We start from the raw sequence: 230,686 nt of genomic DNA, 5'->3' as shown, positions 1-230,686 counted from the left end.
CCTGGCCCGGCGCAGCCCGCGCACCAGGGCGCCGGGGTCGCCGTCGGCCAGCCGGCCGACCTGCTCGACCCGGCCGACCACGCCGAGCGCCGGGTAGCTTCCGTCCAGCCGGGGCACCAGCAGCACCCGCGGCTTCTCCCCGCGGGGCGCGGCGGACTGGGCCGCCTCCACGGCGGCCCGGACCTCCGCGTCGGAGAGCTCCAGCGGCACCACCATGCCGGGCAGCACGGCCTCGCTCTCCAACGGCAGCACGGGCAGGGTGAGTACGTCGAACGACGCTTCCATGACGCCTCCCTTGGCAGGCAAATTGAGCTATGCCGACTCAATGCTGGAGCGGGGGCGAGATGTTCCCGGGGGCCGGCCCGTGTTCGCTGTGGGCGATCAACGGGTGGCCCGCCGCCGGCCGGGCCACGGGATAGAGGACGCCGTGCCGCCCACCGCTATTCCGGCGAAGCCGGGGTAGCGGTGAGCGGCCTGCCGGGGGCCCCGGCAGGGCCCTTTGCCACCGGGGCTGCCGGGCAGGCGACTGACCAGCACCTCGACGGGCTACCAACCGGCGCTTCCCCGCGGACGGTCGCCGGGCGCGTCTCGGCCGGGACCGCCCGGCAGGTGACGGACCGGCGCTTCCCCACCAGCGGTTGGCGAACGCCTCACAGCCGGGACCCTCCGGCTGACGCGCCCCCGACCGGCGGCAGACCGGCGCCTCCAGGCGGACGGTTGGCGGGTACGTTCGGCAGCGGCTCCGGCGGACGACGGGCCGGGTTCCCTGCGGAGCTTCCTCACCGACAACCGACCGCGCCCTCCGGTCGGCGGTAGCCAACCGTGTCCCCACAGGGGGTTCCCCGACCGGCGGTTGGCGGGGGCGGTCCGGGAGGGACGTTGCGGCACGCGGAATCGCGGCAGCCTCCCGACCAGCGGTTGGCGAACGTCTCACGGCTCACCGGCACATCCCCGGCGGGCCGCCCGCCGGCAGGGCGAGGCGCCCGGCCCGGGCGGGTCGGACGGGGGCGAACCCGGGGTCAGAGCTCGCGGAGCGCGGCGAGCAGGAAGTCCTCGGTGGCGTCCGGCGGCATCGCCTCGACGGCCAGCCGGTTCATCACGTGCCGGTACTGCTCGACATCACCCGGTTTGTCCGGGTAAGCGCCGCCGGTGAGCTGCTCCAGGTAGACCACGTCCGGCAGGTCACCGCCCGGCGGGCGGAGCACCGTGACCGGGCCGGCGATGGCCGAGTGGGCGCCGGCCGCGAACGGCACCACCTGGACGGTGACGTGCGGCAGCCGGGACACCTCCAGCAGGTAGGCCAACTGCCGGCGCATCAGCCCCCGGCCGCCCATCGACCGCCGCAGCGCCGTCTCGTCGATGACCGTCCACAGGTAGGGCGGCCGGTCCCGGCGCAGCACGTGCTGGCGGGCCATCCGCAGCCGCACCCGGCGTTCCAGCCGCTCCTCCTCGTCCGGGACCAGGGAGATCACCGCGCGCGCGTACTCCTCGGTCTGGAGCAGCCCGGGCACGAACTGGAGTTCGTAGCCACGGATCACCGTCGCCGTCTGCTCAAGACCCAGGTAGACATGGAGCCAGCTGGGCACCACGTCGTGGAAGAACTGCCACCAGCCCTGGCTGTTGGACTCGCGGGCCAGCGCCAGCAGGGTGCCGCGCTCCCCCTCGTCGTAGACCCCGTAGAAGGCGAGCAGGTCGATGACGTCCCGGACCTTGAAGCCGGTCTTGCCCATCTCCAGGCGACTGATCTTGGAGTGCGAGCCACGGATGCAACGGCCGGCGTCGGCGCCGGTGATGCCCTGGGACTCCCGCAGCGCGCGGAGCCGGTTCCCCAGGATCATCCGGGGCACGGTTGGCCCCGTCTGCCGGAAGTCCAACGCCATCGACGCCGCGTCCAGCTCGCCGAGGACGCCATCGGTATCCAGCCCCAACGCCATCTGTCGCTCCCTGCCGTCGCCGCCGAACGCCCCACTGTACTAGGGCAGTCGGGGAGCGGTAGCCCCTGATGTGCGGGTCGTGGGGGTGCCGCCGCGCTGGTCCGGCGCCTACCGTGGAGTCATGACGCCCAGCACCCACGCGGTCACCAACCAGGTCCCGCCGCTCGTCGGCCACGACGTGTTCGCCCAGGACGCGGCGCTCACCGAGGGCTTCGCCCGCCAGGTGGCGCCCGAGGTGGCCGACGAGGCCACCGCCGAGCTGTCGGCGCTGGGCCGGTCGGCCGGCTCGGCCGAGGCCGCCGAGTGGGGCCGGCTGGCCAACGAGAACCCGCCTGCGCTGCGGGTTTTCGACGCCGTCGGGCACCGGATCGACGAGGTGGAGTTCCACCCGGCCTGGCACCAGCTGCTGGACCGGGCGGTGGGGGCCGGCCTGACCGACGCCTGGTCGCGGCCTTCCGGCCAGTTGCGTAGGACGGCCGGATTCTTTGTCTGGTCCCAGGTGGAGGCGGGGCATGGCTGCCCCATCTCGATGACGCACGCGGCCGTGCCCGCGCTGCGCGCCACGCCCGCGCTCGCCGCCGTCTGGGAGCCGCTGCTCACCTCGCGGGTCTACCAGCCGGGCCTCGGGGTGCCGGCGACCGGGAAGGCCGGCGCGCTGGCCGGGATGGGGATGACGGAGAAGCAGGGCGGCTCCGACGTGCGGGCCAACACCACCCGGGCCGAGCCGGCCGGCGAGCCCGGCCTCTACCGGCTGACCGGCCACAAGTGGTTCTGTTCCGCGCCGATGTCGGACGCCTTCCTGGTGCTGGCCCAGGCGCCCGGCGGGCTGAGCTGCTTCCTGCTGCCCCGGGTGCTGCCGGACGGCAGCCGCAACTCCTTCCGGCTGCAGCGCCTCAAGGACAAGCTGGGCAACCGTTCCAACGCCTCGTCCGAGGTCGAGTTCGACGGGGACACCCTGGCCTGGCTGGTCGGCGAGGAGGGGCGGGGGGTGCGCACCATCATCGAGATGGTGGCGGCCACCCGGATCGACTGCGTGACCGGCTCGGCCGCGCTCATGCGGCAGGCGGTGACCCGGGCGATCCACCACGCGGCGCACCGGGAGGCCTTCGGCGGCCCGCTGATCGACAAGCCGCTGATGACCAACGTGCTGGCCGACCTGGCCGTGGAGTCCGAGGCGGCCACCGCGCTGGCGCTGCGGCTGGCGGCGGCGGCCGACGCCGCGGCGGCCGGTAGTCCGCACGACCGCCACCTGCTGCGGCTGGCGGTGCCGGCCGCCAAGTACTGGGTGACCAAGCGCTGCACGCCGGTGGTGGCCGAGGCGTTGGAGTGCCTGGGCGGCAACGGCTACGTGGAGGAGTCCGGGCTGCCGCGGCTGCTGCGCGAGTCGCCGCTCAACTCGCTCTGGGAGGGCTCGGGCAACGTGCAGGCGCTGGACGTGCTGCGCGCGCTCCAGCGCGAGCCGGGCGCGCTCAACGCCTTCCTCACCGAGGTGGGCCAGGCCACGGGCGTGGACCACCGGCTGGACGCGGCGCTCAAGGGGCTGCTGACCGAACTCTCCGATCTGGAGGGAGTGGAGGGTCGGGCGCGCCGGGTGGTGGAGCGGCTGGCGCTGGTGCTCCAGGGCGCGCTGCTGGTGCGCTTCGCGCCGCCGGAGGTGGCGGACGCGTTCTGCGCCTCCCGGCTGGGCGGCGACGGCGGCGGCAGCTTCGGCACCCTGCCGGGCGGCGCCGGGTTGGCCGCCGTGGTGCGCCGGGCGCGGGCGGTGCCGGCCGGGTAGCAGCCGACCGGGGGTCGAGGGGGCCGGGAGGCGCGCCCGTCCGGCCCGCTGGTCAGCCCTCGGTCGTCGACCGCTCGACGGAGCGTGATATCTCCACTCAAAGCGTTCGCATAGCGGGACACTCATGTCCATATGCTGGATAGTGGTGGACTGGCGGGGGACCGCGTGCAACGCTGCCGTCATGTCGCGAGCGGGAATTGCCCTGGTGAGTCGCCGCCATGTTGATCTCGGTCGAATGTCCAGCGCCATCTGTTCCGGGTGACCTGAGAGCACCACCGCACCCGGGGTCCGCTCCGTTCGCCGTCCGCCCCCGCCCCTTCCGGGCTGTCGGAAACCCCTGTTGACCATCGACTCTGTCCTGCCCGCCGCGACGTTGCGGCGGTCTCCAGGTCAGAGTCTCCCTGCTGCCCGCAGAAAGCCGTGATGATGCCGGACTCCGTCAAGAAGCCCGCCGGTACGCCCCGACGCAAGCCCGGGCGGCACCGTGGCGAGGGGCAGTGGGCCTCGGGCCACTTCACCCCGCTCAACGGGAACGAGCAGACCAAGAAGGACGATGACGGTCTCAATGTGCGGACACGCATCGAGACGGTCTACGCCCAGCGGGGCTTCGACTCGATCGACGGCGCCGACCTGCGCGGCCGGATGCGCTGGTGGGGTCTCTACACCCAGCGCCGGCCCGGCATCGACGGCGGCAAGACCGCGATCCTGGAGCCCGAGGAGCTGGACGACGAGTACTTCATGCTCCGGGTCCGGATCGACGGCGGGCTGCTCACCACCGAGCAGCTGCGGGTGATCGGCGGGATATCCGAGGAGTTCGCCCGGGGCACCGCCGACATCACCGACCGGCAGAACATCCAGTACCACTGGATCCGGATCGAGGACATGCCGGAGATCTGGCGGCGCCTCGAGGGCGTCGGCCTCTCCACCACCGAGGCGTGCGGCGACACCCCGCGCGTGGTGGTCGGCTCCCCGGTCGCCGGCATCGCGGCGGACGAGATCATCGACGGCACCCCGGCCATCGAGGCCATCCAGCGCCGGGTGGTCGGCAATCCCGCCTACTCCAACCTGCCGCGCAAGTTCAAGTCGGCGGTCTCCGGCTCCCCGCTGCTGGACGTGGCGCACGAGATCAACGACATCTCGTTCGTCGGCGTGGTGCACCCCGAGCACGGCCCCGGCTTCGACGTGTGGGTCGGCGGCGGGCTCTCCACCAACCCCAGGCTGGGCGAACGCCTCGGCGCCTGGGTGCCGCTGGACGAGGTCGCCGACGTGCACGAGGGCGTGGTCGGCCTGTTCCGCGACTACGGCTACCGGCGGCTGCGGACCCGTGCCCGGATCAAGTTCCTGCTCGCCGACTGGGGCGTCGCGAAGTTCCGCCAGGTGCTGGAGGACGAGTACCTGCGGCGTCCGCTGCTCGACGGCCCGGCGCCCGCGCAGCCGCCCGGCGAGTGGCGCGACCACGTGGGCGTCCACCGGCAGCGGGACGGCCGCCGCTACCTCGGCTTCGCGCCCCGGGTCGGCCGGGTGGACGGCGCCACGCTGACCAAGATCGCCGACCTCGCCGAGGCCTACGGCTCGCACCGGGTGCGCACCACGGTCCAGCAGAAGATGCTGATCCTGGACGTGGCCGAGGAGCAGGTCGAGCAGCTCGCCGACGAGCTGGAGGCGCTGGGCCTGACCACCCGGCCGTCGTCCTTCCGGCGCGGCACCATGGCCTGCACCGGGATCGAGTTCTGCAAGCTGGCCATCGTCGAGACCAAGGGCCGCGGCTCCTGGCTGATCGACGAACTGGAGCGCCGCCTCCCGGAGTTCTCCGAGCCGATCACCATCAACATCAACGGCTGCCCCAACTCCTGCGCCCGTATCCAGGTCGCGGACATCGGTCTCAAGGGGCAGCTGGTCACCGACGCCGACGGCCAGCAGGTCGAGGGTTTCCAGGTGCACCTGGGCGGTTCGCTCGGCCTGGACCCGGGGTTCGGCCGCAAGGTGCGCGGGCTGAAGGTCACCGCCGCCGGGCTGGCCGACTACGTCGAGCGGGTGCTGCGGGCCTTCGAGGCGCAGCGCGAGCCGGGCGAGCGGTTCGCCCAGTGGGTGACCCGCGCGGACGAGGGGGCCCTCAAGTGAGCGAACGCGCCGCCCCGTTCTACTGCCCCTACTGCGCCGAGGAGGACCTGCGCCCCAGTGAGGCCGGGCCCGGCGCCTGGGAATGCGCGGCCTGCAACCGGGCGTTCCGGCTGTCGTTCCTGGGCCTGTTGGCCAGCGGTATCGTCCGCCCCTCCGCCGAGTCCGGCGGGGCGGACGCCAGCTGAAGGAGATGACGATGGAGACCACCTCCCCCCAGAGCACCGCCCCCGCGGCGGCCGGCCCCGACGCCGAGGAGGCGCGGGCGCTGGCCGAGCGCGCCGGGCGCGCGTTGGAGGACGCCGACGCGCTGGAGATCCTGCGCTGGGCGGCCGACACCTTCGGCGACCGGTTCTGCGTCACCTCCTCGATGGAGGACGCCGTGGTGGCCCATCTGGCCTCCCGGGTCAGGCCCGGGGTCGACGTGGTCTTCCTGGACACCGGCTACCACTTCCCGGAGACCATCGGCACCCGGGACGCGGTCGCCGTGGCGCTGGACGTCAACGTGCTGACCCTGACGCCCCGGCAGACCGTCGCCGAGCAGGACGCCGAGTTCGGCCCCCGGCTGCACGACCGGGACCCGGACCGCTGCTGCGCGCTGCGCAAGGTCGAGGTGCTGGAGCGCGGGCTCGCCGACTACACGGCCTGGGCCACCGGCCTGCGCCGGGACGAGTCGCCGACCCGCGCCAACACGCCGGTGGTCAGCTGGGACGCCCGGCGCGGCAAGGTCAAGGTGGCGCCCATCGCCCGCTGGACCCAGCGGGACGTCGAGGAGTACGTCGCCGAGCACGGCGTCCTGACCAACCCGCTGCTCCAGGACGGCTACGCCTCGATCGGCTGCGCGCCCTGCACCCGGCGGGTCGCCGAGGGCGAGGACGCCAGGTCGGGCCGCTGGGCCGGGCTGGGCAAGACCGAGTGCGGGCTGCACGGCTGATGACCACGGCGGAAGAGCGGGACACGAGGAGTGCGGGGATGAGTGAGACCAACCGGGGCGCCACCGTGTGGCTCACCGGGCTGCCCAGCGCCGGCAAGACGACGATCGCCCGGGCGCTGGCCGACCGGCTGGTCGAGGCGGGCCGGCGGGTCGAGGTGCTGGACGGCGACGAGATCCGCGAGTTCCTGTCGGCCGGGCTGGGCTTCTCCCGGGAGGACCGGCACACCAACGTGCGGCGGATCGGCTTCGTCGCCGAGCTGCTCGCCTCGCACGGGGTGACCGTGCTGGTGCCGGTGATCGCGCCCTACGCGGACAGCCGGGAGGCGGTCCGCAAGCACCACGACGCGGCCGGCACCCGCTACCTGGAGGTGCATGTGGCGACGCCGGTCGAGGTCTGCTCGGAGCGGGACGTCAAGGGCCTGTACGCCAAGCAGGCCAGCGGCGAACTGACCGGCCTGACCGGCGTGGACGACCCCTACGAGGCGCCCGAGGCGCCCGAGCTGCGGATCGAGACGCACCGGCAGAGCGTCACCGAGTCCGCCGCGGCGCTGCACGCGCTGCTGGCCGAGCGGGGTCTGGCGTGAGCCGGCCCGGCGGGGCGCCACGGACCGGCGCGGGCGGCGGCAGGGTCGACGGCACGCCGGTCGGCGGCGGCACGGTCGGCGGCAGCACGGTCGGCGGCGAACGAGAGGAATTCCCCATGACGGCGGCGCTTCAGGTCACCGAAGGGATCGGCGGGCCCTACGCCCTGAGCCATCTCGACGTGCTGGAGTCCGAGGCGGTGCACATCTTCCGCGAGGTGGCGGGCGAGTTCGAGCGCCCGGTGATCCTCTTCTCGGGCGGCAAGGACTCCATCGTCATGCTGCACCTGGCGCTCAAGGCGTTCGCGCCGGCGCCGCCGCCGTTCTCCCTGCTGCACGTGGACACCGGGCACAACTTCCCCGAGGTCATCGAGTACCGCGACCGGGTGGTGGCCCGGCACGGGCTGCGGCTGACCGTGGCGCTGGTGCAGGACTTCATCGACAGCGGCGAGCTGCGTGAGCGCCCCGACGGCACCCGCAACCCGCTCCAGACGGTGCCGCTGCTGCGCGCCATCGAGAGCAACCGCTTCGACGCCGTCTTCGGCGGCGGCCGGCGGGACGAGGAGAAGGCCAGGGCGAAGGAGCGGGTCTTCTCGCTGCGCGACGAGTTCGGCGGCTGGGACCCGCGCCGGCAGCGCCCCGAGCTGTGGCAGCTGTACAACGGCCGGCACGCGCCGGGCGAGCACGTCCGGGTCTTCCCGCTCTCCAACTGGACCGAGCTGGACGTGTGGCAGTACATCGCCCGGGAGAAGATCGAGATCCCGGCGATCTACCACGCCCACCGGCGGGAGGTGTTCCAGCGGGACGGCATGTGGCTGGCCCCCGGCGACTGGGGCGGGCCGCGCGAGCACGAGACGGTCGAGGTCCGGCAGGTCCGCTACCGCACCGTGGGCGACATGTCCTGCACCGGCGCCGTGGAGTCGGACGCCGAGACCATCGAGCAGATCATCACCGAGATCGCCGCCTCCCGCCTGACCGAACGGGGCGCCACCCGGGCCGACGACAAGCTGTCCGAGGCCGCCATGGAAGACCGCAAGCGCGAGGGGTACTTCTGATGACCGCCGCCGAGACCGCCGACGCCGCGGCCATATCCGCCACCTCGCTGCTGCGGTTCGCCACCGCCGGCTCCGTCGACGACGGCAAGTCCACGCTGGTGGGCCGGCTGTTGCACGACTCCAAGTCGGTGCTCAGCGACCAGCTGGCCGCCGTCGAGCTGGCCTCCCGCAACCGCGGGCAGGAGACGCCGGACCTGGCGCTGCTCACCGACGGGCTGCGCGCCGAGCGCGAGCAGGGCATCACCATCGACGTGGCCTACCGCTACTTCGCCACCGCCCGCCGCCGGTTCATCCTCGCCGACACCCCCGGCCACGTGCAGTACACCCGGAACATGGTGACCGGCGCCTCCACCGCCGAGCTGGCCATCATCCTGGTGGACGCGCGCAACGGGGTGGTCGAGCAGACCCGCCGGCACGCGGCGGTCGCCGCGCTGCTGCGGGTGCCTCAGGTGGTGCTGGCGGTCAACAAGATGGACCTGGTGGACTACGCCGAGCCGGTCTTCGCTGAGATCGCCGCCGAGTTCACCCGGTACGCCGGCACCCTCGGCATCCCCGAGGTGACCGCCATCCCGATCTCGGCGCTGGCCGGCGACAACGTGGTCTCCCCGTCGGCGACCATGGACTGGTACGGCGGGCCCACCGTGCTGGAGCACCTGGAGACGGTGCCGGTGGCCCACGACCCGTCGGTCGAGCCGACCCGCTTCCCCGTCCAGTACGTGATCCGGCCGCAGTCGGCCGAGCACCCCGACTACCGCGGCTACGCGGGCCAGTTGGCGTCCGGGGTGCTGCGGGTCGGCGACCGGGTCACGGTGGCGCCCTCGGGGCGGACCAGCGTGGTGGAGCGGATCGACCTGCTGGGCCAGTCCGTCGACCTGGCCTGGGCGCCGCAGTCGGTGACCGTGACCCTCACCGACGACCTGGACATCTCCCGCGGCGACCTGATCGCGCCGACCGCCTCCGCGGCACCGGGCAGCCAGGACCTGACGGCGACCGTCTGCCACCTGCACGACCGGCCGTTGACGCCGGGGGCCCGGGTGCTGCTGAAGCACACCACCCGGACGGTCAAGGCGATCGTCAAGGAGATACCGTCCCGGCTCACCCTGGACGACCTGTCCCAGCATCCGGACCCGGGCCAGCTGGCGGCCAACGACATCGGCCGGGTGGTGGTCCGCACCGCCGAACCGCTGGCCCTGGACGACTACGCGGTCTCCCGCACCACCGGCTCGTTCCTGCTGATCGATCCGGCCGACGGCGCCACGCTGACCGCCGGGATGGCGGGCGAGGCGTTCACCGACGCCGCCGGCGCGGACCTGCCGGCCGGCGCCGACTCCTCGGACGGTTGGGACTTCTGACCATGCCGAGGGACTTCTTCTCGACCTTCGCCAAGGAGGGCGGACGGGTGGGCAGTGGCGCGCTGGGCAGCGGCCACGGCGGCATCGCGCGATGTGCGGGCTGAGTTGACGCGGCGCGGCACCCCCGCGCCACCGGCGTCGTCCCAGTCCCCCCGCCCACCCACCACGCCCCCCGCACGCGCGCCGCCGACGGCGCGCGCCCGCCGAGAGGAACCCGAGCCATGACCGCCTTCCGTCGTCCCGTCTCCGGCAGAACCCGCCGCCCGCTCGCCGGCCTGGCGCTGCTGCCGCTGCTGCTCGCCCCCGTCGCCGCCTGCGGCTACGGCTCGGACGCCGAGGACGAGGAGCCGTCGTCGAACACCACGAGCGACGGGCCCACCCTCTCCGCCGACGAGGTGACCATCGGCTACTTCGCCAACATCACCCACGCCACCGGGGTGATCGGCCTGGAGAACGACGGCGCCATCCGGGAGGAGCTGGGCGGCACCGAGATCAGCACCCAGGTCTTCAACGCCGGCCCCTCCGCGATCGAGGCGCTCAACGCCGGCGACCTCGACCTCACCTTCATCGGCCCCAACCCGGCGATCAACGGTTTCGCCGGCTCGGGCGGGCAGAGCCTGCGGGTGGTCGCCGGCGCGGCCTCCGGCGGCGCCTCGCTGGTCGTCAACCCGGACACCGTGAGCAGCCTGGACGACCTGGCGGGCAAGCGGATCGCGACCCCGCAGCTGGGCAACACCCAGGACGTGGCGCTGCTCAGCTACCTCAACGACCAGGGCTTCGAGGTGGACCCGCAGAGCGGCCGGGGCGACGTGTCGGTGCTGCGGATCGCCAACTCGGAGATCCCCGCGGCCTTCGACGGCGGCGACATCGACGGCGCCTGGGTGCCGGAGCCGACCGCCGCCAACCTGCTCAGCCGGGGCGCCGAGACGCTGCTCGACGAGGGCGAGCTGTGGGACGACGGCCAGTACGTGGTGACCCACCTGATCGCCTCCCAGTCCTTCCTGGAGGAGCACCCCGACGTGGTGGAGGCCGTGGTGCGGGGCGTGGTGCGCACCAACGCGTGGATCAACGAGAACGAGGACGAGGCCAAGACCGTCTTCAACACGGCGCTGGGCCGGCTGCCCGGCGGCAACGAGCTGCCCGCCGAGGTGCTCGACCCGGCCTTCGCCAACGTCGAGTTCGTCAACGACCCGCTGGCCGAGACGCTGCTGACCGGCGCGGAGAACGCCACCGAGGTCGGCCTGCTGGACGAGACCGACCTCACCGGGATCTACGACCTGTCCATCCTCAACCGGGTGCTGGCCGAACAGGACCAGCCGGAGGTCGGGGACGCCGGCCTGGGCGTCGGCTGAACCGCCGCACACCATCCGGGTTTCCGCTCACGTTCACCCCAGGAGGTGACTACCGATGGCTACCGCCGTTGACGGCACGGTCAGTGACGACGCCACGGCCGAGGCCGGGTACGCCGTGCGGTTCGACCACGTGTCGAAGTCCTTCGGCCGGCCGGGCAAGCAGCAGCTGGTGCTCGACGACATCAGTCTCCATGTCGCCCCGGGTGAGTTCGTCACCCTGATCGGCGCCTCGGGCTGTGGCAAGTCCACCCTGCTCAACCTGACCGCCGGCCTGGACGACGCCTCGGTCGGGGACATCTCCGTCCCCGGCGGGCGGCCGGCGCTGATGTTCCAGGAGCACGCGCTCTTCCCGTGGCTGACCGCCGGCCGCAACATCGAGCTGGCGCTGCGGCTGCGCGGCGTGGCCAAGGCGGAGCGCCGGGTGGAGGCCGAGCGGCTGCTGGCGCTGGTCCGGCTGCAGGGCTCCTACGACAAGCGGGTGCACGAGCTGTCCGGCGGGATGCGGCAGCGCGTCGCGCTGGCCAGGGCGCTCGCCCAGGACAGCCAACTGCTGCTGATGGACGAACCGTTCGCCGCGCTGGACGCCATCACCCGGGACGTGCTGCACGAGGAGCTGACCCGGATCTGGTCGGAGACCGGGGTCTCGGTGCTGTTCGTCACCCACAACGTGCGGGAGGCGGTCCGGCTGGCCCAGCGGGTCATCCTGCTCTCCTCCCGCCCCGGCCGGGTGGTCACCGAGTGGCGGGTGGACATCGACCACCCGCGCCGGATCGAGGACACCGAGGTCTCCGCGCTCTCCGTGGAGATCACCGAACGACTCCGGGAGGAGATCCGCCGCCATGGCCAGCAGTGACACCGCCACCCCGGCCAGCGGGAGCGACCTGGCGGGCCTGGAGGCCGGCCTGGACGCGCTGGAGAGCCCGGGCGGCTCGGAACGGACGCCCGTCGGGCGCGTGCTGCTCACCAAGGTGCTGCCGCCGATCGTGGCGATCGGGCTGGTCCTGGCGGTCTGGCAGATCACCTTCTGGGCCGACGTGCAGCCGGACTACCTGCTGCCCAGCCCCGGCGACGTGGGCGCCGTCTTCGCCGACATGTGGCGCGCCGGCACGCTCCTGGAGTACATCTGGACGAGCGTCTCGCGCGGCATCCTGGGCTTCCTGATCGCCATCGCGGTGGGCACCCCGCTGGGGCTGCTGGTCGCCCGGGTCAAGCTGGTGCGGGCGGCGATCGGCCCGGTGCTCACCGGGCTCCAGTCGCTGCCGTCCATCGCCTGGGTGCCGGCGGCGATCATCTGGTTCGGACTGACCAACGGCACCATCTACGCGGTGGTGCTCCTCGGCGCGGTGCCGTCGATCGCCAACGGCATCGTGGCCGGCGTGGACCAGATCCCGCCGCTCTACCTGCGGGCCGGCCGCACCCTGGGCGCCACCGGGCTGAGCAGCGTGCGGTTCGTGCTGCTGCCGGCGGCGCTGCCCGGCTACCTGGCGGGGCTCAAGCAGGGCTGGGCGTTCTCCTGGCGCTCCCTGATGGCGGCCGAGCTGATCGTGCACTCCCCCGACCTGGGCACCGGTCTCGGCCAGCTGATGGAGAACTACCGGACCATGCAGAACATGTCGGGCGTGCTGGCCACCATCATCCTGATCCTGGTGGTGGGTGTCGCGATCGACCTGCTGTTCTTCTCTCCCCTGGAGCGCCGGGTGCTGCGCTCCCGCGGGCTGCTGACCCGGGTGTCATGACCGGGCGGGGACCGGCGTTGCTGCTGCTCGCCCACGGCAGCAGGGACCCGCGCCACGCCGCCACGGTGCGGGCGCTCACGGCCCGGGTGCGCGCCGCCGCGCCCGGGCTGCCGGTCTCCTTCGGCTTCCTGGACCTGGCGCTGCCCCGGGCGGAGCGGGTGCTCGCCGAGCTGTCGGCGGCCGGGCACCGCGAGGTGGTGGCGGTGCCGCTGCTGCTCAACCGCGCCTTCCACGCCACCACCGACATCCCGGCGCTGCTGGCACGCCAGCGGGACCGGCTGCCGGGGCTGACCGTGTGGCAGTCCGAGGTGCTGGGGCCGCACCCGCTGCTGACCAGGACCCTGGAGCGCCGGCTGGCCGAGGCCAACGGCGGTCCGCTGACCGACCGTTCGGCGACCGGGGTGGTGCTGGCCTCGGCCGGCACCAGCGCCCCGGCGGGCCGGGCCGCGCTGGAGCGGCTGGCCGACGGGTGGCGGGCGGCGGGCGGCTGGGGCGCGGTGGTCTCCGCCTACGCCTCGGCGAGCGCGCCGGACCCGGCGTTTGCCGTGCGGGCGTTGCGGGCGGACGGGCTGCGCCGGGTCGTGGTGGCGCCCTACGTGATCGCGCCGGGGCGGCTGCCGGACCGGATCGAGGCGGGCGCCCGGGAGGCGGGGGCCGACCTGTTGGCCCCGGTGCTGGGCGCCGCGCCCGAACTGGCCCGGCTGGTGCTGCGCCGCTACCGGGCGACGGTCGGGGCCAGGCCGCGCGCTGTGCCGCTGGCCGGCTGAGACCACTGGGCCGCTGGGCCGGCTGAGGCCCGCGTTCTCGGCCCGGGTCGGCGGGTGGGCAGCGCCCCGGACCGCGGGTGACGGCACGCCGCCGGCCGGCGGCACGTACTTGTAACCCACCCGGCGGACCGTGACGATCCGCTCCCGGTAGGTCGGGCCGAGCTTCCGGCGCAGCCGGGCCACGTGCACGTCCACCGTGCGCTGGTCGCCGACCGGGCCGTAGCCCCAGATGGTCGCCACCAGCGACTCCCTGGTGTAGACCCGGTGTGGGTGCCGCACCAGGTGCGCGAGCAGCTCGAACTCCAGGTAGGTCAGGCGCAGCGGGACGCCGTCCACGGCGGCGGTGCGTTCCTCCGTGTCCACCACGATGCCGCGGGCGACCCGGGTGGGTGACTCGGGGGTGACGGCCGCCGGGCGGGCCGGCGGGGGCGCGGCCCCCTGCGCGGCGAGCAGCTCGCCGAGCTGGGCCGGCTGGGTGCCGGCCGGGGCCAGCACCAGATAGCCGACCAACGGCACGGAGCCGTCCGCCGTCTGGTTCTCCGGCGCCAGGGTCACCGTCACATCGGAGAGTTCGGACAGGTCAGGGAGCGCGGTAAGGTGCCGCATCGTCGGCTCCTTCCTTGGTGTTTCGAGGGTCAGGCCGCCGAGGCGGGGGTGTGGTGCTCCGCGCGGTCGCCTTCGACGACGCGGCTGCGCTCTCCGTCCGTACCGACGGGAACATCCCCGGCGACGGTCACCCGGTGCAGCAGGCGCGGCAGGGTGCCGTGGTCGTCGGGGGCGTAGTGCTGGGTGCTGCGGTTGTCGAAGATCGCCAGGTCGCCGGGGGCCCAGCGCCACCGGACGACGTTCTCCGGGCGGGTCACCCGGCCCTGGAGGACACGCAGCAGGTCCGTTGAGTCGTCGGCGTCGAAACCGACCAGGCGTTGGGCGAACGCGCCGATGAACAGGGCGCGTTCACCGCTCTCGGGGTGCACCCGGACCACCGGGTGCGCGACGGTGCGGGCCGGCGGCCGCCCGGCGCCGGGGCGGTGGTCGGCGGGCCGGCCGGGCCCCGGCCGGTGTTCGGGTCCAGGCGGGTGGCCGAGGGCCAACTCGGGGCGCTCGGCGTGCACCGCCCAGAGTCGGTCGGCCAGAGCGCGCAGCGGCGCGGGCGACTCCTGGTAGGCGGTGGCGGTGTTGGCGATCAGGGTGTCGCCGCCGTAGGGCGGGACCACCAGGCTGCGCAGGGTGGTCACCCGGGGCGGGGCGGGCAGGTGGCTGGCCTCGGTGTACCAGTGGTTGACGGGGCCGCCGTCCCCGTGGGCGGGTGGCTGGTCGGCGGCCGGCGAACCGGCCCCGGCGGTGGCCGGGGCCACCGGCCGGTTGGCGGTCAACTTGGCGGTCAACTCGCCGAAGAGCGAGGCGAACCGGTACTGGGCGACGTCGTCGAGCCGCTGTCCGCGGAAGAAGAGCGCCTTGTGCTCGATCAGCGCCGCGTTGATCTCGGCGACCACGCCGGGATCGAGGGGGCGGGCGATGTCGACGCCGAGGATCTCGGCGCCGATCCGGCCGCCGATCCGGCGAATGTCGAAGTCGTGTTCGGTCATGTGTGGCTGGTGCCTTCCCGGGCGGGTATGCCGTTGCGGTGGAGGAGCGGCACGGAGGCCGGCCCCACAGCGCGGCCGGCACCTCCCCCGCTCACCGGGCACCGGCGGGGTCACGGGGTCGCCCGCCGACCACCGCACCGGCCGGGCCGTCGGCGCGGATGCCGAACAGCTCGGGCGGTGACCGTCCGGTGCGCGACCAAACGGTGGTGCGGGGGTGCAGAGGCGGGAGGGACCACCGGGAACAAGACCGGGATCAGTGAGCGGATGTCCACCGGAACGCACGCGGGGAGGCGGAGCGCACGGCGGTCACACAGGGGGAAGCGCGTCGGCGAGGCGCTGTCTCAGCGTCCGACGGCACAGATCGCGCTGGCTTGCCGTCGAAGATCGACGTGCAACCGCGCTACGAGAAAGGCAGCCTGGCTCACAATAGGTGAGAATGCCAGCGCTCTCCGGGTGCCGTCAAGATTGTGGTGTTCCGTCTCACATCACGGGACAGCCACCGCCCGCTCCCTGATATGACGCGGAAGTCCCGGTGTCGGGGCCGGAGTTGACGAACGCCTCGCGGTCGGCCGGGCCGCTTGACCGGGGCGGGGCCCGCGCGGTAGATCTGTCGCCATGCCGACCAGCAAGCGCCTCTTCTCGCGAAGCCATGTGGACCTCGTCCGCGTGGCCAGCGCGCTGTGTCGTCGCGGCCGTCTCTGAGCTTCGGCTGACCGGGGCCCCGCCGGGGCCCGTCCGAAACGCCTGAGCCACGGCCGCGCCCGGTGGTTCGCCGTCGGGTGTGGTCCGCCCCGCCACCGCCGGCGGGGCTCGCCCGCCCCACCGCCACCGCTCCGTGAGGATCACCATGCCCAGCCCCGCCCTGACCCTGCCCGCCACCGTCGAGGACCCGCGCACGCCACAGGAGTTGGCCGCCACGGTGCGCGCCTTCGCGGCGCGCCGCGAGCTGTGGGAGCCGCTGGCGCGGTTCACCACGCCGGAGCGCTGGTACCACCGGCTGGCCGCCGGCACCGACCACGAGGTCTGGCTGCTGACCTGGCTCCCGGGGCAGGGCACCGAGATCCACGACCACGGCGGGGCCTCGGGCGCCTTCGGCGTGGTGCGCGGCGCGCTCACCGAGCGCTCCTTCGCCCTCCCGGGGGCGGGTGGGCGCCCGCCCCGGACCCGCGCGCTGCCGCTCGCCGCGGTGCGCTCCTTCGGCCCGCGACACGTGCACGAGGTCACCAACACCGGCGCCGAGCCGGCGGTCAGCATCCACGCCTACGCGCCCGCGCTGGCCACCATGTCCTACTACACCGAGACCGACGACGGCCGGCTGCGGCTGGACCGCACCGACGCCGTGGAGGACTGACCCGGCCGGGGCCCGCGACCGGACCGGATCCGGTGCCGGAGCGGGCTCCCGGGCCCGCCCACGAGCGGGCTCGGGCCGGCCGGGGTCCGGGCGGGAAGCGCGGCAACCGAGGAACACCCACGACGGAGGGGCGAGGATGAGCGCGGCGCGTTCGACGATCGAGGACCATCTGGCGGCGGCGCGGGCGACCCTGGACCGGGTCACCGCCGAGGCGGCGTACCACGAGGCGCGGGCGGGGGCGGTGCTGGTGGACACCCGCGTCCACGAACAGCGGGCCAGGGACGGTCTCGTGCCGGGCGCCCTGGTCATCGAGCGCAACCACCTGGAGTGGCGCTGCGATCCGGCGAGCGGCGCCTCGGTACCGGAGGCGGTGGACACCGAGGTGCGGTGGATCGTGCTCTGCGACGAGGGGTACGCCTCCTCGCTGGCCGCCGCCTCGCTGCGGACCCTCGGCCTGGCCCGCGCCACCGACGTGATCGGCGGCTTCCAGAGCTGGCGCGCGGCCGGCCTGCCGGTGATACCGCCCGCGGACCGCCCCTGACCGCCCGCCGGGCAGGCGCCCGCCCCGGCTCGGCCCAGGCCCGGCCCCCCGCCACCGGCCCGCGCCCCGGCCGAGCCACGCCCGGTCAACCCGCCAGGGCCCGGGCCTCCTTCTCCTCGGGGAGGCCGATCGGAGACCGGAGACCACCCAGCCGGGTCCCCGGCGGCAACTCGCCGAGCCACCGCCAGGTGTCGCGGACCGTCTCGGCCACCGGCCGCACGGTCAGCCCGGCGGCCAGCGCCCGGCTGACATCGGACCCGTGCAGCCCGGCGTGCAGCGGGCCCGGCGGCAGCCAGCAGGGCAACTCCGTCCACGGCTCGATGCCGGCCGCCAGCACCGCCTCCGGCGTCAGCCAACGGAACGTCGCGGCCGAGCCGGTCACCGCGGCGCAGGCCGTCAACAGCTCGCCCATGGTGCTGGCGCCCGGCGGACTCACCAGGTCGTAGGGGCCGGTCAGCCCGCGCGCCGCGGCGTCCAGGGTCCACCGCGCCAGGTCCCTGATGTCCAGGTACTGGAGGGGCAGTTCGGCCGGACCGGGGGCCAACACCTCGCCGCCCCTGGCGATCCGGCGCAGCCACCAGGGCAGCCGGCCCACGTTCTCGTAGGGCCCGAGCAGCAGCCCGCAGCGCACCAACAGGGCCCGGTCGACGCCGAACTCCCGCTGCGCCGCCAGCTCCCCACCCCGCTTGTCGGCCGCGTACTCCGTCCGCTCCGCGTCCGGGGCACCGGCCACCACCGGGCTGTCCTCGTTCGCACCGGCCGGCGGGGGGAAGGCGTAGACCGAGCGGCTGGAGAGGTAGCTGTAGTGCCCGGCCCGGCCGGCCAGCAGTCGCGCGGTCGCCTGGACGGCCACCGGCGCCTCGCTCCAGGTGTCCACCACCAGGTCCCAGGTGCCGTCCGCCAGCGCGGCCAGCCCGCCGGGCGCCAGCCGGTCGCCGCGCAGGGCCGTCACCCCCGGCGGGGCCGGGGAGCGGCCCCGGTTGAAGACCGTGACCCGCCAGCCACGCGCCAACGCCTCGTGTACCAGGGGCGGTCCGGCGAACTCCGTCCCGCCCAGCAGCAGTAGCCTCATGCCCGCCAGCCTGCCCGGGCCACCAGCGCCGGCCAAGGCGCTTCGCCTCCTGGCTGATCTGCCCAGGGCAGAGCCGCCCGCGCCCGCATCCGGCCAGCCCGGATACCGCCCGCGGCCCGCCGGTAGGATCGGCCGGATGAGCGAGGAAACGTCCCTCTGGCAGTTCCCGGCCGGCCCCGGGCTCCTCATGCGCCCCTGGCGGGAGAGCGACGTGCCGGCCGTCCGGGACGCGTTCAACGAGCCGGGCATGTACCTGCAGTTCGGCAGCGTCCTCGAAGAGGGCACGGTGGACGACGCGGCCGCCGCGCGCTGGATAGCCCGCTACGAGGAGCGCAAGCAGGAGGGCACGGCCTACTCCTGGGCGGTCACCGACGGGCCCGGCCCGTCGGCCACGCTGCTCGGCCAGGTGGCCGTCACCAACGTCAACAACGTGCACAACTGGGGCTGGGTCTCCTACTGGACCGTCGGGGCGGCCCGCCGGCGCGGCGTCGCCAGCGCGGCCGTCCGCCGGCTGAGCACCTGGTGCTACGCCGAGCTCGGCACCCACCGGCTGGAGCTGGGGCACCGAACGGACAACGAGGCGTCCTGCCGGGTGGCGCTGGCCGCCGGCTACCGGGTGGAGGGCCTGCAGCGGGACAAGCTGCGCTACGGCGGCGTCCGCTACGACGTCGAGACGCACGCCCGGCTCGTCACCGACTGACCGACTCCCCGGCGCCGCCGGGCGCCTCGGCCACCAGGGCCAGCAGCCGCTCCACGGTGCGCCAGTTCCGTCCGGTCGCCACCAGGCCCGGCGCCGGGGCGGCGAGCCGCTGGCCCAGCCGGCCACGCCCCATCCCGCCCGGGAAGTGGGCGAAGACCTCCCGCTCGCCGAGCCGGAACTCGTCCGGCGCGAAGGACGCCGGATCGAGCGCGGCCACCGGATGGTCGGTCGCCGGGCCGTCCAGGAAGACCACCAGGAGCCTGGCCGGGTCCAGCTCGGCGACCGGGAAGGGACAACGGGCCACGCCCCGGCGCAGCTCCTCGCCCGAGCGCACCACGCACTCCACCGGGAAGCCGAAGCGCTCGCCGAGCGCCCCCGAAAGCTCCGCCGCCAGCCCGGCGGGGCCGCGCGGCGGGGCGGTGAACACCGCGTTCCCGCTCTGGAGATGGGTACGGACCGCACCGAACCCCCGTGCCGCCAGCAGCTCCCGGAGCGCGGCCATCGGCACCTTCCGCCGGCCACCGACATTGATCCCACGAAGCAGCGCCACATACGGCACCACCACCTCTCGCTCACTCATGGTGACGAGAGTAGGGCCCGGCACTGACAATCCGTGATGGCGCCGCGTCGGCCCAGCTCAGGACACGGGCCGGGAGTGCCCCCAGGCCCACTCGAACTCCTCGTGATACGTCTCGAAGAGGCTCAGCTCGTCGCCCGGCGGCGCGTCCCCGCCCAGTATCTCCCGCCCGGCGCGCCGCAGCACCAGCGCCGGCGTCTCCACCCCCCGGCTGCGCCGCAGGTAGGACTGGATCACCGCCACGCCGTCGGCGCCGTCCCCGTCCACGAAGTAGGCGCTGAACCGGGGCGTCTCGTCGAAGACCCGGATCTCGAACGCCTCCTGGTCCCGCACCCGGGCGCGCACCCGGCGGACCTGGAGGATGTTGGTCTCGACCGAACGTCCCAACTCCCCGCGCTTGAGCCCCAGCTCCCGCTCCCGGCGGCGCATGGCCGCGCTGGCCGGGTTGAGGAACAGCAGCCGGGTGCGGCAGCCCGCCTCGGCCAGCCGCATCAGCCGGCGCCCCGGGTAGTTCTGCACCAGCAGACCGAGCCCTATGCCCATCGCGTCCAGCCGCCGCGCCCCGCCGAACAGTTCCTCGGCCGGCAACTGCCGTTGCAGCCTGACCCGGTCCGGGTGCACGCCGGCCACGTCGGTGAACCGGTCACCGACCAGCTGCTCCACCACGTCGGCCGGCAGCCGGCCGTCCGCCGGCGGGGCCCCCGAGTCCAGCAGCCGCAGCAACCGGGCGCAGCCGCGCTCCGCCTGCTCCAGCACCGCCCGGTTGATCCCCCGGTTGCGGCTGACCGCGCTGCGCGCCACCTCCAGCTCGTCCAGGGTCAGCTCCAGCTCGCGCCGGTTGTCGAAATACGGCGCGAAGCACGGCCAGTGCTGCACCATGAGTTCACGCAACTGAGGCAGGGTCAGAAAGGCGAGCACCGTGTCATCGGCAGGATCGAGCAAGTGTCCCTTGCGGCGGCTCACCTCGCGCAGCGCCGCCGCCCGCTGCACCCACTCCTGGCCGGTCGGCCCGGCCGCGGCCATCTCCCACTCCGGGCCGTGCACCGGCTCGTACACCGGGCGCAGCACCGCCCCGACCACCGAACGCAGCCGTTGTTCCACCAGGTTGAGCCAGACGTACGCGCGCCCGGCGCGCTCCACCCGCAGCCGGACCTCGGACCAGTCCTCGGCGCTCCACTCCAGGTCGGCCCCTATCTCCATGGGGCGCGGCACCGGTACGGCCCCAGCCGCCGCCTCGGCGGCCTCACCGCCGTTGCCCGATGGCAGCTCCAGGCCCGAAGAGCCCACCGTTCGTACCGCCTTCCGCGCCACTGATGGATCAAGGAAGCCTACTGTGGCACGCCCCGGCCACGCAGCAAGATCCCACAACCCCCGCGCTTGCCGGCACCTGACGCGGGGCAGGCGTCGGACATGACGCCAGGACGGGTGCCCACGGCGACGTACCGGCTCCAGCTGGGGCCCGACTTCGACTTCTCGGCGGCCGCCCGGGTGGTGCCGCACGCCGCCGCCCTGGGCGTCTCCCACCTGCACCTCTCCCCCGTGCTTGACGCGGTGCCCGGATCGGCGCACGGCTACGACGTCACCGACCACGGCCGGGTCCGTCCGGAGCTGGGCGGCGAGGACGGCCTGCGGCGGCTGGCCGAGACCGCGCACGACCACGGCCTGGGCCTGGTGCTGGACATCGTGCCCAACCACATGGCGCTGCCCGCCGACACCCGGCGCAACGCCCCGCTGTGGCAGGTGCTGCGGGACGGCCCGGACTCCCCGGCCGCCCGCTGGTTCGACATCGACTGGGCGGCCGGCGACGGCCGGCTGCTGCTGCCGGTCCTCGGCGGCCCGCTGGGCGAGGAGCTGACCCGGCTGTCAGTGGCCGAAGGTACGCTCCGGTACGCCGAGCACCGCCTGCCCCTCCGTCCCGGAACCGAGGAGTTGCCCCTGGACCGACTGCTGGACGCCCAGCACTACCGGCTCGCCTGGTGGCGGCTGGGTCGCAGCGAGTTGAACTACCGCAGGTTCTTCACCATCAGCGACCTGATCGCCATCCGCGTCGAGGACCCGGAGGTCTTCCGCGCCAGCCACGCCCTGGTGTTGCGCCTGCTCGCCGACGGCGTGGTCGACGGGCTTCGGGTGGACCATCCGGACGGCCTGGCCGACCCGGGCGGCTACCTCGCGCGGCTGCACCGGGAGACCGGCGGCGCCTGGATCGTGGCGGAGAAGATCCTCGGCTCCGGCGAGCAGCTCCCCGGCGGCTGGCCGATCGCCGGCACCACCGGCTACGACGCGCTGCGACACCTGGACGCGCTCTTCGTCGACCCCGAGGGCTGGGCCGAACTCACCGAGCACTACCGCGCGTTCACCGGCGCCCCGCCCGACCAGGGGGGTGCCTGGGAGGCCACGGTGCGGCGGGCCGCCTACCGGGTCATCAACCACGAGCTGGCCGCGGAGCGGGAGCGGCTGGTGCGGGTCGCGCGCCGGATCTGCCGCGCCGTGCGGCCGCTGCGGCACCGCGACCACGCGCCCTGGGCGCTGCGCACCGCGATCACCGAGCTACTGGTGCGGCTGCCGGTCTACCGCCCGTACGTCACCGCCGACGCCCCGCCGTCCCCGGTGGACGCGGCGCTGCTGGCCACGGCGGCGGACGGGGCCGAGGCCGCCTTCCAGGTGCCGGCCGAGGCCGCGGCGGTCGGCACCGTCCGGGAGCTGGCGCTCGGCCGCTTCGGCGACGCGGCGGACCAGGCCGACTTCCGGGTGCGGTTCGCCCAGGTCGCCTCGGCGCTGCGCGCCAAGGCGGTGGAGGACACCGCCGGGTACCGCTACACCCCGCTGCTGTCGGCCGCCGAGGTCGGCGGCGATCCGGGCATGCCGGCCCTGCCGCCGGCCGCCTTCCACGCGTTCTGCGCCCGGACGCAGCGGGACTGGCCGCTCACCGGCACCGTGTTGACCACCCACGACACCAAGCGCAGCGGCGATGTCCGGGCCGCCCAGGCGGTGCTGACCGAGCGCCCCAGGGACTGGGCCGCGCTGGTCAGCCAGCTCACCGAGGCCACGGCCGCCACCGGGGTGCGGGCCCCCGACCCGCACCTGGCCTGGGGCACCTGGCAGACCGCGTTCGCGCTCGGCCATCCGGACCGGGAGCGGCTGCTGGCCACCCAGCTGAAGACCGTCCGGGAGGCCGCGCTGCACACCAGCTGGACGGAGCCGAACGACGCGTACGAGACCGCCGTGGAACGCTTCGTCCTGGCCGGTCCGTGCGGCCAGCCCTTCCACCAGCTCGCCGAGTTCGCCGCCGAGGTGGCGCCGGCGATCCGCGCCAACGTCCTGGGCGTCACGCTGCTGCATCTGACCATGCCAGGGGTGCCCGACGTCTACCGGGGCAGCGAGGGCCACTACCTGGCACTGGTCGACCCGGACAACCGCCGGCCGCCCCGGCTGCCGGTCGAGCGGCTGACCGCGCTGGACGAGGACGGGAACGGGGACAGCCCGGCCGAGGGCCTCGACCTGGCCGCCGAGAAGCTGCGGCTGACCGCCACCGTGCTCCGCCTACGCCGGGCCCGTCCCGAGTGGTTCGGCCCGGAGGCCGACTACCGGCCGCTGTTCGCCGACGGCCCGGCCGCCGAGCACTGCGTCGCCTTCGTGCGCGCCGACCGGGTGCTCAGCGCGGTGACCCGGCTCTCCCAGCGGCTGGCCACGCGGGGCGGCTGGGCGGACACCCAACTCCCGCTGCCGCCCGGCGACTGGCGCGACCCACGCACCGGACAGCGCCACCGGGAACGGGTGTGGCTGGACCGGCTCTTCGCGACGGAGCCGGTGGCCCTGCTGGTCAACGAGGACTGACCTGACCGGCCCCGCACGGCCGCGTCACGCGGCCAACCAACCTGGGAGCGCTCCCAGCACACCGTCTCCTCATCCGTCACCGACCCCCCATCGAACGCCCGCCGGTCCGCCACCCGTCCCCCCACCCCGGACTCCGTCCCCCTTGAAGGGCACACCTGACCAGGGATCACCGGCGACCGGCCGGGATCGGGCAACGCACGAGTCTTTACAGCCGACTTCCCCGGACGCTACCTTCCATTTGGGAGCGCTCCCACTCCCGAGGCGGCGGTGCACCGCGACACCGCCCAACCGACTCCGGCCTGTCGTCCCACCTCCAGCCCCCGCTAGGGCGACAGGCCGGCTTCCCCTTCCGACCGACCGCCGTCACCGACCACCTGACCCGGCCGCCGTGGCGGCCGTGCGGCAGTGGACGGGACCCGACGAAGGGCAGGGAAGAGCGTGGCGGCCCTGGCGATCGTCCCCTTCGATGACCGCTGGACCGCGCCGGCCGCCGCCCTGCTGGCCAGCGCCCACCGGTCGACGGCCGCCCCCTGGCCGGATGTCGACCTGGCCGACCCGGAAGCGGCCCAGGCGCTGCTCGCCGACTGGCGCGCGGTGGGCCCGGGGCTGGCCGCGGTGGACGGGCACGGCACGTTGCGCGGCTTCGCGCTCGCCTCGGTCCCCGGCCCCCCTGGCCAGTCGACCGCCCGGGTCCGGCTGGCGCACCACGCCGCCGCCCCGGACGTGACCCGGGAGGTCTACCGCCGGCTCTACCGGGAACTGGCCGGCCGGCTGACCCGGCTCGGCCGCTTCGCGCACGGCGTGGTGATCGCCAGCGAGCACCGAACGGCCGTCGCGGCCCTGGTCGAACTCGGCTTCGGCCTGGACCAGGTCAAGGGCCTGCGCGGGCTGACCGCCCCGGAGCCCGCGCGCCCGTCGGTCACCCTCCGGCCGGCAGACCACGCCGACCTGCCGCAGCTCGGTGCCCTCGTGCGGGAGTTGCAGCGCTTCCACGCCGAACCGCCCATGCTGCGCCCCGCGTTGGTCGACCAACCGGCCGTCGACGCGGACCTGCGGCGGGCGGTCACCGACGCGCGGCGGCTGGTGCTGCTGGCCGAGGAGGGCGGCCGTCCGGTGGGGATGATGCTGGCCGGCCCGGACAGTCGCCACCCGGCGACCGCCACCATCGGCATGGCCGTGGTCACCGCATCGGCCAGGTCGGCCGGCGTGGGCACCGCGCTGCTGGGCGGCGTGCTGGCCTGGGCCGACGCCCGGGGGGCGACGGCCTGCGGCGTCGAGTGGACCTCGGCGAACCTGGTCGGCGACGCCTTCTGGCGCGGACACGGGTTCGTTCCCGTGCGCCTCACCCTGTCCCGGCTGGTGGACGCGCGGGTCGCCCGGGCCGGCGCCACGCCAGACGCACGTGATCCGCGAGACCCGCCACCGGGCCCGCCAAGCTGAGCCCGCCGCACCGGCCGGACGGCGCCGAGGCTCCGGCACGCACCGTCCACCTTCCGGGGCCAGCCACCCCGGGGCCGACCAGACCCGCTGCCCCACCGTGGTCGGCGCCAGGACCAGCCGGCCACGGCCGGCACCGCCACCAGCCGTCCGCACCAGCCGCCCCGCCCTCGCGCGCCCGCGCGTTCAGCACCAGCGCGCGGGCGCCCCGCTCAGGTACCCGGTTCGCGCGCGACCAGGCGGTAGGAGACGGCGCCGAAACGGAGTTGGTCGCCGGCCCGGACCGGCACCGTGTCGGTGACCCGGCGCCCGTTCACCCAGGTGCCGTTGGCCGAGCCGAGGTCGCGCAGCGTCCAGCCGGCGGCGGTGCCGCGCAGCTGCGCGTGGTAGCGGGAGACGCTGGCGTCGTTGAGCCGCAGGCCGGAGCCGGCGGCGCGGCCTATCGCCAGCGGCTTGGGGCCCGGCAGGGGCAGCACCAGCTGGGGCAGCCGCTCGGCGCGCCAGGCCAGCCGCAGCCGGTGTTGGAACGCGGAGATCCGGGTGACGGAGGTCAGCAACCAGCCGTCGGAGCGCGGCGCCCGCCGGTCCGGCAGGTCGTGCAGCACCTCGGCCAGTTCGTCCGGGTGCCGGGCCGCCATGATCAGCTCGACGCGCTGGAGCAGCGTGTCGGGCGAGATCCGCCCCTCGGCCATGCCCTCCCTGAGCACCTCCAGTGCCTCTTCCCGGTCCGCGTCCGAGATCCGCGGTCGTTGAGCCTCCGAGTCGGGCGTGGTCATGCCGGGATTCTGGAGGAGAGGCGGGCTGGCTGTCCAGATTCGTCCGGGGTGGGGTAACCTCGTTGTGACGCCCAGCGGTTGGCCTGATGACGGGCCCGCGATCGAGGAAGGAGGCGTTGACGATGATGTGTCCCTGCATGTCTGTTGCCGTCCCGCGCCTCCGCCGGTCCCTGATCGGGCGTCCCACCGACTGACGTGGGCGCGGGCGGTTTCCGGAAGGAACCCCCGTGACCGAACTGGTCATTCGTCCCCTCGCGGCGAACGAGTCCGCCGCGCTGTTCCACTCCCTGAAGCTGCCCGACGCCGGGCTGGTCGGGCGCGAGCTGCTGGCCGCGCCGTACGACACCTTCGAACTCCGCGCCGCCGGCGGCGACTACCGACCCGACTGGACCTGGCTGGCACTGCGGGACGGCGAGGTTGTGGCCCGGGCCGCCTTCTGGGGCGGTCCGGACGACGAGCGGCCCAGGGCGCTGGACTGGTTCGACTTCACCGACCCGGAGGCCGGGGTCGCGCTGCTGCGGGCCGCCCCCTTCGACGCCGAGTACGAGCTGATCCTGCCGCCCGGCTGGCGGTCCGACCCGGCGGTCGAACGGGCCGCCGAGACCCGCATGGCGGCCTCCGTGGCCGCCGGCTACCGCCGGCTGACCGAGCGGTTCCGGTATGTCTGGACGCCGGAGTGCGGGCTGCCGGAGCGGACCGGCCGGCTGGTGTACCGGCCCGAGCCGGACGACGAGGTGGTGCTGGACGTGCTGGCCCGGGTGCACTCCGACACCCGGGACCACCACGCGCTGCGCGCCATCGAGAAGGGCGGCCCGCGGGCCGCGGCCCAGGAGGAGATGGACTTCATCAGGTGGTGTCCGACGCCCCGCGAGTGGCTGCGGCTGGCCTACACCCCGGCGGGCGAGCTGGTCGGCATCCAGGTGCCGGCGGGCAACCCCAACGGGTTCTGTGTGGGCCTGATCGGGGTCGTGCCCGAGCAGCGGGGCCACTCCTACGGCTTCGACCTGCTGGTCGAGTGCACCCAGGACCTGGTGGCCGCGGGCGCGGAGCGGATCGCGGCGGCCACCGACGTGGGCAACACGGCGATGGCCGCCTCCTTCGCCCGGGCCGGTTATCCGATCAGTCAGCATCGCTGGTGCCTGGTGCGGGACTGACGCGCCCCCGCCACACGGCGGGGACTCTGGCCTGAACGGGGCGTGGCGCCCAGCATGGACCCATGTTGTTCGAGGTCTGGGCGCCACGAGCCCGCGAGGTCACGCTCCAGCTGAACGGCCGGCCGCTGCCGATGCGGCCGGCCCCCGGTGGCGAGGGGTGGTGGCAGGTCGAGGCGGCGGCGGAGCCGGGGGCGCGGTACGGCTTCGCGTTGGACGGCGGCGAGCCGCTGCCCGACCCGCGGGGCCGGGCGCTCCCGGACGGCCCCGAGGGGCTGAGCGCGGTGGTGGACCCGACGCGGTTCCCGTGGCGGCACTTCTGGCCGGGGCGCGGGCTGGCCGGCGCGGTCATCTACGAGCTGCACACCGGCACCTTCACGGCCGCCGGCACCTTCGACGCGGCGGCCGAACGCCTCGGCCACCTCGCCGAGTTGGGGGTCACGCACGTCCAGCTGATGCCGGTGAACCCGTTCCCCGGCCGGCACGGCTGGGGGTACGACGGGGTGGCGCCCTGGGCGGTGCACCAGCCCTACGGCGGGCCCGAGGGGCTGGCCCGGTTCGTGGACGCGGCGCACGGGCACGGCCTGGGCGTGGTGCTGGACGTGGTGCACAACCACCTGGGCCCGTCCGGGAACCGGCTGCCGGAGTTCGGGCCCTACTTCACCGAGCGGCACCACACGCCCTGGGGCGCCGCGGTCAACCTCGACGGGCCGGACTCCGACCCGGTGCGGTCCTACTTCGTGGGCAGCGCGCTGGCGTTCCTCCGCGACTACCGGCTGGATGGCCTGCGGCTGGACGCGGTGCACGCGCTGCTCGACGACCGGGCGGAGCACCTGCTGGCCGAACTGTCCGCCGCCGTTGACGCGTTGGCGGAGGCCGAACGACGGCCGCTGTTCCTGGTCGCCGAGTCGGACCGCAACGACCCGCGCACCGTCGCGCCCCGCGCCGCGCACGGTCTCGGCCTGCACGGCCAGTGGAACGACGACTTCCACCACGCGCTGCACTGCGCCGCGACCGGCGAGGCCCAGGGCTACTACGCGGACTTCGCCCGGGCCCCGCTGGCCGCCCTGGCCAAGACGTTGACCTGCGGCTTCTTCCATGACGGCGGGTACTCCTCGTTCCGTGGCCGGCGGCACGGCCGACCGCTGGACCGGACGGCGGTCTGGGGGCACCAGCTGGTGGGCTACGCGCAGACCCACGACCAGGTGGGGAACCGGGCGCTGGGCGACCGGCTGGCCGCGCTGCTCGGGCCGGCCGGCGTGGCGCCGCTGGCCGCGCTGGTGCTGTGCGGGCCGTTCACGCCGATGCTGTTCATGGGCGAGGAGTGGGGCGCCGGCACCCCGTGGCAGTACTTCACCGACCACCAGGACCCGGCGCTGGCGGCGGCGGTGCGGGACGGCCGGCGGCGGGAGTTCGCCGCACACGGCTGGACGGCGGGCGAGGTGCCGGACCCGCAGGACCCGGCGACCAGGGACCGTTCCGTGCTGGACTGGGACGAGCCGGTCCTGGACCCGGAACGGGCCGCGCTGCTGGACTGGCACCGGCGGCTGATCGCCGTCCGACACCGCCACCTGCCGCCCGACCTGCGGCTGGCCCAGGTACGGGTGGAGTTCGACGAGGCGGCTCGGTGGCTGGTGCTGCACCACGGGCCGCTGGTGGTGGCGGTCAACCTGGCGGCCGAGCCGCGGCGGCTGCCGCTGGGCACCGGGACGTTCAGCACGCTGGCCGCCAGCCCGCAGGCCGGGCCGCCGGCCGAGCCGTCCGACGGCGCGCTGCCGTTGCCGGCCCGGGCGGCGCAGGTGCTGCTGCGCACCTGAGGCCGGCCGGTCAGCCGTCGGTGGCCAGTCGGACCGCGAGCCCGATCAGCACCACCCCGGAGACCTGCTCCAGCCGGCGGCGGACGGTCGGGCGGGCGAGCACCGCCCGCATCCGGTCCACGCCCCAGACGTAGGTGGCGTAGTAGACGACCTCGAAGACCGCCCAGATCGCGGCCAGCAGCACCATGGTGGCCAGGTGCGGGGCGCCGGCGGGGACGAACTGCGGGAGGAAGGCCATGGCGAAGATGCCAGCCTTGGGGTTGGCCAGGTTGAGCAGCAGGCCGGCGCGGTAGCAGCGGCCGGCGGAGTCGGCCTCGGCCGGCGGCCGCGCCAGCTCGGCCGGCGCGCCACCGCGCCGGGCGGCGTACAGGCTCTGGGCGCCGAACCCGAGCAGCACCACCGCGCCCACCAGCCGCAGCACGTCGTAGGCGACCTCGGAGGCGTCCAGCAGCGCGGTCAGGCCGAGCGCGGCGGCCAGGCCCCAGAGGAAGACGCCGGACTCGTTGCCCAGCACCGTGAAGAAGCCGGACCTGCGGTCGCGCAGGGAGTTCCGGATGATCAGCACGGTGCTGGGGCCGGGGGCGGCGGCTATCAGCAGGCAGGCGCCGAGGAAGGCCGGCAGGTGACTCCACATGGGCGCCATCCTGCTGCGCCGCCGCGCCGTCGGCCAGCGGGTTCCGGCCCGTGGACGAGCCGCCCGCCGGGGGCGGCCCGTCGGGCGGACCCTACGCCGTCGGGGTCAGCCGGACGGCGATGGAGTTGATGCAGTACCGCAGGTCGGTCGGGGTGTCGTAGCCCTCGCCCGCGAAGACGTGGCCGAGGTGCGAACCGCAGGTGCGGCAGAGCACCTCGGTGCGGGGGCGGCCCGGCAGCGAGTTGTCCGGGCGGGTCTCCACCGCGTCGCTGTCCGCCGGGTCGAAGAACGAGGGCCAGCCGCAGTGCGACTCGAACTTGGTGTCCGAGCGGAAGAGTTCGGCACCGCAGGCCCGGCAGTGGTAGACGCCCTCGGTCTTGGTGTCGGTGTACTCGCCGGTGAAGGCCGGCTCGGTGCCGGCCTGGCGCAGCACCCGGTACTCGTCGTCGGACAGCTGCGCGCGCCACTCGTCGTCGGACTTCTCGACCTCGTAGGCCATGGTTCTCCTTCGTCGTGTTCGGTTCGGGGGCCGGCCGGTCAGCCGGCCAGCCGGGCCAGGATCAGCGGGCCCAGCTCGGTGACGTCGCCCGCCCCCATGGTGAGAACCAGGTCGCCCGGCCCGGCGATTCCCGCCACCAGGTCGGGGACCGTGTCCTTGACCCGCACGGCGGTCACCTCGGCGCCGTGCCGGCGGGCCGCGTCGATGATCAGCTCGCTGGTGACCCCGGGGATCGGGTCCTCCCTGGCCGGGTAGATCTCCAGCACCAGACAGCCGTCGGCGAGCGCCAGGGCCTGGCCCATCTCGACGCCCAACTCCTGGGTGCGGCTGAAGAGGTGCGGCTGGAAGACGACCAGGACCCGGCCAGCGCCGGCACCGGACCTGATGGCCTCCAGGTCGGCGGCCATCTCGGTGGGGTGGTGGGCGTAGCTGTCGATGACCCGCACCCCGCCGGCCTCGCCGACCAGCTGGAGCCGGCGCCGCACGCCGGTGTAGCTGCCCAGCGCGCCGGCCAGCTCGGCGGCCGGGACGCCGGCGGCGACCCCGGCGGCCAGCGCGGCGACCGCGTTGTGCGCGTAGTGCCGGCCCGGCACGGAGACGTCGAAGGTCAGCGTCTCGCCGTCGATCTCGACGGTGACCTGGCTGGTCAGCCCCTCGGGCCGCAGGTCGACCACCCGCACGTCGGCGTCCGCGGCCTCGCCGTAGGTGCGCACCGCGAGCCCGGGGCGGCCGGTGAGCCGGGCGGTGAGCTTGCGGGCCCCCTCCTGGTCGGCGTTGATCACCAGCGTGCCGCCGGGTCGGACCCGCTCGACGAAGGTCTCGAAGGAGTCGTAGATCTCGTCCATCGACGCGTAGTTGGCGTGGTGGTCCAGCTCCACGTTGAGGATGATCGCCACCTCGGGGCGGTAGTGGTGGAAGCTGCGGTCGCTCTCGTCGGCCTCGGCGACGAAGAGGTCGCCGGTGCCCTGGGCGGCGTTGGAGCCTGGCGTGTCCAGGTCGCCGCCGATCGCGTAGGACGGGGACCGGCCCAGGGTGGTGAGGCTGACGGCGAGCATCGAGGTGGTGGTCGTCTTGCCGTGGGTGCCGGCCACCGCGATGGCCCGGGTGCCGGCCATCAACGCGGCCAGCGCCTCCGCCCGGTGGATCACCGGCAGGGCGCGCCTGGCGGCCTCGACCAGCTCGGGGTTGTCCGGCCGGATGGCACTGGAGACCACGACGCAGGTGGCGTCGTCGGCCAGGTGCTCGGCCAGGTGCCCGATCCCCACGGTGACGCCCAGCTCGCGGAGCGCGGCCACGGTCGGCGAGGCGCGGTGGTCGCTGCCGGCGACGGCGGCGCCGCGCTGGGCCAGCAGCTTGGCGATACCCGACATGCCGGCGCCCCCGACGCCGATGAAGTGCGGTCGTTCCATGCCGGGCGGGATCGCCGTGGTCATCGTCAGTCTCCCTGCTAGACGCGGTGCGTGCCCGATTGTCGCACCCGGCGGGCGGCGCCCGGCGGAGGCCGCTCCCCCGGCGGAGGCCGTCCGCGGCGCGCCGGCGCGCGGGGCCGGCACGCGCGCCGGCTACTCGCCGTGCGCGAAGAGCCGGAGCACCGGGACGCCGACCTTGTGGCGGGCCCGGGAGGCCCAGTCCCGGTGGAACAGCTCCTCCACGTAGTGCGGTGCGGTGAGCACCACCACCTCGTCCGCGCCGGTCTCCGTCACCACCGAGGCCAGCAGGTCGAGCGGGTGGTCGGCGACCAGCTGGCCGACGGCGTCGGCGCCGGTCGCGCGGAGCGCGGCCAGCGTCTCGTCGAGCCCGCGCAGCGCCGGCGCCACGGCCTCGCCGCCCGCCGGCTCGTCCGGCTCCCGGGCCGCCTCGCCGAACTCGCCCAGCGCCACGTCGTCGACCGCGCGCAGCAACTGGTCCTGGTCGCCGCGCGGCTGCATCAGCACCACGAAGGACTGCTCCTCGTCGCCGTGCAGCGTGGTGACCAGCTCGACATCGGTGGGCACCAGGGATTTCTCGATCATGAGGACAGTCGTGATCACGATTAACGCCCTTCGTCGGCCGGTCCGCGCTCCCGGCGGAGGACGCCCTCCGCCGTGCCGGAACGCCGTGGAACCACGGCGTCGCGCCCCTTCAGTCTGCCCACACCAGAATAAGCGGAACGTGACATTCCGCAGATTGTCGGACCCCGGGGAGGAACCCGGCCCGGATCAGCGCGCCGGGGCGCCAACCGCGCGGTACCGGTGGAAGAGGAAACCCTCGTCGGTCAGCAGGTCGGTGAGCCGGAACTCGTGCGGCACCGGCACCTCCGGGCCGGCGACCACCCGGGAGGCCGCGCCGAGCGCGAGCCGGGGCGCGACCGTCAGGCACAGCTCGTCCAGCGCCCGCGCGCCGGCGAACGCGCCCAGCAGCCGGGGCCCGCCCTCGGTCAGCAGCCGGGTCAGGCCACGGGCCGCCAGCGCGGCCCTGATCCGGTGCGGCTCGGCGGTCGCGCCGTCGCCGGCCAGCAGCACCTCGACGCCGGCCGCAGCGGCGGCGGCCAGCCGGTCCGGCGGCGCCCCGGCCCCGGTGACCACCAGGCTGGGCACCACGGGGGCGGCGAACAGCGGCGCCGCGAAGTCCAGGTCGAGGCTGGCGCTGACCACCACGATGGCGGCCGCCGGCGACTGGCCGGCCGCGGCCCGGTCGGCGGCGAACTCGGCCCGCGCGCGGGCCGGCCGGTACCCCTCCCTGCGGACCGTCTCGGCGCCCACCACCACCGCGTCGGCCAGCGCCCGCAACACCCCGAAGATCCGCATGTCGGCCGGCCCGGAGAGCGGCTGCGACCGGTGCTCGTGGTGGGCCGCCCCGTCCAGCGAGGCGACCATGTTGGCGCGCAGCCAGCAGCCGTCGGCGGCCACCGGCCGGGGGTAGGCGTAGGCCGCGGCCAGCTCGGCGAGCGTCGGCTCCGGCCCCTCGGCGTCGGTCGGGGCGGGCGGGACGGGCGCTTCGGTCGGGGCCGGCGGGGCGGCCGGCGGGAACAGGCGTCGCATGGGGCGCAGTGTGGCACAGCGGGCGCCCCCGCCCGGCCCACCCGTCTGGCGTAGAATCGAAGACCGTGTCCCACCGCAACGCGCCCCCGCCGACCAGCCACGAGGGCGAGCCGCCGGCGCTCAGCGCCCGCTCGCCACAGGTGCCGGCCGACCGGCTGGTAGCGGAGCTGGTGCCGCCGCCGCGCTTCGACGCGGTCCGCTTCGACACCTACGTCCCCGACCCGAACCAGCCGAGCCAGCGCCTGGCGATCAAGGCGCTGGAGGAGTTCGCCGACTCGCTCGACGGCGCCGGCCGGAGCGAGGGGCGGCGCGGCCTGTTCCGCGGCCGCGCCCGGAAGGCCAGGCCCACCGGGCCGCGCGGCGTCTACCTGGACGGCGGCTTCGGCGTGGGCAAGACCCACCTGCTGGCCTCGCTCTGGCACGCCGCGCCGGCCCCGCCCGAGCGGAAGGCGTTCGGCACCTTCGTCGAGCTGACCAACCTGGTCGGCGCGCTGGGCTTCCAGCAGACCGTGCGCACCCTCGCGGGCCACCAGCTGCTGTGCATCGACGAGTTCGAGCTGGACGATCCGGGCGACACGGTGCTGATCTCCTCGTTGCTGTCCCGACTGGTGGACGAGGGGGTGGCCCTGGCCGCCACCTCCAACACGCTGCCGGGCAAGCTGGGCGAGGGCCGGTTCGCCGCCGCCGACTTCCTGCGCGAGATCCAGGGCCTGGCGGCCCACTTCCGCCCGCTGCGGGTGGACGGCGAGGACTACCGGCACCGCGGGCTGCCCGAGGCGCCGCCGCCGCGCCCCAGGGAGGCGGTGGTCGAGGCCGCCCGGTCCACCCCGGGCGCCACCCTGGACGACTTCGGCACCCTGCTGGACCACCTGGCGCGGGTCCACCCCAGCCGGTACGGGGCGCTCTGCGACGGGGTCAGCACGGTCTGCCTCACGGGGGTCGGCCCGGTGCCCGACCAGACCACGGCGCTGCGGCTGGTGGTGCTGGCCGACCGGCTCTACGACCGGGAGATCCCGGTGCTCGCCTCGGGCGCGCCGTTCGACGAGCTGTTCAGCGAGGAGATGCGGCGGGGCGGCTACCGCAAGAAGTACTTCCGCGCCATCTCCCGGCTGACCGCCCTGGCCCGGGACGCCGGCCGCGCCAGCTGACGCCGCCCCGCCGCCGGGCGCGGCCCGCGCCGCGCGCCGTCCCGTGGGCGGGCGCGGGTGAACAGCCCGCGGAGCGCGGCGCGTTCACGTTCGGCCCCGAAAAGCTCAACTCCAGCTCAGCGGCAGCTCAAAAGTTCCTCAGAACTCGCCCGTCGTGCGCCGCCCGCCGGTTGCCGGACCGCCCTCGGGGGAGAACAGTGAACAGCTCGCCGGAGCGGTCGACCGGCGGACGGTAGGGGGATCGGGGGAACACCATGGGGCTGGGCATCGGAATCGGCTGGCGGCCCGAGATCGCCGACGCGATCGCGGGCCTGCCGGGCGTCGACTGGGTCGAGGTGGTGGCCGAGAACGTCTGCGCCGACCACCTGCCGGCGCCACTGGCCGGGCTGTTGGCCGAGGGCACCACGGTGGTGCCGCACGGCGTCGGCCTCGGCCTCGGCGGCGCGGACCGGCCGGCGCCCGGCCGGCTGGTCGAGCTGGCCCGGGTCGCCGAGGCGCTGCGCGCGCCCCTGGTCACCGAGCACATCGCCTTCGTCCGGGCCGGCGGCCCCCTGACCGGCACCCCCCGGCTGGAGGCCGGCCACCTGCTGCCCGTGCCCCGCACCCGGGACGCCCTCGACGTGCTCTGCGCCAACGTGCGGATCGCGCAGGACGCCCTGCCGGTGCCGCTGGCCCTGGAGAACATCGCGACGCTCTTCGGCTGGCCGGACGAGGAGTTGACGGAGGCCCAGTTCCTGAGCGAGCTGGTCGAGCGCACCGGGGTGCGGCTGCTCATCGACGTGGCGAACCTGCACACCAACCACCGCAACCGGGGCGAGGACCCGGCCGAGGCGCTGGCCGGGCTGCCGCTGGAGGCCCTGGCCTACGTGCACGTCGCCGGCGGGGTGGAACGGGACGGGCTGTGGCACGACAGCCACGCGCACCCCGTCCCGCCCGAGGTCCTCGCGGTGCTGCGCGAGCTGTGTGACCGGGCCGACCCGCCCGGCGTGATGCTGGAGCGGGACGCCGGCTTCCCGCCGGCCGACGAGCTGGCCGGCGAGCTGGCGGCGATCCGCGAGGTGGTCGAGACCGGTCGGGTGCGCCGTGGCTGAGCGCCCCGACCGCGGGGAGCCGGCCGAGCTGGCCGCCGCCCGGCGGCGGCTCGCCGCCGCGCAGGACGCGCTGCTGGCCTCGCTGGTGGCCGGCGGCCCGGCCCCCGCGGGCTTCGACGAGGACCGGCTGCGCGCCCAGCGGCGGGCGCTGGTCGGCAAGCGGGCCGCCGTGCTGGCCAAGGTGACGCCCGAGCTGGCCGAGATCCTGGGCGACGGATACCGGGCCGCCGTCCGGGCCTACGCCGCCGAGGTGCCACTGACCGGCGGCTACCGGCAGGACGCCGTCACGTGCGCCCGCTCCCTGCTCGACCGGCACACCGGCCTGTCGCCCGAGGTCCGCGCCCGGCTGGCCGACTGGCTGACCGCCGGCGGGCACCGGGCCCGGCCGCGCGCCGGCTGGCTGCGCCGGACGCTGGCCGGCCTGACGAAGAAGCGGCCCGCGCGGCCCGGGGAAAGGTGATCGAGATGTGGCTGGCGATCTGTGTCGGCACGGGCCTGTACACCGTGGCCTTGCTGGCGTTGATGCTCCGCGCCCGGGCCAGGGCGCTGCCGGCGCCGGCGGGCACGGCGCGGCCCGGCGTGGACGACGCCGTCGAGCTGGCCTTCCTGACCGGCGGCGCCGGCCGGGCCGCCGACACCGTGCTCTGCGGCCTGCTGGAGAAGGAACGGATCGAGCTGACGTCCCACCAGGTGCACGTGGTCCGGCCGGTCGCGGACACCGAGTTGGAGCGGGTCGCGCTGGCCGCCTGCGGCGACGCCTGGGTCACCCCGCTGGGCACGGTGCGCGCCGCCCTGATCACCTCCCGCCCACTGCAGAACGTCGGGGACACACTGGCCACCCGCGGGCTGCTCTGCTGGCCGGGACGGCTGCGGGACTGGCGCCGGTGGGCACTGCTCACCCGGGTCGTCGCCGCCGTCAACGCCCTGTGGCTGCCCTACCTGTTGCTCACCATGGGCCGCGAGGACGCGATCGGGCCACTGGGGCTGATCGGGCCCGCGCTCAGCACGGTGGCGATGATCGGCTCCCTCGTCTTCGGCCCACCGCCCATGAACCTGCCCCCGGCCGGCCGGGAGACCGTGCGGGAGGCGGAGCGGCACCGCCCGGTGTTCGCCTGGGGCCTGGCCGGCGCGGTGGCCCTCGGCGGCCTGGCGGCGCTGGACGCCGCGCTGGGCGACCAGTTCCGGGCCACGGTCGCCGGCGGCGGGGGTGCGGCGGCGGCCGGCGACGGCGGCTCGACGACCTGGAGCGCCGGCTGCGGCGCCACCGGCGGCGAGGGCGGAACCGCCGGTGGGGGCGACGGCGGTGGCGGCGGGGACGGGGGCGGTGGTGGCTGCGGCAGCGGGTGTGGTGGCTGCGGTGGCTGTGGCGGCTGACCGCCCGGCCGGGGCAACGCCCCTCACGACCGGAGGAAGGAGATCGAGATGTGGCAGATCCTCAGCCTGAGCCACGGCGTGCTGGCCCTGCTCTGCCTGGGACTGATGCTGTTCTGGGGCGCCCGGGCGCTGCCCCGGCCGGCGCGGAAGGGCAGCCCGGCGGTCCGGAGCACCGCCGAGCTGGCCTTCCTGGCCGGTGGCGCCGGCCGAGCCGCCGACACCGTGCTCTGCGGCCTGCTGGAGAAGGAGCGGATCTACCTCACCGACGGACAGGTCCAGGTGGTGCGGCCGGTCGCCGACGACGAACTGGAGCGGGCGGCGCTGGCCGCCTGCGGCGACGCCTGGGTCACCCCGCTGACCGAGGTGCGGGCCGCCCTGATCACCTCACCCGCGCTCCAGGAGGTGGGACACACGCTGGCCGGGCGGGGGTTGCTCTACCTGCCCCGGGAGCTGCGGGCCTGGGTCAGGAGCACGTACCTGACCCGGACCGTGGCCGTGCTCGGTCTCCTCTGGCTGCCGTTCGCGGTCACCGCCCTGATGGCCTCGGAGACCGCCGGCGTCGAGGTGTTCGTCGGCCCCAAGCTGAGCGTGCTCGCGCTGTTCGTCTCCTTCTCCTGCGCCCCACCCCGTGGCCGGCTGCCCCTGCCGGGGCGGAAGGCGCTGCGGCGGGCCCGACGGGCGCGGCGGAAGAACGCCCGGGGGATGGCCCGCACCGTGGCCCTGTTCGGGGTCGGGACGCTGGACGCCGCGCTGGCCGAGCAGTTCCGGGCGGCGGCGCCGGCCGGGCGGTCCACCGCGCACGCGGCCGCCACGTCCAGCGGCCAGACCACCTGGGCCGCCGGCTGCGGCGGCGGAGGCGGTAGCGGCTGCGGTGGCGACAGCGGTGGAGGTGGTGGCGGCGGCTGCGGTGGCGGCAGCAGTTGTGGCGGCGGAGGCGGAGGCGGTGGCTGTGGTGGGGGCGGCGGCTGACCCCCGCCCCCGCGGCCGGGGCCCGGCCTCAGGCCAGGCCCGCCACCAGCTCGGCGACCGACCGCCGGCGCCCGGTGTAGAACGGGATCTCCTCCCGGACGTGCCGGCGGGCCGTCGAGGCCCGCAGGTGGCGCATCAGGTCGACGATGCGGTGCAGTTCGTCGGCCTCGAAGGCCAGCACCCACTCGTAGTCGCCCAGCGCGAACGAGGAGACGGTGTTGGCCCGCACGTCCGGGTACCCGCGGGCCATCTTGCCGTGCTCGGCCAGCATCGCCCGGCGCTCCTCGTCCGGCAGCAGGTACCACTCGTAGGAGCGGACGAACGGGTAGACGCAGACGTGCTCGCGCGGGGACTCGTCCGCCAGGAAAGCCGGGATGTGCGACTTGTTGAACTCGGCCGGCCGGTGCAACGCCATGTTCGACCAGACCGGCTCCAGCCGCCGGCCGAGCCCGGTGCGCCGGAAGAGGTTGTACGCCTCCTGGAGCTGCTCCGAGGTGGCGGCGTGCCACCAGACCAGCACGTCGGCGTCGGCCCGCAGCCCGGAGACGTCGTAGGTGCCCCGGACCACCACGTCCTTCGCGGCCAGCTGCTCGAACAACGTGTCCACCTCGTCCGCGAGCCCCGCCCGGTCCTCGGGCAGCAGGTCCCGCAGCCGGAACACCGACCACAGGGTGTAGCGGATGGTCTCGTTCAGTTCCTTGGCGCGCTTGCCGGTGGGCTTCTCGGGTGCGTTCGTCATGTCGGCTATTCTCCCGCCTCGCCCCGTGGTCCGGCCGGCAGGGTGCGCAGCAGCGCGGCCGCCGCGCGCTCGGCGCCGGCGATACAGGCCGGCACTCCCACCCCGTCGTAGGCCGCGCCGCACAGACCGAGCCCGGGCAGCTGCGCCAGGTAGCCGCGGACCCGGGTGATCCGGGAGTCGTGGCCGACGGTGTACTGCGGGAGCCCCTGCCGCCAGCGGGTCACCACCCGGTCCACCGGGGTGGCCCGCAGGCCGACCGCCTGGCCCAGGTCGTCCAGCGCCACCCGCACCAGGTCGGCGTCGTCCCACTCCAGCGCGGCCTCCTCGCCGAACCGGCCGACGGAGACGCGCAGCACGAACAGGCCGGGGTCGGCCGCCGCCACCCAGTCCCACTTGCCGCTGCTGAACGTCGCCGCCTTGATGGTGCGGCCGTCCACCGCCGGCACCAGGAAGCCACTGCCGCGCGGCAGCCTGGCCAGCTCCGCACGGCGGAAGGCGAGCGTGACCAGCGCCATCGAGGCGTACTCGACCGCCGCCAACTCCCCCGCCGCGGCCGGCGCCTCGGCCGCCAGCAGCCGGGCGGCGGCCGGCGCCGGGACGGCCAGCAGCACCCCGTCGGCGACCAGCGAGCGGCCGTCGTCCAGCGCCGCGGCCCAGCCGCGCGCGGTCCGGCGCAGCCCGGTGACCGCGACGCCGGTCTCCAGCACGGCGCCGCGCCCGGCGACGTCCTCGGCGACGGCGGCGGCCAGCGTGCCCACGCCGCCCTCGATGCCGGTGAAGACCGGCGAGTTGGCGACGGCCGGCGAGGTCTCGGCGCGCAGCGAGCGGACGGCGGCCAGCAGCGAGTCGTGCCGCCGCACCGCCTCGTAGAGCCGGGGCACGGCGGCGCGCAGCGAGATCCGGTAGGCGTCACCGGCGTAGACCCCGCCGAGCAGCGGGTCCACCAGGCGGTCCACCACCTCGGTGCCCATCCGGTCGGCGACCAGCCGGCCGATCCCGATGTCCTCCGGCACCCGCAGCGGCGGCAGTTCGGCGTCCCTGGCGATCCGCGCCAGCCCGCTGTCCGAGAGCACGCCGGCCAGCGCCGCCGCGCTGTCCGGGACGCCCATCACGTGGCCCGAGGGCATCGGCCGCAGGGCGTCTCTGGTCCAGATCGCCGCGGTGGTCACGACGGGGGGGCGCAGCGCGTCCCCCAGGCCGACGGCCTTCGCGAGGTCGATCGCCTCCGGGCGTCTGGCCAGCAGCGACTCGGCGCCCAGATCCACCTGGAGGCCGGCGACCTGCCCGGTGCGGAGTTTGCCGCCCAGCCGTCGGTCCGACTCCAGGAGGGTGACCCGGAGGCCGGCGGCGAGCAGTCGATGAGCCGCGGTGAGTCCGGAGATCCCACCGCCGACGACGATCACATGCATGGGTCCACTCTGGCAGACGGCCCAACGAGTCCTCCGCGTGACCTGATCGGAACGGTTCGGGGACATCCGGGAACGGACCGACTTCGTCCAAGTGGTGACCGATGGGCGTCGCGACCCGCGGACGCCACGGGGGTGGAGAGAGGTTCGACCATGCGCGAACGCACGGCCGAGGAACGACGACGGCGCTGGCCCGTCCTGACCGCGGCGCTGACCGGCGCGGTGCTGCTCGCCGGCTGCACCAGCTCGGGCGACACGGACGAGGGGGCGGGGTCGAGCGAGGCCGCGGCCGACTGGGAGCGGGGTGTGGAGTCCGCCGCCCCCGAGGCGGGCGGCGAGCAGGCGGAGGCCGAGGACACCGGGGAGCCGGCGGCGGTCGCCGAGGTGCCCGACCCCGGCCAGCTGATCCAGTCCGCCACCCTGACGCTGACCGTGGACGCGGTGCCGGACGCCTACGCGGAGGCGGTGCGGCTGGCCCAGACGACCGGCGGCTACGTCAGCCACGAGACGACCAGCGGCGGCGAGGCCGGCACCCGGTCCTCCACGCTGACCCTGCGGGTACCGAGCGAGGCGTACCCGGAGCTGCTCGCCGCGCTCCCCGAGCTCGGCGAGCTGACCGCGCGCGAGCTGACCACCGAGGACGTCGGGGACGAGATCGTCGACCTGGACAGCCGGCTGGCGACCCAGCGGGAGAGCATCGCCCGGGTCAGGGCGCTGATGGAGGACGCCGGCTCACTGGCCGAGATCGTCCAGCTGGAGTCGGAACTCAGCACCCGGCAGGCCGAGTTGGAGTCGCTTGAGGCCCGGCGGGAGACACTGCGCGGGCAGACCGCGCTGGCCACCGTCACCCTCCAGCTGCACGAGGAGGGCCAGCCGCTGCCCGAGCCCGAGGAGTCGGACGACGACGACCGCCCCTCGGTGCTGGACGCGCTCCTCGGCGGCCTGGGCTTCGTCTGGACGGTGCTGGTCTGGGCCGCCATCGGGGTGGGCGCCGCGTTGCCGGTGGCGGCGCTGCTGGCCCTGCTCTGGCTGCTCTGGCGGCTGCTGCGCCGCCGGCTGCCGGACCGGCCCCGCCGCTCCGGGGTCGTCGCCCCGGCGCCCGTCACGACGCCGCCGCCGCTCCCCCGGCCCACCCAGCCCCCAGCGCAGGCACCGGCCCCGGCCGGCGACGGCGACTGAACGCGCACCCGCGGGGAACCGTCCGGCGGGTCCTGGCGCGGACCCGCCGGACGGGCCCTCAGCGGGCGGTCCGCTCGTGGACGTAGGCGGTGAGCCGGGTCAGCGCGTCCGGGTCGGTGTCGGGGAGCACGCCGTGGCCGAGGTTGAACACGTGGCCCGGCAGGTCCTTCGCCGCGGCCAGCACCCGGTCGGTCTGCTCCTCGACCGCCGCGGTCGGCGCGAAGAGCACCGCCGGGTCGAGGTTCCCCTGGAGCGCGAGCCCCGGGCCGACCCGGCGGGCCGCCTCGTCCAGCGGCACCCGCCAGTCCACGCCGATCACGTCGGCGCCGGCCTCCGCGAGCAGGCCGAGCAACTCGCCGGTGCCCACGCCGAAGTGGACCCGCGGCACCCCGTGGTGCGCCACCGCGTCGAAGACCCGCTTGGAGGCCGGCAGCACCGAACGCCGGTAGTCGGCAGGGGCCAGCGCGCCCACCCAGGAGTCGAAGAGCTGCACCGCCGAGGCGCCGGCCTCGATCTGCACCGAGAGGAAGGTCGAGGTGATCCCGGCCAGCCGGTCCAGCAGCTCGGCCCACAGCCCCGGGTCGCCGTACATCAGCGCCTTGGTGTGCTCGTGGTTGCGCGAGGGCCCGCCCTCCACCAGGTAGCTGGCGAGGGTGAACGGGGCGCCGGCGAAGCCGACCAGCGGGGTGTCCCCCAGCTCGGCCGTGGTCAGCCGCACCGCCTCGGTCACGAAGGAGACGTCCTCCGGGGTGAGCGGGCGCAGCCGGTCCAGATCGGCCCGGCTGCGGATGGGCTCGGCGACGACCGGGCCGACCCCCGGCTTGATGTCCAGGTCGATGCCGATCGCCTTCAGCGGGACCACGATGTCGCTGAAGTAGACCGCGGCGTCCACCCCGTGCCGGCGCACCGGCTGCAACGTGATCTCGGTGACCAACTCCGGCCGGGCGCAGGCGTCGAGCATCGCGATGCCCTCGCGCGCCTTGCGGTACTCGGGGAGCGAACGGCCGGCCTGCCGCATGAACCAGACGGGGGTGTGCGGCACCGGCTCACGGCGGCACGCCTTCATAAACGCAGAGTCGGTAACAGTCACGAAAAGAAGTCTCCCACGGCACTCGGTTGGGCCCGCACCCCCGGGTGTGGCTACCGGCGGCGCACCGCTTCGCCGCCTAGGGTTACCGGCCATGGCAGCGTCTCGCACTCGCACGGCGGAGGAGTCACGGCACATGAGCGACCCCGGGGGTGGGGCACCGTCCGCGTTCCAGCAGGCGGTGGCCGCGCTCGACGCGGCACGGCCGCGGCCGGAGGTGACCCTCTCCCCGCTGCCGCCGCCCCGCCGGCTCGCCCCGTACGCGCACGCGCTGGGCGCCGCGGTGAGCGCGGGCGGCGAGGAGCTGGCGGACGGCCGGTTCGTACTGCTGCACGATCCGGCGGGCGAGGAGAGCTGGGGCGGCGACTTCCGGGTGGTCACCCTGACCAGGGCCGACCTGGAGCCGGACGTGGCGGCCGACCCGCTGCTGCCGGAGGTGGCCTGGTCCTGGCTGACCGAGGCGTTGCAGGCCAGGGCGTTGCCCAGGGACGTGCCGAGCGGGACGGTGACCCGGGCCGACTCGGCGTTCTTCGGCGGGCTGGCGCAGCGTCCCGGCCGCGCCGAGCTGGAGCTGCGGGCCTCCTGGACGCCGGCCGAACCGGCCGACGTCGGCGCCCATCTACTGGCCTGGTGCGGGCTGTTGGCGCAGTGCGCCGGCCTGCCGCCGGAGTCCAGCGGCACGCCGGTGACGGCGCTGCCCCGGCGTCGCGGCCCCCGCCCCGGCTGAGCCGCGCCCGGGCGGGGGCGGCCGGCGCCCCGCCGGCGGTCAGGGTGACGCCGCGGAATCACCGGTTCGTGATCATTCCCTAAAGGCCCCGGAGCATCCTGCCGAAGAGGTCTGTGACCCTTCCATCCGGATCGCCCCGACTCCTCCTGGCAGGAGTCGGTTCCTTCCCCAGCCCACCCTCCGGGAGGCCCGGTGTCTGTTCTTCTTGAGCACCCCGCAAGCCTGGTCGCCTACCGCCCCAACAAGCCGACGGCCATGGTCGTCGTGGCCGACCCCCGAGTCCGTTCCACCGTGACCCGCCACCTGTGGGCTCTCGGGGTCAGGGACGTGATCGAGGCGTCGTCCATCGCGGAGGCCCGTCCCAGAGTCGCCAATCCGCGCGACATCTGCGTTGCCGACGTCCACCTGCCCGACGGTTCGGGCCTGACCCTCCTCTCCGAGACCCGGGCCGCCGGCTGGCCCAACGGTCTGGCGCTCTCCGCCGCCGACGACATCGGCGCGGTGCGCAACGCCCTCGCCGGTGGCGTCAAGGGCTACGTCGTCACCGGTACCCGCAACAACCTCGGCCCGCCCAGCCGGCACGGCGCCGCGCACATCGGCGCCGCGGCGCGGATGCACCGCCGGCAGCCGGGGGCCCCAGCCCACCAGGGCGGCTTCCGCGAGTTGTCCGGCCGCGAGGTCGAGGTGCTGCGGCTGGTGGCGGAGGGCCAGTCGAACAAGGCCATCGGCGTCTCGATGGGCCTGTCCGCGCTGACCGTCAAGAGCCACCTGGCCCGGATCGCCCGCAAGCTGGGCACCGGGGACCGCGCCGGCATGGTCGCGGTGGCCCTGCGCACCGGCATCATCCACTGAGATCCCGTCCGCTCCCGGCGCACGCCCTCCGTCCGGCGTGCGCCGGGAGCGCGGAAGAGACGTTGTGCTCCATGAGCACACAGTTACCCTTGACAGGTGAGCGACGCCCAACAGATCACCGAGTCAACGTCTGAACCTCCCTCCCCCGAGGACGCGGGTCCCGCGCCGGTTCCGCTGCTCACGCCCCGGGAGGGTGTTCCCCCGGTGATCGCCGACGAGGCCGCGCTCGCCGCCGTCGTCGCCGACCTGGCCGCCGGCTCGGGGCCGGTCGCCGTGGACGCCGAGCGGGCCTCCGGATACCGCTACGGCCAGCGCGCCTACCTGGTGCAGCTGCGCCGGGCCGGCGCCGGTACCGCCCTGATCGACCCGGTCGCCTGCCCCGATCTGAGCGGGCTGGACGCGGCCATCAGCGACGCCGAGTGGGTGCTGCACGCGGCCACCCAGGACCTGCCCTGCCTGCGGGACATAGGCATGCGTCCGGACCGGCTCTTCGACACCGAACTGGCCGGCCGGCTGGCCGGGTTCGCCCGGGTCGGGCTCGGCGTGATGGTCGAGACGGTGCTCGGCTACAGCCTGGAGAAGGGACACTCCGCCGTCGACTGGTCCACCCGGCCGCTGCCCGAGCCCTGGCTGCGCTACGCGGCCCTGGACGTCGAGCTGCTGGTGGACCTCAGGGACGCCCTGGAGGAGGAGCTGCGGCACCAGGGCAAGCTGGAGTGGGCGCTGGAGGAGTTCGCCGCCATCGCCGCCGCTCCCCCGCCGCCGCCCCGCAAGGACCCGTGGCGCCGCACCTCCGGCGTGCACAAGGTGCGCAGGCGCCGCCAGTTGGGCGTGGTCAGGGAGCTGTGGCTGACCCGGGACGAGACGGCCAGACGGCGGGACCTGTCGCCGGGCAAGGTGCTCTCCGACGCGGCGATCGTCGCCGCGGCCCAGGCCATGCCGCGGGACAGCCGGGCGCTGGCCGCGCTGCCCGGCTTCGGGCACCGGACCAACCGCCGGCAGCTGCAGCAGTGGCAGACGGCGATCGACCGGGCCAGGGAGCTGCCGGAGGAGGAGCTGCCGCAGACCGCGCAGCCCCCGCAGGGGCCGCCGCCGCCGCGCGCCTGGGCGGAGCGGGACCCGGTCGCCGCCGCCCGGCTGACGGCGGCGCGGAGCGCGGTCACGGCGCACGCCGAGGAGCTGCGGATGCCCCAGGAGAACCTGCTGACCCCGGAGCTGGTGCGCCGGCTGTGCTGGGAGCCGCCGGCCGAGCACTCGCCGGCGGCGGTGGGCGCCGCGCTGCGCGCGCTGGGTGCCAGGGAGTGGCAGATCGGGCAGACCGCGGGGCTGCTGGCGAAGGCGCTGGACGCCTCCTGACCCGGGACGCGGGGCGCGCGCCGGTGGTGATCTCCGCCCGCTGCGGCGGCCGGCGCTTGCCAGCCGGTTACCCACAAGTAGCATGGGTTCCGATCTCAGTGTCTCGGCGTGGAGAGAGAGGCCATCGTGCCGCGTACCGCTAGGGACGTCGTGTTCGTTGACGGCGTCCGTACCCCCTTCGGCAAGGCGGGTCCCAAGGGGATCTACCACGAGACCCGGGCCGACGACCTCGTCGTCAAGTGCATCCGGGAGCTGCTGCGACGCAATCCGCAGCTGCCCCCGGAGCGGGTGGACGACGTGGCGGTGGCCGCCACCACCCAGATCGGGGACCAGGGGCTGACCCTGGGCCGCACGGCGGCGCTGCTGTCCGGGCTGCCGGCCAGCGTCCCCGGCTACTCGATCGACCGGATGTGCGCCGGCGCGATGACGGCGGTGACCACCAGCGCGGGCGCCATCGCCTTCGGCGCCAGCGACATCGCGGTCGCCGGCGGCGTGGAGCACATGGGCCGGCACCCGATGGGTGAGGCCGTCGACCCCAACCCCCGGTTCGTCTCCGAGAAGCTGGTGGACGAGTCCGCGCTCTTCATGGGCATGACGGCGGAGAACCTGCACGACCGCTTCCCGCAGCTGAGTCGGGCCCGGGCCGACGAGTACGCGGTGCGCAGCCAGGAGAAGGCAGCCAAGGCGTACGCGGACGGCAAGATCCAGCGGGACCTGGTCCCGGTCTCGGTGCGCCGCACCGAGGGCGAGGGCGAGCTGGGCTGGGGCCTGGCCACGGCGGACGAGCCGATGCGCCCGGGCACCACCCTGGCGGGCCTGGCCGGGCTGAAGACCCCGTTCCGCCCGCACGGCCGGGTCACCGCGGGGAACGCGGCCGGGCTGAACGACGGCGCCACCGCCTCGCTGCTGGCCGGCGAGGACGTCGCGGACGAGCTGGGGCTCCCGGTGCGGATGCGGCTGGTCTCCTTCGCCTTCGCCGGCGTCGAGCCCGAGGTGATGGGCTTCGGCCCGATCCCGGCGACCGAGAAGGCGCTGGCCAAGGCCGGTCTCTCGATCGGCGACATCGGCCTCTTCGAGGTGAACGAGGCCTTCGCCGTGCAGGTCCTGGCCCTGCTGGACCACTACGGCATCGCGGACGACGACCCCCGGGTCAACCAGTACGGCGGGGCGATCGCCTTCGGCCACCCGCTGGCCTCCTCCGGGGTGCGGCTGATGACCCAGCTGGCCCGGCAGTTCGAGGACCAGCCGCAGGTCCGCTACGGGCTGACCACCATGTGCGTCGGCTTCGGCATGGGCGGCACGGTCATCTGGGAGAACCCGCACTGGGAGGGCAAGTGAGGCAGCCCGCGGTACACCGGTCGAGCGACGAGGCGAAGGAGTCACAGTGAGTACCGCTGAGCAGCTGCGGGGAGCGGCCGACGGCTTCCCCGACGAGGTGGTCACGCAGGCGCTGGTGCGCCATCTGGACCTGCCGCAGGGCGCGGGCCGGTTCGCGTTGATCACCCTGGACAACGGCTTCGACCACAAGAAGCCGACCACGTTCGGCCCGCGGTCGCTGGCCAACCTGGACGCGGCCATCGACCAGGTCGCCGCCGAGGCGGACGCCGGCGAGATCGTGGGCGTCGGGATCACCGGCAAGCCCTTCGTCTTCGCCGTCGGGGCCGACCTCAAGGGCGTCGAGGTGATCGCGGAGCGCGGGCAGGCGCTGGGCATCGGCGTCGGCGGCCACGCGATCTTCCGCCGGCTGGCGGACCTGGCCGTGCCGAGCTTCGCCTACTACAACGGCGCGGCCCTCGGGGGCGGCGTCGAGGTGGGGCTGCACTGCACCTACCGCACGGTCTCGGAGTCCATCGGCGCCTTCGGGCTGCCCGAGGTCTTCCTGGGCCTGGTGCCGGGCTGGGGCGGCTGCACGCTGCTGCCGAACCTGATCGGCGCGGACCGCGCGGTGACGGTGATCGTGGAGAACGCGCTCAACCAGAACCGCATGCTGTCCGGCCCGAAGGTCTACGAACTGGGCATCGCGGACGCGCTGTTCGAGGCGGCCGACTTCCTGGAGCAGTCGCTGCGCTGGACCGCCTCGGTGCTGCGCGGCGAGCTGGCGGTGGCCCGGCAGGAGCCGGACCGCGGCGAGGCGTGGGACCAGGCGGTGGCCAGGGGCCGGCAGTTCGCCGACGAGAAGGTGCACGGCGCGGCCCCGGCCGCGTACCGGGCCCTGGACATCATCGCCCAGGTCCGCGACGGCGACCTGTCGGCCGGCTTCGCGGCCGAGGACGAGGCGCTGGCCGACCTCATCATGGGCGAGGAGCTGCGCAGCGGGCTCTACGCGTTCAACCTGGTGCAGCGCCGGGCCAAGCGCCCGGTGGGCGCCCCGGACAAGGCGCTGGCCCGGCCGGTGACCAAGGTCGGGATCGTCGGCGCCGGGCTGATGGCCTCCCAGCTGGCGCTGCTCTTCGCGCGCCGGCTCCAGGTGCCGGTGGTGCTCACCGACGTCGACCAGGAGCGGGTCGACAAGGGCGTCGGCTGGGTGCACGAGCAGCTGGACATGCTGCTGCTCAAGGGCCGACTCAACCAGGACCAGGTCAACCGCCTCAAGGCGAACGTGACGGGTGCCCTGGACAAGGCGGCGGCCTTCGCGGACGCGGACTTCGTGATCGAGGCCGTCTTCGAGGACATGGGCGTCAAGCAGGAGGTCTTCGCCGAGCTGGAGGCGGTGGTCCCGGAGCACGCCGTCCTGGCCACCAACACCTCCTCCCTCTCGGTCACGGAGATGGCCTCCCGGCTGAACCACCCGGAGCGGGTGGTCGGCTTCCACTTCTTCAACCCGGTCGCCGTGCTGCCGCTGCTGGAGATCGTCCGCGCCGAGCGCACCGACGACGCCTCGCTGGCCACCGCGTTCGCCGTGGCCAAGCAGCTGCGGAAGTCGGCGGTGCTGGTCAAGGACGCGCCGGCGTTCGTGGTCAACCGCATCCTCACCCGGTTCATGGGCGAGGTGCTGGCGTCCATCGACGAGGGCACCCCGGTCGAGGTGGCGGACGGCGCGCTGGCGCCGCTGGGCCTGCCGATGTCCCCGATCGTGCTGCTGGAGCTGGTGGGCCCGGCGGTGGCACACCACGTCACGGGCACCCTGCACGCGGCGTTCCCGGAGCGGTTCGGCGTCTCGGAGAACCTGGGCCGGGTGGTGGCCGCCGGCCGGCGCACCTTCTACGACCACCAGTCGGGCAAGCCGGAGCTGGACCCGGAGGTCGCGGCGCTGTTCCAGGTCGGCGACCGGGTGCTCGGCGAGGAGCAGGTCCGGGCCAGGGCGCTGGACGCCATCGCCGAGGAGATCGGCCTGATGCTGGACGAGGGCGTGGTCGCCGAGGCGCAGGACATCGACCTGTGCCTGCTGACCGGCGCCGGCTGGCCGTTCCACCTGGGCGGCATCACGCCGTACCTGGACCGGGCCGGGGTCTCCCAGCGGGTGCTGGGGCGGCGGCTGTTGGCGCCCGGCGTGGCGAGCGTGCCGGAGTAGGGTCCGTGAGGTGACGGACGGACAGACGGAAGGCGCGGCGTCCGGCCCGGTTGATCCGGGTCGGGCGCCGCTGCTGTTGGTGGACGGCGCCAACGTGGTGGGCTCGGTGCCGGACGGCTGGTGGCGGGACCGGCGGGGCGCGGCGGAGCGGCTGCGGGACCGGCTGGCCGGCCGGGCGGGCCCCGAGGAGCTGGTGCTGGTGGTGGAGGGCGCGGCCCGCGGGGTGGCCCCGGTGCCCGGGGTGCGGGTGGTCTCGGCGCCGGGCAGCGGCGACGACCAGGTGGTGGAGCTGGTGCGGGCGGCGGGCGCCGGCCGCAGGTGTCTGGTGGTGACCGCCGACCGGGGGCTGCGGGAGCGGGTGCTGGCGCTGGGCGCCGAGGTGCGCGGGCCGCGGCAACTGCTCGCGGAAATTCCTCCGGCGGAGCGATGAGTTTCGGTACGGCCCCCGGTCTCTTCTGGTGACACGCCACCGCGGGGAGCGGGGCCATGCCCAGAGGGAGACGCCATGTCCACCATGATCTTCGTGAACCTGCCGGTGAAGGACCTGGAGCGGTCCAGGAAGTTCTTCACCGAGCTGGGTTACTCGTTCAACCCGCAGTTCAGCGACGAGAACGCGGCCTGTCTGGTGATCAGCGACACCATCTTCGCGATGCTGCTGGTCGAGGACTTCTTCAAAACCTTCACCAAGAAGAGGATCGCCGACACCGACACCCACCAGGAGGTGCTGATCGCGTTGAGCGTGGACAGCCGGGAGGGTGTGGACGAGTTGGCGGACCGGGCGCTGGCCGCCGGGGGCACCTCAGCCGGCGAGCCGATGGAGGAGGGCCCGATGTACGGACGCAGCTTCTACGACCTGGACGGCCACCACTGGGAGCTGACCTGGATGGACCCGGCCGCCCTGCAGGGCTGACCGGGCCGTCCGTGCGCGGGGGACCGCTGACCGGGGAGGGGCGGCCGGCGCCGTCAGTCGGTGCCGAGGCCGGCCTCCGCCGGGTCGAGCCGGCCGGACAGACGAGCTACGAAGCCGGTGACCTGCCGGGCGATGGCCGGCCCGGTGAGGCCGGCCTCGGCCAGCACCTCGGCCCGGCTGCCGTGGTCGAGGAAGCGCTCGGGGATGCCGAAGTCCCGCAGCGGGACCTCGACGTCGGCGTCCCGCAGCGCCTGCGCGATCGCCGAACCGACGCCGCCGGCACGGCTGTTGTCCTCGACGGTGACCACCAGGCGGTGCTCGGCGGCGAGCCCGGGCAGCGCCGGGTCGACGGGCTTGACCCACCGGGGGTCGACCACGGTGGTGCTGATGCCGTGCCGGTCCAGCAGCTCGGCGACCTCCAGGCAGACCGGCGCCAGCGCGCCGACGGAGACCAGCAGCACGTCGGGCCGGTCGCTGTCGGCGGCCCGCAGCACGTCCATGCCGCCGATCCGGCCGACCGCGGGGACGGGGGCGGCGACCTTGCCCTTGGAGTAGCGGAGCACGGTGGGGGCGTCCTTGACCTCGACGGCCTCCCGCAGCTGGGCGCGCAGCTGGTCGGCGTCGCGGGGCGCGGCCAGCCGCAGGCCGGGCACCACCTGAAGGATCGACATGTCCCACATGCCGTGGTGCGAGGCGCCGTCGGGGCCGGTGATCCCGGCCCGGTCCAGCACGAAGGTGACGCCGCAGCGGTGCAGCGCCACGTCCATCAGCAGCTGGTCGAAGGCCCGGTTGAGGAAGGTGGCGTAGACCGCGAAGACCGGGTGCAGCCCGCCGGTGGCCAGGCCGGCGGCGGAGACCGCGCCGTGCTGCTCGGCGATGCCGACGTCGAAGACCCGGTCGGGGAACTCCTCGGCGAACCGCTGGAGGCCGACGGGGCGCAGCATGGCGGCGGTGATGGCGACCAGGTCGGGCCGCTCCCGGCCGAGCCGGACGATCTCGTCGCCGAAGACGGAGGTCCAGTCGGCGCCGGAGGCGGAGACCGGCAGGCCGGTGTCCGGGTGGATGACGCCGACAGCGTGGAACTGGTCGGCCTGGTCGTCCCTGGCCGGCTGGTAGCCGCGGCCCTTCTCGGTGAGGCAGTGCACGATGACCGGGCCGCCGAAGCGCTTGGCGCGCTGGAGCGCGGACTCCAGGGCCTGGATGTCGTGGCCGTCGATCGGGCCGACGTACTTGATGCCGAGGTCCTCGAACATGCCCTGCGGGGCGATGACGTCCTTCAGCCCCTTCTTGGCGCCGTGCAGCGTGCCGTAGAGCGGGCGGCCCACGACCGGGGTGCGGTTGAGCATCTGCTTGCCGCGCTCCAGCCAGCGCTCGTAGCCCTCGGTGGTGCGCAGGGTCGCCAGGTGGTTGGCGAGGCCGCCGATGGTGGGCGCGTAGGAGCGCTCGTTGTCGTTGACCACGATCACCAGGGGGCGGTCCTTGGCGCCGGCGATGTTGTTCAGCGCCTCCCAGGCCATGCCGCCGGTGAGCGCGCCGTCCCCGGTGACCGCGACCACCTGGTGGTCGAGGCCGCGCAGCTGGTTGGCCTTGGCCAGGCCGTCCGCCCAGCCGAGCACGGTGGAGGCGTGGCTGTTCTCGATGACGTCGTGCTCGGACTCGGCGCGCGAAGGATAGCCGGAGAGGCCCTCCCTGGTACGCAGGCCGGAGAAGTCCTGGCGGCCAGTCAGCAGCTTGTGCACGTAGCTCTGGTGGCCGGTGTCCCAGAGGATGCGGTCGGCCGGGGAGTGGAAGACCCGGTGCAGGGCGATGGTCAGCTCGACGACACCGAGGTTGGGCCCGAGGTGTCCGCCGGTCTGGGCCACCGCGTCGATCAGGAAGGCGCGGATCTCGCCGGCCAGCTCGACGAGCTGTTCCGGGGTGAGCTGGTCCAGATCACGCGGTCCCGAGATACCGGTCAGCAGCGGCACCGTTCCTCCTCGTTTCGGGGCACTCCCACCATCCGGAGATTCTAGTGCTCCGCTTCACCCCACCGTGGTCTCAGAATGCGAGATAGGTCACCCGAGCCGGTAACGACCCGGGTGACCTGGCCCTCGACCGGTGGGCAACTATGTTCGACCGGCGGTGCGTTGGGTTCTGCGGGAGACCGAGTCGAGGACCACCGCGACCAGCAGCACCGCCCCGGTGATCATGTACTGGATCTCGCTGGCCATGCCCATCAGGTTGAGCCCGGTGGTGATGGACTGGATGACCAGGGTGCCCAGCAGGGCGGACCACACCCAGCCCCGGCCGCCGAAGAGGCTGGTGCCGCCGATGACCGCGGCGGCGATCACGTTCATCAGCAGGTTGCCCGAGCCCAGGCTCTTGGAGGCGCCGCCGGCCTGGGCGGCGTAGAAGAGCCCGCCCAGCGCGGCCAGCGCGCTGGCGATGGTGAAGACGGTCAGCCGGACCCGCTCCACGTTGATGCCGGCCCGGCGGGCGGCCTCCGCGTTGCCGCCGACCGCGAAGATCTGCCGCCCGTAGGTGGTACGGCGGACTACGAAGTCGACCAGCAGCAGCACCGCCAGGAAGATCACCAGCGCCAGCGGCAGCCCCCGGTGCTGGTTGAGGGTGTAGGCGGCGACGAAGGCCGCGACCGCGACCAGCGCGACGCGCAGCACGATCTCGCCGACCGGCCGGGTGGGCAGGCCGGCCGCGCCGCGCCGTCGCTCCTGGACGAGCAGCGCCGCCAGGTAGCCCAGGCTCAGGACCGCGGCCAGGCCGTAGGCGGCGGCGATGTCGGAGAAGTAGAAGTTGTTGAAGTCCCGCACCAGGCTGTCGCGGGGGATGTTGATGGTGCCCTCGTCCCCCATCACCCAGATCTGCAGGCCGCTCCAGCCGAGGAATCCTGCCAGGGTGACCACGAAGGCGGGCACCCCGATCTTGGCGAAGAAGAAGCCGTGCAGGGTGCCGACGGCGGCGCCGGCCGCGATGGCCAGGAAGATGGCCAGCAGGTCGTTGACCCCGTGGCTGACCGAGAGGACAGCCCAGAGCGCGGCGGACAGGCCGGCCATGGAGCCGACCGAGAGGTCGATCTCGCCGAGCAGCAGCACCAGCACGATCCCGACCGCCATGATGCCGGGGCCGGCGATGTAGACCGCTATGTTGCTGAGGTTGCGCGGGGAGAGGAAGGTCCCGGTCTGCGACTCGAAGACGACGGCGATGATGACCATGCCGATGATCACCGGGATGGAGCCCAGCTCGCCGCCGGTGATCCGGCGCCGGAAGTCCTCCAGGTAGCCGGCCAGGCCGCGCTCCCGCACCAGGAGGCGGGGGTCGGGCGCGAGTTTCTCGCTCATTCGGTTTCCTCCCCGGTCCGCTCGGTGCCGGCGTCCCGGCGGCGGCTGCGGCGGGTGACCGCGTTGTCGGTGGCTCCGGTGATGGCGGCGATGATCTGCTCGCCGCTGGTGTCGGCGGCCGGGAAGACGCCGTTGTTGCGGCCCAGCCGCAGCACCGCGACCTGGTCCGCCACGGCCCGGACGTCGGCGACGTTGTGGCTGATCAGGATGACGCCCAGGCCCCGGTCCCGGAGCCGCTCGACCAGGTCGAGCACCTGCGCGGTCTGCTCCACGCCGAGCGCGGCGGTCGGCTCGTCGAGGATCACCACCTCGGGGGAACCGACCAGGGCGCGGGCGATGGCGACCACCTGCCGCTGGCCGCCGGAGAGCGAGGCGACCGGGATCCGGACGCTGGGGATGCGGATGGAGAGGGTGTCCAGCAGTTCGCGGGACGCGCGCTCCATGGCGACCTGGTCCAGGACGTGCGCGGTGCGCAGCTCCCGGCCGAGGAAGAGGTTGGCGACCACGTCGAGGTTGTCGCAGAGCGCGAGGTCCTGGTAGACGGTGGCGATGCCGAGCTCCTGGGCGTCGTGGGGCTTGGCGATCCGGACCTCCCGCCCCTTCCAGGTGATGGCGCCCGAGTCGATCGGGTGGACGCCGGCGATGGTCTTGATGAGGGTCGATTTTCCGGCTCCGTTGTCGCCCACCAGGGCGGTCACTTCACCGGCGCGGATCTCCAGGTCGACGTCGGTCAGCGCCTGGACGGCGCCGAACCGCTTGGAGACGCCGTGCAACGCCAGTACGGGGCTTGCGGTCATGCGTGGGCTCAGCTCCTTGCGCGGCGAGGGCCGGACCCCGCCCGGAGGGTGCGGGCGGGGTCCGGTGGTCGGCGGTCAGCCGATACCGGCGGCCTGGCAGGCGTCGGCGAACTCGGCGGTGCAGATGTCGGCGGCCGAGTAGAACTCGTCCGCGATCACCGTGTCGTTGATGGTGTCGACGGTGACCGGCACCGGCGTCAGCAGGGCGGACGGGATGCCCGAGTCGGTGGCGCTGTCGGCGCTGTCCGGGGTGAGGTCGGCGAAGTCCTCGCCGTTGAGCAGCCGGACGGCGATCTCGGCGGTGATCTCGGCCTCGGGCCGCAGCGCCTTGTAGATGGTGTAGGTCTGCTCGCCGGTGATGATCCGCTGGAGGCCGGCGAGTTCGGCGTCCTGGCCGCCGATCGGCACGTCGGTGATCCCGGCCGCCTGGAGGGCGTTGATCACGCCGGCCGCCATGCCGTCGTTGGCGACGTAGACGGCGTCGAAGCCGTCCTCGCCGAGCGAGTCGATGGCGGCGTTCATCTCCTCGTTGGCCAGCGCGGCGTCCCAGCCGTCGATGTCCTGGGAGAAGACGATCTCGGCGGTCTCGCCCAGCACCGACTCGGCGCCGCTCTTGAAGAGCGCGGCGTTGGGGTCGGTGGGCGAGCCGTTGATCATCACGACCCGGGCGCCCTCGGCGTCCGCGCCGAGGGCGTCGAGCACGGCCTCGCCCTGGAGCTGACCGACCCGCTCGTTGTCGTAGGAGACGTAGGCCTCGATCGGGCCCTCGGCGAGCCGGTCGTAGGCGATCACGGGCACGCCCTCGGCCTCGGCCTCCTCGACCCAGGTCGAGGTCGCCGAGGCGTCCACCGCGTCCAGGATGATCACGTCGACGCCGTCCGTGAGCATGGCGTCGAACTGCTGCTTCTGGAGGTTGGTGTCCTCGCTCGCGTTGTTGTACTGAACGGTGCAGTCCGGACAGAGTTCGCCGATCTTGCCCTCGATGAAGGGCCGGTCGAAGGACTCGTAACGGGTGGTGGAGTCCTCCGGCAGCAGCAGGCCGATGGTGCCACCGCCGTCTCCGCCGCCGCCCTCGGTGTTCTCGTCGTCGTCGCCACCACCGGCCTCGCCGCAGGCGGCCAGCGCCACGGTCATGGCCAGGGACGCGACGCCGATCCCGACAAGTCGCAGTTGTTGACGCATCGTTGCTCAACCTCCCGGTCGGGCCGCGACATCGCGGCCATGCGGTCGGCAGAGAGCTAACTCCGGGCGCTTCTTGGCGTCAATACATAAATTCAACTTCAGTCAAATCGATACCTCTCCCTACGCGGGCCGCAGAGGTTTGACGGGCCGACCTTTCGGGGATGGAGCGGCCCGTTTTCGAAAGAAGTTGGCGCTTTGCTTTGCCTTCTGTTGGATTCAGGTTTTGAATCGTGCGCGGGATCAGCCGGGTTGGTCGATCCCGAGCAGCAGGCCGTCGCCCATCTCCCGCAACACCAGGGCCAACGCGCCCAGTACCTCCGCGCGCCCGCCCAACGCGCCGGCGGTCAGGGTGAGCTGCCGCGCGGCGCTCGGGATGGCGTACCGGCCGACGGAGTCCCGGATCGGGCCCAGCGCGATCTCCCCGGCCTCCGCCAGGTCCCCGCCGAGCACCACCCGGCTGAGGTTGAGCACGTTGCACAACTGGGCCACCGCGGTGCCCACATGGCGCCCGATGTCGCCGATCACCCGCTGGCAGCCCGGGTCGCCGTCCCGCGCCAGCCGCACCACCTGACTCATCGTCAACTCGGGCCCGTGGATGGGCTGGAGCAGCGGCAGCACGTGCCGGGCCGCGGTGAAGGTCTCCAGGCAGCCGCGGTTGCCGCAGCGGCAGACCGGCCCCGACTCGTCCAGCGTGATGTGCCCGATCTCGCCCGCGGTGCCGCCGGCGCCGCGGTAGATCCGGCCGTTCACCACCAGCCCGGCGCCCACCCCGCTGGCCACCTTGATGTAGGCCAGGTCGCCGGCGCCACGCCCCGCCCCCCAGACCGACTCGCCCAGCGCGCCCAGGTTGGCGTCGTTGTCCACGTGCACCGGGACGCCCGTCCTGGCCGCCAGTTCGGCGCCCGGGTTGGTGCCCCGCCAGCCCGGCAGGATCGCGGTGGAACCGATGGTGCCGCTGGTCATGTCGATCGGGCCGGGCACCCCGAGCCCGATGCCGATGATCTTGGCCCGGTCGACGCCGGCCACCCCGAGCAGCCGCCCGACCAGCTTCTCCGCCCGGTCGAAGCCCTGCTCGGCCGAGGCGTCCACGTCCAGCGGCTCGGCCTCCTCGGCCAGCACCTGGTGCGCCAGGTTCCCCACCGCGACCCGCAGGTGGGAGTGGCCGAAGTCGACGCCGACCACGATGCCCGCGTCGCTGGAGAGCGAGACGCTGCGGGCCCGCCTGCCGCCCGCCGAGGTGGAGCGCACCTCGACGGTGCCCAACTCCTTCAACTCCCGAACTATGTTCGAGACCGTGGCCGCGGAGAGGCCCGTGGTCCTGGCTATGTCGGCCTGGGTGAGCGAGCCGGCGGCACGGACCGCCCGGATCACCCGCTCCAGGTTGGCCCGGTGCAGCGAGGACTGCGATCCCGGAGTCTTCACGGTTCACTCCACTTCCCTAACCGAGCATCCCGTCGCCCAGCGGGCGAGACGTCGCTCCCGCCGGCCGTCCCACCAGCGACGGGAGACGGCGCCGCGCCCACTATAGGAAGTCGCCGCCCGCGGCGAGCCGGGTCGGGCGGAAACACCCCCGCCCGCCGGGGCCGACCGCTACCGCACCGCGCCCGCCGTCAGGCCGCTCTGCACCTGCCGCTGGAAGACCACGTACACCACCAGCACCGGCAGCATGGCCAGCGAGACGCCGGCGTAGAGCGCGCCCCAGTCCCCCTCGTAGCCCTGCTGCACCATCAGCGCGGCCAGGCCCTGGGGCAGCACCGCGTCGTCCGGGTCGCCGACGTTCAGCACCCGGGGCAGCACGAACTGGTTCCACTGGCCGAGGAAGTTGAAGATGCCGATGCTGATCAGCCCCGGCTTGGCCATCGGCATCATGATCTGGAAGAAGGTCCTGGTGTGCGAGGCGCCGTCCAGCGTCGCCGCCTCCTGCACCCCGCCCGGCAGGGTGCGGAAGAACGCCACCAGGAAGAAGATGGTGAACGGCAGCGAGTAGGCGATGTAGACGACGATCAGCCCCTGCCGGGTGTTGAGCATCCCCAGGTTGTTGAGGACGAAGAAGAGCGGCACCAGGGCCAGGAAGACCGGGAACATCATGCCGCCGACGAACAGCAGGTGGATCAGCCGGTTGCCGGGGAAGTCGAAGCGCGCCAGCACGTAGGCGGCCATCGCGCCGAGCAGCATCGTCCCGGTCAGCGAACCGGCCAGGATAATCAGCGAGTTGAGGGCGTACCTGCCGATGCTGGCGGAGGTCCAGGCGTTGGTGAAGTTCTCGAAGGACAGGCCGCCGGGCAGACCGAAGGGGTCGGAGACGATGTCGCCGTGCGGGCGGAAGCTGTTGAGGACCACCAGCAGCAGCGGCGCCGCCGCCATCACCAGCCACACCACCAGGAAGGTGTGCGAGAAGACGTTCAGGGTGGTGCCGGCGACGCCCTCGCGCCGCTCGGCCGACCGCTCCGCGGTGGACTTGTCGAGGCTCATCTGCGGTGCTCCCGTGAGACGGTTGCGAAGGGGAACGGACGGGCGCGGTCGCGCCGGCCTCGGCCTACAGCTCCACCCGGTCACGGCGGCCGACCCGCATCATGACCGTGGCGAAGACCAGGGTGATCAGGAAGAGCGCCACCCCGATGGTGGTGGCGTAGCCGGCCTGCCCGTCCCGGAAGGACTTCTCGAACAGGTAGCTGGGCAGCACGTCCATGCCGTGCTCCGGCACCATCACGTTCACCAGCGCGAAGGCGTCCAGGGCCTGGATGCCCATGTACACCCAGCCCGTGCGGACCGTGTCCCAGGTGAGCGGGAAGGTGATCTGGAAGAACGTCCGGGCCCGGCCGGCGCCGTCCAGCCGGGCCGCCTCGTAGGTCTCCTGCGGGATGGCGCTCATCGCCGCCGAGAAGAGCACCACGTAGAAGCCGACGAACGACCAGCACAGCACGACCAGCACGCACCAGATGGCGACCGAGCCGCCCAGCCAGTCCTCCCGCTGCCAGGAGCCCAGGCCGACCGCGTCCAGACCCGCGTTGAGCGCGCCGCTGCGCGGACTGTAGATCCTGGCCCAGATCACCGCGATGATCGCCAGCGAGAGCACCTGCGGGAAGAAGTAGACGACCTTGTACAGCCCCGAGCCGGTGACCCCGGAGACCGCCGTGTTCCGCCGCCGGCCGCCCGCGGTGAGCATGTAGGCGAAGAACAGGCCCATCGCCAGGGTCACCAGCGGCGCGATGACCAGCAGCAGCAGGCTGTTCCTGGTGGCGTCCCAGAACTTGTCGTCGTGCCACATCCGTTCGTAGTTGTCGAACCCGACGAAGTTGTAACTGGCGCTGTAGCCCGTCCAGTCCGTCATCGAGTAGAAGAACGCCTGGAGGAACGGCGAGACCACGAACACGCCGTACACCAGCACCGGCAGGGCCAGGAACCAGACCACGAAGCGGTACTGGTCGAGCTTCCGGTAACGCCGGTCGTAGCGCACGCTCTCCGGGGTGAACCGGGGCGGCAGGAAGAACGCCACGGTCAGCCGGAGTCTCATGCCCGCCGTCGGACGGTCCCGTCGTGCGGCCTCTTCCGTCGCGTTTTCCATGCCGCCCCCTCAGCTCAGACGTGCTGGAACTTCTGGATGGAGTCGTCGCTCGCGGTGGCGTCCGCCGCCCGCTGACAGCGGTCGATCGCCTCCGCCGGGTCGAGGTCGCCGGCCATCATGGCGGCGACCGCGCCGCCGATCTCCTCGTTGTTCAACTGCTTGTACCAGTCCGGCAGTCGGGGCACGAAGAGGTGCTCGCCGGCCGCCTCGAAGGTCGCCTTGGCGCTGGCCAGCCCCGGCGGCAGGTCCATCCCGTCGGCGGCGCCCCGGACGCAGCTGAGCGAGGAGACCTGCTCGGTGAAGTTGCGGGCCGACTCCCGGCCGAGCATCACCCGCAGGAACTCGAGTCCGCCGATGGGGTTCCTGGCGTCGGCCGGCACGAAGAACGGTTCGCCGGACGAGGCCCACAGCGCCTCGAAGGGCAGCGCGTCGGAGGAGTCGAGGCCGGTGGGCGGGCCGACCGCCATGTCGAAGTCGGCCGGGGTGTTGCGCCGGGACTCGTTCTCCACCCAGGAGCCGTTGGGGATGAAGAGCGCGTGGTAGGAGTTCCACTCGTCCTGGGACTCCTCGTGGGTCATCCCCGGGCTGCCCTGGAGCACGTAGCCGCGCGCCGCCAGCTCGTGGTAGGCCTCGAAGGCGGCCCGGACCGCGTCGTGGCGCCAGGCGTTGGGCTCCAGGTTGTCGATGGCCTGGAGGACCTCGACGCCGCCGATCTTCCCGATGAACGGGTAGAGCGTGAAGTTGAAGTAGTAGGGATAGACCCCGGGGTAGGTCCAGCCCGCCATGCCCTGGCGCTTGGCGGCCTCGCAGACCGCGATCATCTCGTCCCAGGTGCGCGGGTACTCGACCTCCAGGCGCTCCAGCGCGGTACGCGAGTACCACTGGCCGTAGACGGTGAAGGCGTAGTTGAGCCGCCAGACCTCCTCCGTGCCGAACTGGCCCATCTCCACGGTGCTGGGCATCAGGGTGTCCCGGACGGTGACCGAGGGGTCGTCCAGCGAGGGCGCGTCCAGCAGCTCGTTGAGGTCGTAGACCTGCCCGTTGCGGATCAGCGCGGCGATGTCCATGGCGTCGGCGCCACCGTTGTTGATGACGTCCGGCGGGTCGCCCTGGACCATCCTCGGCTGGAGTCTGGTCTGGATCTCGGTGGTCTTGTCATGCCGGACCGGGCCGTAACTCTCCTGGTAGATGGCCTCGGCGTCCAGGGCGTACTGGTCGCCGAAGCCGCCGTCGAAGATGACGACCTCCAGTTCGGCCTCCGGGTCGACGCCCAGCGGGTTGTCGTCGGAGGTCTCGCCGCGCTCGACGGACTCGCCGCCGCCACCGCCGCTGGCGCAGCCGGCCAGAGCGCCGACCGCGGGCACCGAGAGAAGTCCGGCGGCGGCCGAACGGGTAAGCAGGGAACGGCGGTTGAGCTTGGACGTCATGGTGCAGCCTCGCCTTCCTGAGGGAGCCGAACGGGATGGCCGCCGACTGCCCGACAGGTATAGTCCACTTGGCGCGTACACGGAAGATCGCGTACCGAGATCGCGGGCAGGCTTTTCCGAGTTGAGATCTCCCGGACACACGTCGAGGGCCGGCCCCGTCCGGGTGATTCCCGGACTGGTGGCCGACCCTCGTGCTGACCTGGCGCTCCGTCACCCCGACCGGTGGGTCGGTGGCGACGGGCCGCCGGGCCGGGCCGGATCGCGGTGATCCGGCCGCTGGCTCACTTCCGCAGCAGCGAGCGCAGGACGTACTGCATGATGCCGCCGTTGCGGTAGTAGTCCGCCTCGCCCGGGGTGTCGATCCGGACGGTGGCGTCGAACTCCACGCCGCTGTCGGTGGTGACCTTCACCGTGCTGGGCACCGGGCCGTCGTTGAGCGCGGTGACGCCGGAGATGGCGAAGGTCTCCTCGCCGGTCAGCCCCAGCGAGGTGGCGGTCTCGCCGGCCGGGAACTGCAGCGGCAGCACGCCCATGCCGATCAGGTTGGAGCGGTGGATGCGCTCGTAGGACTCGGCGATCACGGCCCGCACCCCGAGCAGCGCGGTGCCCTTGGCCGCCCAGTCGCGGGACGAGCCGGAGCCGTACTCCTTGCCGGCCAGCACGACCAGCGGGATGCCGGCCTCCTGGTAGTTGCGGGAGGCGTCGTAGATGAACGACACCGGCGCGTCGGCCTGGGTGAAGTCGCGGGTGTAGCCGCCCTCGGTGCCCGGCGCGATCTGGTTGCGCAGCCGGATGTTGGCGAAGGTGCCCCGGATCATCACCTCGTGGTTCCCGCGCCGGGAGCCGTAGGAGTTGAAGTCCCGGCGCTGCACGCCGTGTTCGGTGAGGTACTGGCCGGCGGGGGTGTCCGCCTTGATGGCCCCGGCCGGGGAGATGTGGTCGGTGGTGACCGAGTCGCCCAGCTTGGCCAGCACCCGCGCGCCGGCGATGTCGGTGACCGGGCTCGGCTCCTGGGTCATGCCCTCGAAGTACGGGGGCTTGCGGACGTAGGTGGACTCCGCGTCCCACTCGAAGGTCGAACCGGTCGGGATCGGCAGGGAGTTCCACTGGGCGTCGCCGGCGAAGACGTCCGCGTAGCTCTGGCCGAACATCTCCTGGCCGATGGCCGAGGCCACGACCTCCTCGATCTCCTGCTCGCTCGGCCAGATGTCCCGCAGGTAGACCGGCTCGCCGGCGGCGTCGGTGCCCAGCGGCTCGGTGGTGATGTCCACCTTCATCGAGCCGGCCAGCGCGTAGGCGACCACCAGCGGCGGCGAGGCCAGGTAGTTCATCTTGACGTCGGGGTTGATCCGACCCTCGAAGTTGCGGTTGCCGGAGAGTACCGAGACCACGGCCAGGTCGTGCTCGTTGACCGCCTGCGAGATCTCCTCGGGCAGCGGGCCCGAGTTGCCGATGCAGGTGGTGCAGCCGTAACCCACCAGGTTGAAGCCGAGCTTGTCCAGGTAGGGGGTGAGACCGGCCCGGTCGTAGTAGTCCATCACGACCTTGGAGCCGGGCGCCAGGGTGGTCTTCACCCAGGGCTTGCGGCTGAGGCCACGCTCCACGGCCTTCTTGGCGAGCAGCGCGGCACCCACCATCACCGAGGGGTTGGAGGTGTTGGTGCAGGAGGTGATCGCGGCGACGGTGACCGCGCCGTGGTCCAGCTCGAAGCTGCTGCCGTCGGCCAGCGTCACGGTGACCGGCTTGCTCGGCGTGCCGTTGCTGACGGCCGGGGCGTCGGAGGCCGGGAAGGACTCCTTGCCCGCCTCGTCCGCGTCCGCGTTCGGCACGTAGGCGCGCACGTCGTCGGCGAACTTGGCGGTGGCGTCGGCCAGCACGATCCGGTCCTGCGGGCGCTTGGGGCCGGCGATCGAGGGCACCACGGTGCCCAGGTCCAGCTCCAGGTACTCGCTGAACTCGGGCTCGGTGCTGGCGTCCAGCCACAGGCCCTGCTCCTTGGCGTACGCCTCGACGAGCGCCAGCTGCTGCGCGTCCCGGCCGGTCAGCCGCAGGTAGCTGATGGTCTCCGCGTCGATCGGGAAGATCGCGGCGGTGGAGCCGAACTCCGGCGACATGTTGCCGATGGTGGCGCGGTTGGCCAGCGGGATGGCGCCCACGCCCTCGCCGTAGAACTCCACGAACTTGCCCACCACGCCGTGCTTGCGCAGCATCTCGGTGATGGTCAGCACCAGGTCGGTGGCGGTGGTGCCGGTGGGCAGCTCGCCGGTGAGCTTGAAGCCGACCACCCGGGGGATCAGCATGGAGACCGGCTGGCCGAGCATCGCGGCCTCCGCCTCGATGCCACCGACGCCCCAGCCCAGCACGCCGAGGCCGTTGACCATGGTGGTGTGCGAGTCGGTGCCGACCAGGGTGTCGGGGTAGGCCTGCCCGTTGCGGACCATCACGGTCCGCGCCAGGTGCTCGATGTTCACCTGGTGGACGATGCCGGTGCCGGGCGGGACCACCTTGAACTCGTCGAACGCGGTCTGGCCCCACCGCAGGAACTGGTAGCGCTCGCGGTTGCGGCCGTACTCCAGCTCGACGTTCTGCTGGAAGGCGTTGGCGGTGCCGAACTTGTCGGCGATCACGGAGTGGTCGATGACCAGCTCGGCGGGGGCCAGCGGGTTGATCCGGGACGGGTCGCCGCCCAGCTCGCGCACCGCCTCGCGCATGGTCGCCAGGTCCACCACGCAGGGCACGCCGGTGAAGTCCTGCATGATCACCCGAGCCGGGGTGAACTGGATCTCCTGGCTCGGCTGGGCGCTGGCGTCCCAGCCGGCCAGCGCCCTGATGTGGTCAGCGGTGATGTTCGCCCCGTCCTCGGTCCGGAGCAGGTTCTCCAGCAGCACCTTCAGGCTGTACGGCAGCCGGTCGGAACCCGCCACCTTGTCCAGCCGGAAAATCTCGTAGGACTCGTCGCCCACCCGCAGGGTGCTGCGAGCGTCGAAGCTGTTCGCCGACACGACTGTCTCCTTCACCACATGATTCGCGCGTTCTACCGCAATCCTGCCGTGCACGTCGGGCCGCGACTCGCTAAGGGAACCCTAAGTTGCCCCGCGGAAGGCACGTGCCGACAGGCGGTCCTCGCCGTCAAGTATCTCGATGTCGAGATAACCCTAACCCATCGAGGGCCGCCACGTCCGGAATCCCCACCCCGAACGACCGGTTCCGGCCGCCGGACCGGCTCAGGAGGAGGTGGCTAGGGAGGCGGCGCCTTGGGAGGAGCGGCTCAGGGAGCCGGCTCGGTCGGCGCGGCGAGTTGGGACTCGACCAGACCCAGCACCTCGTGGTCGCTCAGCCCCAACGCCCTGGCCTCGGCGACCAGCCCGGCGGCCAGCGTCAGCAGCCGGGCCCGACCGGCCGCGTCCGCCCGGCTGGTGATCACCGTGCCCCGGCCGCGCCGCAGCTCGACCAGCCCCTCGTCCCGCAGCCGCTGGTAACCCCGCAGCACGGTATGGACGTTCACCCCCAGCGACTCGGCCAGCGAGCGGGCCGGCGGCAGCCGCTCGCCGGGGCGGGCCGCGCCCTCGGCGACGGCACCCCGGACGCAGGCGGCGATCTGCTCACCCAACGGCACCGGCGAGTCGGTGGTCACCCGGAACAGCATCGGCTCAGCCGCTCCCCTCGCGGCGACGCGCCACCAGCCCGTTGAGCAGCGCCGCCGCCGTGTGCGCGTCGTCCACGGTGACCACGAAGGCCCGACCGCCGGCGCGCCGCACCTGGAGCGCCTCGCCGGAGCGCAGCACCAGCCCGGTGGCGCCGGGGCGCACCCGGTAGCCCCAACCGCCGAAGTCGGCGACCGGGCTGACGCGCCGCACCTCGGCGGACTCGATCCGGGCCAGCGGGACGGTCAGCCGGGGCCGGGACAGCAGCGGCGGCGCCACCCGCAGGCCGCCCGCGTCGACGGTGACCCGGACGGTGGCCAGCACCCCGGTCAGCACGGCCAGCAGGAGCAGCGCCCCGCCCGGCGCCCACGCCCCCAGGAGCAGCGCGACCAGCGCGCCGAGCAGCGTCACCAGGGCGCCTGCCCGCAGGCTCCGGGAGCCGACCTGGTGGCTCCAGACCGCCGCCTCGCCGGCCCGCAGTCGCAGCACCGGCGCCTCGCCACGGGCCCGCTCGACGTCCTCCGGCGCGTCGTCCCCCGCCAGCCGCCAGGCGGCCCAGCCGACCAGCCCGGCGACGGCCAGCAGGGCCGGCAGCCACCAGGGCGACAGCCGGGCGTCGGCCGGGTCGGCCAGCCCGGCGTTGACCGCCAGGCCGAGCCCCAGCAGCGGGCCGAGGAACACGGCGACCGCCGCGCCGACGGCAGTGAACAGCCGCTGCGCCCCGGCCCGGCCGAACCAGGTCAGGGCGGTCAGCACCGCCCCGGTTGACAGCGGCACGACGACGCTGAGCGCGACCGCCAGCCCGCGGGCCTGGAAGCCGTCCGCCGCGCCGGCCAGATCGAAGTGGACCGCCATCCGGTCGGGCAGCCGCCCGTACAGCCCGATCGCGACGGCGGCCAGCGCCAGCCCCACGACCGCGTGCGGCACGGCCACCAGAGCGACTCGTCTGGTTCTTCGCATGCCAACCCCCATCAGTACTGCCCTTGTTCGCATTCAATGAGAACAAGTAAAACATGTGCCGCGGCGGCGTGTCATCACTCCAATGGCCCACCCAACGGGGAGCGATCTCATATCTGAGATAGGCTCGTTCACATGATCGATGACTACCTGGCCCGGATCGGACAGCTCATTCGGGACGCCCGCCAACATCGCGGCTGGACACAATCCCAACTCGCGGAGGCGCTCAACACCAGTCAGAGCGCGGTGAATCGCATCGAGCGAGGTAACCAGAACATCAGTCTTGAGATGATCGCCCGCATCGGCGAGGCCCTGGACAGCGAGATCGTCTCCCTGGGCTACTCCGGTCCGATGCACCTGCGGGTGGTGGGCGGCAAGCGGCTGCACGGCAGCATCGACGTCAAGACGAGCAAGAACGCCTGCGTGGCGCTGCTCTGCGGCAGCCTGCTCAACTCCGGCCGCACCGTGCTGCGTCGGGTGGCCAGGATCGAGGAGGTCTTCCGCATCCTGGAGGTGCTCAACTCGATCGGCGTGCGCACCCGGTGGATCAACGAGGGCGCGGACCTGGAGATCACCCCGCCGGCCGAGCTGGACATGGACGCCATCGACCTCGAGGCGGCCCGGCGGACCCGGAGCATCATCATGTTCCTCGGTCCGCTGATGCACCGGATGGACCAGTTCAAGATCCCCTACGCCGGCGGCTGCGACCTCGGCACCCGCACCGTCGAGCCGCACATGATGGCGCTGCGCCGGTTCGGCCTCGAAGTCACCGCGACCGAGGGCGTCTACCACGCCACCGTCAGCCCGGGCGCCTCCCAGGACCGCCCCATCGTGCTGACCGAGCGGGGGGACACGGTCACCGAGAACGCCCTGCTCGCCGCCGCGCGGCACGACGGCACGACGGTGATCCGCAACGCCTCCTCCAACTACATGGTCCAGGACCTCTGCTTCTTCCTGGAGCAGCTCGGCGTCCGGATCGAGGGCGTCGGCACCACGACGCTGACCGTGCACGGGGTGCCGCAGATCGACCGCGATGTCGACTACTCCCCCTCGGAGGACCCGGTCGAGGCGATGAGCCTGATCGCCGCCGCCGTGGTCACCGAGTCGGAGCTGACGATCCGCCGGGTGCCGATGGAGTTCCTGGAGATCGAGCTGGCCGTGCTGGAGGGCATGGGCCTGGACCACGACCTCGGCCCGGAGTACAAGGCCGACAACGGCCGCACCCGGCTGGCGGACCTGACCGTGCGCCCCTCCAAGCTGGAGGCGCCGATCGACAAGATCCACCCGATGCCGTTCCCCGGCCTCAACATCGACAACGCGCCGTTCTTCGCGGCCATCGCGGCCACAGCCCACGGCTCGACCATGATCCACGACTGGGTCTACGACAACCGGGCCATCTACCTCACCGACCTCAACCGGCTCGGCGGCCGGCTCCAACTGCTGGACCCGCACCGGGTGCTGGTCGAGGGACCGACCCGCTGGCGGGCCGCGGAGATGATGTGCCCGCCGGCCCTGCGCCCGGCGGTGGTGGTGCTGCTGGCGATGATGGCCGCCGAGGGCACCTCCGTGCTGCGCAACGTCTACGTCATCAACCGCGGCTACGAGGACCTGGCCGAACGGCTCAACTCCGTGGGCGCCCAGATCGAAACGTTCCGCGACATCTGACAGATTCCGACCGCCGCGCCCCTTCCGACCTGCGGACTGGCAGGTCGGGGAGGGCGCGGCGGCGTGTTCGGCGCGTGCTTCGGGAGTCGCCGCCGGTTTTGGGCCACGCGAAGTCCACCACAGCGGTCCGCGGCACCGCGAAACCCCTGCCGTCAGGGCCGCGGTCACCTTCACCGCCGCGCGACGCCAACGCCGGAAAACCCGGCTCAGGGACATGTCGCTCTTCGGCAGGCACCATGGGGACCGGCGGCGTTGTTTCGTGGCCACCACGGGGCTGCCCGGGGTTCGAAAACCCGGCGACCTCAAGCACCGCTCAGATAGGGGAGCCGATCGTGTGAAGGGCGCATGGCCGCGCGAGCTCTTGGCTAGTCTGCGGACGTGGATCTCAACGCGTGGGGGGTAGTCATCGGCGCCGTCGGTGCGATCGCTGGGGTCGTCTCGGCCAGCATCGAGGTCTACGCCAGAAAGTCCCGTAGAAAACCTCCTGCCCCTGCCCCTGCCCCACCTGCCGCAGACCCGAGCAGCGGTTACGACGTCTTCATCTCCTATACCGAGGCGGATAGCGATGCGGCGGAATCACTGGGTTCCCGGCTGCGCGCCGAAGGGCTGACCGTTTTCCTGGCCAGGTGGATCGGCCCTGGCCTCGTGGAGAGTCTGGAAAAGGAAGAGGCCCTGGGCGCCTCGGCCAACGGACTCCTGGTCTTCAGCGGCGCCACGATGCGGGACACCGCGATCCGCGACGAGTACGCGGCCCTGCTCCAGCGTGTGCACTCGGGCGGGCGACGGTTCATCCCGGTGCTGGTGGAGGACGTGGATCTGCCGCCTTTCGCTCGCATCCGCAGACCGGTGGACCTGCGCGACGCACACAGTGCCCAGTTCGACGAGAATATCGCCATGCTGGTACGGGCGGTGCGGCCCGGGAGTGATGCCATCTGATCGACGTCTTCGTCTCCTACGCTCACCAGGACAGCACCTGGGCGAGAAAGCTGGCGAGCGACCTCTCCCGCTACGGCCTGCGAGTCTTCTTCGACGAATGGGAAGTGCTCCCCGGCGATGTGATCCTGCGCCGTACCGACGCGGCGATCAGCGACGCGGCGTGCGCCATCGTCATCGTGAGCCCGGCTTCCGCGTCATCACCGCGGGCCCTTGAGGAATACGCCGCCCTGGCTACTGCCGGAGCGACCGGAGACCTTCGGTTCATTCCCGTGTTGATCGGAGACGCCGCCCGCCCGCCTTTCGCCGCCAATCGGGTCTGGCGCGATTTCAGCAACGTGGACGAGCGGGGGTACGAGCAGAAGGTCGAAGAACTCCACGCGGTCATCCTGCGGCAGACCGCTGGGGAGACGCCGGGCGGCTCGGGTGCGTCGGTGCGGGAGGAGAACCTCGCAGCGGCACTGCCGTCGCCGCCCCGTCCTCTCACCGAGCCGGAACAGCGCGCCTTCGTCATCTGTTTTGCGCCGGCCGACGCGGCGTACGGGGTGGCCCTCGCCGACCAGCTGCGCACGGCGGGACTGCCCGTCTGGTCGGCCGCTGATCTCAAGCCGGGAGACTCCCAGTTCTGGACGATCCGGCAGCAACTGTCCTACGCGGCAGCCGTCATCGTGCTCATGTCGCCGCACTCCCAGGATTCCGACGACATCACCCGCATGATTCTCGAGTCGATGCTGCACCAGCGTCCCTTCTTCCCGGTCCTGTTAGAGGGGCAACGCAATTACCACCTGGCCCATACCTGGTACGTCGACGCACGCGACGGCCGGCTGCTGCGCCCCGCGGAACTCAAGCTGCTGCGAGACCTGAACGCCACCGAGGGCATCGCCCAACCGGCCACACCGGTCTTCCCCGCCCCACTCACCCGCCCCACGGTGGGTGCCGTGCGCGTACCGCCGGCGGCCTCCCTCGCGCGCCTCGAGTCCTACCTGGCCGAAGGGGAGTTCACGCACGCCGACCTGCACACCACCGCTGTCGTACTCGAGGCGGCTGACCGACTCGACGAGGGCTGGCTGGGCGCCCGGCATGTGCGCGCGGTCCCGTCCTCGGTGCTGGCCGGTATCGACGCTGTGTGGGCGGACCACACACACGGCAGGCAGGGGCTTCGCGCACAGGCGGCGCGATCCCGGGTGCGCCGCGCGCGGCACGCGGACTTCCTCGCGCTGTCGGTGGTCTGCGGGTGGCGCCTTTCCGCGGATGCCGCCGTGCCGCGGAGCTACCGCGAGTTCACTCAGCTGGCCGGGCCGGGGCCCCGTGGAGGGTTCTACCCGACCCTGCGTAATCCACAGAACGAGCTCTTTCTTGACTGGTACGACCAGTGGACCGCCACGGTCCTGGCCGTTCAACTGCGCGCTCAGGATGGGGGGAACAACAGGTGAACGCGGCCATTTTTCTGCTCGGCTTCTTTACCGCCAAGAGCGTCGACGTACTGGACCCCGCGCTGCTCTTCGTGTACGCGTTCGGCATCATCACACTGTTGCGTCGCACGCGGCGAAAAGGCCGTGAACGCGATCAGCACGGCCCGAAGTTGCGCAATAACTCGATGCTGGAGATCGCTCTCCTCCTGATCCTGATTCAACTGTTCGGCAGGAAGGTATCGGACATGAACCCGCTGGCGATCTTCTCAGTCATTCTGGTCATCCTTCTGGCAGCCGCCGCGCTCCTCGCCTGGCACGGTTACCGAACCATTCCTGCCGAGCACGTCGGTATCGTGCACCGGTTCCACGGTCCGAGCCACCCGAAGTTCCGACACATCACGCCGTACAACACGCGGGGGATCCTGGCACGCACCCTGCTACCTGGCCACTCCAGTTGGCTGCTGCCCGGGCTGCACCGGGTCGATCTGGTTCCCAGGACGCGGGTAGCCGAGGACAAGATCGGTCTGGTCACAGCCAAGGAGGGGAAGACGCGGCCGGCGACTCGCGCGCTGGCCCGGCCTGTCGCGTGCGACGACTTCCAGGACGGTCAGGCCTTCCTGCTGAACGGAGGGGAGCAGGGCCGGCAGGTCAGCACCCTGAACAACGGCCAGTCCTACTACATCAACGCGGCCCTGTTCGAGATCGAGCAGGTCGACCGCGTGCACGTGCCGGAGAACACGATCGGCCTGGTGAGCGCGAAGGCGGGTGAGGTCCGGCCGCCCGGCCGCCTCTTCGGATCGCACGTGGACTGCGAGAACTTCCAGGACGGCGGCCAGTTCCTGGCTGCTGGCGGTCAGCAGGGCAGGCAGTTGGCCATTCTCCAGGGAGGCGCCTACTACAACATCAATCCCGCGCTGTTCGACGTGGTCACCGTGAAGAACATCCGTGAGAACGCGGGCGAGCTGACCCCCTATCACCTGCAGGAGATCTCCATTCCCATCGGCTACACGGGAGTGGTGATCACCCTCGACGGCGCGGAACCGGAATCACCGGAGCAACTCGGACCGCGGGTGCCGGGGCACCGGGGGTTCCAGCTGCCCTGGGTGTTCCTGCAGAACGGAGGGCAACGGGGGGTGCAGCAGGAGACCCTCCGCGAGGGCACGGTGTGTTCCCTCAACCCGTACTTCGTGCGCGTCGTACCGATTCCTACCCGGCTGCTCATCCTGGAATGGAACGACAAGTCTCAGGCGGAGTACTGGAACTACGACGCGCAGCTGGGCCGGATCGCGGTCACCGTCCAGGGCCACCGGCTGTTCGTGGACATGAGCCAGACCCTGCGAATTCCACCGGAATCGGCTCCCATGCTGGTCAGCAACAACGGCGGCAGCCAGATGACGAGTCTGGGCGGCCTCGACTGGAATCCGCTCCCCATCCAGCGATTCGTGGAACGGGTACTGGGTGCCATCGTCGCCTCCTACTTCAACGAGATCGCCGCGGCGGCGACCGTAAGAGACTTCCTGGAGGCGTACGCCGAGACCCGGACCGACCTGGCGGCACAGGTGCGCAACGCGCTTCGGGAATGGGGCGTGGAGGCACAGAACACCACACTCGGTGAGTTCCGGGCCGAGGACCCGATGCTGAACGAGATCCTGAAGCGGCCGGCCCATGAACAGATGCGCGGCGAACTCCTCGATCTGGAGTTGGCCAACGCCGAGCGCGACGATGCCATCGACGAGGTGCGGGTGCGGACCGAGACCCGGCGCAAGGCCCTCGAACTCAGGGCTCGCATCGACGCGTTGGGCCTGAACAACGTGATGGTGCTGGACATGCTGGAAAAGGTCGCCCAAGCACCCGTTCCGCAGTTCATCGGAGGCGGTGACCTTGCCGCCTACCTGGAGACGCAGCCGATCGCACGGTTGGAGGAACTCCTGGACAAGATGCGGGGCCTGCACGGGCAGGCCGGGCCCGAGGGAGGGGCGCAGCCTGCGCTGCCGCCCCAGGCGCGCGGCCAGGAGGACACCCAGAGTGTTCCGGAAGCCCCCACCGACGCGTGACGTGGCCGGTGCGGCGGGCTGGTGGCGTCGACGTACCCGACGAGTCACCAGGGCGAACAGCCGCCTCAAGGGCGGGTGGGCACTGCGACCAGCGCTACCTGGGGCGCGGCGCCTTCGTTCGCCGGGCAACTGGCCAGGGGACGAACAAGCCACGCCCGCCGTCGGGGCACTCCCACGGGCCACCGGCCCGCGCTTCCGGAGGCGGACCCGGGAGGTTGACCTGGACCTGACGGAAGAGTCCTCCGAGGAGTGCCCCCGCATGCGGATGAAACTGCCCCAGGCCGCCTCCTGCTCCGAGTCCAGCCAGCGAGGCCGGCCATCGAAGGAGCCCGGCCGGGACTCCGGCAGCGGGCCGGAGCCCGTCACCACCTGCGGGTGGGGACCCGGGCGTGGCGGCCGCGGCTGCGGCGTGGGTGCTGGCGGCGGTGGGCGACCAGCAGCACGCCGGCGACCACGAGGAAGCCGAGGACGATCAGCCCGAGCCGCTCCGGCACCGCCTCGTTCGGCGCGTAGAGCACCCGGTCGGGCTCGTCGCCCTGCCAGGGCCACAGGGCGCGGAGCGCGCCGGCCATCACGCCGGTGAGGACGACCAGCGTCATGTGGTGGTAGTGGTGGAGCAGCCACCGGAGCGACTTCACGGCGACGGCGAGGCCGACGAGCATGCCGAGACCGAAGGTGGCCACATAGGCGATGTCCCGGTCGTTGAGCGCGTCGACGGTGGGCTCGTACATGCCGAGCGCGAGCAGCAGGAACGAGCCGGAGAGCCCGGGCAGGATCAACGCGGTCACGGCGATCGCGCCGGCGCCCGTGACGATCAGCGGGTTGTCGGCCGAGGCGGCCACCGAGAGCGAGGTCAGCCAGAAGGCGAGCACGGCGAAGGCCAGCGCCAGGGCGTAGTGGGCGGCGGTCCAGCGCTGGCCCGAGCCGCTGTAGGGCACCCACAGGGACGCCAGGACCAGTCCGAAGAAGAGCGCGTAGGCGTGCCCGGTGTGCTCGGAGACCAGCGGGGCCAGCAGCCGCGCGCTGAGCAGCAGCCCGAGCACCATCCCGATGGCCAGCGGCACGATCATCCGCCAGTCCACGCGCCGGGTCTCGCTGACGGTCCGGCCACGACCCTGCCCGGTGAGCAACGCCCGTACGGCGGCCGCGAGTTGGCTCGCCGCGCCGATCAGTCGTTCGAAGACGCCGATGATCAGCGCGACCGTGCCGCCGCTGATGCCTGGCAACGCCTCGGCGATGCCGATCAGTGAGCCGCGGAAGGCGTTGAAGGCGTGGCTTTCTGCCGGGGGTCTGTTGTCCGGCAGGGCCTGCGAGAGCACGGGCATGGTCTCCGATTCGGGAACGGGGAGGGTGGGGCGACGCGCGGAAGCGCGGAAGGACCCCCGGGCGATGGGGTCCGATCATCCTAGGGGTCGCCGCCCCGGCCTCCCCGAGCCGGGCGGCGTCGCCGACCTCGGGCGCCGGCCGGCGGACGCGCGGCCCAGCGCGGGCGCCGGCGGGGCACCCCCGGCCGGCGGTTGGCCGCCGTCGGCCGCCCGGCGCACCCCCACGATGTTCGCCCACGCGATGGTGGTGACGCTCGGTGCACGGGGGGTCTCATCTTTTTTCGGCCACGTTCAGTCGCGCGTGCCGGCCACGCAACTCCCTTACGAGCGGCGGCAGAAGCGCGTCCGTCGGCACCGTCCGGCCGGCGGAGGCCGCCGAGAGGGCCGGCGAATTCGACCGGTTACCGCGTGATGAAAACGGAGTCTGTTCGCACTCGCACACATATCGGAGGGGCGCACGTACGCTCCCCCGTGTGCGAGAGAACCCTGAGAACGTGAGGGGCCCCGTGCCCCCGGACCATCCGGCGCCCGGCCCCCGCCGCCGGCGCTCGAAGCGCGGCAGAGCCGTCGCGGCCGTGGCCCTGGCCACGGCCGTGGCCGGCGGCCCCCTGCTGGCCGGGCCGGCCACCGCCGGCCCACCTTCCGTCTCCCCGGCCGCCGCGGCCGACGGCGGGCGCCCCGCGAGCGCGGGCGAGGCCCGCGAGATCGTCCTGATCACCGGCGACCGGGTGCGGCTCGACGCCGCGGGCGAGGTGCTCGCGGTCCGCCCCGGCCCGGGCCGCGAGGACCTGCCCATAGCGGTGACCGAGGACGCCGGCGGCACTTTCGTGATCCCCGCCGACGCCCGCCCGCTGATCGCCGAAGGCCGCCTCGACCTGCGGCTGTTCGACGTCACCGAGCTGAGCCGCCCCGAGTACGCCCGGCTGGCCGGGGACGGCGTCCCAGTGATCGCCGCCCACCCCGGCGGGCGGCCCGCCGCGCTGTTCGCCGACGACGGCGTGCGGGTGCGCGCCGAGCTGGCGAGCATCGACGCGCAGGCCCTGACCGTCGCCCCGGAGGCGGCGGCCGGGTTCTGGGAGACGCTGACCGGCCCGCGGACCCGGGCCGCCGACGTCCCGTCGCTCACCCTCGACCGGGTCAGGACCGCCGCGCTGGACCACAGCGTCCCGCAGATCGGGGCACCGGCCGCCTGGGCGGCCGGGTTCGACGGCACCGGCGTGACCATCGCCGTGCTGGACAGCGGGATCGACACGACGCACCCCGACCTGGACGAGGGCCGGGTCGTCGCGGCGGCCAACTTCACCGACACCGACGGCGTCGAGGACCGCTACGGCCATGGCACCCATGTCGCGTCCATCGCGGCGGGCGCCGGCGGCGCCTACACCGGCGTGGCGCCCGGGGTCGCCCTGCTGAACGGGAAGGTGCTCGACGACTTCGGCGGCGGCACGGACTCGCAGATCATCGCCGGCATGGAGTGGGCCGTCGAGCAGGGCGCCGACATCGTCAACATGAGCCTCGGCGGCGACGACACCCCGGAGGAGGACCCGCTGGAGCAGGCGGTGAACCGGCTGTCGGCCGAGACCGACGTGCTCTTCGTGCTGTCCGCCGGTAACTCGGGGCCCGAGCCCGGCACCCTGGGCTCGCCCGGCACCGCCGACGGGGCGTTGACCGTGGGCTCGGTCGACCGGGACGACGCCCTGGCGCGGTCCTCGTCGGTCGGCCCGCGCCCGGGGGACGCGGGGCTCAAGCCGGACCTTACGGCCCCCGGGGTGGACATCGCCGCGGCGGCCGCCGAGGGCAGCTGGCTCGCGGACGGCGCCGAACCGGCCGGCGAGGGCTACCTGCGCCTGTCCGGCACCTCGATGGCCGCGCCGCACGTCGCGGGCGCGGCGGCGCTGCTCGCCCAGCAGCACCCGGAGTGGTCGGGCGAGCGGTTGAAGGCCGCGCTGGTGGCCTCCGCCACCCCGGTGGACGGCTACGGCGCGTTCCAGCAGGGCGCCGGGCGCGCGGACGTGGCCGCGGCGATCGGGCAGACCGTCGTGGCCGAGCCGGTCTCGCTCGGCTTCGGCGCGCAGGAGTGGCCGCACGCGGACAACGAGCCGGTGACCCGGGAGCTGACCTACCGCAACCTCGGCGACCAGGACGTCACGCTGGACCTCGCGCTGACCACGGTGGGGCCGGACGGCGGGCCCGCCCCGGAGGGCACCTTCCGGCTCGGGGCCGAGACCGTCACCGTGCCGGCCGGCGGTACCGCCACCGTCGAGGCGACCGCCGACACCGCCTTCGCCACCGAGGACCCCACGGGGGCCTACAGCCTGTTCGTGACGGCGACCGGCGACGGACACACCGTCGGCACCGCGGGGGCGATCGAACTGGTCGGCGAGTACCACGACCTGACCCTTGAGGCCGTCGGGCTGGACGGCGCGGGCCACACGAACTGGTGGGGGTCGCTCATCGACCGGGCCACCGGCGAGAGCACGCCGGTCTTCCCGGACGGCGACTCGGCCGTCCTCCGGCTGCCGGACGACGGCGAGCACCTGCTGCAGGCCACCGCGTACGGCGAGGACTGGGAGGCGCGGCACATCGTGGTACTGCCCACCCTGACCGAGGACACCACCGTCACGCTCGACGCCCGGGACGCCGAGGAGATCGACCTGTCCGTCCCCGACGAGGACGCCGAGGCGTTCCACTCGTTCACCAGCCTCGAACTGCCCGCCCTGGGCGCGGGCTACGGCTGGGAGGGCGGGGGAAACACCGAGGTGCGCACCCAGCACGTCGGGCCGGCGCTGCCGGCGGACGAGCTGGTCGTCAGCCACCAGACGTCCTGGGCGGCCGGCGACACCGAGTACCACACCGTGATCGAGCGGACCGGCAGCTACTTCACGGGACACCAGCGGGAGTTCACCCACGCGGAGCTGGCCGAACTGCGGCTGACCCTCGGGGCACCCACCGCGGACACCACCGGGCGGCTTGAGGTGGTGGGCAGCGGGCGCGGCGGGACCGGCCCGGAGCGCGCCCTGCCGGCCGTCACCACGCTCTACCTGACCGGTGGCGTCTGGTCGTACACGCTGAGCCTGACCGGGCCGGGCGAGGCCGGCTCGTTGACCGTCCCCGGCCGCGAGGTCGTCCCGGGCCGGACGTACCACGACAGCATGGGCGTGGGGGTGTTCGCCCCCGTGCTGCCGGCCGGCGGCGGGCTGAGCCGCGCCGGCGACCAGCTCGACGCCTCCCTCACCACGGTGTCGGACGGGGCCGGGCACTCCGGCTGGCTCTCCGGCGGCGAGGGCACCACCACCCTGTCCTACGAGGGCGAGGTGATCCACCGCCAGGACGACTTCCTCCGCGGCTGGGCGAGCTTCGAGGTGCCGGCCGCCGAGGGCCACTACGAGCTGACCACCACGGCCCGGCGGCCCGACGCCGGGGTGAGTACGGAGATCTCGGCGACCTTCGGCTTCACCTCGGCCTCAGTCCCGGACGGGGAGACCCGAGCGCTGCCGGTCTCGCTGGTGCGCTTCGCCCTTGAACTGGCCCCCGACAGCACGGCGGCGGCCGGGCGGGAGACACGGGTACCGGTCTCCGTCGAGGGCGCCGCGGCGGACGGGCCGGCGTCCCTGACGGTCCGGGTGTCCCTGGACGGCGGCGCGTCCTGGCAGGTGGCGCCGGTCGTCGACGGCGGGGTGACGGTCACCAACCCGGCCGCCGGCGGCTCGGTCTCCTTCCAGGCCGAGCTGGCCGACCAGGACGGCAACACCACCGAGCTGACGATCATCGACGCCTACCGGACGGCCTGACCGCGAGCCGCCGCCCCCTGCCCCCGCGCGGGCGGGGGGCGGCGGCCGCCGCGGGGTCCGCCGCCCACCCGTCCGGGCCCGGGGGGACCGGGACGGAAACAACCGGCGGGCGCCCGACGTTGCGAGGAGGCGCGTCCGTGTGGGGCGCGCGTCACGGACGAGGAGAGGAAAGCCGGCATGGCGGACCTGTACGACACCCCGCTGCGCACGCTGGACGGCGAGGACAGCTCGCTGGGCGCGTTCCAGGACCAGCTGCTGCTGGTCGTCAACGTGGCGTCACGCTGCGGCCTGACACCGCAGTACGCGGGGCTGGAGCGACTCCAGCAGCGGTACGAGCAGCGGGGCTTCACCGTCCTCGGCTTCCCGTGCAACCAGTTCGCCGGGCAGGAGCCGGGCTCCGCCGAGGAGATCCGCACCTTCTGCGCCACCACCTACGGGGTGACCTTCCCGATGTTCGAGCGGACCGAGGTCAACGGCCCGGGCCGGCACCCGCTCTACGCCGAGCTGACCCGGACGGCCGACGCCGCCGGCGAGGCCGGGGACATCCAGTGGAACTTCGAGAAGTTCCTGGTCAGTCCCGGAGGCGAGGACGTCCTGCGGTTCCGGCCCAGGACCGAGCCTGAGGACGCCGAGCTGCTGGCGGCCATCGAGGCACGACTCCCCCGCTGACCGGCCGCGCGGCCGGGGCCCCACCCTACGGGCGGACCCAGCAGTAGAGGTGGTGGTCGCGGCCGACGGCCCCGGCCGCGAGGGCGGCCAGCCGCCGGAGGAAGGCGGCCAGCTCGGCCACCTCGGCGGGCTCCAGCGGGACGTCGAAGTCGCCCGCCGCCGCCCACGCCCCGGCCAGCTCGGCCAGCGCTGCCTCGTCGCGGCTGGCGAGCGCGTCCCGTAGGTCGTCGGTGAGCGACAGGGTGAGCAGCTCGCCGTCCTCCGCCATGGCGACCAGCCGGCCGCGCCCGGGGACGGCCAGCACGGCCTCCTCGGCGCGGCCCGTTATCAGCGCCTCGACCGTCAGCAGGCTGGCGACCGGGTCGATGCCCTTGACCACCAGCTCGTCGGGCCCGGCGCCGGCGGGCGCGTCGTCCCCGCGCCGGACGGCGCGCGCGGCGTCCCGGTCGTCGGCGGCGGCGTAGTAACCGAAGAGAATCCCCATGCGGCCGATCATGGCAGCCGCCACTGACAGTCGACCTCGCCGGCCGCCGGCCCCGCGTCAGGGGCGGCGGCCCACGCCGGTGGCCAGCTCCCGGGCGCGGCCGCCCGGCGGGTGCGGCGCCAACGGCGGGGTGTCCGCGCCGCTGTTCTCCCGCAACCCGCGCACCAGCTCGGCCAGCGCCTCCCCGGCCGACCGCGCCGGCCGCCAGCCCAGCTCGTCGCGGGCCCGGTCGCAGTTCATCACCGGCAGCCGGAGCAGGGTGTCGAAGAGCTGCGGCGGCGCCGCGGCCAGCCGGGCCCGGTAGGCGCCGGCCAGCGCGGCCCGCACCGCGGCCCGCGGCACCCGCACCGACCTGGCGTGCCAGAGGTCGGCCAGCAGCCGCGCGTCCACGACCGGGTCGGCGGCCAGGTTGAAGGCCCCGCGCACCGGCCGGATGATGGCCAGCCGGTAGGCGTCGGCCGCGTCGTCGGTGTGCAGCACCTGGCAGCGCAGGCCGGGGAAGTCGGGCACCACGGGGCTCAGTTCGGGCCGGACCAGCGGTCCGACGAGCAGCGGTCCGACGAAGAGCCGGCGCTGCTCGGCGGCCGCGGCGCGGGAGAAGAGGAACCCGGGGCGGAGCCGGACCACCCGGATGTCCTGGTGGTCCCGCTCGAAGAGGTCGAGCAGCCGCTCCACGTAGGCCTTCTCCCGGCTGTAGGCCGCGGTCGGCCAGCCGTGGGTGGGCCAGCTCTCGTCCACCGCGCGGTCGTCCGGCCCCGGGGAGTAGGCGGCCACCGAGGAGGCGACCGCCAACGTCGGGACGCCGGCCGCCGCGACGGCGCGCAGGACCGCGGCGGTGCCGAGCACGTTGGTCCGCCAGGTCTCGCGCGGGTCGCGGGCCGGCTGGATCATCCAGGCCAGCTGGATCACCGCGTCGGCGCCGGCGAAGAGCTCCGCCAGGCGCGCGGGCGCCGCGTCGGACCGCAGGTCGACCGCCCGCCACTCGGTGCGCTCCGCCGGCCTCGGCGGGAGCCGCCGGGCCAGCCCGAGCACCGAGGTGACCGCGGGCTCCCCGGCCAGGGCGCGGACCACGGCGCTGCCGACGTTGCCGGTCGCTCCGACCACCACGACACGCATCGGCGGCCTTCCCTTCCTCGGGCTCCGGGGGACGGCACGGGTTCCCCGGCGGGCCCGCGCCAAACGCGGGTCCGCCGGGGAGGGCCGGGCGGGCTCAGGGAGTGAGCACGACCTTCCCGGTCTCCTTGTGCTGGAACCGCTCGTACGCCTCGGGCGCCCGCTCCAGCGGCAGGTGGTGGGTGGCGAACTCGTCCACGCCGAGCGGGTCATCGGCGGTGAGCAGCGGCAGGATGTCCGGCACCCAGCGCCGCACGTTGGCCTGTCCCATGCGCAGCTCGATCTGCTTGTCGAACAGCTTCAGCATGGGGATGGGGTCGGCCATGCCGCCGTAGACGCCGCTCAGCGAGATCGTTCCACCGCGCCTGACCAGGTCGATCGCGAGGTTCAGGGCGACCAGCCGGTCCACCCCCGCCCTGCTGGCGGCCGCCTCGGCGAGCGGGCCGGGAAGCCAACCGGCGAGGTTCTGGAGCAGGGAGCCGGCGGTGCCACCGTGCGCCTCCATGCCGACCGCGTCGATCACCGCGTCCGGGCCGCGCCCGGCGGTGAGGTCGCGGGTGGCGGCCACGATGTCCTCGTGCTGGCTGAGGTCCAGGGTCTGCACCCCGCGCGCGGCGGCCCGGGCCAGCCGGTCGGGCACCAGGTCGATGCCGATGACCTGCCCGGCGCCCCGGTGCCGGGCGATGCGGCAGGCCATGTCGCCGATCGGCCCCAGGCCCAGCACCGCCACGCTGCCACCTTCGGGGATGCCGGCGTACTCGACGGCCTGCCAGGCCGTGGGCAGCACGTCGGAGAGGTAGAGGTAGCGGTCGTCGGGGACGCCGTCGTCGGGGACCCTGATCGGGCCGTACTGGGCCTGCGGCACCCGCAGGTACTCGGCCTGGGCGCCGGGCACCGAGCCATAGAGCTTGGTGTAGCCGAACAGCGCGGCCCCGCTGCCCTGTTCCCGGATCTGGGTGGTCTCGCACTGGGTCTGGAGCCCGCGCTGGCACATGAAGCACTCGCCGCACGCGATCTGGAACGGCACCACCACCCGGTCGCCCGGGCTGAGGCCGGTGACGGCGGATCCGGTCTCCTCCACCACGCCCATCGGCTCGTGCCCCAACACGTCCCCGGGCGTCATGAAGGGTCCCAGCACCTCGTACAGGTGCAGGTCGGAACCGCACAGCCCGGTGGACGTGACGCGCACCACCGCGTCCGTCGGCTGTTGGATGACCGGGTCGGGCACCTCCTCCACCCGGACGTCGCGCTTGCCGTGCCACACCGTGGCCTTCATCTCGAACACCTCCGTGACCTGGGAGAACACTGTCCGCTCTGGTGGGTCAGGGCAGCGGCGCACCTCCCGTGGCGTTGAGGACCTCGGCGGTGATGAACGCCGCGTCCTGGGAGGCCAGATAGACGTAGGCGGGGGCCAGTTCGGCGGGCTGGGCCGGCCGGCCGAAGGCGGACTTGGCCCCGAAGCCGGTGGTGTCCGGCATGGTCGCGGGGATCAGCGGCGTCCACACCGGTCCTGGGGCCACCGCGTTGACCCGGATGCCGCGTTCGGCGACGTGCGCGGCCAGGCCCTTGGTGAAGGTGACGATGGCGCCCTTGGTCATGGCGTAGTCCAGCAGGTGCGGGGAGGGCTGGTACGCCTGCACCGAGGTGGTGTTGATGACGCTGCCGCCCTCGGTGAGGTGCGGCAGGCACATCCTGGTCAGGTGGAACATCCCGTACAGGTTGGTGCGCATCACCCGGTCGAACTGCTCGGTGTCGATCTCGTCGATGCTGTCCGGCCGGGCCATCTGGTAGGCCGCGTTGTTGACCAGCACGTCCAGGCCGCCGAACGCGGCGACCGCGCGGTCCGCGAGCCGCCGGCACTCCTCCTCCCACCGGATGTCACAGGCCACCGGCACGGCGCGCCGGCCGGCCTCGGTGACCAGCCGGGCGGTCTCCGCCGCGTCCTCCTCCTCTTCCGGCAGGTAGCTGAAGAGCACGTCGGCGCCCTCCCTGGCGTAGGCCAGGGCGACGGCCCGGCCGATGCCCGAGTCGCCCCCGGTGATCAGCGCCCGTCGCTCGCGGAGCCGGCCGCAGCCGCGGTAGCTGTCCTCCCCGTGGTCGGGGCGCGGCGTCATCTCCCCGGTGTGGCCGGGGACCTCCTGCGACTGGTCGGGGAACTCCGGGCTCGGCTGGCGCTCCGCCGGGTGCGCGGGTCGGTCCTGTGCTGCCTCGTCTGGCATGGGTCCTCCTTCCCTGGCCCCGTCGGGTGCCCGGCGTCCGGCACGCGTATGCCTCCCGTTTCCCAGCAAATCGGGGTAACCGGCGCCGGGGGGCCGGCCGGGCACGCGGCGCGGGCGGCGCCGGTGTGGCGGCCCGTTCCCGGAGGGGGCGCGCCCGCGCGCGTTCGCCCGGGCTGAGGCTGGCCCGCGCCCCCCGCTCGCCGTGGGCGCCGCTCCGCGCGCCCCCGGGGCGACGGCGCCTCCCGCCGGGTGCCGGCGGCGCGCGGTGCGGCCGATGGGACGGAAGCCCGGGCCGGTCGGTGCCGTTCCGCTCTCCGGCGCGCCAGCGGAGGATAACGTTCCGTTTGTTGTCCCCGCCGGTTCCCGGACCCGCCGGCGGCTGCTTCTACCGATCTCCCGAGGTGTTCCGGATGGCGCATGAGCCACGCCCAACCTGGGGAAAGTGATCAGCAGGATGGCTACATCCCGGCAGCGGTGAGGAGTTCCGTCATGGACCAGGCTCTGGACAACCGGCTGGACAATCGGCTGGACCGGAAGACCACGCGACACACCCGCCTGCTCTTCGCGGCGACCGCGGCCCTCGCCCTGGTGCTCTCGCCGGTGCTGTTCCTCTACGAGGTGCTGGTCGGCGCGCTCGGCCTGGTCGGCACCGGTCTGGCCACCCGGCAGCACGAGGGGCCGGTGGCCAGGACGGCCACGGTGGTCTTCGCCGGGCTGCTGGCCGGCGCCCTCCCGTACCTGGTCTTCGCCGCCCTGGCCTGACCGGCCGGCGGCCGGCTCCCGCTCGTCGCCGCGCGGCGGTCCGGCGGGCGGGAGCATGGGAATGCGCGACGTTCTCTGGTATCCAGGGACCTCGTGGATACGGACTTCGATCATGCGGACAACAGCGGCCACCTGGACCACCGAGAGCGCCGGACGCCCCGGCAGTGCGAGCGCGGCGCCGAGGTCCTGCCCCGCGATCGCGCCCCGCGCGCGGTGCTGGAGCTGATAGCCGGCAAGTGGACGATGCTCACCCTGGTCGCCCTGGCGGACGGCTGCCCGGTGCGGTTCAACGAGCTGCGGCGTCGGCTGGAGGGCGTCACCCAGAAGATGCTCACCCAGACCCTCCGCGCGCTGGAGCGCGAGGGGCTGCTGACCCGAACGGTCTTCCCCACGGTGCCGCCGCGGGTGGAGTACCGGCTGACCGCCCTGGGCTCGGAGATAGCCCAGCTGGTGACCCGGATCGCCGAGTGGAGCGCGACCCACGCCGAGCAGCTGCGGGCCGCCCGGGCCAGCTTCGACGGACGGGCCCCGCGCCCCCGCCCGTTGAGCGCCTGACCGCACCGGGGGCGGAGCGGCCCGGCCGCCCGTAGCCTGGGGTGGTGTACGCGCGTCGGCGTCGCCGCTACCTGGTGCTGATGGCCTGCTGCCTGGTGCTCTTCGTGGGCGGCGGGGCGGTGGTCCGGCTCTGGTCGGTGCCGCTGGCCGTCGCGCTGTGCGCGCTGGCCGCGGTGCTGCCGCCGATCGCGACGATCGTCGCCAACCGCCGCGAGCGGGACGACCGTTGGTGGGACGAGTGACCGGCCCGGCGGCCCCGACCGGCCGGCGGTGGGGTCAGTCGTCGTCGGCCAGCAGGGCGTTGAGGTCCCCGTAGTCCAGGGCCGGGGTCAGCGGCTGGTAGCCACCGGTGGTCAGGAACTCCCCGGCGGCGCGGGCGGCGGTCGCGTAGGCGGCCTGGGCCACGGCGGAGCCCAGGCTGAGCCGGGCCGCGCCGGCCGCGGCCAACTCGGCGACCGGCGGGGCGCCGGGGCCGACCAGCAGGTTCACCGGCGCGGGCAGGGCGGTGGTCAGCTCGCGCACCAGCGCCGGGTCGGTGACGCCGGGCACGAAGACCCCGTCCGCGCCGGCCGCCAGGTAGGCGCGGCCGCGTTCCAGCGTCGCGTCCAGCAGCGCCGGGTGGGCGCCCGGCCGGCGCAGGAAGACATCGACCCGGGCGTTGACGAAGAGGGGCACCCCGGCCGCGTCCGCGGCGGCGCGGGCGGCGGCGAGCCGTTCGGCCTGCTCGGCGACCGGGCGTAGCGGCTCGGCCGGGTCGTGGCTGGAGTCCTCCAGATTGACCCCGGCGGCGCCGGCGGCGAGCGCCAGGCCGATGGTCTCCCGCACGCCGGCGGCGTCCACCGCGTAGCCGCTCTCCAGGTCGGCGGTGACCGGCAGCGGGACGGCGGCGGCGATCCGGCCGACCAGCGCGATGGCGGCGTCCCTGGCCAGCCGGTCACCGTCCGGGGCGCCGAGGCTCCAGGCCACGCCCGAGCTGGTGGTGGCGATGGCGGCGGCGCCGGCCCGGGCGGCGAGCCGGGCGCTGGCCACGTCCCAGGCGTTGGCCAGCAGCAGGGGCTGGGCACCCCGGTGCAGGGTGTGCAGCAGGCGGGCCCTGGTGGCGAGGCTTTCGAGGCGCGGTGCGTGGTGGCTTTCCATGGGCTCAGTGAAACAGCCCCGCCGGGGGCTGACCGGCGCTTTTCGGTCCTCATGGTACGGAGCACGGCACCCCCCCGACCGGAGGCATCCTTGTTGGCCTGAACATGGCATCCGGTGGGCAGGATGGGACCGTGGCGACGACGCGCGAGGAATCCGAACTCCCCACCAGACGCTGGCGCATGGTCGGCCCGGGGCTGGTGGTCGCGGCGACCGGCGTGGGCGCCGGGGACCTGGTGGCGACCACCGTGGCGGGCGCCCGCTACGGGCACACGCTGCTGTGGGCGGCGGTGGTCGGCTGCCTGATCAAGGTGGCGCTGGCCGAGGCCACCGGCCGCTGGCACCTGGCCACCGGGCGGACCATCTTCGACGGCTGGCGCACCCTCGGGCGCTGGACCACCTGGTACTTCGGGATCTACATCGTGATCTGGGGCTTCGTCTACGGGGCCACCGCGATGTCCGCCAGCGGGCTGCCGCTGGTGGCGCTCTTCCCCGACGGTCCCTCGCTGCGGGTGTGGGGCATGATCTGCGGGGTGGCCGGGCTGCTGTGCGTGTGGTTCAACCGCTACGCGGTGGTCGAGCGGCTGATGATGGTCCTGGTCGGCGTCATGTTCGTGGTGGTGGTCTCGCTGGCGGTGCGGGTCGGCCCGGACGTGGCGGCGCTGGGCACCGGCCTGTGGCCCACGTTGCCGGACGGCTCGATCGTCTACACCCTGGGGCTGATCGGCGGGGTGGGCGGCACCATCACGCTGGCCGCCTACGGCTACTGGGTGACGGCCAAGGGGTGGACCACGCCCCGCTGGATGCCGATGATGCGGCTGGACAACCGGATCGCCTACCTGACGACCGGCGTCTTCGTGATCGCCATGCTGGTGATCGGGGCCGAGCTGCTGCACTCCGCCGAGATCGCGCTGGCCACCGGGGACCGGGGGCTGCTCGACCTGGGCGGGGTGTTGGAGGAGCGGTTCGGGCCGGTCACCGCCGACTTCTTCCTGGTCGGCTTCTTCGCCGCCTCGTTCAGCTCGGTGATCGGGGTCTGGCACGGGGTGAGTCTGCTCTTCGCCGACTTCCTGGCCCGCACCCGGCCGCACTGGGCCGGGCCGGCGGCGGTGGCGGGGCAGCGGGAGCGGTCGCTGCCGTTCCGCGCCTACCTGCTGTGGCTGACCTTCCCGCCGATGGGGCTGCTCTTCCTCGACCAGCCGATCGGGCTGGTGCTCACCTACGGGGTGCTGGGCTCGTTCTTCATGCCCTTCCTGGCGCTGACCCTGCTGTGGCTGCTCAACACCGGCCAGACGCCGCTGAGGTGGCGGAACGGCTGGCTGAGCAACGGCGCGCTCGCCGCCTCCGGGGTGCTGTTCCTGATCCTCTGTGTCGAGCAGATCCGGGACCTGCCCTGGTAGTGAGCGGTGCGGCACGGCTGCCCGCAGAATGGGGCCATGCCCTTTCACGTTGACTCCGAGACCGGCCGGCTCAAGCGAGTGATCCTCCACCGGCCCGGTCTCGAAATGAAGCGCCTGACCCCCACCAACAAGGACGAGTTGCTCTTCGACGATGTGCTCTGGGTCAAGCGCGCGCAGCAGGAACACGACATCTTCGCCGCGCTGCTGCGCAGTCGGGGGGTCGAGGTCCGGCTCTTCGGCGAGCTGCTGGCGGAGAGTCTGGAGCTGCCCGCCGCCCGCGCCCTGGTCCTTGACCGGGTGTTCGACGAGCGCGAGTACGGGCCGCTGGCCACCGAGCCACTGCGGGCGGTCTTCGACAGCCTCCCCGGCGCGGAGCTGGCCGAGGCGCTGGTCGGCGGGATGACGAAGCGGGAGTTCCTGGAGCGCTACCCGGGGCCCAGCTCGCTGCGGCTGCACGTGATGGGGCTGGACGAGTTCCTCCTGCAGCCGCTGCCCAACCACCTCTTCACCCGGGACACCTCGGCCTGGGTCTACGACGGGGTGGCGATCAACGCGATGCGCTGGCCGGCCAGGCAGCGCGAGAGCGTGCACTTCGAGGCGATCTACCGGCACCACCCGCTGTTCGCCGGGGCGGCCGGCGCTCCGTTCCACCACTGGTCGGAGCCGGACGGCGGGCACCCCTCGACCATCGAGGGCGGCGACGTGCTGGTGATCGGCCGGGGCGCGGTGCTGGTCGGGATGAGCGAGCGGACCACCCCGCAGGCGGTGGAGCAGTTGGCGCGCCGGCTCTTCGCGGCGGGCTCGGCGCACACCATCGTGGCGCTCGACCTGCCCAAGCGACGGGCCTTCATGCACCTGGACACGGTGCTGACCATGGTCGACCAGGAGACCTTCACGCAGTACGCCGGGCTGGGGATGCTCCGCTCCTACACCATCCGGCCGGGCGCCGGCGGCCGGGAGCTGTCGGTCACCGACCATCCGCCGGAGCACATGCACCGGGCCATCGCGGAGGCGCTCGGTCTGGCCGACATCCGGGTGCTGACCGCGACCCAGGACCCACACGCGGCGGAGCGCGAGCAGTGGGACGACGGCTGCAACGTGCTGGCCGTGGAGCCGGGGGTGGTGATCGCCTACGAGCGGACCGTGACCTCCAACACGGAGCTGCGCCGCAACGGCGTGGAGGTGCTGGAGATCCCCGGCAGCGAGCTGGGCCGGGGGCGGGGCGGGCCGCGGTGTATGAGCTGCCCGATCGAGCGGGAGTCGGTGGACTGAGCGAGGACGGGGCGGGGCGCACCATTGCATACCCATAAGGAGATCTGTATATAATTGCGGCTCTTCACGGGGGTGGCCCCGCCCCACCCAGCACAGCGAGATCGGAGCCCGCCCATGGCGACCACACTCACCGGCCGGCACCTGCGCAGCGAGCTGGACCTCAGCTCGGCCGAGTTCCGTCAACTGGTGGAGCTGGCGGCTCGGTTGAAGGCCGCGAAGCGGGCCGGCACCGAGCGGCAGCGGCTGGCGGGCCGACACATCGCGCTGCTCTTCGAGAAGAGCTCCACCAGGACCCGCTGCGCCTTCGAGGTCGCCGCGGCCGACCAGGGGGCGCGCACCACCTACCTCGACCCGGCCAGCTCGCACGTGGGATACAAGGAGTCCACCCGGGACACCGCCCGGGTGCTCGGCCGGATGTTCGACGCCATCCAGTTCCGTGGCAGCGCGCAGCGGACCGTGGACGAGCTGGCCGAGCACGCCGGCGTCCCGGTCTACAACGGGCTCACCGACGACTGGCACCCGACCCAGATGCTCGCCGACGTCCTGACCATGACGGAGCACTGCGCCAAACCGCTGACCGAGCAGGCCTACGCCTACCTCGGCGACGCCCGCAACAACATGGGCAACTCCTACCTCGTCACCGGCGCCCTGCTGGGCATGGACGTGCGGATCGTCGCCCCCGAGGAGCTGTGGCCCGAGCCCGGGGTGGTGGCCGAGGCCCGCCGGCTCGCCGCGGAGACCGGGGCCCGGATCAAGCTGACCGAGTCGGTGGCCGAGGGCGTCGCCGGGGTGGACTTCGTGGCCACCGACGTGTGGGTCTCGCTGGGCGAGCCCGTGGAGAAGTGGGGGGAGCGGATCGAGCTGCTCCAGCCCTACGCCGTGACCGCGGAGGTGCTGGCGGCGACGGGGAACCCCGAGGTGCGGTTCCTGCACTGCCTGCCCGCCTTCCACGACCTGGGCACCGAGCTGGGGCGCACCCTGCACGAGCGGTTCGGCCTCAGCTCGCTCGAGGTCACCGACGAGGTCTTCGAGTCCCCCGCGTCCGTGGTCTTCGACCAGGCGGAGAATCGGCTGCACACCATCAAGGCGCTGCTGGTCGCCACCCTCGCGCCGGCCGGCGACGAGGAGCCGGAGCGCCACTAATCCGTTGCCAGCCGGAGGGAGGGGCTGCTTGGATCGCCTGTCATGGACAACTCGCCTTCCAGCAGCGTCGGTTACCCACCACTGACCGGCGAACTCGTCCGGCTGCGCGCCATGGAGGCGGGCGATGTCGAGAGCCTCTGGCGGTGGAACCACGACCCCGAGGTCACGCGCTGGCTCAACGCCGACGTCCCGCAGTCCCTGGCCAGCGCCGAGCGCCGGTTCGCCGAGCGCCCGCGCAACTCCTTCGAGACCACCCTGCTGATGATCGAGCGGCGCGCCGACCAGCGGCTGATCGGGGTCACCGGGCTGCGGGACGCCAGCCCGATCGACGGCCGGGCCGAACTCGACATCTATCTCGGGGAGAAGGACTGCTGGGGGCAGGGCTACGGCACCGACGCGGTACGCACCCTCTGCCGCTGGGGCTTCGACCAGCTGCGGCTGCACTCGATCGCGCTCTGGGTGGTCGTGGAGAACGCGGCGGCCGTCCGCGCCTACGAGAAGGCCGGCTTCCAGCGGGACGGCCGGCACCGCGAGTGCTTCCGCGGGGTGGGCCGCTTCCACGACATGTACCTGATGAGCGTGCTGGAGGGCGAACTCCGCTGACCCGGCCGCCCCCGGCTCAGGCCGGCCGGCGGCCAAGGCCCCGCACCGCGGCCACCACCAGCTGTACGCCGCCGACCGCCATCAACACCACCCCCACCTTGCTCAAGGTGAACACCGGGGTCTCCACCTCGTCCAGGAACACGAAGAACACCAGGCCCACCAGCGCCGTGCCCAACCCCTCGATCGTCTGCCTCGCCCCTCGACTCACGCACCCTCCCCTGCCGAACTCCGGGCCCTCGGCCCCTCATCACTGAGCGTAGGCGTCGGCCGGCTCAGCGTCCTCGACCGGCGGGAGGAGACGTCACTACATCCTTCGTCGGACACCCCGGAGCCGCACATCAGACCGTGGTTGACACGTCAATCCGCCGGCGCCGGCCGGCCGTGCACCGCCCGCCCCGGCCCGGGGCCGCCGCCGTTCCGCCGTGTGCGCCGTGCGCGCCGGCGCGTGCGCCAGGGACGTGCCTCGACCGGAAGACCGCCGGCCGTGACGTTTCGAAGGAGTTCGGGCGGGCGGACGAGGTTGGTGGAACGATGGCTACCCGTGACCTCGACTTCGCATCTCGCTCATGACGTGGCCGGTGACGGCCCCGCGTTGCTGCTGCTGCACTCCACGGTCTGCGACCGTCGGATGTGGGACCCGCAGTGGCGCATCCTGATCGACGCGGGCTTCCGTGTGACGCGGTGTGACTTCCGAGGCCATGGCGACAGTCCGGCGGCCGACCGGCCCTACCGGGACGCCGAGGACGTGCGCGACCTGCTGAACGCCCTGGGGGTGGACCGGACGGCGGTGGTCGGCTCCTCCTTCGGCGGCGGGGTGGCGCTCGAGGTCGCCGCCCGCTGGCCGGACCGGGTGGGCGCGCTCGCGGTGCTCAACGCGGCGCCCCCACTGACCCGGCCGACCCCGGCCCTGACCGCGTTCCAGGCCAGGGAGGCCGAGTTGATCGCGGCCGACGCGGTGGCCGAGGCGGTGGAGCTGAACGTGGCGACCTGGCTCGGGCCGGAGGCGGACGGCAACACCCGCGCCATGGTCAGGCTGATGCAACGGCACTCGCTGGACGTGCGGTTGGCGGCCGAGAAGTTCGCCCGGCCGTCTGCGGAGTACCGGCTGGCCCGGATCGGCGCTCCCACCCTGGCCGTCTCCGGCGGCCACGACCTGCCCGAGTTCCGGAGCACCGCCGCCGAGTTGCCCCGGCTGCTGCCCAGGGCCCGCCACCAGGAGCTGCCGTGGGCGGGGCACCTGCCCAGCCTGGAGCGCCCGGCCGAGGTGGCGCGGCTGCTGGTGGACTTCCTGCGCGAGCCGGCCTGAGCACGCCGGCCGCGCCGGCCCCCGAGCCCGGGGGCCGGCGCGGCCGGGCCGGGCGGCGACCGGCGCGGACGTCGGTCAGCTCGCCTCGACGATGTCGAACTCCAGGTCGGTCAGGGTGCGTTCGCAGGACTGCGGGGTGAGGTGGGCGCCGCCGATGACGGCCGAGCCCAGCGCCCAGTCCGGGGCGTCGGCCGCGACCAGCACCCGCAGCCGGGCGGTGGCGGACTCACCCGGCTGGAGCGCGTCGGTGGTGCCGAACCAGTCGTACCAACCGCGCGTGGTCAGTGGCGTCCAGGCGCCGTCCGCGAACCACTCGGTGGTCACCGGCACGTCGGAGCCGTCCAGGGTGTCGTAGGCGGTGATCTCGGCGAGCGTCACCAGGCCGTCCACCGGCACGTCGAGGGTGTTGGTGATCCGGTAGTCGAACTCGGCCCACTCGCCCGCGACCACCGGGTCCGGGATGTTCTCCAGGCGCACGTCCAGGGCGCCGTCGTTGTACCAGTGTCGACAGGCGGAGTCGTCGGCCCCCGGGTGGATGGTGGCGGCGGTGGCGGCGGTGGCCGGCGCGGCCGAGAGCAGGGTGGCGGAGAGCAGCGCGGCGGACAGGGCGGAGACGGCGGTGGCGGTACGACGGACGGGCATGGAACCTCGCAGGGTGCGGCCGGACGCGGGCAGGTGAAGGAGCGGTGAACAGGACATCGCTCCACCCGAGCAGGACCGTTCACCCGGGGAGGTGGTTGCCTTCGGGCGGACAGCTCTCACCGAACAGCCATCGGACGACCATGACCGGAACGCCGACCTCCGGAGGGCGCGCCGTCCGCGCGGCTGGCTGACGCGGGGAGGCGGGCCAGCGCGCGGAGGCGGGGCCGGGGCCCGCGCCCTGCACCGCGGGGGCCTCGCCCAGGGGAGATTCTGCCGCAGGAGGACCGCCCGACCGTGGGTATTCAGTCAGCTATGCGACCCTCAGCACCCACCCCACTACCGATGGTGAGGCTCAACGGCGGGGTTTCGTGGCCGCCGGAAGGTCGGCCAGAACTCACGGGTCGGGCGCGACGCCGAGCGCGGCACCGAGCGCCGCGATCCGGTCCGGCCCCACCCGGCAGCAGCCACCGATCAACCGGGCCCCGGCGGCCCGCCAGCGCCGGGCCAGGCCCGGCGCCAGGGTGGCCGGCCCACGCCAGTCCCCGGCCACCGGGTCCCACCGCTCCCCCGCGTTCGGGTAGGCGACCGCGGGCCGGCCGGTCACGGCGACCGCCAGCGCCACCGCCTCCTCGACCTCCTCGGGGCGGCAGCAGTTGACGCCGACCGCCACCACCGACGGCTCGTCGGCGGCCAGCGCGAACGCCTCGGCCAACGGCTGCCCGGCCCGGGTGCGCCCGCCCGCGACCGTGTAGGAGAGCCAGACCGGCGTCCCTTGGCCGCGCACCACGTCGAGCAGCGCCGCGGCCTCCCGGGTGTCCGGCACCGTCTCCAGCGCCAACAGGTCGGGGCCGGCCGCCAGCAGCGCCGCCACCCGGGGCGCGTGGAAGCGGGCCAGCTCGGCGCCGGTCAGCCCGTAGTCACCCCGGTACTCGGCGCCGTTCGCCAGGGGCGCGCCATACGGGCCGACCGAGGCGGCCACCAGGGCGGGGCGCCCGGCCCGGCCGGCGGCCGTCCTGGCCAGCCGCACGCTGTCGCCGAACAGCCGGGCCGCCGCCCGCCGGCCGACGCCCCGCCGGCCGAAGCCGGCGAAGGACGCCTGGTAGCTGGCGGTCAGCAACACCCGGGCGCCGGCCGCCAGATAGGCGGTGTGCGCGGCGACCAGCCGCTCCGGGTCGTCGGCCAGCAGCCGCGCCGTCCACAGCTCGCCGGACAGCTCGGCGCCCTGGGCGAGCAGCTGGTTGGACAGCCCGCCGTCCAACAGCAGCGGGCCGCCACCGGGCGCCAGCGCCTCGAGGTCCATCGGTCCGGCCGGTCAGTCCAGCTGGCGGGCGACGTCCTCGGCGATGACCGCCAGGTGGTCGAGGTCGTCCAGGTCCAGGATCTGGAAGTAGATCCGCTGGCAGCCGGCCTCGCGGTAGCTGGCGATCTTCTCCACCACCTCGCCCGGGGTGCCGGCCAGGCCGTTCTCCCGCAGCTCGGCCACCTCGCGGCCGATGGCCGCCGCCCGACGCGTCACCTCGGCCTCGGTCCGGCCCACGCAGGCCACCAGGGCGTTGGAGTACACCAGGTCCTCAGGGGCGCGGCCGGCCTCCTTGGCGGCCTCCCGGACGCGGCCGAACTGCTCGGCGCTGTCGGCCGCCGACTGGAACGGGATGTTGAACTCGTCGGCGTAACGGGCCGCCAGCCGCGGGGTGCGGACCTTGCCCATGCCGCCGACCAGCACCGGCACCTTCGCCTGCGCCGGCTTGGGCAGCGCGGGCGAGTCGGTCAGCTGGTAGTAGGTGCCGTCATAGGAGAAGGTCTCCCCCACCGGGGTCTCCCACAGGCCGGTGACGATGGCCAGCTGCTCCTCCAGCCGGGGGAACTTCTCCTTCGGGAACGGGATGCCGTAGGCGGTGTGCTCCTCGGCGAACCAGCCGGCGCCCAGGCCCAGTTCGATCCGCCCACCGGACATGGCGTCGACCTGCGCCACCTGGATGGCCAGCACCCCGGGCAGCCGGAAGGTGCCGGCGGTCATCAGGGTGCCCAGCCGGATGCGGCTGGTCTCCCTGGCCAGCCCGGCGAGGGTCACCCAGGCGTCGGTCGGCCCCGGCAGCCCGTCGCCGTCCCCCATGTGCAGGTAGTGGTCGGAGCGGAAGAAGGCGTCGAAGCCGAGCTGCTCGGTGGCCTGGGCCACCGCCAGCAGGGTCTCGTAGCTGGCGCCCTGCTGCGGTTCGGTGAAGATACGAAGATCCATGGCCCCTATTCTGCGCCGCCGGCCGCGGCGCCCCGCGCACCCGGGGTCCGCCGGGGCCGCCCCGGGGTGAGCAGGGCGTTCTCGCCCGGGGACAGGTCGAGGCCGACGGACTCGGCGGCCCCGTCCCGGAAGACCGCGATCCGGCCCGGGGTCAGGCCCCGGACGAAGTCGCCGGCGGCCGGGCCGAGCAGCCGCTCGGCGACCTCGGCGAACTGGGCGTCCAACGCGACCACGGTCCGCGCGCCGGCCCAGAACGCGGACCGCCGGGGCGGGTTGCGGGTGACGTGCAGCACCGTCCGCCAGGGCCCGTCGGCCAGCGCCGCGGCCGGCGGCCGGCGCAGGTCGCAGACCAGCGCCTGCGGACCGTCGCCTGCCGAGGGCGCGGACGGCGGCCGGCCGGGCCAGCGCCGGATCCCGTCGTCGACGGTCAGCCGCTCCCCGGCGGCCAGCGCCACCCCGCGCCACTGGTCGGGCACCCGGGTGGCGACGGTGACCCGGGCGCCCACGCCGAGCAGCCGCAGCGCGAAGAGCCGGCCGAAGAGCGACTCGCCGAGCACCCCGATGCGGGTGCCCTCGGGGGTGGGGGCGGGCAGCGTCACCGGCTGGCCCGCGGTGCCGGCGCCCAGGTGCACGCCGGCGCCGACCGGGGTCAGCGTCAGGGTGTGCGCGACGGCGGCCTCGGCCGGATGCCAGACGGTGGCCGGCAGCCGGCCCAACTCGGGGATGATCCTGGGGGTGTTCATGGCACTCCTCGGCGCGGCCGGCCGGTCGGCCGGGGCCGCCGGGCCACGCCCGGCGTCGGCGCGGCTCACCGGGCCGCGCCCTGGGTGGGGAGCAGGCCGGTGGCCTCGGTCAGCGGCTGGCCCGGGCAGGCCACCGGCAGGGTGGCCAGCAGGCCGCTGTAGGACTCGGGCGGCTCGGCGTCCAGCACTCCGGCGGCGACCAGCCGGGCGCGTTCCGCGATCGCCAGCTGGGGCAGCGCGCTCACCAGCCGGACCGCGACCCGCACCTCGGCCCCGGCGGAGCCGGCGGCGCCGCCGGTCACGGTGGCGCAGGCCAGCGCCCGGTCCGTGGCGCAGCCGCTGAGGGTGGCCAGCAGCCGGGTCCAGGCCGCCTGGTCGGGCACCCGCGCGGTGGCCAGGCAGTGGGTGGCCAGCTCCCCCGACCAGAGCCCGGGCAGCGGCTCGCCCCGGCCGTCCGGGTCGCCCGTCTCCCGCAGCAGCGCCGCCAGTTCGGCCGCGCCGAGCGGCGTGGCGGCCACGCCGCGCGCGGCCAGCCGGGCGCGCAGCCGCGCGGTGGCGGCGGCCACCGCCGCGCCGGCGCCGGCCGCGCCGCCACCACGCCGGCGCGCGGCGGCGGGCGCCCGCAGCGGCTCGTAGCGCACCAGCAGCACCGTGCGCAGCGCGGTGGGACCGCCCCCGGTGGGCAGCTGGCGGTAGGCGATGGTGGGCTGGTAGCGGTGCTGCTGGTCCCAGGGGGGCGGCGCGAACCGCTCGACCAGGAGCTGCACGGCCGCCGGCCGCGCCGGGTCCTCGGCGAGGAAGTCGGCGAACAGCCCGACCGGCAGGCTGGGCAGCGCGCCGGACGGGCAGGCCAGCGCGGCGGCGTGGCCGCGCCCGTCGGCGAGCACGCCCAGCGGCGGCCCGTTGCGGTCCGGCACCTCGGTGATGTCCAGGGCCGGCAGCACGGTGTGGGCCAGCCCCAACGGCTCGGCGGGCGCCGGCGGTTCGGCCGCCGTGGCCAGCGTGCCCCGGCTCAGCCCGGCCAGCAGCCGCTGGTCGGCCCACTGGCCACGCACCCGGAGCAGGGCGCCGGCCAGCACGGCCGCGCCGCCGCCGGCCAGCGCGTAGCCCCACGGGCTGGCCAGGGCGATCCCGGTGGCGGCACAGCCGAGCCCGGCCTGGAGCGCGACCAGGCGGCCACGCCCGGGCAGACGGACGCTCATCCAGACTCCTCCGACGTCTCGTTGCCGACCCCGCGCTGTTCACGGGCGGCGGCCTGCGGGTCGAGCACCGGACCGGCAGGCAACAGCCCGACGTAGCTCTGCGGCACCGAGGGCGCCGCGTCCGGCTGGTAGCCGAGCCGGGTCACGGCGTCCGGCGAGGCGAACGGGTAGGCCGTGCCACTGTCCGTGATCAGGGTGTAGGTGCCGCCGGTGCCGGCCGAGGTGGTGGCGCGCACCACGGCACCGGAGCCCGGCGCCAGGTAGACGGCGTCCAGCAGCCCGAGGCGGTCGCCGTCGGCGGCGGTCACCGGGGTGAGACCGGCCGGGTCGGGCAGCGCGTCCGGCAGGTGCACGACGGCCTGCCACGGGGCGTCGCCCGGCTGCCCGCCGGGCGGGGTGGAGACGCAGACCGGCTGGTCGCGGCCCGGCTCGTCGGCCCGCGGCAGGCCGTCGGGCCAGGCGCGGTCGCCCGGCGCCGGCTCGTCGGCGCGCGGCGCGCGGGCCGCGTCGGTGAGGCTGATCGGGTGGTCGGCGCCGGCGGACGCGCTCAGCAGGGTGTGCAGCAGCGGCGAGACGGCGACCAGCCCGTCCGGGCGGACCAGGAAGAACTGCCGCGCCGGGCCGCCGGTCTCGGTGTGCGCCAGGTCGCCGACCAGGGCGTCGAACGGCAGCTCGACGGTCGGCTGCTGGCCGGCCGCCGGGCCGGGCTCAGGGATGGTCACGGCCGGGCCCTCGGGGACGGTGGCGATCAGCTCCCTCGGCAGTGGGGTGGCGGCCACCTGCTGGAGGCCCAGCAGGTCGCGGATGGCGGGCGCCAGCGCGAACCTGCGGCCCTCGGTGAGCAGCCACAGCTCGCCGTCGTCGCCCGCCACCAGCACGGTCGCGCCGCCGCCCGCGTCGGCCGCCGGTGCCACGTCGGGCACCGCCAGGTAGAGCGCGGTGTGCGTGGGCGGGCCGCCGGTCTCGGCCGGGACGGCGCACAACGTCCAGGGCTCCTCGGTGAGTTCGTCGGCGCCCGGCAGCGCGTCCGGGGCGCCGGGGATGCCGACCGGCAGGCCGCGCGGCGCGTCGTCCAGCACGCCCTGCCGGACCTTGGTGAGGTCGCCGCCCCCGACCAGCAGGGCCGAGGAGAGGTTGAGGGCGGGGTGCACCACCCCGTCGTTGACGACGTAGCGGTCGCCGCTGTCGCCGACCACCACGGCGCCGTTGTCCGGGAGTCCCGGGCCACGGCCGCCGCCGAGCCAGCCGGCGATGCCGAAGCCGGCCATGATCAGCACGCCGAAGGCGATGCCGCCGCCCAGCGACCGGTTGAGCCGGCGGCGCGGGTCCTGGCGGGCCTCGTCCGCACCACGGATCAGGCTGGTGGTGCGGCGGCGGTTCTCGTAGGCGTAGGCGTCGGCCTGTTCACGTGTGGTGGCCATCTATCGGGTCCGGTTCCGGGGGGTGGGGCGGTCGGTGGACGAGGGCGTGCCGCGCAGCCAGTCCAGCCGCGGCGCGGCCGGCGGCCGGGCGGGGCGGGGGGCGCGCGCCCGCTCCTCGGGGGTGGGGCCGGCGCGCCAGCCGCGCCGTGCGGCGCGCCGCACGGCGGGCGCGCCCAGCAGCCCGAGCGCCACGGCCAGCAGCAGGCCGCCGGTCCAGGCCAGCGCGGTGGCCTGCACGTCGGTGAGCAGCGGCGGGTCGTCGGGGACGGGCAGCACCGGGATGTGGCCGGGGCGGGCGGCGGCCTCCGGCGTGCCGTCGGTGGCGCCGTCCAGATGGGTCAGCGCGCCGAACGGGTCGACGATCCCGGCGCCGGTGCGCTCGTTGGGGCCGCCGCCGACCGGGGTGGCCGAGGCGGTGAGCCGCTCGGCCAGCTCGGTCGCGGTCAGTTCGGGGAAGCGGGAGAGGACGAGCGCGGCCGCGCCGGAGACCTGGGCGGTGGCGAAGCTGGTGCCGGCCTCCGCCCGGTAACCGCCGCCGGGCGCGAGCACCGCGAGGTCCTGGCCGTAGCCGGCGAGGTCGACCCAGGGGCCGGAGTTGGATGACTCCAGCGGCTGGCCGTCCGCGCCGACGGCGCCGACGGTCAGCACCCCGTCGTAGGCGGCCGGGTACATCGGGCCGCCGTCCGGGGTGTCGTTGCCCTCGTTGCCGGCGGCGGCGACCACCAGCACCCCGGCGTCCACCGCGCGGGCCACCGCGGCGCGCAGCGGCTCGGCGTCCACCGGGTAGGCGAAGGAGAGGTTGAGGATGTCGGCCCCGGCGGCGACCGCGTCGTCGACGGCGGCGGCCAGGGTGTTGGGGGTGGCCCGGTCGACGCCGTCGGCGATCCGGATCGGGTAGATCGCGGCGCCGGGCGCCACCCCGGCCATCCGGTCGCCCTCGGCGCGGTCCCCGGCGATCATCCCGGCGACGGCGGTGCCGTGCCCCGGGCAGTCCCGCTCCGGCGGCGGGGTGGTGCGGACGAACTCGCGTTCCTCCGCGACCACGGTGAACTCGGCGCCGCGCAGCACCGCGTCGGCCAGGTCGGGGTGGCCGCCGTCCACGCCGGAGTCCAGCACGGCGACGGTCACCCCGTCGCCGGACGCCAGGTCCCAGGCCTGCCGCAGGCCGAGTTGGGCGATCAGCGGGTAGGGGCCGGCGTTCCCCGGCAGTTCCTCGCCGGTGGCCTGTTGGGCGCAGTCCTGGGCGTGCGCCTCGGGCACGGTGCCCGGCGGCGGGACGACCAGGGTGAGGCCGACGGCGAGCAGCAGCGGCCAGCCCAGCCGGCGGCGCGGGACGGTAGCGGCACGCATGGTCAGGCCCGCAGGTCGAGCAGCGCGGCGTAGACGTCCCAGACCGCCAGGGCCAGCGGGACCACGGCCAGCAGGGCGGTGGTCTCCAGCAGGTCCAGGGCGCGCGACAGCCGCGGGTTGAGCCGGGTGCGGCCGGCGAGCAGGCCGACGGTGGCGGCGACCAGGGCCACCACCAGGGCGACCGGCAGCGCCACGCCGAGCGGCGCCAGCCGCTGCCCGAGCAGGTCGGTGAGCGTGAAGGCCGCCCCGCCGACCGCCGCGAGCAGCGCGCCGACCAGTGGGATCGCCGTCTGGCCCGGCTCCCGGAAGAGCCGGGCGCGCAGCAGGGTCAACACCACGAGCACCGTGCCGAGGACGCCGGCCCACAGCTGGCCGGCGGCGAAGAGCACCAGGGTGCCACCGACCGCGACCAAGTGGCTGCCGGCGAGCATGCCGATCAGCAGCCGCCGGGCCCCGGCCACCCGGGCGCGCAGCTGGCCGTGCGTCAACTGGCTGGGCAGCGCCGCCAGTTCCTCGGTGGTGGCGGCCACGTCCGGGGCCGGCATCCGGGCCACCCGCAGGGCGAGGGTGGGCCACAGGGTGGTGAGCGCCAGCGCCAGCGGGGCGACCACCGCGGCGGCCCGCGCCGGGTGCACGTCCCAGACCGCGCACGGCAGCGCGCCGACGGCGGTCAGCGGGCCGGCCACCACCAGCGCCGTGAAGGTGCCGTCGCCGCCCCCGACCAGCAGCGGCCCGAGCGCGCCCAGCACCGCCAACACCGCGCAGGCCAGCAGCAGATGGCCGGCGGTGAAGCCGGCCACGGTGCCGGCCTCGGTGCCCAGCAGCCGCACCGCGCCCAGCAGCGCGGGCGGCGCGGCCAGCACGGCGGCACAGGTGCCGGCGGCCACGTCGCCGAAGGCGCGGGCCAGCAGCACGCCGACCACCAGCGCCAGGACGGCGGTGGCCAGCCCCAGCCAGCCGGGCAGCCGGCCGGGCGCCACCGCCAGCGCCGCGGTGGCGGCCAGGGTGGCGCCGGTGGCCAGCGCCGCGCTGACCCGGCGGGTCGCGGCGGGCGACCAGCCCTCGGCGGGTCCTGACTCGCCGATCACCTCGACCACGTCGTCGTAGAGCGGCTCGCCGGTGTCCTCGGCGCCGTGGCCGAGGAAGAGCAGGTCGCCCTCCACCACGCCCTGGGCGGCGAGCGAGGTGGCGGCGAGCAGTCGGGTACCGTCGGCCCGACGCAGCACCCAACCGCCGTGCCGCACCCCGCCGTCGGGCCCTGGCTCGGCGCCGGCGTGGGAGAGCAGGCTGGGCAGCAGCCGGGCGACGGGCACGTTCGCCGGCACGGCCAGGTCGGCGCGGCCGGCCGGGCCGGCCAGCCCGATCCGCACGAACTCGGCGGCACCGCCACCGGGGGGCGGCACGGTGGCCGGCGTCGGCTGGGCGAGGTTGGCGGTCATCGAGAGGTCCTGACGGAGGTGTCGGCTGGGGACGGTGCGGCGCCGGTGGCACCGCCGAACGGCGAGTCGGCGCGCACCAGTTGCACCGGGACGTTGCCGAGCCTGCGGTGCAGCAGCAGCGCCCGGCCCTTGGCCCGGCGGGCGGACTTGACGCCCCAGATCGGCATCTCGTCCTTGGGCACGCTCAACAGCGCCGCCGGCGTGTTGAGTTCCTTGAGGCGGCCGAGCACCGGCTCGGTGACGGCGCGGGCGGCGCCGCCCGCCTGCCGGGTGAGGTAGAGGTGCAGGCCGATGCTGCGCGCCTGGGGCAGGAAGTCCAGCAGGGCCTTGAGCGGGTTGCCGCGGGCGGTGGCGACCAGGTCGTAGTCGTCCACCAGCAGGTAGATCTCGGGGCCGGTCCACCACGAGCGGTCACGGAGCTGCTCGGGGGTGACGTCGGTGCCGGGCAGCCGCTTCCGGAGGCCCTCGGCGAGGCCGCCGACCACCTCCATGGAGCGCTCGTGGGTGGTGGAGTAGCCGAGCAGCGAGGGGCCGTCGAACTCGCGGAGCATGGTCATCCGGTGGTCCAGCACGATCAGCTTGGCCCGGTCCGGGGAGTGGCTGGCGACCACCTGCCGGCCGACGGCCCGCAGCAGCGAGGTCTTGCCGGTCTCGCTGTCGCCGACGACGAGCAGCCCGGCCTCCTCGCCCGGGGTGAAGACGACCTGTTCCAGCCGGTTGCCCTCGACCGCGACGGTGACGCCGGGGCCGCGCCCGGTCACCTCCTCGACCGGGAAGGCGGTCGGCAGCAGCCGCACCGGGCGCGCCCTGGCCCCGGTCCAGCCCTCGTCGACCCGGCGCACCAGGTCGGCGACGCCGTCGGTGAGGCCGGCGTCCGAGCGGACCGAGTCGACCCGGGGCACCGCCACCAGGAAGTGCTCCTTGTCCCGGGTGATGCCCCGGCCCGGGCGGCCCTCCGGGATCGTGCGCTGGGCCTTGCGGTCCATCTCCGAGTCCAGCGCGTCGCCGAGCTTCAGCTCCACCTTGGTGCCGATCAGGTCGCGCAGCCCCATCCGCATGTCCAGCCAGCGGTTGCCGGTGACCACCAGGTGCACCCCGTAGGTGAGCATCCGGCCGGCCAGCGCCATCAGGGTGGCTTCCAGGTCGGGGTAGCTCTGCCGCAGCACGGCCCAGCCGTCGACCACCAGGAAGACGTCGCCGTGCGGGTCGTCGGTGATCCGGCCGGCGGCGCGCGCGGCGCGGTAGGCGGCCATGGACTCCACGCCCAACTCCCGGAACCGGGTCTCCCGGCTCTCCATCACCTCAAGCACCTCGGCGACCGTCCGGTTGACCACCTCGGCGTCCAACCGGCCGGCGACGCCGCCCACATGGGGCAGGCCGGCCAGCGCGAACAGCGTGCCGCTGAAGTCAAGGCAGTAGAACTGCACCTCCGCCGGGGTGTGCCGGATGGCCAGCGAGGCGATCAGCGCGCGCACCGCGTTGGACTTGCCGCTGTGCGGCCCGCCGACCACCGCGACATGGCCGCCGGCGCCCGACAGGTCCAGGTCCAGCGGGTCGCGCCGCTGGTGGAAGGGCAGGTCGAGGACGCCGATCCGGGCGGTGAGCGGGGCGTCGCCCGGGGCCACGCCGTAGCCGCGCGACGTGGTGCCGAGCCGGCCGCCGTGCAGCAGGTCCAGCGGCTCCGGGCGCTCCAGCGGCTCCAGCCACACCTGGTGGGCCTGCGGCCCCTGCCCGGTGAGCTGCTCCACCATCACGCCGAGCACGGTGGCGCCCAGCTCCTCGCCGTCGCCGAACTCGTCCGCCGCGGGCTCCGGCACCGGCTCCGGCTCGCGCTGCCCGTCCGGCACCGGCACCAGCCCGGCGGGGAACGGGCGGACGGTGGCGGCCCCGGCCAGCGCGGCGCCGGCGCCCTCCTCACCGACCCGGTAGGGGCCGGAGACATAGGCCGCGCGGAACCGCTTGAGGGTGGCGGTGTCGGTCCGCAGGTAGCCGTGCCCCGGGGCGCTGGGCAGGTGGTTGGCGTCCGGCACGCCGATCGCGGTGCGGCTCTCCGCCTCGGAGAAGGTGCGCAGGCCCACCCGGTAGGAGAGGTGCGCCTCCAGGCCGCGCAGCCGGCCCTCGTCCAGCCGCTGGGAGGCGAGCAGCAGGTGCAGTCCCAACGACCGGCCCAGCCGGCCGATCTGCACGAACAGGTCGGCGAAGTCGGGCTTCTGGGCCAGCAGTTCGGAGAACTCGTCGACCACGATGAAGAGGCTGGGCAGCGGCGGCAGGGCGGCGCCGCGCTGCCGGGCCCGCTCGTAGTCCCGGACCGAGACGAGGTTGCCGGCGTCCCGCAGCACCTCCTGCCGGCGGTTCATCTCGCCGGAGAGCGCCTCCCGCATCCGGTCCACCAGGGTGAGGTCGTCCTCCAGGTTGGTGATCACGGCCGCCACGTGCGGCAGTTCGGCCATCCCGGCGAAGGTGGCGCCGCCCTTGAAGTCGACCAGCACCAGGTTGAGCTGCTCGGACGAGTGGGTGGTGGCCATGCCGAGCACCAGGGTGCGCAGCAGCTCGGACTTGCCGGAGCCGGTGGCGCCGACCAGCAGGCCGTGCGGGCCCATGCCGTTCTGCGCCGACTCCTTGATGTCCAGCTCCAGCAGCCCGCCGTCGGCGGAGACGCCGACCGGCACCTGGAGCCGGTCCCGCATCGGGCGGGGCCGCCACAGGCTGTCCAGGTCCAGCTGGCCGGGGTCGGGGATGCCCAGCAGCGCCGGCAGGGTGTTGACGGCGGTGGTGAGGTCCTCGCTGTCCGCGCCCTGCGCCGCGGTGTCGATCCGGAACCGGGCGATCCGCATGGCCAGCGCCTCGGCCTCGGCCGTGGACAGCGCGTCGGCGGTGCCCAGCTCGTCCCGGCTCTCCCCGGAGCTGACCACCAGGGCGCCGTCCGCCTCGACGGCCAGCGCCACGCCGTGCGCCTCGGTGAGCGGCCCGGCCCGGCCGTCCAGGTCGAGCACGGTGACGGCCATCATCCCGTGCGGGTCGAGCAGCGCCTCGCCTCCGGTGACCAGCCCGCCGTCCAGCACCACCAGCAGGTGCGGCAGGTCGGGGTCCGGCTCGGCGGTGCGCTGGAACCGGGTGCGGCGGGTCAGCTCGGCACCCAGCCACTCCTCCAGCACCGCCAGGCTGGGGTGGGTCATCCGCAGCGGGCCGACGTGGTCCAGCTCCTCCGGGTGGTGGGCGTGCGGCAGCCACTTCAGCCAGGCCCACTCCGGCGCGTCGACCCGGTCGGTGCACACCACGATCCGCAGGTCGCGCGGGGAGTGCAGGGTGACGGCGTGCGCCAGCACCGCGCGGACCAGGGCCCGGGCCGCGCCCGGCTCGGCGGCGTCCCGCACGGCGAGCGCGGCGAAGCGGCGCAGCGCCACCTGCACCGGCAGGTCAGGCACCACCGCGTGGGTGTCGACAAAACGCTTCAGCGCCACCGAGCAGAGCGGGTCGAGGTCCTCGACCGGCGCCGACTCCCCCGGCACCAGCGGGGTCGCCAGGTAGCGCGGCCCGGTGCCGACCCGTACCACCCCGAAGTCCTCGCACGAGCCGCGCCGTTCCCACAGCCGCCGGCTCTCGGCGACCGTCCACAGGGTGTCCGGCGGCGGCGCGTCCCAGGTGAGCGCCGCCCGCTGGGCCCGCGCGGTGCGCCGCACCTCGCCCCTGGTCCGCTCCAGGTAGCGCAGGTACTGCCGGCGGTCCTCGCGAGCCTGGCTCTTGGTCGAGCCGCGTTGCCGCAGCACCGAGCCGATGACCATGGCCAGGCAGGAGACCAGGAACATGGTGCCGACGATGTAGCCGATCGGGCCCCGGCCCATGGTCAGCATGTAGAGCACCGAGCCGAGCCCGCTGAGCGCGGGCAGCGCGGTCATCCAGACGTTGCCGTCCTCCGGCTGTGGCAGCTCGGGCGGCGCCTTCAGCACCAGCTCCTGGTCCGGCACGACGGGCCGCGCGGCCCGGGCCGGCCGCCGGAAGACGGTGGTGGGAGTGGTCAACGGGAGGTTCCTCTTTCCAGACGAACGGGGGGCCGCACCGGCGGCGGGAGCGCGGGCCTAGCTGTAGCGGGCGCTCGCCGAGAGGCTTTCCTTGGTCTTGTCGTAGTCGAGCGACTCGTCGGCCCCGTAGGCGTGGACGTGCGGCAGGGCGTCCGCGACGCTGGTGTGGTCGTCGCTGCGGTAGCTGATCCCGTTCGCGTTCTCGTTCAGCCCGATGTGGGGCGTGCCGGCGCCGTTCCAGGAGGCGATCGCCTCCTCCGGGGACATCACGTCCAACTGGTTCTCCGGAGAGGCCTGTTCGTTGTGCGCGTCGATGGCGCCCGCGGTCAGGGCCCGCTGTTCCATCAGCGTGTTGATCTCGTGCTCGTCCAGCGTGTACGCGGCTTGGGCGCCCGGCTCCTGCGGCTTGTAGTCGGGGAAGAGCACCGGGTCGACCAGCCCGTAGCCGGTCGTCCCCAGGCTGACCGCGGTGCCGTAGGCGCCGGGGGCCAGGGTGCCGGTGACGCCCAGCGCCGCGCTCAGGGTGGCCTTCGCCATCTTCTGCTGCTGGGCCGCCTGCGCGTCCTCGCGGCCCTCGTACCAGTTGATGACGTCCCGCTCGCCCCACTCCATCAGCCCGGTCAGGTTGGCGATGGACTGGAGGGTGTTGAGCTGGTCGCCCTCCTGCGGGCTGCCGTTGGCGTAGTACTCGTAGGCCATGTTCCGCTGGGCGTCGTAGACCCCGGACTTGAAGTGCTCGTAGACGCTCTCGTCGGTGGCCGCCATCAGGCTGAACGCGGCGTAGCGGTCCTCGGTGTCCCACACTCCCTCGGCGCCCTCCAGGCCGACGATGGCGTCCAGCCGGGACAGGGTCGCGTCGGAGACCGCGCCCTGGAGGCCCGAGGTGTCCCACGGGTAGTGCCCGTACATGAGGTTGGTCGCCTCGTTCCAGTCCTCCACCAGCATCGCCGGGCTGTCGGTGAAGTGCTGGATCACGGTGTCCGCCAGCGCCCGCCGCTCGCCGTCCGACTCGCCGCCGGTCGGCAGGACCGCGCTGCGCACCAGGTCGCCGACCCCGTCGCTGTCGGCCCACACGGCGCCCAGCAGCTCGTCGCGGGTGTTCTCGTTGCTGAGGATCTCGAACGAGGCGTCGGTGTTGAGCGCCACGTTGCTCAACAGGCCGCTGCTCCCGGTGTTCTCCAGGAAGTCCGGCATCACGAGGTCGGTCGGCGGATCGCCGTCCGCCGCGATGGCGGCGTCGTTGTAGGCGCCGACGTTGATGGCGTGCACCACCTCCTGGACGTCCAGGGCCGAGGCCGTCAGGTGGTGGGCGAAGGAGTCGCCCGGCGGGACGGTCGCCTGGTCCATCAGCGCGCCGAAGCCGTTGAAGTTGTTGAGCACGCCCCGCTGCTCGTCCAGGGACTCGGCGTCCCGCAGGTCCCCGTCGGCGTCGTAGACGAAGGCCCGGATGGACTCCGGGATATCGACGGGGCCGTCGATCGACGGGTGCGCGTCGATGTTGAGGCCGCCGATCTCCGGGTTCATCAGCATGTTGATGCCGTTGCCGAGGGCCGCCTGGATGCCGTGGATCTGGTCCCACTGGTTGCTGATGGCGTGCTCGTGCCCGGCCCCCACGTCCGGGCCGCCCGGCGTGCCGGGGGCCAGGTCGCCCAGTGCGGCGAGGGTGTCCTCGTCGAGGTTGTCGTAGAAGGCGTGCAGGTACTCCCGCTCCTCGCGGGTGAGGTCGCGGCGCGGGGTGGTCGGATCGGCGGGGTCGTAGACGCCGAGCCCGATGGCCGCCAGCCCCTCGGTGTAGGTGGCGATGCGGTCGAGGTCCCGCTCGTCCTCGGGCTTGGCCATCTCCTCCTCGATGCCCTCGGCCGCGTACTCCGCCATCTCCTCGGTGTGCCACAGGTTGTGCGGGCCGGCGCCGACGTCGTAGCCGAGATCGGTCAGCTCGCCGGCCCGGCTGAGCATCCAGCCCCGGTAGTCCTCGATCTCGGTCTCCATGTCCCCGTGGAGTGAGGTGATGTCCTCGGCGGCCTTCCCGAGGTAGTGCTCCCGGATGGCGTCCAGCGCGGCCTGCGGGAAGGACCAGCCGTCGATCCGGCCGCCGTCGGCGTCGTAGACCGTGCCGGCCACCGTCACCGACGGGGTCTGGAAGATGTTCACCGCGTCGACGCTCTCCTGGAGCTCGGCGTGCTTGTTCTGGTACGTGGTCCTGGCGTCGGTGAGGTGCTCGTGGAACTTCCCGACCGCGTCGGAGCGGAGGATGCTCACCGACTCCTTGGTCTCGCCGGCCAGTTCGGTCGCCGAGTTGATGATGTCGGCCACGTCCTGGATGTCCTGGCCGCCGCCCTGGAGGTCCTGCTCCGTGATGGTGATGTGCTCGTCGGCGTTGTGGTGCCCGATGCCGTCGGTGGTGGCGGCGTCCTGGGACAGCTCGGAGGCCCGGGCCGCCACCTCGCTGGCGCTGCCGGCCTCGCCGGCCGCCTCGGCGAAGCCCCTGGACGCCGCCGCCATCTCCTCGAGGTCGATCTCGTCGGCGAAGTCGTCAGCGGTCTCCCAGGGGTCGACGCCGGCCTGCTCGACCACGTCCTCCCGGGTGAAGTCAACGCCGGCCATGGATGTCGTCCTCGCTGTTCGGGGTGGTTCGGGTCGGGAGGGGGCGGCGGGGAAGGGGCACGGGAGTCGGTGGGTCAGATGCTGTCGGCGATGTACTGGCCCAGCTCGCCCGTGGTGCCGGCGGCGCGCACCGCGGCGCCGCTGGCGGCGTCGGTGTCCTCGCCGATCGCGGCCGACTGGTAGCCGGAGTCGCCGAGGTCGGCGCGGCCCTCGATCGCGTGGTTGACCCCGCGGGACTGGGTGTCCCGGGTCTCGTTGACGGCGTTGACGAAGGTGTCGGCACCACCGAACGAGCTGGCGCTGGCGGAGACGGAACGCAGGTAGGCGTGCGCGCCCTCCGCCTCGTCCGAGGCGGTGTAGCTGCCCCGGGCACCGGCCCGCAGGGACTCCGGCAGGTATTCGAGCCCCTCGGTCATGGCTGGCTCCCTCTCTCCATGTCGCTTCACTCGCTCCCCGGGCCGCGCCCGGTCGGTTCCTCGGTCCGCCCAGCGCACCGGCTAGTCACCCAACACGCCGCGCAGCGCCCGCTGTTGGCCCGCCCACACCGCGGGGTCCTCGGTGAGGTCGGTGGCCCGGGGCGCGCGGCGCCGGTCGTCCCGGCGGCGCTGCCCGGCCCGGGCGGTGCCGGCCGGGGGCGCCGGCTGGTGGCGGGCGGCGGGGGCGCCGCCCCGGGCCGCGACCGGCGCGGGCCGGCCCGGCCGGGTGCCGGGCCGGTGGGTGGCCGCACCCGGCGGCGGGGTGAACGGGCGGCCGCCCTGGGCCGCCTCGTGCAGCGCGAACCGGCTGGCCACGTTGGCCCGTTGGCCCAGGTGCCGGACGGCCTGCCGGGTCAGCTGGGAGCGCGCCGGCCCGGCGTTGCCGATGCTCGGCGGCATCATCCCGCCGTAGAGGCCGGCGAGCGAGGTGGGCCCGGCGCCGCTCGGCGCGGCCAGACCGCCGGTGGTGACCACCGCGCCGGGGCCGACGTTCAGCCCGGAGAGCCGGGCGGCGTACTCGGTGACGGCGCCGAAGGGCTGGCCGGTGATCGGGTCGATCCACCGGCCGGCCGTCGCGTCGAACTCCCGGCCGGTGGCCGGGTCCACCAGGAAGCCGGTGGTGGGGCTCCGCACCCAGCCGGCGAAGTCCCCGTGCTCCGGCCCGAGCAGCCGGCCGTGCGGGTAGTCGCCGACGCCGACCAGGCCGCCGTTGGCGGCCGGCGCCAGCACGCCGCCGACCGCGCCGGCCGCGGCCCCCATCGCCGCCCCGGCCAGGCCACCGCCACCGCCGGGCACGCCGCCGCCACCGCCGGCACCGCCACCGCCGGGCGCGGCCGGCGCGTCACCTCCGGTGACCAGCGCGAAGCGGGAGGCCAGCTCGTCCAGCACGGCCTGCGCCTCGGCGACCAGCCGCTGCTTCTCCTCGCTCTGCCGCTCGGCCGCCGTGACGGCGGCCATCCCCACGTCCGCGCCGGCCGGCGCCTGGGACGCCTCGGTGAACGCCTCCTCCAGCACCAGCGCCGCCTCGGTGGCGCCGGCCGCGGCGTCGCCCGCGGTGTTCAGCTGGTTGGCGATGGTCATCGCCACCGCGCTGGCGCCGGAGGCCCAACTCGCCGTCGCCGACATCCGGTCGGACAGCTCGATCAGCCCGACCCCGGGCTCGGCCGCCGCCGACTCGGCGGCGCCGGCCAGCCGGTCGTTCTCGCCGGTGCCGGCGCCGGCCAGGGCGATCCAGGCGCCGGCCGCCGCGTACATCCGGATGTGTCGAGCGCTGTAGATGTCGTCGACGATGCCGTGGAACCGCGCGTCGCTGCTCATCGTCAGTACGCCTCCTGGTGCTGGCCGCCGCCCCCACCGCTGTTCATCAACCCGTCGAAGTAGTCGACCGCCTCCCGGGCGGCACCGAGCCGCTGCCCGGCCGCGGCGTCCGTCTCGTCGGCGATGCCGGCCGCCTCGCCGGCGCTGGCCTGGATGTCGGCCACGGTGACGCCGGCGGCCTCCACCTCGGCCAGCATCAGGCGGGCCGCGCTCTCCAGCGCCGCCTCCGCCTCGGCGCCGCCCGGCACGCTGCCGAAGAGGCCCTTGGCGGCGGCGATGTCGATGAACTTCTCGCGCATCGCCGCCAGTTCACCGCTGCCGCCGGCCGCGGACTCGGCGTCGCGCAGCGCGTCCGGGTTGAGTTCGACGTCGCCGGCCATCGACGGCCCGCCCTTTCTTCCGCTCTCGAACCGCTCGTCAGGTGTGCTCGCCCCGGCCGGCCCTCACCGGTACCGCCGGGGTCCCGCGCTGTCCGCGGGCCGTCCCCTGGGGGATCAGCGCCCGCCGCCCATGGCGGCCCTGACCATCGCCGAACCGCCCTCGTTGCCGATCATCTGGACGTCGCGCATGGCGCGGTTCTGGCCGCTGACGCTGTCGTCGAAGCCGCCGGCCTCGCGGCGGAACTGCTCGTCGCGCTCGTTGAGCACGGAGCCGATCGACGCGTCCACCTGGCCCTGCTCGATCAGGCCGAGCAGCTGGGTGTGCACGTCGTCCCAGATCTCCTGGTAGCGCTCCTGCTGGCCGCTGGTCTGGGACTGGATGGCGTCCAGTCCCTCGTTGCCGAACCGCACCATGCCCTCGCCGTAGCCCATGGCTTCCCTCTCCTCGGTCTGTCGCCGAACGGCCCGGTGGCCGCCCCGTGTCGCTGGCTGGTCAGATGGCCTGGGCGATGCTGACGTCCGGGGTGACCCCCGGGGTCTGCACGCCGTTCAGCACGCTCTGGGCGTCCGCGTCGGTCTCCCGGCCGGTGGTACCCACCAGGCCGAGGTCCTGGGAGAGGCCGTCGAGGGCGTTGGCCAGGGCCTGGCCGGCGCGGCCGAGGTCCTCGTAGGTCTCCATGGCCCGGCCGGTGCCCTGGCCGTGGTAGGCGGTCGAGACGTTGGCGCTGTGTCCGCCGATGCCCAGGGCCACTTCCTCCATGTCGGTGTACGCCTGGTTGATGATGGCCATCACCCGGTCCACCTCTTCGGGTGAGAGCTTGATCTCGTCGCTTCCCATGGCCTACCTCCGCCTCGCGAACTGTTCACCCCTGCGATCCCCCGGGCCGTCGAACAACCGCGGGGCACGGTCGGGACCATAGTGGCCGAGCCACCGTAAAATTGCAGCAGCATCTGTGTATCAGAACTGTAGCAGCGGGAAGAGGCCATCCCAGCTGGGAGGTTGGTCGACTAGCTCCCCAAGTACCGGTCGGTGATTCGCACTCGCAAGTGGCTGTTCTCGCGACTGTTGAGGTCCTCGATCACGGCCTTGGCGTGCATCTCCTCGACGTGTGCACGCGTTTCCTCCCCGAGCCCGCGCAGCGCCTCGGCGCGCCAGGTGCGCTGCTGCGCCACCACGAACGGGTCGAACGGCTGCTCGGCCGCGTGCGCCATCCCCAGGTCGCTCCAGTGCGCGGCCTGCTCGTACTCCGCGACCTCCAGGTGGTACTCCGTCAACACACCAGCCGCCATGGTCCGTTCGTAGGGCAGCCGGGCCGCCGCGTAGTTCTCCAGCAGCAGGGCGCGGGCCCGCTCGTGGTCGCCCAGGTAGAGGTGGCAGCGGGCCAGGTTGTTGGTCAGCTGGATGCGGAACTCGTCGTGGCCGCCGGCCAGGATCTCGGCGAGGGTCTCCTCGGCCAGCCGGGTCGCCTCGGCCAGCCGGCCGGCGGAGCCCAGACACGGCACCAGGTTGAGGGTGGTGGCCAGCGCCTCAGGGGTCCGCCCGAGCGAACGGAAGAGCGCGATCCCGTGCCGCAACAGCGCCGCGCCGCGCAGCCCCTGCCCGCGCTGTCCCCACAACTTGCCCAGCTGGCCCAGCGCCACCGCCTCGGCGAACCGGTCCCCCCGGCGCCGGCCGATGGTCAACACCAGCTCGCACAGCCGCTCCTGGGCACACCAGGCGAGCCGGGTGGCGAAGTACGACTCCAGCGCCCGCGCGCTCTCCAGGGCGAAGTCGGACAGCGGCGCGCCGCCCAGCTCCGTGCCCCGGTCGTACTCCGGCGCCGCCAGCTGCTCGGCCAGCGCCAGCACGTCGTCCAGCACCTCGTCGGCCCAGGGCAGCGCCTCGTCCACCGAGGTGAACGGCCGGCCGGCCGGGAACCGCGCGGCGCCTTCCTGGTACCGGGCGCGGTAGTTCTTGGCCAGCGCCATCGGCAGGTTGAGCCGATAGAGCGAGCCGACGTACCAGTTGCCCAGCGCCGCCAGCCGGTCCGTCAGCCAGGCGGCCGGCCGCCTGGCTGCGCTCCAGCCGGCCGCGGCCCGCACCAGGTCGTGCAGCGTGTAGACGCCGGGCCGCGGGCTGTCCACGATCCGCGCGTCGGCCAGCCGGTCCAGCGCGGCGGCGGCCTCCCCGGCGGTGACGCCGGTCAGCGCGGCCACCGAGCCGGGGGTGTAGCCGCGCACCACGGCCGCGCCGAGGGCCGGGAAGATCTCCGCGGCCAGCCGCTCGTCCGGGCGCCGGCCGGTGGTCAGTTGGTCGATGCTCACCATCAGACTGGCCCGCAGGTCCAGGTCGTCGCCGGTCAACTCGTCCAGCCGGCGCCGCTCGTCCCGCAGCGGCCGCAGGAAGTCCGCCACCCGCCAGCGCGGCCTGGCCGCCATCCGGGTGCCGATGATCCGCAGCGCCAGCGGCAGGCCGCCGCACAGCTCGGCCAGCTCGGCCCACTCCGCCGGCTCGCCGCGCGGCCCGCCCGCGGCGCTCTCGACGGTGGCCTGGGAGGTCCCCGCCAGGGAGCGCACCAGCCGCACCGCGTCCGCGGATGACAACGGGCCCAGGCTGAGCCGCTGCTGACCGGGCACCCCGGTCAGCAGCGCCCGGCTGGTGACCAGCGCCGCCGACCCCGCCTCGGTCGGCAGCAGGGGGGCGACCTGCGCCCCGTCCACCGCGTTGTCCAGCAGCAACAGCACCCGGCGCGCGCCGAGTTCGGCCTGGTAGGCGGCGGCCGACTCCGGGTCCTGCGGCATCTCCTTGCCCGGCGTGCCCATCGCGGCCAGCAACAGCCGACGGGCCTCGGCCACGGTCAGCGGCGGGTTGCGCGGATCGGCGCCCCGCAGGTCCACGTACAGCAGGCCGTCGGGGAACCGGTCGGTCAGCTCCCGAGCCAGCCGCACCGCGAGCGCGGACTTGCCGACCCCGCCGGGGCCGTCGATGAGACAGACCCCGGGCGCGTCGCTGGCGTCCGTCAACCAGCGGCGCAGTCGGCCCAGTTCGACGGCGCGGGCGACGAAGGTGCCGACCCCGGCGGGCACCCCGACGGCCGGCGCCGGCACCTCGCCGGTGCCGACCGAGTCGGCCAGCGCCGCCAGGCCGGCCAGCTCGTCGGCGGCCGGGCCGGCGTCGAACGCGGCCGGCCGCGCGCCGAACAGGTCGCCGCCCTCGCCCGGCTCGGCCGGCCCCTGGCCGGCGAACGGGCCCGCCGCCCGCTCCACCGGGAACACCGGCGCCGGCGCCCCGTCCAACGAGGAGAGGTCGCCCGGCACCTCCCAGGAGTCGGCCCCGGCGGCCGGCTCGGCCAGCTCGTCCTCCAGCCGCCCCCGGAGCCGGGCCCGCAGGTCCAGCGCCCGCGACCACAGCCCACGCAGCCGCCGCCGCTCGGTGGCCCGCAACGGGCAGTCGGGGAGCCCCATCAGCGGGTTCCCGGTCCACAGCGGCAGCACCCGCTCCAGCGCGGCCAGCGCCGCGTCGGGACGCTCGTCGGCCAGCGCGCCGGCCGAGGCCAGCGCGGCCTGGAAGCGCCCCAGGTCGACCACGTCCGAGGGCACGGCCAACAGCCAGCCGCCGGGCAGCGACCGGATCGCCCCGTCCGGCAGGACGGTGCGCAGCCGGGTCAGTTGTCGGTGCAGCTGGCCGGCGGCGTCCCCCGGCGGAGCCGATCCCCACAGCTGGCCGACCAGCTCGCCGGCGCGCACCGGCTCCCCCGGACGCAACGCGAGCGCGGCCAGCGCGCCACAGGTCAACGGCCCGGTCACCGGCAGTACATGACCCTCGTCGCCGAGCACCCGCACCAGACCGAGCAGACGGATGTCCACGGGTACCCCCAACGAGCCTTGCCCTCAGCCAGGCACAGCGAACGCCCCCGTCGCCCCCGTTACGCCGCTGTCCGGCTTGAGATGTTCGCACGCCTGGTCAGGCGGTGAAAAGGGACGGGGGGCCTTTCTCACACCTCGGTACCTGGTCGGGCGCCGGCTGCCCTCCCCAGGGATGACACCGCCCGACCAGACGGTCGGCTCAGCCCGCCTTCGCGGCCGGCTGGAGGATCGCCACGCACTCCAGGTGCTGGGTCATCGGGAAGAGGTCGAACGCCCGCAGGAAACGCGGCACGTAGCCGGCCTCCGCGAAGTGCCGCAGGTCACGGGCGAGCGCGGCCGGGTCGCAGGCGACATAGGCGACGCGCCGCGGCCCCAGCCCTGCCACCCGGCGGACCACGTCGCCGCCCGCGCCGGCCCGCGGCGGGTCCAGCACCACCAGGTCGGCCTCCGTGATCCCGGTCGCCGGGAGCACCTTGGCCACCGGGCCCTGCTCCACCCGCACCCGGGGGTAGTCGGCCAGGTTGTGGCGCGCGTCCCGCACCGCCCGGGCCGAGGCCTCGATGCCCAGCACCGCCCCCTGCTCGCCCATCCGCTCGGCCAGCGCGCCCGCGAAGAGCCCGACCCCGCAGTAGAGGTCGATGGCGGTCTCGCCGCGGCGCGGGGTCAGCCCCCGCATCACCGCGTCCACCAGGGTCTCGGCGGCGCGGGTGTGCACCTGCCAGAAACCGCCGCCGCTGACCCGCCAGGTGTGCTCGTCGGCCCGCTCCCGCACGAACGCCCGGCCGTGCACCCGGTGCACCGGCGGCTCGCCGTTCCGGCCCCGCTCGGGCTCCGCCCGCAGCACCGAGACCGGCCGGTCCAGCTCGACCAGCGGCAGCCGCTGCCCGGGGCGCGGCGTGAGCACCACCATCCGGTCGTGCGAGCCCGTCGCCGCCACGGCGTCGACGCTGGCCATGCCGGGCCACTCGCGACGCTCCACGCCCAGCTCGGTGACGCCCTCGGCGGCGATCAGGCAGCGGTCGATCGGCTCCACCTCGTGCGAGCGGTGCCGACGCAGCCCGGCCCGGCCCTGCTCGTCCACCGCGTACTGGACCCTGGTGCGCCAGGCCGGCACCTCGCCGGCGGCCACCTTGTCCCCCGGTACCGGCTCCACCGTGCCGTCCCAGTGCACCTGCTCCGGGGTGAGCCCGGCCAGCTTCGCCAGCTGCTCGGTGAGCACCTCGGCCTTCAGCCGGCGCTGGGCGCCCGGCTTGACGTGCTGCCAGTCGCAGCCACCACACCGGCCCGGCCCGGAGAACGGACAGGGCGCTGGGATGCGGTCCCGGGCGGCGGTCAGCACGGTGACCGCGTCGGCTCGCAGGTAGCGCGAGTCCTCCCGCCCCTCGGTCACCCGGGCCAGCACCCGCTCGCCCGGCAGGGTGTGCCGGACGAAGAGCACCCGCCCCTCGTCGGTCCTGGCCACGCAGTGCCCGCCGTGGGCGACCGGGCCGATCTCGACCTCGTACTCCTGACCGACCAGGGAGGCCGCCTTGTTGGACGCGGGTTCGGTGGCCATGGTGGTGCGGCTCCAGGGGGTCGGGCACTCGGGTGCGCGGGGTTGCGGGGCAGGCGGGGAACTGACGGGGACGGGCCGGTGCCCGCCGGCGAACAGCGGGAAACACGCGGGACGTGCCCGGCGAGGCGGTGGGGCGGGATTCGGGAAGACTCGGGGAAGACGACAGCGACCGTCAAGTCTACGGCGACGCATGGCAGGCTTACGCCCACCGGCCCCGACACCGCTCGCGGCGACGAGGACCGCCAGCCGGTAGCGTGGCCAGCGCGAAGGAGACCTATGCACATCGTGATCTTGGGCTGTGGCCGGGTGGGGTCCACCCTGGCACACGAGCTGGAGGAACGCGGGCACTCGGTCGCCGTCATCGACCAGGACCCGACGGCGTTCCGCCGGCTGGGGTCCCAGTTCGCCGGACGCCGGGTGACCGGCCTCGGCTTCGACCGGGACACCCTGGTGGAGGCCGGACTGCCGGACGCCGGCGCCTTCGCCGCGGTCAGCAGCGGCGACAACTCCAACATCATCGCCGCCCGGGTGGCCCGCGAGGTCTTCGGCGTCCGCCATGTGACGGCCCGGATCTACGACCCGCGTCGGGCCGAGGTCTACGAGCGGTTCGGCATCCCCACGGTGGCCAGCGTCCGCTGGACGACCGACCAGGTGGTCCGCCGGCTGCTGCCCTCGGGCGCCGAGCCGCTGTGGCGGGACCCCAGCGGCGACGTGCTGCTCTCCGAGGTGGCGCTCGCCCCGGCCTGGATGGGCCACCGGGTGAGCCGTTTCCAGGAGGTCACCGGCGTCCGGGTGGCGTTCCTGACCAGGCTCGGCGAGGCCACCCTGCCCACCGCCGGGATGGTGCTGCAGGAGGGCGACCTGGTCCACGTGCTGATGTACCGGGACAAGGTGGCCGAGGTGGAGGCCGCCTGTGTCCGCGGTCCGGAGCCCCGGTGAGCGCCACGGCGGCCCGGGGCCGGCCCGGCGCGCCGCACGCTACGAGGGAGAACGCCCGATGAGAGTCGTGATCGCGGGGGCCGGCGCGGTGGGCCGCTCGGTGGCGACCGAGCTGCTGGAGAACGGCCACCAGGTCCTGCTGATCGACAAGGACCCCACCAAGGTCTCCGTGGAGCGGGTGCCCGCGGCCGAGTGGCTGCTGGCCGACGCCTGCGAGATCACCAGCCTGGACGAGGCCGCGCTCGACCACTGCGAGGTGGTGATCGCCGCCAGCGGCGACGACAAGGTCAACCTGGTGGTCTCGCTGCTCGCCAAGACGGAGTACGGCGTGCCGCGGGTGGTGGCCCGGGTGAACCACCCGGCCAACGAGTGGCTGTTCAACGACTCCTGGGGGGTCGACGTCGCCGTCTCCACGCCCCGCCTGATGTCCGCGCTGGTGGAGGAGGCGGTCAGCGTCGGCGACCTGGTCCGGCTGATGCGCTTCAGCCAGGGCGACGCCAACCTGGTCGAGCTGACCCTCGCGGCGGGCTCGGCACTGGCCGGCACCCGGGTCGGCGAGGTGGCCTGGCCGCAGGACACCGCCCTGGTCACCATCATCCGGGGCAGCCGGGTGATGGTGCCGGACCCGGACGACGCGCTCGCCGCGGGCGACGAGCTGCTGTTCGTCGCCACCGGCAGCCGGGAGGCCGAGCTGGAACGGCTGTTGACCGACCACCCGGAGCGCTGACCGGGCGCGGCTCAGCCGCCCTCGCCGGCGCTGGGCAGCGGGCCTCGGGCGGCCCGGCCGGCGGCGGGCTCGCCGTCCGGCACCGGCTCGCCGGCGGCCGCCCGCTTGGCCTCCTCGGCCTCCTTGGCTTCCCTGGCCTCCTTGGCCTCCCACTCGGCGATCACGTCGATCGGCGCGGGCGCCTTCACCAGGATGATCCAGGTGAAGTAGACCGCGATCAGGAACGGCGGGATGCCGAGCGCGACCCGCAGCCAGCCGAGCTGGGTGGCGTCGCCCCAGAAGTAGATCGGGAAGGTGATGCACGACTTGGCCAGCAGGATGCCGCCCCAGACCAGGCTGGACTTCACGTAGGCGCGCTTGCGGCCCGGGTTGCGGGTGCGCCAGGAGAGGTTCTCCCGGAAGATCGGGCCGAGCAGCAGGCCCAGCAGCGGCCAGCCGGCCGCCGCGCTCACCAGGTAGATGACGCTCAGGCAGAGCGTGTAGATCATCCCCGGCAGGTAGAAGTTCTTCGCGTCCCCGGAGATCATCGCGAAGGCCGCGCCGAAGGCGACGCCGAAGACACCGCTGAGCGCGTGCTTCACGCTGTCCCGCCGGGCCAGCCGGGCCAACGCCAGCACGGCCGAGAGGCTGACCGCGCCGATCGCCGACGGGTTGATCTCCCGGGTGATGGTGAAGATCAACACGAAGACCAGCCCGGGCACCGTGGTCTCCACCATGCCCCGCACCCCGCCGAAGGCCTCGAAGAAGGCCTCCCGCGTCGCGGCCTCGTCCGGCGTCTGGTCAGCGGTCTGACTGTCAGGTGAGGTCACCCGGCTACTCCTGTCCACGGGCCTGCAGCTGGTATCGGGGATTGAACAGCACCGCCTCGCCGTCTGTCACGGCGATCCGCCCGGAGGCGACCATCGCGCGGCCCGGCTCGACCCCGGCTATCGCCCGCCGGCCCAGCCACACCACGTTCAACGAGGCACTGCCGTCGTCCAGCCTGGCCTCCAGGGCCGGCATCCCGGCGACGCTCCGCTCCCGGACCTGACGCACCGTGCCGGTGACCCGCACCACCGGGCGGCCGGCGGCCTCCCGGGCGCAGTCGCCGATCCTGGTGCACGGCGCGGCGGCCGGCTCGGCCGCCAGATCCTCGCCGGGGGCGCCCGCCTCGGAGCGCCCCAGGAGCCGCCACAGGCGCCCGCCGCGCTTTCCCGCGCGGCCTTCCGCAGTCATGCCTTCAGCGTAACGTGACCGTCCGACACTCACGGCTCGAAGCGGTAGCCCATCCCCGCCTCGGTGACCAGATGCCGCGGGTGCGCCGGATCGGCCTCCAGCTTGCGGCGCAGCTGCGCCATGTACACCCGCAGGTAGTTGGTCTCGGTCAGGTGGGTGGGGCCCCAGACCTCCAGCAGCAGCTGCCGGTGGCTGACCAGCTTGCCGCTGTTGCGGATCAGCACCTCCAACAGGTGCCACTCGGTCGGCGTCAGCCGCACGTCGTGCCCGTCCCGCTGCACCTTCTTGGCGGCCAGGTCCACCGTGAAGCCGCCCGTCGCGACCACCGGCTCCTGCTCGACGGCCACCGGCTCCAGCCGGCGCACCGCGGCCCGCAGCCGGGCCAGCAGCTCGTCCATCCCGAACGGCTTGGTGACGTAGTCGTCCGCGCCGGCGTCCAGCGCCTCGACCTTCTCCTCCGAGGTCTGCCGGGCGGAGAGCACGATGATCGGCAGCCGGGTCCAGCCACGCACCCGGGTGATCACCTGCACCCCGTCCATGTCGGGCAGGCCCAGGTCGAGGATGATCACGTCCGGATGGCTCGCCGCGGCCAGCCGCAGCGCGGTCGCGCCGTCGGCCGCCGTGTCCACCTGGTATCCGCGCGCCTTGAGGTTGATCACCAACGCGCGGAGAATCTGCGGCTCGTCATCGACCACGAGCACCCGGTGCATGGGCTGTTGTTCCTTCCGGTTCGGCCGCCGCGACGCTCGCGGTCGGCAGGGTGAGCACCATGGTCAGCCCGCCGCCCGGGGTGTCCTCGGCGTCCAGCGTGCCGTGCATGGCCTCGGTGAATCCACGGGCGACGGCCAGGCCCAGGCCGACGCCGTTCCCCTTCGGGCTGTCGCCGAGCCGCTGGAAGGGCTCGAACAGCCGACCACGGTGGTCGTCCGGCACCCCGGGGCCGCGATCCGCCACCCGCAGCTCCACCCGGTTGCCCAGGGTGCTGGCGCTGACCAGCACCGGCTGACCCGCCGGGCTGTACTTGACGGCGTTCTCCACCACGTTGGCCACCACCCGCTCCAGCAGGCCGGGATCGGCGGCGACGAACGGCAGCGACTCCGGGATGTCCAGCACCACGCTCTCCTCGGCGACCCCGCGCAACGCGCCCGGCACCACCTCGTCCAGGTCGATCTCCCGCAGCAGCGGCTCCACCGTGCCGGTCTGCAGCCGCGACATGTCCAGCAGGTTCCCCACCAGCGCGTCCAGCCGGTCGGCGCCCTCCTCGATGCTCTCCAGCAGGTCGGCCTCGTCCTCCGCCGACCAGGCCACGTCGTCGGAGCGGAGCGAGGAGACGCTGGCCTTGATCGCGGCCAGCGGGGTGCGCAGGTCGTGCGAGACGGCCGCCAGCAGCGCCGTGCGGATGCGGTTGCCCTCGGCCAGCTTGTGGGCCCGCACCGCCTCGTCCTTCAGCCGCTGCCGGTCCAGCAGCGCCGCCGCCTGGGCCGCGAAGGCGGCCAGCATCCGCCGGTCCTCGGCCGGCAGCACCCGGCCGCTCAGCGCCAGCATGGTGTTGTCACCGACCGGCACGTCCACGTCCGCCTCCTTGGGCGTCTGCGGCGGCCGCACGTCGTCCCGGGCGGCGACGCTGCCGACACACGCCCAGCGGCGGTCGGCGATGTCCCGCTCCAGCAGCGCGGCGGCGTCCATGCCGAAGGTCTCCCTGGCCCGCTCCAGCAGCGCGGCGAGGGTGTCCTCGCCACGCAGCACACTGCCGGCCAGCAGGGTCAGCGTCTCCGACTCGGCGCGCAGCCGGGCGGCCTGCTGGGTGCGCCGGGCCGAGCGGTCCACCACGGTGGCCACCGACGTCGCTATGGCGAAGAACACCACGATGGCGACGATGCTGTGCCCCTCCGAGATGGTCCACTGGCCCACCGGGTTGGCGAAGTAGTAGTTCAACAGCAGTGAGCCGACCGCGGCCGAGACCAGCCCCGGCAGGAAGCCGCCGGTCAGCGCGGCCAGTACGGTGAACGACAGGCACAGCAGCACGTCGCTGGAGAACTCGGCGCCCGGGTCGGGCGCCTCCAGCACCATCGCCAGCGCCACCGGCCCGGCCAGCCCGATCAGCCAGCCGGTGAGGGTGCGGGCCAGGCCGAGCCGGGCGCCGTGCGCGGCCGGCAGGCCCCGGCCCTTGGCCACCTCGTCGTGGGTGACCAGGTGCACGTCCAGGTCGGGACCGGCCTCCCGGGCCACGGTGGCCCCGACCCCCGGCCCGAAGACGTACTGCCAGGACTTGCGGCGGCTGGACCCCAGCAGGATCTGGTTGGCGTTGGCGGCCCGCGCGAAGTCCAGCAGCGCGGTGGGCACGTCGTCGCCGATCACGTGGTGGAAGGTGCCGCCCAGCTGCTCCACCAGGGTCCGCTGGGCGGCCAGCTCGCGCGGCGAGGCCGAGCTGAGCCGGCCGGAGCGGGAGATGTAGACGGCGAGGATCTCCGCCCCCGAGCTCTTGGCCGCCATCCGGGCCGCCCGCCGCAGCAGGGTGCTGCCCTCGGGGCCCCCGGTCAGCCCCACCACGATCCGCTCGCGAGCGTGCCAGGTCGAACGTATGCCGTGTTCGGCGCGGTAGCGGCGCAGGTAGTCGTCGACCCGGTCGGCCGTCCACAGCAGCGCGAGCTCGCGCAGCGCGGTGAGGTTGCCGGGCCTGAAGTAGTGCGACAGCGCCGCGTCGATCTTGTCCCTGGGGTAGATGTTGCCGTGCGCCAGCCGCCGGCGGAGCGCCTCGGGGGTGATGTCGACCAGCTCTATCTGCTCGGCCCCGCGCACCACCTCGTCCGGCACGGTCTCGCGCTGCCGCACCCCGGTGATGGACTCCACCACGTCGCTGAGCGAGGCCAGGTCCTGGATGTTGACCGTGGAGATCACGTCGATCCCGGCCGCCAGCAGCTCCTCGATGTCCTGCCAGCGCATCTCGTTCCGGGCGCCGGGGGCGTTGGCGTGCGCCAGCTCGTCGACCAGCGCCACCGCCGGGCGGCGGCGGAGCACCGCCTCCGTGTCCAGCTCGGCCGCCGGCCCCTCCGCGCCGGGCAGCCGCGGCCCGGGCACCTCCTCCAGCCCCTCCAGGAGCACGGCCGTGCGCGGCCGGTCGTGGTGCTCCACCACGCCGACCACCAGGTCGGTGCCGCGCTGGGCCCGGCGGTGCGCCTCCGAGAGCATGGCGTAGGTCTTCCCCACCCCCGGGGCCGCTCCGAGATAGATCCGTAGTTCACCGCGGCGTGCCATGGCCCCATTGTCGTCGCTCCGCGAAGCCGCCGACGCCGCCCCGGCCCCGCCCGCCGGTTCAGCCCTCCCGACGGGCGGCCGGCCGGCGGGCGGCGCGCTGCCGGCGGCGGAGCACCACCAGGAGGTCGACCAGCGCGAAGACCGCGCAGACCACGCAGATCAGGGTGACCACCCGCAGCGCGTCGGGACTGACGGCGTCGCCGGGCCGGGCTCGGCCCCACCAGACGCCGAAGACCACCGCGCCGGCGATGAAGAGCGGGGTGAAGACGGCGGACAGCAGCAGCCGCAGCCGGAGCGCGCTGAGCGCGGTGATCGGCTCGGTGCCGGTACGGGCGTGCCGGGGTCTGCTCATGGCCGGGCCTCCCAGGGACGGGACCGCCCGGGTACCCCGCGCGCGCCGTCAACACACACACCGCCACGCGGCGGGGGTGCTGGGGCCGGCCGGCCCCAGCACCCCCGGTGGGCTCAGCGGACCTCGGAGATCTCCGGGCCGCGCCGCAGCTTGTCCAGCCCGCCGGCGAACCGGGAGACCGGCGCCTCGTCGCCCGCCGCGGCCTGCTCCTTCTTGACCCCGTCCGGCACCATCTGGGCGTCGTCCGGCAGCTTCAGCACGATCGGGTCACGGGGCGCCATCGGGCCGTCCCCGCGCACCACCACCGTGTCCTGGAAAATCTGTTCCAACAGGCCGGCGGCCTGCGGCTGCACCGCGCCCTGCCCGGAGATGACCCCCCGCAGGAACCAGCGCGGGCCGTCCACGCCGACGAAGCGCACCACCTGGGCGCCCTGCTTGCCGTCCGGCAGCTTGACCGGCACCCGGGCGCGCAGCTCCCAGCCCAGCGGGCCCTCGATCTCCTCGATGACGCCGCCCTGTCCGGTGATCCCGGCGGCGATCTCCTCGCGCACCTCGCCCCAGATGCCCTCCCGGCGGGGGGCGGCGAACGCCTGCAGCTGCACGGCGCTGTCCTTGAGCACCACGGTGGCCGCGACGATGGCGTCGCCCGCGACCTCGACCCGCAGCTCCATGCCCTGGACGCCCGGCACGAAGAGGCCGCCGAGATCGACCCGCCCCTCGGCCGGCTTGGAGACCTCGCTCAGGTCCCAGGGCCCGTCGGGGCGCGGCGCCGGCTCCAGCTTGACCCGGCGCACCTCGTCCTCGTCCGGAGTCTCGTCGGCGGTCGCCTCGACCGCGTCCTCGGGCTTTGCGTCTCGCTTACGACGACGTCCGAACACGTCACTGTCCTTTCCGGTCGGCGGCCTCGCCGGGGCCGACCGCAGCATAGGAGTTCCCGGCGTCCGCGTGGCCGCCGGTGGAGCCGAAGCCCCCGGAGGACCGCGCCGATCCCGGCAGCTCCGCGACCTCGTGGAACCGCACCGTCTCCACCCGCTGGACGACAAGCTGGGCGATGCGGTCAAAACGCTGGAACCGCACGCTCTGCCGCGGGTCCAGATTGATCACAATGACCTTGATCTCCCCACGGTACCCGGCGTCGATCGTGCCCGGGGCGTTCACCATCGACACCCCACAGCGGGCGGCGAGCCCGGAGCGCGGATGCACAAAGGCCGCGTACCCCTCGGGCAGGGCCACGGAAACCCCGGTGGGCAGCACCATCCGCTCTCCCGGCGCCAGCTCCGCGGCCTCGGTGGTGACCAGATCGAAGCCGGCGTCCCCGGGGTGGGCCAGCGCCGGCACCGGCACCTCGGGGTCGAGCCGGCGCAGCAGCACGTCGACCGGGCGACTCATCGGGCCACCTCCCCACGGGGGGAGGAAAGCCGCCTCGGGGGCGGCGGAAGGAAACGCCTCGGGCCGTGCCCGGAGGACCTCGACAGGGTCAGGACCGCACTCACGATGCAGACCCTACCGCCGCTGGACGGGCCGGGAGGCGAGCCTGCGATGCTTGGGCCATGAAGGCGTATGACGAGCGACTGACGGTCCCACGGACCTGGTGGCTGATGGCCCTGATGGCAGTGCTGCTCCTGGGGGTGGCGCTGGTGCCGCTGGGCCCGGTGCCCCTGCTGGCCGGGATGGCGGCCGGCGGCGCGCTGGTCGGGATGGCGCTGAGCGCCTACGGCGGCGCCCGGATCCGGGTGGCCGCCGGCTCGCTGGTCGCCGGGAACGCCAGAGTGCCCCTTGGCGCCCTGGGTGAGGCCCGGGCGCTCAACGCCGATGAGGCGCGCGCTTGGCGCACCCATCGAGCGGATGCCCGGGCTCATATGTTGTTGCGGGCGTACATCCCCACCGCGGTGCGGGTCGAAGTGTCCGATCCGGATGACCCCACGCCCTACCTCTACCTCTCGACCCGCCGGCCTCAGCGGCTCGCCGCCGCGCTGGCCGCCGCCCGCCCGGACGCGGAGTAACCGCCGGTCCGGGCGGGACCTCAGGCCGCGCAGTCCCGGCAGATCGGCTGGCCGTCCTTCTCGTCGGCCAGCTGGGACCTGTGGTGGACCAGGAAGCAGCTCATGCAGGTGAACTCGTCCGCCTGCCGAGGCAGAACCCGGACCGACAGCTCCTCGTTGGACAGGTCGGCGCCGGGCAGTTCCAGGCCCTCCGCCTGCTCGAACTCGTCGACGTCGACCGTGGACGCGGACTTGTCGTTCCGCCGGGCCTTCAGCTCCTCGATGCTGTCCTCGTTGACGTCATCGTCGGTCTTGCGTGGAGTGTCGTAGTCGGTTGCCATTTCGTTCTCCCCCTCCGGGTGTCTGTGATGTCTCAGCGCACGTAACGCGCGGGGGGTCGGAATTTGTGCCCGACCCAAGGCGGAGATTTTGCCTCACATCAAGTGCTGTTACTCAATCGACACCCAACCGAACGCCTGAAGAGGTGATCGCGGCGGCTGCCGATCGGGCCGAGAACCGGCCAAAAGGCCCGTCCCGGCCAGTGGGGCACGCGGCTAGTAACGCGTGCGTATGCGATTGATCACATCTCCTTCTTTCCCGTCCCACGGCCTCGTCAGACGGGGATCGTCACCCGCATCACGAGGCCGCCGCCCTCTCTGGGGACGGCCTGGACGTAGCCACCATGGGCGCGCGCCACGGACCGCACGATCGACAGCCCGAGCCCGACACCCTTGTCACTACCGGTGCGCTCGGTGCGCAGCCGACGAAAAGGCTCAAACATGTTGTCGATCTCGTAGGCCGGCACCACCGGCCCCGTATTCTCCACCACGAGCACCGCGTGTCCCGACCTGGCCTCCGTGTCCACCCGCACCCAGCCGTCAGCCGGCAGGTTGTACCGGATGGCGTTCTGCACCAGGTTGAGCGCGACCCGCTCCAGCAGCACGCCGTTCCCCTGGACCCAGAGCTGCTGGCGGACCCCGGACAGCTCGACGCCGCGCTGCTGCGCCTCGCCGCGGGACTGCTCGACGGCCTGGCCGGCCACCTCGGCGAGGTCGACCGGCTTGTGGTCGATGATCTCGTTCTCGCTGCGGGCCAGCAGCAGCAGCCCCTCGACCAGCTGCTCGCTGCGCTCGTTCGTGGCCAGCAGGGTCTTCCCCAGCTGACTGATCTCGACGGAGGCCTCCGGGTCGGAGAGCTGCACCTCCAGCAGCGTGCGGTTGATGGCCAGCGGGGTGCGCAGCTCGTGCGAGGCGTTGGCCACGAAGCGTTGCTGGGCCGTGAAGGCCCGGTCCAGCCGGTCCAGCATCTCGTCGAAGGTGTCGGCCAGCTCCTTGAACTCGTCGTCCGGGCCGTCCAGCTCGATCCGGCGGTGCAGGTCGGAGCCGGCCACCTGGCGGGCGGTGCGGGTGATCCGGCCCAGCGGGGAGAGCACCCGGCCGGCCATCACGTAGCCGAAGGCGAAGGCGGCCACCGCGAGCCCCAGCAGCGCCAGCAGGGAGCTGCGCAGCAGCTTGTCCAGGGCGATGGAACTCTGCCGGTCGGAACACGCGTCCAGCCAGCTCTCGAAGGCCTCGCTGCTCACCAGCCCGCTGATACCGGAACACACGTCCGAGGTGATGGTGACCTCGGTGCTGCTGGTGAACTCGAACGGCGGGCGGCTGCCGTTCTCCAGGGCCCGGGCGGCGATCAGGTAGATGATCGTCAGCAGCACCACGCCGGCGATCAGGAACATGCCGCCGTAGAGCAGCGTGAGCCTGATTCGGATGGTCGGGCGGAACCAACTGCGGTGCTGGTCGCTGTCGGCCGGGTCCCACTGGGGCTTGGGCGGGGCGACCGGGCGGGCCGCCGGCCGCGCGGGCGGCCCGGACGGCCTGGGCGGAAAGGAGACCATGGCGCCTCAGATCCGGTAGCCGGCGCCCGGCACGGTCGTGATCACCGGCGGATCGCCCAGCTTGCGGCGCAGCGTCATCACCGTGACCCGCACCACGTTGGTGAACGGGTCGGTGTTCTCGTCCCAGGCCTTCTCCAGCAGCTGCTCGGCGGAGACCACCGCGCCCTCCCCGCGCATCAGCACCTCCAGCACGGCGAACTCCTTCGGCGCGAGCTGCACCGGCCGGCCGCTCCGGAAGACCTCGCGGCGGTTCGGGTCCAGCGTGATGCCGGCCCGCTCCAGCACCGGCGGCAGCGGCGCCGTGGCCCGCCGGCCAAGCGCCCGGACCCGGGCGATCAGCTCGCTGAAGGCGAACGGCTTGGGCAGGTAGTCGTCGGCGCCGATCTCCAGCCCCTCGACCCGGTCACTGACGTCACCCGAGGCGGTCAGCATCAGCACCCGGGTGGGCAGCGCCCGCGCCACGATGTGCCGGCAGACGTCGTCCCCGTGGGCCAGGGGCAGGTCCCGGTCGAGCACCACCACGTCGTAGTCGTTGAGATCGACACGCTCCATGGCCGCCTCGCCGTCGTACACCACGTCCACGGCCATGGCCTGCCGCCGCAGCCCTGTGGCCACCGCGTCGGCGAGGAGCCGCTCGTCCTCCACGACGAGTACCCGCACGTCGGTCCCTCTCTCTGGTCACCTGGCGCGCGGCTTCGCTGACCGCGCGCCACCATCCTGCCCGCAACCCGCGTAAGCCGGTGGTAAATGGCCGGGGCCCGGCAGATGACGAGCAGATTCTCCGCGGCGGGCAGGTTTCCCGGTCCCACGGGCCGGGGACGTAGCCCTCACACACCCCGTGACCACCCGCGAAGGCGGCAAGCCACCCAGCGCTGCCGACCGGACCGGACCGCCGTGGTCGCACCCGCCGCGGCACTCCCCCAGTGCCGCCGACCTGAGACGAGGGGGCGCACCTTGGACGCGTTCACCGCTGACATCCGCCAGCGCATCGAGAACACCCAGTCCGATCTGCACCGCGCCCGTGCGGCAGGAGATCTGTTCACCATGGACGTCGAGCAGGCCGAGCTGGACGACCTGCGCCGACTGGCCGCCGAGCTCGGCGTCAGGGTCGCCTGACGCCGGCGGCCGCCCGACCTCGACGAGGGCGGGGCGCCTCGGGAGAGACCTCCCCGGCGCCCCGCCCTCGCGTGTGCCGGCCGTTCAGTCGTGCCAGGCACCCCAGTCGTCCAGCAGCGGCTGGAGCCGCTCGAAGACCCCGGGACTGGCCGCCACTGTCAGGTTCCCGTCCGGCCGCGCCCCGACCCGGCCGCCGGTGCGCGCGCCCGCCTCCCGGGCGATCAGGTCGCCGGCCGCCAGGTCCCAGGGCATCAGACCGCGCTCGTAGAAGCCGTCCAGCCGGCCGCCCGCGACGTCGGCCAGGTCGATCGCCGCCGATCCCGACCTGCGGATGTCCCGCACCAGCGGGATCAGCCGCTGGGCCAGGGCGGCCTGGGCGGTGCGCACGGTGGCCACGTAGTTGAAGCCGGTGCCGATCAGCGCCTGGGCCAGCTCGGGGCTGGGCCGGGTGGTCATCGGCTGCGGCAGGCCGCCGCTGGCGGTCCGCCGGGCGCCGCCGCCCAGCGTGGCGTGGTAGGTCTCGCCCCGCATGGGCGCCTCGACCACCCCGACCACCGCCCGGCCGTCCAGCTCGGCGGCGATCGAGACGGCCCACTGGGGCAGCCCGTAGAGGTAGTTCACGGTGCCGTCCAGCGGGTCGATGACCCAGCGCACGCCGCTGCCGCCGGCCCGTTCGCCACCCTCCTCCCCGAGGATCCCGTCGTCCGGCCGGCGCTCCAGCAGGAACTCGGTGATCAGCCGCTCGGCCGCGATGTCCATCTCGGTGACGACGTCGATCGGGCTCGACTTGGTCGCCGCCACGCCGAGGTCGGCCGGGCGGCCGTCGCGGAGCAGCACGCCGGCCCGGCGGGCCGCCTCAAGGGCCAGCTCCAGCAGTTCGGCCAGCAGGGCGTTGTCGGGGGGCTCGGGGGGCACGGGAATCTCCTTGCCGGACGGGTACGGGTGACGAGGAAGGGCGGGCGGCTGGCTCACGCCGGGCTGTCGACGCCGGCCGCCGCCGGCTTCGCCACCCGGCCGGCGCAGCACCCCACCGGGCAGACGTCGTGGCTGGCGCCGAGGCCGCCCAGCGCCGGGCGCTCGGGGCGCTCGCCGCGCTCGGTGGCCGCCCGCTCCAGGACCAGCTCCCGCAGCGCGGCGACGAACCGCGGATGGGCGCCGACGGTGGGCGACCTGACGGCCAGCAGGCCCAGCTCCTCGGCGGTGGCCAGCGCCTCGGTGTCGAGGTCGAAACGGACCTCCATGTGGTCGGAGACGAACCCGACGGGGACCAGCACCACGGCCCGCCGCCCCTGGGCGGCCAGCTCCCGCAACCGGTCGTTGACGTCCGGCTCCAGCCAGGGGACGCGGGGCGAGCCGCTGCGGGACTGGTAGACCAGCTCCCACTCGCGGGGCACCCCGGTGGCCTCGCCGACCCGCTCGGCCACCACCCGGGCGGCGTCCAGGTGCTGCGCCAGGTAGGCGCCGCCGGCGCCGTGGCCGGCCGGCGGCCCCGACACGTCGGCGGCCGAGTTCGGGATCGAGTGGGTGGTGAAGACCAGCCGGGCGTCGGCCCGCTCGGCGGCGGGCAGCCGGGCCAGCGACTCCAGCACGCCCTCGGCCACCGTCTCCAGGAAACCCGGGTGGTTGTAGTAGAGCCGCAGCTTGTCCACCCGGGGTGGCTCCAGGCCCTCCGACCGGAGCGTGGTGAGCGCCTCGGCCAGGTCCTCGCGGTACTGGCGGCAACCGGAGTAGGAGGCGTAGGCGCTGGTCACCAGGGTGAGCACCCGGCGCCGGCCGTCGGCGACCAGCTCCCGGAGGGTGTCGGTCAGATAGGGCGCCCAGTTGCGGTTGCCCCAGTACACCGGCAGGTCCACACCCCGCTCGGCGAAGTCGTCGCGGAGCGCGGTCAGCAGCGCGCGGTTCTGCTCGTTGATCGGACTGACCCCGCCGAACAGGTGGTAGTGGGCGCCGACCTCGGCCAGCCGTTCGCGGGGGATACCACGCCCCCGGGTCACGTTCTCCAGGAACGGCAGGACGTCGTCGGGTCCCTCGGGGCCACCGAAGGAGAGCAGTAGCAGGGCGTCATAGGGCTGGGCAGCGAGCACACCTTCCATGCCCGCGATCCTGCCACTAGCCCGTCGGCGCATCCTCGGTGGCGTCCTCCGGCTGGGCGTTCCGGCCGGGCGTGGTCGGCTCGTCGGACGAGGGGGCAGGGGCGGTGGGCTCCGCCGGCGCGGCCGGGGGCTCGCCGGTCTCGGCCGGCGGGGCGTCCTGGGTCGGCGGCGGCGACTCGCCGGGCGTGGTCGACCCGTCCCCGGTGGGTCCCTCCTCGCCGGCGCCCTCCTCCGGCGTGGTGGACGGCTCCTCCGCGCCGGGCTCGGAGGCGTCGGGCCCGGTGTCCGAGTCGGACTCGGGGTCGCTGTCGGTGTCGGTGTCGGTGTCGGTGTCGGCTGGCTCGGACTCGGTGTCGTCGGCCGGCGTACCGCCGGTGCCGCCGCGGCCGAAGAGGTCACCGACCGAGGTCTCGCCGGCCCGGTCCTGCTGCCACCAGCCGGCGAACGAGGAGCCGGAGGCCAGCTCGATCCCGGTGATCGCCGTCATCGCCAGCACGAACACCCCGAGCGCCACGGCCAGCCGGCGCCTGAGCCGCCCCGGGCGGCCGGCGCGGCGCCGGGGCGCCCGGCGCCGCTCGGCGGGGGCCTGGGCGGCCGGGGCCGGGTCGGCGGCCCGGCCGCCGCGGTCCAGGATGTGCTGGAAGACCGGGCCGCCGGCCGTGGCGATCAGGCTGATCAGGCCGGCGCCCAGCACCGTGCCGTAGACGCCGAGCCCGGAGGCGAGCAGCGCGCCGGCGACCGTGGCCGCCGCGCTCGCCACCACCTGGGGCCAGGTCAGCTCGATCCGCCGGCGCCCGGCGCCGCTCGGCGCCGGCGGGGCCGCCGGATCGTCTCCGTCGTCCGCTCCGCGCGGAATCTTTACCTTCGCATCCACCATTCGCCTCAACCCACACACTGTTCACACTGGACCCACGGATATGACCAGCGAACGAGGAGGAAAGTTCCGAATTCGGGGGTTCTGTGAGGCTTGCCACCCGAAGTCACACCGGATCGTTCGGTCAACTCCCCTACCGCCTGAGAACTTCGACCGCGTGGCGCCACACCCCCGTGGCCCTAATGGAGTAGTGTGACCACGCCTGGTCCCAGGTCCGGTTTGCCCCCTGCGACGCGACGCTCTCGCGCCGGTCAGCGCACGTGGCAAAGTGGCGACTGTGCCATAACATCGGTTCCAGACCACGGCCCGACACGCCGGGCAAGTCGGCAAGGTTGTGGCACGCTGCGCCCGGGCAAGTCACACTCGTCTGGCAGGAGCAGCGACGTACGTGACGTCGGCAGGCACCACCCGGGAGGTTCTCGTGCCCGAACTGCGTGTCGTGGCCGTGAGCAATGACGGCACACGACTGGTGCTGAAAGCTGCCGACAACACGGAATACACCCTGCCCATCGACGAACGGCTGCGCGCCGCCGTGCGCAACGACCGGGCGCGGCTGGGACAGATCGAGATCGAGGTGGAGAACCACCTCCGCCCGCGGGACATCCAGGCGCGGATACGAGCCGGTGCGACGGCCGAGGAGGTCGCCCAGTTCGCCGGCATCCCGGTCGACCGGGTGCGCCGGTTCGAGGGGCCGGTCCTGGCCGAGCGCGCGTTCATGGCGGAGCGGGCCAGGAAGACCTCGGTGCGCCGGCCGGGCGAGACGGCCGGGCCGCAGCTCGGCGAGGCCGTCGCGGAGCGGCTGATGCTGCGCGGCGCCGACAAGGACGCGGTCCGTTGGGACTCCTGGCGCCGGGACGACGGCACCTGGGAGGTGCTGCTGGTCTACCGGGTCGCCGGCGAGACGCACTCGGCGAGCTGGATGTACGACCCGCCGCGCCGGCTGGTGCAGGCGGTGGACGACGAGGCCAGGTCGCTGCTCGGGGAGACCGACGACACGCCGGAGCCCAGCACCCCGTTCGTGCCCCGGATCGCCCGGCTGCCCCGGGAGAACGAGCGGGCCGACCGCCGCGTGGCCCCCGAGCCGAGCCCGCGCCTGGAGAACGACACGGACTCGCTGACCAGCCTGCTGGAGGCGGTGCCCAGCTTCCGTGGCGATCTGGTGGTGCCCGAGTCGCCGGCGCCCGCCCCGGACGCCGAGGACCAGCCGGAGTTCGCCGAGGCCGACGAGGAGACGCCGGCGGCCAGGGGACCGGCCGCGGCGGCCGGCAGCGCCGGCTCCACCTACGCGGACGTGCTGATGCCGCGTTCGGTCGGCGGCCATCGGGACCGGCTCACCGGCACCACGGACCGCCAGGCGGAGGCCGACGGGGTCCGCCCCGGCCGCCGGGCCGCGGTGCCGAGCTGGGACGAGATCGTCTTCGGCACCCGCCGCAAGAAGAAGGACTGAGCGGCCTCCCCGGAGCGGTGCGCGACGCACCGCCCCGGGAGGACCCGTCAGCCGGGCTGCGGCCCGCGCGCGACCGGGCGCCCCGGCTGGGCCGCCCACTCGCTCCACGAGCCCGGGTAGAGCGCCGCGGGGACGCCCGCCACGGCGAGCGCCAGGACCTGGTGCGCCGCGGAGACGCCGGAGCCGCAGTAGACGCCGACCGCGCTCCCCTCGGTGACGCCCAACGCGGCGAAGCGGTCGCCCAGTTCGGCCGGCGAGCGCAGCCGGCCGTCCGGGCCGACGTTCTCCGTGGTGGGGGCCGAGACGGCGCCCGGGATGTGGCCGGCCACCGGGTCGATCGGCTCCACCTCGCCCCGGTACCGCTCGCCCGCCCGAGCGTCCAGCAGCACGCCGCGCCTGGCCAGTTCGGCGGCGCCGTCCGCGTCGAGCACCGGCAGGCCGCCGGGCTCCGGCACGAAGTCGCCCTCGGCCGGCGTGGGCTCCGTCGTCTCCAGCGGGCCAGGCCAGGCGGCCAGGCCACCGTCCAGCACCCGCACGTCCCGGTGCCCCGCCCAGCGCAGCAGCCACCAGGCGCGGGCCGCCGCCCAGCCGTCCCCGGCGTCGTAGACCACCACCGGCCGGCCCAGCGACACACCCGCCCGGCGCATCGCGGCACCGAAGACCTCCGGGTCGGGCAGCGGATGCCGGCCGGCCGGGCCGGCCGGCCCCGCCAGCTCCCGGTCGAGGTCCACGTAGACCGCCCCCGGCAGGTGCCCCGCCAGGTACTCGGGGTGTCCGGGCGGCCCGCCGAGCCGCCAGCGGACGTCGAGCAGGACGGGCCGCTCGGTGGCTGAAGTCGCAGGGGTGGTGATGGCGGCGAGGTCCGCGGCCGGGATGATCGCTGTCATGGCCCCATTGTCCCCGCGCGCGGGGGAGACTTGTTCGGTGTGCGCGGGGGCAGGGGTGTGGATGGGTATCGAGGAGGGAGCAGGATGACCGAGGCAGCGAATCCCCCGACGTCGGGGACGCACCGTTGGGTGAGCCTGATGGTCCATGACCTGACGGTCGCTCAGCGGTTCTACGGTGAGCTGTTCGGCTGGGAGTTCGACGCCGGGCCGGCTCAGCTGGGCCCCTACGTCAGGGCGCTGCGGGACGGCCACCCGGTGGCCGGGCTCGGCGAGTTCGCGTCCGAGGTGCGTCAGCGGGTGGTCGCCTGGCTGCCCTACATCGCCACCAGGGACGTGGACGCCACCGCCGCCACGATCCGCGAGTGCGGTGGCACGGTCGCGGTGGGACCGATGGAGGTGGACCAGGTGGGGCGGCTGGCCATCGCCTCGGACGTGAACGGGGCGGCTTTCGGCCTCTGGCAGGGGGGACCGCGACGCAGCGGCCCCTACTCCGGGCCGAGCGGCGCGCCGGAGTGGAACGAGCTGATCACCGCGGACACGTCGGTGGTGAGCAAGTTCTACACGCATGTCCTGGGCTACGAGGCCACGCCCGAGCCGGCGCAGCCGGCGGAGCTGGACTACCTGACGCTGCGGCTGGACGACCGTCCGGTGGCCAGCGTCCGGGGCGTCGGGGCGCGGGCCCTGCCGCAGGACCGGGGGCCGCACTGGCTGACGTACTTCTCGGTGCCGGACGTGGACGAGGCGCTGCGCACCGTGGAGGGGCTGGGCGGCAAGGCGCTCACCGACCCCGAGGTCTCGCCGTTCGGCCGCTGGGCCAAGGCGGCCGACCCGGAGGGCGGGATCTTCGCCGTCGTCCGGCCGCCCGGCCGCTGAGCCGGGGCCGGCGCGGCGTGCCCGACCGGTGACGGCCGGCGCCGGCGGGACGGCCCCTCGGGCCGGTCCACCGGCGCCGGTCCCCCGTCGGCGCGGCTCAGCTGTGCTGCCGGGGTACTCCTTCCGTGGGAAGCACCTCGGGCGACAGTTGACCCGCGCCGGCGGTGGCCGCCGTGAGCCGCCTGCGGTGGTGGCGGCGGCAGAGCACCTCGTACCCGACATCGCCCCGGCGCGCGTCGGGGCCGCCGGCCACGTCCCCGACCACCACCTGCGCCCCCTCGACCACCATCCGGCCGCCGACGGTGCGCGCGTTGTGCGTGGCGCGGGCGCCGCACCAGCACAGCGCCTCGACCTGGAGCACCTCGACCCGGTCGGCCAGCTCGATCAGCCGCTGCGAGCCGGGGAAGAGCTTGGTGCGGAAGTCGGTCGTGATGCCGAAGGCGTACACGTCGATGCCCAGGTCGTCGACGACCCGGGCCAGTTGGTCGACCTGTCCCGGCGAGAGGAACTGCGCCTCGTCGGCGATCACGAAGTCGACCCGGCCGCCGGCCGTCAGGTGGCGCACCAGGTGCGCGTGGAAGTCGAAGTCCTCCCCCGTCTCCGTGGCCTCGGCGACCAGCCCGAGGCGGGACGAGATCCGGCCGGCGCCGGCGCGGTCGTTGCGGGTGAAGATCATGCCCAGCAGGCCGCGCGCGGAGCGGTTGTGCTGGATCTGCAGGGCGAGGGTGCTCTTCCCGCAGTCCATCGTGCCGGAGAAGAAGGCGAGTTCAGCCAAGGGAACGGCTCCAGGTCAGGTGCGGACTTCCAGCAGCGGTACCAGCTGCTCTGCGGAGGTGAGGGAGCCGTGCATGCCGATCAGCGCGGACTCGCGGGGCTCGGACTCGCTGGCGATGACCGCCGCCGTGCCCGTCATCGCCACCACCACGTCGCCGATCCGAGGGCGGACCCGGGGCTCCAGCGCGCCGCCCGGCGGCCCGAACCAGCCAAGCTCGACGGCCTCGTCCCGGGTGACGACCCAGGCGTCCTCGGCGAGCACCTCGCGCCAGACGGCGTACACGTCGGCCGCGGCGCCGGGGACCGCGTAGAGGTGGCGGGCCCGTCCCTCACCGCCGAGCTGGGCGACGCCGGCCGCCAGCTCCCAGTCGTGGTCGAAGTCGAACCTGGCCTCCTCGGTGACCGGCACGTCGACCATGCCGTGGTCGCCGGTGACGTAGAGGACGGCGCGCGGCGGGAGCCGCTCGGCCAGCCGGCGGGCCAGCCGGTCGGCCTGCATCAACTGGCCACGCCAGGCGTCCGAGTCGACCCCGAAGCGGTGGCCGGCGCCGTCCAGCTCGGCGTAGTACGTGTAGACCAGGGTCCGGTCGGCCTCGCCGAGCCGGCTGGCCGCCAGGTCGACGCGGTCCTCGACCAGGGCTCGCCCCAGGAAGGAGCCACCGGAGAGGGCGACCCGGGTGAGCGGGGTGCGCTCGAAGTGCGGGGCGGAGACCTGGCAGGTGGCGACGCCGGCGGCGGCGGCCCGCCGGAAGAGCGTCGGGTGCGGCTGCCAGCGCGCGGGCTCCGTCCAGGGCTCCCAGCGCAGCTGGTTCATCAGGGCGCCGCTGCCCGGGTCGAGTACCCGGTAGCCGGCCAGGCCGTGCGCGGCCGGCGGCAGGCCGGTGCCCAGCGAGGCGAGCGAGGTGGCGGTGGTGGCCGGGAAGCCGACCGTGATGGGGGCCCCGGCGCCGGCCCGTGAGGTGGGCAGCAGCGAGCTGAGGAACGGGGCCAACTCGGCGTGCGCGCCGAGCTGTTCCCAGCCGAGGCCGTCGATCAGGAAGACACAGACCCGGTCGGCCGGCGGCAACTCGAAGGCGGGGCTGGGGCCCGGCACATCGAGCCCGGCGAGCACGGCGGGCAGCAGGTCGGCCAGCGATCCGGTGCCGTACCGGGGCGCGGGGGCACCGCGTGGGTCGAGCGGGCGCGGCGAGGCGGACCAGTCGCCGGGGAACGGAGCGGGCGGCTGGCCGTCGGGGCCGGCGGTCACCTGCCGGACACCGCGGTCGCCTCGGAGAGCGCCTGCGCGAACTCCAGGGCCTGGCGCACCGTTTCCGGACCGTCGCCGGCCTCGCTGACCCGCAACGACAGGTCGTCGGCGGTGGACGAGCCGGTGTAGCCGTGGTCGGCCTCGCAGTTGGGGTCGCCGCAGTTGGCCGGCTCCATGTCGATCCGGGAGACCGCGCCCCAGCCGATGGTCAGCACCACCTCGCGCGGCAGCGTGCCGGGGACGTAGGACTGCGGGTCCGCGACGACCCGGCTGAGCACGACGGAGGAGATCCGGTTGAGCTTGACCGACTCGGTCGAGGTGGTGGCGTAGGACGTCGGGGCGTTGCCGTCGGCCGGCTGCTCGTCGGTGTGGCTGACGATGAACCGGGTGCCGGTCAGCACCAGCACGGTGGCGTGCCGGCGCACCTCGTTGCTGTCGAACGTCGTCTCCTGGTGGACCAGGAAGGAGACGACGGGCTCCCGCCCCACGGCGGCCTCCACCGCCTCAGCGACGAGCGCTGGGTAGTAACCGCTGCGCTCGATCGCCTCCCGCAGCCCCTGGGACGTGGTACCGGTCTTCGCCATGCGCCCATCCTAAGGGGCGACCCCGACAGCGCAGGGGGCGCTGACCGGGAATCCACGCCCTGGGGGTCGCGCGCCGGGCGCCGGGCGTGGTCAGTAGGCGGGCAGCCGACGCGGCCCCAGGTCAGGGCGGGGTGGCGGCGGGGCGAGCAGCACCGTCGCGGAGAGCACCGCGACCCCCCGGTCGGCGACGACCACCGGATCGAGTTCGACGCGGGCGATCTCGGGGTGGTCGTCGACCAGCCGGCCGAGTCGCCCCAGCAGCCCGGCCAACGCCTCGGTGTCCACCGGCCGGGCGCCGCGCCAGCCGAAGAGCATCGGGGCGGCCCGGGGCGCACGGATCAGCGTGGCCACGTCCCGGTCGGTGACGGGCAGCAGTCGGTGGGCGATGTCGCCGAGCAGTTCCGCGGGCGGGCCGGCGAGGCCGAAGGAGAGCGCGGCGCCGATCGCCGGATCGACGGTGGCCCGCACCACGGTGTCCACGCCACGCGGCGCCATCGGCTGAACCATCGGGCGCAGGCCGGCGGGATCGCCCAGCCGTTGGGTCAACTCTCCGTAGGCACGTCGCAGTTCGACCTCGGTGCCGAGGTCGAGCCGGATGGAGCCCGGCACCGCCCGGTGCCGCAGCCGGGGCGCGGTGGCCTTGAGCGCCACCGGGTAGCCGAGGGTCTCGGCCGCCGCGACGGCGGCGTCCACGGTGGGGGCCGGCCTGGTCGGCAGCACGGCGATGCCGTAGGCGCCGAGCAGGGCCATGGTGTCCGCGGGCGACAGTTCGCTGTCCCGGGCGGGCCGGGACACCCGGACGCCGGCCAGCAGCCGGGCCGCGGCCGGCTCGTCGATGTCGTCGAACTCCAGGGCGCGGCCCCGCTGGTGGGCGCCGGCCAGCCACTCGGCGTGCCGCACCGCCAGGCCCAGCGCGCGGGCGGCGCGGTCGGCCGACGGGTAGGTCGGCACGCCCCGGGCGCCGATCTCGGCGGCCAGCTCGTCCAGCGCCAGCTGGGCGACCAGCACCGGCTTGTCGCCGGCCGCGCCGGCGCTGGCGGCGCGCAGCGCGGTCGCCAGCTCGTCGGTGCCCGGGCCGCCGGCGACGGTGGGCGCGAGGGTGACCAGCACCGCGTCGGCCGCCGGGTCGGCGAGCGCGGCGGCGACGGCCGCGCCGAACGCGGCGGCGTCGGCGGCGTCCTCGACATCGCCCAGCGGCAGCGGCCGCAGTCGCTGGGCGCGGCAGGCGTCGTGTGCGCTCAGGGCGAGCGCCTGGGCGTTGCCGACCACCGCGACCGCGGGGCCGGCGGGCGCCGGCTGCTGGGCCAACAGCAGCCCGACGTCGACGAGTTCGACGGCGGTGTCGACCTGGATCACGCCGGCCTGGCGGAGCAGCGCGGCGACCGTCTCCTCGGGCGCCTGGCTGGCCGGCACGAGGTGGCCGCTGGGCGGCGCGCCGCCGCTGTGCCGGCCGCCGCGCACCACCACCACGGGCTTGCCGGCCGCGGCGGTGCGGCGGGCGAGCCGGGTGAACTTGCGGGGGTTGCCGACCGACTCCAGGTACAGCAGGGCGACCCGGGTGCGTTCGTCGTCGTGCCAGAACTGGAGCACGTCGTTGCCGGAGACGTCGGCCCGGTTGCCGGCGGAGACGAAGGTGGACAGGCCGCCGCCGCGGGACTCCAGCTCGTCCAGCACCGCGATGCCCATGGGCGCGGACTGGGTGAACAGGCCGATGCGGCCGGGGGTGGGCAGTCGGGGGGCGTGGCTGGCGTTGAGGCTGACCTCGGGCGCCGTGTTGATCACGCCGAACGCGTTGGGGCCGATGATCCGCATGCCGTGGGCCCTGGCCTGGCGCACCAGGGCGCGCTGTTCGCTCCTGCGGTGGCCGTCGGCGAGCACCACCAGGCCCTGGGTACCGCGCTCGGCGCAGTCGGCGAGCAGCCCGGCGACCTCGGCGGCGGGCACCGCGAGCACCGCGAGGTCCACCGGCTCGGGGATCTCCCGCACCGAGCGGTAGCCGGGTACCCCGGCCAACACCGCGGTCTCGGCCGGCAGTTCCCGGTTCACGGCGGACAGCCGGCCGGTGAAGCCGCCGGCCAGCAGCCCGGCGAGCACGGTGCGGCCGGCGCCGCCCGGCTGGCGGCCCACGCCGACCACGGCCACGCTGCCCGGGTTGAGCAGGCGGTGCACGGAGCGGGCCTCGGCGCGCTGCTCGCGGGCCCGCATCACGGCCAGCGACTCGGCGGTGGGCGTCAGGTCGAGGGTCAGGTGGACGGCGCCGTCGGCGAAGCTGCGGCGCTGCGAGTAGCCGGCGTCGGTGAAGACCTTGATCATCTTGCGGTTGGCGGGCAGCACCTCGGCCTCGAACCGGCGCACCCCGCGTTCCTGGGCGACCGCCGCGATGTGCTCCAGCAGGGTGGAGGCCAGACCCCGGCCCTGGTGGGCGTCCTCGACCAGGAAGGCCACCTCGGCGCGGTCGGCGGGCAGCGAGGCCGCGCGGCCGTGCCGGTCGATCCGGTCGTAGCGGACGGTGGCCAGGAACTCGTCGCCGACGGTGGCGGCCAGGCCGACCCGGTCGACGTAGTCGTGGTGGGTGAAGCGGTGCACGTCCCGGTCCGAGAGCCGGGGGTAGGGCGCGAAGAAGCGGTAGTACTTCGACTCGTCGGAGACCCGCTCGTAGAAGTTGACCAGGCGGTGCGCGTCGGCCGGGGTGATCGGCCTGATGTGCGCCGTGCCGCCGTCCCGCAGCACCACGTCGGCCTCCCAGTGCGCTGGGTAGGCGGGTTGGGCGGTTCCCTCCATGGCTTCAGCGTACGGTTGGCATGGTCGCAACGGGTGGTTCGGGACCCGGCTGGCGGCCAGCGGTCCACTCCCGACCTCGGAAGGAACACCCACATGGTCGAGCGTCGCGTCACCATCGGCTGGCCCGAGGGGCTGCACGCCCGTCCCGCCTCGATCTTCGTGCGGGCGGCCACGGCGACGGGGGTGCCGGTGACGGTGGCCCGGGCCGGCGGCGCGCCGGTGAACGCCGCCTCCATGCTGGCGGTGCTCAGCCTGGGCGCGCAGGGCGGCGAGGAGATCGTGCTGACATCGCCGGCCGCGGGCTCGGCAACGGACGCGGCGGTGGCCGACGAGGCGCTGGAACGACTGGCGAAGTTGGTTTCCGAAGGGCTTGAGGAACTTCCGGAAACGGTCTGAGCAATTCCACTCAGCGGCCCGCCGAATTCGGGCAGCACCATAAAACGCCGAGGCGATATCGGGCACCGCGGGAACGCGTTTCGACGTTGTTCGCACCAGGTGTATACGACCGCTGTTAAATCTGGCCGCGCAGCGTGTTTACGGCAGGTTTCCTGGCGCTCACCACGGCAGCCTGGAACTGCCGGCGGGCCGGGTCGCTCCGCGCCAGCTGGGCGGCCGAGAGCGCCCGGGCGCGCTCGGCGTCCCCCCGGGTGATCGCGTCCACCAGCGCGCCCCGCTCCTGCCAGAGCGCCACCGCCCCGGCCAGCGGCTCGCCCGTGTAGAGCCAGGTGATCTTCCGTCGCAACTGCACCAGCAGGTCGCTGAGTCCGGGGCTGCAGGTGGCCTGGGCGACCGTCTCGTGGAACCAGTCCCCCAACGACCGCAGGTCCGCCTCCTGGCCCTGGGCGGCCCGCTGCCGGCCCAGCCTGACCAGGCCGCGCAACACCTTCAGGTGCGCCTCGGTGCGCCGTTGGGCGGCCCGGGCGGCGCCCAGCGGCTCGACCAGGGCCCGCACGTCCAGCAGGTCGGCCGCCTCCCGCTCGCCCAACTGGGCCACGCACGCCCCGGCATGACGCCGGGAGACCACGAAGCCCTCGGACTCCAGGGTGCGCAGCGCCTCCCGCACCGGCACCCGGGAGACGCCGTACCGCTGGGCCAGCTGCTCCTCCGCCAGCCGGGCGCCCGGCACCAGCACGCCGCCCACGATGTCGTCCCGGATCGCGGTGCATACCGTGTGCGCGGAGATCCGCATAACCAACCCCCACAGCCAATCGCCGGCACTGCCCTGTCGCATTTCCACCGGGTCACTCACCAGAACTGTATGGCAAAACCCCGGGAATGCCGATAGCCGGCCGGAGGAACCGGCCCCTTTCGGTCGTTTATCCGAAAAAGCGTGGGGAGAACGCGGCCCGGCCACGCTCTCCCCACGGACGACGTCGGCGACGGTCAGCCGCCGACCACCTCGACCTCGCCGATGCCCAGCGCCCGCACCGGCTCCGCGATCTGCTTGGCGTCACCGACCAGCACCGTCACCAGCCCGTCCGGCGGGAACGCCCGCACCACGGCTGCGGTGGCCTCGACCGTGCCGGTCTCGGCCAGCCGGGCGTAGAGCCTGGCCTGGTAGTCGTCCGGCAGCTCCTCCTCCACCTGGTCGGCCAGCGCCCCGGCGACGGCCGCGGCCGTCTCGAAGCTCAACGGCGCGACGCCGACCAGGAACTGGACGGCCGCGTCCCGCTCCTCGTCGGTCAGCCCGTCGGCGGCCAGGGTGCGCAGCACCTGCCACAGGTCGGCCAGCGCCGGCCCGGTGACGTCGGTGGCCACCGAACCCCGGATGCCGAGCAGCGAGATGCCGTCACCGGCCGCGCTGGAGCGCAGCACCTGGCTGCTGGCCCGCACCCCGTAGGTGTAGCCCTTCTCCTCGCGCAGCACCTTGTCCAGCCGCGAGGTCAGGGTGCCGCCCAGGCAGTAGACGCCCAGCCGGTGCGCCGGCCAGACCGGGTCGTGCCGGTCGGGGCCGACCCGGGCGATCAGCAGCTGCGTCTGGACCGCGTCCGGGCGGTGCACGATGACCACCCGCGGGGTGTCCCGCACCTCGACCGGCGCGAAGCTGACCGGCTCGGCCGGCGCGCCGGTCCAGCCGCCCAGGGTCTCCTTGAGCACCGAGTCCAGGTCGATCCCGGTCAGGTCGCCGACGATCACCGCGGTGGCGGCGGCCGGCCGCAGGTGCGCCGCGTAGAAGGCGCGCACCGCGGCCGCGTCGATGCCGCGGACGCTCTCCGCGGTGCCCTGCCGGGGCCTGGCGAGCCGGGAGTCCTCGGGGAAGAGCGTGGCGTACATCGTCATCGCCGCGCGCCGGCCCGGGTTGGCCAGCTCGTGCGGGATCTCGTCCAGCCGGTTGGCGACCAGCCGCTCGATCTCGTGCTCCGGGAAGGCGGGGGCCCGCAGCGCGTCCGAGACCAGGCGCAGCGCGCCGGCCAGCCGGGACGCCGGCACCTCAAGGGAGACCCGGACGCCGACGTGGTCGGCGAAGGTGTCCAGGGTGGCGCCGCAGCGCTCCAGCTCGGCGGCGAACTCCTCCGCGGTGTGCCGGTCGGTGCCCTCCGACAGGCCGCGCGCCATGATGGTCGCCACGCCCTCCAGCTCACGCGGCTCGGCGGCCAGCGGGGCGGTCAGGTTGATCTCCACCGCGACCACCTGTTGCCCGGGGCGGTCGGCGCGCAGCACGGTCAGCCCGTTGGGCAGCGTACTGCGGTCCGGCGCCGGGAAGGCCCACGGCTTGGGCGCCCCGCCGGTCGGGCGTGGGTGCAGCGTCATCCGCGCCGCGTTCCCGGTCCCCTCGGTCACTGCTCGGCCCCCTCGTTCTCGTCGTTCCCGGTCGCCGACCGCTCCTCGGTCGGGGTGGGCTCGTAGACCAGCACCCCGCGGTTGTCCGGGCGGAGCCGGGCGGCGGCCACCGCCTGGACCTCCTCCGGGGTGATCTCCAGGATCCGCTGGACGGCCGTCAGCGCCAGCTGCGGGTCCCCGAAGAGCACGGCGTACTTGCAGAGTTCGTCGGCGCGGCCCCCGACCGTGGCCAGCCGGTCCAGCCACTCCCGTTCCAACTGGGCCTGGGCGCGCTCCATCTCCTCGGGCGTCGGGCCCTCGGCGGCGAACCTGGCCAGCTCCTCGTCCACGGCCGCCTCGATCTCGGCCACCTCGGCCTCGCCCGAGGTCTTGACGTCCAGCCAGCCCATCGAGGGGGCGCCGGCCAGCCGCAGCATGCCGAACCCGGCCGAGACCGCCGTCCGGTCGTGCCGCACCAGCCGGTTGTAGAGCCGGGAGGACTCGCCGCCGCCCAGCGCGGTCAGCGCCAGGTCGGCCGCGTCGGCCTCCCGGGTGCCGTCCTGCGGGAGCCGGTAGGCGGCCATCAGCGCGCGGGCCGGCACGTCCTCGCGGACCAGCTCGCGCACCTCGTCGCCGATCACCTCGGGCAGCGCGCCGTCCCGCGGCGGCAGCTTGCCGTCGTGGCCGGGGATGCTGCCGAAGTACCGCTCCACCCAGGCCAGGGTGCGCTCCGGGTCGATGTCACCGACCACCGCGAGCACCGCGTTGTTCGGCGCGTAGTAGGTGCGGAAGAACTCCCTGGCGTCGGCCAGCGAGGCCGCGTCCAGGTCGGCCATCGAGCCGATCGGGGTGTGGTGGTAGGGGTGACCCTCGGGGAAGACCATCGAGGTGAGCTTCTCGAAGGCGGTGCCGTAGGGCACGTTGTCATACCGCTGCCGGCGCTCGTTCTTCACCACGTCGCGCTGGTTCTCCATGGACTCCTCGTCCAGCGCGCTCAGCAGGGTGCCCATCCGGTCGGCTTCCAGCCACAGCGCCAGCTCCAACTGGTGGGCCGGCATGGTCTCGAAGTAGTTGGTGCGCTCGAAGCTGGTGGTGCCGTTGAGCGAGCCGCCGGCGCCCTGGACCAGCTCGAAGTGGCCGTTGCCCTTGACTTGTTCCGAGCCCTGGAACATCAGGTGCTCGAAGAGGTGCGCCAGCCCCGTTCGCCCCGCCACCTCGTGGCGGGAGCCGACGTCGTACCAGATGCAGACGGCGGCCACCGGGGTGAGGTGGTCCTCGGAGAGCACCACGCGCAGGCCGTTGGCGAGTCTGTGCTCCTTCGCGGTGAGCCCACCGACGGTATCCTGCGGGCTGGCCGTGTGGCCCATGGACATGAGGTCCCTTCGCTCGGTCGGTAGAGACGCCTGTCACCTTATGCAAGGTGAGCCAGCGTGTGCGAAGTTCCCGGTTGTCAGCGGGGCGGTCCACAATGGTCGCCAGCAACCCGCCCGCCTGTACGAAGGAGCCCTGCCGCGATGGCCCGCCGCAGCAAGCAGTCCCCGCCTCCTGAGGAGTTCGAGGAGCGGATCCTCGACATCGATGTCGTCGATGAGATGCGGGGCTCCTTCCTGGAGTACGCGTACTCGGTGATCTACTCGCGCGCCCTGCCGGACGCGCGGGACGGCCTCAAGCCGGTACAGCGGCGCATCCTGTACCAGATGCACGACATGGGGCTGCGCGCCGACCGCCCCTACGTGAAGTGCGCCCGGGTCGTCGGCGAGGTGATGGGCAAGCTCCATCCGCACGGCGACTCCGCCATCTACGACGCGCTGGTCCGGATGGCCCAGCCGTTCTCGATGCGGCTCCCGCTGGTCGACGGCCATGGGAACTTCGGTTCCCTGGGGAACGACGACCCGCCGGCCGCGATGCGGTACACCGAGTGCCGGTCCGACGCGGCGGCCGGGCTGATGGTCGCCTCCATCGACGAGGACACCGTCGACTTCGCGCCGAACTACGACGGCAGCGAGCAGGAGCCGGCGGCGCTGCCCGCCGCCTACCCGAACCTCCTGGTGAACGGCTCCAGCGGCATCGCGGTCGGCATGGCGACCAACATGCCGCCGCACAACCTGGTCGAGGTGATCGCCGCCGCCCGCCACCTGATCAAGCATCCGGGCGCCGACCTGGAGACGCTGCTGCGCTTCGTGCCCGGCCCCGACCTGCCCACCGGCGGCAAGATCGTCGGCCTCGGCGGCATCCGCGACGCGTACCGGACCGGCCGCGGCACCTTCCGGATGCGCGCCACGGTCACGGTGGAGAAGGTCTCGGCCCGCCGACGCGGTCTGGTCGTCACCGAACTGCCGTTCGCGGTGGGCCCGGAGAAGGTCATCGGCAAGATCAAGGACCTGGTCAACGCCAAGCGGCTGACCGGCATCGCCGACGTCAAGGACCTCACCGACCGGGAGAACGGGCTGCGCCTCGTCATCGAGGTGAAGAACGGCTTCAACCCGGAGGCGGTGCTGGCCCAGCTCTACAAGCTGACGCCGATGGAGGAGACCTTCGGCATCAACAACGTGGCCCTGGTGGACGGTCAGCCGCTGACCATGGGCCTGCGCGAGCTGCTCCAGGTCTACGTCGACCACCGCTTCGAGGTGGTGCGCCGGCGCAGCGAGTTCCGCCGCGGCAAGCGCCGGGACCGGCTGCACCTGGTCGAGGGCCTGCTGGTGGCGCTCCTCGACATCGACGAGGTGATCCGGCTGATCCGCTCCAGCGAGAACGCGGCGGAGGCCAAGGAGTCCCTGATGGCCCGCTTCGAGCTGTCGGAGATCCAGACGCAGTACATCCTGGACACCCCGCTGCGCCGGCTGACCCGCTTCGACCGGCTGGAGCTGGAGGCCGAGCGCGACCGGCTGACCGGCGAGATCGAGGAGCTGACCCGCATCCTCGACTCGGACGCCGAGCTGCGCAAGCTGGTCTCGACCGAACTGGGCGAGGTGGCCAAGAAGTTCGGCACGCCGCGCCGCACGGAGCTGGTGGAGGCCGAGGGCACGCAGGTCGAGGCGGTGCCGCTTGAGGTCTCGGACGACCCGTGCCGGGTGCTGCTCTCGTCGACCGGTCTGCTGGCCCGCACCGCGGACGGGCAGGGCGGGCTGAGCGAGCAGGCCAAGCGCGCCAAGCACGACGTGATCGTCTCCGCCGTGCAGTCCACGATCCGGGGCGAGGTCGGCGCGGTCACCTCGGCCGGACGGCTGCTGCGGATCTCCGTGGTAGACCTGCCGACGCTGCCGCCGGCCGCCTCGGCGGCCAGCCTGGCGGGCGGGGCGCAGCTGTCGGAGTTCGTCTCGCTCACCGCGGACGAACGGGTGGTCTGCCTGACCACGCTGGACGAGTCGTCGCCCGGGTTGGCCATCGGCACCGAGCAGGGGGTGGTCAAGCGGGTCGTCCCCGACTACCCGGCCAACAAGGAGGAGTTGGAGGTCATCTCGCTCCGCGAGGGGGACCGAGTCGTGGGCGCCGCCGAGTTGCAGACCGGCGAGGAGGACCTGGTCTTCATCACGGACGAGGCGCAGCTGCTGCGCTACCCGGCGGGCCAGGTCCGGCCGCAGGGGCGGCAGGCGGGCGGCATGGCGGGGGTGAAGCTCGGCGAGGGGTCGCGGGTGCTCTCCTTCTCGGTGGTCGATCCGGCCCGGGAGGCGGCGGTCTTCACGGTGGCCGGCGGCTCCGGCACGTTGGACGACGCGTTCGGCACGGCCAAGGTGACACCGTTCGACCAGTTCCCCCGCAAGGGGCGGGCCACCGGCGGGGTGCGCTGTCAGCGCTTCCTCAAGGGTGAGGAGCGGCTGATCTTCGCCTGGGCCGGGGCGACCCCGGCGCGGGCGGCGGGGAAGGCCGGCGCGCCGGTCGAGCTGCCGGCGCCGGACCCGCGCCGGGACGGCTCCGGCGTGCCGCTGGCGAAGCAGGTGACGGCGGTCGCCGGGCCGGTGGGCTGACCGGCCCGGCGGTCAGCCCCGGTCGGGGGACGAGGCGGCGGCGGCCCAGGGTTCCGCTGGTTCCCGGGCGCCGGCCGGGTCGTCCTCGGGCGCGCCGGCACGGTCGACGAAGCGAAGCAGCCGCCAGTGCGCCTGCTGGTCGCCCGGCTCCCCTTCGGGCCGCTGGTCGGTGGCCCGGCAGGCGGCCAGCTCCGCGCGCAGCGCCGCCGGGTCGAGCCCGGTGCCGATCAGCACCAGGCTGGTGGGCGCGGCGTCGCCGGCCGGCGGCGGGTCGGGGAAGAATCGCAGGAAGCGGCCCACCGCGTGCAGCGTGTAGCGCGCGCCGCCGGCGATCCGCACGAAGCCCTTGATCCGGTAGAGCCCCGCCCGGCGGCCGTCCAGGAAGTCCATCAACCGGCCGGCGTCCAGCGGCTCCTCGCTGTGGAAGCTGACGCTCTGGTAGCCGACGTGCGGGTGGTCCGCCGGGCCGCGCCCGGCGCCGGCGTGCTCGGCGAGCAGGTCGGCGAAGGACAGCTGCCGCGGCCAGGGCACGGTGGTCCGGTCGTCGGCCGGCCCGTCCACCAGCAGCCCGGGGTCGATCCGCCCGTGGCTGGCGGCCACCACGGGCGAGCCCTCGGCCCGGTCCCGGAGGTCGGCCAGCAGCGCGGCCCGGTGTGCGTCGGGCACCAGGTCGGTCTTGTTGAGCACCACCAGGTCGGCCAGAGCGGTGTACCGGTCGGTGGCCGGCTGCCGCTCCCGCAGCCGGTCGTGCTCCACCGCGTCCACCACCTGCACCAACCCGCCGTAGATCACGCCGGGGTGCTCGCTGGCCAGCACCATCCGCACCAGCGTGGGGGGCTCGGCCAGGCCGCTGGCCTCGATCACGATCAGGTCGATGCCGGCGGCCGGGTCGGCCAGCCGGGCCAGCGCGCCGTCCAGCTCCTCGGTGTCCACGGCACAGCACAGGCAGCCGTTGCCGAAGGCCACCATGGAGTCCACCTGGCCGGCGACGGACAGGGCGTCCACCGGCACGCTGCCGAAGTCGTTGACCACGGCGCCGATCCGCACCCCGGTGGCGTTGGTCAGCAGGTGGTTGAGCAGGGTGGTCTTGCCGGCTCCCAGGAATCCGGCGAGTACCAGCACGGGGACCCGACGAGCGGTCACGGGCGTGGACTCCTCACTTCGCCTCTCGACGCCTCCGGCGCGCGGGCCGGCGCCGCCCGCGCGCTGGTCACCCTAGGCGATCCAGCGCGCGGGTCGCCCGGTGGTCCCGCGCGCCCGGCCCGGGCGGTCGGGCGCCGGAACGCCCCGGCGGCTCCACGAGCGACCGCCGGGGCGTTCCCGCTGCCGCGAGGTCAGCGGGCCCGGGCGCCTACGCCGGCGGCCGCGGCCAGGTCGAGCAGTCCTCCCAGGTGGTGTCGAGGCCGGTGTTGCCCCCGCCGTCGTTGATGGTCAGCGGCGGGTTGCCGGCCGGGAAGGGGCAGTTGTAGACGCCGGCGACGCCGACGTTCTCTGCGGTCAGCCCCCGGACGGTCACCTCCCCGGTCGTCTCGGCCTGGAGCACCACGGTCCCGACGCCGTCCACCCGGGCGCCATCGATGGTCACCCGGTCGGTGGCCAGCCCGGTGCCGCCACCGGAGACGAACTGGAAGGCGCTCCAGGGGCTGTCCAGCACGGTGGTGTCGGTGATCAGGACGTCCGCCTCGATGGGGTGGTTGTAGGCGTCCACCCGCAGGGCGGACATCGGGTGGTCCCAGTTGGGGTTGTGCGCCCCGGCACGGACCAGGGTGTTCCCGTCCACCGTGATGGTGCCGGCGAGCGGGAAGAAGGGCTGCATGAACGCCTGGTTGGAGATGGCGATGCCGCTGCCGAGGGCGTTGGTGTCCCGCACCAGATTGCCGGTGACGGTGATGTCCTCACCACCGTAGATGGCGATGCCGTTGGCCAGGTTGGGCTGGATCACGGTGTTGCCGGCGAAGGTCGAGTCGCGGTTGGCCTGCGGCAGCGACCACATGGCGAGCGCGTCGTCCCCGGTGTTGCGCAGGTAGTTGTTCCTGACCTGGGCGCCGTCGGCGTTGCCGTTGAGGTTGAGGCCGTCGGCCGCCATGTCCACGATGCGGTTGTCCTCGACGACCAGGTCGGTGTTGGTGCCGGTCAGCCAGAGGCCGACCTTGAGGTGCTGGAGCCACATGCCGGAGACGGAGGAGTTCGGGCCCAGGGAGCCGTTGACGAAGTTGTCCGGGTTGCTGTCCACCCGCTCGGTGACGTCGCCGAGCACGGCGAAGTCGGCGAGGTGCACGTTGCCCGGGCTTTCCCCCTGGTTGACCAGGCGGGAGCTGTGCACGACGGAGTGCCAGTGCCCGGCGCCCCGCAGGGTGACGTTCTCCAGGTAGAGCGGCTGGTTGACCTGGTAGTCGCCCGGCGGGATCCAGACCACCCCGCCGCGGCCCCGGGCCACGGCTTCCACGAACGCCTGGCTGGAGTCCGTCCGGCCGGTCGGGTCGGCGCCCAGCTCGGTGACGTCGAGCGCGCCGGCGGGTGCCTCGGCCGGCGGCGCGACCAGCTCGAAGTCGGCGGTGTCGAGGGTCACCTGGCCGCTGGCCTCGAAGGTGACGGTGTCCCCCGCGGCCAGGTCCTGGCCCAGCTCGACCCGGGCGTGGGTGAAGAAGTGGTGGGTGGTGGAGCCGGCGATCCAGGGCGCCTCGAAGTACTGGTACCGGGAGTTGACCGGCACGGTCTCGGCTGGCGGCGTGCCGTTGACCGAGACGGTCAGCGCGCTCTCGGCGCCCTCCGGCACGTTGTAGGTGACGGTGGCCGCGTTGGCCGCCTCCGTCAGGGTGAAGGTGACGCGCTGACCGGCGGTGAGCTCGACGGCGGTGCGCCCGGACGCCTCGGAGGCGACGGTGCCCTGGGTGATGTCGGGGCCGAGCAGCGTGCCGTCGTGCTCGGCGGCCTCGGCTTCCTGGGTGACAAAGGGGAGTTGTGCCCCGACGGTCGGGGTCGGTGGAGTGGTCGGCTCCGCCGGGTCGGCGGTGGCCGTGCCCGTCGGTGCCACGATGCCGAGCAGCACGACGCCGGCCGAGGCCACGCCCGCCGCGCGCCAGCGCCGCCGCGCTATTGGTGTGCTCATGACAGTCCCTTTCCTGGGAGGGGTGGGGGTGCGGGCGGCCCGGCCGCGGGTCGTTCAGACCCGCAGCCAGACCGCCGTGTCCCGCGGCAGCCGGCCCGCGTCGTCCAGCGGGCCGCTGCTCAGCAGGACGGCTTGGTGGGGTGGCAACGGCAGCGGCTCGGCCCCCAGGTTGACCGCACAGACCAACCCGTGGTCACGGGCGAAGACCAGGGCGTCCGCCGGCGAGTCCAGCCAGGTCAGGTCGCCGGCTCCGGCCGGCCAGCCGCGGCGCAGTCGGAGCGCGGCCCGGTAGAGGCTGAGCGCGGATTCGGGGTCGGCGGCCTGGGCCTCGACGGTGTGGCCGGCCCAGTCAGCCGGTTGCGGCAGCCAGGTGTCGGCGCCGCCGAAGCCGTACGGCGGACGCTGGCCGGACCAGGGCAGCGGCACCCGGCAGCCGTCCCGCCCCGGATCGACGCCGCCCGACCGGTCGTGCATCGGGTCGACGATCCGCTCGCGCGGCACCTCGGCCTCCGGCAGGCCCAACTCCTCGCCCTGGTAGAGGTAGACCGACCCGGGCAGCGCGAGCGTCAGCAGCGCCGCCGCCCGGGCCCTGCGGGCGCCGAGCGCCAGGTCGGTCGGGGTGCCGAAGCGCTTGGCGGCGAACGCGAAGCCCGTGTCGGCGCGGCCGTAACGGGTGACCGTGCGGGTGATGTCGTGGTTGGCCAGCACCCAGGTGGCCGGCGCGCCGACCCCCGCGTGCGAGGCCAGCGTCCCGTCGATGGAGGCGCGCAGCCGGGCCGGCTGCCAGGGGCAGGCCAGGAAGTCGAAGTTGAAGGCGGTGTGCAGCTCGTCGGGCCGCAGGTAGCGGGCGAACCGCCGGGTGTCAGGCAGCCACAGCTCGCCGATCAGCACGCCCCGGTAGGCGTCGGCCACCCGCCGCCAGGAGCGGTAGATGTCGTGCAGTTCGTCCCGGTCCACGAACGGGTGGGGGTCCGTCTCCGGGTCGAAGTCGGGCAGCTCCGGGTCCTTGGCGAGCAGCGCCGCCGAGTCGATCCGGACCCCGGCCACGCCCCGCTCGAACCAGAAGCGCAGGATCTCCTCGTGCTCCTGCCTGACCCTCGGGTGCGCCCAGTTGAGGTCCGGCTGGCCGGGCGCGAACAGATGCAGGTACCACTCCCCCGGGCCGCCGTCCGGCGCGGTGGAACGGGTCCAGGCCGGCCCGCCGAACTCGGAGCGCCAGGTGTTGGGCGGTTCCGCGCCGTCCGGGCCGCGCCCGGGCCGGAAGTGGAACAGCTCCCGTTCCGGGCTGCCGGGGGGCGCGGCCAGCGCGGCCCGGAACCAGGCGTGCTCGGCGGAGACGTGGTTGGGCACCACGTCCACGATGGTGCGCAGGCCCAGGTCACGCGCCTCGGCGATCAGCTTCTCCGCCTCCGCCAGGGTGCCGAAGGCGGGGTCGATGGCCCGGTAGTCCGCGACGTCGTAGCCGCCGTCGGCCAGCGGGGAGACGTACCAGGGCGTGAACCACAGGGCCCGCACGCCGAGTTCGGCCAGATAGGGCAGTCGGGCGCGGACCCCGGCGAGGTCGCCCGTACCGTCACCGTTACCGTCCGCGAAGCTGCGAACGTAGACCTGGTAGATGGCGGCTGACCGCCACCAGGCATCGTCGTTGTGCGACACGAAGTGTTCCTTTCGCGTGATCGGCTCGCGCGTGTTCAGCCCTTGAGGCTGCCGGCCGTGAGACCGGCGAGAATGTGACGCTGGAAGATCAGGAAGACCACCACGAGCGGAATGCTCGCCACCACCATTGCGGCGATCAGCATGTTGAGCGACGTGGTGTCCGCGATGCGCTGGAGATAGACGGTGATGGGCTGCTTGGCCGGATCGGGCAGCACCACCATCGGCCAGAGGAAGTCCCGCCACAGCGCGGTGACCGACAGGATTGACACCACGGCGATGATCGGCCGCGACAGCGGCAGGATGATCCGCCACATGGTGGCCAACGCCCCCGCGCCGTCGATCCGCGCGGCGTCGAGCAACTCGTCCGGCAACTGGTCGAAGAAGTTCTTCAGCACGTAGATGTTGAACGCGTTGGCCGCGGCCGGCAACCAGACGGCGGCGGGGTTGTTGATCAGGTTCACCCCGAGGAACGGCACGTCGGTGACCGTCAGATAGGTGGGGATCAGCAGGGCGGTGGCCGGCACCATCAACGTCACCAGCATCAGGCCCAGCACGATCCGGCCGAACCGCGGCCGCAGTTTCGACAGGGCGTAGGCGGCCGGCAGCTGGATCGCCAGACTGAGCAGCCAGGCACCACCGATCAGCACCAGGGTGTTACCGAAGTACCGGGCCAGCTCCAGCCGGTCCCAGGTGTCCGTGTAGTTTCCCGGATGCCATTCCTCGGGCACGTAGGTGGGCGGGTTGCGGGCCAGTTCCGGCGAACTCTTGAGGCCACCGGTGACCATCCAGTAGAGCGGGATGAGAAAAGCGACAGCGAACAAGACGATCGCGATCGTGAACAGTGACCAGTAGACCAGTCGGCCACGGGGGGTGCGGAGCACCGCGGGGCGTACCAGCGTGCGCAACTGAGCCTCCCTCAGGGCTGCCGGCTGCGGGTGACCCGCAGGTAGGCGGCGGAGAAGACGGCGAGGACCACCAGCAACAGCAGGCTCATGGCGCTGGCGGCGCCGAAGTTGTTGTAGACGAAGGCGTAGCGGTAGATGAGCAACATGACCGTGACCGTCGAGTCCTGCGGCCCGCCGCCGGTCATCACGAAGGGCTCGGTGAAGACCTGCATGGTGGCGACGACCTGGAGCAGCAACAGCATCAGGATCACGAACCGGGTCTGCGGGATGGTCACGTGCCAGATCCGCCGCCAGAGGCCGGCGCCCTCCAGTTCGGCCGCCTCGTACAGCTCGCCCGGAATGGTCTGGAGCGCCGCCAGGTAGATCAGGGTGGCGGTGCCCAGGTTGGCCCAGGTGGAGACGATCACCAGCGAGACCAGCGCGGTGGACGAGGAGTTGGTCCACTCCCCGGTGGGCAGCCCCACCGTGCCGAACACCTCGTTGATCAGGCCGCCCTCCGGCTGGTAGAACCACCGCCACATCAGGGCGACGACCACCGGCGGCAGCATCACCGGCAGGTAGACCAGCACCCGGAAGTAGGCCCGCGCGTGCCGGAACTCGTTGATCAGCAGCGCCAGGGCGAACGGCACGCCGAAGCCCAGCAGCAGCGCGTAGAGGGTGAAGACCGCGCTGTTCCGCCAGGCCTGTCCGAAGAGCGGGTCCTCGAAGACGTAGCGGAAGTTGTCCAGCCCGACCCAGCTCGACCCGCGGACGAAGTTGACTTCCTGGAAGCTCAGGACGAGGTTGCGGACGACCGGGTACCAGGCGAAGACGGCGAAGACCACGAGGGCGGCGCTGAGGAACCCGTAGGCGGTGACGTGTTCGCCGAGGCGTCGCCGCCGGGAGGCGGGAGCGGCCATCTCAGGAGGCGCCGTAGACCCGGTTGACATTGGCCTCGGCTTCGTCGAGCAGGCCCTGGACGTCGGCGCCCTCGTCGGTCAGCACGCCCTGCATCACGTTGTCCAGGATCGCGTAGACCTCCTGCGCCCGCGGCGGCTCGATCCGACCCTCGACGGTGGGGGCGGCGTCCATGAACGGCCGCACGTGCTCCACCGGGACGTTGGCGTGCTCGGTCTTCAACGCCTCGACGCCGTCCCGCAGTTCACCGTCCACCCAGATGTCGGGGGTGGGCGGCGTGGGCAGGCCGACCGGCAGCTCGTCGGCCGCGCTCTCCGCGATCCGGCGCTCGATCTCGTCCGGGTTGACGAAGCGCCACTGGAGCCAGGTCAGCGCCGCCTCGATCTGCTCCTCCGAGGCGCCGGCGTTGATCATGTACCCTTCGCCGCCGAGCAGTGTGCCGCCCTGTTCCGGGATGGCCGCCAGGCCCAGGTTCTCGTAGGAGCCGTCGTACTGCCGGACCAGCGTCGGCAGGTTGTCCGGCGCGGCCAGGTACATGCCCAGCTGGCCGGCCCCCATCTGCACCATGACGTCCTCGCAGGACCGCATCTGGTCACTGCCCATCGAGTCGTCCGTCCAGCGCATGGCGTGCAGGTTGGTCAACAGGGCGACCGTCGCCTGGGTGTTGAAGGCGGCCCGCCAGCCGTCCCCGTCCGGCTCGGCGACCGCCCCGCCGGTGGAGTAGATCTCGCTGGTCAGGTGCCAGCCGCCGGTGTTCTCTGTGGTGCACTCGCCGTATCCGACGACGCCGCCGCCCAGCTCCGCGATGGCCGCCGAGGCCGCGCGCACCTCGGCCCAGGTGGTGGGCGGCGCGTCCGGATCGAGCCCGGCGCGTTCGAACAGCTCGCGGTTGTAGAGCAGGCCCATCGAGTAGTTGGCGGTCGGTATGCCGTACTGCCGCCCCGCCTCGTCCTGGAACACCTCGTGCAACTCCGGGCGGACCTGGTCGAGATGGGGGACGTCGGCGAGGTAGTCGGTGATGTCCGCCGCGTAGCCCTGCTCGATGATCCCGGCCGGGTCGGTGAAGTAGACGTAGAAGACGTCCTCCAGATCGCCACCGGCGACCCGGGTGTTGAACGTCTCGGGCTCCATGAAGCCCTCGTGCGGCACGATGTCGATCTCCGGGTGCGCCGCCTCGAAGGCCTCGATCTCGGCGAGGAAGACCCGCAGCTCGCGCTCGTCCGTGTTGGGCGGCTGGCCGTTGATGTGCAGGGTGACCCGGCCGTCCCCGTCCCCGCCGTCGCCGCCCGATGAACAGGCGGCCAGCGTGACGGCGAGGACGGCGGTCGTGGCCAGAGCGCGGCGGGTACGCCGGTGTGCGCGACGTGTCATCGGTGACCCCTTCGTGGGCACAGTCCTGAGGTGCCGCACACTCAACCACCGACAGCAGAGACGCGCAATAATCTGCGCTGAGATTGCAAAAAAACGACTTAGGCGGGGCGGCCCCGCTCAGGCGCCTGGCCGGTGGACTCCCGTACCACCAGCTCGGGTTCGAAGAGCAGCTCGTCCCGCGCCACGTCCCGCCCGCCGAACTGGGCCACCAGCACCTCGACAGCCGCCCGGCCCATCGCCTCGATCGGCTGCCGCACCGTGCTCAACGGCGGGCTGGTGCAGGTCATCAGCGCGGAGTCGTCGAAGCCCACCACGGACAGGTCCTCCGGCACCGAGAGCCCCCGCCGCCGGGCTGCCCGGATCGCGCCCAGCGCGATCACGTCACTGGCACAGATCACCCCGGTCACGCCCGTGGCCAGCAGGGACGCGGTCGCCGCCTGACCGCCCTCCAGGGTGTACATCGCCCGGGCCACCCGCTCGTCCGGCAGCTCGCCGCCGGCCGCCTCGGCGGCGGCCCGGGCCGCCGCCAGCTTGCGCTGCGACGGCACGTGGTCCGCCGGGCCCAGCACCAGGCCGATCCGCTCGTGCCCCAGCGAGACCAGGTGGCGCCACGCCTGCTCGGCGGCGACCGCGTCGTCGCAGGAGACCCGCGGGAAACCGAGCCCGGGCACCGAGGCGTTGATCAGCACCACCGGCAACCGCCGCTCGGCGAGCAGCCGGTAGTGGTCGTGCGACGCGTCCGCCTGCGCGTAGTGCCCGCCGGCGAAGACCACGCCGGACACCTGCTGCTGTAGCAGCAGGTCGACGTAGTCGGTCTCCTGGATGCCGCCCGGGGTCTGCGTGCACAGCACCGGGACCAGGCCACGCTGGGCCAGCACTCCGCCGAGCACCTCGGCGAACGCGGGGAAGATCGGGTTCTGCAGCTCGGGCAGGATCAGGCCGACCAACCGGCCTCGCTCGCCACGCAGTTGGGTGGGGCGCTCGTAGCCGAGCACGTCGAGCGCGGTGAGCACGGCCTGCCGGGTGGCCTCGGAGACCCCCGGCTTCCCGTTGAGGACCCGGCTGACCGTGGCCTCGCTCACGCCCACCTTCTGCGCCACCTGGGCAAGTCGTCGCGTCATATTCGCAAGGCTAACGCAAAATGCGCAACAAATTTGCGGCGGGGGCGCCGGTGGCCTGGTCAGCGCGAGCGCGACCGGACCACCGGCGCGGGGCTCAGGTGTCGATCCGGGAGCGGTCCAGGGTCGCCGCCGACTCCGTGATGAACTCCCGCCGCGGCGCCACCTCGTTGCCCATCAGCAGGCTGAACGCCTCCTCCGCCGCCTCCAGGTCACCGATGTTGATCCGGCGCAGCGTGCGCTTGCGCGGGTCCATGGTGGTCTCGGCCAGCTGGTCCGCGTCCATCTCGCCCAGTCCCTTGTAGCGCTGGATGGAGTCCTTGTAGCGCACCCCGCGCCGCTCGAAGTCCAGCAGGGTCTGGCGGAGTTCGTTGTCCGAGTAGGTGTAGTGGTACTTCTCCTGGCCGCGCTTGGGGTTGCTCAGCTCGATCCGGTGCAGCGGCGGGACCGCCGAGAACACCCGGCCCTGCTCCACCATCGGCCGCATGTAGCGCTGGAAGAGGGTGAGCAGCAGGCACCGGATGTGCGCGCCGTCCACGTCCGCGTCCGCCAGGAAGATCACCCGTCCGTAGCGGGCCTGGTCGATGTCGAAGGTCCGCCCGGACCCGGCTCCTATCACCTGGATGATGGCACCGCACTCGGCGTTCTTGAGCATGTCGGAGACCGACGACTTCTGCACGTTGAGGATCTTGCCCCGGATCGGCAGCAGCGCCTGGAACTCGCTGTTCCTGGCCAGCTTGGCGGTGCCCAGCGCGCTGTCGCCCTCGACGATGAACAGCTCGCTGCGCTCCACGTCATCGCTGCGGCAGTCGGCCAGCTTCGCCGGCAGGGAGGAGGACTCCAGGGCCGTCTTCCGGCGCTGCGCCTCCTTGTGCTGGCGCGCGGCGATCCGCGTCCTGGCCGCGGCCACGACCTTCTCCAGCACGGCCCTGGCCTGCTGCTTGTCGTCCCGCTTGGTGGAGGTCAGGAAGGCCTTCAGCTCCTTGGCGACCACCTGCGCCACGATCCGCGTGGCGGCCGAGGTACCGAGGACCTCCTTGGTCTGGCCCTCGAACTGCGGCTCGGCGAGCCGCACCGTGACCACCGCCGTGAGGCCCTCCAGCACGTCGTCCTTGGCCACGTCGTCCTCGGCCACCCGCAGCAGCTTGGTCGAGCGCAGCACCTCGTTGACCGTGCCGCGCAGCGCCCGCTCGAAGCCGGTCACGTGGGTGCCGCCCTTGGGGGTGGCGATGATGTTCACGAACGAGCGGACCGTGCTCTCGTAGCCCGTCCCCCAGCGCAGCGCCACGTCCACGTCCAGCTGCCGCCGCACCTCGGTGGGGATCATGTGCCCCCGGTCGTCCAGGACCGGCACGGTCTCCTTGAAGGCCCCCTGGCCCCGCAGCCGCAGCACGTCGCAGACCGCCCGGTCGGCCGCCAGGTACTCGCAGAACTCGCTGATCCCGCCGTCGTAGCGGAACACCTCGGTGGTGTGCTCGGCACCGTCGATACCGCGCTGGTCGCTCACCGTGATGGTCAGCCCCGGCACCAGGAAGGCCGTCTGCCGGGCGCGGGCGTACAGGGTCTCCAGGGAGAGCCGGGCGTCCCTGAGGAAGATCTGCCGGTCCGCCCAGTAACGCACCCGGGTACCGGTACGCGTCTTGGGGATCCGCTTGCCGGCGCGCAGCCCGCTGGTCGGCTCGAAGGGGGCGTCGGGGCCGGACTCGGTGAAGATCCCCGGGGTGCCGCGCCGGAAGCTGATCAGGTAGCTCTTGGGGCCCCGGTCCACCTCCACGTCCAGCCGGGCGGAGAGCGCGTTCACCACGGAGGCGCCGACGCCGTGCAGGCCGCCTGAGGCCGCGTAGGAGCCGCCGCCGAACTTGCCGCCGGCGTGCAGCTTGGTCATCACGACCTCGACGCCGGAGAGGCCGGTCTTGGGCTCCACGTCCACCGGGATACCCCGCCCGTTGTCCCGGACCTCCACGGAGCCGTCCGCGTGCAGCAGCACCTCGATGCGGTCGCAGTGGCCGCCCAGCGCCTCGTCAACGGAGTTGTCGATGATCTCCCAGAGGCAGTGCATCAGGCCGCGGCTGTCGGTGGAGCCGATGTACATGCCGGGCCGCTTGCGCACCGCCTCAAGCCCCTCCAGAACCAGCAGGTGACGCGCGGTGTACGTGCCCCCCGGATCGGCCCCGGTCAGCAGTGCGGTGGACGGCACGGAGGTGTCGGCGGTCACGCGGTTCGCTCCTCGCTTAATTCTGAGATGTGGCGGAGTACCGCTCAGAGGGTACCGAGGCCTAGTAGAGGGGTTGTGCGGCTCCCCGGGAAGATCAGGGTAGCCGAGAATCGCTCAACCGTTCGATTCAGGCCTTGGGGGTGACGTGTACATCACGTTCCCTTCGGGGCATGAACCCTCTAGGCTCCGGAAACGTCCTCCTGAACGAAGGTGGACATCCCGACACAGCGAGGTAGCCGGGAACAAACACACGAGGCAACGCGTCATACGAAGCAAGAACCCACACACGCAATACGGCACATTCGCCGCCACCGGGCAGCGTCCGGTCAACTCGTTCGGAGCCTTTTCCGTCGAGAAGCCGCGAGCGGGAACGTTCTCGGCCTGGTTGGATGTTGTCCCTGGTACGACAGCTCGTCGAGCTAGAGAAGAGGCGACGTGACTACTGTTCTGACCCCCGCGACCCCGCTGACCGCTGGGGACCGCTGCGATCGCTGCGGCGCCCAGGCGTATCTGCGTGTGGTCCTCCTCAGCGGCGGAGAGCTGCTCTTCTGCGCTCACCACGGCCGCAAGTTCCAGCCAGAACTCAAGAAGATCGCCGCTGAGATACAGGACGAGACGGAGAAGCTCACGGCCACCCCCGCGAGCGCCCAGGAAGACGAGCGTTGACCTTGACGTCTCACCCTTGACGGGCTCGGTCCGACCCGACCGGCGACGGGCGGTTACCTCCAGCCACCGGAGGTGACCGCCCGTTTCCCATGCCCGCGCGTCCACGCGGCACACGGCAACGGCTGGCCGGCGCCCCGTGAAGGGCGCCGGCCAGCCGTTGTCGCGGGGACCGGATCGGCCCGTCAGTCCAGGTAGTCCCGGAGGACCTGGGACCGCGAGGGGTGCCGCAGCTTGGACATGGTCTTGGACTCGATCTGCCGGATGCGCTCCCGGGTGACGCCGTAGACCTTGCCGATCTCGTCCAGCGTCTTGGGCTGCCCGTCGGTCAGCCCGAAGCGCATCGAGACCACCCCGGCCTCCCGCTCGCTGAGCGTGTCCAGCACGGAGTGCAGCTGCTCCTGGAGCAGGGTGAAGCTGACCGCGTCGGCGGGCACCACGGCCTCGGAGTCCTCGATGAGGTCACCGAACTCGCTGTCGCCGTCCTCGCCGAGCGGGGTGTGCAGCGAGATCGGCTCCCGGCCGTACTTCTGGACCTCGACCACCTTCTCGGGGGTCATGTCCAGCTCCTTGGCCAGCTCCTCCGGAGTCGGCTCCCGCCCGAGGTCCTGGAGCATCTGCCGCTGGACCCGCGCCAGCTTGTTGATGACCTCGACCATGTGCACCGGAATCCGGATGGTGCGGGCCTGGTCGGCCATGGCGCGGGTGATCGCCTGCCGGATCCACCAGGTCGCGTAGGTCGAGAACTTGTAGCCCTTGGTGTAGTCGAACTTCTCCACCGCGCGGATCAGACCCAGGTTGCCCTCCTGGATCAGGTCCAGGAAGAGCATGCCGCGGCCGGTGTAGCGCTTGGCCAGCGAGACCACCAGCCGGAGGTTGGCCTCCAGCAGGTGGTTCTTGGCCCGGCGGCCGTCCTCGGAGATGATCTCCAGCTCGTGCTTGAGCTTGGGCGCGATCTTGTCGGCACCGGCCAGCTTGTCCTCGGCGAAGAGACCCGCCTCGATCCGCTTGGCCAGCTCGACCTCCTGCTCGGCGTTGAGCAGGGGGACCTTGCCGATCTGCTTGAGGTAGTCCTTGACCGGGTCCGCGGTGGCACCGGCCGCGGCCACCTGCTGGGCCGGGGCGTCGTCCTCGTCGTCGTCGGAGAGGACGAAGCCCTCGTTCTCCTGCTTGCCCTCGGGCCCCTCGGCGGACGCGCCCGCGCGAGCGGCGCGCTCCGCCGGCTCGTCGGTGCTCTCGTCCTCGCCTTCAAGGAACTCGTCGACGAGCTCCTTCTTGGAGTCCGCCTTCTTGCCGCCGGCCTTCTTGGCCGGTACCGCCTTCTTCGCCGCGGCCTTCTTGGCCGGAGCCTTCTTGGCCGCGGCCTTCTTCGCCACCGACTTCTTGGCGGTCGCCTTGCCCGCTCCGGCCTCGGCGGCCGAACCTTCGACGCCCGAACGCGGCGTCGTGGCGTCCGACTCCTCGGGTGGGGCCAACGCGGTGGCCTTCTTGACCGGCGCGGTCTTGGCCGCGACCGTCTTGGTCGCGGTGCGCTTGGCCGTCGTCTTCGCGGCGACACTCTTCCGGGTGCGCTTCGGCGCCTCGGCGGCACTCACCATCAGCGTCACGCCCTCCTCGTCGAGGATCTGGTTGAGGCTGCGCAGAACGTTCTTCCACTGGGTTGACGGGATCTGGTCAGCCTCGAAGGCCCGGCGCACATCGTCGCCGGCGATCTGCCCCTCAGCCTTTCCCCGTTCGATGAGCGCCATCACAGAATTTGACTCGGCGATCTCTGCGGGGAGAGTACGGGAAGTGCTGGCCGACACGAACAACCTCTCGGAAACTCAGGGAACGGCTTAGGCCCGCTTGATGGAAGCGGGGCCACTACCGGCGATGGGGATAACGCCGACGGCAGTGGCGGCGGAGCCACGACCGGACGCTCCGGACGCTGCTGCCACCTCTAGGTTCATCGCGCTGCTCCCCGAAGCGTTACGCGGCTTCCACGTGTCCCGAGTCACATCGCAGGCTCGACTGTAGCGGGCCCAGCCGGACGCGCCGCCGGAGCCCTGCCCGATCCGGGCCCGGCGACGCACGTCGCGCTGTCCTCCCCACGCCCGGCGAGCACCCGGACCGGCGGTCGGCTCAGTGTTCGCGGGGGGCGGGAACGACGTGGTCAGCGCCGGGGGCGACCGGCGCGGATGGCGCGTCGGAGGAGAAGGTGAGCAGCTGCCGCATCGCCGTCTCGGCGGCCGGCGGCTCGCCGGCGCCGATGGCGTCCACGATCCGCTGGTGCAGAGCGACGGACGCGTCGGTGGGGTGCTCACAGCCGGAGGCGGCGCCGCCGGAGACCTGGAGAGCGGAGGCGACGATCCCGGAAAGGTGCTCCAGCATCCGGTTGCCGGCGGACTGGAGGATGAGCGCGTGGAACTCGGCATCGGCCCGGGCGAAGGTCAACGCGTCCCCCTGGGCGAGGGTGTGGGTCATGATGTCCACCATGTCGCCCAGCCGCTGCTGGACTTCGTCCCGGGTGTCGGCGGCGGCCAGCCGGGTGGCGAGCGGCTCGATGGTCAGCCGCAGCTCGCACAGCTCCCGGCGCTGGTCCTCACGCTGCGGCCCGAAGGCGCGCCACTCGATGATGTCCGGGTCGAGCAGGTTCCAGTCGGCGACGGGGCGGACCCGGGTGCCGACGTTGGGGCGGGCGCTCACCAGCCCTTTGGCCTCCAAGACCCGCAGCGACTCCCGGACCACGGTGCGGGAGACCTCGAAGCGCTGGCCGATCTCCTCGGGCACCAGCGGCCGGTCGGCGCCGAGGTCGCCGGAGACGATCATCTGGCCAAGCTGCTGGACCAGTTGGCCGTGCAGACCACGGCCCCGGTTGCCGGCCGCGCGCCGGCCCACCCGGCCCAGCTCGGAGTCGCCGCTGTCCCAGGCCGGGGCGTTGGTGGTGCGGGCCGAGCCGGTGGACTCGGCGTAGGAGTAGCGGTCGAACTCGCCCGGCCGGCCGGGGCCGGAGTCGGCGGAACGGGTGGCGGTCATCATGGAGTGCGCAAGGGTAGTCACGCCTCCTTTGTCGGCGGCCGTGCTGGGCACCTTGAGGTCTTTGGTGAAAAGCACACGAAAGGGTGATCGGCGACTCCCACATAATTGACGTCTAACCGGAAGGAAATGGACTCCCTCGTGCAAGGCGCATCAGCGGGGCGCGTTCCGGCCCACTGATCAGCCCGGTTTGCCGGCGGCGACGGGCCCTGATCGGCCGTTCCTCGCACCGCTGTTCGCCAACCGCCCGGCTGGACAGGGCAGTTCACGGCCGATCACCGGCCGGGGCGGCGCGCCGGAACAGCCGCGGGCCGGCCCCGCCGCTAGCGCGGACCACCGCGCAGGCCGAGCAGCGCGTAGCCACCGAGCAGCAGCGCCAGGGAGAGCACCAGGGCCCAGCCGACGGGCGGGGAGGCGAACGGCGCGGAGGCCGAGAGCCAACGGTCCAGGCCGGCGGCGAAGGGCAGGGTCGTCAGCTCGCTGAACCGTTCCGGCAGGCCGTCGAGCCGCTCGCCGAGCGGGCTGTCCAGGACCGCCCGCAACGCGGGGGCCAGCACGAGCGGCACGGCGGCCACCGCGGCCAGGCCCGCCAGCCCGGAACGGAAGACGCCGGCCGCGAGCAGGCCGGCCCAGGCGCAGCCGACGGAGAGCGCGGCGACGCTCTGGAAGGCCGCGCCCCAGGAGGCCGGCTCCGGGCCGCGGGTCCCCAGCAACAGTGTGAGCGCGGTGGAGTCGACCACGACCACAGCCGCGCAGAGAGCCAGCGCGCAGCCGGTGGTGACCAGCAACTTCCCGACGAGCAGGGAGAGTCGACGGGGCACCTGGCCACCGGTCGCGGCCAGCGCCGGGTAGCGGAACTCCTGGCCGAAGGCCAGCGCGCCCAGCAGCCCGGCCGCCAGGGCGACCGGCGGCAACGGCAGCGGCTCCGCCCAGCCGGTGAGCACCCGCTCGGCCGGCTGGGAGCCGGCGCAGGCCAGCGCGACGGCGGCGACCAGCCCGGCGACCAGCGCCAGGACCATGATCCACCAGCTGGACCGGACGCCGGCCCAGCGGCGCAGCTCGTAGCGGAGCGGCCAACTCGGGCCGGGTGGCGGCAGCACCGGCAGCGGCGGCGGCAACGCCGGCCGGGGCTGCGGGGACCCGCCCCGGGCGGGGGCGCCGATAGCCAGGGTCGGCGGGTCGCCGGCGGGGGCGGCCGGCCGCTCCCAGCCGCCCGTCGATCTCGGCGCGTCGGCCCGCTCGGCACTCCGGTCGGGGACGGGCGAGGCGAGGGCGACGCCGACCGCCGCGACCAGTGTGTCGGTGGCCGGGCCGGCCGCTCGAACCGCGCTCTCGGCCTGGCCCCGCTCCGCCTGCCGGTCGGTCGTCCGCTCCGCACCGGCCTCCCCGGCCTCTTCCCCGGTGACCGCCGTGTCCGATCGCGCCGATACGCGTACCGCGGCGCTCTGACCGGCGAGTGCGGCAGCCGCACCGGCGCCGGGGGTGAGGATCACCGTCGCGGGCGACTCCCGCCGGGCCGTGCCCACGGTGGCCGGCCGGCCGTCCGCCCGGTGCAGCGGGCCGAGTGGCGCCCGGTCCCCCACGTCGCCGACCTCGTCGGCGAGTTGATGGACCACGATGCGGTGCTGATGGGCCACCTCGCCCACCGCCGCCAGGTCGCCGCCGTAGACCGCGAGTCGGTTGCCCGACTCCTGGGCCACCTCAACGGGCCCGGAGGCTCCCAGCCGGTGCCGCAGCAGGGTGGCCAGCCGCTCGGCGTGTGGCGTACGCACCACGACCCTGGGGCGCAGCCGGGTGCGGCTGAAGTCCGAGGCGTGCTGGTCGGCGACGAGTCGACCGGCGTCGACGCTGACCACCCGGTCCGCGACCCGCGCCGCCTCCATGGCGTCCGTCGCGGTCAGCAGCACCGCTCCGCCCTGCTCGACGTAGCCACGCAACAAGCCGTGCAGCCAAGCCCGTTCACGCGGGGAAAGTCCGTTGTCCGGCTCGTCGAGCACCAGCGTGTGCGGGTCACCGAGCAGCGCGGCCGCGAGCCCCAGCCGACGGTCCATCCCCCGGGAGAACCGGCCGAGCCGCTGGTCCGCCACCCCGCTGAGCCCCACCACCTCGAGGACCTCGTCGGCGCGCTCAGCCGGCACCCCGGCCGCCGCGGCGAGCATCCGCAGATGCCCGCGCGCCGACCGGCCCGGATGGCCTGGCAGATCGCCCAGCAGCACGCCGATCTCCCGCTGGGGATGGGGCACTCGGGAGAGCGGGCGCCCCCGGAAGAGAGCCACACCCCGCCCCGGCGCCAGTTGGAGCATCAGCCGCAGCGCGGCGGACTTGCCGGCTCCCGGCGGGCCGAGCAGCACGGTGACGGCGCCGGGTCCGGCTTCGAAGGTGAGATCGTCAACGGCCGGCGGTCCGCCGGGCCGCGACGCACTGGTGAGTCCGATGGCCTGGATCATCGATTCTCCCGTTGATCGCGCACTCTGCACCATAACGGGACATTTGGAATTTTCTGGGCAACTTGCCGGGACTGTCGACCTCGTCCGAGCCCGCGGCCCGCTCCTCCTCCGCCCCGTCGCCCCAGCGGGCACGAGCGTGGCTCAGACCTCCGGGCGCAACATCGGGGGGTTGAGCGCGCTGGCCCCGCCGGCCCGGAACAGCTGGGCCGGACGGCCCCCCTGCCGCGTCGTGGTACCACCGACGGGGACAAGGAAGCCCGGCGTGCCCGTCACCTTGCGGTGGAAGTTGCGCGGGTCCAGCGGCACTCCCCAGACCGCCTCGTAGACCCTGCGCAACTCCCCCACGGTGAACTCGGGTGGACAGAACGCGGCGGCTAGGGACGAGTACTCGATCTTCGACCGCGCGCGCTCGACCCCGTCGGCGAGGATGCGGGTGTGGTCGAAGGCCAGAGCCTCGCCGGCGGTATCCCCGGCCGAGCCCAACAGCTCGCTGGTCGGCCACCACTGGGCACCCCCGGCGTCCCCGCCGGGGGTCGGCGTCGGCAGGTCCGGAGCGAGCACCAGGTGAGCCACACTGACCACCCGCATCCGGGGATCACGGCCCGGCTCGCCGTAGGTGGCCAGTTGCTCCAGGTGCGCCCCGGCGGGCCAACTGCCCGCGTCCTGCGTGCGCAGCCCCGTCTCCTCCGCCAGCTCCCGCGCGGCGGCGGACGCCAGATCCTCGTCAGTCCGCACAAAACCGCCGGGAAGAGCCCACCGTTCCCGAAAAGGGTCCTCACCACGACGCACCAGAAGCGCACAGAGTGCATGACGCCGGACGGTGAGAACGACCAGATCGACGGTGACGGCGAACGGCGGAAACTCCGACGGGTCGTAGGGCATGTCGTGATCATAGGGGCCCCACCAGGGTCACCGGAGCCGATGGGCGGACCACTGCCGCCGCAGGCTCGCGCGCAGCGGCTCCGGATCGACCTCCTCGTTGCAGGCCTGGTACAACAGCCGCGCGAAGACGTACTCCGGATCGAGCTCCAGAGCCCGGGCCAGGGCCACCCGCGCGCTCACGTCGTCGCCGGTGGACCAGCTGACCCAGCCGGCCAGCGTGAGCGGAGCGGCACCGTGGTACTCGAAGGTGCCGACGCAGCGCCGGGCCAGAGCCCGCCAGAGCCGGAGGGCGACCGGGGCGTTGGGCCCCTCCATCCAGCCGGCGGCCAGATCCCGGACCATCCGGTCCTGGAGGCCGACGATCAGGCTGGCGGCCTCGGTGGAGGTGAGCAGGGCGTCATCCCGCGCGTCGGCCGCCGCCGGCTCGGGGGCCCGCGGCGCCGGCACCCGCTGGAAGCGGTCCAGCAACCGCTCCGTCAGCGCCATCATCTCGTCCCTGACCAGCTCCTGTTCGCCCCGCGAGCCGACCATGCGCGGCGCCAGCACGGCGACCACCTCGTCGAAACCACGCTCCTGCTGAACGGCCACCCGCCCGTCCAGCGGGGTCAGCCGGGCGCGCAGCTCCCGGAGGGAGCCCCGGACCTGGACACCGGCGAAGGCGGCGGCCGCGGCCATGGGCGAGCTGCCCTCCCGGGGGAGCGCGCTGACCTCCTCGCCCTCCGGCTGCCCCTCGGGGGCCGAGTAGGAGAGGAAGCGCTCCTGCGTGACGTAGAGCGCCTCGCAGACCGGGACCTCAAGCTCGCCGCAGGCGGTGCGCAGCAACTGGGCGAGGGGGCGGAGCCGCTCGGCCGTCTCCCGCGGGACACCGCCCTCCGGCGGGTCCTGGCAGAGGTAGAGAACGGCGGCGTCCGGGCGCGCCCCGTGCGCGGCGCTGCTCTCGACCAGACAGGCCGCCAACTGCCGGGCGGCCTCCGGCCAGTTCTCCCGGTCGGCCGGGATGCCGAGCCGGACCCGGCCGCCGAGCTTGCCCTGGGCTCCGTGCAGGCCGAGCAGCACGATGGAGTCGTCCGGGTGGTACCCCAGGAGGTAGGGAAGCGCGTCGGCCAGATCGGCCGGGCCGCTGAGGGTGACCTGATTGTCGGTGACGGTGAGTGGTGCGATGGACTCGCTGTGTTGTGTCATGGAGGCAGAGTGCCTCTTCCCTCCGACATCGTGCCGGGTTTTGTCCACAGCTCCGCGCGTCTGTCATACGAATTACGCGCCCGTCATAAGAATTACCGGTTTATCCACAGGGGTCATTCGCCAAGCGCCCGCACTTCCGCTTGCATGGACGCCATGTCCGACGAGACCACGGGGAACCCCCCGTCCGCAGCGAACGACCTCCGGGAGCAGCTCCACGTCAGGGCCGACGCGGTGCTCGCCCGGCTGATCGGCGACGAGACCGGGGCGGCGCGGCTCCGCCCCGACCAGTGGCGAGCCATCGAGGCGCTGGTGGCCGAGCGCCGCCGCGCCCTCGTGGTGCAGCGCACCGGCTGGGGCAAGTCGGCCGTCTACTTCGTGGCCACGGCCCTGCTCCGGGAGGGGGGTGCCGGCCCCACGGTCATTGTCTCCCCCCTCCTCGCGCTGATGCGGAACCAGATCGCCGCCGCCGAGCGGGCCGGCATCCGCGCTCGCACGATCAACTCGGCCAACCCGGAGGAGTGGGAAACGGTCCAGGCCGAGGTCGCGGCCGGCGCGCTGGACGTGCTGCTTGTCTCGCCCGAGCGCCTCAACAACCCGGACTTCCGGGACAACGTCCTCCCCCAGCTCGCCGCGACGGCCGGCCTGTTGGTGGTGGACGAGGCCCACTGCATCTCCGACTGGGGCCACGACTTCCGCCCCGACTACCGCCGGCTCCGTACCATCCTCGGCGAACTGCCCCAGGGTGTCCCGGTGCTGGCCACCACGGCCACCGCGAACGCCCGGGTCACCGCGGACGTCGCGGAGCAGCTGGGCACGGGGGAGGCGAGGGCCGACGCGCTGGTGCTCCGCGGCCCCCTGGACCGCACCAGTCTGCGGCTGTCCGTTCTCAGGCTGCCGGACGCGGCCCACCGGCTCGCCTGGTTGGACGACCATCTGGCCCAGTTCCCCGGCTCCGGGATCATCTACACGCTGACCGTCGCCGCCGCCGAGGAGGTGGCCGCCCACCTCTCCGCCCGAGGACACCGCGTCACCGCCTACACCGGACGCACCGAGCCCGCCGAGCGTGCGGCGGCCGAGGACGATCTCCTGGCGAACCGGGTCAAGGCGCTGGTGGCGACCTCGGCGCTCGGCATGGGGTTCGACAAGCCCGACCTGGGGTTCGTGATCCACCTCGGTTCGCCGTCCTCGCCCATCGCCTACTACCAGCAGGTCGGTCGAGCCGGTCGCGGTCTGGAGCACGCGGAGGTGCTGCTGCTGCCGGGCCCGGAGGACGAGGCGATCTGGCGCTACTTCGGCTCGCTGGCCTTCCCCCCAGAGGAGCGGGTCCGCCAGACGCTGGCGGCGCTGGCCGAGGCCGGCCGGCCGCTCTCGCTGCCCGCGCTGGAGGCCCGGGTCGAGCTGCGCCGGTCCCGGCTGGAGATGATGCTGAAGGTCCTCGATGTCGACGGGGCGGTGCGCCGCGAGCGCGGCGGCTGGGTCGCGACCGGCGCCGACTGGCGGTACGACGCCGAGCGCTACGCCTGGGTGGCCCGCCAGCGGGAGGCCGAACAGGAGGCCATGCGGGAGTACGCGTCCACCGGCGCCTGCCGGATGGAGCTGCTGCGCCGCCAACTGGACGACGAGCAGGCGGCGCCCTGCGGCCGCTGTGACAACTGCACCGACATGGGCTTCGACGCCCAGGTCTCCCCAGCCGCCTTGGACGCGGCCCGCGGGGAGCTGCGCCGGCCGGGGCTCGCCGTGGAGCCGCGCCGGATGTGGCCGACCGGCCTGCCGGCGGCGGGGGTTGACCTCAAGGGCCGCATCCCGGCCGGTGAGCAGGCCGGTGTGGGGCGCGCCCTCGGCCGGCTCTCGGACATCGGCTGGGGCGACCGGCTGCGGCCGCTCCTCAGCCCGGACGCCGTGGACAGCACCCTGCCCGAGGACGCGCTGGACGCCGTGGTGACGGTCCTGGCCGACTGGGCCCGGGGCCCGGGGGGCTGGGCGTCCAAAGCGGCGGACGCCATGCCACGGCCGGTCGGCGTGGTGTTCGTCGCCTCCCGGAGCAGGCCCCGGCTGGTGGAGTCACTGGCCGAGGGCATCGCCCAGGTGGGCCGCATGCCGCTGCTGGGTGCGGTGCGTCCCGCCACCTTCGACCGGCCCCCCGGGCCGAGCAACAGCGCCCGCCGGGTGCACGCCCTCCACGACTCGCTGGAGCTGGGACCGGAGCTGACGGAGGCGGTCAAGACGCACCCCGGCCCGCTGCTGCTGGTGGACGACTTCACCGACTCCGGGTGGACACTCGCGCTCGGTGCCCGGCTGCTGCGCGCCGCCGGCGCCGAGCAGGTGCTGCCCCTGGTGCTGGCGGTGCGCTGATGACACCCCCCGCCCCGCCTCAGAAGATGCCGAGCTGGCCGCTGTCCTCCAGGGACTCGTCGGCGAGGGCGTCCCGATGCGAGGGGAGCCTCAGATGGCGCCACCGCGGCAGCGCGTCCAGGTAGGCCCAGGAGCGGCGGTGATGTTCGGTGGGGCCGTACTCCTCCAGCGCCGCCCGGTGGGTCGGCGAGGGGTAGCCGGCGTTGCTGTCGAAGCCGTAGTCCGGATGTTCCCCGGCGAGTTCGGCCACCAGGGCGTCCCGGTGGACCTTGGCGATCACCGAGGCGGCTGCCACGGAGACGCAGGACTGGTCGCCCTTGATCACCGTGCGCACCCGCCAGGGAGCGCCGAGGTAGTCGTGCTTCCCGTCCAGGATCACCGCGTCCGGCTGTTCCGGCAGCCCGGCCAGGGCGCGCGTCGCCGCCAGCCGGAGGGCGGCGGTCATCCCGAGCTGGTCGATCTCCTGCGGCGAGGCATGCCCCAGGGCGTGCGCGGTCACCCAGCCGGTCAACACCTCGGCAAGTGCCGTGCGTTTCAGCGGAGTCAGCAGCTTGGAGTCCGTCAGGCCCTCCGGCGGGCGGCGGAGGCCGGTGATCGCGGCGCAGACCGTGACCGGTCCGGCCCAGGCGCCCCGGCCGACCTCGTCCACGCCGGCGACCAGGCGGGCTCCGGTGGTGGCGCGGATCGACCGCTCGACGCGATGAGTGGGTGGCTGGTAGGGCATGGCGCCGACCACCCTACGCGCACCACCCCTGGAAGGGCCGCTCGGGTGTGTGCCAGCGCTCGAAGGGCCGGTCGATGTGGTAGCGGCCGTCCGCGCCGAGCAGCAGCTGACGCGTCTCCCCGTTTCCCGGGTTCGAGAGCGACTCGAACTCGGCGACCGTCCAGTGCAGCCACCGCATGCAGAAGAGCCGCATGGTCAACCCGTGCGTCACCAGCAGGACGTTGGGCGGATGCTCCTTCTCGTCGAAGCTGCGCCACAGGCTCTCCAGGAACGCCCCGACCCGGTCATAGACATCCGCGCCCGACTCCCCCTGGGCGAAGCGGTAGAAGAAGTGCCCGTAGGCGTCCCTCGCCCGCTTCTGTCGCTGGACATCGGCCCAGTCCTGCCAGTTCCCCCAGTCCTGCTCCCGCAGCCTGGGCTCTTCCCTGACCCTCGTCCGAGCCGGATCGAGGCCCAACGCCCGGAAGGTCTGATGCGTACGTCGATAAGGAGACACATAGACGGAGACCCGCTCCTGGCCCAGGATCCGACGCAGCTGCTCCCCCGCTGCCTCCGCCTGACGCTGGCCCTTCTCGGTCAGCTCCAGCGCGTGGTCAGGGGTGTGCTGGTAGACGGAGTCGTCGTGGTTTCCCTGCGACTCTCCGTGCCGCATGAGGATGATGCGCCGGGGCCGTGCCATGGCGTCCACCCTAGTTCGAACAACGTCCACAAGCCGAGCCGGGCGCCGCCAGGGGCCGGCGCCGCCGCCCGGGAGGGCGATCACACCGTCCAGGTGGACTCCACATCGATCACGTCTCCGGTAATCGACGCGATGTCCGCGCCCGTCTGGGCCCGCAGCGCCAGGCGCTCCACCCGCTCGGTGCGGTACTTGGCACGCTCGGCGGCCGACTTCCACATGGAGAGCACCAGGAACTCGTTGTCCGGCTCGGCCTCGGCGAACACCCCGCGCAGCATGCCGGGGGAGCCGGCCATCGCCGGGTTCCAGACCTTCTCCTGCATCAGCGCGAAGTGCTCGGCCCGCTCCTGGTGTACCCGCGTGTGCGCGACCCGCAGCAGGTCGGCGTCGGTGAAACGAGGCTCGAACCCCATCTTCACGTCGAACCGATATTCGAAAAGGCGGACTCGGAGGTCCTGGAAGCTGCCCTGCTGCGCGGCACCGAGCCGGTCGTGCGAGCGGGCCATGAACGAGTCGTAGAACGCCCGGCTCTCCCAGAAACTGAAGAGATGGACGACCCCGGGTTGGGAACGGCTCCAGCCCCCGCCCTGCGCCCGGAACCCGGGCTCGCCGAGCAGCCCGGCCCACTTCCGCTGCCCGCGATCGAAGCCGACCCGGTCAACCACGGCACAACGCATCCACTTGACCAGCACCGCGCCATCGTAAGGCCAACCGGCACCAGGAACGCAGGGCTTCCTCGATCACCGCACCGGACCGATCGCCTTTCCCGACAACCGTGTTGGGCGATGTCACCGTCCGGCACGACCCCGGCACCCAGGGGTTCGCGGCGAGTTGGCCGCGCCCGTCCCGAAACTCGCACGCCCACCGGCGGGACCACGTCCGGCCGGCGGCGAACGCACTGGCCGGACAGCGACCCAGCCCCGGACTGCGGCGGTTAGCGGCCGCGAGCAGGGGTGAGAATGCCTGTGGAGCCCGAGCCGCCCGCCGGCACCGCTCCTCCACCCGCATGGAAGGGATACCTGGTGAGCCCGTTCAGCAAGGGGATCGAAACGGCCGAGGTCACCCTCCGCTGGGACCCGAGCCCCGCCGACGCCCCATCCCACGACCTTGACCTGATCGCCGCGACCTACCAGGGCGAAGCGCCTTACGGCGCCCCCGTCTACCTGGTGCACTTCGACAGCCGGGCCCCCGACGGCACGATCACCCTCACCCGGGAGAGCGAGACGGGACAGGGCTTCGGCTCCGACGAAGCGCTGAAGCTGGAGCTCGACCGGCTGGCCGACCACCTCACCCGGGTCGTGGTCGGCGTCGTCGTCCAACAGCGCCACGGCCGACGGACCTTCGGGGAGATCTCCGGCCCGGCCGTCAAGATCACCGAGGGGTACAGCACGCTCGCCACCGAGGACCTGACCGGCGTGGCCGACGCCACGGCGGCGACCGTCGCCGAGTTCACCCGCGACGCCTCGGGCGCCTGGCGCTTCCGCAAGGTGCTCCGCGGCTTCGACACCGACCCCGAGCAGTTCACGACGGTCATGGGCGACGGGCTGTCCTGACACGGCCGCCCTCGCGAGCCGCACCGCGGACACGCCGGGCGCCCACCCAACGGTCGGCGCCCCCCGCCGGCCACGTCCGAACGCCCGGGCGCGAAACGCCCCCGGTGGCTGGCCGGACCCCAAGGCCGCGCTCACCGGTGAGTGCCCGGCCCGATTCCGCTGAGCATGAGGCTGATCCCGCCGTCCCGGTCCGCATTCCGGCCAACTCCCTGTGCCAGGCCACGCGGAGCCGGATCCGCGCCGGATCTGGCGCAGACCACCTATTCCTGGCGTGCGCTATGCCCCGGCATCTGGCTCTCGGTCGCGGAACGCACGCAGCCTCAGCTGTGGCGCCCTGTGGTCGGCGAGCCACCGCATCCGGTTGTCATCCGCGGCGATCCCGGCACGTGCGACCCGGGTCCAGTCCTCGCGCTCGAGCACCTCGAGGTAGGTCGCCCGGAGCGCTTCCCGTTGTGCCGTGGTGCACCCCGCGGCCTCGGAAGGCTCCGTAGTCAGGTGCTGAGTGAGCACCGCGATCGTGAAGTAGCGCTCCATGGTCGGGCTGAGCGAACCCACACGGCGGGCATGGGCTTCCAGGACGGCTCTCGCATGGGGGTAATGAGCAAGGGTGAGTCCCATCCCCCCACAGTCGCTCATGAGATGGAGTAGCCGACCGACGTGGTCGACCATCTCGCTGTCGGTGTCGAGCTCTGCAAGCGCCTCATGGAGTCTGGCGACGGTGGCGACCTCGCCGGCGAAGTACCCGTTGAGGGAGTCGCCATCACAGGCCCTGCGCAGCAGCCATCCTCGGGCAGCTGGGTCGTCGAGTCGGCAGAGAGCTTCGACGGCATAGACGCGTCCCCAGCCGGTGACCCGCTCGGCGAGCCAGAGCAAGGCTTCGACTCCTCCCGCCTGCCGCTCGAAGACATGCGCCGCCAGTGGCCCGAAGCGATCGGAAAGCAGCCCGACCGTCTGGACCAGTGGGATGTCGTCAGCCGTTCCGACAACGGCGAGCAGGGCAAGCCCGACGGTGACCGAGCAGCGGTCGGTGCCATGGCGGACCAGCCAGCGACCCGTCTGACGAGCGCGTTCTGTGTCCACCCGCGTAGCCGCCGCGGCGATACGCTCGTTGTAGTGAATCGGGATGTAGACGTCGTGGAAGATGTCGGCCAGTTCGCTGGGCAGGGCGGAAGCCCTCGCGAAGTGCGCGTCCAGAAGGCGCGCGACATCCCGGCCGGCCAAGTGCCGGTTCTCGGGTGCCTTCGGGCCTCGACGACGGTGCGACGCGTCGTCGGGAAAGGGGTACCCGTCGCGCGGCAGCGGCTCATCCGGAGCCAGTTGATGTAGCCGCAGCGCGTGGTCGAACAGCGTTGTCGATGGTCCGGGCAGTCCTGTCCCGGTCGTCCCGCTCATCGGCGGTCGGAGGACTCGATTCTCTTGATCATGGGCTGGAGCATGGCAGGACAGCAATCGCCGCGACAAGTCCCCGACGCGACGGCGCGGCCCATCAAACACCATGGTCAGGCGTCACGCTGGTCGAAGGCGGTGGAGCCGCGAGACCGGCTCCACCGCCCTGACCAGCCACCTCACGCCCATATGGCGCGCGGTATCAGCTGCACCCACTGGTGGAGCCGCAGCCCTCGCAGAGGTAGCAGCTCCCGGCGCGGCGCATCTTGGTGCCGCAGGCGAGGCAGAGCGGGGCGTCGGCGTTCAGCCCCAGCTGCATCTCGGCCAGCTCTGTGGAACTGTGCGCCTCCCTCGGCGCGGGCCGCTCCGGCTCCGCCGACCGCTGCCCGGCCGCCGGGGCGGCCTCCTCGACGACCGGCTTGGCCTGCGGATGCGACTGTCGCGGCGCCGACTGGGAGAGCCCCTCGACATCAAGCTCGTCGTCGCCCGGCTCGTAGGAGCCGGTCTCCAGGTGCCGCTTGCGCTCGGTCGCCGTGTGGATGCCCAACGCGGACCTGGTCTCGAAGGGCAGGAAGTCCAAGGCCAGCCGCCGGAAGATGTAGTCCACGATGGACTGCGCCATCCGCACGTCCTCGTCGTCGGTCATCCCGGCCGGCTCGAAGCGCATGTTGGTGAACTTCGAGACGTAGGTCTCCAGCGGCACGCCGTACTGGAGGCCGACCGACACCGCGATGGAGAAGGCGTCCATCATGCCGGCCAGGGTGGAACCCTGCTTCGACATCTTCAGGAAGACCTCGCCCAGCCCGTCGTCCGGGTAGGAGTTGGCCGTCATGTAGCCCTCGGCGCCGCCCACCGTGAACGAGGTGGTGATCCCCGGGCGGCCCTTGGGCAGCCGCCGCCGCACCGGGCGGTACTCGACGATCCGCTCCGGCTCGGCCGCGGCCTCCGCCGGCTGCTCGCCGGCTTCCTTGTCCTTCTTCTTGGCGGAGAGCGGCTGTCCGACCTTGCTGTTCTCCACGTAGACGGCCAGCGCCTTGACCCCGAGCTTCCAGCCCTGGTGGTAGATCTCGGCGACGTCGTCGACAGTGCTGCTGCTCGGCATGTTGACCGTCTTGGAGATGGCCCCGCTCAGGAAGGGCTGGGCCGCGGCCATCATCCGCACGTGGCCCATCGGGGCGATCGACCGCTCGCCCATGGCGCAGTCGAAGACCTCGTAGTGCTCGACCTTCAGCCCGGGGGCGTCCACGACGTTGCCGTGCTCGGCGATGTGCGCGACGATCGCCTCCACCTGCTCCGGCTGGTACCCCAGCCGCTTCAGCGCCTTGGGCACGGTGTTGTTGACGATCTGCATCGAGCCGCCGCCGACCAGCTTCTTGTACTTGACCAGGGCGAGGTCGGGCTCGACACCGGTGGTGTCGCAGTCCATCATCAGGCCGATGGTGCCGGTGGGCGCCAGCACGGAGGCCTGGGCGTTGCGGAAGCCGTGCTTCTTGCCGAGCCGGATGACGTCCTGCCAGGCCTCGGTGGCCGCGGCCCACACCGGGGTGTCGAGGTCGTCCATCCGCTGGGCCGCGTCGTTGGCCTCGGCGTGCTGCCGCATCACCCGGTGGTGCGCGTCCGCGTTGCGGGCGAACCCGTCGTACGCCCCCACCACACCGGCCAGTTCGGCGGAGCGGCGGTAGGAGGTGCCGGTCATCAGCGACGTGATCGCGCCGGCCAGCGCCCGGCCGCCGTCCGAGTCGTAGGCGTGGCCGGTGGCCATGAGCAGCGCGCCCAGGTTGGCGTAGCCGATGCCCAGCTGACGGAAGGCGCGGGTGGTCTCGCCGATCTTCTCGGTGGGGAAGTCGGCGAAGCTGATCGAGATGTCCATCGCGGTGATGACCAGCTCGACCACCTTGGCGAAGCGCTCGGCGTCGAACGACTGGTTGCCCTGGTCGTCGTCGGAGAGGAACTTCATCAGGTTCAACGAGGCCAGGTTGCACGAGGAGTTGTCCAGGTGCATGTACTCGCTGCACGGGTTCGAGGCGGTGATCCGACCGCTTTCCGGCGAGGTGTGCCAGTGGTTGATCACGTCGTCGTACTGGATGCCGGGGTCGGCGCAGGCGTGTGCCGCCTCGGCCATCTGCCGGAAGAGCTTCCTGGCGTCCACCTGCTCGATGACCTCGCCGTTGGCCCTGGCGCGCAGCCCGAACGACGACCCGGACTCCACGGCCCGCATGAACTCGTCGTTCACCCGGACCGAGTTGTTGGCGTTCTGGTACTGCACGGAGGTGATGTCGTCGCCCCCGAGGTCCATGTCGAAGCCCGCGTCCCGCAGGGCGCGGATCTTCTCCTCCTCCTTGACCTTGGTCTCGATGAAGGCCTCGATGTCCGGGTGGTCCACGTCGAGCACCACCATCTTGGCGGCCCGCCGGGTCGCGCCGCCGGACTTGATGGTGCCGGCGGAGGCGTCGGCGCCGCGCATGAAGGACACGGGGCCCGAGGCGTTGCCACCCGAGGAGAGCAGTTCCTTCGACGAGCGGATCCGGGAGAGGTTCAGCCCGGCACCGGAGCCGCCCTTGAAGATCATCCCCTCTTCCTTGTACCAGTCGAGGATGGACTCCATGGAGTCCTCGACGGAGAGGATGAAACAGGCGCTGACCTGCTGCGGCTGGGCCGTGCCCACGTTGAACCAGACCGGCGAGTTGAAGCTGAAGACCTGGTGCAACAGCGCGTAGGTCAGCTCGTGTTCGAAGATCTCGGCGTCGGCCGGCGACGCGAAGTAGCCGTACTTCTCCCCGGCGGCGCGGTAGGTGTGCACCACCCGGTCGATCAACTGCTTGAGGCCGCTCTCCCGTTGCGGGGTGCCGACGGCGCCGCGGAAGTACTTGCTGGTGACGATGTTGACCGCGTTCACCGACCAGAAGTCGGGGAACTCGACGCCACGCTGCTCGAAATTGATCGAGCCATCGCGCCAGTTGGTCATGACGACGTCACGGCGCTCCCAGACCACCTCGTCGTAGGGATGCACCCCGGGCGTGGTGTGGACGCGCTCGATCCGCAGCCCCTTGGCTCCCTTGCCGCCCTTGGCGCGGGACCCACGTGCCGGGCCACTCGTCGTCTCAGTCATTCCGCCTCCCTGCTCGGGCATGACGCCCTGATGTGCCCGGCCGGCAGGCCGGGTCACCCGTGCTGTTGTGAACTGTTGGCCGGCGCGCGGCGATGCGCCCCGGTCAGGTCTTGTCGGCGAGGCCGCGCGGCTCGGCGTCCTCGGGTGGCCGCTGGCGCGGCGGCCCGTCCTGGGCCCCGTCGCGCAGCTCGGCGATGGCGGACTCGAAGTCCTCCAGGGACTCGAACGCCCGGTAGACGGACGCGAATCGCAGGTAGGCCACCAGATCGAGCTCGCGGAGCGGGCCGAGTATCGCCAGCCCCACGTCGTGGGTGGACAGCTCGGCGCTGCCGGTGGCGCGCACCGCCTCCTCGACCCGCTGACCGAGCAGCGCCAGCGCGTCCTCCGTCACGGGCCGGCCCTGACAGGCCTTGCGCACCCCGGAGATGACCTTGTCCCGGCTGAAGGGCTCGGTGACGCCGCTGCGCTTGATCACCATCAGCGAGGCGGTCTCCACCGTGGTGAAACGGCGGGAGCAGCTCGGGCACTGGCGCCGGCGACGGATCATCGTGCCGTCGTCGGCCGTGCGGCTGTCGACGACCCGGCTGTCGGAGTGGCGGCAGAAGGGGCAGTGCATGGCCTTCTCCCCTCTCCCAGACTGATGACACGGCGTAGTCGCACGGACCCACCGGCATGGCGGCAGCGCTCACACGGGCCGCCGGAGCGGGCCCCGCGAGGCACTGCCAAGCATAGGCGATTTCTCGGCGCGACGGAGACCGGGGACCACAAGTTGTGGGACGGCGGCGCCCGTCGGACCACTAGATCTGGGGGTGACGAGGCAACGCTGGCCCGGCGCGTGTCGCCGCGCGGAGGCCGCCGCCACGCCTCCTGGGCACCACGGGCCACGGCACGGCGGACCGCCGCAGGGGAGGCTACCGCACGACCCGGTTACCGTTCGCGCCCGGCGCCGGGCTACCGTTTGGCACCAATACACCCGGCGTCCGACCCCTGGTACCCAAACGCGGAATTTTCACTCGAACGTGTGTTTGGCGCAACCTTTCGATAGCAACTACCGTTGTCTGACTAGGGAGTACCACCTGAGAAGGGGCCTGAATGACCACCGCAGCAGACGACGCCATCACCGCCGCTGAGCGCCGCCAGGACCGGATGGGCACCCCGGGTGCCGGGCGGGCGATGCCCGGCCGGCCGCCGGGGATTCGGGCCGACAGTTCCGGGCTGACCGACCGGCAGCGGCGGGTTATCGAGGTCATCCGCGATTCCGTGCAGCGCCGCGGCTATCCCCCCTCCATGCGGGAGATCGGCCAGGCCGTCGGCCTCTCCAGCACCTCGTCCGTCGCGCACCAGCTGATGGCCCTGGAGCGGAAGGGCTTCCTCCGCCGCGACCCGCACCGCCCCCGGGCCTACGAGGTGCGTGGCGCCGAGACCCCCGCCCCCCAGGCGACCGACACCGCGGGCAAGCCCGCCGCCTCCTACGTGCCGCTGGTCGGCCGGATCGCCGCCGGCGGCCCGATCCTGGCCGAGGAGTCCGTGGAGGACGTCTTCCCCCTCCCTCGGCAACTCGTGGGCGACGGCGAGCTGTTCGTCCTCAAGGTCATCGGCGACTCGATGATCGAGGCGGCCATCTGCGACGGCGACTGGGTCACGGTCCGTCGTCAGCCGGTCGCGGAGAACGGCGACATCGTGGCGGCCATGCTGGACGGCGAGGCCACGGTCAAGCGGTTCAAGCGGGAGGACGGTCAGGTCTGGCTGCTGCCGCACAACGCCGCCTACCAGCCAATCCCCGGGGACGATGCCACCATCCTCGGCAAGGTGGTCGCGGTGATGCGGCGGGTCTGACGGCCCCCACCCGCGCTCTCCCCCCATCGGCGGCACGCCCCCGGCCGGCCCGCCGCCTCCCTCACGAACCACTCGCCGACGCGGCGGCGTCCCGCGCTGCCGCGTCGATCGCCGCCAGCGAACGGCGCACCTGATTACGGTCCGTCGTGTACCAGAAGTCGGGCATCGACGCCCGCAGGAAGCTGCCATAGCGCGCCTTCTCCAGGCGCGGGTCGAGCACCGCGACCACGCCCTTGTCCGTCGTGGAACGCACCAGCCGGCCCGCCCCCTGCGCCATCAACAGCGCCGCGTGCGTGGCGGCGACCGCCATGAAACCGTTGCCCCCCGCCTCCTCCACGGCCTTCTGCCGGGCGCTGACCAGCGGGTCGTCCGGCCGGGGGAAGGGCACTCGGTCCATCACCACCAACTGGCAGCTGGGGCCGGGCACATCGACGCCCTGCCAGAGCGAGAGCGTGCCGAAGAGGCAGGTACGCGGATCGTCGGCGAAGGACTTGATCAGCTCCCCCAGCGTCTCCTCTCCCTGGAGCAGGATCGGCAGGTCGAGCCGGCCGCGCAGCTCCTGCGCCGCCGCCTGGGCGCCGCGCATGGACGAGAACAGCCCCAGCGTCCGCCCGCCGGCCGCCTCCACCAGCTCCGCCAGCTCGTCCAACATGTCGGACCGGCTACCCTCCCGCCCCGGCTGGGAGAGGTGCTTGGCCACGTAGAGGATGCCCTGCCTGCGGTAGTCGAACGGGGAGCCGACGTCCAGGCCCTGCCACTGGGGGAGGTCATCCCCCCGCTCGCCCTCGGGGGCCAGCCCCAGCGAGGCCCCCACGCCGTTGAAGTCGCCGCCGAGCTTGAGGGTGGCCGAGGTGAGCACCACCGAGCGGTCGGTGAAGAGCTTCTCGCGCAGCAGCCCGGAGACCGACAGCGGCGCCACCCGCAGCGAGGCGCCGAAACGGTCGTGCCGCTCGCACCAGATCACGTCGTACTCCGAGCCCTGGCAGAGCCGCTCGGCGACCGCCTGGATGGTCTCCGCCGAGGCCAGCGCCTGCTTGCGCACCGCGTCCTCGTCGGTGAGCGAGGCGTCCCGGGTGTTGCCCAGGGCGGTGATCACCGCCCTGGAGGCGTCCCGCAGCGCGGCGAGCGCGTAGCCAAGCTCCTCGGGGAGCGTCTCCAGCCGGCCCGGCAGCGCCAGCTCCATCAACCGCTCGAAGTCCTCCGCGGCCGTCTGGAGCTGGTCGGCGACCTTCTCGTCCACCAGCTTGGCCGCCCGCCGGACCGCGCGGTTCACCCCGCCGGGGGTCAGCTCGCCGGTGGCCACTCCCGTCACCCGGGAGACCAGCTCGTGGGCCTCGTCCACGATCAGCACCTCGTGCCCGGGGAGCACCGGGGCGCCCTCGATCGCGTCGATCGCCAGCAGCGCGTGGTTGGTGACGATGACCTCCGCGAGCTTGGCCCGCTCCCGGGCCGCCTCGGCGAAGCACTCCATCCCGTAGACGCAGCGGCTGGCGCCCAGGCACTCCCGGGAGGAGACCGAGACCTGGGACCAGGCGCGGTCGGAGACGCCGGGCGAGAGGTCGTCCCGGTCTCCCGACTCGGTGTCGTCGGCCCACTCCCGCACCCGGAGCAGGTCCTTGCCCAGCCGGCTGGTCGGCCCGCCCATGGCCTGCGCGGCCTCCAGCGGGTCGAAGAGCCCCTGCTCGTCCTCGCTGGGCACGCCCTCGTGCAGCCGGTGCAGGCAGAGGTAGTTGGACCGGCCCTTGAGCGTGGCGAACTCCGGGCGGCGGCGCAGCAGCGGGCGCAGCGCCTCGACCGTGCGCGGGAGGTCCCGCTCGATCAGCTGCCGCTGCAGCGCCAGCGTCGCCGTGGCCACCACCACCCGATCGCCCCCGGCGATGGCCGGCACCAGGTACCCGAGCGACTTGCCGGTGCCGGTGCCGGCCTGGATCAGCCGGTGCGTGCCGTCCTCGACCGCCTGGGCCACGGCCTCGGCCATGGCGACCTGACCAGGCCGCTCGGTGCCGCCCACGGCGGCGACGGCGGCGTGCAACAGCTCGGTGAGGGAGGGCGTCCCTGAAGTGCCAGTCATAGGGCTGCACACCCTACGCGGCGCCACTGACAGCGCGCCCGCGACCCGGGTCCCATCAGCCAGGGTGGAGCGGGTTGGCCACCGTGCCCAGCACCGCGGCGTGCGGGCGGGTGGAACGGTCCCGGTAGCCGTCCAGCTGGAGCCGGTTGCGGTTGAGACAGAGCCGCTTGATGCGGGGCGTCAGCAGGTCGAAGGTCTCGAAGCGGTGCTTCAGCTCGGGGAAACGCCGCTGGTAGGCGAGAATCTCACCCCGGACAAGTGACCAGAAATCGACCTCGGGAACGCCGAGTTGTTCCTCGCAGAGCGGCGCCAGGAAGCGGAAGACGCCCACGAAGAGCCCGGAGTGGATGAACTGGGTGAGGAAGCTCGGCGGCTCGGTGAGCAGCACCTCGCGCACCTCGGCCGGCATGCCGTCGAACTCGGGCAGCGGCTCGGCGCTGAGGTTGACGTCGTCCACGAAGTCCTTGACGGCCAGCCGCACCGGGATGTCCCGCTCGTCGAAGACCACCAGCGCGTTCTCCCCGTGCGGTGAGAAGACCGTGCCGTAGCGGTAGAGGAAGTGCAGCAGGGGCGGGAGCAGGGCGGCGAAGAGCCGGCGCAGCCACTCGTCCGGCGCCAGCCCGGAGCGCCGCACCAGCTCGGCCGTGAAGGAGCGGCCGGTGCGGTCCGTGCTGAGCAGGGCGGCCAGGGTGCGGGGCCGTTCCCCAGGCTCCAGAAAGAGTTCGATCGGCTCTCGCCAGATACAGCCGAGAAGCTCGCGGTACTGGTAGGGGATGGTGCTCAACCGGTCGAAAAGTGGATGCTCGACGGTGACGGAGGCCGTCTCCCCCAGGAGGATGACCCGGGTCTCCTCGGCCAGGAACGGGTCGCCGTCGCGCAGCCCCAGCACCCAGTCGGTGACCGCGGGGGCGGCCAGGGTGCGTTCCGTGGGCAGCCCGCGCCAGACCAGGGTGTTGAGGATGGAGAGCGGCAGCTTGACCGTCCGGGCCCGGGGCCGGCTGAGGTTGAGAAAGGTGCGGATCGACTGCTGCGGCTGCCGCAGGTCCCCGTCGGTGGGCAGCGGCACCAGCAGGCCGGCCGCGATCTGGGGCGCGTAGAGCGTGGCTATGGTCTCGTCCCACTGCCAGGGGTGGACGGGCAGCCAGAGGTAGTCGTCCGGGTTCCGGCCGTCGTCGGCCAGCGTGCGGGCGAAGCCGGCCCGGGTGGCCTCGGACAGCTCCTCCGCGTAGAGCCGGTCCGCGGTGCGCAGCGCCGGCACCCCGCGGTAGGTGGCCAGGGAGCGGTGCACGGCCAGCCACGGCAGCCGGCTCGGGGTGCGCGACTCGGGCGCCCACCGGGCGACGTCACCGGCCGAGAAGCCCAGCCGGCCCTTGTTGGCGACCAGCCAGGGGTGGCCGGTCTGGTGCCCTTCGAGCGCCGCGTGTCCCAGCTCCGCCTGCCCGGCCACCGGCAGCTGCCCGGCGGCCAGCGCAGCGTCGGCGGCCAGGGTCGCCGTCAGCTCCCGCATCAGGTGGCCGGTGGTGTCGCCGGAGAGGCTCAGCACGGTGTCGTGGGCCGCCGCGATGAAGGCCAGCGGGTCGGCGGCGGGCGTGATCGAGGCAGGATCGATTCGCCAGTGCCCGTACGCGCCACGCCGGGCGCGGAACCGGTAGGTCAGCTCCTCGTTGACCGGCAGGGCGTAGCCGCCGGGCTCACCGTGCTCCGCGTAGGGAGTGATGATCCCCTCGTAGGCGAACTCGGCGAGCATCTTGGCGAACAGCGCGCGGGAGGCCCGCTCCCAGCTCGGCGCGACGGTCGCGGCGGGGTCGGTCGTCGGTATAGACAAGGCTGGCTCCTGTCGGTGGGTGGTCTCGGAACGGCCGAACGGGCCGCCGAGCCTTCTGATGGCGAGCGAGGCGGACGGGGTGGGGAGGTGGCCGGGGAACCGCGACCGGCCGGAACGGGGCGTGGCCGGTCAGGGAGAGGCGGGACCTCGCCCCCGGACCAGCAGCGCGGCCCGCTTGTCGGGCAGCTCCAGCTCCGCCGTCTGCCGGAAGCCGGCGGCGCGGAAGGCCGCGACCGAGGCGTGGTTCCTGATGTCGGGCTCGGCGACCACCCGCTGGCACCCGGGCACCCGGCGCAGCGCGAGCTCCGCCACCCCGCGCAGCAGGACCGAACCCAGCCCACGCCCCCGATCACGCGGTCGGCCGATCAGCAGATGCACGCCCAGGTCGTGGTCCAGGGCCGGGTAGTACCGGGCGAGCGGGTCGAGATCGGCCCGGTAGATCTCCCAGTAGCTCATCGGCCGGTCGTCCAGCAGGCCGAGGCAGGGCAGGCTGTGGCCGTCCCCGGACAGCTGCCGGCGCAGCTGCCCGGCGGTGCGCTCCAGCGGACCGGCCAGGCCCCAGAAGGCGTCGACCGCCGGGTCGTTCATCCACTCGCCGAGCAGCGCCAGGTCACGCTTCGGGCGGACCGGCTCCAGGCGGAACGAGCCGGCCGGCGTCGCCACCGGGCCCCAGCCGGCCAGCTCGTCCAGGGGCTCGACCGGCCGCGCCGGACGCTGGTCCGGCGGCGACATGGGGGACGTGGTCACCCTCTCCTCCTTCGGGCTCAGCCGCCGGCCAGCGGGTTGGCGACGGTGACGTAGACGGACTGGCCGTCCACCGGGCCGGTCAGCTCGTCCAGGCCATGCAGGCGGGTCAGCAGGTTGGCCTTGCAGCGCAGCGTCTCGGCCGTCAGCAGGTGTTCGACCAGGGGCGACACCGGCTCCGCTGCCCGCCCGGCCTGCTCGACGAGGAAGGCGCGGAAGACCGCGAGCAGCGCTTGCTCGTCGGCCAGCCGCTGGGCGCCGAAGGCCCCGATCAGCCCGAAGACGTTGTTGATCCCCAGGTAGTAGGCGAACCGCTCGTCGGCCACCCGGTCCGGGACGAAGGTGTCGGAACGCTCCCCGATGCCGGGCAGGCGTCGTTGGAGCGCCGCCCGGTGCGAGGCGCGGAAGTAGTAGCCCTGGTTGTCCCGGTACCGGCCGCCGACCGGCCAACCGTCCGCGTCCAACAGCACCAGGGTGTTCTGTTGGTGTGCCTCCAGGGCGACCCCGGCGTGGGCGTCCAGCCACAGCACCGGGGCGACGACCGCCCGCAGGTAGCGCGCCAACCACTCGGCGGCGACCTGGGACCGCCGCCGGCCGGTGCGCTCGACCAGGCCGCGCACCAGCTCGGCGAGCCGGGAGGAGAGCGCCCCGCCGGACCGCCCCGGCCACGGGCGCGGCGCGGTCAGCGCGGCCAGGCAGAGTACGTCCTCCTCCGGGCCGAACGGGCTCTGCCGCAGCAGCGTGTCCAGCCCGGGGACCGGCCGGCCGGCCAGGTCGTCCACCGCGAGCCAGGCCGGATCCCGGAGGATGTCGAAGCCGGGCCCGCAGGCGGCGCGCAGCTCGGCCGCGAGCCCGCCCTCCAGCAACCGGTGCACCTCGACGCCCCGATGTAGCTCCTTGCGGAGGTTCTCCCGGCGGGAGTTGGTGATCCACAGGCCGAGCGAGAGCTTCAGCATCGCCTCCGTGCCCGGCCGGTGCACCGTGCGGACCGAGGAGGTCGGATGCCACTGCGGTCCGTGCTCCCCCAGGTCGCGCAGGAGTCCGGCGGCCAGCAGCTCGGCCACCGCAGGGCGGTGCGCCACCTCACGGGCCTGCCAGGGGTGGAGCGGCAGCGGGACCATGCCGGGCGGCACCGGCAGCCGGGCCCCGGCCAGCCGGGCGGCCAGCAGGTCGGCCGGCACCTCGGCGCCGCCGTCCCGCCAGGCCGAGTCGCTGGCCAGCACCGCGCGGTCCACCGCCAGCCAGTGCAGCCGGAAGGCGCCGCGCAGCTCCGGCGAGCAGCGGGCCGCCTCCCGGCCGGCCATCCCCTCCAGGCTCTTGGGATTGGGGTGGAGCGGGTGACCGAAGAGGACGGACTGCTCGGCGTCCAGGAAGGCGTGGCCGTGCCGGGCCGGGCCCGGGTCGGCGCGGCGGTGCGCCAGGAAGAGCGCCGTCCGGCGCTGCGAGTCGGCGACCCGGCCGACCAACGCCGCCGCCTCCCCGGCGCCGCGCCCGCCGCCCGCGCCGGCCGCCTCGCGGCTGAGCAGCGCGGCGAGCGTGACCGCGTCCAGCGGGGGCGCGCCGGCGGGCGCGGACGCCAGCTCGGGCGGGCCGAAGCGATGCCAGCCGGTCGCCGACCAGTGCAGCACCGGGACCCGCAACTCGCTGCCGGAGGCCGGCAGCGGCACCGTGAGCAGTCGATCGACCGGCCGGACCACGCCCGTCTCCCGCACCCAGCAGCGCAGCAACCCCTCGCAGGCGGCGAGGTCGGCGGCCACCTCCGGATCGGGGTGCTCCAGCGGATCGGGCTCGCCGGGGAACTCGGCGTCGCCGGCCGGCTCGACCCCCGGCCGGCCGCCGCGCGCCGCCGAGGGGGGCACGGCCGGCGACTGGCGCGACTGACGGGGCACCGCCGGCTCCACGAGACCGGTGGAGTGCGCGGGCGCCGACTCCTGCTGCTGGCCTCGCTCGGGACGGGGGGGTGCGTTCATCCGGGTGCGGCGCGGCGGCCCCGGCGTCAACCGGGCGACGCGCCTCCCTCCTTCGTACGGGCGGTCGGGCCCGGTCAGGGCGCTTGACTGGGCGTGGCGGCATACCGCCATCCGTAGTAACGACCGAACGCCCCGGGGATCACGGGCGGTCACCGGATTTCTTCCGGCCCAACCCCGTTCCTGACCCCCGGGAACCGGGGACCCGGCTGCCGCCGTCCAGATGGTCACCGGCATAGTTGGGGGGCGCCTGCCGATCAGGTGAACTGCCTAGCCAAGCAAAGCGAAGTACATATTTCTCAGGGGGATTGACCCATGTCATCGATACGTCGGCGGGGTGCACGTCGTCGCGTCGGGCTGGCGATGACGGGCGTGGCCGCGTGCCTGGCCCTGACCGCCACCGCCTGCAACGGCGACGACTCGGGCGACAACGCCCAGCCCATCGAGGAGCAGACGCCCGGGGGGAACGAGCTCCAGGAGCTCATCGACAACCTGCCGTTCGACTTCGATGTCGACGCCTGGCTGGACGGCGGCTGGGAGGACTGGGACCAGGAGACCTGGCTCCGCGAGATCGGCGACTTCGTCAACCCCATCATCGAGGGGCTGTGGGACGCCGACCGGATGGGGGACGCGCAGGACCCGGAGCAGTCCATCGACGACGGTCAGATCGACGAGGACGCCAACGCGCCCGAGGCCGACGACCCGGCGGACGACCGCGGCATCACCGACCTGGAGCCGATGCCCGTCGAGGCCGAGCAGGTCCCGACGCCGTACACGGAGAACGGCGCCCCGATCGGCAAGGTGTTCTTCGACAGCCCCGAGGGCCCGATGGTCTGCTCCGGCACCGTCGTCAAGGACCCCAACGCCCCCGGCCAGTCCAACCTGGTCGCCACCGCCGGCCACTGCGTGCACGCGGGCATGGGCGGCGGCTGGTACCGCAACCTGAGCTTCGTGCCGGCCTACAACAACGACGGGCTGCCGCCGGAGCAGGCCGAGGACCAGGCCAACGCCTCCTCGGTCTACCCGTACGGCATCTTCTGGGCCAACTACGTCTCCACCACCCAGTACTGGATCGACAACGGCACCACCACCGGTGGCGAGGGCGCGCACGGCGACTTCGCGATCATGTCGGTCGAGCCGGAGGACGGCAGCGGCCGGTCCCTGGAGGAGACGGTCGGCTCGGCCGTGGACATCAACTTCGACGCGCCCGCGGTCTCCGGCCTCGGCACCGTCTCGCTCTACGGCTTCCCGGCCGCGGCGCCCTACGACGGCGTGCTGATGTACCGCTGCACCGACACCCCGGGGCGGCTGTCGATCGACCCGACGATGCCGGTGCTCTACTGGGCCGGCTGCACCATGACCGGCGGTTCGTCCGGTGGCCCGTGGCTGCGCCAGGGCGAGGACGGCGAGGCGGAGCTGGTCTCGGTCAACTCCATCGGCCCGCTGGACAGCGTCTGGCTGGCCGGCCCCCGGCTGGACACCGAGGCGCGGGACGTGTTCGAGCACGTGAGCTCGCAGGGCTAGGCACCGTTCGGCTCACCTGACGCGAGGGGCCGGTATCCCGTACCGAACGGGATACCGGCCCCTCGGCCGTGCCGTCGCGGCGGTGCGCGGCGCGGGCCCGCGGGGTCAGGCGCGGGCGGTGGAGAGCGGGCCGCGCCGGGTGTCGCTGCCGGGCACCGGCTCCGACGGGTCGGCGCCGAGGGCGACCACGCGGTTGCGCTCGTCCACGTGGACCACCGTGGGGCGCAGCGCCCTGGCCTCGGCGTCGTCCACCTGCGCGTAGCTGATGAGTATCACCAGGTCACCGGGCTTGACCAGGTGCGCGGCCGCGCCGTTGATGCCGATCACGCCGGAGCCGCGCCGGCCCTCGATGACGTAGGTCTCCAGGCGGTTGCCGTTGTCGATGTCGACGATGTGCACCAGCTCACCGGGGAGCAGGTCGGCGGCCTCCATCAACTCCGCGTCGATGGTCACGGAGCCGACGTAGTGCAGATCGGCCTCCGTCACCGTGGCCCGGTGGATCTTCGACTTGAACATCGTGCGCAACATGAAGGTACTCCTGAGCTAGGCTCCCTGCCCGCTTCCATGCAGGTCAAGGGCTCTTTCCGACTCTACAACGAGTCGCTTCCCCGGTAGCGTTCCCCCGGTTCCACCGGGCGCACGCCGACCGCTCGCCGACTTTCCCGACACCGTCGGGGCCGGTGGGCACCCCACTCCCCCGCCGGCACGACGCCCCCAGGGTACGCAGCGGCCGCTCGGGGCGCGCCACCCCGTGGCCGCGCGGGGGCGGCCGCCCGCGTCGGGCGCCGGGGGCGCGCTACCCGGGCGGCGGCGTGAGGCTCGCGCCCCGGTGCCGTCGGCAGCGCAGCAGACGCCGCGGATCGGTGTGCTCCTCCGCCAGCAGGGCGCCGAGCACCTCCATGGCCTGCCGGCCCATCTCCCGACGCGGGATGCGGAAGCCGGTGAAGTCGATCTCGGCGGTGGTCGGCCAGGTGGGGTCGCCCAGCGCCACGACGGAGACCGCGGTCGGTACCGGATGCCCCAGCTCCGCGAGCCGGTCGGCGAGGCGCTGGCAGTCGGCCGGTTCCTCGACGAAGAGCGCGGTCACGCCGTCGGCGACCAGCGCCGGCAGCCGGGCGACCAACTCGGCGGTGTCGCCAGCCAGCACCAGGCCGGCGACACCGGTGGCGGTGAGCGCCGCGGTGAAGCCGTCCCGGCGGTCGCCGCGCGACTCGGCGTGGCTGCCGCCGCCCAGGTAGGCCAGCCGCCGGTGGCCCAGCGCGACGGCCCTGGCCACCAGCTCGGCGACCGCGCCCGGGTAGTCGGCGCCCACGTAGGGGACCGGGCCGCCGGCGTCGGCCCGGCGACCGACCGAGACGAACGGGTAGCCCTCGGCCACCAGCCGGGCCAGTTCACCCCGGTCGGTCTCCCGGCCGAGCAGGACGCAGCCGTCGGCCAGCCGGAAGCGGTTGCCGTCGTGGAAGATCCGCCGGCGGCCGTCCACCACCGGGGCGCTGGTCAGCAGCAGCAGATCGCAGCCGAGCTGTTCCGCGCTCTCCTCGATGCCCGCCAGGAAGGGCTGGTAGAAGTCCCGGGTGCCGCTCGGGAAGACCGCCTCGTAGGTGAAGACGCCGATGATCCGGTTGCGTCGGGCGACCATCCGCCGGGCCACCGGGTCGGCCACGTAGCCGGTCTCGGCGATGACCTCCAGCACCCGTTCCCTGGTCTCCGGGGCGATCCGGACGCCGGCGTCGTAGCGGCTGTTCAGCACCAGGGAGACGGTGGTCTGGCTGACGCCGCTGAGCCGGGCGATGTCCTGCTGGGTCACCCGGCGGCGGGGACCTGCCACGGGCGTCTCCTCTCCGCGCCGGCCGCGACCGGTCTGCCCGGCCCGTCGCCGGCACCCCGCGTTCGCTCGCCAAGTGCCGTGTCATCCACCTGAGGTGACGATGTGTTCCGTCATGCTGCCGCCGTCACGGGGGGCGGTCAAGGTGGTAATTCGTATTACCACCTTGACGCGGTTCTCGGCCCGCCCGAAGCTGTGCTGCCAGCGGCCCCGCACCGTGGGTGCCTCGCGGCACAGGCCGTCACCCCCACTCGGGGCGAGCCCCCCGCCGCACACCCCAGCCGCACCACTCCGTGTCATCGAACGCTCTCACTCTGGAGTCACCGTGACGGACGACGTGAGCCACCTCCCCACCTCCGCCCTCAGCCGCCGTGGCCTGCTGCGCGGCGCCGCCGCCCTCGGCACCGCGACGGCGACCGGCGGGCTGGTCTCGCTCGCCGGGGCACCGGCCGCGCAGGCCGCCGTGCCCGGCTTCCCGACCTTCAGCTACTTCGGCGAGGTGCTCGACAAGGACCAGCTGAGGTACAACCCGACCAAGGAACTGATCTTCCCGTCCGTCCGCCACGTCGCCGGACGGATCGCCAACCCCCTGGGCCGCTGGTACATGTACTACGCGCCGCACAACAAACCGGGCGGTATCTGCCTGGCCTACGCCGACACGATCACCGGCCCGTGGCGGGAGTACGCGCACAATCCCATCATCCCGCCCACCTGGGCCAGCTTCGACGTCTCCCACGTCTCCAGCCCGGACGCCTTCTACAACCCGGCGGACCGCAAGATCTACCTGTACTTCCACGGCGAGAACCACACGACCCGGGTGGCGAGTTCGTCCGACGGACGCACCTTCCAGTACCACAACCGGGTGGTGGGCACCTACATGCTGCCGGGCGTCAGCGAGACCTCCTACGCCCGGGTCTTCCCGCACCCGACCCGGTCGGACCTCTACATCATGCTCTTCATGGGCAACCACGGCGGCACCCGCAAGATCTACATCGGCTGGTCCCACTCGCTGACCTCCGGCTGGCAGGTCAAGCAGGACCCGCTGATCTCGCCGCGGGCGGGCGAGGGCGGCCAGCTCTCCGGCGCCCACTACTGGTCGCGGAACGGCGGCGGGCACGTGGTGTACCACTCCGGCGCGGGCAACATCCACGTCGCCCGGGTCGGCACCAGCTTCGACCGCGAGGACCACCTCGGCGTGCTGTACGACTCCCGGACGAACGCGCCGGACAACGGGCGGGCCGCCGCGCCGTCGTTCGTGGACGTGGACGGACGGCTGCACATGTTCTACGAGGCCGGGCAGCGCGACACGACCACCATCGCCCTGGCCCGCGAGAACTGACCCTCGGGGCCCACCGCGGTTCGGTCCCCCGCGGGCCGTCCGGACACGACGAGCGGGCTCCCACCACCCAGGGGGAGCCCGCTCGTCAGGCGTCGCGGGGCGCGGTCAGCCGCTGGTCGCCGGCGTGTAGGGCGCCAGCAGCGCGGCCAGCTCCGGGTGCACCCTGGCCTTGAGCAGGGTGCCCTCGCCGGTGTGCTCCTCGCTGAGCACCTCGCCCTCGCCGTGTACCCGGGAGACGAGCGCGCCCTCCGGGTAGGGGACCAGCGCGACCAGCTCGACCGAGGGACGCGGCAGCTCCTCCTCGATCCAGGCGAGCAACTCGTCCATGCCCAGGCCGGAGTGGGCGGAGACGGCGATCGACCGCCGCTCCGTGCGCAGCAGCCGCTGGAGCGTCACCTCGTCGGCCACGTCCGCCTTGTTGACCACCACGATCTCGGGCACGTCCCGCGCGCCGACCTCGTTGATCACCTCGCGGACCGCGGCCAGCTGCTCCTCCGGCGCCGGATGTGAGCCGTCCACCACGTGCAGGATCAGGTCGGCGTCGCCGACCTCCTCCATGGTGGAGCGGAACGCCTCCACCAGGTGGTGCGGCAGGTGCCGCACGAAGCCCACCGTGTCCGCCAGGGTGTAGGCCCGGCCGCCGGGGGTCTCGGCCTTGCGCACCGTCGGGTCGAGGGTGGCGAAGAGCGCGTTCTCCACCAGGACACCGGCCCCGGTGAGGCGGTTGAGCAGCGAGGACTTGCCCGCGTTGGTGTAGCCGGCGATGGCGACCGAGGGCACCTCGTGGCGCTGGCGCTCCTGCCGCTGCACGTCCCGCCCAGTCTTCATCTGGGCGATCTCCCGGCGCATCTTCGCCATCTTCTCGCGGATGCGCCGCCGGTCGGTCTCGATCTTGGTCTCACCGGGGCCGCGGGTCGCCATGCCGCCGCCACCGCCGCCACCCATCTGCCGGGAGAGCGACTGACCCCAGCCGCGCAGCCGGGGCAGCATGTACTGCATCTGGGCCAGCGCGACCTGGGCCTTGCCCTCACGGGACTTGGCGTGCTGGGCGAAGATGTCCAGGATCAGGGCGGTGCGGTCCACCACCTTGACCTTGACGACGTCCTCCAGGTGGATCAGCTGGCCGGGGCTCAGCTCACCGTCGCAGATCACGGTGTCGGCGGCCGTCTCGACGACCAGGTCCCGCAGCTCCCTGGCCTTGCCGGAACCGATGTAGGTGGCCGGGTCCGGCCGGTCACGGCGCTGGATCACGCCGTCCAGCACCAGGGCGCCCGCCGTCTCCGCGAGCGCGGCCAGCTCGGCCAGGGAGTTCTCCGCGTCCTGGACGCTGCCCGAGGTCCAAACGCCCACCAACACGACGCGCTCCAGGCGCAGTTGGCGGTACTCGACCTCGGTCACGTCCTCCAGCTCGGTGGAGAGGCCGGCGACCCGCCGCAGCGCGGCGCGCTCCTCCCGCTCGAACTGCTCGCCGTCCCGGTCCTCGGAGAACTCGTTCCAGGCAACGTCCTCATCCATCAGGGCGTCGGCCCGGCGGTTCGCCGTGGTGGGGCGCTGGGTGTCCTGAGGAAGGGAAGAAAAGGTCAATGCGATCCTTAGGTTCGACTGGATCAGCCGGCCAGCGAGGACGCTGCGCGAGCTGAGGAACACGGCTGCCCGGGACAACGCCCGAGCCGCCTGGAAGATTCCCGGAGCGCGCCGCTGGCCCGCCGGAAACCCGCTGTCCATAGTGGCACGGCGAGGCCCGACGGGCACGAGGATAACCGGCCCGGGCCGCGCCCCCGGGGCGGCTCCCCGCCCGGCGATCCGGGCCGGCGGGCCCGGCCGGCGGGCCCACCTGACGTCCGGAAACGACGCCCGGCGCGGGCTCAGGGCTGCAGCCGCACCGCGCGCGAGACGTCGTACACGCCGGGCACCCGGCGCATGGCGCGCATCAGCCGCGGCAGCCCGGAGGCGTCCGGCAGGCGCAGCGTGTAGGTGTGCCGGACCCGCTGTTCCCGCGGCGGCTCCACCTCGGCGTTCAACACGGCGGCGCCGTGCTGGGCCAGCGCCTCGGTGAGGTCGGCGAGCAGCTCGGGGCGGCCCAAGGCCTCGGCCTGCAGGGTCACCCGGCAGCCCATCGAGTGGGAGCGCCAGTTCACCACCAGCGGAGCCCGCCCGCCGGCCGCCATCTCGCGCGCCGTGGGGCACTCCTCACGGTGCACCGTGACCGCGCCGCCCCGCACCAGGAAGCCGCGCGCCGCGTCCGGCGGCACCGGCGTGCAGCAGCGCGCCAGCCGGATCGCCGCCTCCGGCGCCCCCGGCACGGTGGCGGCCGCCTCCCCGGCCGTGGCCCGGGCGGTCGCCGCCGGCTCCGGCTCGGCGGCCGGCCGCCGGGTCTCCTCGCCCGCCTCGTACTCGGCCGGCTCGGGGCCGTTCTCCAGCCGGGAGCGGATGGCGACCCGGGCCGCCGGGGTGGTGGCGTGCTCCAGCCACTCGGGCGAGGGGCGGGAGCCGGCGTCGCCGGCCAGCAGCAGCTGGACCGTGTCGCCGTCGCGCAGCACCGTGCGCAGCGCGGCCAGCCGGCCGTTGACCCGGGCCCCGACACAGGAGTGGGCCGCCTGGCCGTGCCGGGCGTAGGCCGCGTCCACACAGGTCGCGCCGACCGGGAGCTGCAGGGGGCCGTCCGCCGCGTCGCCCGCGAAGACGGTGATCTCCCGGTCCCTGGCCAGTTCGTCCCGCAGCTCCGTCCAGAAGGTGTCCGGGTCGGTGGCCTGCTCCTGCCACTTCAGGAGCCGGGAGAGCCAGCCGGGACGGGTCGGATCGGCGCGCTCCGTCTCCTCCGCGCCCGCCTCGCCCTCCGGCGAGCGGTGCGGGTCGCCCAGGGCGACCACGCCGGTCTCCGCCACCCGGTGCATGGCGTGGGTGCGGACCAGGACCTCCGCGACGGCGCCGCCGGGGGTGGCGAAGGCCGTGTGCAACGACTGGTAGAGGTTGAACTTGGGGGCCGCGACGAAGTCCTTGAAGTCCGCGACCACCGGGGTGAAACAGGTGTGCAGCTCGCCGAGGACGGCGTAGCAGTCGGCGTTCTCCGCGACCAGGATCAGCAGCCGGCCGTAGTCCATGGCGCCCAGCTCCCCGCGTTTCAGCCGGGCGCGGTGCACGGAGAAGAGATGGCGGGGCCGGATCTGTACCTCGGCGGCGATGCCGGCCTCCCGGAGCACCGCCCTGACCCCGGCCGCCGCCTCGGCCAGCGGGTCCGGCCGGCCGCGGTGGGCCAGCACCAGCTCCTGGGCGGCCTGGTGCTCCGCGGGGTGGAGCACGGCGAAGACCAGGTCCTCCAGCTCGGTCTTGACGGTGTGCACGCCGAGCCGTTCGGCGAGCGGGATCAGCACGTCCCGGGTGACCCGGGCGATCCGCGCCTGCTTCTCCGGGCGCATCACCCCGAGGGTGCGCATGTTGTGCACCCGGTCGGCGAGCTTGATGGACATCACCCGGACGTCGCTGCCCGTGGCCACCAGCATCTTCCGGAAGGTCTCCGGCTCCGCCGCGGCGCCGTACTCGACCTTCTCCAGCTTGGTGACCCCGTCCACCAGGTGCGCCACCTCGGCACCGAAGTCGGCCCGCACCTGCTCCAGCGTGACCTCGGTGTCCTCCACCGTGTCGTGCAGCAGCGAGGCGGTCAACGTGGTGGTCTCGGCGCCGAGTTCGGCGAGGATCAGGGTGACGGCGAGCGGATGGGTGATGTAGGGCTCGCCGCTCTTCCTGGTCTGCCCCCGGTGCGCCGCCTCGGCCAGCAGATAGGCGCGGCGCAGGGCGTCGAGGTCGGCGCGCGGGTGGTGGCGGCGGTGCGTCTTGGCCAGGTGCTCGATCGCGTCGGGGAGCCGGTGCCGGTCCGAGCCGAAGACGGCGGCGCGGCCGAGCTGACGCAGCCGCACTCGGCGGTGGCCCCGGCCGGTGGGCGCGGTACCGCTCGGGGTGGTCGCCTCTGCCGTCATCGTGGGGGCACCTCCGCGGTCGAGTGGACCGGACCGCGGCTGACGTCCGGTCATCCCGTGGCGATGGGACGGTCCCGCAGCGGCGCCGGTGCTTGATGCTACCGAGCCCACCACGGGGGGATGACCACCCGCCGTCCCGATCGCCTGGGATCACCCATTCAGGTGACGTATGTTCTGACGAACGTGGCCGAAAGAGAGGGGTACTCGGCCGGGGAGTGACGTTTGTTCGGCCTGTCGGGGTGTCAGCCCGCTCAGCCCGCCGCCGCCAGCAGCTCCGGCACGAGGACCCCCTCGGCGACGATCAGCGCCGGCCCCGTCATCGTCACCGTGCCGTCCACCGCCTCGGTGATCTCCAGCCGGCCGCCCGGCACGTCCACCGTGTAGCTGACCGGCCGGCCGTCCGCGGCCGGGTCGTGGCCGTCCCGGCGGGCGGCGGCCACCATCACCGCGCAGGCGCCCGTGCCACAGGACCTGGTCTCCCCCGAGCCGCGCTCGTGCACCCGCAGCGCCACGTGGCGGGCGCCGCGGTCCACCACGAACTCGACGTTGGTGCCGTGCGGATAGGCCGTGGTCGGGCGGACCTCAGGCGCGGTCAACAGCGGGCCGGCCTGGGCCAGGTCGTCGACGAAGGCGACGGCGTGCGGGTTGCCCATGTCCACCTGGTGCGCCGGCCAGCTCAGCTCGCCGACCCGGACCGTGACGGAGGCCGCGGCCCCGCCGGGCAGCCGGGCCCGGCCCATCGCCACGGTGATCGGCCCGGCGTCCGCGTCCTCGGCGAACCTGGCCCGGCGCAGCCCGGCCCGGGTGGCCACCGCCAGCTCCCGGCCCTTGGCCAGGCCGGCGTGGCGCAGGTAGCGGGCGAAGACCCGCAGGCCGTTGCCGCACATCTCGGCGACGCTGCCGTCGGCGTTGCGGTAGTCCATGAACCACTCGGCCTGGTCGGCCAGGGCGACCGCCTCCGGATGGGCGGCCGAGCGGACCACCCGCAGCAGCCCGTCGCCACCGATCCCGGCCCGGCGGTCGCACAGCCGCGCCACCGCGGCGGCGTCGAGCGCGAGCCGGCCGTCGAAGTCGGGGATGATCACGAAGTCGTTCTCCGTGCCGTGCCCCTTGAGGAACGGTACGGACTGCTGTGCGGTGCCCATCCGACGATCGTAGTCGGCGGGTCAGCGCAGGCCGGCCACCCGCCAGACGGCCAGCGCCAGGGCGAGGGCGAGGGCCACCGCGTAGAGCAGCAGCAGCCGCCAGTCCGGCCGGCGGCCCGAGCCGCGCGGCGGTACTCCCGGCCAGGTGTAGCCGACCCGGCGGGCGGCCATCATGCCCCAGCCGGCGGCCGACGAGCCGATCAGCAGCCCGAGCATGGCGACCACCGCACCCGCCTCGTCGAAGGCGAAGGCCAGCGGGAAGGCGAACATCAGCGAGCCGAGCAGACTCAGCACCACGATGGGAGCGATCACCGCCAGCCGGAGCCGGCGCGGGGGCCGCAGATCGGCGTAGGACTCGACGCGCTCGGCCTCGTCCGCCACCGGGTCAAGCGCGTCCAGCGGGTCGCGGGGGTCGAGGGCGTCCAGCGGTGTCAGGGGTTCCAGCACGTCGGCGTGGCGCAGCGCCTCGCCGTCCGGGGGGGCCGGCACGAGCGGGTGCTCGTCGTCCGCCGGCTCCGGCGGGTGGCCGGCGGCGCCGTCCGCCGGGCGCGGCACGGACGGCGCGGCCTCGCCCGCCCGCTCGGTCGTTCCGCTGGTCTCACGAGGGCCGGCCTCCATCGCCACGCGCCCTCCCAACTCAACGGTTCCCGGTCGTAGCATCGGCTCGATGATGGCACGCCGGTGGCGCACTCCCCGCCGCTACGAGCGTCCCGATGCCATCACGTGATCAGGATGTGACCGCCCGTTCGACCAACTCCCAGGCGCGGTTCTGAAGGGTCGTCGCGACCTCCTCGCCGGCGTCCAGCCAGTGCACCCTGGGGTCCCGGCGGAACCAGCTCTCCTGGCGGCGGGCGAAGCGCCGGGTGGCCCGGATCGTCTCCGCCCTGGCCTCCGCCTCGGCGCACTCGCCGTCCAGCGCGGCCAGCACCTGCTGGTAGCCCAGGGCACGGGCGGCGGTGCGCCCCTCGCGCAGCCCCCGGTCGGCCAACCGCCGCACCTCGTCCACCAGCCCCGCGGCCCACATCCGGTCCACCCGGGTGGCGATCCTGGCGTCCAGTTCCGGCCGGGGCACCCGCACGCCGAGGTGGAGCGCGGGGTAGTGGGCGCGGTCCTCGCCCGGCTCCGGGAGCTGCGCGGTGAACGGCCGCCCGGTGATCTCGATGACCTCGAGGGCACGAACGATCCGCCGGCCGTTGCTGGGCAGGATCGCCTCGGCGGCCGGCGGGTCGAGGGCCGCCAGCCGGGCGTGCAACGGCCCGCTGCCGGCCCGGGCCAGCTCGTCCTCCAGCGCGGCCCGCACCTCCGGGTCGGTGCCGGGGAAGGTCAGCTTGTCCAGGGCGCCGCGCACGTACAGCCCCGAGCCGCCGACCAGGATCGGCACCCGGCCGCTGGCCAGCAGCTCCTCGATGGCGGCGCGGGCCAGCCGCTGGTACTCGGCGACGCTGGCGGTGACCGTCACGTCCCAGACGTCCAGCAGGTGGTGCGGGACGCCGCCGCGCTCGGCCGGGGTGAGCTTGGCGGTGCCGATGTCCATGCCGCGGTAGAGCTGCATGGAGTCGGCGTTGACCACCTCGCCGCCGAGTCGCTGGGCGAGCGCCACGGCCAGGTCGGACTTCCCCGCCGCGGTCGGGCCGACCACGGCGATGACTCGGGGGGCGCGGTGAGTGGTGTGCACCGGGGAAGTCTCGCAGAACGGGCCGGGTCGTCCGCCGGTCAGGACCAGCTGGCGACCAGGTAGCCGACGCCGTAGGGCGCCTCGTCGTAGAGCAGCCGGCCGGCCAGGTCGCCGCCCTCGGCGGCGCCGGCCAGCAGCTGCCAGCCGGGCCGGCCGGCCGCGTGCAGCTGGCGGGCCAGCACCGGGTCGAGGCCGGCCAGCGCCCCGGTGTCGGCGGTGGCCAGGGCGGTGGCGACCGCCTGGTCGAAGGGCTCGGCCCGGTCGTCGAAGGCGCCGGGTGCCTTGGCCGACCGGCAGGCGCTGCCGTCGCCCAGCACCAGCAGCGCCAGCCGGCCGTCCTCCTTGGCGAGGGCCCGGCCGCCGGCCAGGCAGTCCGTCGGGTCGGCCGCCTCGGCCAGCGCCAGGGCGGCGACCTCGGCGGCCTGCCAGCGGGTGCGTTCCAGCAGCCAGGCGCCCACCGTCAGCGAGGGCGGCAGCGCGCGTTCGGTGGGCTCGCCGCGGCCCAGGGTGACGTCCAGCGCCACCCCGAAGCCGCGCAGGGAGCCGCGGCTGCCGGCCGGGTAGCCGCCGCTCTCGGCGGGGTCGGCCGCGCCGACCAGCAGCAGCCGGTCCGGTCTGGCCGCGGCCAGCACCGCCACGGCGTCGAAGCAGGCGGCGCGCGCCGCGTCCAGCTCGGCGGCGGCGCCGGCCGCCACCTCCGGGATCAGCAGGGGCGGGCAGGGGCAGACTGCGGCGGCGACGAGCATGATCGAAAGCCTAGCCGGCCAGGGCCGACCGGGCGCGGCCCGACCTGGGTCCGCGGAGCGTCGCGGGCGTCGGCGCCGGGCCTCTCCCAGCCCGGCCTCTCCCCAGCCCGGGGTCCTCCGGACCCGTCCGGGCCCCGGGCCGACCAGCGCCTCGGCACCCCGTCTCACCTGGCCTCGGGTCCCGGGGCCTCCCGGCCGGCTCGCCGTGGGCCAGGTCGGCCGCCAGGCCCGGGACGCCCGCGGGTGCCGCGGCACGGCTCTCCCGTCGCTGCGGCACCCCCGGACGGAGTCCCCGGGGACCGCCGCGGCGCCCTAGTGGGCGAGGCCGCAGCCGCCCACCGGCTCGGTGGGCGCGGGCGGCGCGCCGATCGTGGGCAGGCCGAGCAGCACGCCGCCGCCGGCCGGGGCGGGGGCCGCCGTGCGCCGCTCCCAGGCGTCACCGGCGCGGCTGCGCCGGACCGCCTTGACCGCGCCCTCGGCGAGCAGGTGGTGCGGGGCGGCGTAGCTGATCTCGACGGTGACCAGGTCGCCCGGGCGGACCGGCTGCTCGGGCCGGGTGAAGTGGACCAGGCGGTTGTCCGGGGCGCGGCCGGAGAGCCGGCGGGTGGCGTCGTCCTTGCGGCCCTCGCCCTCGGCGACCAGCACCTCGACCGTGCGGCCGACCTGCCGCTTGTTCTCCGCCCAGGAGATCTCCTCCTGCACGGCGACGAGCCGCTCGTAGCGCTCCTGGACGACCTCCTTCGGAATCTGGTCGGCCATCTCGGCCGCCGGGGTGCCGGGCCGCTTGGAGTACTGGAAGGTGAACGCCTGGGCGAAGCGGGCCTCGCGGACCACGTGCAGGGTCTCCTGGAAGTCCTCCTCGGTCTCGCCGGGGAAGCCCACGATGATGTCCGTGGTGATGGCCGCCTCCGGGATGGCGGCGCGGACGTTCTCGATGATGCCCAGGTAGCGGTCCTGCCGGTAGGAGCGGCGCATCGCCTTCAGCACCCGGGACGAGCCGGACTGGAGCGGCATGTGCAGCTGGGGCATCACGTTGGGGGTGGCCGCCATGGCCTCGATCACGTCGTCCGTGAAGTCCCTGGGGTGCGGGGAGGTGAAGCGGACCCGCTCCAGGCCCTCGATCGAGCCGCAGGCGCGCAGGAGCTTGGAGAACGCCCGCCGGTCGCCGATGTCCGAGCCGTAGGCGTTGACGTTCTGTCCGAGCAGGGTGATCTCGATGACGCCCTCGGCCACCAGGGTCTCCACCTCGGCCAGGATGTCGCCGGGCCGGCGGTCCTTCTCCTTGCCGCGGAGCGCGGGCACGATGCAGAAGGTGCAGGTGTTGTTGCAGCCGACGGAGATCGCGACCCAGGCGGCGTAGGCGCTGTCCCGCCGGGTGGGCAGGGTGGAGGGGAAGGCCTCCAGCGACTCGGCGATCTCCACCTGCGCCTCGCGCTCGATCCTGGCGCGCTCCAACAGCACCGGCAGGCTGCCGACGTTGTGCGTGCCGAAGACCACGTCGACCCAGGGCGCGCGGCGGGTGATGGTGTCCCGGTCCTTCTGCGCCAGGCAGCCGCCGACGGCGATCTGCATGCCGGGGCGGGCCGCCTTCTTGGGCGCCAGCTGGCCGAGGTTGCCGTAGAGGCGGTTGTCGGCGTTCTCCCGGACGGCGCAGGTGTTGAAGACGACGATGTCGGCGGCCTCGTCGCGCTCGTCCGCCGGGACGTAGCCGGCCTCCTCTAGCAACCCGGCCATGCGTTCCGAGTCGTGGACGTTCATCTGGCAACCGAACGTCCGGACCTGGTAGGTGCGCGGGGCGGGCGCGGAGGGAAGCGGCATGGGAAGGACTCAATCCACATCGATCAGGGAGCAGGCTGGCCGTGCCCAAGTCTACGGTCCGCTGATACGTTGCTCGGATGGCTTCGGACGGACCAGGACCGCGACGGCCGCCGGCCCTCGCGCCCCGGCGGCGGCGGTTGCTCGCCTGGGCCGCCGTGCTGCTGTTGGCGCTGGTCGCGGTGGTGTCCCGGCCGCTCTTCGACACCACCGACCGGCCGTCCGGCTCGGTGACCCTGAGCACGGGGGTGAGCAGCGGTGTCTACGCCCGCTACGGCCAGCTGCTGCGCAGCCAGTTGAACGGGGACGCGCCGCAGCTGGAGATGGAGCTGATGCAGAGCGCCGGCTCGGTGGAGAACATCGAGCGGCTGCTCAACGGCAGCGCCGACTTCGCCATCGCCACCGCCGACTCGATCGCCGCCTACCAGCAGGCCGGCGGCGCGGGCGCGGAGCGGCTGCGGGCCTGTGCCCGGCTGTACGACGACTACATGCACCTGGTGGTGCCGGTGGACTCCCCGGTGGAACGGACCGCGGATTTGGCGGGGTTGCGGGTCGGGGTCGGCCAGGACCAGTCGGGGGTGCAGCTGGTGACCCGGGAGCTGTTGACCGCGGCCGGGCTGGACATGGAGCGGGACGTCACGGCGGTCCGGCTCGGCATCGACAGCATGCCGCGGATGCTGGAGGCCGGGCGGCTGGACGCCTTCTTCTGGTCAGGTGGCCTGCCGACCTCGGCGGTGGAGCAGCTCGCGGCCTTCACCGAGATCCGGCTGGTGCCGTTGGGCGACCTGCTGCCCGAGCTGGCCGAGCGGGGGGACGGCGGGTACACGGCGCACTACCGGGCGGCGGTGATGCCGCCGGACGCCTATCCGGGCATCCCCGGTACCGAGGGCATCGACACCCTGGCGGTGGCGAACCTGCTGCTCACCACGGACAGCACGGACGACCGGCTGACCGAGCAGATCACCCGTTCGGTGATCAACGGCCGGGACCGCATCGGACGTGAGGTACACGCGGCCCAACGGGTGGATCTGCGGACCGCGATCTACACCCAGCCGCTGGACCTGCACCCGGGCGCCCGGGACTACTACCGGTCGGTCAAGTCGTAGCCGATCCGCGCGGCTCCGGCCGGCGGCGACGCCTCGCCGGCCCTACCTGACCGTTTCTGTCCGGTTCTCGCCCGGCACGCTTCTTTCCGCTCCTTTCCGTTTGTCGCTGTTCCGGCTGGTTCACCTTCTTCCCGGGACGACCGCACCACAGGAGCGAAGGAGTCATCTGGCATGCACGACGACCGTGATCTTGTCGAGCAGCGACTGCGGCGGGTGCTCGACGAGCGGATCAGGCCGGCGGTGTACGGCGCGGCGGTGCCGCTGACGCCGGAACGCTGGGACGCGCCGGGCGAGCCGGTGCCGGTGGCCGAGGCGTTGGCCGCCCCCTACCGGCCGGCGGAGGTCGGTGAGCGGTGGGGGCCGGCCTGGGGCACCAGCTGGTTCCGGCTGACCGGGCGGGTGCCGGCCGAGTGGGCCGGGCTGCGGGTGGAGGCCAGGGTGGACCTGGGCTTCGACCGGCGGCTGGCCGGCTTCCAGTGCGAGGGCCTGGTGCACCGGCCCGACGGCACGGTGGTCAAGGGGCTGCACCCGCAGAACGACTGGGTGCCGGTGGCCCGGGCGGCGCGCGGCGGGGAGGAGGTCGCTTTCCTGGTCGAGGCGGCGGCCAACCCGACGCTCGCCGAGCCGCGGCCGACCGTGCTCGGGGACCGGTTGACCGCCCCGGAGGAGCCGCTCTACCGGCTGGTCAGGGCCGAGTTGGCGGTCTTCGAGGCGGAGGTCTGGGAGCTGGTGGCGGACCTGGAGGTGGTGGGCTCGCTGCTGGCCGAGCTGTCGACGGACGACGCCCGCCGCTTCGAGCTGGTGCGGGCGGTCGAGGCGGCGCTCGACGCGGTGGACCTGGCGGACGTGGCGGGCAGCGCGCCCGCGGCGCGCGCCCAGCTGGCGGGGGTGCTCTCCGCGCCGGCGCACGCTTCGGCGCACCGGCTGAGCGCGGTCGGGCACGCGCACATCGACTCGGCCTGGCTGTGGCCGCTGCGGGAGACGGTGCGCAAGGTCGCCCGCACCACGGCCAACGTGGTGGCGCTGCTGGAGGAGTCGGACGAGCTGGTCTTCGCGATGTCCCAGGCGCAGCAGCTGGACTGGTTGAAGGAGCACCGGCCGGAGCTGTTCGAGCGGGTCAGGCGGCGGATCGCGGAGGGCGGCTTCGTGCCGGTCGGGGGCATGTGGGTGGAGTCCGACACCAACATGGTCGGCGGCGAGGCGATGGCGCGGCAGTTCGTCTACGGGAAGCGGTTCTTCCTGGAGGAGTTCGGGATCGAGACGGAGGAGGTGTGGCTGCCCGACTCCTTCGGGTACACGGCGGCGCTGCCGCAGTTGGTGAAGCTCTCCGGCTCGCGCTGGTTCCTCACCCAGAAGATCTCCTGGAGCCGGACCAACGCCTTCCCGCACCACACTTTCTGGTGGGAGGGGATCGACGGCACCCGGGTGTTCACCCACTTCCCGCCGATCGACACCTACAACTCGGACCTGAGCGGCCGGGAGCTGGCGCACGCGGCGCGCAACTACCGGGAGAAGGGCCGGGGCACCCGCTCCCTGGTGCCGTTCGGCTTCGGCGACGGCGGCGGCGGTCCCACCCGCGAGATGCTGGCCCGGGCCCGCCGGACGCGGGACCTGGAGGGCTCGCCGCGGGTGGCGATCGAGCGGCCGGCGGAGTTCTTCGCGAAGGCGCACGAGGAGTATCCACACGCCCCGGTCTGGGTCGGCGAGCTGTATCTGGAGCTGCACCGCGGCACCTACACCTCGCAGGCCAAGACCAAGCAGGGCAACCGGCACAGCGAGTCCCTGCTCCGTGAGGCGGAGCTGTGGGCGGCCACCGCGGCGCTGCGGGTGCCCGGGTACGCCTATCCGTACGCGGAGCTGGAGCGGATCTGGAAGACGGTGCTGCTGCACCAGTTCCACGACATCCTGCCGGGCTCGTCCATCGCCTGGGTGCACCGGGAGGCGCGGGAGACCTATGCCCGGCTGCGCGCCGAGTTGCTCGGGCTGGTGGACGCGGCGCAGCGGGCGCTGACCGGCCCGGGCCAGGACACGGTGGTCTTCAACGCGGCGCCGCACGAGCGGGACGGGGTGCCGGCCGGCGGCGCCGCGCGCCGGCCGGCCGGCGCGCGGCCGCCGGTGGCCGTGACCGAGCGGGCCGACGGCGGCTACCTGCTGGACAACGGACTGCTGCGGGTGGCGGTCGACGGGCGCGGGCTGCTGGTCTCGGCGGTGGATCTGGCCAGTGGCCGGGAGGCGGTGGCACCGGGCCTGGCGGGCAACCTGCTCCAGCTCCACCCGGACTTCCCCAACGCCTGGGACGCCTGGGACCTGGACGAGTTCTACCGGAACCGGGTGCGCGACCTGGTGGCGGTCGAGTCGTTGGAGCTGGTCGAGCCGGACGCGGGTGACGAGGGGGCGGCGACGGTGCGGGTGACCCGCGCGTTCGGCGCCTCCCGAGTGGTGCAGCTGGTGGTGTTGCGCCCCGGCGCGCGGGTGGTGGAGTTCGACACCCACCTCGACTGGCGGGAGAGCGAGCAGGTGCTCAAGGCCGCCTTCCCGCTCGACGTGAAGGCGGACGAGTCCGCCGCCGAGACCCAGTTCGGCCACGTCAACCGGCCCACCCACACCAACACCTCGTGGGAGGCCGCCAAGTTCGAGATCTGCGCGCACCGCTGGCTGCGGGTGGCGGAGCCGGGCTACGGCGTCGCGGTGGTCAACGACTCGACCTACGGCCACGACGTGACCCGGGACGTCCGGCCCGACGGCGGGCAGACCACCACGGTGCGGCTCTCCCTGCTGCGCGCGCCCCGCTACCCGGACCCGGAGACCGACCAGGGCGAGCACCGGCTGCGTTTCGGCCTGGTGCCGGGCGCCGAGCTGGCCGACGCGGTGCGGGAGGGCCACCGCATCAACCTGCCGGAGCGCGCGGTGCCGGGTGGTGCCGAGGTGGCGCCGCTGGTCGAGGTGGTCGAGCCGGGCGGGGAGGGCAGCCTGGTGGTCTCGGCGGTCAAGCTGGCCGACGACGGCGGCGGCGACCTGGTGGTGCGGCTCTACGAGTCGGGCGGCCGGCGGGCCACCGGGCGGCTGCGCGTCGACCTGCCGCTCGTCGGGGTGGCGGTGACCGACCTGCTGGAGCGCCCGCTGGCGGACGAGCCGGCGCTTGAGGTGACGGAGGGGAGCGTGGCGGTAAGCCTGCGCCCCTTCCAGATCCTCACGCTTCGCTTGTCCCACCGGGGCTGAGCCGGTCGAACGCCGCGGGGAGCGTGGCGGGCTCCGGCGCGTGCCGGGGCACCGTCACGATCACCCGCAGCCCGGTGGGCTCGTTGTGCGCGTAGGCGATCCGGGCGCCGCCGGCGGCCAGCAGGGCGCCCACGATGGAGAGCCCCAGCCCGGAGCCGTGGACGTTCTGGTGGCGGTGGCTGCGCCAGAAGCGTGAGCCGACCCGTTCCAGCTCCTCGTCCGTGACGCCGGGGCCGGTGTCCGCGACCTCGACGGTCAGCGCGTCCCGGCCCGGCTCCACGGTGACCAGCACCAGGCCGGCTGGCGGGGTGAACTTCAACGCGTTGTCGATCACCGCGTCCAGCGCGCTGGACAGGCCGACCGGGTCGGCCCAACCGGTCACGGCGACCGGCCCGGACCGGCGCAGCCGCACACCGCGCTGGTCGGCGACGGGCCGCCAGGCGTCGATCCGCTCGGCGACCAGCGCGGCCACGTCCACCACCCGGGTGTCGGCCGCGCTGTGCTCGGCCAGCGCCAGGTCCAGCAGCCCGTCCAGCACCTGGGCCAGCCGCTTGCCCTCGGCCCGCACCGAGGCGAACTCCTCGCTGTCCTCGGGCAGCTCCAGGCCCAGCAGGTCGATGCGCAGGAGCAGCGCGGCCAGTGGGTTGCGCAGCTGGTGGGAGGCGTCGGCGACGAAGGCGCGCTGCTGTTCCAGCACCTCCTCCACATGGTCGGCCATCTCGTTGAAGGAGACCGCGAGCCGGCGCAGCTCCGGTGGCCCGCCGGCCGGCGCCACCCGGGCGGTCAGCCGCCCGGTGGCGATGTGGTGGGTGGCCCGGTCCAGGACCCGCACCGGGCGGAGCACCCAGCGGGTGAGCTGGAACGCGGCCGCCACCGCGAGCAGCAGCGCCGCCCCCTCGGCCAGCAGCATCGGCAGCCAGCTCTGCAGGATGTTGGAGCGCAGCGGCCCGGTCGGCGACTCGGTCACCACCACGGCGATCACGTCGCCGTCCCGGATCACCGGCGAGGCCACCACCAGCGTGCGCTCGCTGTCCCAGGGCCAGACCTGGGACGGCCCCTGGCTGCGGCGGCCGGCCAGTGCCTCGGCGAACTCCTTGCCGCCGGTGCCGCCGGGGGCGTGCCAGCCCTCGGGTGCCACCGCCATGGCCCGGCCGTCCCGGCGGAAGACGCCGACCTTGATGCCGTACACCTCGTGGTAGCGCCGCAGCTCCTCGCGGAGCGTGGCGAGCGGCTCGTGGTGGCTGTCGTCGGCGGGCGAGACAGCGGCGAACTGGGCGAGCGAGGAGAACCGGGCGGTGTCGTCGATCCGGTCCACGACCACCCGTTGCTGCTCACTCCTGGCCTGGCTGGTGGCCAGCGGGATGCCGAGCGCCAGCAGCACTCCGGTCAGCAGAACGATCAACAGGGGAAGAAGACGGGCACGCACCGATCAATCCCTGTCCTTCTCCGGGTCACCCGACCCGCTCGTTCACTCCGTGGTTCCGCCCGGCCGCAACGCACCGCGGCGGGGCGCCGGCTCCCGGCCGGCCGGCTCAGAGGCCGGGCACCGCCAGCCGGTAGCCGACGCCCCGGACGGTCTCCACCAACTCCGGCCGCCGCAGCTTGGCACGGAGCGAGGCGATGTGCACCTCCAGGGTGCGCCCGGTCCCCTCCCAGCTGGTCCGCCAGACCTCACTGATGATCTGCTCCCGGCGGAACACCACCCCGGGCCGCTGGGCCAGCAGCGCCAGCAGATCGAACTCCTTGCGGGTCAGCACCACGGCCGCCCCGTCCACCTCCACCCGACGGGCCGCCAGCTCCACCACCATCGGCCCCAGGACCAGCACCTCGGGCGACGTCTCCTCGGGCCCGGCCGGCTCCTCGCCCCCGGTCCGCCGACTGACCGCGTGGATACGGGCCAGCAGCTCACCGGTGTCGTAGGGCTTGACCACGTAGTCGTCGGCACCCAGGTGCAGGCCATGGATCCGCGACCGCACGTCGGCACGGGCGGTGACCATGATCACCGGGGTGGAGGTGAGCCGGCGGATGCGCCCGCAGACCTCGAAGCCGTCCAGGTCGGGCAGGCCCAGGTCGAGCAGGACCACACCGAAGCCGCCGCCCCGCAGCTGGGCGAGCGCCTCCTCGCCCGACCGCACCCGGACGGTCTCGAAGCCGTGCCGTTTCAGCACGGCCACCAGCGCGGCGGCCACGTGCTCGTCATCCTCCACCAGGAGCAGGCGCACCCCTCGTGTCCCCCTTCCGTGGGTTCCCGTTCAGCGGACGGCCCTCGGCGGTCTCCGTCTGACACTCTGAAGCGGCGCTACGAGGACGATTGAAGCAGGTGAGGGGTACATGTCTACGTCACGGAACGATTCCGTCACTCTATGCTACCTCAGGGACACGACAGGTCACTGTCCGTGAAAGATCAAGCGGCCGGATCGTTATGCTCAATTTCCGCTCAGATCTGCTGACGCTTCATCGCCCAGCTGACTAGGGTCCCTGCAACCGACGAGGATGGAGCAACTCCACGATGAGCGATGCGCCGCTGACCAAGGACCCCGCGGATGCCGCGTCCCTGGCGGAGGACCTGGTCGTCCTGGACAGCGTGAACAAGCACTTCGGTGCGCTGCACGTCCTCCAGGACATCAACCTGACCATCAAGCGCGGCGAGGTGGTCGTCGTGATCGGGCCCTCGGGGTCCGGCAAGTCGACGCTCTGCCGGTCGATCAACCGGCTGGAGACGATCGACGACGGCACGATCACGATCGACGAGAAGCCGCTGCCCGAGGAGGGCAGGGAGCTGGCCCGGCTGCGCGCCGACGTCGGCATGGTCTTCCAGTCGTTCAACCTCTTCGCGCACAAGACCGTGCTCCAGAACGTCACCCTGGGACCGATCAAGGTCCGCGGGGTCAGCAAGGAAGACGCGGAGGCCAAGGCCAGGACGCTGCTGGACCGGGTGGGTGTGGGCAACCAGGCCGACAAGTACCCGGCACAGCTCTCCGGTGGTCAGCAGCAGCGGGTCGCGATCGCCCGCGCGCTGGCCATGGAGCCCAAGGTGATGCTCTTCGACGAGCCCACCTCGGCGCTCGACCCCGAGATGATCAACGAGGTCCTTGAGGTCATGCAGCAGTTGGCCCGGGAGGGGATGACCATGGTCGTGGTCACCCACGAGATGGGCTTCGCCCGCTCCGCGGCGAACCGGGTGGTCTTCATGGCCGACGGCCGGATCGTCGAGGAGGCCGAGCCCCACCAGTTCTTCGACAACCCGCGCAGCGACCGGGCGAAGGACTTCCTGTCGAAGATCCTCCAGCACTGACCCGGGCCGCCCGCACCGACGGGCGGCACCGACCTCGCAGCACCGAACAAGCTCAGCACCACCGGCTCAGCACCGGCCCACGGTACTGATCCCGCGCCCCGCACGGCGTTCGCACCCCCGTACCGCACTTCCTCGACCCTAAGGACACAGCCACCATGAGACTCCGCAAGGCCAGTGCCATCGCCGCCAGCGTGCTCGCCCTCTCCCTCGCCGCGACCGCCTGTGGTGGTGGCGACGACGAGGGTGGCAGCGGCGACGGTGGCGGCGACACGATCAACGTCGGCATCAAGTACGACCAGCCGGGCCTGGGCCTGAAGACCCCGGACGGCGAGTTCGTCGGCTTCGACGTGGACGTGGCCACCTATATCGCCGGTGAGCTGGGCTACGAGCCCGACCAGATCAACTTCGTCGAGTCGCCCAGCGGTGACCGCGAGACCATGCTCGACCGCGGCGACGTCGACTTCATCGTGGCCAGCTACTCGATCACCGACGAGCGCAAGGAGATGGTGGACTTCGCCGGTCCCTACTTCGTCGCGCACCAGGACCTGCTGATCCGGGACGGCGAGTCGGTGTCCAACCCGGAGGAGATCGCCGACCTGATGCTGTGTTCGGTCGGTGGCTCCACCTCGGCGGCCAACCTCAGCGAGCAGTACCCGGGCGCCGGGCTGCACGAGCTGGCCACCTACTCCGAGTGTCTGACCGGCCTGGAGAACGGCACGGTCGACGCGCTGACCACCGACGACTCGATCCTCGCCGGCTACGCCGCGCAGGAGCAGAACGTCGGCAAGTTCGCGCTGGCCGGTCTGAACCTGAGCGACGAGTACTACGGCGTGGGCGTGCCCAAGGGCGAGACCGAGCTGCGGGACGACATCAACGCGGCGATCACCGCCATGGTGGACGAGGGCGCCTGGCAGGAGTCGATCGACGAGCACTTCGGCCCGGCCAACTACGCGGCCGAGCCGGCTCCGGAGATCACCGAGACCAGCTGAACCCCTATCTAGGTCACCCGGTGGCGTGCCGTCCACGCGGCGGCACGCCACACTCATTCCCAACCCCTAGGCGAGACTGAGAGATTCCGTGCTCGATTTCCTTGATCTCGACCGGTACGACCTGTTCGGGGCGTTCTGGACCACGGTGGAACTCACCGTTTACTCCGCGATCGGCTCGCTGATCTGGGGGACCGCCCTGGCCGCCATGCGGGTCAGCCCGGTCCCCGTGATGCGGGCCTTCGGCACCGCCTACGTGAACATCCTGCGGAACACCCCGCTCACGCTGATCATCGTGGCCTGTTCGCAGGGGCTCTACTTCACGATGGGGGTGACGATGTGGACCGACGGCTCCGACCCGAACTCGCTGGCGTTCCGGCTGGCCGTGCTCGGCTTCATCGTCTACACCTCCACCTTCGTCTGTGAGGCGCTGCGCTCCGGCATCAACACGGTGCCCGTCGGGCAGGCCGAGGCGGCGCGGGCGCTGGGGCTCGGCTTCACGCAGGTGCTGACCCTGGTGGTCCTCCCGCAGGCGTTCCGCTCGGTGGTGCCCCCGCTGGCGAACGTGTTGATCGCTCTGACCAAGAACACCACGGTGGCCGCCACCATCGGCGTCGCCGAGGCGGCCCTGCTGATGCGCGACATGATCGAGAGGGAAGCCCAACTCCTCCCGATCGCGGCGGTGTTCGCCTTTGGATTCATTGTTCTCACCCTCCCGACCGGCCTGTTCCTCGGCTGGGTGAGCAAGCGCGTGGCGGTGAAGCGATGAGCAAGACCTCCGTTCTCTATGACGCTCCGGGGCCGCGCGCCAGGCAGCGCAACGTCCTGATCTCCGTGGTGTTCGTCGCCGCGCTGGCGGCGTTCGCCTGGTGGGTGCTCTCCGCGCTGAACGACAAGAACCAGCTGGACCTGGCCAAGTGGGACCCGTTCGTCACCGACTCCCGGGTCTGGACCACCTACCTGCTGCCGGGTCTGCAGGAGACCCTGACCGCGGCGGCGCTCTCCCTGGTGATCGCGCTCCCGTTGGGTGCCCTGCTGGGCATCGGGCGGATGTCGCAGCACTGGTGGATCAGGCGTCCCTCGGACGTGATCGTCGAGTTCTTCCGCTCGATCCCGGTGCTGCTCCTGATGATTTTCGCCAACCAGGCGTTCGCGGAGTGGGCCAACATCGACCGGGACATCCGTCCGATGTACGCCGTGATCACCGGCCTGGTGCTCTACAACGCCTCGGTGCTGGCCGAGATCGTGCGGGCCGGCGTGCTCTCGCTGCCCCGCGGCCAGACCGACGCGGCCAACGCGATCGGCATGCGCAAGACCCAGGCGATGGTCTACGTGCTGCTGCCGCAGGCGGTCACCGCGATGCTGCCGGCGATCGTCAGCCAGTTGGTGGTCATCGTCAAGGACACCGCGCTCGGCGGCGCGATGCTGGGCTACGGCGAACTACTCAGCAACACCCGTCTGGTGGCCGGTAACTACAGCAACACCATCGCCGCCTACACGGTCGCCGCGGCCCTCTTCATCGCGGTGAACTTCCTGCTCACCGGCTTCGCCGGCTGGCTCGAAGGACGCATCAGGCGGGGTCGGCGCGGCACCGGCGCGGTCGTCCCGCACGACGCCGGCGAGGAGAGCCAGACCGCCGGTGCGGGGCTGCCGGCCCCCGCGCTGGGCAAGGGCGCGACCCTGCCGGGCGGCACCGACCTGCCGTCGGCGGGAACCGGAACCGGCTCCGGCACGGGGGACGGTGGCCCCGCTCCGGGCAGTTCCTGACCGGGCGCACAACCGGCGCGCGCCGAGGCCGACTTGACGGTAGCGGCGGCGCTGGGTTCCATACGTGCTGTGCTGCCCGTGATCATCGTCGGCGCGGGCCCTACGGGGCTCGCGCTGGCGCTTGCCCTGGCCGGGCACGATGTGCCGTCCGTCGTACTGGACGGATCGGACGGGCCACCCGCCCCACGGCCGGCCCGCAGCCTGGTCCTGGCACCCGACGTGGCACGGTGGTCGACGCTCCCCGGGGCACACCGGGAGAGTGCCACCTGGTCCGCCTGGCGGACCGTGCACCGGGGGCGGGAGGTCGAGCACCACGCCTTCGGCCCCGAGGACGCGCCCCGGCACCTGCCCCAACACGTGCTGGAGGCGACCCTGCGGGAGGCGGTCACCCGCCACGAGCTGGTGCGGCTGATCCGCGGCCACCGGCTCACCGACTTCGAGCAGCGCGACGGCGACCTGCTGGCGCACAGCGTGTTCCGGCCCACCGACGGGCGCCGCGAGGAGAACCGGCAGTGGCGCGGCGGCTATCTGGTGGGCTGCGACGGGGCCCGCTCCACCGTGCGCAAGCTGCTGGGCGTCCCGTTCCCCGGGCGCACCGGGGTGGAGCGGTACGCGGTGGCCGCGCTCCGGACCGAACTGCCCTGGCCGGGGGAGGCGGGGCTGCACCGCGGCCTCTCGGTGGGCGAGGTGACGGTACGCCCGCTGACCGGCGGACGGTGGCGGCTGGACTGGCCGCTGCCGCCGGACGAGGGGCTGGTGACCCCGGAGGCGCTGCTGCGCCGGGTGGCCGGCACCCTGACCGACTGGCACGACGGCGAGCCGCCGCCCTACGAGCTGCTGGACACCGGCGTGCACATATGCCACCAGCGGCTGGCCCGCAGCTGGCGGGTGGACCGGGTCTTCCTGGCCGGCGACGCGGCCCACCTGCTGGGCGCGCTCGGCACCCAGCAGGTGACCGAGGGACTGCGGGACGCGCAGAACCTGGCCTGGAAGCTGGCAGTCGCCAGCCATCTGGGCGCCACCGAGAGCCTGTTGGACAGCTACCAGACGGAGCGGCGGGGGGCGGTCGGCGGCCGGCTGCGCGCCGTCGACCAGGCGCTGCCGCTGGTGCGCGGCCGCGGCGGGCTGGCCGGTCGGCTCCCGGGGCGCGGGCGCAGCCGTGCCGCCCTGCTGGGCGACGGGCACCTGGGCCGGGGCGCGCTGGGCGGGCCGCCGGAGTACGTCACCGGGCCGCTGGGCACGGCGGCGACCGCGGCGGCGACCACCCGGGTGGGCGCGCGGGTGACCGATGTCGCGGTGACCGCGCTGGACGGCAGCCGGGCGCGGTTGCGGGACCGGCTGGGCGGGCCGCTGCTGCTGGTCCTGACCGCGCCGGGCGCCCGGGTCTGGGATGCCAGGCACTGGCTGTCGGCCGGACTGATGCCCGAACTGGCCGCCGTCGCCGAGACCCTGGGACTACCGGCGGAACTGCTGGTCACCGAGGAGTATCCGGGGGCCGGCGCGCACACCGTGCTGCTGGTGCGGCCGGACGGCCACCTGGCGGCCTGTCTGCCGGGCGCCCACACGGAGCTGCTCCGGGAGGCCGTCCGCCACCTGCGCGGCGTGGACCGACCCGCCGAACCGGCCGGCGAGCGCTGAGGCACGACGTTCGCCGGGTCGGGGGACGTTCGCCGACGTGGCGGCGCGCCGCGGCGCCGACCGGAGCCGGTCTCACGGGGTATCGGGCGCATAGTCCTCCCAGTCGTCCGTGTCCTGGCCCTCCCGCTCCAGGGCCTCCCTGACCACTCGGAGGGCCAGGCCCTCCGGGTACCCCTTGCGGGCCAGCATCCCGACCAGCCGCCGCATCCGCTTGGGCGTCGGCAGGCCACGGGTGGCCGGGAGCCGTCGGGCCACCAGGGCCCGGGCGGTCTCCTCCTCGTCCGCCGGCTCCAGCTGGGCGACGGCCTCCTCGATCAGCGGCGAGGCCACCCCCTTGGTCCGCAGCTCTCGCGCCAGCGCCCGCCGGGCCAGACCCCGGCCGTGGTGGCGGGACTCCACCCAGGCGGCGGCGAAGGCCGCGTCGTCGATCAGCCCGGCCTCCTCGAAGCGGTCGAGCACCTCGGCGATGACCGGCTCGGGGATCTCCCTGCGGGCCAGCGCGTCGGCCAACTGCCGTCTGGTGCGGGGCGTCCCCGCGAGCAGCGCCAGGCAGATGCCCCGGGCCCGCTCCACCGGATCGGCCGGGGGCCCGGCCGCCGGCCGCCGCCGCTCGCCGAGGCGAGGAGCGGGGCCGGAGCCGGGGCCCGCCGAGGCGGGGGGCGGGGACTCGGGCCAGTCGCTGCGCCGGGTCATCCGTCAGCCCTTGGCCGCGACGGCCTTCACGGCCTTGGCGGTCTTGGCGGACGCCGCCGGCTTGGTCGCCTGCGCCGGCGGGGCCGCGACCGCGTCGGACGCTTCCTTGCCCGCGTCCTTGCCCGGCTCGGCCTCCGCCGTCTCGGACTTCGGGCCGATACCCAGCTTCGTCTTGATCTTCTTCTCGATCTCGTTGGCCAGGTCGGGGTTGTCCCGCAGGAAGTTCCGCGAGTTCTCCTTGCCCTGGCCCAGCTGGTCGCCGCCGTAGGTGTACCAGGCGCCGGACTTGCGGATGAAGCCGTGCTCCACCCCCATGTCGATCAGGCCGCCCTCCCGACTGATGCCGACGCCGTAGAGGATGTCGAACTCCGCCTGCTTGAACGGCGGGGCGACCTTGTTCTTGACGACCTTGACGCGGGTCCGGTTGCCCACCGCGTCGGTGCCGTCCTTGAGGGTCTCGATCCGGCGGATGTCCAGCCGCACCGAGGCGTAGAACTTCAGCGCCCGGCCACCCGAGGTCGTCTCCGGGGAGCCGAACATCACGCCGACCTTCTCCCGGAGCTGGTTGATGAAGATCGCGGTGGTCTTCGACTGGCTGAGCGCGCCCGTGATCTTCCGCAGGGCCTGGCTCATCAGCCGGGCCTGGAGGCCGACATGGGAGTCGCCCATCTCACCCTCGATCTCCGCCCTGGGCACCAGGGCCGCCACCGAGTCGATGACGATGAGGTCGAGGGCGCCGGAGCGGATCAGCATGTCCGTGATCTCCAGCGCCTGTTCGCCGTTGTCCGGCTGGGACAGGATCAGCTGGTCCACGTCCACCCCGAGCCGCTTGGCGTACTCGGGGTCGAGCGCGTGCTCGGCGTCGACGAAGGCGACGGTGCCGCCGGCCTTCTGCGCGTTCGCCACCGCGTGGAGGGTGAGCGTGGTCTTACCCGATGACTCCGGGCCGTAGACCTCCACCACCCGGCCGCGGGGCAGCCCACCGACACCCAGGGCCACGTCAAGGGCCGTGGAACCGGTGGGGATGACCGCGATCGGCTCATCCGGCCGCTCACCCAGGCGCATCACCGCGCCCTTACCGAACTGCCGCTCAATCTGCGCGAGTGCGGCGTCCAACGCCTTCTCGCGGTCCGTACCTGTCATGGGAGCCACCCGGTCCGTCTGATTCGTTCGCTTCACAACCACGGACGCTAGCGCCCCCCACTGACAATCGCCCCGACGCACAGCGCGCGCAGCGGTCCGAAGGCCATATCCGCACCCTCCATAAGAATAGTTGTTCGATTTTTGTGTCAAGCGAGGCGCCCGGGACGCCGTGGCCACGAGGCCACCGGGCGGACCGCCACGGCCGCCCCCAACCCCTCTGCTCCCGCGCAGGTCAGCCGGCGGCCACCGGCGCGCCAACCGCGTGCCACGGCACGGCCGACAGCGTGTCGCGCGTCACCGCAGGTGGCTCGGCACGTCGACGGCGACGCAGACCGCCCGCCAGACCTCCTTGGCGCTCCACCCGGCCTCCAGCGCCTCGCAGACGGTGCGGCCGCCCAACTCCGACATCACATGGTCCCTGGCGAAGGAGTCCGCGTAGCTCGCGCCGAACTGCTCCGCCATCCGCTCCCAGAAGTCCGTCAACCGCATGGGCCCAGTATCCCCGCAAGCGGCGCGGGCTCTGGCGCGGTCACCCGCCGAGCGCCCGGCAGCCGGCGGTGACCAGCACGGCGGCCCCGACCACCACCAGGAACGGGGCGCGCAGCACCAGCGCGACCCCGGCGGCGAGCAGCCCCACCAGCCTGGCGTCGAGCACCACCGTGCCGTCCCCGCCGGCCATCGTCTGCAGCGCGGTCAGCGCGGCCAGCAGCGCCACCGGGAGCAGCACGGCCAGCCGGCGCACGAGGGGACGCTCCAGCGAGCTGGGCGGCACCGCGAGGCCGAGCAGCTTGGCCAGGTAACAGCCGGCCGCCGTCAGGCCGATGGCGAACCAGGTCGTCACCGTGCCACCTCCCGCGACCCCCCGGGACCGTCCGCGGCACCGGCCTCACCGGCCGCGACGCGCCGGCCGGAGCACAGCAGCACCAGCGGCGCCGCCAGCGCGGCCACCAGCACCGGCACCCCGGCCGGCAGCAGCGGCAGGCAGGCCAGCGCGAGCAGGACCGCGAGCGCGGCGGTGGCCCGCTCCGCCGTCGAGCGGAGCATCGGCGCCAGCAGGGCCAGGAAGACCGCGGGCGACGCGGCGTCCAGCCCCCAGGCCGCGGGGTCGCCGATCGAGCCGGCACCCAGCGCCCCCACCAACGTGGTCAGGTTCCAGCAGCCGAAGAGGGTGGCCCCGCTCACCAGGAAGCCGAGCCTGGCCAGCCGGCGGTTGGGCTGGGCGAGGGCGACCGCCGAGGTCTCGTCGATCACCCAGTGGGCGACCAGCGGGCGCAGCCGCCCGGACGGCCGCAGCACCGAGGCGAGGCGCAGGCCGTAGAAGCAGTTCCGCGCGCCGAGGAAGAAGGCGCCGGCGGCCGCGGTGACCGGGTTGCCGCCCCCGGCCAGCGCGCCGACGAGCGCGAACTGCGAGGCGCCGGTGAAGACCAGCAGGCTGAGCGCCATGGCCTGCGGCACGCTCAGCCCGTTGGAGACCGCGGTGACGCCGAAGGCGAACCCCGAGAGCCCCACCGCGAGGCCCACGCCCAGCGCGTCCCTTACCGTCGCCCGGCGCTGCGCGGCCGCGACCCGCGGGTCCGCCGGAACCACCTGGCCCACCAGGTCCTTGGGGTGTGTCGAAGCCGTCGGCCCCGCGGCGGGTGCCACCGCCGCCGGAACGGCCGGGTCCGACAGGTCTGTCCGTTTTTCCATCACGACCAGACGCTAATCGCACCTTTATCGATCGGTCTTGTACGTTCTTGCACCGCGTTCCCGCTGATAGGCCCCCGGTGGCACCCCCACCACGCGCCGGAAGTGGCGGTGCAGGTGGGACTGGTCCGTGAAGCCGACCGCGACGGCGGCCTCCGCCGGCCGCACTCCCGCGTCCAGCAACTCCCGGGCCCGGCGGACCCGGACATCGGTGAGCCAGGCGTGCGGCGGCATCCCGTACCGGGCCCGGAAGGCCCGCAGCAGGGCGAACGGGCCGGTGCCCAGCCGGTGCGCCAGCTCGGCCAGCGTGGGCGGGTCGGTCAGCCGGTCCAGCAGCTCCGTGCGGGCGCGCGCCGCCAACTGCGCGCCGGCGTCGCGCGCCACACCACGCGGTCGTCCCCCACCCGCCGTCTTGAGCAACCGCGCGACGGCCAGCCGCAACAGGCTGTCGGCGGCCAGCGCCTGCCGTTCCTCGACGGCGCGCAACACCTGTCCGACCATCCGCACCGCCACCGGATCGTGCAGCACCGGCCGGGTGAACCAGGCCGTGCCCCGCAGCCCGAGGAGCTCGGCGGCCACCGCGTCCACCACCTCGGCCGTCGGATAGAGCGCGCCGTAGGCCCAGCCCTCCGGTACCCCGGCCCGCCCCGTGTGCGGGACGTCCGGGTTGATCAGCGCCAGACCGCCGGCCCCGGCCCGCTCCAGGCTGCCCCGGTGCCGGAACTCCTCGACCCCCTCGGTGATGGCGGCGATCACGAAGGTCGGGTGGGTGTGCGGAATGAACACCCGCCGGACATAGCGGGCGCGCAGCAGGTCCACCCCGGGCAGCTCCGGGGCCACCCAGTGGCGTGCCGTCTCCCCGACGGACTTCCGCGCGGTCATGCCGGCCATTGTGCGTCGCTGTCAGTGGTGGGGTGCACGATGGGGCCCATGAGCGGTACGAACGAAGCGCGCCCGGGGGGCCCAGGCTCGGTGCTCGACGGATTCTCCCCGGCCACCAGGGCCTGGTTCAGCCACGCCTTCCACGCCCCCACGGCAGCCCAGGAGGGTGCCTGGCGGGCGATCCGGGAGGAGTCCGACGCGCTGGTCGTCGCGCCCACCGGCTCCGGCAAGACGCTGGCCGCCTTCCTCGCCTCGCTCGACCGGCTGGCCGCCGAGCCGCCGCCCGCCGAGCCACTCAGACGCTGCCGGGTGCTCTACGTCTCCCCGTTGAAGGCCCTCGCCGTCGACGTGGAGCGCAACCTCCGCTCCCCGCTCACCGGCATCCGGCAGGAGTCCGTCCGGCTCGGCCGGCCGGAGCCGGACATCCGGGTCGGCATCCGCACCGGTGACACCCCGGCCGCCGACCGCCGGGCCCTGGCCAGACGTCCGCCGGACATCCTGATCACCACCCCGGAGTCGCTCTTCCTCCTCCTGACCTCCGCCGCCAGGGAGGCGCTGTCCGGCGTGGAGACGGTCATCCTGGACGAGGTGCACGCCGTCGCCGGCACCAAGCGCGGCGCCCATCTGGCGCTCTCCCTGGAGCGGTTGGACGCCCTGCTGCCGCGGCCGGCCCGGCGGATCGGGCTGTCGGCCACGGTCCGGCCGGTGGACGAGGTGGCCCGCTTCCTGTCCCCGCGGCGCCGGGCGACCGTGGTGCAGCCGCCGTCGGGCAAGGAGTTCCAGCTGTCCGTGGTGGTGCCGGTGCCCGACCTGGGCGAGTTGGGCGGCTCCCCGGTGCCGGAGGGGGTCGCCGGGGAGGACCGGCCGTCGATCTGGCCCTCGGTCGAGGAGCGGATCGTCGACCTGATCCAGGCACACCGCTCCACCATCGTCTTCGTCAACTCCCGCCGCCTCGCCGAGCGGCTGTGCAACCGGGTGAACGAGATCGGCTACGAGCGGGCGACGGGCGAGAGCCTGCCGGTCGATCACGGCCCCGCCGAGCTGATGGGCGGCTCCGGCGCCGGCTCGGGCGCGCCCCCGGTGCTGGCCAGGGCGCACCACGGCTCGGTCGCCAAGGAGCAGCGCGCCCAGATCGAGGAGGACCTGAAGGCCGGCCGGCTGCCCGCTGTGGTGGCCACCTCCAGCCTGGAGTTGGGCATCGACATGGGCTCGGTCGACCTGGTGGTCCAGGTCGAGTCGCCGCCCTCGGTCGCCTCCGGGCTCCAGCGGGTGGGCCGGGCGGGCCACCAGGTGGGCGCGGTCTCGGCCGGGGTGGTCTTCCCCAAGTACCGCGGCGATCTGGTGCAGTCAGCGGTGGTGACGGAGCGGATGCGGACCGGGGCGATCGAGTCGCTCCGGGTGCCGGCGAACCCGCTGGACGTGCTGGCCCAGCAGATCGTGGCGATCACCGCGCTGGACAGCTGGGACGTGGACGAGCTGCTGTCGCTGGTGCGCCGGGCGGCGCCGTTCGCCGCGCTCCCCGAGTCGGCCTACCACTCGGTGCTCGACATGCTCGCCGGGCGCTACCCGTCGGACGCCTTCGCCGAGTTGCGGCCCCGCCTGGTGTGGGACCGGGTCGCCGGGACGGTCAGCGGCCGGCCCGGCGCCCAGCGGCTCGCGGTCACCTCGGGTGGCACCATCCCCGACCGCGGCCTGTTCGGCGTCTTCCTGGCCGGCTCCGACCCGCGGCGGGGCGGCGGCCGGGTCGGCGAGCTGGACGAGGAGATGGTCTACGAGTCCCGGGTCGGCGACGTCTTCACGCTGGGCACCACCTCCTGGCGGATCGAGGACATCACCAGGGACCGGGTGCTGGTCACTCCGGCGCCCGGGGTGCCGGGCCGGCTCCCCTTCTGGAAGGGCGACCAGCTGGGGCGCCCGCTGGAGCTGGGACGCGCGCTCGGCGCCTTCCTCCGGGAGGTCGGCGCCCTGGACGAGACGGCCGCCCGGGCCCGGCTGACCGCCGCCGGGCTGGACGAGTGGGCGGTGGACAATGTCCTGTCCTACCTGGCGGAGCAGCGCGCGGCCTGCGGCCACGTGCCGGACGACCGCACCATCGTCGTCGAGCGGTTCCGGGACGAGCTCGGCGACTGGCGGATCGTGGTGCACTCCCCCTTCGGCGCGCAGGTGCACGCCCCGTGGGCGCTGGCGCTGGGCGCCCGGCTCACCGAGCGCTACGGCCTGGACGCCCAGGTGTTGCACGCCGACGACGGGATCGTGCTGCGCCTCCCGGACGCCGACCTGCTGGCCGCCGAGGCCGGGTTGACCCCCGATGAGCTGGGCCCGGGACCGCTGGACGCGGCCTTCGACGACGGGGTGGCGCCGGTCGGCGCCGGCGACGTGCTCTTCGACCCGGCCGAGGTCGACCAGCTGGTCACCGAGCAGGTCGGCGGCTCCGCGCTGTTCGCGGCCAGGTTCCGGGAGTGCGCGGCCCGGGCCCTGCTGCTGCCGCGCCGCGACCCTGGCCGCCGCACGCCGCTCTGGCAGCAACGCCAGCGGGCCTCCCAACTGCTCTCGGTGGCGAGCGAGTTCGGCTCGTTCCCGATCGTTCTGGAGGCGGTCAGAGAGTGCCTCCAGGATGTCTTCGACGTGCCGGGCCTGGAGGAGCTGATGCGGGACATCGAGGCCCGCCGGGTCCGGCTGGTCGAGGTGACCACCCGCGACCCCTCGCCCTTCGCCCGGTCGCTGCTCTTCGGCTATGTCGCCCAGTATCTCTACGAGGGCGACTCCCCGCTGGCCGAACGGCGGGCCGCCGCCCTGTCGTTGGACTCCCGGCTGCTGTCCGAGCTGCTCGGCCGGGCCGAGCTGCGCGAGCTGCTGGATCCCGAGGTGCTGGCCGAGTTGGAGCGGGAGCTGTCCTGGCTCACCGAGGAGCGCCGGGTCCGGAGCGTGGAGGGCGTCGCCGACCTGCTGCGGGTGCTCGGCCCGCTCACCGAGGCGGAGTTGGCCGAGCGGGGCGCCGCGCCCGGCTGGGCGGCCGAGCTGGGCGCGGCCCGCCGCGCGCTGTCGGTGCGGATCGCCGGCGCGGAGCACTGGGCCGCCGTCGAGGACGCCGGCCGGCTCCGGGACGCCCTGGGCACCGCGCTGCCGGTGGGCGTGCCGGAGGCGTTCACCGAGCCGGTGGCGGACCCGCTGGGCGATCTGCTGGCGCGCTTCGCCCGCACCCACGGCCCGTTCAGCTCGACGCAGGCCGCCGCTCGGCTGGGCCTGGGCACGGCCGTCGCCGAGGGCGCGCTGCAGCGGATGGCGGCCGAGGGGCGCCTGGTGCAGGGCGAGTTCCGCCCGGGCGCCAGCGGCCGCGAGTGGTGCGATCCGGCGGTGCTGCGCCGGCTGCGCCGCCGGTCGCTGGCCGCGCTGCGGCAGGAGGTCGAGCCCGTTCCCCCGGCCGCGCTGGCCGCGTTCCTCCCCCGCTGGCAGCATGTCGGGCCCGGCGTCGGCCGCGGTGAGCTGCGCGGCGTGGACGGGCTGGTGCGCGCCGTCGAGCAGCTGCAGGGCGCCGCGGTGCCGGCGTCGGCGCTGGAGCGGCTGGTGCTGCCGGCCCGGGTCGCCGGCTACGCGCCGCAGCTGCTGGACGAGTTGACGGCCTCCGGCGAGGTGGTGTGGGCCGGCGCCGGGGCGCTGCCCGGCAAGGACGGCTGGATCTCGCTCTTCCCGGCCGATTCCGCGCCGCTCCTGCTTCCGCCCCCGCATCCGCTGGAGTTGTCGGAGCCGCACCAGGCGGTGCTGGCCGCGTTGGCCGGCGGCTACGGGCTGTTCTTCCGGCAGCTCGCCGACCACGTCAGAGCCTCGGGTGTCGAGGTCGGCGAGGCCGAGCTGGCCGACTGCGTCTGGGAGTTGGCCTGGTCGGGCCGGCTCACCAACGACACGCTGGGGCCGCTGCGGGCGTTGCTCGGCTCCGGCCGCACCGCCGGGGCGACGGCGCACCGCGCCCGGCGGGCCACCCCGCGGGGCCGGTACGGCGCGTTGGCCGTCGGCACGGGCGGCGCCGCCCGGCCGCTGGCCCCGCGCGGCGGGCCGCCCACGATGGCCGGCCGTTGGTCCCTGCTGCCCACCCGGCTGGAGGACACCACGCTGCGCGCCCACGCCCTGGCCCGTACCCTGCTCGACCGGCACGGGGTGGTCACCAGGGGTGCGGTCGGCACGGAGGGGGTGGCCGGCGGATTCTCCGCCGTCTACCGGGTGTTGTCGGTCTTCGAGGAGAACGGCCGGGCCCGGCGCGGCTATGTGGTGGAGGGGCTGGGGGCGGCCCAGTTCGCCATGGACGGCGCGGTGGACCGGCTGCGGGCCGCGGGCTCGGCGGCGGACCGGGCGGCCGGCGCGCCGGCCACGCCCCGGGTCGTCCTGTTGGCCGCGGCCGATCCGGCGAACGCCTACGGCGCGGCCCTGCCCTGGCCGGAGCCGCCGGAGGGCGCCCGGCACAAGCCGGGCCGGAAGGCAGGCGCCCTGGTGGTGTTGGTGGACGGGGAACTGACGCTCTACGTGGAGCGCGGCGGCCGCACCCTGCTGGCCTGGCCGCCGGCCGCGGGGGAGCGGACGCCCGACGCGTGGGACGAGGAGGCGCTGCGGCCGGCGGTCGAGGCGCTCGCCCAGGCGGTGCGGGCGGGGGCGCTCAGCTCGCTCACCGTGGAGCGGGTCAACGGGCGGCAGGCGCTCACGGAGACGCCCTGGGTGGGTCTGTTGGAGGGAGCGGGCTTCCACGCGACGCCGCGCGGGCTCCGGTTGCGCCCCTGAGCGGCCGCCGAAGAAGGCCGAGGGCCGGCTCGTGACACACGCGAACGGCCGGCAGCGTTCAGCTCACTCCGGCCGCAGGCGTAGCTGCGCTTTCTTGCGGTTACTGCGTCGTCACTGCGCGATCAGGCGGCGACCACGTCGACCGCCTCGGCGGGGGCCTTGATCGTGACGCGCTCTTCGGGACGGTGGGTAACGGGGGAAACACGCACGGGGTTGAGCATCGGACGCATCGGGGGCACCGTGTCGCTCGCGGCGGACTGGGCCAGCTCGGCGAGGGACAGCTCGTCGCTGACCTCGCGCATCAGCTCCGACATCCGCAGTTCGAGTGCATCGCAGATGGCGGCCAGCAGCTCGGATGAAGCCTCCTTCTGGCCCCGCTCCACCTCGGAGAGATATCCGAGGGAGACGCGGGCGGAAGAGGACACTTCGCGCAGGGTGCGGCCCTGACGTTGGCGCTGCCGACGCAGCACGTCACCCAACAGGCGACGGAGCAGGATCATCGGTGGCTCCCTCCTCGGACCGTTGGCCTCGCTAGCTTCATGCCCCACCGTACCGCCTCGGACTCCCCCCGTGCGGGGAGCGATGTCTTGTTCACTCAGGGCTGCAAACATCCATCCTCTCCGTTCTGTTCTGTGATCTGACCCGCTCTGAAGTCAGCGTGAAGGAGCTCGTTCCGAAGCAGAGCGAGCACCGCTCGAACACTGCCGATCCGAATCGCGGCCCGGTCGCCACGCAGATTCAACCGCTGAGCCACGACTCCCCCGTCCCCGGGCGCCGAAACCGCCACGTGGACCGTGCCCACCGGCATCCCGTCCTGCCGTTCGGGTCCAGCCACCCCGGTCGTGGCCAGCCCCCAGTCCGCGCCGAGCAGCCGCCGCACGCCGACCGCGAGCTGTCGGGCGACCTCCGCGTCCACCGCGCCCCGCTCGGCCAGCAGCGCCCCGCTCACCCCCAGCACATCGCGCTTGACGTCGGAGGCGTAGGCGGTGACCGAGCCACGGAAGGCCCGCGAGGCACCCGGCACGTCGGTGATCTCGGCGGCCACCATCCCCCCGGTGAGCGACTCCGCGACCGCCAGAGTCTGGCCACGTCCGACCAGTATGCCCAGCACCTGGGACACCACCGGCGGCTCCTGGGCCGGCCGTCCGCTAGCGGCCATCGGACCGCTCCCTGGCCAGCCCACGACGCCGCAGCACGACCGCCTGCCGGACGTAGTCCAGGCCCGTGGCCACGGTCAACACGACGGCGACCGCCATCACCCACCACCGCGCGGTGGCCAGCGGGCCGGTCAACGCCAGTATGTACATGCCGACGGCGATGCCCTGCGCCAGCGTCTTGAGCTTCCCGCCCCGACTGGCCGGAATCACGCCGTGCCGGATCACCCAGAACCGCATCAGGGTGATGCCCAACTCCCGCAGCAGGATGGTCGCCGTGACCCACCAGCTGAGGTCCGAGAGGAGGGAGAGGCAGACCAGCGCCGAGCCCATGATCGCCTTGTCCGCGATCGGGTCGGCGATCTTGCCGAAGTCGGTGACCAGGTTGTGCCGGCGGGCCAGCTCTCCGTCGAAGAGGTCCGTGATCATGGCGATGGTGAACGCGGCCCAGGCCAGCGACCGCCAGGCCGGGTCGTGTCCGCCCTCAGCGAACATGAGCAGAACGAACCCGGGGACCAGCAACAGCCGGACCATGGTCAGAATGTTGGCGACATTCCACAGCCCGGGTGTGGTGGCACGTGCCCGGTCCGCCGTCCGGCCGCCTCCCGCAGCCGAGGCGGGCGTGGATGTCACCTTCCCGCCCCCGGCACGCCCGGGTCGGTGACCGGCGTCTCGATCTCGGCGATCAGATCGACCCCCTGCGAGCCCACCACCCGGGCCGGCAGCAGCTGGCCGACCGCGAGCGGCTCCTCGCCCTTGCCCACGAGCAGGACCTGCCCGTCGGTCTCCGGAGCCTGGTGCGCGCCACGCCCGGCGGCGACCACCTCGCCCGGCGCGCCGGTCACGTCCGTCTCCTCGTCGACGCCCACGGACTCGACCAGCACCAGCGCGCTCTCCCCGAGCCGCTCCTCGGCCCGCTGGGCGATCAGCTCGTCCGCCAGCTCGGAGACCCGGGCCAGCCGCTCGGCGACCACCTCGGGCGCCACCTTGTCCTGGTAGCCGGCCGCCTCGGTGCCGTCCTCGTCCGAGTAGCCGAAGACGCCGATGGCGTCCAGCCCGGCCTCGGTGAGGAAGCGTTCCAGCTCGGCCAGGTCCGCCTCGGACTCGCCGGGGAAGCCGACGATGAAGTTGGAGCGCACGCCGGCCTGCGGGGCCTTGCCGCGGATGGTCGCCAGCAGCTCCAGGAACTTGTCGGTGTCCCCGAAGCGGCGCATGGCGCGCAGCACCCCGGGCGCCGAGTGCTGGAAGGAGAGGTCGAAGTAGGGCGCGACCTTCTCCGTGCCGGTCAGCACGTCGATCAGCCCGGGCCGCATCTCGGCCGGCTGGAGATAGCTGACCCGGATCCGCTCCAGGCCGTCCACCGCGGCCAGCTCCGGGAGCAGCGACTCCAGCAGCCGGATGTCGCCCAGGTCCTTGCCGTAGGAGGTGTTGTTCTCCGAGACCAGCATGATCTCCCGGACGCCCTGCTCGGCCAGCCAGCGGGCCTCGTTCAGCACGTCCGACGGCCGGCGGGAGATGAAGGAGCCGCGGAAGGACGGAATGGCGCAGAACGTGCAGCGACGGTCACAGCCCGAGGCCAGCTTCACCGAGGCGACCGGGCTGGTGTCGAGCCGGCGCCGCAGCGGGGCGCGCGGCCCGGAGGCCGGCGCCAGCCCGTCGGGCAGGTCGGAGATCGCGCCGTGGCCGGGCAGGGCCACCTCGGTACCCTGGCGCTCGGCAGGACTGATCGGCAGCAGCTTGCGCCGGTCCCGGGGCACGTGGGGGGCGTGCCCCCCACCGGACAGGATGGTGTTCAGCCGCTCGGAGATGTCCTGGTAGTCGTCGAAGCCGAGCACGGCGTCGGCCTCCGGCAGTGCCTCGGCCAGCTCCTTGCCGTACCGCTCGGCCATGCAGCCGACGGCGACCACGGCCTGGGTGCGCCCGCCGGTGCCCTTCAGCTCGTTGGCCTCCAGCAGGGCGTCCACGGAGTCCTTCTTGGCGGCGTCGACGAAGCCGCAGGTGTTGACGACGGCCACCTCGGCATCGGCCGCGTCTGACACCAGGTCCCAGCCGTCGGCGGCCAGCCGGCCCGCCAGCTCTTCGGAATCCACCTCATTACGGGCGCATCCAAGGGTGACCAGGGCAACGGTACGGCGTTCGGACATACCCTCAAGCCTACTTCGTTCCCGACCACCCGACCCGCCCGGGCCGCCCGCTCAGCCCTCCTCGGGGTCGCCCACCGTGTAGCTGAGGCGCTGGACCTGGCCCGGCTCGAATACGTCCTCGATCTCGCGACCGTTCACGTGCAGCTTGACGGCGCCCGCGTTGCCCAGCACCAGGTCGATCTGCTCGTCGTCGGTGAAGGTCTCCGAGTCCCCGTCGGCGAGGTTCCCCTCGAAGAGCAGCCGGCCGTTGCCGTCCTTCGCCGAGATCCAGCTGTTACCGCCCTCTATGGAGAGGACGACCGTGACCTTGTCGGCCGGCACGCCCGCCACCGCGCTCTCGGTCGGCTCCGGCTCCGCCGTCGGAGTGTCGGGCCCCTGCCGCTCCGGCCCGCCGCCGCCCGGCGCGTCCGGGTCGGGCGTCTCGGTGCGCTCGGCGACCGAACCGCCGCCCTCCTCGTCACCGGTGCTGAAGAAGGTGAAGCCGACGAAGCCGATCACCACCACGATGGCCGCGACCATGGCCGCCGTCCAGTTGGGGCGCCGCGGCTCCGGGCGGATCCGCTCCGTCTCGAACAGCGGCCCGGTGGGCAGCTCGGCCGGCCGCCCGCCCTGCTGGGCGTTGTACAGCTCGATCAGCTCGGCCGCGTCCAGCCCCACCGCGCGGGCCAGCGTCCTGATGTGCCCCCGGGCGTACACGTCGCCACCACAGCGCGAGAAGTCGTCCGCCTCGATGCCCTGGACGATCGGCACCCGCACCCGGGTGGCCGAACTGACCTCGCCCACGCTCAGCTTCGCGTCAAGACGTGCCTGCTGGAGGGTACGACCGACAGAAGGCCGGTCCTTGGCTTTGTCGTTGCCGTTGGACACGGGGGCGCCTTTCGAGCGTGAAGCCACCTACTGTGCTTATCAGTCTAGGGGTGCCGGGAAAGGAACAGGCAACCGGGCGACGGCCATCTGTCCGCCAACGGGATGGTCCTCCCCAGCCTGCTACTCCCCACGAATCACCGCCAGCACACCATCCAGTTCATCGGGTTTGATCAACACGTCCCTGGCCTTGGACCCCTCACTGGGGCCCACCACCCCCCGGGACTCCATCAGGTCCATCAGCCGGCCCGCCTTCGCGAAGCCCACCCGCAGCTTGCGCTGCAACATCGAGGTTGACCCGAACTGCGTGGAGACCACCAGCTCGGCCGCCTGGCAGAGCAGGTCGAGGTCGTCGCCGATCTCCTCGTCGATCTGCTTCTTCTGCTTGCCACCGACGGTCACGTCATCCCGGAAGACCGGCGCCATCTGCGCCTTGCAGTGCTCGACGACCTGGGCGACCTCCTCCTCGGTGACGAAGGCGCCCTGCATCCGCGCCGGCTTGTTGGCCCCCATCGGCAGGAACAGGGCGTCGCCCTTGCCGATCAGCTTCTCCGCGCCCTGCTGGTCCAGGATGACCCGGCTGTCCGCCAGCGAGGAGGTGGCGAACGCCAGCCGGGAGGGCACGTTGGCCTTGATCAGCCCGGTGACCACGTCCACGCTCGGCCGCTGGGTGGCCAGCACCAGGTGGATGCCGGCGGCCCTGGCCAGCTGGGTGATCCGCACGATGGCGTCCTCCACGTCGCGCGGCGCCACCATCATCAGGTCGGCCAGCTCGTCGACGATCACCAACAGGTACGGATAGGGCGCCAGTTCGCGCTCGCTGCCCTCCGGCACCTTCAGCTTCCCCGAGCGCACCGCCGCGTTGAAGTCGTTGATGTGCCGGTACCCGAACGCCGCCAGGTCGTCGTAGCGCAGATCCATCTCCCGCACCACCCACTGCAGCGCCTCGGCGGCCCGCTTGGGGTTGGTGATGATCGGCGTGATCAGGTGCGGGATGCCCTCGTAGGCGGTCAGCTCCACCCGCTTGGGGTCCACCAGGACCATCCGCACCTCCTCCGGCGTGGCCCGCATCATGATCGAGGTGATCAGGCAGTTGACGCAGGACGACTTGCCGGAGCCGGTGGCGCCGGCCACCAGCAGGTGCGGCATCCGCGCCAGGTCGTGGGTGACGTAGCCGCCCTCCACGTCCTTGCCGAAGGCGACCAGCAGCGGCGCCTCCCCCGGGTCCACGGTCCGCAGCACGTCCCCGAGGTTGACCATCTCCCGGTCGCTGTTGGGGATCTCGATGCCGACGGCCGACTTGCCGGGGATCGGACTGATGATCCGCACCTCGGGGCTGGCCACCGCGTAGGCGATGTTCTTGGTGAGGGCGGTGATCTTCTCGACCTTGACCGCCGGCCCGAGCGCCACCTCGTAGCGGGTGACCGTCGGCCCCCGGGTGAACCCGGTGACCCGGGCGTCCACCTTGAACTCGCTGAAGACGGTGGTCAACGACTCCACCACGGCGTCGTTGGCGGCGCTGCGGGTGCGGCCGGGGCCACCCCGGTGCAGCAGCTCCAGGCTGGGCAGCGCGTAGCTGATGTCGCCGGCCAGCTGGAGCTGTTCGGCCCGCGGCGGCAGCGCGTCACCCGGGTCAGGCGCCGGCTTCGTCAGGTCGGGCACCGCGCCGACCGCGGGCTCCGCCGGCTCCTCCCGATGCTCCGCGCGCGCCCCGTCCGGCGCCGCCCGACCCATCGCCCGCCGGCGGTCGGCGGCCGAGATCCCGCTGCTGATGTCGGCGACCACCGGCGACGGCTGCACCCCGTGCAACACCGCCCCGTCCAACGCCGCCGCGGCGGCCGCCGCCACGTCCACCGGATCGGCAGCCGCCGGCTCCCGCCGGGCCCCGCGGCCCCGGCCACGGGACGCCCCGGGGCGCCGCCCACGGCGCTCCCCGGTCAGCCCGTCGTCCGGCGCGCCCTGCCCGACCGCCCAGTCCGTCTCGTCCCGCTCGTACGCGTCCTCGTACTCCCCCAACTCCGCGTCCGGGTCCGGGCGTCGACGGCGGCTCGGGCGACGCTCCAGCGCCTCGTCCGCGATCCCGTCGTGCGCCCGCTCCGAGCCGTCGTCCAGCAGCCCCAGCCGGGTCAGCCCCTGCCGCAGGCGCCGGGGGATGGCGTTCACCGGGGTGGCCGTGACCACCAGCAGCCCGAAGACGGTCAGCAGCGTCAACATCGCCATGGCCAGCGGCTCGCCCATGGCCACGATCAGCGGCCGGGACGCCGCCCAGCCGATGTGCCCCCCGGTGTCCCGCAGCGCCTGCGCGCCCTCACTGCGCCCCGGCGCGCCGGTGAAGACGTGCACCAGGCCGAGGACGCCGACCAGCAGCGCGGTCAGCCCGATGACGATCCGTCCGTTGGCCTCCTGCCGCTCCGGGTGGATGAACAGCCGCACCGCCACGAAGCCGAGCAGCACCGGGAAGACGAGGTCGAGCCGGCCGAGCGCGCCGGTGATCAGCATGGTGACGAGGTCGCCGACCGGGCCCTGGAGATTGGACCAGGTGCCGGCCGCGGCGACCAGGGCCAGGCCCAGGAGCAGCAGGGCCACCCCGTCCTTGCGGTGCGCCGGGTCCAGGCCCTTGGCGCCCCGGCCGATGCCGCGCAGCATCCCGCCCAGGGGGCGGGCCAGACCGAGCCAGAGGGCGCGCCCGAAGCGCAGCGCGGCGTTCCTGGGCGGCGCCGGCTTGGCTGGCGGCTTCTTGGCCGCCGCCTTCTTCGCCGGGGCCTTCTTGGCGGGCGCGGACTTCCTGGCTCCCTGGCCGCGCGCGCCAGAAGAGCCCTTGCCGGAGGTGGATGGGGCCATGGGGGTGAGGCTACCGGGGTCTGGCAGCCGGGGCACGGAACACCGGCCCGGAACGCTCCGCCACCCGCTCCGGACCCCGCGCCCCCGGCCTCACCTCAACGCTGGTGCGACTCCATGGACTTGGGCTCGTTGATCCCCGGCTGCAGGGCGTCCAGCGCCCGGCGGAGCCCGGAGAGCTTCCGCTCCAGGTGCGCCGCCGTCGAGACCGCGGCACCCCCGCCCGACTCGGCCAGCTCCTTGGAGAGCGCCTCCGCCTGCTCCTCGGCCGCCGCCAGCCGGGCCGACAGCTCGGGCAGCAGCCCACCGGCGCCGGCGGTCGCGTCGCCGTGCGTGTGGCCGGCCTCCAGCTCCCGACGCAGCAGCATGGCCTGCTCGTGCAACTGCACGTTCTTCATGTGCAGATCGACGAAGACCGACACCTTGGCCCGCAGCACCCAGGGGTCGAACGGCTTGGAGATGTAGTCGACGGCCCCCGCCGCGTAACCCCGGAAGGTGTGGTGCGGGCCGTGGTTGATCGCCGTGAGAAAGATGATGGGAATGTCGCGGGTCCGCTCACGCCGCTTGATGTGCGCGGCGGTCTCGAAGCCATCCATCCCCGGCATCTGGACATCCAGCAGGATGACCGCGAAGTCCTCCGTGAGCAGCGCTTTGAGCGCTTCCTCCCCTGACGACGCCCGGACCAGTGTCTGATCGAGCGCTGAAAGGATCGCCTCCAGCGCAAGCAGATTCTCGGGCCGGTCATCGACCAGGAGGATCTTGGCCTTCTGCACCATGGCCCGTCCTCCTCGCCCCTGCGGCGCCCGGAGGCGCCGCCATCGTGGACGGCACCCTCACGCCGTCCGGTCCTGTGCCGGACATGTTGACATCACCTCTGGCGCTGGTGCCAGCAAGCCCGGTACGTCGCCCCAAAAGTGCGACATCATCGGAGACTCCCGCCATCACACGGGAGGCTGACAACGCTCCGGCTGCGACTTCGACCGTACCGGCAATATCCGTCTGCCCGTCCGCAATCAGCAACACAAGGCACCGCGTGATCAGTGCATCGCGCTGCGTCACGATAGCACGCCACCAGAAACCCCGCGAACTGAAGCGCACACAAGGCGAAAACGGTTGCTCCCCCCGGATAGTTCCACATCCGAGGGGAGCGGGACAGATCATTCCGAGTCGTCGTCGTGCACCCAACGCCCCATCACCGAGAAGAGTTCGGCCACATCGACCGGCTTGGTGACGTAGGCCGAGGCCCCAGCCTCGATGGTCTTCTCCAGGTCCCCCTTCATCGCCTTCGCCGTCAACGCGATGATCGGCAGGTCGGCGAACTGCGGCATGCGACGGATCGCCTCGGTGGTCGCGTAGCCGTCCATCTCCGGCATCATGATGTCCATCAGGACCAGCATCACGTCCTCGTTGGACTCCAGCACCTCGATGCCCTCCCGCCCGTTCTCGGCGTAGAGCACCCGGATGCCACTGTGTTCGAGCACGCTGGTCAGGGCGAACACGTTCCGCACGTCGTCATCGACGATCAGCACCTTGCGACCCTCGAAGTCCTTGTGGAAGTAGGGCAGTTCGGCCTCCTCGGCGGCCGGCTCCACCACTCCTTCGGCAGCCCGCTCGCCACGCCGCCCGTTGCCGCCCGGCTCCTGGAACCGCTCGCGGTCCCGGTGCCGCCGGGTCAACGACTCGGCCGCCCGCTCCGCCGCCGCCGACGCCCGACGCAGCTGGCCGTCGCCGTCCTCCGCCGGCTCGGCGCCGGCCGGGAGCGCGCCCTGGCCGGGCGCCTCGTCCACCGCCGGCGCCAGCTCCGCCGGCTCGTCCGGCGCCGCCAGCAGCTCCCTGATCCGGTGCTTCGGCCGGGGCGGCAGCGCCGCCGCACCGCCAGCGCCCAACTGGCCGGAAGCCAACTGCCCGTAGCCAGGCGGCGGCAGCTCCGTCGGCTGGAGCGGGAGGAAGAGCGTGAACGTCGAACCGCGCCCCGGCTCGCTGGCCGCGTGGATCTCACCACCCAACAGCCGCGCGATCTCCCGGCTGATCGACAGGCCCAGGCCCGTCCCGCCGTACTTCCGGCTGGTCGTGCCGTCCGCCTGCTTGAACGCCTCGAAGATCACCCGCATCTTGCTGGCCGCGATCCCGATCCCGGTGTCCGAGACGGCGAACGCGATCACCGGCGCGTTCGCCGAGAGCACCGAGCCGTTCTCCAGCATCTGCTCCCAGATCATGTCCGGGACCTCACTGCCGGCCGGCCGGATGACCAGCTCGACCGAGCCGGTCTCGGTGAACTTCACCGCGTTGGAGAGCAAATTCCGCAGCACCTGCAACAGCCGCTGCTCGTCCGTGTTCAACGTGGCCGGCAGCTCCGGCGAGACCCGGACCGAGAACTCCAGGCTCTTCTCCGCCGTCAGCGGCCGGAACGACGCCTCGATGTAGTCCACCAGCTGGACCAGCGCGATCCTGGTCGGGCTGACGTCCATCTTGCCCGCCTCGACCTTCGACAGGTCCAGGATGTCGTTGATCAGCTGCAACAGGTCCGAGCCGGCCCCGTGGATCGTCTCGGCGAACTCCACCTGCTTCGGCGAGAGGTTGCCCTCCGCGTTGTCCGCCAGCAGCTTGGCCAGGATCAACAGCGAGTTCAACGGGGTGCGCAACTCGTGCGACATGTTGGCCAGGAACTCCGACTTGTACCGCATCGAGACCGCCAGCTGCTCGGCCCGCTCCTGCAGCCCCCGCCTGGCCTCCTCGATCTCCGAGTTCTTCACCTCGATGTTGCGGTTGGTCACCGCCAACAGGTCGGCCTTGTCCTTCAGCTCCGCGTTGGACTCCTGCAGCGCCTTCCGCTGCCGCTCCAGCTCACCCGAGCGCTCCTGCAGCTGCAGCGCCAGCTCCTGCGACTGCTCCAGCAGCATCTCCGTCCTGGTGTTGACGCTGATGGTGTTCACACTGGTCGCGATCATCTCCGCCATCTGGCTCAGGAAGTCACGCTCGATCTGGGTGAACGGCTTGAACGACGCCAGCTCCAGCACGCCCAGCACCCGGTTCTCGAAGAGCACCGGCAGCACGATCGCATTCACCGGCGGCGCCTCCCCCAGCCCCGACGAGATCTTCAGATAACCCGCCGGCGTCGGCCCGACCTCGATGGTCCGCCGCTCCTCGGCCGAGGTGCCGATCAACGACTCCCCCGGCCGGAACGACATCGCCTGGCTCCCGGCCGCGTACCCGTAGGAGCCGATCATCCGCAGCTCGTAGTCGCCACCCTCACCCGGCCCGGCGACCACGTCCCGGTCCCCGTCCGCCGGCACCGCCAGGAAGAACGCCCCGTGCTGCGCGGTCACCGCCGGCGCCAGCTCGCTCATGATCAGCCGCGCCACGTCCTTGAGGTCCCGACGCCCCTGCATCAGCGCCGAGATCCGCGCCAGGTTGCTCTTCAGCCAGTCCTGCTCCTTGTTGGCCAGCGTGGCCTCCCGCAGGTTGCTGATCATGGTGTTGACGTTCTCCTGCACCACCAGGATCTCGCCGGCCGCGTCCGTGTCGATCCGCACGCTGTGGTCGCCCCTGGTCACGAACGTCGCCACCCGGGCGATGCCCCGCACCTGCCGGGTCAGGTTCCCCGCCATCTCGTTCACCGAGTCGGTGAGGTCCTTCCACGTGCCGGCCACCCCCGGCACCCGGGCCTGGCCCCCCAGCTGCCCCTCGGTACCCACCTCGCGGGCCACCTTGGTCACCTGCTCCGCGAAGAGCGAGAGCTGGTCCACCATCGTGTTGAGGGTGTCCTTCAACTCCAGGATCTCGCCCCGGGCGTCGATGTCGATCTTCTTCGTCAGGTCGCCCTTGGCGATCGCCGTCGTGACCATGGTGATGTTGCGCACCTGGCCGGTCAGGTTCGACGCCATCGAGTTCACCGACTCCGTCAGGTCCTTCCAGGTGCCGGCGACGCCCCGCACCTTGGCCTGCCCACCCAGCCGGCCGTCCGTGCCCACCTCGCGCGCCACCCGGGTGACCTCGTCAGCGAACGCCGACAGCGTCGTCACCATCCGGTTGACGGTGTCGGCCAGCTGCGCGACCTCCCCGCTGGCCTGCACGGTGACCTTCTTCGACAGGTCACCGTTGGCCACCGCGGTCGCCACCTCGGAGATGTTCCGCACCTGGATGGTGAGGTTCCGGGCCATCAGGTTGACGTTGTCGGTGAGGTCCTTCCAGGTCCCCGACACCCCACGCACCTGGGCCTGGCCACCCAACTGCCCCTCGGTGCCCACCTCGCGGGCCACCATGGTGACCTGCTCGGCGAACGACGACAGCTGGTCGACCATCGTGTTCACCGTGGTCACCAGCGCCAGGATCTCGCCCCGCGCGTCCACCGTGATCTTCTTCGTCAGGTCACCGCGGGCCACCGCCGTGGTCACCTCGGCGATGTTCCGCACCTGCGAGGTCAGGTTGTTGGCCATGCTGTTGACCGACTGCGTCAGGTCCTTCCAGGTGCCCGCGACCCCGTCGACCCGCGCCTGACCGCCCAACTGCCCCTCGGTACCCACCTCGACGGCCACCCGGGTCACCTGCTCGGCGAAGGAGGACAACTGGTCCACCATCGTGTTCAGGGTTTCCTTCAGCTCCAGGATCTCGCCCTGCGCGTCCACGGTGATCTTCTGCGAGAGGTCACCGCGCGCCACCGCGGTCGCCACCTGCGCGATGTTCCGCACCTGATCGGTCAGGTTCGACGCCATCCCGTTGACGGAATCGGTCAGATCCCGCCAGACACCGGCAACGCCCGGCACCTGCGCCTGACCGCCGAGCCGCCCCTCGGTGCCCACGTCCCGCGACACCCGGGTCACCTGGTCGGCGAAGAGCGACAGCTGGTCCACCATCCGGTTGACCGTGTTCTTCAGCTCCAGGATCTCGCCGCGGGCGTCCACCTCGATCTTCTGCGAGAGATCGCCCCGCGCCACCGCCGTCGTCACCTGCGCGATGTTCCGTACCTGGTCCGTGAGGTTGTCCGCCATCTGGTTGACGGAGTTGGTCAGGTCCTTCCAGGTACCCGAGACCCCGTCCACCTGGGCCTGGCCCCCCAGCCGGCCCTCGATCCCCACCTCGGTGGAGACCCGCGTCACCTGCTCGGCGAACGACGAGAGCTGGTCCACCATGGTGTTCACGGTGTTCTTCAGCTCCAGCATCTCGCCGGAGACATCGACCGTCACCTTCTGCGACAGGTCACCGTTGGCCACCGCCGTCGTCACCTGCGCGATGTTGCGCACCTGGCCGGTCAGGTTGCGGAACGCCGTGTTGACCGAGTCCGTCAGGTCCTTCCAGGCCCCGGCGACCCCCAGCACGGACGCCTGCCCGCCCAGCGCACCCTCGTCGCCGATCTCCCGCGCCACCCGGGTGACCTGGGACTGGAACGACGAGAGCTGGTCGACCATCGTGTTCACGGTGTTCTTCAGGTCCAGCATCTCGCCGGAGACGTCCACCGTCACCTTCTGCGACAGGTCACCGTTGGCCACCGCCGTCGTCACCTGCGCGATGTCGCGCACCTGATCGGTGAGATTCCGGAACGCCGTGTTGACGGAGTCGGTCAGCTCCTTCCACCGACCCGAGACCCCGGGCACCTTCGCCTGGCTCCCCAGCACCCCCTGGGTGCCGATCTGCACCGCCGCCGTCGTCACCTCGTCGGCGAACCCGCGCAGCGTCTCCGTCATCGCGCTGATGGTGTCAGCCAGCCGCGCCACCTCGCCCCGCGCGTTCACCATCACCCGCTGCGACAGATCGCCGTTGGCCACCGCCGTGGTGACCCGCGCGATCTCCCGGACCTGGTCCGTGAGGTTGCCGGCCATCAGGTTCACCGAGTCCGTCAGGTCCTTCCAGACCCCGGAGACCCCGTCCACCCGCGCCTGGCCACCCAGCTGCCCCTCGGTGCCCACGTCCACCGCGACCCGCGTCACCTGCTCCGCGAACGAGGACAGCTGGTCCACCATCGTGTTGACGGTGTTCTTCAACTCCAGCATCTCGCCGGCCACATGCACCGTGACCTTGCGGCCCAGATCGCCGTCGGCCACCGCCTTGGTCACCATCGAGATGTCCCGCACCTGCGCCGTCAACCGCATCGCCATGGTGTTGACGGACTCGGTCAGGTCCTTCCAGGTGCCCGAGACGTCCGGCACCCTGGCCTGGCCACCCAGCTTGCCCTCGGTGCCCACCTCACGGGCCACCCGGGTCACCTCGTCGGTGAACTCCGACAGCTGGTCCACCAGCCCGTTGACCGTCCGCCCCACCTTCAGGAACTCGCCCCGCAGCGGCCGACCCACCCCGGCGTCCGACTGCGCCCGCAGATCCATCCGCTGCCGCAGGTCGCCCTCGGCCACCGCCGTCAGCACCCGACCCACCTCGGAGACCGGCCGGGCCAGATCCTCCACCAGGTCGTTCGCGTCGTCGATCGCCTTGCCCCAGGCGCCCTCGCAGAGCCCGGTCTCCATCCGCTCGGAGAGCTTCCCCTCCCGCCCCACCACCCGGCGCACCCGCGCCAGCTGACCGGTCAGGTGCAGGCCACGCTCGGCGACCTCGTTGTACACCACGGCGATCTCGGCCATCGGCCCCTCGCCGGTCACCGGCAACCGCTTCCGCAGATGACCGTCCCGCATGGACTCCAGAGCCGAGAGCAGCCGGTAGAGCGCCGCGGCGTCCACCTCGACGGTCGCGCCCCGCCGAGGCTTCACCGCACGGGTTCGCCGCTGGCCTCGCGCCACTGCTCCGTCAGACACCACTGTGTCCCTCCCACGGGGGTCGATCATTTCGCCCGGCACCACACATCGAGCCCTCCCAGTGTTTCACTCCGGAAGGACCGGGCGATAACAGTTCGGCAGCATCGCATACCACCGATTTCCCGGTCGGGGGGAATTCGGCGGATGCACCGTCCGCCGAGCGGCCGGACGTCAGTAACCTTGGGCAACGAGCAGCCAGACGGCACCCGACCGTGCCGAGAACGACCTTTGGGGGAGTGACGTGATCACCGCGCGCGCAGCGGCCACCTTCGAGCCGGTTGGACGCTCGGTCGCGACCGCGCGGGGGTTCGTCCGCGACACCCTCCAGGGCTGGGGCCTCGCCGAGCTGATCGAGGACGCCGTCGTCCTCACCAGTGAGCTGGTCACCAACGCCGTGGTGCACGCCGGCACCTCGGCCGAGGTGCGCTGCCTCCGCGACGACCGCGGCGTCCGCATCGAGGTGGTGGACCGCCACCCGGAGCGCGAGCTGCCGCTCGCCGAGATCTCCCGCGGCCGGGTGGACGTCAACAGCGAGGGCGGACGCGGCCTGATGCTCTGCGCCGCGCTGGCCAGCCGCTGGGGCGTCGACTACACGGCCACCGACAAGTGCGTCTGGTTCCGCCTCGACCAGCAGACCGTCCCGGTCGGCACCAGGACCGCCGGGCCCGTGCTCCCCGCCGAGTCCCTGCCGGTCACCGACAGCCGGGTCCGCGTCGCCGTCGTCGAGGTGGACCGGAACGACGCGATCACCCGCTGGAACGACGACGCCAGGCAGCTCTTCGGCTACCGGGCCGAGCAGGTCGAGGGCAAGCCGCTGGCCGATCTCGCCGCCTGGCCCCAGACCCCGGGGACGGGCACCGGCATCGCCGAGGCCCTGCTCCTCTCCCGCTGGGAGGGCAGCTACGGCGTCCGTGACTCCCAGGGCCGCACCGTGCCGGTCTACGCCTGCCACCTCCGGGTCAGGGACGCGCACGGCGAGCCCTCCACCGTCTGTCTCATCGTCCGCGACCACGAACGCGCCATCCTGCAGAGCCCGGTCCGGCTGGCCGGCGGCAACGCCCAGGAGCCCAGGGACCGTTCGGGCCTCGACTCGCTGGACGCGCTGATCGGCTCACCGCCGCCCGACGACCTCGACGGCCTGCTCCAGCGCACCGTCGAGCGCGCCAGGGACATGCTGGACGGCGACGCCGCCTTCCTGCTGCTGGCCACCGACGACGAGACCGAGCTGGAGGTGCGCGCCACGACCGGGCTGCCCTCAGCCCGCCAGCGCTTCGCCCGGGTCCCGGTGGAGACCGGCAGCGGGCGCTACGGCTCGGCCCGGATGCCCTCCGTCCACGAGGACCTGGCCACCACCCCCGGCGCCGTGCCGCTGCTCTCCGGCACCGGGATGCACGCGGTGGTCACGGTGCCGCTGAAGGTCGAGGGCCGGCTCACCGGCTCGCTCGGCGTCGCCTCCGAGACCGCCGGCCGGTACAGCAACGAGGAGGCGCTGCGTCTCCAGTTCGCCGCCGACCGGATCGCCCTCGCGGTCGAGTCGGCCCGGCTCACCGAGCTGGAACGGCTGCGCCGCGGCTCGCTCGCCTTCCTGGTCGAGGCCAGCGAGTTGCTCGCCGGGACCCTCGACCGGAACCAGACCCTGGCCCTGATGGCCCAGATGACGGTGCCCACGCTGGCGACCTGGTGCGCCGTCTACACCATCCCGGAGCCCGGTTCGGAGCCGGTGCTCTCCTATGTGCTGCACGAGGACGAGGAGCGCATCGACGGGGTCAAGGCCCTGCTGGACCGCGTCGAGCCGCCCGCGCCGGATCTCACGCTGGGCGTGCGCCCCTGGAACGCGCCGTCCGACGCGGCGCGCAACACCGCGCTGCGCACCTCGCTCCGGAGCCTGGCGCTTGGCGGGCGCTCCCCGGCCGAGACGGCGGGCACCAGCCTGGCCACCGCGTCGGCGGTCGGCGGCGAGACGGTGGTGCTGCCCCTGGTCGCCAGGAACCGGGTGATCGGCCTGCTCGCCCTGGGCAAGCCCACGGACGAACGCTTCCGCCAGGACATCCTGGAGCTGGCCGAGGACCTGTCCCGCCGGGCGGCCCTCGCCCTCGACAACGCCCGGCTCTACAGCGAGCGGACCGCCATCAGCCAGTCCCTGCAACGCAGCCTGCTGCCACCGGAGTTGCCCGCGATCGACGGCGTCGACGTCGAGGTCATCTACCGCGCCGCCGGCGAGGGAAACGAGGTCGGCGGAGACTTCTACGACGTCTTCCCGATCCGGGAGGGGGTCTACGGCTTCGCCATCGGCGACGTCTGCGGCACCGGCCCGGAGGCCGCGGCGGTCACCGGGCTGGCCCGGCACGCGCTGCGGCTGCTCGCCCGGGAGGGCCTGGGCGGCCCGGCGGTGCTCCAGCGGTTGAACGCGGCGATCCTGGAGGAGGGCCCGCGGGCACGCTTCCTCACGCTGCTCTATGGGGAGTTGTGGCCGCAGCCCTCCGGTGGGGCGCTGCTGAAGATGGTCTGCGCCGGCCATCCGCTGCCGATGCGGCTGGCGCCCGACGGCACCGTGGAGTCGGCGGCCAGCCCGCAGCCGCTGCTGGGGGTCATGGACGACCTGGAGCTGTTCGAGCAGACCGCCACCCTCGACCCGGGCGACGTGCTGCTCTGTGTCACCGACGGCGTCACCGAACGCCGGGAGGGGACACGGATGTTGGGCGACGACGGCCTGGCCGACGTGCTCAGCAACTGCACGGGGCTGACGGCCGGCGCGGTCGCGGCCCGGGTCCTGCGCGCGGTGGAGCGCTTCGCCTCGGACGCCCCGTCCGACGACATGGCGATCCTGACGCTGCGCATCCCCGCCTGACGGGAATCCCCATCGCCGGTCGTTCGGAACGACGAAAGGCCGGGCCCTGGAAAGGGTCCGGCCTGGGAAAGGGTCCGGCCTGGAAACAAGAAAACCCCCGCCCATATGGGCGGGGGTGCTTCTGAGCCCCAAAACGGAATCGAACCGTTGACCTTCTCCTTACCATGGAGACGCTCTGCCGACTGAGCTATTGGGGCGGTAATGTCCGGCGGCGTCCTACTCTCCCACACGGTCCCCCATGCAGTACCATCGGCGCTGAAGAGCTTAGCTTCCGGGTTCGGAATGTAACCGGGCGTTTCCTCTCCGCCATGACCACCGGAACCCTAAAACGGGCCCAAAAAGGGTCTCAACGAACTTCACAGTGGACGCGAGCATCTATGGACAAGCCCTCGGCCTATTAGTACCGGTCAACTCCACCCATTACTAGGCTTCCATCTCCGGCCTATCAACCCTGTGGTCTACAGGGAGCCTTACCCCATCAA

188 protein-coding genes, 1 tRNA gene, 2 rRNA genes and 2 pseudogenes (1 of these 193 cut by a window edge) are annotated in these 230,686 nt (G+C 73.5%); 69 read left to right on the top strand and 124 right to left on the bottom strand.

Going from position 1 to position 230,686, the window contains the following annotated elements:
* On the bottom strand, window positions 1-285 hold the beginning of the coding sequence (lon, locus tag RM844_RS08460; protein ID WP_311666343.1) for an endopeptidase La. Its footprint begins 2,127 nt before the window's first position; 285 of the gene's 2,412 nt are visible here — the first part of the coding sequence; its start codon is at window positions 283-285; its stop codon lies beyond the left edge, outside the window.
* A gap of 734 nt (window positions 286-1,019) precedes the next feature.
* Window positions 1,020-1,934, bottom strand: a complete 915-nt coding sequence (locus tag RM844_RS08455) for a helix-turn-helix domain-containing protein (protein ID WP_311666342.1) — start codon at window positions 1,932-1,934, stop codon at window positions 1,020-1,022.
* Between the two features lie 121 nt (window positions 1,935-2,055).
* Between RM844_RS08455 and RM844_RS08450 the strand changes: the two genes are divergently transcribed.
* From RM844_RS08450 to RM844_RS08400, 12 genes are all read left to right on the top strand, one after another.
* The gene (locus tag RM844_RS08450; protein ID WP_311666341.1) at window positions 2,056-3,711 is read left to right on the top strand and encodes an acyl-CoA dehydrogenase family protein; all 1,656 of its coding nucleotides are present in this window, start codon (window positions 2,056-2,058) and stop codon (window positions 3,709-3,711) included.
* Between the two features lie 124 nt (window positions 3,712-3,835).
* Window positions 3,836-3,973 (top strand): putative leader peptide, encoded by a 138-nt coding sequence (locus RM844_RS33500; RefSeq protein ID WP_394814459.1) that lies wholly within the window; start codon window positions 3,836-3,838, stop codon window positions 3,971-3,973.
* A 164-nt stretch (window positions 3,974-4,137) separates the two neighbouring features.
* On the top strand, window positions 4,138-5,832 hold the full coding sequence (locus RM844_RS08445; RefSeq protein WP_311666573.1) for a nitrite/sulfite reductase: 1,695 nt from the start codon (window positions 4,138-4,140) through the stop codon (window positions 5,830-5,832).
* Window positions 5,829-6,017: a hypothetical protein gene (locus RM844_RS08440; RefSeq protein ID WP_311666340.1), complete on the top strand. Its 189-nt coding sequence runs from the start codon at window positions 5,829-5,831 to the stop codon at window positions 6,015-6,017. Before RM844_RS08445 ends, RM844_RS08440 begins: the two co-directional genes overlap by 4 nt.
* 11 nt (window positions 6,018-6,028) lie before the next feature.
* Complete coding sequence (locus RM844_RS08435; RefSeq protein WP_311666339.1) at window positions 6,029-6,763, top strand: phosphoadenylyl-sulfate reductase; 735 nt, start codon at window positions 6,029-6,031, stop codon at window positions 6,761-6,763.
* A 38-nt stretch (window positions 6,764-6,801) separates the two neighbouring features.
* Window positions 6,802-7,347, top strand: coding sequence for an adenylyl-sulfate kinase (gene cysC / locus RM844_RS08430; RefSeq protein ID WP_311666338.1), 546 nt, complete (start codon window positions 6,802-6,804; stop codon window positions 7,345-7,347).
* Window positions 7,348-7,463: 116 nt separating this feature from the next.
* Window positions 7,464-8,399: a sulfate adenylyltransferase subunit CysD gene (gene cysD, locus RM844_RS08425; RefSeq protein WP_311666337.1), complete on the top strand. Its 936-nt coding sequence runs from the start codon at window positions 7,464-7,466 to the stop codon at window positions 8,397-8,399.
* On the top strand, window positions 8,399-9,751 hold the full coding sequence (locus RM844_RS08420) for a sulfate adenylyltransferase subunit 1 (RefSeq protein ID WP_311666336.1): 1,353 nt from the start codon (window positions 8,399-8,401) through the stop codon (window positions 9,749-9,751). The genes cysD and RM844_RS08420 overlap by 1 nt, the downstream gene beginning before the upstream one ends.
* Before the next feature lie 221 nt (window positions 9,752-9,972).
* Window positions 9,973-11,103, top strand: a complete 1,131-nt coding sequence (locus RM844_RS08415) for an ABC transporter substrate-binding protein (protein ID WP_311666334.1) — start codon at window positions 9,973-9,975, stop codon at window positions 11,101-11,103.
* A gap of 55 nt (window positions 11,104-11,158) precedes the next feature.
* Entirely contained in the window at window positions 11,159-11,956 is a 798-nt protein-coding gene (locus RM844_RS08410) for an ABC transporter ATP-binding protein (protein ID WP_311666333.1), read from the top strand.
* A complete protein-coding gene (locus tag RM844_RS08405) occupies window positions 11,943-12,839 on the top strand; it encodes an ABC transporter permease (protein ID WP_311666332.1) in 897 nt (298 codons plus the stop codon). Before RM844_RS08410 ends, RM844_RS08405 begins: the two co-directional genes overlap by 14 nt.
* A complete protein-coding gene (locus tag RM844_RS08400; RefSeq protein WP_311666331.1) occupies window positions 12,836-13,606 on the top strand; it encodes a sirohydrochlorin chelatase in 771 nt (256 codons plus the stop codon). Before RM844_RS08405 ends, RM844_RS08400 begins: the two co-directional genes overlap by 4 nt.
* 93 nt (window positions 13,607-13,699) lie before the next feature.
* Here RM844_RS08400 and RM844_RS33495 read toward each other — a convergent pair.
* The 3 genes and pseudogenes from RM844_RS33495 to RM844_RS33490 all read right to left on the bottom strand — a co-directional run.
* Window positions 13,700-14,212, bottom strand: a pseudogene (locus RM844_RS33495) (winged helix-turn-helix domain-containing protein); the annotation flags it as partial.
* Between the two features lie 29 nt (window positions 14,213-14,241).
* Window positions 14,242-15,192 (bottom strand): TauD/TfdA dioxygenase family protein, encoded by a 951-nt coding sequence (locus RM844_RS08390; protein WP_311666330.1) that lies wholly within the window; start codon window positions 15,190-15,192, stop codon window positions 14,242-14,244.
* Between the two features lie 341 nt (window positions 15,193-15,533).
* Entirely contained in the window at window positions 15,534-15,617 is an 84-nt protein-coding gene (locus RM844_RS33490) for a putative leader peptide (RefSeq protein ID WP_394814468.1), read from the bottom strand.
* Window positions 15,618-15,807: 190 nt separating this feature from the next.
* Between RM844_RS33490 and RM844_RS33485 the strand changes: the two genes are divergently transcribed.
* The 3 genes from RM844_RS33485 to RM844_RS08380 all read left to right on the top strand — a co-directional run bounded on the left by RM844_RS33485 (window position 15,808) and on the right by RM844_RS08380 (window position 17,084).
* On the top strand, window positions 15,808-15,894 hold the full coding sequence (locus tag RM844_RS33485) for a putative leader peptide (protein WP_394814467.1): 87 nt from the start codon (window positions 15,808-15,810) through the stop codon (window positions 15,892-15,894).
* 145 nt (window positions 15,895-16,039) lie between these two features.
* On the top strand, window positions 16,040-16,543 hold the full coding sequence (locus RM844_RS08385; RefSeq protein WP_311666329.1) for a cysteine dioxygenase: 504 nt from the start codon (window positions 16,040-16,042) through the stop codon (window positions 16,541-16,543).
* Between the two features lie 136 nt (window positions 16,544-16,679).
* The gene (locus RM844_RS08380; RefSeq protein WP_311666328.1) at window positions 16,680-17,084 is read left to right on the top strand and encodes a rhodanese-like domain-containing protein; all 405 of its coding nucleotides are present in this window, start codon (window positions 16,680-16,682) and stop codon (window positions 17,082-17,084) included.
* Between the two features lie 85 nt (window positions 17,085-17,169).
* Here the strand turns inward: RM844_RS08380 and RM844_RS08375 are convergent, their stop codons facing one another.
* Window positions 17,170-18,156: an NAD-dependent epimerase/dehydratase family protein gene (locus tag RM844_RS08375; protein WP_311666327.1), complete on the bottom strand. Its 987-nt coding sequence runs from the start codon at window positions 18,154-18,156 to the stop codon at window positions 17,170-17,172.
* Between the two features lie 136 nt (window positions 18,157-18,292).
* Here RM844_RS08375 and RM844_RS08370 point away from each other — a divergent pair, with 136 nt between their 5' ends.
* Entirely contained in the window at window positions 18,293-18,856 is a 564-nt protein-coding gene (locus RM844_RS08370; protein WP_311666326.1) for a GNAT family N-acetyltransferase, read from the top strand.
* On the opposite strand, the gene RM844_RS08365 is transcribed toward RM844_RS08370, so the two are convergent.
* Complete coding sequence (locus RM844_RS08365) at window positions 18,846-19,436, bottom strand: DUF1697 domain-containing protein (RefSeq protein ID WP_311666325.1); 591 nt, start codon at window positions 19,434-19,436, stop codon at window positions 18,846-18,848. The two genes, RM844_RS08370 and RM844_RS08365, sit on opposite strands and share 11 nt — an antisense overlap.
* 57 nt (window positions 19,437-19,493) lie before the next feature.
* A complete protein-coding gene (locus RM844_RS08360) occupies window positions 19,494-20,720 on the bottom strand; it encodes an SAV2148 family HEPN domain-containing protein (RefSeq protein ID WP_311666324.1) in 1,227 nt (408 codons plus the stop codon).
* A gap of 123 nt (window positions 20,721-20,843) precedes the next feature.
* Between RM844_RS08360 and treY the strand changes: the two genes are divergently transcribed.
* Window positions 20,844-23,267 carry a malto-oligosyltrehalose synthase gene (gene treY, locus RM844_RS08355; protein WP_311666323.1) on the top strand — a complete coding sequence of 808 codons (2,424 nt, stop codon included), beginning with the start codon at window positions 20,844-20,846 and terminating at the stop codon, window positions 23,265-23,267.
* A gap of 438 nt (window positions 23,268-23,705) precedes the next feature.
* On the top strand, window positions 23,706-24,707 hold the full coding sequence (locus RM844_RS08350) for a GNAT family N-acetyltransferase (RefSeq protein WP_311666322.1): 1,002 nt from the start codon (window positions 23,706-23,708) through the stop codon (window positions 24,705-24,707).
* Window positions 24,708-24,916: 209 nt separating this feature from the next.
* Here the strand turns inward: RM844_RS08350 and RM844_RS08345 are convergent, their stop codons facing one another.
* Window positions 24,917-25,480, bottom strand: coding sequence for a DUF1707 and FHA domain-containing protein (locus RM844_RS08345; protein ID WP_311666321.1), 564 nt, complete (start codon window positions 25,478-25,480; stop codon window positions 24,917-24,919).
* A 227-nt stretch (window positions 25,481-25,707) separates the two neighbouring features.
* Here RM844_RS08345 and RM844_RS08340 point away from each other — a divergent pair, with 227 nt between their 5' ends.
* Together RM844_RS08340 and treZ are read left to right on the top strand one after the other, a co-directional pair.
* Window positions 25,708-26,634 carry a GNAT family N-acetyltransferase gene (locus RM844_RS08340; RefSeq protein ID WP_311666320.1) on the top strand — a complete coding sequence of 309 codons (927 nt, stop codon included), beginning with the start codon at window positions 25,708-25,710 and terminating at the stop codon, window positions 26,632-26,634.
* A gap of 62 nt (window positions 26,635-26,696) precedes the next feature.
* Complete coding sequence (gene treZ, locus RM844_RS08335; RefSeq protein WP_311666319.1) at window positions 26,697-28,448, top strand: malto-oligosyltrehalose trehalohydrolase; 1,752 nt, start codon at window positions 26,697-26,699, stop codon at window positions 28,446-28,448.
* A 10-nt stretch (window positions 28,449-28,458) separates the two neighbouring features.
* Here treZ and RM844_RS08330 read toward each other — a convergent pair whose 3' ends face one another.
* The 5 genes from RM844_RS08330 to RM844_RS08310 form a co-directional block, all read right to left on the bottom strand.
* On the bottom strand, window positions 28,459-29,082 hold the full coding sequence (locus RM844_RS08330) for a LysE family translocator (protein WP_311666318.1): 624 nt from the start codon (window positions 29,080-29,082) through the stop codon (window positions 28,459-28,461).
* Window positions 29,083-29,173: 91 nt separating this feature from the next.
* The gene (msrB, locus tag RM844_RS08325) at window positions 29,174-29,581 is read right to left on the bottom strand and encodes a peptide-methionine (R)-S-oxide reductase MsrB (protein ID WP_311666317.1); all 408 of its coding nucleotides are present in this window, start codon (window positions 29,579-29,581) and stop codon (window positions 29,174-29,176) included.
* A 38-nt stretch (window positions 29,582-29,619) separates the two neighbouring features.
* The gene (murC, locus tag RM844_RS08320) at window positions 29,620-31,014 is read right to left on the bottom strand and encodes a UDP-N-acetylmuramate--L-alanine ligase (protein ID WP_311666316.1); all 1,395 of its coding nucleotides are present in this window, start codon (window positions 31,012-31,014) and stop codon (window positions 29,620-29,622) included.
* 129 nt (window positions 31,015-31,143) lie between these two features.
* Window positions 31,144-31,611, bottom strand: coding sequence for an indole-3-glycerol phosphate synthase (locus RM844_RS08315; protein ID WP_311666315.1), 468 nt, complete (start codon window positions 31,609-31,611; stop codon window positions 31,144-31,146).
* Window positions 31,612-31,779: 168 nt separating this feature from the next.
* On the bottom strand, window positions 31,780-32,601 hold the full coding sequence (locus tag RM844_RS08310; protein WP_311666314.1) for a dihydrofolate reductase family protein: 822 nt from the start codon (window positions 32,599-32,601) through the stop codon (window positions 31,780-31,782).
* Window positions 32,602-32,666: 65 nt separating this feature from the next.
* Between RM844_RS08310 and zapE the strand changes: the two genes are divergently transcribed.
* The 4 genes and pseudogenes from zapE to RM844_RS08290 all read left to right on the top strand — a co-directional run bounded on the left by zapE (window position 32,667) and on the right by RM844_RS08290 (window position 37,183).
* Window positions 32,667-33,749, top strand: coding sequence for a cell division protein ZapE (zapE, locus tag RM844_RS08305; RefSeq protein ID WP_311666313.1), 1,083 nt, complete (start codon window positions 32,667-32,669; stop codon window positions 33,747-33,749).
* A 254-nt stretch (window positions 33,750-34,003) separates the two neighbouring features.
* Window positions 34,004-35,300 (top strand): annotated as a pseudogene (locus tag RM844_RS08300) (DUF692 domain-containing protein).
* Between the two features lie 5 nt (window positions 35,301-35,305).
* Complete coding sequence (locus RM844_RS08295) at window positions 35,306-36,214, top strand: TIGR04222 domain-containing membrane protein (RefSeq protein WP_311666312.1); 909 nt, start codon at window positions 35,306-35,308, stop codon at window positions 36,212-36,214.
* A 48-nt stretch (window positions 36,215-36,262) separates the two neighbouring features.
* The gene (locus tag RM844_RS08290; protein ID WP_311666311.1) at window positions 36,263-37,183 is read left to right on the top strand and encodes a TIGR04222 domain-containing membrane protein; all 921 of its coding nucleotides are present in this window, start codon (window positions 36,263-36,265) and stop codon (window positions 37,181-37,183) included.
* Window positions 37,184-37,211: 28 nt separating this feature from the next.
* Here the strand turns inward: RM844_RS08290 and hemQ are convergent, their stop codons facing one another.
* Window positions 37,212-37,922: a hydrogen peroxide-dependent heme synthase gene (gene hemQ, locus RM844_RS08285; protein ID WP_311666310.1), complete on the bottom strand. Its 711-nt coding sequence runs from the start codon at window positions 37,920-37,922 to the stop codon at window positions 37,212-37,214.
* 5 nt (window positions 37,923-37,927) lie between these two features.
* On the bottom strand, window positions 37,928-39,331 hold the full coding sequence (gene hemG / locus RM844_RS08280; RefSeq protein ID WP_311666309.1) for a protoporphyrinogen oxidase: 1,404 nt from the start codon (window positions 39,329-39,331) through the stop codon (window positions 37,928-37,930).
* Window positions 39,332-39,481: 150 nt separating this feature from the next.
* On the opposite strand from hemG, the gene RM844_RS08275 reads away from it, so the two are divergent.
* A complete protein-coding gene (locus RM844_RS08275) occupies window positions 39,482-40,507 on the top strand; it encodes a DUF4349 domain-containing protein (protein WP_311666308.1) in 1,026 nt (341 codons plus the stop codon).
* 58 nt (window positions 40,508-40,565) lie between these two features.
* On the opposite strand, the gene hemE is transcribed toward RM844_RS08275, so the two are convergent.
* Entirely contained in the window at window positions 40,566-41,573 is a 1,008-nt protein-coding gene (gene hemE / locus RM844_RS08270; protein ID WP_311666307.1) for a uroporphyrinogen decarboxylase, read from the bottom strand.
* Window positions 41,574-41,730: 157 nt separating this feature from the next.
* Here hemE and RM844_RS08265 point away from each other — a divergent pair, with 157 nt between their 5' ends.
* From RM844_RS08265 to RM844_RS08235, 7 genes are all read left to right on the top strand, one after another.
* On the top strand, window positions 41,731-42,321 hold the full coding sequence (locus RM844_RS08265; protein ID WP_311666306.1) for a DUF3000 domain-containing protein: 591 nt from the start codon (window positions 41,731-41,733) through the stop codon (window positions 42,319-42,321).
* A gap of 192 nt (window positions 42,322-42,513) precedes the next feature.
* Window positions 42,514-43,173 carry a response regulator transcription factor gene (locus RM844_RS08260; protein WP_311666305.1) on the top strand — a complete coding sequence of 220 codons (660 nt, stop codon included), beginning with the start codon at window positions 42,514-42,516 and terminating at the stop codon, window positions 43,171-43,173.
* Between the two features lie 96 nt (window positions 43,174-43,269).
* Window positions 43,270-44,529, top strand: a complete 1,260-nt coding sequence (locus RM844_RS08255; protein WP_311666304.1) for an HRDC domain-containing protein — start codon at window positions 43,270-43,272, stop codon at window positions 44,527-44,529.
* A gap of 126 nt (window positions 44,530-44,655) precedes the next feature.
* A complete protein-coding gene (locus tag RM844_RS08250; RefSeq protein WP_311666572.1) occupies window positions 44,656-45,867 on the top strand; it encodes a thiolase family protein in 1,212 nt (403 codons plus the stop codon).
* A gap of 46 nt (window positions 45,868-45,913) precedes the next feature.
* Entirely contained in the window at window positions 45,914-48,040 is a 2,127-nt protein-coding gene (locus tag RM844_RS08245; RefSeq protein ID WP_311666303.1) for a 3-hydroxyacyl-CoA dehydrogenase NAD-binding domain-containing protein, read from the top strand.
* A gap of 10 nt (window positions 48,041-48,050) precedes the next feature.
* On the top strand, window positions 48,051-48,470 hold the full coding sequence (locus tag RM844_RS08240) for an NYN domain-containing protein (RefSeq protein WP_311666302.1): 420 nt from the start codon (window positions 48,051-48,053) through the stop codon (window positions 48,468-48,470).
* A gap of 75 nt (window positions 48,471-48,545) precedes the next feature.
* Window positions 48,546-48,950, top strand: a complete 405-nt coding sequence (locus RM844_RS08235) for a VOC family protein (RefSeq protein ID WP_311666301.1) — start codon at window positions 48,546-48,548, stop codon at window positions 48,948-48,950.
* A 53-nt stretch (window positions 48,951-49,003) separates the two neighbouring features.
* Here the strand turns inward: RM844_RS08235 and dxs are convergent, their stop codons facing one another.
* The 11 genes from dxs to RM844_RS08180 all read right to left on the bottom strand — a co-directional run bounded on the left by dxs (window position 49,004) and on the right by RM844_RS08180 (window position 63,860).
* The gene (dxs, locus tag RM844_RS08230) at window positions 49,004-50,917 is read right to left on the bottom strand and encodes a 1-deoxy-D-xylulose-5-phosphate synthase (protein WP_311666300.1); all 1,914 of its coding nucleotides are present in this window, start codon (window positions 50,915-50,917) and stop codon (window positions 49,004-49,006) included.
* A 138-nt stretch (window positions 50,918-51,055) separates the two neighbouring features.
* Entirely contained in the window at window positions 51,056-52,285 is a 1,230-nt protein-coding gene (locus tag RM844_RS08225; protein WP_311666299.1) for a sugar ABC transporter permease, read from the bottom strand.
* Entirely contained in the window at window positions 52,282-53,082 is an 801-nt protein-coding gene (locus RM844_RS08220) for an ATP-binding cassette domain-containing protein (RefSeq protein ID WP_311666298.1), read from the bottom strand. The genes RM844_RS08225 and RM844_RS08220 overlap by 4 nt, the downstream gene beginning before the upstream one ends.
* Before the next feature lie 75 nt (window positions 53,083-53,157).
* Complete coding sequence (locus RM844_RS08215; RefSeq protein WP_311666297.1) at window positions 53,158-54,264, bottom strand: sugar ABC transporter substrate-binding protein; 1,107 nt, start codon at window positions 54,262-54,264, stop codon at window positions 53,158-53,160.
* Between the two features lie 240 nt (window positions 54,265-54,504).
* The gene (locus RM844_RS08210; RefSeq protein WP_311666296.1) at window positions 54,505-55,686 is read right to left on the bottom strand and encodes an ROK family transcriptional regulator; all 1,182 of its coding nucleotides are present in this window, start codon (window positions 55,684-55,686) and stop codon (window positions 54,505-54,507) included.
* A 168-nt stretch (window positions 55,687-55,854) separates the two neighbouring features.
* Window positions 55,855-56,736, bottom strand: coding sequence for a carbohydrate ABC transporter permease (locus RM844_RS08205; RefSeq protein ID WP_311666295.1), 882 nt, complete (start codon window positions 56,734-56,736; stop codon window positions 55,855-55,857).
* A 64-nt stretch (window positions 56,737-56,800) separates the two neighbouring features.
* Complete coding sequence (locus RM844_RS08200; protein ID WP_311666294.1) at window positions 56,801-57,778, bottom strand: carbohydrate ABC transporter permease; 978 nt, start codon at window positions 57,776-57,778, stop codon at window positions 56,801-56,803.
* A 65-nt stretch (window positions 57,779-57,843) separates the two neighbouring features.
* Window positions 57,844-59,256: an N-acetylglucosamine/diacetylchitobiose ABC transporter substrate-binding protein gene (gene ngcE, locus RM844_RS08195; RefSeq protein ID WP_311666293.1), complete on the bottom strand. Its 1,413-nt coding sequence runs from the start codon at window positions 59,254-59,256 to the stop codon at window positions 57,844-57,846.
* Between the two features lie 281 nt (window positions 59,257-59,537).
* Window positions 59,538-62,258 carry an aconitate hydratase AcnA gene (gene acnA, locus RM844_RS08190; protein ID WP_311666291.1) on the bottom strand — a complete coding sequence of 907 codons (2,721 nt, stop codon included), beginning with the start codon at window positions 62,256-62,258 and terminating at the stop codon, window positions 59,538-59,540.
* 266 nt (window positions 62,259-62,524) lie between these two features.
* The gene (locus tag RM844_RS08185; RefSeq protein WP_311666290.1) at window positions 62,525-62,902 is read right to left on the bottom strand and encodes a GntR family transcriptional regulator; all 378 of its coding nucleotides are present in this window, start codon (window positions 62,900-62,902) and stop codon (window positions 62,525-62,527) included.
* Between the two features lie 4 nt (window positions 62,903-62,906).
* Window positions 62,907-63,860: a DUF1648 domain-containing protein gene (locus tag RM844_RS08180; RefSeq protein ID WP_311666289.1), complete on the bottom strand. Its 954-nt coding sequence runs from the start codon at window positions 63,858-63,860 to the stop codon at window positions 62,907-62,909.
* Between the two features lie 132 nt (window positions 63,861-63,992).
* On the opposite strand from RM844_RS08180, the gene RM844_RS08175 reads away from it, so the two are divergent.
* The 4 genes from RM844_RS08175 to RM844_RS08160 all read left to right on the top strand — a co-directional run bounded on the left by RM844_RS08175 (window position 63,993) and on the right by RM844_RS08160 (window position 69,921).
* The gene (locus RM844_RS08175) at window positions 63,993-65,522 is read left to right on the top strand and encodes a UDP-N-acetylglucosamine 1-carboxyvinyltransferase (protein ID WP_311666288.1); all 1,530 of its coding nucleotides are present in this window, start codon (window positions 63,993-63,995) and stop codon (window positions 65,520-65,522) included.
* 378 nt (window positions 65,523-65,900) lie between these two features.
* Window positions 65,901-66,458, top strand: coding sequence for a toll/interleukin-1 receptor domain-containing protein (locus RM844_RS08170; protein ID WP_311666287.1), 558 nt, complete (start codon window positions 65,901-65,903; stop codon window positions 66,456-66,458).
* Entirely contained in the window at window positions 66,455-67,888 is a 1,434-nt protein-coding gene (locus tag RM844_RS08165; RefSeq protein WP_311666571.1) for a toll/interleukin-1 receptor domain-containing protein, read from the top strand. Before RM844_RS08170 ends, RM844_RS08165 begins: the two co-directional genes overlap by 4 nt.
* Entirely contained in the window at window positions 67,885-69,921 is a 2,037-nt protein-coding gene (locus RM844_RS08160) for an SPFH domain-containing protein (protein WP_311666286.1), read from the top strand. Before RM844_RS08165 ends, RM844_RS08160 begins: the two co-directional genes overlap by 4 nt.
* A gap of 362 nt (window positions 69,922-70,283) precedes the next feature.
* Here the strand turns inward: RM844_RS08160 and RM844_RS08155 are convergent, their stop codons facing one another.
* The gene (locus RM844_RS08155; protein WP_311666285.1) at window positions 70,284-71,246 is read right to left on the bottom strand and encodes a DUF368 domain-containing protein; all 963 of its coding nucleotides are present in this window, start codon (window positions 71,244-71,246) and stop codon (window positions 70,284-70,286) included.
* Window positions 71,247-71,821: 575 nt separating this feature from the next.
* Here RM844_RS08155 and RM844_RS08150 point away from each other — a divergent pair.
* Window positions 71,822-75,037 carry a S8 family serine peptidase gene (locus RM844_RS08150; RefSeq protein WP_311666284.1) on the top strand — a complete coding sequence of 1,072 codons (3,216 nt, stop codon included), beginning with the start codon at window positions 71,822-71,824 and terminating at the stop codon, window positions 75,035-75,037.
* A gap of 177 nt (window positions 75,038-75,214) precedes the next feature.
* Window positions 75,215-75,706, top strand: a complete 492-nt coding sequence (locus RM844_RS08145; protein ID WP_311666283.1) for a glutathione peroxidase — start codon at window positions 75,215-75,217, stop codon at window positions 75,704-75,706.
* Window positions 75,707-75,731: 25 nt separating this feature from the next.
* On the opposite strand, the gene RM844_RS08140 is transcribed toward RM844_RS08145, so the two are convergent.
* The 4 genes from RM844_RS08140 to RM844_RS08125 all read right to left on the bottom strand — a co-directional run bounded on the left by RM844_RS08140 (window position 75,732) and on the right by RM844_RS08125 (window position 79,522).
* On the bottom strand, window positions 75,732-76,190 hold the full coding sequence (locus tag RM844_RS08140; RefSeq protein WP_311666282.1) for a hypothetical protein: 459 nt from the start codon (window positions 76,188-76,190) through the stop codon (window positions 75,732-75,734).
* Between the two features lie 57 nt (window positions 76,191-76,247).
* On the bottom strand, window positions 76,248-77,306 hold the full coding sequence (locus RM844_RS08135; protein ID WP_311666281.1) for an NAD-dependent epimerase/dehydratase family protein: 1,059 nt from the start codon (window positions 77,304-77,306) through the stop codon (window positions 76,248-76,250).
* A gap of 94 nt (window positions 77,307-77,400) precedes the next feature.
* Window positions 77,401-78,579 carry a zinc-dependent alcohol dehydrogenase gene (locus RM844_RS08130; RefSeq protein ID WP_311666280.1) on the bottom strand — a complete coding sequence of 393 codons (1,179 nt, stop codon included), beginning with the start codon at window positions 78,577-78,579 and terminating at the stop codon, window positions 77,401-77,403.
* A gap of 46 nt (window positions 78,580-78,625) precedes the next feature.
* On the bottom strand, window positions 78,626-79,522 hold the full coding sequence (locus tag RM844_RS08125; protein WP_311666279.1) for an SDR family oxidoreductase: 897 nt from the start codon (window positions 79,520-79,522) through the stop codon (window positions 78,626-78,628).
* 489 nt (window positions 79,523-80,011) lie between these two features.
* Here RM844_RS08125 and RM844_RS08120 point away from each other — a divergent pair, with 489 nt between their 5' ends.
* The 3 genes from RM844_RS08120 (at window position 80,012) to RM844_RS08110 (ending at window position 81,081) form a co-directional block, all read left to right on the top strand.
* A complete protein-coding gene (locus tag RM844_RS08120; RefSeq protein WP_311666278.1) occupies window positions 80,012-80,284 on the top strand; it encodes a hypothetical protein in 273 nt (90 codons plus the stop codon).
* 93 nt (window positions 80,285-80,377) lie between these two features.
* On the top strand, window positions 80,378-80,839 hold the full coding sequence (locus RM844_RS08115; RefSeq protein ID WP_311666277.1) for a winged helix-turn-helix transcriptional regulator: 462 nt from the start codon (window positions 80,378-80,380) through the stop codon (window positions 80,837-80,839).
* A 44-nt stretch (window positions 80,840-80,883) separates the two neighbouring features.
* Window positions 80,884-81,081, top strand: a complete 198-nt coding sequence (locus RM844_RS08110) for a DUF3099 domain-containing protein (protein ID WP_311666276.1) — start codon at window positions 80,884-80,886, stop codon at window positions 81,079-81,081.
* Between the two features lie 34 nt (window positions 81,082-81,115).
* Here RM844_RS08110 and RM844_RS08105 read toward each other — a convergent pair whose 3' ends face one another.
* The gene (locus RM844_RS08105; protein WP_311666275.1) at window positions 81,116-81,976 is read right to left on the bottom strand and encodes an isocitrate lyase/PEP mutase family protein; all 861 of its coding nucleotides are present in this window, start codon (window positions 81,974-81,976) and stop codon (window positions 81,116-81,118) included.
* A gap of 179 nt (window positions 81,977-82,155) precedes the next feature.
* Here RM844_RS08105 and RM844_RS08100 point away from each other — a divergent pair, with 179 nt between their 5' ends.
* The 4 genes from RM844_RS08100 (at window position 82,156) to RM844_RS08085 (ending at window position 86,391) form a co-directional block, all read left to right on the top strand.
* Window positions 82,156-83,373, top strand: a complete 1,218-nt coding sequence (locus RM844_RS08100) for an Nramp family divalent metal transporter (protein ID WP_311666570.1) — start codon at window positions 82,156-82,158, stop codon at window positions 83,371-83,373.
* 36 nt (window positions 83,374-83,409) lie between these two features.
* Window positions 83,410-84,645 (top strand): arginine deiminase, encoded by a 1,236-nt coding sequence (locus RM844_RS08095; RefSeq protein ID WP_311666274.1) that lies wholly within the window; start codon window positions 83,410-83,412, stop codon window positions 84,643-84,645.
* A 114-nt stretch (window positions 84,646-84,759) separates the two neighbouring features.
* Entirely contained in the window at window positions 84,760-85,788 is a 1,029-nt protein-coding gene (gene argF / locus RM844_RS08090) for an ornithine carbamoyltransferase (RefSeq protein WP_311666273.1), read from the top strand.
* A gap of 42 nt (window positions 85,789-85,830) precedes the next feature.
* Complete coding sequence (locus RM844_RS08085; protein WP_311666272.1) at window positions 85,831-86,391, top strand: GNAT family N-acetyltransferase; 561 nt, start codon at window positions 85,831-85,833, stop codon at window positions 86,389-86,391.
* Between the two features lie 16 nt (window positions 86,392-86,407).
* Here RM844_RS08085 and RM844_RS08080 read toward each other — a convergent pair whose 3' ends face one another.
* The gene (locus RM844_RS08080) at window positions 86,408-86,599 is read right to left on the bottom strand and encodes a DUF5708 family protein (RefSeq protein ID WP_311666270.1); all 192 of its coding nucleotides are present in this window, start codon (window positions 86,597-86,599) and stop codon (window positions 86,408-86,410) included.
* Between the two features lie 333 nt (window positions 86,600-86,932).
* On the opposite strand from RM844_RS08080, the gene RM844_RS08075 reads away from it, so the two are divergent.
* On the top strand, window positions 86,933-87,697 hold the full coding sequence (locus tag RM844_RS08075) for an alpha/beta fold hydrolase (RefSeq protein ID WP_311666269.1): 765 nt from the start codon (window positions 86,933-86,935) through the stop codon (window positions 87,695-87,697).
* 75 nt (window positions 87,698-87,772) lie between these two features.
* Here the strand turns inward: RM844_RS08075 and RM844_RS08070 are convergent, their stop codons facing one another.
* The 17 genes from RM844_RS08070 to RM844_RS07990 all read right to left on the bottom strand — a co-directional run bounded on the left by RM844_RS08070 (window position 87,773) and on the right by RM844_RS07990 (window position 110,927).
* Entirely contained in the window at window positions 87,773-88,339 is a 567-nt protein-coding gene (locus RM844_RS08070) for a hypothetical protein (protein ID WP_311666268.1), read from the bottom strand.
* A 394-nt stretch (window positions 88,340-88,733) separates the two neighbouring features.
* Window positions 88,734-89,639 (bottom strand): homocysteine S-methyltransferase, encoded by a 906-nt coding sequence (mmuM, locus tag RM844_RS08065; protein ID WP_311666267.1) that lies wholly within the window; start codon window positions 89,637-89,639, stop codon window positions 88,734-88,736.
* Between the two features lie 12 nt (window positions 89,640-89,651).
* Entirely contained in the window at window positions 89,652-90,575 is a 924-nt protein-coding gene (locus RM844_RS08060; RefSeq protein ID WP_311666266.1) for an LLM class F420-dependent oxidoreductase, read from the bottom strand.
* 5 nt (window positions 90,576-90,580) lie between these two features.
* Window positions 90,581-91,318, bottom strand: a complete 738-nt coding sequence (locus RM844_RS08055) for a hypothetical protein (RefSeq protein WP_311666265.1) — start codon at window positions 91,316-91,318, stop codon at window positions 90,581-90,583.
* Window positions 91,319-91,383: 65 nt separating this feature from the next.
* Complete coding sequence (locus RM844_RS08050) at window positions 91,384-92,520, bottom strand: type VII secretion protein EccE (RefSeq protein WP_311666264.1); 1,137 nt, start codon at window positions 92,518-92,520, stop codon at window positions 91,384-91,386.
* Window positions 92,517-93,941: a type VII secretion protein EccB gene (gene eccB / locus RM844_RS08045; RefSeq protein WP_311666263.1), complete on the bottom strand. Its 1,425-nt coding sequence runs from the start codon at window positions 93,939-93,941 to the stop codon at window positions 92,517-92,519. The genes RM844_RS08050 and eccB overlap by 4 nt, the downstream gene beginning before the upstream one ends.
* Window positions 93,942-95,291, bottom strand: a complete 1,350-nt coding sequence (locus tag RM844_RS08040) for a S8 family peptidase (protein ID WP_311666262.1) — start codon at window positions 95,289-95,291, stop codon at window positions 93,942-93,944.
* A 2-nt stretch (window positions 95,292-95,293) separates the two neighbouring features.
* Window positions 95,294-96,730: a type VII secretion integral membrane protein EccD gene (gene eccD, locus RM844_RS08035; RefSeq protein WP_311666261.1), complete on the bottom strand. Its 1,437-nt coding sequence runs from the start codon at window positions 96,728-96,730 to the stop codon at window positions 95,294-95,296.
* Window positions 96,727-100,749, bottom strand: a complete 4,023-nt coding sequence (gene eccCa, locus RM844_RS08030; RefSeq protein ID WP_311666260.1) for a type VII secretion protein EccCa — start codon at window positions 100,747-100,749, stop codon at window positions 96,727-96,729. The genes eccD and eccCa overlap by 4 nt, the downstream gene beginning before the upstream one ends.
* 57 nt (window positions 100,750-100,806) lie before the next feature.
* Window positions 100,807-103,353: a TPR repeat region-containing protein gene (locus RM844_RS08025; RefSeq protein WP_311666259.1), complete on the bottom strand. Its 2,547-nt coding sequence runs from the start codon at window positions 103,351-103,353 to the stop codon at window positions 100,807-100,809.
* A gap of 74 nt (window positions 103,354-103,427) precedes the next feature.
* Window positions 103,428-103,769: a hypothetical protein gene (locus tag RM844_RS08020; RefSeq protein ID WP_311666258.1), complete on the bottom strand. Its 342-nt coding sequence runs from the start codon at window positions 103,767-103,769 to the stop codon at window positions 103,428-103,430.
* A gap of 81 nt (window positions 103,770-103,850) precedes the next feature.
* Entirely contained in the window at window positions 103,851-105,146 is a 1,296-nt protein-coding gene (locus RM844_RS08015; protein WP_311666256.1) for a hypothetical protein, read from the bottom strand.
* Window positions 105,147-105,148: 2 nt separating this feature from the next.
* Window positions 105,149-105,526, bottom strand: coding sequence for a hypothetical protein (locus RM844_RS08010; RefSeq protein WP_311666255.1), 378 nt, complete (start codon window positions 105,524-105,526; stop codon window positions 105,149-105,151).
* 114 nt (window positions 105,527-105,640) lie between these two features.
* Entirely contained in the window at window positions 105,641-105,958 is a 318-nt protein-coding gene (locus RM844_RS08005) for a hypothetical protein (protein WP_311666254.1), read from the bottom strand.
* 61 nt (window positions 105,959-106,019) lie between these two features.
* Entirely contained in the window at window positions 106,020-106,364 is a 345-nt protein-coding gene (locus RM844_RS08000) for a WXG100 family type VII secretion target (protein WP_311666253.1), read from the bottom strand.
* 170 nt (window positions 106,365-106,534) lie between these two features.
* Window positions 106,535-109,372: an AfsR/SARP family transcriptional regulator gene (locus tag RM844_RS07995; protein ID WP_311666252.1), complete on the bottom strand. Its 2,838-nt coding sequence runs from the start codon at window positions 109,370-109,372 to the stop codon at window positions 106,535-106,537.
* Window positions 109,373-109,571: 199 nt separating this feature from the next.
* The gene (locus tag RM844_RS07990) at window positions 109,572-110,927 is read right to left on the bottom strand and encodes a class I SAM-dependent RNA methyltransferase (RefSeq protein ID WP_311666251.1); all 1,356 of its coding nucleotides are present in this window, start codon (window positions 110,925-110,927) and stop codon (window positions 109,572-109,574) included.
* 276 nt (window positions 110,928-111,203) lie between these two features.
* On the opposite strand from RM844_RS07990, the gene RM844_RS07985 reads away from it, so the two are divergent.
* On the top strand, window positions 111,204-111,866 hold the full coding sequence (locus tag RM844_RS07985; RefSeq protein ID WP_311666250.1) for a potassium channel family protein: 663 nt from the start codon (window positions 111,204-111,206) through the stop codon (window positions 111,864-111,866).
* A gap of 58 nt (window positions 111,867-111,924) precedes the next feature.
* The gene (locus RM844_RS07980) at window positions 111,925-112,593 is read left to right on the top strand and encodes a potassium channel family protein (RefSeq protein WP_311666249.1); all 669 of its coding nucleotides are present in this window, start codon (window positions 111,925-111,927) and stop codon (window positions 112,591-112,593) included.
* Between the two features lie 11 nt (window positions 112,594-112,604).
* On the opposite strand, the gene RM844_RS07975 is transcribed toward RM844_RS07980, so the two are convergent.
* From RM844_RS07975 to dut, 7 genes are all read right to left on the bottom strand, one after another.
* Window positions 112,605-113,402, bottom strand: coding sequence for a DUF3159 domain-containing protein (locus RM844_RS07975; protein WP_311666248.1), 798 nt, complete (start codon window positions 113,400-113,402; stop codon window positions 112,605-112,607).
* A 4-nt stretch (window positions 113,403-113,406) separates the two neighbouring features.
* A complete protein-coding gene (locus RM844_RS07970; RefSeq protein WP_311666247.1) occupies window positions 113,407-113,808 on the bottom strand; it encodes an OB-fold nucleic acid binding domain-containing protein in 402 nt (133 codons plus the stop codon).
* A gap of 29 nt (window positions 113,809-113,837) precedes the next feature.
* On the bottom strand, window positions 113,838-114,518 hold the full coding sequence (locus tag RM844_RS07965; protein ID WP_311666246.1) for a response regulator: 681 nt from the start codon (window positions 114,516-114,518) through the stop codon (window positions 113,838-113,840).
* On the bottom strand, window positions 114,493-117,063 hold the full coding sequence (locus RM844_RS07960; RefSeq protein WP_311666245.1) for an ATP-binding protein: 2,571 nt from the start codon (window positions 117,061-117,063) through the stop codon (window positions 114,493-114,495). The genes RM844_RS07965 and RM844_RS07960 overlap by 26 nt, the downstream gene beginning before the upstream one ends.
* Before the next feature lie 58 nt (window positions 117,064-117,121).
* Complete coding sequence (locus RM844_RS07955) at window positions 117,122-117,415, bottom strand: DUF6343 family protein (protein ID WP_311666244.1); 294 nt, start codon at window positions 117,413-117,415, stop codon at window positions 117,122-117,124.
* A gap of 113 nt (window positions 117,416-117,528) precedes the next feature.
* On the bottom strand, window positions 117,529-118,293 hold the full coding sequence (locus RM844_RS07950) for a DUF3710 domain-containing protein (RefSeq protein WP_311666243.1): 765 nt from the start codon (window positions 118,291-118,293) through the stop codon (window positions 117,529-117,531).
* Window position 118,294: 1 nt separating this feature from the next.
* A complete protein-coding gene (gene dut, locus RM844_RS07945) occupies window positions 118,295-118,804 on the bottom strand; it encodes a dUTP diphosphatase (RefSeq protein WP_311666242.1) in 510 nt (169 codons plus the stop codon).
* Between the two features lie 161 nt (window positions 118,805-118,965).
* On the opposite strand from dut, the gene RM844_RS07940 reads away from it, so the two are divergent.
* A complete protein-coding gene (locus RM844_RS07940) occupies window positions 118,966-119,418 on the top strand; it encodes a DUF3093 domain-containing protein (protein ID WP_311666241.1) in 453 nt (150 codons plus the stop codon).
* Window positions 119,419-119,438: 20 nt separating this feature from the next.
* Here the strand turns inward: RM844_RS07940 and RM844_RS07935 are convergent, their stop codons facing one another.
* From RM844_RS07935 to RM844_RS07925, 3 genes are all read right to left on the bottom strand, one after another.
* The gene (locus RM844_RS07935) at window positions 119,439-119,738 is read right to left on the bottom strand and encodes a DUF4193 domain-containing protein (RefSeq protein ID WP_062214304.1); all 300 of its coding nucleotides are present in this window, start codon (window positions 119,736-119,738) and stop codon (window positions 119,439-119,441) included.
* Between the two features lie 272 nt (window positions 119,739-120,010).
* On the bottom strand, window positions 120,011-121,288 hold the full coding sequence (locus RM844_RS07930; RefSeq protein WP_311666240.1) for a sensor histidine kinase: 1,278 nt from the start codon (window positions 121,286-121,288) through the stop codon (window positions 120,011-120,013).
* Between the two features lie 6 nt (window positions 121,289-121,294).
* Window positions 121,295-121,948 carry a response regulator transcription factor gene (locus RM844_RS07925; protein ID WP_311666239.1) on the bottom strand — a complete coding sequence of 218 codons (654 nt, stop codon included), beginning with the start codon at window positions 121,946-121,948 and terminating at the stop codon, window positions 121,295-121,297.
* A gap of 294 nt (window positions 121,949-122,242) precedes the next feature.
* Between RM844_RS07925 and RM844_RS07920 the strand changes: the two genes are divergently transcribed.
* Window positions 122,243-122,404: a hypothetical protein gene (locus tag RM844_RS07920; RefSeq protein ID WP_311666238.1), complete on the top strand. Its 162-nt coding sequence runs from the start codon at window positions 122,243-122,245 to the stop codon at window positions 122,402-122,404.
* An 84-nt stretch (window positions 122,405-122,488) separates the two neighbouring features.
* Here the strand turns inward: RM844_RS07920 and RM844_RS07915 are convergent, their stop codons facing one another.
* Genes RM844_RS07915 through RM844_RS07905 form a run of 3 tightly spaced genes read right to left on the bottom strand, consistent with a single transcriptional unit; the run spans window position 122,489 to window position 125,374 of the window.
* The gene (locus tag RM844_RS07915) at window positions 122,489-123,319 is read right to left on the bottom strand and encodes an inositol monophosphatase family protein (protein WP_311666237.1); all 831 of its coding nucleotides are present in this window, start codon (window positions 123,317-123,319) and stop codon (window positions 122,489-122,491) included.
* Window positions 123,320-123,372: 53 nt separating this feature from the next.
* A complete protein-coding gene (locus RM844_RS07910; RefSeq protein WP_311666236.1) occupies window positions 123,373-124,497 on the bottom strand; it encodes a ferrochelatase in 1,125 nt (374 codons plus the stop codon).
* Between the two features lie 16 nt (window positions 124,498-124,513).
* Window positions 124,514-125,374: an ICP22 family protein gene (locus tag RM844_RS07905; RefSeq protein ID WP_311666235.1), complete on the bottom strand. Its 861-nt coding sequence runs from the start codon at window positions 125,372-125,374 to the stop codon at window positions 124,514-124,516.
* A gap of 385 nt (window positions 125,375-125,759) precedes the next feature.
* On the opposite strand from RM844_RS07905, the gene sepH reads away from it, so the two are divergent.
* Window positions 125,760-126,818, top strand: coding sequence for a septation protein SepH (gene sepH / locus RM844_RS07900; protein ID WP_311666234.1), 1,059 nt, complete (start codon window positions 125,760-125,762; stop codon window positions 126,816-126,818).
* Between the two features lie 47 nt (window positions 126,819-126,865).
* On the opposite strand, the gene RM844_RS07895 is transcribed toward sepH, so the two are convergent.
* Window positions 126,866-127,705, bottom strand: coding sequence for a sulfurtransferase (locus tag RM844_RS07895; protein ID WP_311666233.1), 840 nt, complete (start codon window positions 127,703-127,705; stop codon window positions 126,866-126,868).
* 84 nt (window positions 127,706-127,789) lie between these two features.
* On the opposite strand from RM844_RS07895, the gene RM844_RS07890 reads away from it, so the two are divergent.
* On the top strand, window positions 127,790-128,578 hold the full coding sequence (locus RM844_RS07890) for a VOC family protein (RefSeq protein WP_311666232.1): 789 nt from the start codon (window positions 127,790-127,792) through the stop codon (window positions 128,576-128,578).
* Window positions 128,579-128,675: 97 nt separating this feature from the next.
* On the opposite strand, the gene RM844_RS07885 is transcribed toward RM844_RS07890, so the two are convergent.
* The 4 genes from RM844_RS07885 to RM844_RS07870 form a co-directional block, all read right to left on the bottom strand.
* Window positions 128,676-129,353, bottom strand: a complete 678-nt coding sequence (locus tag RM844_RS07885; protein ID WP_311666230.1) for a thymidine kinase — start codon at window positions 129,351-129,353, stop codon at window positions 128,676-128,678.
* A 15-nt stretch (window positions 129,354-129,368) separates the two neighbouring features.
* Entirely contained in the window at window positions 129,369-130,598 is a 1,230-nt protein-coding gene (locus RM844_RS07880) for an alkaline phosphatase family protein (RefSeq protein WP_311666229.1), read from the bottom strand.
* Window positions 130,595-131,182 (bottom strand): DUF5998 family protein, encoded by a 588-nt coding sequence (locus RM844_RS07875; RefSeq protein ID WP_311666228.1) that lies wholly within the window; start codon window positions 131,180-131,182, stop codon window positions 130,595-130,597. The genes RM844_RS07880 and RM844_RS07875 overlap by 4 nt, the downstream gene beginning before the upstream one ends.
* Window positions 131,183-131,272: 90 nt before the next feature.
* Complete coding sequence (locus RM844_RS07870; protein ID WP_311666227.1) at window positions 131,273-133,963, bottom strand: bifunctional acetate--CoA ligase family protein/GNAT family N-acetyltransferase; 2,691 nt, start codon at window positions 133,961-133,963, stop codon at window positions 131,273-131,275.
* Window positions 133,964-134,056: 93 nt separating this feature from the next.
* Here RM844_RS07870 and RM844_RS07865 point away from each other — a divergent pair, with 93 nt between their 5' ends.
* Window positions 134,057-134,359, top strand: a complete 303-nt coding sequence (locus RM844_RS07865) for an HPr family phosphocarrier protein (protein ID WP_311666226.1) — start codon at window positions 134,057-134,059, stop codon at window positions 134,357-134,359.
* Between the two features lie 115 nt (window positions 134,360-134,474).
* On the opposite strand, the gene RM844_RS07860 is transcribed toward RM844_RS07865, so the two are convergent.
* The 3 genes from RM844_RS07860 to RM844_RS07850 form a co-directional block, all read right to left on the bottom strand.
* Window positions 134,475-135,152, bottom strand: coding sequence for a GntR family transcriptional regulator (locus tag RM844_RS07860; protein ID WP_311666225.1), 678 nt, complete (start codon window positions 135,150-135,152; stop codon window positions 134,475-134,477).
* A 194-nt stretch (window positions 135,153-135,346) separates the two neighbouring features.
* Window positions 135,347-136,714 carry a M16 family metallopeptidase gene (locus RM844_RS07855; protein ID WP_311666569.1) on the bottom strand — a complete coding sequence of 456 codons (1,368 nt, stop codon included), beginning with the start codon at window positions 136,712-136,714 and terminating at the stop codon, window positions 135,347-135,349.
* Window positions 136,715-136,740: 26 nt separating this feature from the next.
* Window positions 136,741-138,090 (bottom strand): M16 family metallopeptidase, encoded by a 1,350-nt coding sequence (locus RM844_RS07850; RefSeq protein ID WP_311666568.1) that lies wholly within the window; start codon window positions 138,088-138,090, stop codon window positions 136,741-136,743.
* A 147-nt stretch (window positions 138,091-138,237) separates the two neighbouring features.
* Here RM844_RS07850 and RM844_RS07845 point away from each other — a divergent pair, with 147 nt between their 5' ends.
* Entirely contained in the window at window positions 138,238-140,688 is a 2,451-nt protein-coding gene (locus RM844_RS07845; RefSeq protein ID WP_311666224.1) for a DNA gyrase/topoisomerase IV subunit A, read from the top strand.
* Window positions 140,689-140,700: 12 nt separating this feature from the next.
* Here RM844_RS07845 and RM844_RS07840 read toward each other — a convergent pair whose 3' ends face one another.
* From RM844_RS07840 to RM844_RS07805, 8 genes are all read right to left on the bottom strand, one after another.
* The gene (locus RM844_RS07840) at window positions 140,701-141,831 is read right to left on the bottom strand and encodes a CobW family GTP-binding protein (protein WP_311666223.1); all 1,131 of its coding nucleotides are present in this window, start codon (window positions 141,829-141,831) and stop codon (window positions 140,701-140,703) included.
* A gap of 208 nt (window positions 141,832-142,039) precedes the next feature.
* Window positions 142,040-143,797, bottom strand: a complete 1,758-nt coding sequence (locus tag RM844_RS07835; protein WP_311666222.1) for a glycosyl hydrolase family 28-related protein — start codon at window positions 143,795-143,797, stop codon at window positions 142,040-142,042.
* A 54-nt stretch (window positions 143,798-143,851) separates the two neighbouring features.
* Window positions 143,852-145,453, bottom strand: a complete 1,602-nt coding sequence (locus RM844_RS07830; protein WP_311666221.1) for a glycoside hydrolase family 13 protein — start codon at window positions 145,451-145,453, stop codon at window positions 143,852-143,854.
* Between the two features lie 35 nt (window positions 145,454-145,488).
* A complete protein-coding gene (locus RM844_RS07825; RefSeq protein ID WP_311666220.1) occupies window positions 145,489-146,358 on the bottom strand; it encodes a carbohydrate ABC transporter permease in 870 nt (289 codons plus the stop codon).
* Between the two features lie 11 nt (window positions 146,359-146,369).
* Window positions 146,370-147,287, bottom strand: a complete 918-nt coding sequence (locus RM844_RS07820; protein WP_311666219.1) for a carbohydrate ABC transporter permease — start codon at window positions 147,285-147,287, stop codon at window positions 146,370-146,372.
* Complete coding sequence (locus RM844_RS07815) at window positions 147,259-148,626, bottom strand: ABC transporter substrate-binding protein (protein WP_311666217.1); 1,368 nt, start codon at window positions 148,624-148,626, stop codon at window positions 147,259-147,261. The genes RM844_RS07820 and RM844_RS07815 overlap by 29 nt, the downstream gene beginning before the upstream one ends.
* A 98-nt stretch (window positions 148,627-148,724) precedes the next feature.
* A complete protein-coding gene (locus RM844_RS07810; protein ID WP_311666216.1) occupies window positions 148,725-149,747 on the bottom strand; it encodes a LacI family DNA-binding transcriptional regulator in 1,023 nt (340 codons plus the stop codon).
* Between the two features lie 94 nt (window positions 149,748-149,841).
* Entirely contained in the window at window positions 149,842-151,959 is a 2,118-nt protein-coding gene (locus RM844_RS07805; protein ID WP_311666214.1) for a DNA gyrase/topoisomerase IV subunit B, read from the bottom strand.
* 435 nt (window positions 151,960-152,394) lie between these two features.
* Here RM844_RS07805 and RM844_RS07800 point away from each other — a divergent pair, with 435 nt between their 5' ends.
* A complete protein-coding gene (locus tag RM844_RS07800; RefSeq protein WP_311666213.1) occupies window positions 152,395-152,625 on the top strand; it encodes a DUF7455 domain-containing protein in 231 nt (76 codons plus the stop codon).
* Between the two features lie 182 nt (window positions 152,626-152,807).
* Here the strand turns inward: RM844_RS07800 and RM844_RS07795 are convergent, their stop codons facing one another.
* From RM844_RS07795 to RM844_RS07775, 5 genes are all read right to left on the bottom strand, one after another.
* Entirely contained in the window at window positions 152,808-154,433 is a 1,626-nt protein-coding gene (locus RM844_RS07795; protein WP_311666212.1) for an RNA polymerase sigma factor, read from the bottom strand.
* 310 nt (window positions 154,434-154,743) lie between these two features.
* Entirely contained in the window at window positions 154,744-155,715 is a 972-nt protein-coding gene (locus RM844_RS07790; protein ID WP_311666211.1) for a FadR/GntR family transcriptional regulator, read from the bottom strand.
* A gap of 245 nt (window positions 155,716-155,960) precedes the next feature.
* Entirely contained in the window at window positions 155,961-158,084 is a 2,124-nt protein-coding gene (locus RM844_RS07785) for an ABC transporter ATP-binding protein (protein ID WP_311666210.1), read from the bottom strand.
* A 141-nt stretch (window positions 158,085-158,225) separates the two neighbouring features.
* Window positions 158,226-158,966 carry an NUDIX hydrolase gene (locus RM844_RS07780; protein ID WP_311666209.1) on the bottom strand — a complete coding sequence of 247 codons (741 nt, stop codon included), beginning with the start codon at window positions 158,964-158,966 and terminating at the stop codon, window positions 158,226-158,228.
* A gap of 27 nt (window positions 158,967-158,993) precedes the next feature.
* Window positions 158,994-160,148 (bottom strand): DUF4192 domain-containing protein, encoded by a 1,155-nt coding sequence (locus RM844_RS07775; RefSeq protein ID WP_311666208.1) that lies wholly within the window; start codon window positions 160,146-160,148, stop codon window positions 158,994-158,996.
* A 153-nt stretch (window positions 160,149-160,301) separates the two neighbouring features.
* Here RM844_RS07775 and RM844_RS07770 point away from each other — a divergent pair, with 153 nt between their 5' ends.
* Window positions 160,302-162,500 carry a RecQ family ATP-dependent DNA helicase gene (locus RM844_RS07770; protein ID WP_311666207.1) on the top strand — a complete coding sequence of 733 codons (2,199 nt, stop codon included), beginning with the start codon at window positions 160,302-160,304 and terminating at the stop codon, window positions 162,498-162,500.
* Between the two features lie 19 nt (window positions 162,501-162,519).
* Here the strand turns inward: RM844_RS07770 and RM844_RS07765 are convergent, their stop codons facing one another.
* The 3 genes from RM844_RS07765 to RM844_RS07755 form a co-directional block, all read right to left on the bottom strand.
* Window positions 162,520-163,224, bottom strand: coding sequence for a ribonuclease HII (locus tag RM844_RS07765; protein WP_311666206.1), 705 nt, complete (start codon window positions 163,222-163,224; stop codon window positions 162,520-162,522).
* Between the two features lie 13 nt (window positions 163,225-163,237).
* Window positions 163,238-163,903 carry a histidine phosphatase family protein gene (locus RM844_RS07760; RefSeq protein ID WP_311666205.1) on the bottom strand — a complete coding sequence of 222 codons (666 nt, stop codon included), beginning with the start codon at window positions 163,901-163,903 and terminating at the stop codon, window positions 163,238-163,240.
* Window positions 163,904-163,983: 80 nt separating this feature from the next.
* Entirely contained in the window at window positions 163,984-164,592 is a 609-nt protein-coding gene (locus RM844_RS07755) for a YdbC family protein (RefSeq protein ID WP_311666204.1), read from the bottom strand.
* A gap of 330 nt (window positions 164,593-164,922) precedes the next feature.
* Between RM844_RS07755 and RM844_RS07750 the strand changes: the two genes are divergently transcribed.
* Window positions 164,923-165,453, top strand: a complete 531-nt coding sequence (locus tag RM844_RS07750; RefSeq protein ID WP_311666203.1) for a TerD family protein — start codon at window positions 164,923-164,925, stop codon at window positions 165,451-165,453.
* 276 nt (window positions 165,454-165,729) lie between these two features.
* On the opposite strand, the gene RM844_RS07745 is transcribed toward RM844_RS07750, so the two are convergent.
* The 3 genes from RM844_RS07745 to nrdR all read right to left on the bottom strand — a co-directional run bounded on the left by RM844_RS07745 (window position 165,730) and on the right by nrdR (window position 170,564).
* Window positions 165,730-166,845 carry a hypothetical protein gene (locus RM844_RS07745; protein ID WP_311666202.1) on the bottom strand — a complete coding sequence of 372 codons (1,116 nt, stop codon included), beginning with the start codon at window positions 166,843-166,845 and terminating at the stop codon, window positions 165,730-165,732.
* A gap of 196 nt (window positions 166,846-167,041) precedes the next feature.
* Window positions 167,042-169,948 (bottom strand): vitamin B12-dependent ribonucleotide reductase, encoded by a 2,907-nt coding sequence (locus tag RM844_RS07740; RefSeq protein WP_311666201.1) that lies wholly within the window; start codon window positions 169,946-169,948, stop codon window positions 167,042-167,044.
* 103 nt (window positions 169,949-170,051) lie between these two features.
* The gene (gene nrdR / locus RM844_RS07735) at window positions 170,052-170,564 is read right to left on the bottom strand and encodes a transcriptional regulator NrdR (RefSeq protein WP_311666200.1); all 513 of its coding nucleotides are present in this window, start codon (window positions 170,562-170,564) and stop codon (window positions 170,052-170,054) included.
* A gap of 476 nt (window positions 170,565-171,040) precedes the next feature.
* Between nrdR and lexA the strand changes: the two genes are divergently transcribed.
* Complete coding sequence (gene lexA, locus RM844_RS07730; RefSeq protein WP_311666198.1) at window positions 171,041-171,784, top strand: transcriptional repressor LexA; 744 nt, start codon at window positions 171,041-171,043, stop codon at window positions 171,782-171,784.
* A 61-nt stretch (window positions 171,785-171,845) separates the two neighbouring features.
* Here lexA and RM844_RS07725 read toward each other — a convergent pair whose 3' ends face one another.
* The 4 genes from RM844_RS07725 to RM844_RS07710 all read right to left on the bottom strand — a co-directional run bounded on the left by RM844_RS07725 (window position 171,846) and on the right by RM844_RS07710 (window position 178,394).
* A complete protein-coding gene (locus tag RM844_RS07725; RefSeq protein ID WP_311666197.1) occupies window positions 171,846-173,855 on the bottom strand; it encodes an ATP-dependent DNA helicase in 2,010 nt (669 codons plus the stop codon).
* A 55-nt stretch (window positions 173,856-173,910) separates the two neighbouring features.
* Window positions 173,911-175,680 carry an IucA/IucC family protein gene (locus RM844_RS07720; RefSeq protein WP_311666196.1) on the bottom strand — a complete coding sequence of 590 codons (1,770 nt, stop codon included), beginning with the start codon at window positions 175,678-175,680 and terminating at the stop codon, window positions 173,911-173,913.
* 129 nt (window positions 175,681-175,809) lie between these two features.
* On the bottom strand, window positions 175,810-176,412 hold the full coding sequence (locus RM844_RS07715; RefSeq protein ID WP_311666567.1) for a GNAT family N-acetyltransferase: 603 nt from the start codon (window positions 176,410-176,412) through the stop codon (window positions 175,810-175,812).
* A gap of 32 nt (window positions 176,413-176,444) precedes the next feature.
* The gene (locus RM844_RS07710; RefSeq protein WP_311666195.1) at window positions 176,445-178,394 is read right to left on the bottom strand and encodes an IucA/IucC family protein; all 1,950 of its coding nucleotides are present in this window, start codon (window positions 178,392-178,394) and stop codon (window positions 176,445-176,447) included.
* A gap of 312 nt (window positions 178,395-178,706) precedes the next feature.
* Between RM844_RS07710 and RM844_RS07705 the strand changes: the two genes are divergently transcribed.
* A complete protein-coding gene (locus RM844_RS07705) occupies window positions 178,707-179,915 on the top strand; it encodes a trypsin-like serine peptidase (protein WP_311666194.1) in 1,209 nt (402 codons plus the stop codon).
* 105 nt (window positions 179,916-180,020) lie between these two features.
* Here the strand turns inward: RM844_RS07705 and panD are convergent, their stop codons facing one another.
* A complete protein-coding gene (panD, locus tag RM844_RS07700; RefSeq protein WP_311666193.1) occupies window positions 180,021-180,443 on the bottom strand; it encodes an aspartate 1-decarboxylase in 423 nt (140 codons plus the stop codon).
* Window positions 180,444-180,711: 268 nt separating this feature from the next.
* On the bottom strand, window positions 180,712-181,743 hold the full coding sequence (locus tag RM844_RS07695) for a LacI family DNA-binding transcriptional regulator (protein ID WP_311666192.1): 1,032 nt from the start codon (window positions 181,741-181,743) through the stop codon (window positions 180,712-180,714).
* A gap of 322 nt (window positions 181,744-182,065) precedes the next feature.
* On the opposite strand from RM844_RS07695, the gene RM844_RS07690 reads away from it, so the two are divergent.
* Entirely contained in the window at window positions 182,066-183,079 is a 1,014-nt protein-coding gene (locus RM844_RS07690; RefSeq protein ID WP_311666191.1) for a glycoside hydrolase family protein, read from the top strand.
* Between the two features lie 105 nt (window positions 183,080-183,184).
* On the opposite strand, the gene hflX is transcribed toward RM844_RS07690, so the two are convergent.
* From hflX to miaB, 7 genes are all read right to left on the bottom strand, one after another.
* Window positions 183,185-184,663, bottom strand: coding sequence for a GTPase HflX (gene hflX / locus RM844_RS07685; protein WP_394814458.1), 1,479 nt, complete (start codon window positions 184,661-184,663; stop codon window positions 183,185-183,187).
* A gap of 281 nt (window positions 184,664-184,944) precedes the next feature.
* Window positions 184,945-187,053 carry a RelA/SpoT family protein gene (locus tag RM844_RS07680; protein WP_311666190.1) on the bottom strand — a complete coding sequence of 703 codons (2,109 nt, stop codon included), beginning with the start codon at window positions 187,051-187,053 and terminating at the stop codon, window positions 184,945-184,947.
* Between the two features lie 251 nt (window positions 187,054-187,304).
* Window positions 187,305-188,198, bottom strand: a complete 894-nt coding sequence (dapF, locus tag RM844_RS07675; protein ID WP_311666189.1) for a diaminopimelate epimerase — start codon at window positions 188,196-188,198, stop codon at window positions 187,305-187,307.
* A 21-nt stretch (window positions 188,199-188,219) separates the two neighbouring features.
* Entirely contained in the window at window positions 188,220-188,816 is a 597-nt protein-coding gene (locus RM844_RS07670; RefSeq protein ID WP_311666565.1) for a hypothetical protein, read from the bottom strand.
* Window positions 188,817-188,925: 109 nt separating this feature from the next.
* Complete coding sequence (gene miaA / locus RM844_RS07665; protein WP_394814457.1) at window positions 188,926-189,873, bottom strand: tRNA (adenosine(37)-N6)-dimethylallyltransferase MiaA; 948 nt, start codon at window positions 189,871-189,873, stop codon at window positions 188,926-188,928.
* A gap of 38 nt (window positions 189,874-189,911) precedes the next feature.
* Window positions 189,912-190,619 (bottom strand): class III extradiol dioxygenase subunit B-like domain-containing protein, encoded by a 708-nt coding sequence (locus RM844_RS07660; RefSeq protein ID WP_311666188.1) that lies wholly within the window; start codon window positions 190,617-190,619, stop codon window positions 189,912-189,914.
* Window positions 190,620-190,931: 312 nt separating this feature from the next.
* Window positions 190,932-192,437: a tRNA (N6-isopentenyl adenosine(37)-C2)-methylthiotransferase MiaB gene (miaB, locus tag RM844_RS07655; protein ID WP_311666187.1), complete on the bottom strand. Its 1,506-nt coding sequence runs from the start codon at window positions 192,435-192,437 to the stop codon at window positions 190,932-190,934.
* Between the two features lie 77 nt (window positions 192,438-192,514).
* On the opposite strand from miaB, the gene RM844_RS07650 reads away from it, so the two are divergent.
* Complete coding sequence (locus RM844_RS07650; protein WP_311666186.1) at window positions 192,515-193,540, top strand: TAXI family TRAP transporter solute-binding subunit; 1,026 nt, start codon at window positions 192,515-192,517, stop codon at window positions 193,538-193,540.
* Between the two features lie 171 nt (window positions 193,541-193,711).
* Entirely contained in the window at window positions 193,712-196,759 is a 3,048-nt protein-coding gene (locus tag RM844_RS07645; RefSeq protein WP_311666185.1) for an alpha-mannosidase, read from the top strand.
* Here RM844_RS07645 and RM844_RS07640 read toward each other — a convergent pair.
* Both RM844_RS07640 and RM844_RS07635 read right to left on the bottom strand, forming a co-directional pair.
* The gene (locus RM844_RS07640) at window positions 196,731-198,185 is read right to left on the bottom strand and encodes a sensor histidine kinase (RefSeq protein ID WP_311666184.1); all 1,455 of its coding nucleotides are present in this window, start codon (window positions 198,183-198,185) and stop codon (window positions 196,731-196,733) included. The two genes, RM844_RS07645 and RM844_RS07640, sit on opposite strands and share 29 nt — an antisense overlap.
* 106 nt (window positions 198,186-198,291) lie before the next feature.
* Window positions 198,292-198,981, bottom strand: coding sequence for a response regulator transcription factor (locus RM844_RS07635; RefSeq protein ID WP_311666183.1), 690 nt, complete (start codon window positions 198,979-198,981; stop codon window positions 198,292-198,294).
* A gap of 287 nt (window positions 198,982-199,268) precedes the next feature.
* Here RM844_RS07635 and RM844_RS07630 point away from each other — a divergent pair, with 287 nt between their 5' ends.
* The 5 genes from RM844_RS07630 (at window position 199,269) to RM844_RS07610 (ending at window position 204,445) form a co-directional block, all read left to right on the top strand.
* The gene (locus RM844_RS07630) at window positions 199,269-200,054 is read left to right on the top strand and encodes an amino acid ABC transporter ATP-binding protein (protein WP_311666182.1); all 786 of its coding nucleotides are present in this window, start codon (window positions 199,269-199,271) and stop codon (window positions 200,052-200,054) included.
* Between the two features lie 155 nt (window positions 200,055-200,209).
* Window positions 200,210-201,043, top strand: coding sequence for a glutamate ABC transporter substrate-binding protein (locus RM844_RS07625; RefSeq protein WP_311666181.1), 834 nt, complete (start codon window positions 200,210-200,212; stop codon window positions 201,041-201,043).
* Window positions 201,044-201,131: 88 nt separating this feature from the next.
* On the top strand, window positions 201,132-201,809 hold the full coding sequence (locus RM844_RS07620) for an amino acid ABC transporter permease (RefSeq protein WP_311666180.1): 678 nt from the start codon (window positions 201,132-201,134) through the stop codon (window positions 201,807-201,809).
* Window positions 201,806-202,807 carry an amino acid ABC transporter permease gene (locus tag RM844_RS07615; RefSeq protein WP_311666179.1) on the top strand — a complete coding sequence of 334 codons (1,002 nt, stop codon included), beginning with the start codon at window positions 201,806-201,808 and terminating at the stop codon, window positions 202,805-202,807. The genes RM844_RS07620 and RM844_RS07615 overlap by 4 nt, the downstream gene beginning before the upstream one ends.
* Before the next feature lie 69 nt (window positions 202,808-202,876).
* Entirely contained in the window at window positions 202,877-204,445 is a 1,569-nt protein-coding gene (locus RM844_RS07610; RefSeq protein ID WP_311666178.1) for an FAD-dependent monooxygenase, read from the top strand.
* Window positions 204,446-204,517: 72 nt separating this feature from the next.
* Here the strand turns inward: RM844_RS07610 and recX are convergent, their stop codons facing one another.
* The 6 genes from recX to RM844_RS07580 all read right to left on the bottom strand — a co-directional run bounded on the left by recX (window position 204,518) and on the right by RM844_RS07580 (window position 208,849).
* The gene (recX, locus tag RM844_RS07605) at window positions 204,518-205,138 is read right to left on the bottom strand and encodes a recombination regulator RecX (RefSeq protein ID WP_311666177.1); all 621 of its coding nucleotides are present in this window, start codon (window positions 205,136-205,138) and stop codon (window positions 204,518-204,520) included.
* Window positions 205,139-205,141: 3 nt separating this feature from the next.
* Window positions 205,142-206,281 carry a recombinase RecA gene (gene recA / locus RM844_RS07600; RefSeq protein WP_311666176.1) on the bottom strand — a complete coding sequence of 380 codons (1,140 nt, stop codon included), beginning with the start codon at window positions 206,279-206,281 and terminating at the stop codon, window positions 205,142-205,144.
* 294 nt (window positions 206,282-206,575) lie between these two features.
* The gene (locus RM844_RS07595; protein ID WP_311666175.1) at window positions 206,576-206,770 is read right to left on the bottom strand and encodes a DUF3046 domain-containing protein; all 195 of its coding nucleotides are present in this window, start codon (window positions 206,768-206,770) and stop codon (window positions 206,576-206,578) included.
* Window positions 206,771-206,810: 40 nt separating this feature from the next.
* Complete coding sequence (locus tag RM844_RS07590; RefSeq protein WP_311666174.1) at window positions 206,811-207,122, bottom strand: AzlD domain-containing protein; 312 nt, start codon at window positions 207,120-207,122, stop codon at window positions 206,811-206,813.
* Window positions 207,119-207,970 (bottom strand): AzlC family ABC transporter permease, encoded by an 852-nt coding sequence (locus tag RM844_RS07585; protein ID WP_311666173.1) that lies wholly within the window; start codon window positions 207,968-207,970, stop codon window positions 207,119-207,121. Before RM844_RS07585 ends, RM844_RS07590 begins: the two co-directional genes overlap by 4 nt.
* Window positions 207,971-207,994: 24 nt before the next feature.
* Window positions 207,995-208,849 (bottom strand): AraC family transcriptional regulator, encoded by an 855-nt coding sequence (locus RM844_RS07580; RefSeq protein WP_311666172.1) that lies wholly within the window; start codon window positions 208,847-208,849, stop codon window positions 207,995-207,997.
* Between the two features lie 48 nt (window positions 208,850-208,897).
* Here RM844_RS07580 and RM844_RS07575 point away from each other — a divergent pair, with 48 nt between their 5' ends.
* Window positions 208,898-213,616 (top strand): ATP-dependent helicase, encoded by a 4,719-nt coding sequence (locus RM844_RS07575; protein ID WP_311666171.1) that lies wholly within the window; start codon window positions 208,898-208,900, stop codon window positions 213,614-213,616.
* Window positions 213,617-213,738: 122 nt separating this feature from the next.
* Here RM844_RS07575 and RM844_RS07570 read toward each other — a convergent pair whose 3' ends face one another.
* The 8 genes from RM844_RS07570 to RM844_RS07535 form a co-directional block, all read right to left on the bottom strand.
* Window positions 213,739-214,116 (bottom strand): helix-turn-helix domain-containing protein, encoded by a 378-nt coding sequence (locus RM844_RS07570; RefSeq protein WP_311666170.1) that lies wholly within the window; start codon window positions 214,114-214,116, stop codon window positions 213,739-213,741.
* 95 nt (window positions 214,117-214,211) lie between these two features.
* Window positions 214,212-214,775, bottom strand: coding sequence for a CinA family protein (locus tag RM844_RS07565; RefSeq protein ID WP_311666169.1), 564 nt, complete (start codon window positions 214,773-214,775; stop codon window positions 214,212-214,214).
* Window positions 214,765-215,403: a CDP-diacylglycerol--glycerol-3-phosphate 3-phosphatidyltransferase gene (gene pgsA / locus RM844_RS07560; protein ID WP_311666168.1), complete on the bottom strand. Its 639-nt coding sequence runs from the start codon at window positions 215,401-215,403 to the stop codon at window positions 214,765-214,767. The genes RM844_RS07565 and pgsA overlap by 11 nt, the downstream gene beginning before the upstream one ends.
* Window positions 215,400-216,914 carry a 30S ribosomal protein S12 methylthiotransferase RimO gene (gene rimO / locus RM844_RS07555; protein ID WP_311666167.1) on the bottom strand — a complete coding sequence of 505 codons (1,515 nt, stop codon included), beginning with the start codon at window positions 216,912-216,914 and terminating at the stop codon, window positions 215,400-215,402. Before rimO ends, pgsA begins: the two co-directional genes overlap by 4 nt.
* Before the next feature lie 51 nt (window positions 216,915-216,965).
* The gene (locus RM844_RS07550) at window positions 216,966-217,781 is read right to left on the bottom strand and encodes a helix-turn-helix domain-containing protein (protein ID WP_311666166.1); all 816 of its coding nucleotides are present in this window, start codon (window positions 217,779-217,781) and stop codon (window positions 216,966-216,968) included.
* A 120-nt stretch (window positions 217,782-217,901) separates the two neighbouring features.
* A complete protein-coding gene (locus RM844_RS07545) occupies window positions 217,902-220,619 on the bottom strand; it encodes a DNA translocase FtsK (protein ID WP_311666165.1) in 2,718 nt (905 codons plus the stop codon).
* Between the two features lie 95 nt (window positions 220,620-220,714).
* On the bottom strand, window positions 220,715-221,392 hold the full coding sequence (locus tag RM844_RS07540; RefSeq protein ID WP_311666164.1) for a response regulator: 678 nt from the start codon (window positions 221,390-221,392) through the stop codon (window positions 220,715-220,717).
* 381 nt (window positions 221,393-221,773) lie between these two features.
* On the bottom strand, window positions 221,774-227,356 hold the full coding sequence (locus tag RM844_RS07535) for a HAMP domain-containing protein (RefSeq protein WP_449657322.1): 5,583 nt from the start codon (window positions 227,354-227,356) through the stop codon (window positions 221,774-221,776).
* 241 nt (window positions 227,357-227,597) lie between these two features.
* Between RM844_RS07535 and RM844_RS07530 the strand changes: the two genes are divergently transcribed.
* Window positions 227,598-230,204 (top strand): SpoIIE family protein phosphatase, encoded by a 2,607-nt coding sequence (locus RM844_RS07530; RefSeq protein ID WP_311666163.1) that lies wholly within the window; start codon window positions 227,598-227,600, stop codon window positions 230,202-230,204.
* 124 nt (window positions 230,205-230,328) lie between these two features.
* On the opposite strand, the gene RM844_RS07525 is transcribed toward RM844_RS07530, so the two are convergent.
* The 3 genes from RM844_RS07525 to RM844_RS07515 all read right to left on the bottom strand — a co-directional run.
* A tRNA-Thr gene (locus RM844_RS07525) sits at window positions 230,329-230,401 on the bottom strand.
* 6 nt (window positions 230,402-230,407) lie between these two features.
* Window positions 230,408-230,524, bottom strand: a 5S ribosomal RNA gene (gene rrf / locus RM844_RS07520).
* Window positions 230,525-230,581: 57 nt separating this feature from the next.
* A 23S ribosomal RNA gene (locus RM844_RS07515) occupies window positions 230,582-230,686 on the bottom strand; the annotation flags it as partial.

The organism is Streptomyces chisholmiae (assembly GCF_031845445.1).
Taxonomy (GTDB): domain Bacteria; phylum Actinomycetota; class Actinomycetes; order Streptomycetales; family Streptomycetaceae; genus Streptomyces; species Streptomyces chisholmiae.
Note: the sequence above shows the minus strand (reverse complement) of the source record. Positions and strands in the feature narration are given on the sequence as shown.

Bases quoted from the DNA above. Each gene is read 5' to 3' on its own strand.
- RM844_RS08455 (WP_311666342.1), bottom strand. From the start codon at position 1,934: ATGGCGTTGGGGCTGGATACCGATGGCGTCCTCGGCGAGCTGGACGCG.
- RM844_RS08450 (WP_311666341.1), top strand. From the start codon at position 2,056: ATGACGCCCAGCACCCACGCGGTCACCAACCAGGTCCCGCCGCTCGTC.
- RM844_RS33500 (WP_394814459.1), top strand. From the start codon at position 3,836: ATGTCCATATGCTGGATAGTGGTGGACTGGCGGGGGACCGCGTGCAAC.
- RM844_RS08445 (WP_311666573.1), top strand. From the start codon at position 4,138: ATGCCGGACTCCGTCAAGAAGCCCGCCGGTACGCCCCGACGCAAGCCC.
- RM844_RS08435 (WP_311666339.1), top strand. From the start codon at position 6,029: ATGGAGACCACCTCCCCCCAGAGCACCGCCCCCGCGGCGGCCGGCCCC.
- cysC (WP_311666338.1), top strand. From the start codon at position 6,802: ATGAGTGAGACCAACCGGGGCGCCACCGTGTGGCTCACCGGGCTGCCC.
- cysD (WP_311666337.1), top strand. From the start codon at position 7,464: ATGACGGCGGCGCTTCAGGTCACCGAAGGGATCGGCGGGCCCTACGCC.
- RM844_RS08420 (WP_311666336.1), top strand. From the start codon at position 8,399: ATGACCGCCGCCGAGACCGCCGACGCCGCGGCCATATCCGCCACCTCG.
- RM844_RS08415 (WP_311666334.1), top strand. From the start codon at position 9,973: ATGACCGCCTTCCGTCGTCCCGTCTCCGGCAGAACCCGCCGCCCGCTC.
- RM844_RS08410 (WP_311666333.1), top strand. From the start codon at position 11,159: ATGGCTACCGCCGTTGACGGCACGGTCAGTGACGACGCCACGGCCGAG.
- RM844_RS08405 (WP_311666332.1), top strand. From the start codon at position 11,943: ATGGCCAGCAGTGACACCGCCACCCCGGCCAGCGGGAGCGACCTGGCG.
- RM844_RS08400 (WP_311666331.1), top strand. From the start codon at position 12,836: ATGACCGGGCGGGGACCGGCGTTGCTGCTGCTCGCCCACGGCAGCAGG.
- RM844_RS08390 (WP_311666330.1), bottom strand. From the start codon at position 15,192: ATGACCGAACACGACTTCGACATTCGCCGGATCGGCGGCCGGATCGGC.
- RM844_RS33485 (WP_394814467.1), top strand. From the start codon at position 15,808: ATGCCGACCAGCAAGCGCCTCTTCTCGCGAAGCCATGTGGACCTCGTC.
- RM844_RS08385 (WP_311666329.1), top strand. From the start codon at position 16,040: ATGCCCAGCCCCGCCCTGACCCTGCCCGCCACCGTCGAGGACCCGCGC.
- RM844_RS08380 (WP_311666328.1), top strand. From the start codon at position 16,680: ATGAGCGCGGCGCGTTCGACGATCGAGGACCATCTGGCGGCGGCGCGG.
- RM844_RS08375 (WP_311666327.1), bottom strand. From the start codon at position 18,156: ATGAGGCTACTGCTGCTGGGCGGGACGGAGTTCGCCGGACCGCCCCTG.
- RM844_RS08370 (WP_311666326.1), top strand. From the start codon at position 18,293: ATGAGCGAGGAAACGTCCCTCTGGCAGTTCCCGGCCGGCCCCGGGCTC.
- RM844_RS08365 (WP_311666325.1), bottom strand. From the start codon at position 19,436: ATGAGTGAGCGAGAGGTGGTGGTGCCGTATGTGGCGCTGCTTCGTGGG.
- treY (WP_311666323.1), top strand. From the start codon at position 20,844: ATGACGCCAGGACGGGTGCCCACGGCGACGTACCGGCTCCAGCTGGGG.
- RM844_RS08345 (WP_311666321.1), bottom strand. From the start codon at position 25,480: ATGACCACGCCCGACTCGGAGGCTCAACGACCGCGGATCTCGGACGCG.
- treZ (WP_311666319.1), top strand. From the start codon at position 26,697: ATGTTGTTCGAGGTCTGGGCGCCACGAGCCCGCGAGGTCACGCTCCAG.
- RM844_RS08330 (WP_311666318.1), bottom strand. From the start codon at position 29,082: ATGTGGAGTCACCTGCCGGCCTTCCTCGGCGCCTGCCTGCTGATAGCC.
- msrB (WP_311666317.1), bottom strand. From the start codon at position 29,581: ATGGCCTACGAGGTCGAGAAGTCCGACGACGAGTGGCGCGCGCAGCTG.
- murC (WP_311666316.1), bottom strand. From the start codon at position 31,014: ATGACCACGGCGATCCCGCCCGGCATGGAACGACCGCACTTCATCGGC.
- RM844_RS08310 (WP_311666314.1), bottom strand. From the start codon at position 32,601: ATGCGACGCCTGTTCCCGCCGGCCGCCCCGCCGGCCCCGACCGAAGCG.
- RM844_RS08295 (WP_311666312.1), top strand. From the start codon at position 35,306: ATGTGGCTGGCGATCTGTGTCGGCACGGGCCTGTACACCGTGGCCTTG.
- RM844_RS08290 (WP_311666311.1), top strand. From the start codon at position 36,263: ATGTGGCAGATCCTCAGCCTGAGCCACGGCGTGCTGGCCCTGCTCTGC.
- hemQ (WP_311666310.1), bottom strand. From the start codon at position 37,922: ATGACGAACGCACCCGAGAAGCCCACCGGCAAGCGCGCCAAGGAACTG.
- hemG (WP_311666309.1), bottom strand. From the start codon at position 39,331: ATGCATGTGATCGTCGTCGGCGGTGGGATCTCCGGACTCACCGCGGCT.
- RM844_RS08275 (WP_311666308.1), top strand. From the start codon at position 39,482: ATGCGCGAACGCACGGCCGAGGAACGACGACGGCGCTGGCCCGTCCTG.
- hemE (WP_311666307.1), bottom strand. From the start codon at position 41,573: ATGAAGGCGTGCCGCCGTGAGCCGGTGCCGCACACCCCCGTCTGGTTC.
- RM844_RS08265 (WP_311666306.1), top strand. From the start codon at position 41,731: ATGAGCGACCCCGGGGGTGGGGCACCGTCCGCGTTCCAGCAGGCGGTG.
- RM844_RS08235 (WP_311666301.1), top strand. From the start codon at position 48,546: ATGTCCACCATGATCTTCGTGAACCTGCCGGTGAAGGACCTGGAGCGG.
- RM844_RS08225 (WP_311666299.1), bottom strand. From the start codon at position 52,285: ATGAGCGAGAAACTCGCGCCCGACCCCCGCCTCCTGGTGCGGGAGCGC.
- RM844_RS08220 (WP_311666298.1), bottom strand. From the start codon at position 53,082: ATGACCGCAAGCCCCGTACTGGCGTTGCACGGCGTCTCCAAGCGGTTC.
- RM844_RS08215 (WP_311666297.1), bottom strand. From the start codon at position 54,264: ATGCGTCAACAACTGCGACTTGTCGGGATCGGCGTCGCGTCCCTGGCC.
- RM844_RS08205 (WP_311666295.1), bottom strand. From the start codon at position 56,736: ATGAGCCTCGACAAGTCCACCGCGGAGCGGTCGGCCGAGCGGCGCGAG.
- RM844_RS08200 (WP_311666294.1), bottom strand. From the start codon at position 57,778: ATGAGACTCCGGCTGACCGTGGCGTTCTTCCTGCCGCCCCGGTTCACC.
- ngcE (WP_311666293.1), bottom strand. From the start codon at position 59,256: ATGACGTCCAAGCTCAACCGCCGTTCCCTGCTTACCCGTTCGGCCGCC.
- RM844_RS08185 (WP_311666290.1), bottom strand. From the start codon at position 62,902: ATGCTGTTCCGGGTGACCACCGACTCGCCGGTGCCGTTGGGTGAGCAG.
- RM844_RS08180 (WP_311666289.1), bottom strand. From the start codon at position 63,860: ATGCGAAGAACCAGACGAGTCGCTCTGGTGGCCGTGCCGCACGCGGTC.
- RM844_RS08175 (WP_311666288.1), top strand. From the start codon at position 63,993: ATGATCGATGACTACCTGGCCCGGATCGGACAGCTCATTCGGGACGCC.
- RM844_RS08155 (WP_311666285.1), bottom strand. From the start codon at position 71,246: ATGCCCGTGCTCTCGCAGGCCCTGCCGGACAACAGACCCCCGGCAGAA.
- RM844_RS08145 (WP_311666283.1), top strand. From the start codon at position 75,215: ATGGCGGACCTGTACGACACCCCGCTGCGCACGCTGGACGGCGAGGAC.
- RM844_RS08140 (WP_311666282.1), bottom strand. From the start codon at position 76,190: ATGGGGATTCTCTTCGGTTACTACGCCGCCGCCGACGACCGGGACGCC.
- RM844_RS08135 (WP_311666281.1), bottom strand. From the start codon at position 77,306: ATGCGTGTCGTGGTGGTCGGAGCGACCGGCAACGTCGGCAGCGCCGTG.
- RM844_RS08130 (WP_311666280.1), bottom strand. From the start codon at position 78,579: ATGAAGGCCACGGTGTGGCACGGCAAGCGCGACGTCCGGGTGGAGGAG.
- RM844_RS08125 (WP_311666279.1), bottom strand. From the start codon at position 79,522: ATGCCAGACGAGGCAGCACAGGACCGACCCGCGCACCCGGCGGAGCGC.
- RM844_RS08120 (WP_311666278.1), top strand. From the start codon at position 80,012: ATGGACCAGGCTCTGGACAACCGGCTGGACAATCGGCTGGACCGGAAG.
- RM844_RS08105 (WP_311666275.1), bottom strand. From the start codon at position 81,976: ATGGAAAGCCACCACGCACCGCGCCTCGAAAGCCTCGCCACCAGGGCC.
- RM844_RS08100 (WP_311666570.1), top strand. From the start codon at position 82,156: ATGGTCGGCCCGGGGCTGGTGGTCGCGGCGACCGGCGTGGGCGCCGGG.
- RM844_RS08095 (WP_311666274.1), top strand. From the start codon at position 83,410: ATGCCCTTTCACGTTGACTCCGAGACCGGCCGGCTCAAGCGAGTGATC.
- argF (WP_311666273.1), top strand. From the start codon at position 84,760: ATGGCGACCACACTCACCGGCCGGCACCTGCGCAGCGAGCTGGACCTC.
- RM844_RS08085 (WP_311666272.1), top strand. From the start codon at position 85,831: ATGGACAACTCGCCTTCCAGCAGCGTCGGTTACCCACCACTGACCGGC.
- RM844_RS08070 (WP_311666268.1), bottom strand. From the start codon at position 88,339: ATGCCCGTCCGTCGTACCGCCACCGCCGTCTCCGCCCTGTCCGCCGCG.
- mmuM (WP_311666267.1), bottom strand. From the start codon at position 89,639: ATGGACCTCGAGGCGCTGGCGCCCGGTGGCGGCCCGCTGCTGTTGGAC.
- RM844_RS08060 (WP_311666266.1), bottom strand. From the start codon at position 90,575: ATGGATCTTCGTATCTTCACCGAACCGCAGCAGGGCGCCAGCTACGAG.
- RM844_RS08055 (WP_311666265.1), bottom strand. From the start codon at position 91,318: ATGAACACCCCCAGGATCATCCCCGAGTTGGGCCGGCTGCCGGCCACC.
- RM844_RS08050 (WP_311666264.1), bottom strand. From the start codon at position 92,520: ATGAGCGTCCGTCTGCCCGGGCGTGGCCGCCTGGTCGCGCTCCAGGCC.
- eccB (WP_311666263.1), bottom strand. From the start codon at position 93,941: ATGGCCACCACACGTGAACAGGCCGACGCCTACGCCTACGAGAACCGC.
- RM844_RS08040 (WP_311666262.1), bottom strand. From the start codon at position 95,291: ATGCGTGCCGCTACCGTCCCGCGCCGCCGGCTGGGCTGGCCGCTGCTG.
- eccD (WP_311666261.1), bottom strand. From the start codon at position 96,730: ATGACCGCCAACCTCGCCCAGCCGACGCCGGCCACCGTGCCGCCCCCC.
- RM844_RS08025 (WP_311666259.1), bottom strand. From the start codon at position 103,353: ATGGCCGGCGTTGACTTCACCCGGGAGGACGTGGTCGAGCAGGCCGGC.
- RM844_RS08020 (WP_311666258.1), bottom strand. From the start codon at position 103,769: ATGACCGAGGGGCTCGAATACCTGCCGGAGTCCCTGCGGGCCGGTGCC.
- RM844_RS08015 (WP_311666256.1), bottom strand. From the start codon at position 105,146: ATGAGCAGCGACGCGCGGTTCCACGGCATCGTCGACGACATCTACAGC.
- RM844_RS08010 (WP_311666255.1), bottom strand. From the start codon at position 105,526: ATGGCCGGCGACGTCGAACTCAACCCGGACGCGCTGCGCGACGCCGAG.
- RM844_RS08005 (WP_311666254.1), bottom strand. From the start codon at position 105,958: ATGGGCTACGGCGAGGGCATGGTGCGGTTCGGCAACGAGGGACTGGAC.
- RM844_RS08000 (WP_311666253.1), bottom strand. From the start codon at position 106,364: ATGGGAAGCGACGAGATCAAGCTCTCACCCGAAGAGGTGGACCGGGTG.
- RM844_RS07990 (WP_311666251.1), bottom strand. From the start codon at position 110,927: ATGGCCACCGAACCCGCGTCCAACAAGGCGGCCTCCCTGGTCGGTCAG.
- RM844_RS07985 (WP_311666250.1), top strand. From the start codon at position 111,204: ATGCACATCGTGATCTTGGGCTGTGGCCGGGTGGGGTCCACCCTGGCA.
- RM844_RS07980 (WP_311666249.1), top strand. From the start codon at position 111,925: ATGAGAGTCGTGATCGCGGGGGCCGGCGCGGTGGGCCGCTCGGTGGCG.
- RM844_RS07970 (WP_311666247.1), bottom strand. From the start codon at position 113,808: ATGACTGCGGAAGGCCGCGCGGGAAAGCGCGGCGGGCGCCTGTGGCGG.
- RM844_RS07965 (WP_311666246.1), bottom strand. From the start codon at position 114,518: ATGCACCGGGTGCTCGTGGTCGATGACGAGCCGCAGATTCTCCGCGCG.
- RM844_RS07960 (WP_311666245.1), bottom strand. From the start codon at position 117,063: ATGGCACGCCGCGGTGAACTACGGATCTATCTCGGAGCGGCCCCGGGG.
- RM844_RS07955 (WP_311666244.1), bottom strand. From the start codon at position 117,415: ATGAGCAGACCCCGGCACGCCCGTACCGGCACCGAGCCGATCACCGCG.
- dut (WP_311666242.1), bottom strand. From the start codon at position 118,804: ATGAGTCGCCCGGTCGACGTGCTGCTGCGCCGGCTCGACCCCGAGGTG.
- RM844_RS07940 (WP_311666241.1), top strand. From the start codon at position 118,966: ATGAAGGCGTATGACGAGCGACTGACGGTCCCACGGACCTGGTGGCTG.
- RM844_RS07935 (WP_062214304.1), bottom strand. From the start codon at position 119,738: ATGGCAACCGACTACGACACTCCACGCAAGACCGACGATGACGTCAAC.
- RM844_RS07930 (WP_311666240.1), bottom strand. From the start codon at position 121,288: ATGGTCTCCTTTCCGCCCAGGCCGTCCGGGCCGCCCGCGCGGCCGGCG.
- RM844_RS07910 (WP_311666236.1), bottom strand. From the start codon at position 124,497: ATGGAAGGTGTGCTCGCTGCCCAGCCCTATGACGCCCTGCTACTGCTC.
- RM844_RS07905 (WP_311666235.1), bottom strand. From the start codon at position 125,374: ATGGTGGATGCGAAGGTAAAGATTCCGCGCGGAGCGGACGACGGAGAC.
- RM844_RS07895 (WP_311666233.1), bottom strand. From the start codon at position 127,705: ATGACAGCGATCATCCCGGCCGCGGACCTCGCCGCCATCACCACCCCT.
- RM844_RS07890 (WP_311666232.1), top strand. From the start codon at position 127,790: ATGACCGAGGCAGCGAATCCCCCGACGTCGGGGACGCACCGTTGGGTG.
- RM844_RS07875 (WP_311666228.1), bottom strand. From the start codon at position 131,182: ATGGCGAAGACCGGTACCACGTCCCAGGGGCTGCGGGAGGCGATCGAG.
- RM844_RS07870 (WP_311666227.1), bottom strand. From the start codon at position 133,963: ATGGAGGGAACCGCCCAACCCGCCTACCCAGCGCACTGGGAGGCCGAC.
- RM844_RS07865 (WP_311666226.1), top strand. From the start codon at position 134,057: ATGGTCGAGCGTCGCGTCACCATCGGCTGGCCCGAGGGGCTGCACGCC.
- RM844_RS07860 (WP_311666225.1), bottom strand. From the start codon at position 135,152: ATGCGGATCTCCGCGCACACGGTATGCACCGCGATCCGGGACGACATC.
- RM844_RS07855 (WP_311666569.1), bottom strand. From the start codon at position 136,714: ATGACGCTGCACCCACGCCCGACCGGCGGGGCGCCCAAGCCGTGGGCC.
- RM844_RS07850 (WP_311666568.1), bottom strand. From the start codon at position 138,090: ATGGGCCACACGGCCAGCCCGCAGGATACCGTCGGTGGGCTCACCGCG.
- RM844_RS07845 (WP_311666224.1), top strand. From the start codon at position 138,238: ATGGCCCGCCGCAGCAAGCAGTCCCCGCCTCCTGAGGAGTTCGAGGAG.
- RM844_RS07835 (WP_311666222.1), bottom strand. From the start codon at position 143,797: ATGAGCACACCAATAGCGCGGCGGCGCTGGCGCGCGGCGGGCGTGGCC.
- RM844_RS07820 (WP_311666219.1), bottom strand. From the start codon at position 147,287: ATGTCAACCGGGTCTACGGCGCCTCCTGAGATGGCCGCTCCCGCCTCC.
- RM844_RS07815 (WP_311666217.1), bottom strand. From the start codon at position 148,626: ATGACACGTCGCGCACACCGGCGTACCCGCCGCGCTCTGGCCACGACC.
- RM844_RS07810 (WP_311666216.1), bottom strand. From the start codon at position 149,747: ATGACGCGACGACTTGCCCAGGTGGCGCAGAAGGTGGGCGTGAGCGAG.
- RM844_RS07785 (WP_311666210.1), bottom strand. From the start codon at position 158,084: ATGATCCAGGCCATCGGACTCACCAGTGCGTCGCGGCCCGGCGGACCG.
- RM844_RS07780 (WP_311666209.1), bottom strand. From the start codon at position 158,966: ATGCCCTACGACCCGTCGGAGTTTCCGCCGTTCGCCGTCACCGTCGAT.
- RM844_RS07775 (WP_311666208.1), bottom strand. From the start codon at position 160,148: ATGACACAACACAGCGAGTCCATCGCACCACTCACCGTCACCGACAAT.
- RM844_RS07770 (WP_311666207.1), top strand. From the start codon at position 160,302: ATGTCCGACGAGACCACGGGGAACCCCCCGTCCGCAGCGAACGACCTC.
- RM844_RS07765 (WP_311666206.1), bottom strand. From the start codon at position 163,224: ATGCCCTACCAGCCACCCACTCATCGCGTCGAGCGGTCGATCCGCGCC.
- RM844_RS07760 (WP_311666205.1), bottom strand. From the start codon at position 163,903: ATGGCACGGCCCCGGCGCATCATCCTCATGCGGCACGGAGAGTCGCAG.
- RM844_RS07745 (WP_311666202.1), bottom strand. From the start codon at position 166,845: ATGAGCGGGACGACCGGGACAGGACTGCCCGGACCATCGACAACGCTG.
- RM844_RS07740 (WP_311666201.1), bottom strand. From the start codon at position 169,948: ATGACTGAGACGACGAGTGGCCCGGCACGTGGGTCCCGCGCCAAGGGC.
- nrdR (WP_311666200.1), bottom strand. From the start codon at position 170,564: ATGCACTGCCCCTTCTGCCGCCACTCCGACAGCCGGGTCGTCGACAGC.
- lexA (WP_311666198.1), top strand. From the start codon at position 171,041: ATGACCACCGCAGCAGACGACGCCATCACCGCCGCTGAGCGCCGCCAG.
- RM844_RS07725 (WP_311666197.1), bottom strand. From the start codon at position 173,855: ATGACTGGCACTTCAGGGACGCCCTCCCTCACCGAGCTGTTGCACGCC.
- RM844_RS07715 (WP_311666567.1), bottom strand. From the start codon at position 176,412: ATGTCGCCGCCGGACCAGCGTCCGGCGCGGCCGGTCGAGCCCCTGGAC.
- RM844_RS07710 (WP_311666195.1), bottom strand. From the start codon at position 178,394: ATGAACGCACCCCCCCGTCCCGAGCGAGGCCAGCAGCAGGAGTCGGCG.
- RM844_RS07705 (WP_311666194.1), top strand. From the start codon at position 178,707: ATGTCATCGATACGTCGGCGGGGTGCACGTCGTCGCGTCGGGCTGGCG.
- panD (WP_311666193.1), bottom strand. From the start codon at position 180,443: ATGTTGCGCACGATGTTCAAGTCGAAGATCCACCGGGCCACGGTGACG.
- RM844_RS07680 (WP_311666190.1), bottom strand. From the start codon at position 187,053: ATGACGGCAGAGGCGACCACCCCGAGCGGTACCGCGCCCACCGGCCGG.
- dapF (WP_311666189.1), bottom strand. From the start codon at position 188,198: ATGGGCACCGCACAGCAGTCCGTACCGTTCCTCAAGGGGCACGGCACG.
- RM844_RS07670 (WP_311666565.1), bottom strand. From the start codon at position 188,816: ATGGAGGCCGGCCCTCGTGAGACCAGCGGAACGACCGAGCGGGCGGGC.
- RM844_RS07660 (WP_311666188.1), bottom strand. From the start codon at position 190,619: ATGCTCGTCGCCGCCGCAGTCTGCCCCTGCCCGCCCCTGCTGATCCCG.
- miaB (WP_311666187.1), bottom strand. From the start codon at position 192,437: ATGCCGCTTCCCTCCGCGCCCGCCCCGCGCACCTACCAGGTCCGGACG.
- RM844_RS07650 (WP_311666186.1), top strand. From the start codon at position 192,515: ATGGCTTCGGACGGACCAGGACCGCGACGGCCGCCGGCCCTCGCGCCC.
- RM844_RS07645 (WP_311666185.1), top strand. From the start codon at position 193,712: ATGCACGACGACCGTGATCTTGTCGAGCAGCGACTGCGGCGGGTGCTC.
- RM844_RS07630 (WP_311666182.1), top strand. From the start codon at position 199,269: ATGAGCGATGCGCCGCTGACCAAGGACCCCGCGGATGCCGCGTCCCTG.
- RM844_RS07625 (WP_311666181.1), top strand. From the start codon at position 200,210: ATGAGACTCCGCAAGGCCAGTGCCATCGCCGCCAGCGTGCTCGCCCTC.
- RM844_RS07615 (WP_311666179.1), top strand. From the start codon at position 201,806: ATGAGCAAGACCTCCGTTCTCTATGACGCTCCGGGGCCGCGCGCCAGG.
- recX (WP_311666177.1), bottom strand. From the start codon at position 205,138: ATGACCCGGCGCAGCGACTGGCCCGAGTCCCCGCCCCCCGCCTCGGCG.
- recA (WP_311666176.1), bottom strand. From the start codon at position 206,281: ATGACAGGTACGGACCGCGAGAAGGCGTTGGACGCCGCACTCGCGCAG.
- RM844_RS07595 (WP_311666175.1), bottom strand. From the start codon at position 206,770: ATGCGGTTGACGGACTTCTGGGAGCGGATGGCGGAGCAGTTCGGCGCG.
- RM844_RS07585 (WP_311666173.1), bottom strand. From the start codon at position 207,970: ATGGAAAAACGGACAGACCTGTCGGACCCGGCCGTTCCGGCGGCGGTG.
- RM844_RS07580 (WP_311666172.1), bottom strand. From the start codon at position 208,849: ATGACCGCGCGGAAGTCCGTCGGGGAGACGGCACGCCACTGGGTGGCC.
- RM844_RS07575 (WP_311666171.1), top strand. From the start codon at position 208,898: ATGAGCGGTACGAACGAAGCGCGCCCGGGGGGCCCAGGCTCGGTGCTC.
- RM844_RS07570 (WP_311666170.1), bottom strand. From the start codon at position 214,116: ATGATCCTGCTCCGTCGCCTGTTGGGTGACGTGCTGCGTCGGCAGCGC.
- RM844_RS07565 (WP_311666169.1), bottom strand. From the start codon at position 214,775: ATGGCCGCTAGCGGACGGCCGGCCCAGGAGCCGCCGGTGGTGTCCCAG.
- rimO (WP_311666167.1), bottom strand. From the start codon at position 216,914: ATGTCCGAACGCCGTACCGTTGCCCTGGTCACCCTTGGATGCGCCCGT.
- RM844_RS07545 (WP_311666165.1), bottom strand. From the start codon at position 220,619: ATGGCCCCATCCACCTCCGGCAAGGGCTCTTCTGGCGCGCGCGGCCAG.
- RM844_RS07540 (WP_311666164.1), bottom strand. From the start codon at position 221,392: ATGGTGCAGAAGGCCAAGATCCTCCTGGTCGATGACCGGCCCGAGAAT.